Below are 172,511 nucleotides of genomic sequence, written 5' to 3' on the forward strand. Positions count from 1 at the left end.
AAGGCACGGATGGAATCGAACTGCGCGCACGCCAAACGCCCCGACAGAATCCGGGGCGCGAGAGGCAGCGCGAGGGAGCAGCATAACGCAAATTACAAACGGGTGTCTACACGTACTATAAGCGTCAACCCTCGGTGCCGTGTTCATCGTCCCACAGCCAGGAGAACTCGTCAACTCCTATGATCGCGGTGCCTGACGGCTTCACTGCCCCAGGACGCAGAACTACTCGTTGCGCAGGAGGTTGTCCGTCCACAGCAGGAGGATGACGGGAAAGGGGAGTACCCGCTCCTTTCCACTCTCAACGTATAGCGCACCGGGGGGCTTGCGGCAAGACCCGGGTCGTGCCGCAGAATCGTCGGCCGAGGCCAGAAAGCTGCGTAATGGGGGATGCGAAAGTGCGGGTGTTGTTGTCGACGTATGGGTCGCGCGGGGACGTCGAACCGGTCGTGGGACTCGCGATGCGGTTGCGGGAGCTCGGCGCGGAGGTGCGTGTGTGCGCGCCGCCTGACGAGGAGTTCGCGGAGTTGCTGGCCGGTGTCGGCGTGCCGCTGGTGCCGGTCGGCCTGTCGGCGCGCGCGCTGACGACCGCGGCGCCGCCGCCGTCATCCCTGCCCCGGCGCGCGGCCGAGTTGATCACCGGCCTGTTCGACGTGGTTCCCGCGGCGGCCGAAGGATGTGACCTGTTGGTGGCGACCGGCATGGTGCCGGCAGCGGCCGGTGCGCGGTCGGTGGCCGAGAAACTGGGCATCCGCTCGGTGTCCGTGACCTTCCAGCAGCTCACCCTGCCGTCGCCGCACCGTCCGCCGCTGGCGTATTCGGGCCGGCCGTTCCCGCCGGACGTGACCGACAACCGGGTGCTGTGGGAGCTGGACGCCCAGAGCATCGACGCGCTGTTCGGCGAGGCGCTCAACGCCAACCGGGCGTCGATCGGCCTGCCTCCGGTGGACAGCGTTCGCGACCACGTCATCGGCGACCGGCCGTGGCTGGCGACGGACCCGATCCTGGACCCGTGGCAGGAGACGCCGGACCTCGACGTCGTACAGACCGGGGCGTGGATCCTGCCTGACGCTCGCCCGCTCCCGGCCGAGTTGGTGGCGTTCCTGGACGCCGGCACACCACCGGTGTACGTGGGCTTCGGCAGCATGCCCATGCGCGCATCGGCGGACGCCGCCCAGGTGGCCATCGAGGCGATCCGCGCGCAGGGCCGCCGCGTGCTCCTCGCCCGCGGCTGGGCCGGCCTGGCTCTCATCGACGACCGGGACGACTGCTTCGTCGTCGGCGAGGTCAACCAGCAGGCACTGTTCGGCCGGGTGGCCGCCGTCGTGCATCACGGCGGCGCGGGCACGACGACGACCGCCGCCCGGGCCGGCGCGCCTCAGGTGGTGATACCCCAGGCGGCGGACCAGCCATACTGGGCCGGCCGGGTGGCCGACCTGGGCATCGGCACGGCACACGACGGTCCGGCTCCGACGACCGAGTCCCTGTCGGCCGTGCTCAGGACGGCCCTGACCCCCGAGACCCGTGCACGAGCGACCGCCGTGGCCGGCACGATCCGCGCCGACGGGGCGACGGTGGCCGCGAAGCTGCTGCTCGACGCGATCAGCCGAGAAAGGCCGCCGGTGTCCGCATGAACCACGTGGACCCGCCGAGCCAGGAACCCAGAATCGGAGCTGAAGACGTGAATTCCTTGACCACCAGCGCGTTCGACCTTCCCGACAACCTCACCCTCAAGGCCGACCCCGGGCTGATCGCCGGCGACGAGCAGCACTTCGCGGCCATCGCGGAGAGCCTCGAGCAGTCGATCGCCGACCTGTCCGACCGCCTCGACGCCGAGCGCATGGCGCCCGGCGGCAGAGGCCGGCAGGCGCTGGACCGGGATCTGGAGGTCCACCGGCTGACCGCTCGCCTGCGCGCACTGCGTCGCTTCGGTCTGGACCTGTGCCTCGGACACATGGTCAGCGCGGACAACCCCGAGCCCGTGTACATCGGACGACTCGGCCTCACGGACAGCGCGGGTCGTCGGCTGCTGCTCGACTGGCGTTCCCCCGCGGCCGAGCCGTTCTTCGGAGCCACCCACGCCAACCCGATGGGCCTGGCAAGCCGCCGCCGGTATCGCTGGACCCGCGGCCGGATCAGCGACTACTGGGACGAGGTGTTCACCTCGGACGGGTTCGAGGGGCACGCCGCGCTCGACGACCAGTCCGCATTCATCGCCAGCCTGGGCGGCAATCGGTCGCCCCGGATGCGAGACGTGCTCGGCACCATCCAGGCCGACCAGGACGCCATCATCCGCGCGGGATCCCGCGGCGCTCTCGTCGTCGACGGCGGTCCCGGTACGGGGAAGACCGTCGTCGCTCTGCACCGCTCCGCCTACCTCCTCTACTCCGACCCTCGCCTCGGTCACCGCCGGGGCGGCGTGCTGTTCGTCGGTCCGCACCAGCCCTACCTGGCCTACGTCGCCGACGTCCTGCCCAGCCTCGGAGAGGAGGGCGTGCAGACCTGCACCCTGCGGGACCTCGTCACCGAGGGAGCCGCAGCGGCGGTCGAGGCCGACCCGGACGTGGCGCTCCTGAAGTCGTCCGCGAACCTGGTGAAGGCGATCGAGCCGGCCGTCAGGTTCTACGAGAACCCGCCCACCAAGGGGATGACGGTCACGACCCACTGGTCCGACATCTGGCTGAGCACCGACGACTGGGCCGAGGCGTTCGGCGCGGCAGAACCCGGTACTCCGCACAACGACGCGCGCGACCAGATCTGGGAGGAGTTGCTCACGATCCTGATGGACAAGCACGACGAGGGCGCCCCGGCTCACCTGCTCCGCAAGTCGCTGCTGCAGAACAGGGAGCTGCTCACGACCTTCAACCGCGCCTGGCCGCTGCTCGAAGCGGCCGACCTCGTAGGAGACCTGTGGACGGTGCCCGCCTACCTGCGGATGTGCGCTCCGTGGCTCAGCCCGGAAGACGTCGGAAAGCTGCAGCGCGCTGACGCCCAGGCCTGGACGGTGTCCGACCTGCCGCTCCTGGACGCGGCACGGCAGCGGCTCGGGGACCCGGAGGCGTCACGACGTAAGCGCCGGCAGGAAGCGGCTCTCGCCGCCCAGCGCGAGCGCATGGCCCAGGTCGTCGACTCCCTGATCGAGGCCGATGACGACGGCGAAGGCCTTGTGACACAGCTGCGCCGGGAGGACCTCCAGCGAAATCTGGTCGACGAGTCCGAGCTGCCCACCCTCGACCCGGACCTGCTCGCCGGCCCGTTCGCGCACATCGTCGTGGACGAGGCCCAGGAGCTGACCGACGCGGAGTGGCAGATGTTGCTGCTGCGGTGCCCGTCCCGGAGCTTCACCATCGTCGGGGACCGTGCCCAGGCCAGGCACGGGTTCACCGAGTCGTGGCAGGAACGGCTCGAGCGGATCGGGCTCGACCGGATCAACCTGGCGGCCCTGAGCATCAACTACCGGACGCCGGAAGAGATCATGGCGGAAGCCGAGCCGGTCATCCGGGCCGTGCTCCCGGACGCCAACGTGCCGACCTCCATCCGCAGCAGCGACGTCCCCGTCGTTCACGGATCTGCTTCGGATCTGAGCTCGATCCTCGACACCTGGCTCTCCGCACACGCCGACGGGATCGCGTGCGTCATCGGCGATCCCACATTCCGGACGACGTCCCGCGTCCGGTCGCTGACGCCGGAGCTGTCGAAGGGCCTCGAGTTCGACCTGGTCGTCCTCGTCGACCCAGAGGCGTTCGGCAAGGGCATCGAAGGAGCGGTCGACCGCTATGTGGCGATGACCCGGGCGACCCAGCAACTGGTCATCCTCACGAGCTCCTGACCGTCACCCAGCTGTGCCGCCGCCTCCGGTCAGGCGCAGATCTCGACCGGTGAGACGTCGGGAAGGTCGGCCGCCCACTCCGAGACCCGCCGGGCCGCGGCGGGTCCTCCGCAACCAGAGTCAGGCATCACCGCCAATCACCCCGGATGACTTGCTCGCCATCCACCGAACGGTGGATCCTCCGGTCAGCCGCATCCGCGGCCGATCATGGCCGCCAGGTCGATTCGCCGCGAGCGCCGGCGAAAGATGCTTGAGCCATGGCAGTCATCGAGGTAACCGACCTCAGCAAGAGGTACGCGGATCTGACGGTTCTGGACCGGGTGTCGTTCTCCGTGGAGGAGGGTGAGATCTTCGGCATCCTCGGCCCCAACGGCGCCGGCAAGACCACCAGCGTGGAATGCGTGGAAGGGCTGCGGCGGCCGGACGGCGGGTCGATCAGGGTGCTCGGGCTGGACCCGACCAAGGACAGGCGCGCGCTGCGCGAGCGGATCGGCGTGCAGCTCCAGCACACGCAGTTGCCGGAGAACATCAAGGTCTGGGAGGCGCTCGACCTCTATGCCGCCTTCTACGCCAAGCCGCGCGACTGGCGTGAGCTGGTGGACCAGTGGGGGCTGGCCGACAAGCGCAATGCCCGCTTCGGGAAGCTGTCGGGAGGCCAGAAGCAGCGGTTGTTCATCGCGCTGGCGCTGGTGGGCAACCCGAGGGTGGCGTTTCTCGACGAGTTGACCACGGGTCTCGACCCGCAGGCCCGCCGGGCCACCTGGGAGCTGATCAAGCAGGTGCGCGCGAGCGGCGTGACGGTGGTTCTGGTCAGCCACTTCATGGACGAGGTGGAGGAGCTCTGCGACCGGGTCGCCGTCTTCGACCGCGGTGGCATCGTCGCGATCGACACCCCGGCGGGGCTGATCGACGGGGTCGACGCCGAGCGGCAGATGAAGTTCACGCTGATGGCGGGGGACCCCGGCGACCCGGTCGGTCTGCTCAAGGAACTGCCTGGCGTGTCCAGCGTGATCAGGACCGGGAACCGGGTGGTCGTCACGGGCCGAGGCGACTTCGCCTCAGCCGCCACCGCCCAGCTGGCTCGCCATCACGTCCTGGTCAGCGATCTGCGCATCGACACGCGCACCCTCGACGACGCGTTCGTCGCCCTGACCGGCCGCTCGTTCTCCTCCGACCACTGACGGGACACGCTGATGACCATCCTTGCCAAACTCACCACCGTCGAACTGAAGCTGCTGGTCAGGGAGCCGGGATCGATGTTCACGATCCTCATTCCCCTGTTCATCCTGGTGATCTTCGGCAGCTCGATCGAGCCGGGAGACACCCTGCTCCTGCCGATGTCGCTGGCCATCGCCGTGGGGCTGGTGGCGCTGTACATGTTGCCCACCACCATGGCCACCTATCGCGAACGGGGCATTCTGCGCAGGCTCTCCACCACTCCGGTACGGCCCGCCACCATGCTGGTGGTGCAGCTGATCCTCCAGCTCGTCCTCGCGCTGACCGCCTGCACGTTACTGCTGGTCGTCGCCGGCACCGTACTCGGCGCTCATCTGCCGACCAGGGCGCTGCCGGTCGTGGTGACCTTCCTGCTCGGCACGGCCGCGATGTTCGCCATCGGCCTGCTCATCGCGGCCGTCGCGTCGAACGGGCGCTCCGCCAACGGCATCGGCGTCCTGCTGTACTTCCCGATGGCCTTCCTCGCAGGTCTGATGCAGCCCCCGCATCTGATGCCGGTTATCCTGGCCCGTATTGGCGAGTACACCCCTTTGGGGGCTTTTAGGCAGGCTCTTCAGGATGTCTGGGCGGGCGGCTCTCCGAGCCTCCTCCTGTTGGGCGTGATGGCCGCGTACGCGGTGATCATCAGCGCCGCGGCGGCCAGGTTCTTTCGTTGGGAGTGAGCTTGACGACGGCGGACACGCGTCTGGACCAGTGGGAGAGGCGCCTGGAGCACCAGATGGCCGCCGCGCCGTACGTCCTCCTCGTGATCTCCACGGCGCTCCACTGGCTCATCGACGAGCGGCCGTGGAGCCACCGCCTCGCCACGCTCGGCCTCGCCGCGCTCGCCGCCGCCTGGATCTGGCTGATGGGGCGCGGCCCGATGAAAGCCCTCTACGTCACCGGGCTGGTCATCCTGATCGCGGCGCTCGGCACGCGCGGGCTGTGGTTCGTGGCCTTCTTCGGTTTCACGGGATACCTCCACTCGTGGCGGGACCTCAACGGGAAGTGGAAGTTCGCCGGGGTCGCCGCCACGGCGGCGGTCAGCGTCGCCGCCTACAGCGGCGGGCCGCCCGACCCCACCCCGTCCGGCATCCTCACCTACCTGTTCTTCACCGGCGCCATCGTGGCCCTGGTCGGCCTGTTCAGCTTCGTCGGCGACATCACGATCGAGCGCAGCGCCCAGCGCAAGAGGATGGTGGCGCAGCTCGAGGAGGCGATGCGGGAGAACGCGGGCCTGCACGCGCAACTGCTGGTCCAGGCGCGGGAGGCGGGGGTGCTCGACGAACGGCAGCGCATGGCGGGGGAGATCCACGACACCCTCGCGCAGGGACTGACGGGCATCATCACCCAGCTTCAGGCGGCGACCCAGGCCAAGGCGGACGAGGACGAATGGCTGCGTCACATCGACAACGCCACCCGCCTGGCGCGGGACAGCCTCGCCGAGGCGCGCAGGTCCATCCACGCCGTCGGTCCCGGCCCTCTGGAGTCGACCCCGCTGCCCGCCGCGCTCACCGCTGTGGCCGCGGAATGGTCCGGCCTCAACGCGGTACGCGCGGAGGTCATGACGACTGGTCCGGTCCGCCCCATACATCCGGAGGTCGAGGAAACGTTGCTCCGCACGGCCCAGGAGGCCCTCGCCAACGTGGCCAAACACGCAGGCGCGACCCGCGTCGGGCTGACCCTGTCGTACATGGAGGACGTGGTCGCCCTGGACGTGCGCGACGACGGCGGCGGCTTCGACCCCGAGCGGGTCCGTGACGGCGGCGGCTTCGGCCTGACGTCGATGCGCAAGCGGGTGAGCCGCCTGGCGGGCACCCTGGAGATCGAGTCCGAACCCGGCGCGGGCACCGCGATATCCGCGAGCGTCCCCGCCATCCCACGGGAGACACTGCGTGCCTGAAGCCCCCATCCGGCTGCTGATAGCCGACGATCACCCCATCGTCCGCGACGGCATCCGCGGCATGTTCGCCGGTGACCCGCACTTCGAGGTGCTCGGCGAGGCCGGAGACGGCGCGGAGGCCGTCGAACTCGCCCGGACACTGAACCCCGACGTGATCCTCATGGACCTGCGCATGCCCACGATGGACGGCGTGACGGCCATCAAGGAGCTCGCCAGGCTGGGCAGCACGGCACGCGTCCTCGTCCTCACCACGTACGACACCGACAAGGACGTCCTGCCCGCCATCGAGGCCGGAGCCACCGGCTACCTCCTCAAGGACACCCGCCGCGAGGACCTCGTCCGAGCCGTCCACACGGCGGCGCGGGGCGAGGCCGTACTCTCCCCCTCGGTCGCCACCCGGCTTCTCGGCCAGGTGCGGGCTCCCGCCGACCCGCTGAGCGCGCGGGAGCTGGAGATCCTGCGCCTGATCGCCGAGGGCAACACCAACCGCGAGGCCGCGGCACGCCTCTTCATCAGCGAGGCCACGGTCAAGACCCACGTGCTGCACATCTACGCCAAGCTCGGCGTCAACGACCGCGCGGCGGCGGTCGCCGTCGCCTTCCGGCGCGGCCTGCTCAACCCGGAGAAGGACTGACCGCCAGCCCGAACCGCTGGGCGAACGCCGACATCTCCTCGCGTTGCCGGTCCGGCTCGGTGGTGGTGGTGTTCACGACGACGCGGGTCACGCCTTGCGCGGCCAGTGCCTCGACCTGTTCGACGGTCATGTCCGTCGACCCCCACCGCGTGTACTCCAGCGTTCGCGGGTCACGGCCCGCCTCGGCGGCGGTCGACCGGGCGAGGTCCATCTGGAGAGCGCGCTCGTCCAGATCGAGCGCGCCGCCGGGGAAGTAGCCGTCGCCGCGGCGACCGACCCGGCGGGCCGCCGGCCGGCTCGATCCGCCGATGTGGATCGGCAGGTGCGTGACCCCGTGGGGCTTGGGGAAGATGCACACGTCGTCGAAGGCGAAGAACTCCCCGGCGTAGCTGACGCCGTCCTCGCCGCCGCCCCAGAGCAGGCGCATCACGTCGATCGCCTCGTCGGCCCGGCGGCCGCGGGTGCCGAAGTCGACCCCCACGGCCCGAGCCTCACCCGGCAGGATGCCGAGCCCCACGGTCAGCAGCCGCATCCGCCCCTTGGACAGCACGTCGATGGTCGCCAGGCGTTTGGCCAGGGCCACCGGATGGTGGTAGGGCAGCAGCAGCACACCTGTCCCGAGCAGGATCCGCCGGGTGGCCGCCGCGACGAAGGTCAGGCAGTCGAGCGGATCGGCGTACGGCAGCGACGGCGGGATCTCGTAAGGCCCGAACATCGCCCCGGGATAGAGCACGAGGTGCTCCGGCAGGTACAGCGACTCGAAGCCGCAGTCCTCGGCATGCCGGGCGTATGCCGTGATCTTCTCAGGGTCGACGCCGTTGTAGGCCGTGTTGTAGCTGATCCCGAACTTCATCGTCGTTCCTCCGGTGCACCGCGATGGCCGCACTGCCGTCGCATCGTGGCCACGCTAGAACGTTGTCACCGGCGTCAAGGCAAACCCGCGCCCGGATCACTCCTTGCCTGCGAGGTCGCCGCAGGTGAAGCCGACGGTCACCTTGTCGATCAGCCAGCAGATTCCGACGATCAGGCAGACGGCCGGGATGAGCACCAGCAACAGGAGGACCAGAGTGCCCATGAGCCGGCCGAGCAGGACCGACTGATCGATCCCCGCCTGCTGCGGGTTGATGCCGAAGATGCCGTAGATCTGCTCCATGCCGATGTAGAGCACGGCGTAGAGGGCGACGGCGATCGGCGCCACGATCGAGCCGATCCGCTCGATCAGCCCCATGACCCCTCCGCCGGAATCCGTGTCAGACGGAGGGGCGTCGTGGCTGGCAGGGCGACTATCCGCACGTTCTGGCGACAAATGCTGGTCGATCACGACCGAGGAGTGTAAAGGACGCCTGTGTACGGCCTGCAGCCAGGAGATGCACCACCGCACTCACCCGGTGACGTCGGGTTATCGGGAGAACCCGGCCAGCTTGGCGGGATTCATCACCCACATGAGCTGATCGATGCCCTGGTCCGAAGCGCCGATGGTCAGCAGGGCGGTGATGGTCCCATCGTGCGACACCAGCACCCCGGGCCGCCCGTTCGCGTCCACCCATTCGATCTCGGAGCCGGGCCAGAACCGGGGCGCGAACGCCACCACGACCTTCGAGACGCGGACACGCCCGAGCACCGGAATGTGCGAGGCCCCGCGCACCGCGCCGCCGCCGTCGGAGTAGCTGACGACGTCGGAGGCGAAGAGCTCCTCCAGCGCGGCGAGGTCGCCCGTACGGGCCGCGACCACGAACACCTCCAGGAGCCGGCGGTGCTGCGCCGAGCTCACGGGCTCACGCCGCTCGGTGGCAATGCGCTTGCGCGCACGGCTGACGAGCTGCCGGGTGTTGGCCTCACCGAGCTGGAGGATCGCCGCGATCTGCTGGTACGGGTAGTCGAACGCCTCCCGCAGCACGTACGCCGCCCGCTCGGTGGGCGTCAGCTTCTCCAGGAGGAACAGGACCGCCAGCTCCAGCGCTTCGCCGCGTTCGGCGCCCATCGCCGGGTCGGCGCTGGTGTCCACCGGCTCGGGCAGCCACGGACCGGCGTACGTCTCCCGCCGCGAGCGGGCGGACTGCGCGACGTTGATCGCCAGGCGGGTCGTCGCCGTCGCCAGGAACGCGGCCGGGTCCAGGACGACGGTGCGGTCCGTGTTCTGCCACCGCATCCAGACCTCCTGCACGACATCCTCGGCCTCCGCCGCGCTGCCGAGGATGCGGTAGGCGATGCCGAAGAGCCGGGGACGCAGGTCGACGAAGACCGCAGCGGCCTCGTCGAGCCGCGAATCCCCCGAGTGCATGATCGTGCCTGCCTCCGCTTTCGCTCCCCAGCAGCCTACGTGGCCACGGTGTCCGGGCATGGGCGGGGGCCCGCCCTCGCGGCCGCAGGCGCCGCCAGCCAGAATGGGCGGCGTGCGGTTCGGCATCCTCGGCCCGGTGGAGGCCTGGTCCAGCGACGGCGTCCGGACGCCCACCGGCGGGCCGCGGCTGCGTGCGGTGCTCGCCCTGCTGCTGGTGGACGCGGACCGGGTGGTCAGCGTGGAGCGCCTGGTCGCCGCGCTGTACGGCGACATGCCGCCGCCCGCCGCGGCGAACGCCCTGCAGTCGCAGGTGTCCAGGCTCCGCCGCAGGCTGAGCGCGGAGATCGAGTTCAATCCCGCGGGGTACCGGCTCGCGATCGACCCCGGCCACGTGGACGCCCACCGGTTCGAGCGGCTCGCCCGCGAGGGCGGGCAGGCGCTGGCCGCCGGCGACTTCCACAAGGCGGCCGATGTACTGGGCGAAGGCCTCCGGATGTGGCGCGGCCCGGCACTGGCGGACGTCCGGGAGGTGCCGTTCGCGGCGATGGAGGCGGACCGGCTGGAAGAGCTGCGCGTCACGGCCGTCGAGGACCGGGCCGAGGCCGCGCTCGCGCTCGGCCGGCAGGGGGATCTGGTGCCCGAGCTCCGGGCGATGGTGGCCGCGCACCCGCTGCGGGAGCGGTTGCGCGCTCAGCTCATGCGCGCGCTGGACGGCGCGGGCAGGCAGGCGGAGGCACTGGCCGTGTTCGACGACGCGCGGCGGACCCTGGCCGAGGAGCTGGGCGCGGATCCGTCCGCCGAGCTGGCGCGGGCGCACCTGGCCGTGCTGCGCGCGGAGCCCGCCGCCCGCCCCGGCCTGCCGGCCCAGCTCACCGGCTTCGTGGGCCGCGCCGAGGACCTGGCGCGGGTCGGCGCGCTGCTTGGCACGGCCCGCCTGGTCACGCTCACCGGCCCGGGCGGGGTGGGCAAGACCCGGCTGGCGATCGAGGCGGCGCGGCGGCAAGCCGGCGAGGTGTGCTTCGTGGACCTGGCCCCGCTCGACCACGGCGCCGAGGTGCCGCAGGCCGTGATCGCCGCGCTCGGACTGCGCGCATCCCGGTTGCTCCCGCCGGGGTCGCCCGAGCCCGCCGCCCGGCTGGTCGCGGGGCTCGCGGACCGTGCGCTGCTGCTCGTCCTCGACAACTGCGAGCACGTCATCGGCGAGGTGTCCCGGCTGATCAGGCGGCTGCTCAGCGCGTGTCCCCGGCTGCGGGTGCTGGCCACCAGCCGGGAGGTGCTGGGCATCACGGGCGAGTCGCTGTGCGCGGTGTCCCCGCTCGCCGTCCCGGGCCGCGCGGTCACCGCGGAGGAGGCGCTCGGCCATCCGGCCGTACGGCTGTTCGCCGACCGGGCCGCGCCCGCGTTCGTGGTGGACGATGCCGGCGTGGGGGCGGTGGTGCGGATCTGCGCGGCGCTCGACGGTCTGCCCTTGGCCATCGAGCTGGCCGCAGCCCGGCTGAGGGCGCTGACGGTGCACGAGGTCGCGGCGCGGCTCGACGACCGGTTCGGGTTGCTGTCGCGTGGCGACCGTACGGCGGCGCCCCGCCACCAGACCCTGCGCGCCGTGATCAGGTGGAGCTGGGACCTGCTGGAGCCGGACGAGCAGGTGCTGGCCAGGCGGCTGACGGTCTTCGCCGGAGGCGCCACCCTGGAGACGGCAGAGCGCGTCTGCGGCCTGCCGGGCACCGCCGACCTCATGGCCGCTCTGGTGGACAAGTCCCTGGTGGAAGCGGCCGGCGGGCGCTACACCATGCTGGAGACCGTTCGCGCGTTCGGCGCCGAGCGGCTGGCCGAAGCCGGCGAACAGGACACGTTACGGCGTGCGCACGCCACCTGCTTCCACGACCTCGCCGAGACCGCCGACCTCTACCTGCGCGGCGCGCGGCAACTGGAGTGGATGGCCGCGCTCGCCGCCGAGCAGGGCAACCTGCACGCCGCACTGCGCTGGGCCGGTCGCACCGACCCGAGCCTGGGACTCCGGCTGGCCGCCGCGCTGTCGTGGTTCTGGTGGCTCGGCGGCCTGCGCCACGAGAGCGTGCCGCTGACAGCCGGACTCGTCGCGGCGCTCCCCGCCGGGCCGCCCGCCGAGCTGGCTGAGGAGTATCTCCTGTGCGTCGCGGACTCCGCCTCGCCCGAGCTGGAGCAGGCCAAGTCGGCGGTGATCGCCCGTGGCCGCCCGCTGCGGCGACCGCACGCCCTCTTCCTGTACGGCATGGCCATCGCGCCCATGGCCACCGACCCGGCCGAGTGGGCCGGGGTGCTCGGCCCCGACGCGTGGGCGCAGGCCACGATCGGGCTGAGCGAGGGCTACCGCCTGCTGGTCGGCGGCGACGCCGGCGAGGCGGAGGCGACGTTCCTCCGCTCGCTCGACGGATTCCGCTCGACCGGTGACCGGTGGGGGATCGCCATCGCGCTGGACCGGCTGGCCCAGGTCGCCGAGCGGCGGGACGACCATGCGCGCTCGCGGGCGCTGACCGGCGAGGCGCTCGCCCTGCTCGCCCGCCTCGGCGCCGCCGAGGACACCGCCGATCTGCTGACCAGGCGGGCGTACGGCCTGCTGCGCGACGGCGAGCACGCCGCCGCCCGCCTCGACTACGAGCGCGCCGCCGAGCTGGCCCGTACGGCCGGCGCCTCGGACGCGCTGGCCGGTGCGCACTGGGGGCTCGGCGAGCTCGCGCGACTCGGCGGCGACCTGGCCGGGGCCCGCCGCCTGTTCGGACTCGCCCTGGAAGGGTGCGCCGGCGGGGCGCTGAGCACCGAGCGGACGCGCTACCGGACGCTGATCGGGCTGGCCCGGATCGCCCAGGCCGAGGAAGACACGGCCGGGGCCCGGCGACGGCTGCACCAGGCGCTTCAGATCGCGCTCGACCACCCGGACGATCCAGAGGTGGCCGAAGTCGTCGCGGCCCTCACCACAGGCGCGGCCACGACCCGGCAGGAGGTGCGCGCCCTGCTCCGGCTCGCGTCGCGCGGTGCGTGACGGTCGGCGTCCGGTGCGTGGCCGGTCAGCGCCTCCCGCGAGGCTGCTCGCGTACGGACCAATCGACGAGAGGCTCGACATGGCAGATCTGAGCGGCAGGACGGCACTGGTTACGGGCGCGTCGCGGGGCATCGGCCGGGCCGTCGCGGAGCGGCTGGCCGCCGACGGCGCGCTGGTGGCAGTGCACTACGGCGGCGACGACGCCGCGGCGGCGGACACCGTGTCCGCGATCGAGCGGGCCGGCGGCAAGGCGTTCGCGATCAGGGCGGAGCTCGGCGTGGACGGCGACGTGGACACCCTGTTCGCGGCGTTCGGCGACAGGTGCGCCGGGCTCGACATCCTGGTGAACAACGCGAGCAGCGGACCGGCCGGTCCGATCGAGGAGACCACTCCCGAGGCGTTCGACCGCATCTTCGCCGTCAACGTCAAGGCGCCGTTCTTCATCCTCCAGCGCGCCCTCCCGCTGCTGCGGGACGGCGGCCGCGTCATCACCGTCTCCTCGGTCAGCACCCGGATCGCCACGCCCGTCCAGACCTCGTACGTGATGACCAAGGCGGCCGTCGAAGTCATGGGCCGCACGCTCGCCAACGCGCTGGGCGCCAGGCAGATCACCGTCAACACCGTGACACCCGGCGCCACCGACACCGACATGAACAAGGAACTGTTCGAAGTCCCCGGCGTCACGGCGTACCTGGCGGGCCAGACGGCCCTCGACCGTATCGGCCGGCCCGCCGACATCGCCGCCGCCGTCGCCTTCCTCGCCTCCGACGACGCCCGGTGGATCACCGGCCACGTCCTCGACGCCAGCGGCGGCATGTATCTCGGCCCACGGCTCTAGGCGCGATCCCATCAGAGGACGATGTCGGTCACGTCCTCACGTGACATGAGCGGCGATGGTTCGCGCGCACTCCATCGACTCGTCACGCGTGGTGTCCACCTCCAGGTCGTAGCGCACGCCCCGGTGGACCACCTCGGCCTGCGACACGGCCATCCCGGTGACCCGGTCGCCGCGTGCGACCTCACGTCCCGCGGCGACCGAGCTCTCACACCTGACGCCGGCCCACAGCAAGTCCAGTCCGCCCAGAGCCTCCTGCCACCGCTGCTGGGACGCCGCCCCGCCGAGGAGGACCCGTCGATGACGACCCGGGCGCCCGCACGCGCCATCGCGGCGATCCCCTCCATCCACGCGGCTTCCAAGCTCCTGAACTCCGGCCCGACGATCACCTCGCCGTCGGGGGTGACCTCGATCACCGCCCCGGACGAGGGCATCGCCCCGATCAGCGTGTCCACCCCGAAGGCCAGCCAGGGATCCGGCAGGACCGCCTGTAGACACCGGACGATCCCGGACTTGCCCGAACTGGACCCGCCGTTGAGAACGATCACCTGCGAGCGCGTAGAGATACCAAGCGCGTAGAGATACCAGAGGTTCGGCCTCCGCGAGGTCACGCGGCCTGGCGGTGTCGAACCCGGGCGCGCGGCCGAGCAGCACGCTGTGGATGGACACCCACAGCAGATACAGGTAAGGGAACTTCACCAGCCGTGTACGAGCCGCCACCCGCCACGCTGGAACACCTCCGGGAAGCCGGCGCGCCACACCGGCGCACCCGGGCAACCCTGGGCGAGGCACATCTCCGCACTGCCGTGGCAGCACCTCCGTGACGGCTCAGCTGTGTATCAGCCCTGAATCCACGCCACCCGGCGGAAGGCGGCTAGGCTCACGCTTCGTGAATCGCCGAATCGTCGCCGCGCTGCTCATCGCCGGACTCATCGGCATGAGCGGTCTCGCCGTGGTCGCCTCCACGGCGGGCTCGTTCCTCGACTCCGAGAGCGGCTGCGCCGGCGCCGAAGAACGGCTCCTGCCCGCGCTGACGTCGCTCGCCATCCTGGACCAGGCGCCGGGCCAGGCCGTACCCCAAGGAGACCGGTCCACGGGATGCGAGCCCGACGACCAGTTCGTGTACGTGGGGCAGAGCTACCGGTTCTCGGGCGCCAGAGCGGACGTGCTCTCCTTCTACGAACAGCACGCCGCCCAGTACGGATGGCGGCGCGCCCCCGTCACCCCGTCCGAGCCGCAGGACAAGAGCCTGTGCTACACCGGGTCCATCGGCGGGGCGCGGACGTTCGCGTACGTGTGGTTCCCCGCGGACTCCGGCCTGGCGAGCCCCGACGAGTACAACGTCACGGTCTCGGCCCGCGAGGGCGAGACCCCTGACAACGGCGTGATGTGCTGACGGCGCCAACAGCCCGGCCATAGTCCACGGCCGGCCGCTCAGCGGCGTAGGGGGCAGGCGGCTCCTGCTGCGGCATCGAAGGCCGTCGCCTGACGCGGCGGGGTCCGCTGGTGCCTGGACTGGCTGGACCGGCTGGAGTCGGTGGTGCGCGCGTACGGCCACTTCGACGCCAAGGAGCAGTACGACGACCACCTGGAGCTGTACGAGCGCGCCAGAAGCGTGTACCGGAGCCGGTTGCCGCGATCTTGAGCAGCGGGTCTGTGCACTTCTACCTGGAACGCGGACTCATGTCATGACGATGATCACGTGTCACCCGGATACGCGAAGGCAGGGGCCTCCATGGCGCACAGGGTTCTGCTGGACAACGCGCCGCTGTTCGCCAGCTCGGATCTGGACGAAGTCCGGGAGCAGGTGGGGCGGGTGTTCTGCGCGCACCGGCTGGACCTGACCGGCGACCCCGCTCTGCTGGCGGCGCGCTTCAACTCCGCGCAACTCGGCTCGGTCCGGGTGAGCTACCTCGACTACGGCGCCGACGACCGCATCGAGCCGGGCGAGCTGGAGTCGTTCTATCTGGTGCAGGTGCCTCTGGCGGGCAGCAGCCTGATCCGGTGCGGCGGCCAGGAGTTCGTGTCCACCCCGTCGCTCGCCTCGCTGTCCTCGCCCACGGAGTATCTCGACATGCGCTGGGCCGCGCCGGTCACCACCGTGGCCGCACGCTGGGGCTTCCCGCACCAGGGCCGCTTCGCCGCCGCCTACAGGAACAGGTACGGCCGGCCGCTACGCCACCGGGGTGGCGGTCGTCACCGCCTGCGCGCCGGGCGGCGAGCGGCTCGGGGTCACGGTGAACTCCTTCGCCTCCGTCTCGCTCGACCCGGCCCTGGTGCTGTGGTGCCTGTCCAAGCGGGCGCCGAGCACGCAGGCGTTCCTGCGGGCCGGGAGGTTCGCCGTCAACGTCCTGGCCTGCGGGCAGGAGCACCTGTCGCAGCGGTTCGCCAGGCCGGCGCCGGACAAGTTCGCCGGAGTGGAGACACGCCTCACGCCCAGCGGGCTGCCGGCTCTCGCCGGTGCCCTGGCCTTCTTCGCCTGCTACGCCGCCATGGACCGGATCGGAGCCTGAGCGACCGCCTGTGATTAGCTGTTGGGGGAGTGAGCCGCGATGGAAAAGCCCCTGGCCAGTGCGCTGCACCAGACGACAGGCCCCTTCTACGTGCTCGACAAGGAGGTCGCGGAGGGCCTGCGTCCCGGCACGGTCTCCTCCTGGGGGCAGGAGGTCAGCCCGCCCGGCGACGACTGGCTCGCGGTGGGCGCCAACAGCGTGCTCTTCCAGGCCGGGCTCAGGAAGCGGAGCTATGTGCGGCTCGACGTGTGGAACGGGCCGCCGCCCACCGGTGAGGCCTGGCAGCGGACCTGGGACGGACGACTCCTGCTGCCTTCGGGGGTGGTGACCCTCGTGGAGTTCGAGGAGGGGGAGCTGGATGACTACGCCCCCTTGGACCTGGGTGTGCGCGAGGCTCTCTGGCAGGTGCGGGTGCGGGCCAGGTTTCTGACGAGCGACCGCGAGGTGGGCCTGCCCGCCGAGGCCTACGACGTGGACCTTTACGGGATGCAGTTGTGGAGGCTCGCCGGCGAGTAGGCCGTCAGGCGAGGCAGAGCTCCGCGCCGGATGGGGCCTGCTCGTCGTCGAGACCGTCGAGCAGGATGGCGGCCAGGTGTCGGCGCTGGGCGCCGGTCAGCGTCATCGGGAGCACGATCGGCATCAGCTCGATCGCACCGCCGGGCAGCTGCCGGACATGGCAGGGGAGGGGAGAGAAGGTGTGAACCACTCCCTCACTATCGCAGGCGCCACCGACAAGATCAGGCGGTTTTACGCCTCCGCGTTGGGGCTCCAACGCCCGTCTACCGTTCGTCGTCCCCCTCGTCGCCGTCGGCGAATTCGTCGACCAGGTTGTCCAGGACGCGGCTCACGGCGTCGCCCAACGGCCGGAACGCCTGGGTGAGGGCGCTGGCGAGGGGCCCGAAGATCTCGGTCACCTCGCGCAGGAGGTCGTCGCTCTTGTTCTCCGGAGGCGCCCAGCGCATGGCGTCGGCGCTCATCGTCTCCCACTCGTCGACGACACCGTCGATGGCGTCGAGCACGTGGTCTGGATCCCTCGGCATGACCGTTCTCCAAAAGAGGAATCGGATAATGCCACGGTAACCCGATTGGACCCCATGATGTCTTCCTAAACGGGGATGGAAACTCCCACGCCGCCGCGCGTCTGCCCGCCGTACCTCTCCTTGTCGGCGGCGAGGTCGAGCGGCCGGATGGTGGAGCGCGCGGCGATCACCTCGTCGTCGAGCAGCGCGGCGGGCACCAGCCAGGAGACCTCGAACTCCAGCCCGTCGGGGTCGCGCCCGTAGAGGGCCTTGGTGGTGGCGTGGTCAGAGGCGCCCACCAGGGCGCCGAGCTCGGTCAGCTTGCCGGCGACGCGCTCCAGCTCGTCGAGCGTGTCGATCTCCCAGGCCAGATGGTAGAGGCCGACGGTGGAGCGGCCCGCCGGTGAGGGGCCGGCCGCGGCCCCGATCTCGAACAGTCCGAGGTCGTGGTCGTTGGTGGAGCCGGCGGCCTGGAGGAACGCGGCACCCGCCATGCCCATGACCACCTCGAAGCCGAGCGCCTCGCGGTAGAAGGCGACGCTGCGCTTGACGTCCCGGACGTACAGGACCGCGTGGTTGAGCCGCTGCACGGGCATGGTGATCCCCTTTCGACAGGATTCACAGCAAAGTATATGAGAGTTCAAGTAAATTGGGGAGGTGACCAGATGGCTGGACGACGACGAGCAGCGCACGTGGCGGAGTTTCCTGTCCGCGACCCAGCTCGTGAACGAGGCGCTCGACCGCCAGCTCCAGCGGGACGCCGGCATGCCGCACACCTATTACATGATCCTCGTGGCCCTGTCCGAGGCGCCTGAGCGGTCGATGCGGATGAGCGAGCTGGCCGGCCGGGCGCAGAGCTCGCAGAGCCGCCTGTCGCACGCGATCGCCCGGCTGGAGGAGCGCGGCTGGGTCCGCCGCGACCGCTGTCCCGACGACCGGCGCGGCAACGTCGCCGTTCTCACCGGCGAGGGCTTCGCGGCGCTGGAGGCGGCGGCCCCCGGCCACGTGGAGGAGGTGCGGCGCAGCCTGTTCGACGCGCTCACCCCCGAGCAGGTGCGCCGGCTCGGCGAGATCTGCGCGGCCGTGCGGAACACGCTGGAGCGATAGCCGGAAAAGTGTCGGGGGCACGCCGTAGCGTTGCGCGGGTAGTCGAACGAGGAGACGGGGATGCGCGACACCGATGAGGCGCTGTTCAGGACGGTCCACGGCATCGCGGGGAGGCTGGCCGGCCAGCCGGTGCCCGTGGTGATGGACGCGCTGATGAGACAGCTCCCTCCGGCGCCCGGCATCGCGGTGGCCGAGCTCCGCAGGATCGCCGAGGAAATCAGCGTGGGGCGCGACCCGTCAGGCTTGTGATGGACCCCCCTGTCGGGGAGCATCGAAGTCATGTACGAGCCCACCCCTGAAGACAGGTTCACCTTCGGCCTGTGGACTGTCGGCTGGCAGGCCCGCGATCCGTTCGGCGACCCCAGCAGGGCGCCGCTCGACCCGGTGGAGAGCGTGCACCGCCTCGCCGAGCTGGGCGCCTACGGCGTGACCTTCCACGACGACGACCTGCTCGCGGTCGAGCCCGACCGCGACAGGGCGATCGCGGCCTTCAGGAAGGCGCTCGGCGAGACCGGGCTCAAGGTGCCGATGGCGACCACCAACCTGTTCACCCATCCGGTCTTCCGCGACGGCGCCTTCACGAGCAACGATCGCGACGTGCGCCGCCACGCGCTGCGCAAGGTCATGCGCAACATCGACCTGGCCGCCTCGCTCGGCGCCCGCACCTACGTGTGCTGGGGCGGGCGCGAGGGCGCCGAGTCCGACGCCGCCAAGGACGTGCGCTCGGCCCTGGGCCGCTACAAGGAGGCCATGGACCTGCTCTGCGCGTACGTCCGCGAGCACGGCTACGACCTGCGCTTCGCCATCGAGCCCAAGCCCAACGAGCCGCGCGGCGACATCCTGCTGCCGACGATCGGGCACGCCCTGGCCTTCATCGGCGAGCTGGAGCACCCGGAGATGGTCGGGCTCAACCCCGAGGTCGGGCACGAGCAGATGGCCGGCCTCAACTTCGTGCACGGCGTCGCGCAGGCGCTGTGGCAGGGCAAGCTCTTCCACATCGACCTCAACGGCCAGCACGGGCCCAAGTACGACCAGGACCTGGTGTTCGGCCACGGCGACGTCAAGAGCGCCTTCTTCCTGGTGGACCTGCTGGAGCACGGCGGCTACGACGGCCCCCGCCACTTCGACTACAAGCCGCTGCGCACCGAGGACTCCGAGGACGTGTGGATCTCGGCGGCGGCCAACATGCGCACCTACCTGATCCTGCGCGACAAGGCGCGGCGCTTCCGGGCCGATCCCGAGGTGCTGGAGGCCCTGGCCGCCTCCCGCGTGGACGAGCTCGCGCAGCCCACGCTGGCGCCCGGCGAGACGCTGGCCGACCTCGCGGCCGACCGCTTCGACCCGGACGCCGCCGCCCAGCGCGGCTACCACTTCAGCCGGCTCAACCAGCTCGCCCTCGAACATCTCCTGGGCGTGCGCGGCTGATCACTGCTCCCGCATCCCCCACGGGGAGCCGTACGCCGTCAGCAGGTCCAGGAAGGGACGCGGCGCGAACGCCTCGGGCCCGAGCACTCCGGCGCCCTTCCAGACGCCGCCGGCCATCAGCTCCAGGGCGACCACCGGGTTGACGGCCGTCTGCCAGACCACCGCCTGGGAGCCGTACTCGCGCATCGACCACTGGTTGTCGACCACGTGATAGAGGTAGACCTCGCGCGGCTCGCCGTTCCTGGTGCCCTTCACCCAGGTGCCCGCGCAGGTCTTGCCGTGCATCCGCTCGCCCAGGCCGGCGGGGTCGGGCAGCACGGCGGCCACCATGTCGCGGGGCGAGACTCGGGCCGGCCCGTGGTCGGTCGCCACGGTGACCGGCTCGGTGCGGTCCAGGCCGAGCTCGTGCAGGGTCCTGAGCTTGGCGATGAAGTCCTCGCCGAGCCCGTACTTGAAGGTGACGCGGCCGGCGTCGACCCAGCGGGGCACCAGCAGCACCTCCTCGTGCTCGACGTTCACGCACTCGACGGGGCCGATGCCCTCGGGGAAGTCGAAGACCTCGGGCTCGCTGAACGGCTCGGTGGTGAACCAGCCCCGGTCCTGCTCGTAGATCAGCGGCGGGTTGAGGCACTCCTCGATGGTGGTCCAGATGGAGAACGACGGCGCGAAGTCGTAGCCGTCGACGGTGAGGTTGCCGCCGTCTCGGATGCCGATCTCCTCGATCTCGTCGAAGAGCTCGTCGGCGGCGTAGCGGGCGAACACGTCGGCGAGGCCGGGCTCGACCCCCATCCCCACCAGGGCCAGCCGTCCGGCGGCGGCCCAGTCGCCGGCGCGCGCGAACTGCTCGTCGCCGAGCTTGACGCCGGCCTGCTCGTACGGCCGCTCGGGGTGCGGCCTGGACATGGACATCGCCATGTCGAGGTAGTCGGCCCCGGCCGCGAGCGCCGCCTCGAACAGCGGCATCACGAAGCGCGGGTCGGTGGCGTTCAGCAGCACGTCGCACCGGTGCTCGTTCAGCAGGTCGATGACCGCGGCCTGGTCCGAGGCGTCGACCCTGGCCGCGGTGAAGCGGCTCTCACGCGGGTCCAGGGCGGCGACGGCGGCCTCGGCACGGGACAGGTCGTAGTCAGCGACCACCATATGGTCGAAGAACTCTCGCCGGGTGGCGATCCGGGTGACGGCGGTCCCCACGCCACCGGCGCCCACAAGCAGAATGCGCATGATCTCTCCTGGTCTCTTGGGGGGTGCTCATCCAGGAAAGGCCAGTAGCATCGTCAACGTCAATGGCGTTGGCATAAGGACGAGCATGGCGAAGCGAGTAGTGCCCGACGCGGGCCGCCGGCGGCGGCGCCCGACCCGGCAGGGCCAGGTCCTCACCCACGAGCTCATCGTCGAGACGGCCCTGCGCATGCTCCGCGAGCACGGCGCCGCCGGCCTCACCTCGCGCCGGCTGGGCCTCGCCCTGGGCGCCGACGCCAGCGCGATCTACCGCTACTTCCGGGGCATGGACGACCTGACCCTCGCCATCGCCGACGAGCTGTTCGCGCACGCGCTGGCCGGCTGGCACCCCACCGGCCACTGGCGGGCGGACCTGCGTGCCCTCGGCCTGAGCATCTACGCCGCCTACCTGGCCCACCCGCAGGCGGCGGTCCTGACGGCCAGCCGGGTGGCCGGACGTCCGCACGAGGTCGCGGTGGACGAGACGATCCTGGCGATCCTGCGCACGGCCGGCTTCCCCGATCCCGACGCGGTCCGCATCTACCACGCCTTCATCGACCAGAGCCTGGCCTTCGCCGTCCTGGACGCCGCCTCCCTGGCGCTCCCCGCCGCCACCAGGCAGGCCGACGAGCAGGTCTGGCAGGCGACCTACGCCCGCCTGCCCGCGGACACCCATCCCCACATCGCGGCCACGGCGGAGCTGCTGGTCGCCCACATGAACGACAGCGCCTACCCCACCGCCCTGGACATGCTTCTGGCCAGCGCCGCCGCCCAGCTGGCGGCCCTCTAGGGACGGGGTGCCCGCCCCAGGTCCGCGCCCCGGGCGCCGTCCTCGCGGACGAGGGATTCCCTCCGCGAACCCGGTCGACGCCGGACGCCGGCCGAGGCCTTGGTCGCGTTCGGGTCGGGGTCGCATCGCGGGCGGCTCAGGGTCGGGTAAGGGTCGGGTCGGGGGTGGGGCCGGATGTGCTGAGGGGCGGGAGAGGACAGGCTTTCCCCATGACCGCAGTAAAGAGGCTCTATCCGCTCATCGCGCTCGCCGCGATCATGTTCGCGGTGGTGGGGGTGGTGGCCGGACAGCTCGGCCCCGACCCTTACCTGGACCCGATGAACGTGACCGTGAGCGAGTACGCCGTGGCCGACCGCGGGGGCGTCACGGAGGTAGCGATGGCGGTGCTGGCCCTGGGGTCGCTGGCCCTGCTGGCGGGACTGCGGGCGGCGGGGGCGCCGGTCCGGGGGATGCCGGAGAAGTTGCTGATGGTGTGGTCGGGGGCGCTGGCCGTCGCCGCGGTCATCCCGACCACACCGCTGGGCGCGGACCTGACGGTGGCCGCACAGGTGCACCGGTGGGTGTCGGTCGCGGCGTTCGTGAGCCTGCCTGCGGCGGGGGCGCTGCTGGTGCCGCGGCTCGCGGCCGACGAGGCCTGGAAGCCGGTGGCCCGGGTGGTGGAGTGGCTGGCCCTGGCGGGTGGTCTCGGGCTGCTGGCGATCACGTACGTGGCGCTCCCTGGGGAGCGGGTGATGATCGGTCTGGTGGAGCGGATGCTGCTGGGCGCGGAGGTCGCGTTGCTGGCTGTACTGGCAGTATGGCTGGTTCGTCTGGTGTGGATGGGAAGCATCCGTCGTACCGCTAATTTCCTGACATATCACAGATTTATCGCGAGTCGATCTTAAAGCTGCCTGTATCGGTGCTATTCTCTCCGGCGATCTTCTATCCGGGAGCGGGTGTCATGGCATCGGGCAGATCCATCAGATTCAAGATCTCGACGCTGCTCGTCATCCCGTTGATCTCACTGATCGCGCTGTGGGGATTCGCCGCGAGCACCACCTCGAGTGAAGCGCTCAACCTGCTGAAGGTGCAGACTTTCTGGACCGGCGTCATCGACCACACCGACTTCCTGGTCGTCAACCTCCAGCAGGAACGCCTCGCCTCCGCCGAGCTGCTCGGCGGCGGCGCCACCGACGCGGCCGCGGTCTCCGCCGCGCGCGCCAAGGTGGACGAGGTCAGGGCGCGGCTCGTGAAGCAGGCCGGGGCGGAGGACACCCAGGCGGCGCTTTCCCAGGACATGAAGACCCAGCTCGCGGCTGCCTTCAAGGCCATCGACCGGCTGTCGGAGATCAGGCGCCAGGTCGACGCCCGCAAGCTCACCCCGCATGCCCTGGTCACCGAGTACGCCACGATCCCCGACGCCATCGACCGCCTCTACTCGGTGTTCACCGTCAGCACCGACGTCGAGCTGGCCCGGCAGGCGCAGGGACTCATCGCCGCCCAGCAGGTGCGCGAGCTGCTGAGCCGAGAGCACGCGCTGATCGTCGCGGGCAACGCCACCCCCGGCGGTGACCTGTGGACCATGGCCGAGGTCCACATGCTCGCGGGCATCGACGGCGCCAGGACGTACCTGTTCCCCAAGGCCATGGCCAACCTCGACGCCGAGCTGCGCGCCCCGCTGGAGAAGCTGAGCACCTCCTCGCGCTACGTCACGATGGAGCGCGCGCTCCACACCTACATCGAGGGCAAGCCGGTCGACATGCAGCTCTGGCGCGGCACGGTCGAGCCGGTGCTGAAGGAGTTCACCCAGGGGCTCTACACCACCGGCGACATCCTGCTGGCCAGGATGGAGCCCGCCGGCATGGTCATCATCGTGCGGGCCGCGGTCGCGGGCGCGCTGGGCCTGCTCGCGGTCGTCTTCTCCGTCTTCATCTCGATCCGGGTCGCCAGGCGCGTCTCCCGCGAGCTGGCGGTCCTCCAGCACAGCGCAGTCGATCTGGCCCAGGTCAGGCTGCCCCAGGTGGTGACGAAGCTGCGCCACGGCGAGCCCGTGGACATCGAGGCCGAGGCGCCGCCCATCACGGTGACCGCGGGCGCCACCCGCGAGGTCGCGGACCTGGCGACGGCCTTCGACAGCGTGCAGCGCACCGCGGTCGACGCGGCCGTCGAGCAGGCCAGGCTCCGTGAGGGCATCGCCGAGGCGCTGCGCAACCTGGCCAGGCGGACCCAGTCGCTGGTCCAGCGCCAGCTCAAGCAACTGGACGAGATGCAGCGCCAGACCGAGGAGCCGGAGGCGCTGGAGCGGCTGTTCAAGCTCGACCACCTCACCACCCGCATGCGCCGCCACGCGGAGGGCCTGGTGCTGCTGTCGGGCGGCTCGGCCGGGCGCAGGTGGCGCGGCATCATCCCGGTCGAGGACGTGCTGAGCGGCGCCGCCGGTCAGGTCGAGGAGTACACCCGGGTCCGCGTCTACCCGATGCCGGAATGCGGCGTCGCGGGCACGGCCGTGGCCGACCTCATGCACCTGTTCGCCGAGCTGATCGAGAACGCCACCACGTTCTCCTCGCCCGGCAACGAGGTGTCGGTCCGCGGCGAGCTGGTGGGCAAGGGCTTCGCCGTCGAGATCGAGGACCGCGGGCTCGGCATGTCGCAGGAGGTCCGCGACGTCGTCAACTGCAAACTGTCCCGGCCGCCCGAGTTCGACCCGTCGCAGAGCGAGCGCCTCGGCTTCGCCGTCGTCGGCATGCTGGCCGCCAGGCACGGCATCGTGGTGACGCTCAAGCCCTCCCCGTACGGGGGCACCACGGCGATCGTGCTGGTGCCCGCGGGTCTGATCCAGCCGATGCCGGCGCCGCAGCCGATGGAGATGCCCGAACTAGAGTCGATCTCGGTCTCGGTGGTCGCCGACGACACGGGGCCGGGCGAGCTGCCTCGCCGGGTCCGGACGAGCAGGCGCGGCCTGGAGTCGCAGGACTCGGGGCTGCCTCGCCGGGTCCGCCAGGCCAACCTGCCGCCGAAGCTGCAGGAGTCACCGCCCGCCGCACCCGCCGAGCCCGTCGAGGAGCGCTCGCCCGAGGAGGCCCGGGCGCTGCTCTCCTCGCTCCAGTCGGGCTGGCAGCGCGGGCGCGAGGACAGCGACCAGAATGGGGGATCGCGATCGTGAGCCATGAGCAGGAATGGGTGGACGACGAGGCGGGGCCTGTCGTGCGCCCGTACGCGGTGGCCCGCGGCCGTACGAAGTCCACCTCCGCCACGCTCGACCTGTTGGCGACCGTGGCCCTGACCGGCCAGCCGGCGCCGGCCCAGGCCGACCTGGGCACGCAGCACCGGCGGCTGCTCAACAGCGTCTCCGGCCATGCCAGGCCGATCGCCGAGGTGGCCGCCGAGCTGAACCTCCCCGTCCAGGTGGTCAGGGTGCTGCTCGGCGACCTGCTCGGCTACGGCCTGGTCACGGTACGGGCGCCGCGCTCCAAGGCGTCGTCCCCTACGGAGAGCCTGCTCAGAGAGGTGATCAACGGGCTGCGGGCCCTCTAGCCCGCGGCGGTCAGCGTCTTGAGCGAGTGCTCGACGAGTGTGATCATGACTTCCTTGGCGGACGTCCGCCGCCGCACGTCGCACAGCAGCACGGGCACGTCGTCGTCCAGGTCCAGCGCGACCCGCACGTCGTCGACGGTGTGCCGGTCGGCCCCGTCGAAGCAGTTGACGGCCACCACGAACGGCGTGCCGCGCTGCTCGAAGTAGTCGACGGAGGGGAAGCAGTCGGTCAGCCTGCGGGTGTCGGCGATCACGACCGCGCCCAGCGCGCCGTAGGACAGCTCGTCCCACATGAACCAGAACCGCTCCTGCCCGGGGGTGCCGAACAGGTACACCACCAGCCCTTCGCGGATCGTGATGCGGCCGAAGTCCATCGCCACGGTCGTGGTGGTCTTGGCCTCGACGCCGTCGATGTCGTCGACGCCGATCCCGCGGTCGGAGAGCACTTCCTCCGTGCGCAGCGGTCTGATCTCGCTGATCGACCCGACCAGGGTGGTCTTGCCCACGCCGAACCCTCCAGCGATGAGGATCTTCAGCGCGACTGGGTCCTCAGAGAGCACGGAGTCCATTGATCACTTCCTTGAGAATGCCCTCATTCGGGCGCGACCCGGCAGCTGAGGGCGACGTCACCGAGATGAGGCCGTGGTCACGCAGGTCGCCGAGCATGACCCGGACGACGCCGACGGGCAGGTCGAGCTCGACGGCCAGGTCGGCCACCGAGATCGGGATACGTGCGGCCCGGTAGATGAGCAGCTGTTCGGGGTTGAGGTCCGCAGGGGGGTCCCCGATGGCGCTCACGGTCGCGATGAGATCGAAATTGTCCCCCGAGGACCTCGTGCGGCCGCGGATGAGGGCGTAGGGCCGGACGACGGGCCCCGCATCCTCGTCCAGCCACTGCGGGGTGTCACTCATGGCGTGGCTCGCGGGTTGGTGGTGATGTGCTGGCCCACCCGCTTGACCAGCATCGCCATCTCGTAGGCGATGTGGCCCACGTCGACGTTGGCGTCGGCGAGCACCGCCAGGCAGGTGCCCTGCCCCGCCGCCGTCACGAAGAGGAACGCCGACTCCATCTCGACGATGGTCTGGCGCACGTCCCCGCCGCCGAAATGCCGTCCGGTGCCGCGGGCCAGGCTCTGGAAACCGGCCGCCACGGCCGACAGGTGCTCGGCGTCCTCTCGGACCAGTCCCTTGGAGTATCCGACCGCCAGGCCGTCGGTCGAAAGGATCACCGCTTGCCTGACCGCGCCCACCCTGGTCGTCAGGTCGTCAAGGAGCCAGTTCAGTTCACCGGTGTTGGTCGTCGGCACACTCATGCCTCCCCCTCCTCATTTGCTTCTTCTCGGGCACGTTGGGTTCCCCGTTGGAACGCGGAGAACATGTCGCGTACCTCGTCGGGAGAGCGTTCGTTCGTCCGCTCAGGCTCCGGCTCGGGCGGCGGGCCGTCCTTGAGCCGGGATGACAGGTTGGCCTGCCTCACCCTCCTTGGCAAGCCCGCGTGAGTTCCGCTGCTCACGACCGCGAGCGCTTTCTTCCTCGTACGGCTCGGCAGCGCGGCCGTGTCGTCGCCGCCGGCGGTGAGTTCGGCCTGGTCGGTGACCAGCGCGGCGGGCACGAGCACGATGGCCGTGGTGCCGCCGAAGGGGGAGCGGCGCAGCAGCACCTTGATGCCGTGCCGCTCGGCCAGCTTGGCCACCACGAACAGGCCGAGCCTGTCGCTGTCGGCCAGGTCGAACTCGGGCGGGTTGACCAGCAGCGCGTTGTACGCCGCGTACTCCCCGGCCGGCAGCCCGAGCCCGCGGTCCTCCACCTCGATCGTGTAACCGTTGCTCACCCGGTCGCCGCGGACCTCGACGTTGGAGTTCGGCGGGGAGTAGATGGTGGCGTTCTCGACCAGTTCGGCGATCAGGTGCGTGAGGTCCGCCGCGGCGCCGCCGTCGATGGCGCTGCCCGGCATGCCCGCGACGGTGACCCTGGTGTAGTCCTCGACCTCGGCGACCGCGGCCCGGACGATGTCGACCACGGGCACCGGCTTGCGCCACGCCCGGCCGGGCGCGGCGCCGGACAGGATGATCAGACTCTCCGCGTGCCGCCGCATGCGGGTGGTGAGGTGGTCCAGGCGGAAGAGCTCTTCCAGCTGGTCGGGGTCGTGGGTGCGGCGCTGCATGGCGTCGAGCAGCGAGAGCTGGCGGTGCAGCAGGCCCTGCTTGCGCCTGGCGAGGTTGAGGAAGACCTGGCCGACGCCGCGGCGGAGCGCGGCCTGGCCCACTGCCGCGTGCACGGCGGTGCGCTGCACGGAGCCGAACGCCTTGGCCACGTCGGTGATCTCGGCCGAGCCGCTGACCTTGATCGGCTTGGCCTCCTTGCCGACGTTGACCTCTTCGCCGTTGCTCAGCCGGTCGACGAGCGCGGGCAGGCGCTGCTCCGACAGCTCGACCGCGGCCGCGCGCAGCCCGGCCAGCTCGGCGGCGAGGCGGCGGCCGAAGCGCACGGAGATGACGATCGAGGCGAGCACGGCGACCAGCCCGACGCCGCCCGCGACGGCGATCTCCACCTTGATGGCGTTGGCGCCGCTGGCCGCCCGCTCGGCGAGCGTCGCGGCCGACTCGGCGCCGAGCTTGTCGAGCCGGGTCGTGAGCTGGTCGACCGCGGTGTTCCAGGCCTGGGCGTCGGGCGGCGGCGCACCGGTCCTGATGATGCGCGCCTCCATCGTGGCGAAGCCGAGGAACGGCTCGCTCTGGAAGAGCTGCTGGTACGGCTGGCGGAGCTGGACGTCGAGGCCTGCCTGGCCGCGTGCGTGCAGGAACTCGCGCGAGGAGACGTACTCGGTGAAGGCGGACGCCTCAGGCTCGGTCAGCCGCTTGTCGATGAGCGCGGCCCTGATCAGCGCGTGCTCTCTGGCGATGAACTCGCGGGCGTTGCCCATCGTCTGCAGGGAGGAGGCCTGCTGGTAGACCGACAGGTCGGGTACGGGGGTCAGGTGGTCGTAGAACCTGAACATCGCGTCCAGCACCCGGTTGTACTCGATCAACCCGGTCAGCCGGGAGCTGAAGCCGTCGTCGATGCCGGAGCGGATGGACCCGAGCCGGCCGAGCTCGGCGCGGAGCGTGGCGAGCGGCGTCCGCATGTCGTCGCTGATGGAGTCGTCCGCCTCGACGGCGGCCTGCTGGAAGGCGGTGACGGCCTTGTCGGTGCGGGCCCGCTGCTCGCCGAGATCCTCGGTGAGCTGACGCGTAGTCACCGCGACGACAGAGCGTTCGCGCTCGGCCTGGAGCTGAATTCCCAGGTCGGTCGAGGTGACGCCGATTGTCCGGTAGAGCGTGTCGCCTCGCAGGAGGGACTGCCCGTCGCTCACGGTGAGGTTGAGGACGAAACCCCAGAGCGCGCTCAAGGACAGAAGGGGTAGCAGCAGTAATAAGAAGATCTTGAACCGAATTGACCGGTTTTGCGAGCCCATGTCCCAACCTCGGAGTCGAGGGCATTTCCACACCTGGTGTAAATACACCTCCGGAAGATCGCACAGGAGACTAGCACCGATAAGCAGGCGGCGCATGGGGAGGAACAGGATGATTAACGTGATTACTGGGGCAAGTCTCAGGAACGTGGCGGCGAGGACAGCGGGGCATTCCCCTCAGCCCTTCCTCCACGTGCCGAACGGCTGACGGCCACGAGCCAGGCCAGCCCGATCGCCGAGATCACCACCAGGCCCGCCCAGTGGAGCACCGTGAAGACATGGACCTGCCACGGGGTGACGTCCGGCACCCTGCCGATGCGCAGCAGCTGGAACTGCCATGGCCGGCCGGTCAGCACCAGCGTGATGGCGATGGCGATGGCCGCCATCGAGTCCCAGAGCGCGTGCAGGAGCGAGACGCCCAGATAGGCGAGCAGGACCTGGACCGTGAACCGGCCGCCGGCGGCGAAGAGCACGCCGCCCGCGATGGCGGTCCACAGCCCGTGCCCCACCGGCGTCAGGATGCTTCTCAGCACCTCGGTCTCCACCAGTTGCGCCAGCGACAGCCCTTCGGACGTGAAAAGCGCGTTGAAGGCGTAACCGGCGCTTTCGAAGGCGGCGAAGCCGAAGCCCACGGTCGCGCCGAGCACCAGGCCGTCCCTGGCCGTGCGCCGCTTCATGCGCCTGGTCACGAACGCCAGCGCCGCCAGCTTCACGGCCTCCTCGATCAGCCCGACCAGCGCGAACATCAGGATCGACGGCCTGATGAGCCAGCTCTCCAGCAGCGAGGCGCCGAGCACTCCCAGGATGCCGCCGACCACGAACGCGTGGAACATCAGCTCGACCGTGACGTCGGGGGAGCGCTCGCGCTCATGGGCCCAGAGCACGAACGTGACCGGGACCAGGAAGCTGCCGAGCAGCACGACGGTCGGCACCAGGTTGGAGTTGGCCGTCCAGGTGGTGACGGCGACGGTCGCCACCCAGAGGACGAGCCCGGTCAGGAAGACCTTCAGCCAGAGTCTCACGCGGACAGCTCTCCGGCGGCCCGGTGCGCCGCGGCGACGGCGGCGCCGCCCCGGCCGGCGGCCACGGAGTCAGATCCGGCGATGGCGATCCTGCCGAACCGCCTGCGCGCGATCTCCGCCGGGAACGGGCCGTCGGGGTAGAACGCATGCCACGGCCGGCAGTATTCGGGCGCGTGCCCGTGACCCCACCGGTGAATCTCGATCGCCTCGATGTCCCGGACCGGATCGAACCCGCCGGGCCCGAGCAGCCGGGTGAGCTGGTCACGGGCGCTGTACTCCAGGACGCTGTAGGGCGTCCTGATCAGCGCCCGCCGCCCGGCGACCGCTCCCTCGGCCGGCCCGAGCTCCGACCGGCAGGGCGCGGCCACCAGCCGCGCGCTGACCGGGCCGCCGGCCGGCTCGTCCAGCTCGGTCAGGCACCAGTACGCGCCGGTCCAGCGGGTGCGGGTGACGCCGACCCGATCCCAGGCGCTCCGGTCGCGCAGCCGCACCACCGCCTCCACCAGCGGCATCCGCACCGCGCCTGCCAGCGCCTCCCGCTGGGCGGCGGGCAGATCGGGCACGAGATACGGGATGACCGTGCTCCAGCAGGCCAGGATCACCGCCCCGGCGTCGACGGTGCTGACCCCGTGGCCGTCGAAGTAGCCGACGGTCGCGCCGGGGCCGCCGTCGCGCACCGACACCACCGGGCTGGACAGTCGCAGCCGTACCCGGCTGCCGGGCCGGTCCAGGGCGGCCGGACTCAGCCGGTCCAGCGCGGCGAACCCGGGAATCAGCTGGTCCGCCAGCTCGCGGACCTGGGCCCGGGCCTCCCGGTGAGGGCGGCGCCACTCCTGCTGGATGGTGGGCGAGTTGAACCGCGAGGGCTTGCCCGTGTCCAGCCCCAGGCCGTCGAAGCCGGGGTAGGCCCAGCCGCGGGCGCTGCCCCAGGCGTCGATCGCGCCGAAGGCCCGGGTGCCGTAGGCCCACTCGGCGCTGGACATGGTCCGGCAGAACCGCTCGACGTCCGGGTGCGCCCGGCAGACCTTCAGCAGGAAGTCGGAGTACGTCAGCCCGGCCAGCCGTTCCTGCTTCTCCTCTGGCGACAGCCGGGGATACCAGTCGGGGGCGTCCCGATACAGGCGCAGCAGGTCCTTCCTGGCCCGGTCGGCTACCGGCAGGCGGCCGATCCACTCCTCGGCGGTGGTCCGGTGCTCGTGGCGGATCAGCGTCTCGACCGGGAAGGTCTCCCGGTCGCACATCACGCTGTCGTACGGCGCGTGGCCGGACCTGCGCCGGTGGCCGCCGAGTTGATCATGGTTGTCCAGGATGAGGACGCGCGCGTCCGGGTTCCCGCGCAGCCACTCGGCGGCCGCGCTCATCCCGCTGACGCCCGCGCCGACGACCACCAGGTCGTAGCTCTCGCCGGTGGGCACGGCGGGCCCCGCGTGTTCCCAGAACCGGCCGTCGCGCAGCGCGTGGGGCACGCTGAGCGCCTGAGCGGTGTCACCCTGCAACTGTGTGAGGTCTGGGGCAGAAGTGGCTGTATGCGGCATCTCAGGCGCTGCCGCGCGACCCTCCCACGAGCCGAGCGTGGCCAGGCCCGCGCTCATGGCGACCCCGTCGAGGAAGTCGCGGCGGGAAAGCGGCCGTCCCATCCCGAGGTCGCGATCCGGGGCCCCCGACTCCGAGCAGGTGATGTCACTCATCCCGCGATCATCATCACTCCGGCCAAATGCCGCGTCAGGGCGCGCAGTAGTTCGAGCAACATTTTGCGTGACCCGGTACCGCGAATTCCCCGCAGACTAGCACCCGGAAATATCTCGAAAAATCACCCAAAATGGCGGTGAACGGCCCGCGTCCGGAGTGCAGCCGCTGCTCGGTGAGGCCATCGTCCGGCTTGGCTCGCGCCGTCCGGCGCCCGTCATCGCAAATTCACCGAATCCCGTGAATAGCGTCGTTGCCCATTCTCGCGTCCGCCGCTTCCTCTAGCGTCTAAACGATGTCACTGAAGTGAAATGGAGAATTCATGCTTAAGGCCTTTTCCGGCGTATGTCTGAGCATGATGGTTATAACGGCGTGCTCCTCGGACGGGGCCGCCGATCAGCCCGCCAAGCAGGCCCAGCCATCCGCATCGGCCACGTCGGCGGCCCTGGCCACCCGGCTGCGCGCCGCCCTGCTGCCCGCGCCGAAGGGGATGCGCGTGGCCTACGGCCCCGAGGTCGGCGCCTTCGGCACCCTGGACTCCATCAAGCAGGGCCTGGAGGCCATCCGGCAGACGAAACTGGAGCGGCCCGAGTGCGCGGGCGCGACCGAGCTCGACCCGGCCAAGCCGGAGGTCGCGAGCGCCCCCGCCGCCGTCATAGCCTTCGCCTCGGCCAGGGGCTCCATCAGCCAGGCCGTGGTGGCCCTCCCGCCGGCCGAGTTCCCGGGCCCACTGCCCGGCCAGTGCGCCGCCTACAAGGCCGTGATCAAGGGCACCGAGGTCACCTACCGCACCCGCGACCTGGCCATGCCGAGGCAGGGCGACGAGTCGCGCGCCTACCTGACCACGGCGTCGGGCGCCGACCAGAACGCCCAGATCGGGTCGGTGGTGATCCGCCGCGGCAACGTCGTGATGAGCCTCATGGTGGTCGGCCAGGAGGTCAAGCGCGCCGGGCTGCTGGAGCTGGGCCGGCTGGCGGACCAGAACCTCTCCCGCGTCGCGACCTGACTCAGATCAGCACGTGGTCGTCGGGGCGGCCGGCGAACGAGAACTGGGCGTTCCTGGTCAGCTTGATGTGGTCGGCCTGCCAGGTGTGCATCGAGGAGTCGGCGCTGCGCCAGTAGACGAAGTTGAACCGGTCGGCCGAATAGATCTTCACCCCGTCCTCCTTGAGCCTGCGCACGAGGTGGGTGTCCTCGCCACGGGTCAGGTCGGGGAAGCCGTAGGAGCGGAACATCTCCGCCGTACCGAGGAACGTGCCGCCCTGCACCAGGAAGGAGTAGCGGTGCTCCAGACCGGGCAGGCGCAGCATCGTGGTGTTGCGGCCCTCGAAGTAGGCGTAGTGGGCGCCCTTGCCGACCAGCTCGGCGTCCGAATAGTCGAAGGCGCGGACCAGGTCTGACAGGTAGTGCTCGCCGTACAGGTTGTCGTCGTCCATCTTGGCGATCAGCTCGCCCTCGGCGGCGGCGATGCCCAGGTTCATGCAGGCGCCGAGCGACAGCTCCGGGGCGGCGGGCAGCACCGTGACGTCGGTGATGCCCGCCATGCGGGCCTTGTCGGCCACCACGACGGGGTCGATGTCGAGGCCGTGCAGCACCATGATGAGCTGCAACGGCCGGTGGATCTGCTTGGCCACCGAGGAGATCGCGTGCTCGATCTGCGAGGCGCGGTTGGTGGGCAGCACCACGGAGATCGACCGCGAGCGCGGCTGCGTGGGCCGGCCGAGCAGCTGGAGGATCTGGTCCACGCGGTGCGAGAAAAGGTGCTTGTCGAAGACCTCGCGCATGGCCAGGTGGCCCATCCTGGCGCGCAGCTCCGGACTGTTGATCAGGTGCAGGACCTGGTTGTACGACTCGATCGGCTCGCGGGCGATGGGCACCAGCTCGCCGAACGTCTCCTCGATGGCCCTGGACCAGCCGGACACGACCGGGGTGGCGCAGGCCGACAGCTCGAAGACGCGGCGCGCGCACATGGTGGGCGAGTCCAGCACCGAGTTGACGTTGAGGAAGACCTTGTACATGCGGTAGGCGGCGAGCATCTGGTCGTAGGGCAGCTCGCCGGCGATGTGCGGCCGGTACTTCTCCGGCCAGGCGTACTTGTCGTCCACCTCGCCGTTGCGGGCGAAGATGTGCAGGCCGAGCTCGCGCACCGGGTCGAGCACGGTCTCCATCTGCTCGCGGCGCTCGGGGTGCTTGTCGCGGAAGTACATGCCGGCGAAGACCACGTCGTGCAGGCGGCCCTGCTTCTGCTGGATCGGGTTGTGCACGCGGGGCTGCGCCGCGAACTGCAGCACATCGACCCGATCATGTCCGAGAACTTCGCGATATCTCGGCACCATGTCGCCGTCGCACGTGAACACGTAGTCGAACAGCTTGGCCGTGTCGATGAAGAAGTCGAAGTTCGGCGGGTCCTCCTTGTTCCAGAAGACCGTCGGGATCCCCTCGGCCCGGCACCAGGCGACCAGATCGCGCAGCGGCTCCTTGGGCGCGTTGGTGCCGGTCATCTGATAGCGCCAGCGGCCCTGGTTGCCGTGCCAGGCCGACTCGCAGAACAGCAGGTCCGGCCGCTTGTCGGCGAAGATCTCCGGCCAGTCCTTGAGCCCGAACTCGATCTGGTCCCACTCGTACCTGAAGGCCATCCTGGAGAAGTCGTCCAGGATCACCGCGACCCGCAGCTCGGGCCGCACCACCGGTCCGAGCGGCCACTTGGCCGGGGGCACCTCCACCTGCGGCGGCCGGTGGCCGGCCAGCTCGACGGCCTCGGTGACCGGGATGGGCGCCTTGGGGGCGCGGTCCTTGGACCTGACCGCCTCCAGCACCTTGCCGGGGCTCTTCGAGCCGATCGCCTCGCCCAGCTTGAAGGTCCGCTTGGCCTGGGTGGCCTCCAGCTTCCAGCCCGCGTAGGCGGCCTTGGCCTCGGCTATCTCCAGCCTCCTGCGCAGCTCCCTGATCTCCGCCTCGTACCGCTCGACGACCTTGCGCTCTTCAGGCAGCCAGTTGACGGGGCCGAGTCGCTGGAACGTGGGCTCTTCTGGAGTTTCGGCCATGAGGTGCTCGCCTATCAGTGTGCGGAGATTTGTCATGCTACGGCGGAAGCCGTACGAAATGGGGCGTTATTCGGAACGTGCACCCTGCGCGGCAGGCGAGAGGTTGTCCCCCTTGAGCCAGGCCGAGATCACCCGGGCGATGCGCGGTCCGGCGGCGCCGTCCCAGAGCGGCGGCAGCGCCCCGGAGGGCGTCACCGCCCCGTCGGCCAGCGCCTTCTCCGCCGCGGCGGGCAGCAGCGCGGGCGTGACCAGCCGGTTCGTGCCGTGCGTGATCGTGATCGGGCGCTCGGTGTTGGGCCGCACGGTCAGGCACGGCACGCCCAGCATGGTCGTCTCCTCCTGCACCCCACCCGAGTCGGTGACGACCAGGGCGGCCCCGCGCACGAGTGAGAGGAAGTCCACATAGCCCAGCGGGTCCACGACCCGGACCGACGGGCCGTCCACGAGTCCCGCCTCGGCGAGCCGGGTGCGGCCGCGCGGGTGGATCGGCACCACGAGCTGGACCTGCCGCGACACTTCCAGCACCGCCGAGACCAGCTCGTGCGCGGCCTCGGGGGTGTCGACGTTCGCGGGGCGGTGCAGCGTCGCGACGGCGTAGCGGTCCGGCAGGCCCAGCCGTGCCACCACCGGCGCGGGGTCGAGCGAAGGCAGCGCCGAGAACAGGCTGTCGATCATGGGATTGCCGACCAGGTGCACCTTCGAGGCGGGCACGCCCTCGGCCGCCAGGTGCGACAGCGCGTCAGGGGAGGTGGCGAAGAGCAGGTCGGACAGGGAGTCGGTGACGATCCTGTTGACCTCCTCCGGCATGTCGCGGTCGAAGGAGCGCAGCCCCGCCTCCACGTGCGCGGTCTTGATGCCCAGCTTGGCGCAGACGAGGATGGCGGCCAGTGTGGAGTTCACGTCGCCGTAGACCACCACGAGGTCGGGGTCCTGCTCCAGGACGACCTCCTCCAGGCCGACGAGCAGGGCCGCCGTCTGCTTGGCGTGGGTGCCCGAGCCGACCGCCAGGTTCGCCACCGGCTCCGGGAGGCCCAGGTCGGCGAAGAAGACGTCCGACATCAGCGCGTCGTAGTGCTGACCGGTGTGGATGATGCCCTGCCGCACGCCGAGCTCGCCGAGTGCTCGCACCACCGGGGCCGCTTTCACGAAATTGGGACGGGCGCCCAGAACGTGCAGGACCAGGGGGTTCTCCCTCATTGACCTCGCCTTTCATAGCGGAAGGGAAAAAACGCTGCCTATGGTACGGTCACCGCGTGGCATCCGACGCCAGTCGTCAAGACTCCTCAAAAGTTTCCGCTGGGGTTTCCGCGAAGTCTGCCCGTGCCGGCGTCGGTGGACTTCTCAGGGGTTTCATCCAGCATCCGATCATCGTCTCCCGCGTCGTCGCGACGAAGGTGAGAGCCGATCCAGTCCGGGTCGCCCAGGCGGCGGCCGACGCCATGCCGCCCCGTCTGCGCCCGATCGTCGGCAAGGTGGCCTGGCCCGCCGCGCGCCAGGCCCGGCTCGTCGTGCGCAAGCTCGGCATGCGCATGATCAGGGCGCCGTGGAACGAGGCCAAGGAGCACTGGGACACCGGCCGGGTCAGCCTGGCCGCCGAGGTGCTCGAACCGTTCGTCAAATACCCGTTCGTCAAGCGCAGGGCCGCCTACTACCGCGGTGAGCTGGCCGCGATCAGCCCCGACCCGATCCCGCCGGCGCCCAAGGTGGCCATCCTGGAGCGGGTGGCGGGCCGGGTGGTGCACCTGGTCACCAACGCGCTGCCCTACACCCAGGCCGGCTACACGGTCAGGACCCACCGCATCGTCACGGCCCAGCAGGCCGCCGGTCTCGATCCGCACGTGGTGACCAGCTGGGGCTGGCCCATGCTCCAGGGCCATGCCGACGCGCCCCCGTACGAGGAGCTGGAGGGGATCCCCTACTACCGGCTGCTTCCCGACGGGCACGGCGAGGTGCCGTTCGAGATGCACGGCCGCATGGTCAAGGGCGCGGACGCCGTCACCAAGCTCGTCACGCAGTTGCGGCCGCAGGTGCTGCACGCGGCCACCGACCACCGCAACGGCTCGGTGGCGCACGCCGTGCGCGACCGGACGGGCACCCCGTTCGTCTACGAGGTGCGCGGCTTCCTGGAGGAGACCTGGGCCTCGCGTGACCCGGTCCGCATCGGCAGCCAGCGGCACGTGCTCCAGCGCGAGCGCGAGGCGTTCCTGATGAACGAGGCGGACGCGGTCGTCACGCTGGCCGAGACGATGGCCACGGAGATCGTCGAGCGGGGCGTGCCCCGGGAGAAGATCCACCTCGCTCCCAACGCGGTCGACGACTCGCTGCTGACCGCCCACTACGACGGCGCGTCGTTCAGGCGGGAGATGGGCATCGGCGACAAGGAGATCGTCGTCGGTTCGGTGTCCAGCCTGGTCGCCTACGAAGGGTTCGCGACGCTGCTGCGGGCCGCGGCGCTGCTGCGCGACGAGGGCAGGCCGGTGCGGGTGCTGCTCGTGGGCGACGGCACCGAGCGCGACAAGCTGCTGGAGCTGGTGGAGGAGCTGGCACTGTCCTCGGCGATCCTGCCGGGCAGGGTCGGGCCTGAGGAGGCTCTGCAGGCCCAGGACGCCATCGACATCTTCGTCTGCCCCCGCGACGACCTGCGGGTGACCCGGCTGGTCACGCCGCTGAAGCCGGTCGAGGCGATGGCGCTGGGCAAGCCCGTCGTGCTCAGCGACCTGCCGGCGCTGTCCGAGCTGGTCGGCTCCGACGGCGCGGGCCTGCTCGTGCCACCGGGCGATCCGGCCGAGCTGGCCAAGGCCCTCGCCGGGCTCAGCGAGGATCCCGCCAGGCGGGCCGAGATGGGCGAGGCAGGGCGCGCGGAGGTCGCGGCCAAGCGAACCTGGAGCCGCGTTGCTGAAACTTACCGAACCGTCTACCGAACGCTTGCCGAGTCATGACCTTCAGATTGCCTGTCTGTTCTGACGGGTTCGGTCGCATTAGGCGTGAGCTAGGTGGACTTGAGATAACCTTTGCGACCATGAAGTGTTGTTTCCGGCTCTCCAGGGCACTGCTGTGACAGAAATCGACTTGGCTGTCATCGGTCTGGGCTACGTCGGCATGCCGCTCGCCAAGGAGGCGGTGGCCGCCGGTCTGCGGGTCGTCGGCGTGGACGTCGACCCCCGCAAGGTCGACGCGCTCAGCGCCGGGCAGTCCTACATCGATGACCTGACCGACGCCGACCTCGAGCACATGCTGGCCAACGGCTTCAGCGCCACGCTCGACGAGTCGGTGCTGGCAAGAAGCAACACGATCGTCATCTGCGTGCCCACCCCGTTGGACGAGGACCACCGCCCGGACCTGTCCTCCGTCGAGGGCGCGACCGGGACCGTCGCACGCAACCTGACCAAGGGCACGCTGGTCGTGCTGGAGTCCACCACGTGGCCCGGCACCACCGACGAGGTGGCCCGCCCGCTGCTCGAGGCCTCGGGCCTGGTCGCGGGGGTGGACTTCCACCTGGCCTTCTCGCCCGAGCGGATCGACCCGGGCAACCCCAAGTACGGCCTGCGCAACACACCCAAGGTCGTCGGCGGCTTCACACCCGGCTGCCGTGACCGGGCGACCGCCTTCTACGGGCAGTTCATCGAGCAGGTCGTGCCCGTCAGCGGCACCCGCGAGGCCGAGATGGCCAAGCTGCTGGAGAACACCTACAGGCACGTCAACATCGCCCTCGTCAACGAGATGGCGATCTTCTGTGACGAGCTCGGCATCGACCTGTGGGAGTCGATCGAGGCCGCGGCGACCAAGCCGTTCGGCTTCCACAAGTTCCTGCCGGGACCGGGCGTCGGCGGGCACTGCATCCCCGTCGATCCGTCCTACCTGTCCTACACGGTCCGCAAGCTCGGATACCCGTTCAGGTTCGTGGAGCTGGCGCAGGAGATCAACGAGCGGATGCCGTCCTACGTGGTGGCCCGCGTCCAGCGTCTGCTCAACAGGTATAAGAAGCCCGTGAACGGCGCCAAGGTGGTTATGCTCGGCGTCACCTACAAGCCGGACATCGCCGACGAGCGCGAGACCCCCGCCCTGCCGGTGGCGCGTGCGCTGCTGGAGCTGGGCGCCGAGCTCTCGTTCGCGGACCCGTATGTCAAGGAGTGGTCGGTTGACGGCACCCCTGTGCCGCGTGAGGAAGACCTGGCCGAGGCCGTGACCGGTGCCGACGTGACGCTGCTGTTGCAACAGCACGCCGCGTTCGACCTCGGCATGGTCGAGGCGAAAGCCAAGCTCGTGCTCGACACCCGCGGTGTTCTCACCGAGGGTGAACGCGTCGAGCGGCTGTAGCGACGGAGGGCTGCGCGCAGTGCACGTGCTCGTCATGACGGTGGTGCATAACCCCGAGGACGCGAGAATTCTGCATAGGCAGATCCGCGCCCTCGTGGATGCCGGTCATGAGGTCACGTACGCCGCTTCCTTCACCGCCCACGGCGTGGTGCCGAGGCCGTGGGTGACCGGCGTCGACCTCCCCCGGGCCGCCCAGCGTAAGCGGGTCGCCGCCGTATGGGCGGCGCGCAAGCTGTTCAAGCGGATGCGCGGCAAGGTCGACCTGGTGCTCATCCACGACCCCGAGCTGCTGTTCGCCGTCTGGGGAGTGCGCAACCGGCCGCCCGTCGTGTGGGACGTGCACGAGGACACCCCGGCGACGCTCTCGCTCAAGCCGTGGCTGCCGTCGCTGCTGCGCCCGCCCGTGCGCTTCCTGGCCCGGATGCTGGAGAGCACCGCCGAGAACCACCTGAACCTGCTGCTGGCCGAGACGGCCTACGCGGGCCGGTTCAAGCACGCCCACCTCATCGTGCCGAACGAGACGTGGGTGCCCGACGCCGTGACGCCGCCGGGCGACGACCGCGTGGTCTACCTCGGCTGGCTGTCGCGGGCCCGAGGAGTGCTGGAGGCCGTCGAGGTGGCCAAGCTGCTGCAGCCGTACCGGGTCGCGGTGGAGCTGATCGGCTATGCCGACCCGCAGAGCCGCCCGGTGCTCAACCAGGCGGTCGCCGACGGACTGCTGGAATGGCGCGACTTCATGCCGAACGACGAGGCGCTCAAGCGGCTCGACGGCGCGCTGGCGGGCCTGTCGCTGCTGCACGACGAGCCCAACTACCGGCACTCGATGCCCACGAAGATCGTCGAGTACATGGCGCACGGCATCCCGGTCATCACCACCCCGTCCCCCCGGGCGGTGGAGCTGGTGGAGCGGTACGAGAGCGGCGTCGTGGTGCCCTGGGAGGACCCCAAGGCCGTGGCGCAGGCCGTACTGACCCTGAGGGACGACGTGCGCGAACGGCGGGCGCAGGGCGCGCGTGGCTACACGGCGGCCCGCACGAACCACCACTGGCCCAACTCGGCCAAGCGGTTCGTGTCCCAGCTCGAATCGTGGGCCGGTGTCAAGCGGTAGCGGTTCGTCTCCGGCAGATCACTAGGGCGGTAGGTTCCTGAACGTGCGCTGGCTCTTCTTACTTCTGGGCGCAGTGATCCTGGCCGCGGTGGCCGCAGTGATCATCGTGATGCCCGAGAACGAACCCGTCAGGACGGCCACTCGCGACCCGAAGCCCACCCCTGTCCACACCGACCCCACCCCGATGGTGAGCGAGTTCAGCGACGACTGTGGAACGTTCGAGACCAAGGAGAAGGCCCCCTACGCCGTCACCGGCTACTGGATCACTCCCAAGTCGAACCCCTGCACCTGGCGCCGGCAGCTCGAGGAGATCCACAACGTCGGCGGCGACACCGTCATCAGGATCGGCTACGGCCTGCAGTTCCGCTTCGTCGACGGCGACGGCCGGGTCAAGTCCAAGGACGGCGACCTCGACCCGCTCTACAAGGACTGCGTGGAGGACGGACTGTCCTGCCATGCCGCCGCCGAGCGCGACCTGAAGGCGGCCAACCCGGACAACCGCATCGGGCGGACGTACGTCTACCGAACCGACGAGTCGTTCGGCGAGAACCTCTTCCGATGCGCCCCGATGGAACGGTCGATTCCCGTCGGCAAGCGCCTCTACTTCCGCGTCCTCGCGCCCCCGGACGGCTCCGACGACGCGACGTGCGACTTCACCAAGGGCAGGACGTACGACCTGATCCTGATCGCGGGTGCGCCCGAGGACAGCCTCACCCAGCTGCTCGACCTGGGCGACCAGTTCGGCGTGCAGGTCTTCCCCGCGCTGCCGCTGGCGCCGCGCGACCCGAAGACGCCGACCAGGGCCAATCCGAAGCACATCGGCACCCTCACCACGCTGACGCGGCGCATCCTGCAGGACTACGGCGTGCGCTTCGCGGAAAGGCAGTCGCTCGGCGGCGTCTACCAGCCGTTCGAGGTGCAGATGAGCGCCACCCTGGCCGACAACCCCACCCTGGAGGTCTACGCCGGCCAGCACGAGATCGTCGATCAGGAGCTGCCGGACAAGCCCATCCTCATCAGCCCCTACCTGGACGCCCGCAAGCGGGTCGCCTTCGGCCAGACCCCCGCCCAGGTGGCCGAGGCGTTCAAGGCGCTGGCCAGGACCGGGGTCGGCATCATCGCGCCGCAGGACAGCCGGGGCACCGGGAAGGTGGGGCTCTACTGGCCCGACCAGCGCGACGACGAGGTGGACGAGCGGCTGCGCCCGGTCGTCGGCGAGACCACCTACGGCACCGCCTACCACGGCTCCACCCGCGACTACTACCGCGAGATGGCCGCCGCCCGCGAGGAGATGCTCCAGGACAACTACCAGGTGCAGCTCTGGGCCAACGTGGAGGCCTTCGAGCCGTCCGGCGACAAGCCGTGCGCCCCGCAGGGCACCCGCGGAAAGACCGACAAGCAGCGCCTGGACCAGGCCGTCACCATGGCGGGCCGGTACGTGCAGAAGATCGTCTCCTACATGTGGAGCGACTTCATGACCTGTGGCTCGCCGTCGCTGGAAACCGAGATCACCCAGGACTGGCAGCGCCCGATCGCGGTGGACGCGATCAGGCGCTCCCGCGAGCCGCAGGACGGGCTGGAGGTGCGCGGTTACAACCTCAAGGACGGCACCGTCACCGTCGAGTGGTCGGGCGGCAGCGTGGACCTCTCGGTGTCCGCGGTGGGCTGGCTGGACGAGGATCCGCTGGAGGAGCTGCCCGAGCACATGCAGACCGCCTGGGTGCCGTTCGACTGGAGCCAGGTGACGCAGGGCGAATGGGTCAGGGTGCGGGTGAAGATCCCCTCGGGCCAGTCGACGACCGAGCCGCTGCACGTCCGCATCATGACGTGATTGGGGCCGGATGCTCCAGTGACAACGTGTAACGTGCCTGCCATGGTCCCGAGCATCCCGGTCAGCGTCGACCTGGTCGTGCTCACCGTGCGCAGTCACGCCCTGAGCGCGCTCGTGTGGCGCCGCGACAACCCGCCGTTCCTGCGGCGCTGGTCGCTGCCGGGTGGCTTCATCCAGCTCGACGAGGACCTTCCGGCCGCGGCGCACCGCATCCTCGCCGAGCGGGCGGGCCTGCCCGGCGCACCCGTCCATCTGGAGCAGCTCCAGACCTACGGCTACCCCGACCGCGACCCCCGCCAGCGCGTGCTCAGCGTCGCCTACCTCGGCCTCGCCCCCGACCTGCCCGCCTCGGAGAAGGCCCACATGAGCTGGCAGCCGGTCGACGCGCTCACGGCCATGGCCTTCGACCACCGCCGCATCATGCTCGACGGCGTCGAGCGCGCCAGGGCCAAGCTCGAATACACCTCGCTCGGGGCCGCGTTCTGCCCTCCGGGGTTCACGGTGGCGGACCTGCGCCGGGTGTACGAGATCGTCTGGGGGCGCGTCCTGGACCCGCGCAACTTCCATCGCAAGGTCACCAAGGCCGAGGGCTTCCTGGTGGAGACGGGCGCTTCCACGACGAGAGACGGCGGCCGCCCGGCCAAGCTCTACCGCCGCGGCCCCGCCGAGCTCCTCCACCCGCCGATGCTCCGCTCCCTCAAGGAGTGACGTGCCGCCCCTCGGGCCGGCCCGCAGTTCGGGCTGGCCTAAGGTATGGCCATGCCTCGTTTCCGCTCGATCCTGGACACGATGCCCGCCTACAAGCCGGGCAAGGCCGTGGTGACCCCCGACGGCCGGTCGTACAAGCTCTCCTCCAACGAGTCGCCCTACGATCCGCTGCCGTCGGTTGTGGAGGCGATCGCGGAGGGGGCGCGGCAGGTCAACCGCTATCCCGACCCGGGCGCGATCAAGCTGACCGAGGCCGTCGCCGAGCGGTTCGGGGTGCCGGCCGAGCACATCGCGCTCGGTGCCGGCTCCGTCACCGTGGCTCAGCAGCTCTTCGAGACCGTCGGTGAGCCGGGCGCCGAGGTGATCTACGCGTGGCGGTCGTTCGAGGCCTACCCGCTGCTGGCCGACCTGTCCGGGGTCGAGTCCGTGCGGGTGCCGCTGGCGGGCGAGGACCATGACCTGGACGCCATGGCGGCCGCGATCACGCCCCGGACGCGCATGATCTTCGTGTGCAACCCCAACAACCCGACCGGCACCGCCATCCGTGAGCGGGAGCTGGTGGGATTCCTCGACCGGGTGCCCGAGGACGTGCTGGTCGTGCTGGACGAGGCCTACCGCGAGTATGTGCGCGACGAGGACGTGCCCGACGGCCTCACCCTCTATCGCGACCGGCCCAACGTGTGCGTGCTGCGTACCTTCTCCAAGGCGTACGGCCTGGCGGGGCTGCGCGTGGGGTATGTGATCGGGCACGAGCCGGTCGCCGCGGCCGTGCGTAAGACGATCATCCCGTTCGCGGTCAACCATCTCGCCCAGATCGCCGCGATCGCCTCGCTCAAGGCGGAGGACGAGCTGCTCGAACGGGTCGACACCGTGGTCAAGGAGCGCACCCGCGTGCGCGAGACGCTCATCGCGCAGGGCTGGACGGTGCCGCCCACCGAGGCGAACTTCGTCTGGCTCAGGCTCGGTGAGCGCACCATGGACTTCGCCGCGGCGTGCGCGGTCGAGGGCGTGGCAGTGCGGCCGTTCGAGGGCGAAGGGGCCCGGGTGTCCATCGGCGACCCGGAGGCCAACGACGCCTTCCTGGCCGCCGCGGCCTCCTTCGCCGAATAGCGCCGGCTACCTGACCCGGCGGGCCCCCCAGTTGAGGTAGGCCACGCCGGCGATGTGCGAGCCCTGGCTGGGCACCAGCGCGCGGGCTTCGTAGATGGACAGGGCGTGGTCCAGCACCGCCGGATCCCACGGCGCCACGGCCATCCAGCGCGGCGCCTGGAGATACTGGCCCGCCGCCGCGAGGCCACCGGTCCCGTCGACGCGCAGGAACGTGGTCGGCACGCCGCCGGGCTCGGTGGTGGCCATGTTCTTGCTGTAGGTCCTGGCGAACCTGGCCATGTCGGCGCCCTTGAAGCCGAGCTTGTGGCGGAAGGCGAGCGCCGCGAACTCCACGTCGATCGCGCCGTGGCTGAGGTCCTCGATCTGCTTGGCCCCATTGCCCGACGGGGTGAACTCGGAGATTCCGTCGGCGGCGGTGAAACCGTTGTAGGTCGCGCCGAACGACGGCCAGTACGCCCAGGTGTAGGCGTCGTTCGCGTTCGTCTTGAGCTCGCGGGCGAAGGTGCGGGCCATCCGCCGCGTCCGGTCGGCGTAGACCGGGTCGCCGGTGGCGGCGGCGATCTCGGCATAGGTCAGCCCGAGCGCGAGGAACTGGTTGGTGGGCATCTCGGTGCCGTCGTAACCGAGCGGGGTGCCCTTGACCCAGGAGAGGTACCCGCCGCCGTCGTCGGTCTGCCGCCATTCACGGTCGTGCACGGCGGCGGCGGCCTTGACGGCGGCGAGATACTCCACGGCCTTGGCGCGGTAGCGCGGGTTGGCGCGGAGCTTGGGCGTGCTCAGCACGATCCGGGCGAACGACGCGATCGGGTAGGTGATCATGCCGGTGTGCACGGCGAAGAGCACGGGCTGTGAGACGAGCGGGTTCGCGCCCTGGGCGGGCACGGTGGTGCCCGACGGGTCGAGGTCGCGCGCGGTGACCTGGGTGGGGGTGGGGTAGGCGGCGAGGATCTTGGTCACGGCGTAGTCGGGCGAGGCCGGGTCCATGGACAGGTCGGTGAAGGTGGCGGCGGCGCCGGTCCTGCTGGTCTTCACCTCTAACGTGAAGCGGTCCTCGGCGCTGCCGGCCAGCACGGTGGCGGTGGTCAGGTCGGCGTAGGACAGTGCGCTGCGCACTTCCAGCACCGGCTTGCCGGTCGAATCCTTCAGCGCGACGAGGCCCACGGTGTAGGGGTGCATGGCCCGCCACGCGGGCAGCGACTCCCCGCGGTAGTCGGCCACGCCGCGCTCGGAGTCGCGGTTGCCCAGCACGAGGTCGATATTGGTGATGAGCCGGTCCAGATAGTAGGTGTCCCGATACGCCTCGTACATCCGGATGAAGCCGGCCAGCACGTACGACTGGCCCCAGGCCAGCCCGCCGTGCTCGTTGTTGTCGGTCGGCTGCCCCACGGCGCCGCTGGCGTGGAAGTCACGGTCGAACTGGTCGAACGTCTCCCGTGCCGTGTAGTCGTAGCCCGCGGCGGCGTGCGCCGACGGAATGTGAACGGTACTCAGGACGCCCGCTGCGAGCGCGCCGAGGCCGAACTGCCTGCGTGTCAACATCGATCCATCACCTCCGGCGGCGTCAGCCCTTGACCGCGCCGCGCATGCCTTCGAGTACGTGCCGTTGCATGATCATGAAAACGACGACGACCGGGATGATCGAGATGATCGTCCCGGCTGCCAGGCTGCGAACATCTGTGCCGGTGATTCCGGCGAGGTAGGCGATCCCCAGCGCGATCGGGTACTTCGCGGAGTCCTTCAGCACGACCAGCGGCCAGATGAAGCTGTTCCAGACCGAGATGAAGCCGAAGATGCCGAGGATCGCCAGGGTGGGACGGGCGGCGGGGAGCATCACGTGCCAGAAGATCCGCAGCTCGTGGCAGCCGTCCGTGCGGGCGGCGTCCACGACCTCGCGTGGCACGCCCGCGAAGGTCTGCCGGAGCAGGAAGACCCCGAAGGCCGAGAGCACCCCCGGCAGGATCACCCCCGCGAAGGTGTCGGCCATCCCGAGCTGGGAGACCACGAGGAACCTGGGAATGAGCATGACCTCGCCCGGCAGGAACATCGTGGACAGGATGGCGAAGAAGATGAGGTTCTTGCCGCGGAAGTTCATCAGGGCGAGCGGGTAGGCGCACAGTGCCGACACGATCATGTACAGCGGCACTGTCACGCCGACGTAGATCACCGAATTGAGCAGGTAGGTAGGGAACGGGATGGCGGTCCAGGCCTCGATCACCCAGGTGAGGACCGGCGGCCTGGGGATGATGTCGGGCGGGAAGGAAAAGACCGCCTGGCCGGCGGGCTTCAGCCCCGCGGAGAGCAGGATCAGGAAGGGGCCGACGAAGGCCAGGGCGATCGCCGTCAGCAGGATGTACATCCCCGCACGCCGCAGCCTCATGGCATGACCGTCCGTCCCCGGGTGAGCCGGTAGTTGAGAATGGCCATGGCGATCATGAGCACCCAGAGCACCAGCCCCATGGCGCTGGCGTAGCCCATCTCGTAGTGCTCGAACGCCGCCGACCAGATGTAGTAGCCGAGCGTGAGGGTGGCGTCCTGGGGGCCGCCCTTGGTCATCACGTAGATGGACGTGAAGGCCTGCATGGCGTCGAGCATCTCCATCGTCACCGCGACCGCGATGTACGGGACCATCAGCGGCACCGTGATGTGCCGGAGCCGGTGCCAGGCGGTGGCGCCGTCGACCTTGGCGGCCTCGTACAGGTTGGTGGGGATGGTCTGGAGGCCGGCGAGGTAGATCATCATGTAGAAGCCCATGCTCTTCCAGCCCTCGACCAGGACGAGCGCGGGCAGCGCCCAGAACGGGTCGAGGAGATACTGGATGGGCTGGTCGAGCAGCCCGGCCCCGGTGAGCAGCCAGTTGAGCACGCCCTGCTGGTGGAAGACGTACTCCCAGGCGACGCCGACGGCGACCATGGAGGTCACGACCGGTAGGTAGTAGAGCATCCTGAAGGTCCTGATGCCGGGCAGCTTCTGGTTGACCAGTACGGCCAGCAGCAACGGCACGACCACCAGCAGCGGGAACATGCCCACCAGGAACAGCAGCGAGTTGACCATGGCGGTCCAGAATCTGCCGTCTCCGAGGATCCTGGTGAAGTTCTCCACGCCGACGAAGACCGGTGGCGACACCACGTCGTATTCGAGGAACGACAGCTGGACCGCGGTGAACGCCGGCCAGGCGAAGAACACGCCGAACAGGGCGAGAGCTGGTACCGCGAACAAGTAGGGCGTGTACCACCGCTGTCCGGGGAGCCGGCCGGCGGCCATCGCATCACATCCTTACTGCCGTCCTAAGCATTAATAAAGGCTGGCCAGAATTTGACGCAGCGTATAGTCGGCCGATCGAGACGGTCAAGACCTCGACTCTTGACGCACCGCCATCAGCCTGACATTGTGCCGAAAGCGGGGATAACGGACGGCCATATCTTGCAGGAGGCTCGCGAAGATGAACAGAAGTGCCTTAGCGGTAGGCGCACTCGCGCTGTCCCTCTTCACCACCGGCTGCGTCGCCGGCACCTCGACCCAGACGGCCGCCGCACCCGCGGACGACCAGCCCTTCGAGGGTGAGGTCGAGTTCTGGACGATCAACCTCAAGAAGAACTACAGCGACTACATCACCGGCCTGATCGGCCAGTACCAGAAGGAACACCCCAAGGTCACCGTCAAGTGGGTGGACGTCCCCGGCGCGGAGAGCGCGACCAAGCTGCTCGCCGCCGTGGCCAGCGGTGACGTGCCCGACGCGGTCAACGTCAGCTCGGTCGAACTCGGCAGGTTCGTCCCGTCGCTGGAGCCGCTCGACGCCTACTTCGGCCAGGCCGAGCTGGCCGACTTCCAGCCCAATCTGGTCGAGCCGCTGCGGATGGACGGCAAGCTCTACGCCGTGCCCTGGTACAACGGCGGGGCTCCGGTGGCCATGTACCGCAAGTCGGTGGTCAGCAAGGCCGGCTTCGACGAGAAGGCCCCGCCCACCTCCTTCGCCGAGGCGCTCGCGCTGGCCGACAAGGTCTACGACAAAACCAAGGTCAACGGCACCAACGCCATCTCCGACCACACCACGCTGCGCTACCACGGCATCTCCCTGCTGTCGGAGGACAAGAAGAAGGCGGCGTTCAACACGCCGGAGGCCATCGCGGTCCTGGAGACGTTCAAGAAGAGCTACGACAGCCACGGCATCGCACCCGGCGCCATCTCCAAGGACATCCGCAACCTGCCGCAGTCCCTCGAGAACGGCCAGGTGGCCTTCAAGCCCATGGGCAACGCCGCCGAGCTGCTCAACATCCAGAAGAACGCCCCGGACGTCTACAAGGACCTCGCCGTCACCGAGCCGGTGAAGATGAGCTCCGGCAACTATCTGCTCCTGGCCCAGCAGGCCTTCTCCATCCCCAAGGCCTCCCAGCACAAGAAGGCCGCCGCCGAGTTCATCAAGTTCTTCACCAACGGCGTCAACCAGCTCGCCTTCTGCAAGATCGTGCCGATCTACCCCTCCACGGTCTCCTCCACCAAGGACCCCTTCTTCGCCGAGGCCGCCGGCGACGACCCGATGGCCGTCGCCCGCCAGGTGATCGTGAAGGGGCTGCCCAAGCTGGAGTACAGCCCGCTCGGCACGAACAAGGACGCCGAGCTCGCCGAATACCTGAACGAAGAGGTCCGGGCCTTCCTCCAGGGCTCCAAGAGCGCCAAGGAGGCGCTCGACACCGCCGAGAAGCGATGGAATGACGCACTTGCCTAGACTCCGCATCGGGATCGTCGGCGCCGGCCTGATGGGCCGCGGTCACGCCGAGGTCTTCGCCGCCCATCCCCAGACCGAGATCACCGCCGTCGCCCGCCGGCCGCTCGACCAGGCGCCGGAGGCGACCGTCTACCCCGGCTACCAGGAGCTGCTCGACTCCGGGACCGTCGACGCGATCTCCATCACCACGCCCGACCACCTGCACGCCGACGTCATGGTGGCCGCGGCGCGGGCGGGCGTGCACATCCTGGTCGAGAAGCCGTTCACCACCACGGTGGCCGACGCCGACCGGTCCGTCGCCGCGATCCGCGAGGCGGGCGTGGTGGCGATGTGCCTGTTCAACCACCGCTGGGTGCCCGCCTACGCGCAGGCCAAGGACCAGATGCGCCTGGTCGGCGAGCCGGTCGTGGGCTACGCGCGCAAGGACGACACGATCTACGTGCCCACCGAGATGATCAACTGGGCCGACCAGACGACCTGCGCCTGGTTCCTGTCCAGCCACGACATCGACCTGATGACCTGGCTGTACGACGACGAGGTGGTCGAGGTGTTCGCCACGGCCCGCTACGGGAAACTGCGCGGCCGGGGCATCGACACCCCGGACGCCATGCAGATCCAGGCGAGGTTCGGCCGCGGCGCGGTCGCCACCTTCGAGTCGGCCTGGATCTACCCCAACACCTTCCCGACCATGGTCGACAGCTACGTCACGGTCGCAGGCGAGACGGGCGTCATCCAGCTCGACCGGCAGAAGGAGAACATCCAGCTCGCCACCGAGGACGGCTACACCTACCCGAGGAACATGCTGCAGCGGGTCGTGCACGGCGTGCCGGCCGGGGCCTACCGCGACGCCATCCACCACTTCGTGGACTGCGCGCTCACCGGCGCCGAGCCGCTGATCACCGTGGAGAGCTCCCGGCACGTGACAGCCGTGCTCGCGGCGGCGCACGAGTCGGCCCGGACGGGACAGCCGGTGAAGCTCTCATGACGTTCGTGGAGAAGCCGCCGCATGCCGACCCGGTGCGGATGCGGCACATCACCGACGAGGCGCTGCTCGAAGAGCTCGGCGCGGACGGCGTCGCGCAGGCCAGGCCGTGGCGGCGGCGGGCGCCGGTGTGGCCGGAGCCGCAGCCGCAGGACGTGGCGGAGGCCGACCGGCTCATCGGCATCGAGGTGGACTTCCTCGACAAGGGCCACGGTCGTTCCAGGCTGTACGGCTTCCACTACCTGAGATGGATGATGCCGCTGGTCTCCGCCTACGCGCAGACCGGCGATCCGCGCTACGCCCGCGAGTGGGACCGGCTCTTCCGCCAGTGGTACGCCGGCCGCGACCAGGTCGAAGGCGACTGGCCGGGGCTCGACGTGGTCTGGTACTCCCTCGGGGTGGCCTCCCGCTCGATGCACGTCAGCCGCGCGCTGGCCGTCTTCGCCACCGAGCCCGCGATCAGCGACGAGTGCTGGCTGCAGATGATGAAGACCATCCTCGGCGGAGCCCGCTGGGCGGCCGAGGAGCACGACGAGTTCAGGCACGGCAACTGGCAGTTCGCCACCGCCTGCGAGCTGCTGCACCTGGCGCGCGTGTTCGCCGACTTCCCGGAGTCCGGGCAGTGGGCGGAGGTGGCCAGGGCCCGCATCCTGGAGCACCTGGAGCGGGACGTGCGCGACGACGGCGGCCACCACGAGCGCTCGCCCGGCTATCACGGCATGTGCCTGGGCGGCGTCCAGCGGGCCGCGTCCGTCGATCCCGACCTGATCGGGCACCCGCGCTTCCGGGCCATGCACGACTGGCTCGCCTCGCTGACCACCTCGGGCGGCTGGGTCCCGCACCTGCAGGACAGCGGCGTGGTCTGGCCCGCCGAGATGCTGCGGACCGGGGAGCGGCTGCTGGGCGAGCCGGTGCGGCCCGTCGAGGGCTCGCACCTCCTGGAGTCCAGCGCGTACGCGATCTTCCGTGCCGGCGACCTGCACACCGTGATCAACTACGGTCCGTACATCGGCCACGAGCTGGAGCCGCACAGCCACCACGCGGCGCTCGACTTCGTGCTGTCCGGCTGGGGCGTGCCGCTGGCCTGGGAGGCGGGCGGCCCGCCGTCCTACGACGACCCCGGCTACTACGACTGGTATCAGGCGACGAGGGGCCACAACACCCTGCTGGTGCCCGGCGAGGACTACATCGAGGACCGCAAGGCCGCCCTCGACCTGTTCCACGCCGGCGAGCACGTGGACGCCTTCGCCGGCCACCACCACGGCTACCGGGCCAGGCACGACCGCAGGATCGTCTTCGTCCGGAGCGAGCCGTCCTACTGGCTGGTCACCGACGAGATCGACGCGGAGGCGATCTGGCTGCTGCACGGGACGTCGCCGTGGATCCAGCACGGTGACGGCTACGCGAGCAGCCGGGGCCCGGGACTCCTCGTGGTGCCCACCGAGCCGCCGGACGACGTCGTCCTCGGCACCGGCCCGGCCAGGATCCCCGACCAGGCCACCGCCACCGCCGCGTACGGCGAGATCCACTCGCTGGGGCTGCGCCGGCGGGACGGCCGGTTCGCCGTCGCCCTCTTCCCGTTCGAAGAGCGGCCGCCCGAGGTCCGGGTGAGCGGCTCGGAGATCCGGGTGGACGGGGTGACCGACACGTTCTCGGCCCACGGCTGGGCGCGTGACGGGCTCGCCGAGCGCTGGGGCGGCGATGAGTGAGGGCCGCCCGGTCCTGATCGACGCGGATGTCATGCTCGGCCGCCACCCACGCCGCGACGTGGGTGGCGGCACCGTGACGGAGCTGCTCGCCGCCATGGACCACGTGGGCGTCGCCGAGGCCGTGGTCGGCAACATGACGTCCTGGCTGCACGACCCCGAGCGGGGCAACCGCGAGCTGCTCGGCCTGCTCGCCGGACAACCCAGGCTCAGCCCCTGCTGGGTGATGCTGCCCGACACGTGCGGGGAGAGCGGCACCGCGGCCGGCTTCGCCGACGCCGCGGTCCAGGCCGGCGTGGTCGCCGTGCGCGCCTTCCCGCGCGAGCACGGCTACGACCTCGATGGCCCCGACGCGGCCGCGGTGCTCGACGCCGTCGAGTCCGTACGGCTGCCGCTCCTCGTCGACGCCGGCCAGACCACCTGGCAGGCGGTGGAGGCGCTCGCCACGGCCCACCCGAGCCTGCGGATCGTCGTGGGCGGCGTGGGCTACCGGATGCTGCGGCAGATCGCCGGCGTCCTGGACAGGACCGACAACGTGAGCGTCGGGCTGGCCGACCTGTCCTCGCACCGCGGCCTGGAGTGGCTGGCCGGCCGGTTCGGCGCGGGCAGGCTCGTCTTCGGCACCGGCGCGCCCTACCGCGACCCCGCCGAGGCGGTCACCCGGCTGCTGTGGTCGGAGCTGGCGGAGGGCGAGGTCGCGGCCATCGGCGCGGGCAATCTGCGCCGGCTGCTCAGAAGAGAGGCCAGGGCGGCATGAACGAGCTGACGACGGCCCTGTGGGCGCGCCGCCCGCAGCAGGCGACGAGGATCGTCGACGCGCACGCCCATGCCGGGCCGTACAGCGTGTTCTTCATCCCGGACCCGGGGCCGGCGGGGATGATCGAGGTGATGGACCGGTGCGGCGTCGCGCACGCCGTGCTCTCCAGCCACCTGGCGATCCAGCTCGACGCCGCCAAGGGCAACGCCGCCACCGCGGAGATCGTCGATCGGGCGCCGGACAGGTTCACCGGCTACCTGACGGTCAACCCGTGGCAGGACCCGGTCGCCGAGCTCGACCGATGGGGCGAAGACCCGCGCTTCGGCGGCATCAAGCTCCACCCCGACCTGCACGACTACCCGCTGACCGGTGCCCGCTACGCCCCGGTCTGGGAGTACGCGGAGCTCACCGGGCGTCCCGTGCTCACCCACACCTTCAGCGGCTCGCCGTACAACGACCTGTCGACGGTCGACGAGGTCGCCGGCAGGCACCCTCGGGCGACGATCCTGGCGGGGCACTCGGGGGTGACGCCGCTGGGCATCGACGAGTCGATCGAGGTGGCCGAGCGGCACGAGCGGGTGATCCTGGAGGTGTGCGGCTCGTACAACACGGGCGCGGACATCGCCAGGATGGTCCGCCGGCTCGGCTCGCACCGGGTGGTGTACGGATCGGACTTTCCGTTCATCGATCTACGTATGTCGCTGGGGCGGATACTGTTCTCAGACCTCAGCGACGACGACCGGGCGGCGGTGCTCGGGGGCACGATCACCGCACTGCTAGGGAGAACAGGGGCATAGACGTGGACCGGCTGCGATCCAAGATCGCGATTGGTGTGGTGGGACCGCACGATCTGGTCGAGCAGATCGTGCACATCGGCGCGAGCATGCCGTCGGCCGCGTCGTTCAGGCTGGTCGGCGCCCCGCACGCCGGTGAGCACGAGACGCGCGAGAAACTCGCCAAGATAGCGGGCAGCATCGACGCGGTCCTGTTCACCGGGCCGCTCCAGCACGACCTGGCCACGCAGTCGGGCGAGCTGCCCGTGCCCGCCACGTTCGTGCCGGTGAGCGGGGCCGGGCTCTACTCCAGCCTGCTGCGCGGCGTGCTGTCCCAGGGGATCGACCCGGCGAGGGTGAGCATCGACTCGATCGCCAGGGCCGACGTGGCCGAGGCCTACGAGGAGATCGGCGTGCCCATGGACGGGGTGCACGTCTCCGAATACCGCCAGCCCGACTCCGTGCGCGACTTCGTCGGCTTCCACGAGCGGCTCTTCCGCGAGGGCGCCACCACGGGAGCGCTGACCACCGTCAGGACCGTGGCCGGCAAGCTGGAGGCGGCCAAGGTGCCGGTGCTGCGGATGATGCCCACCACGCACACGCTGCGGCTGGCCATCAACACCGCGACGCTGCTGGGCACGGGCAGCCGCCTGGAGGAGTCGCAGATCGCCATCGTGCTCGTCGAGCTCGCGGCGGCGGCCCGGCCCACCCACTCGGGACCGGGCAACTACTGGCAGCAGGAGCTGAAGCTGTCGCTGCACCGGTCGCTGCTCGCCGAGGCCCGGGTGATGGGCGCGACGGTCGTTCCGCGCGAGGAGAACAGCTACGTGATCACCGCGACCGTCGGGGCGCTCTCGCAGGCCACCGACGGGTTCCGGGTCGCGCCGTTCGCCGACAGGGTACGGGCGGACCTCGGAGTGGTCGTCGAGGTGGGCATCGGGCTCGGCAACACCGCCCGCGACGCCGACGCCCACGCCCTGATCGCCGTCGAGCGGGCGCGTGGCACCGACGCCGCGGCCGCCTTCCTGGTCGCCGGCGACGGCAGCGCGACCTCCCTGCCGCTCCGGCAGCGGCGCAGGGGGGAGCAGGCGGACGAGCCGGCGGCCGACTCCAAGGCGGTCAAGGTGCTCGACCGGCTCGTCCAGCGGCTCGGCGACAATCCGGAAGCGATGGTCGTCGACGCCGAGATCGTGGCTGAGGTGCTCGGCGTCGCGCCGCGCAGCGCCCGCCGCGTGCTGCAGAACCTCGTCGAGGAGGGGCTCGCCTGGGCCCTGCCACCGGTCAAGTCAGCCCAGGCGGGCCGGCCCCGCCAGCCGTACCGGCTGGTGTCGCGCTAGCGAGACCGGACGCGCGCACCCTGCCGGCCGGTCAGGCGTCGCCCAGGCGGACGCGGGTGCCGTACCTGTCGAGCAGAGTGGCGTTGTGCGCGTCGCCACCGGGGGTGTTGGCCGATCGGAAGACCGGGGGAGGCTCGCCGGCGGCGAGGAATCGCCCGGCCACCTCGGCGACCAGCAGCTGGGCGATCAGGATGCCGGTGAGGTTGGAGACGGGGCAGATGGCCGCACCGCCGGGCAGTTCCACGGCCGCGTCGCCGTACGGCGCGCCGTTGTCGATGACCACCCCGGCCAGGTCGGCCAGCTTCGGGCCGGACACCCGTGAGGTGTGCGCGACCGAGGTGATCGCGACCAGCGGGTGACCGTTGTCCACGGCGAGCCTGGCGAGCTCCACCACGGCGGCGTTGCCCCCCGAGTTGGAGATGACCACGAAGGCGTCCTCGGGGCGGATGTCGGCCAGCTCCCAGATGCGCGCGGCCAGCCCGGGCTCCCGCTCGATCTTGGGGTCGAGGATGTCGCGCGCGGCCGCCTCGCCGTAGTAGACCAGGTCGCGGATGCCGAGCTGGTTGGCGGGCACCAGCCCGCCGGCGCGGCCCACCAGCTCCAGCGCCACCGATCTGGAATGGCCGGTGCCGAACGCCTGGATCACGCCCCCGGCGCGCAGCGCCTCGTAGAGCACCGCTCCGGCGCGGGTGACCGCGTCACGCTCCTCGCTGAGAACCCTGTCAACGGCCGCCCGTGCGACCTCCGTGTACGCGTTCATGCTTCCTTCCGATCGAGCTCGTGGAGCAGGTCCCCGGCCGTCCGCGCGACCAGCTCGGCGGCGCCGCGCGCCACCTGAGCGGCGAGCACCTCGTACTCGGCCCTGGCGTAGGCGTCGGCGGTCGGCAGGTAGCCCGGATAGCCGTTGACGTATCCGAGAACCAGCGTGGGCTCGGGGCGGGTCTGGCGGATCAGGTCGCGCACCCCGAGGAACGGCTCCCCGGGCAGCCCGGCGAGGGCGAAGCCGCCGAGCCGGACCGCGCCCACCTCCACGCTGAGGGCGTCGTCCGCCGGGGGGCGGCCGGTGGGTGCGGCGGTGCCCGGTGGCGCCTGTCCGGTCGGTTCGGTGGCGTCCTCCGGCGGTCGCGGCCAACCTGCCGCGGGGCGCACCTCTCGCTGACCGGCGAGCACGCGGGCGCCGTCGAGCCGGCTTCGGGCCATGCGGGCGGCGACCGGGTCGTTTCCGGCGACCGCCTCGGCGTGCGCCGCGCGCAGCTCGGCGACGAGCTCGGCGGGGTCGCGGGTGGCGGCCTCACGGGCGAGCCGGAGCCGTCTGGCCGCCCAGGCGATCTCGGCGCGGTCAGGCCGGCCGTCGAGTGTCTTCTCGCCGTCGTCGGCCACCGGCGGTTCCGTGCGGTGGCAGGCCTCGTCCGTGCCCAGGATCTCCATGCAGCGGTCCGCCGCGAGGGAGCCCAGCCGGGCAAGCTCGGGCGCGTCCGCGCCTCGCCTGGTGTGGCGGGTGCTGATGTCGCCCGCCGCGCCGGTGGCGACCACCACCCAGACGTCCGGGCCCAGCCGGGCCCGCAGCGCCGTGCGCACCGCCCCGGCCAGGTCCGCGCTGACCAGGAGGTTGGCGGCGGGCAGGACCGTGGGATGCACGGGGAGCACCACCAGGACCCCGGCCAGGGCGCCCGTGGCGTCCCGGACGGCCAGCACGTCCAGCGGGACCGCGGGCTCGGCCGACGGCCGGCTGCGGTCGGCGCCGACGTCGCGCAGCTCCCCGTGCCGAGCCCGGCCGGAGGCGGGCCGCTCGGCGGCGACCGCCTGGAGCACGGCGTCGCGCGTCGCCTCGGTGACCAGGTCACGCCACGGTTGCGGCGTCGGCGCGCCGCCGGGCACGCAGCCCGTCTCCGGCCCCGCGTGCGTGTGCGTGGCCGCCAGCCAGAGCTGGCCCGCCTCGGGGATAGAGGATCTCGCCTGCGCGGCGAGATCCTCGTTCACGCAGATGACGTCGGCCACCGCCAGCGTGAAGCGCCGGCGGCCGTCGTTCCAGGTGATCGCGGCCACTTCCAGGGCGTCGAGCACGCCGGTGGACGGGCCGGGGCGGTCGATGTAGCCGCCCAGCGGGGTATCGGCGGGGACGCTCATGGTCGCGGCGCCGTGGCCGATCCTCATCGGACCACCACAGGTGCTGAGAGAGGCAGGACGGAGGCCAAGGCCCGTTGGGGCGCGGTCGGGGTCAACGCTCGAACTCCTTGATCAACGTCCGGTAGTGGCCGGGGTCGCCGGCCGCCAGGAGCGCGGCGCCCGAGAGGCCGTCGCCCGCCGGTGCCGAGAGTCGTGCCCGCGGCAGCCGGGTGCCCAGCTCGGCCCGGAACCCGGCACTCAGGATCGGGCTGCCGAGCAGGCGTCCCGTCCAGGAGACGGGAACCTCGGCGGTCTCGGCGAAACACCGGGCCGCGGCCGTGACGCTGGTCGCCAGCTCGCGCGCCGCCTCCGCGGTGATCGACCGTGCGGTCTCGTCCGTACCGGCCAGTTCGAGCACGTGGACGGCGAAGCCGGCCACCCGTGCCACCGCGTCGGGCGCGAGGTAGAGACGTTCGGGCAGCGTGGCGAGGTCGCCGAAGAGCTCGCCGGCGCGGGCCGTGAGCGGTCCCGGCGGACGGCGGCCGTCGAGCCCGCGGAACGCGGCGTCGAGGCCGCGGCTGCCGATCCACAGACCGCCGCCCGCGTCCCCGCAGAGATAGCCCCAGCCGTCCACCTGCCGGATGGCGCCGTACCCGGCGACGCCCAGCGCGATCGAGCCGGTGCCCGCGGCCAGGACCACGCCGGGCCGCCCGCCGAAGGCTCCCGCGTGTGCGGTCACGACGTCGGTGGTGATCAGCACGCGGCGTGCCGGGAACGCCGCGAACAGGCGGTCGGCCAGCTCCTGGTCAGCCTCCGGAGAGCCGAGCAGCGTGGTCAGCCCGAGGCAGATCGTGCGGATCCCGGCCTCGGGCCGGCCCAGCTCGCGCCACGCGGCGACGACGCGCTCCATGACCACGTCCACCGGCCGGCCGGCCGCGTAGGAGAGACCCGGGCCTTCGGCGGCCAGCAGCACGCGCCCATCGGCGGCCAGGCCGGTGCGCAGGCCGGTCTGCCCGCCGTCGACGGCTAGTTCCATGGGTCGGACCTCACGTCGGTACGGACCGGTGGGTCCGGCGGTATTCGCTGGGGGAGCAGCCGACGTGGCGCTTGAACACGCCGCGGAACGCCTTCGCGCTCAGATAACCGCAGCGGGCGGCGACCGAGTCGATCGGGACGGCCGAGGCGGTGAGCAGCATGCGCGCGTGGCGCAGCCGCAGCCCCGTCAGGTGACGCAGGAACGTCGTCTTCCGCTCGTCGGCGAACAGGTGCGAGATGTAGAACGGGCTGGCCGAGACCGCCTCCGCGACCGTCGACAGCCGCAGGCGGGGGTCGGTGTAGTGCGCGGCCATGTAGCTCTCGGCCAGCGACAGGATGTCCCGTGCGGCCGGCGGCATCAGCCTCCACAACGTCTCCTCGATCCAGATGTGCAGGTAGGAGCGTTCGTGGATCTCGGTGACCATGATCAGCTCCTCGATCGGCAGGCGGGCGCACGCGTCGACCCAGTCGGTGGAGCCGCCCGCCAGCCGGCACCGGTTGACCACGTCCACCACGAACAGCAGCTCGCCCATGAGCCAGTTGTGCAGCGTCCTCGGCGTCAGGTCGCGCTCCTGGACGCACCTGTCCACCCAGCTCGCGAGCAGCCCTGCCGCGCCGCCCCGGTCGCCGGCCTGGATCCGGCGGGCCAGCTCGGCCTCGATGCGCACCGGCGGCGGCGCGTCCGGGCGCTCTTCGGGCGGCGCCGTGATGACCCTGTCGCCTCCCAGCAGCAGCTTGTAGGCGTTGGCGCGGCGGGCGTCCCGTTCGGCCACGGCCCCGCCGCCGGGACCGCGCCGCGGCGTGCCCAGACTGACGGTCGCGGTGAGCTCGGTGGCCCTGACGATGCGGATGCGGAGCTCTTCGGCCAGCGCGGCGGCCTCGCCCATCAGCTTGTCCGGGTCGTCGCCGGTCAGCGTGACCAGCCACTCGTCCGGAGGCAGCGGCTCGCAGGAGATCGGCCGGCCCGCCGTCACCGCCCGCACCGCGCGGTCGGCCTGGTCGAGCTGCCTGCCGGCCCACGACTGGCCGTGGGCCCGCTTCGAGGCGACATAGTCGTCGATGTCGATGAGAGCGCCGACCGTGAAGTCCATGCCTCCCAGAGTACGAGCCGAGGTCGCCGATATCTATGGTTTAGGCTGACCGAAATCGACGCGGTTGACCAGGGTGCCCACGCCCTGCACGGTGGCCCGCATGACGTCGCCGTCCTGGAGCGGGGCGATCCCGGCGATGGTGCCGGTGGCGATGAGGTCGCCGGGCATCAGCGTCATCCCGTCGGACAGGTCCGCGATCAGCTGCGGGATGCCGAACACCATCTGCTTGGTGTTCGCCCGCTGCCGCACCTGCCCCCCGACCTCCAGCGTGAGCTCCAGCGCCTGCGGATCGGGCACCTCGTCCACTGTGGCCAGGTACGGTCCGGCGGGGGCGAAGGTGTCGAACCCCTTGGACTGGTCCCACGGCACGTTGCGGGCGATGTTGACCAGCTGGAGGTCGCGGGCCGTCATGTCGTTGATCACCGTGTAGCCGGCCACGGCCTCACGCCAGCGCTCGGCGGGCAGGTCGCGGGTCACCGAGCCGATCACGACGGCCAGCTCGACCTCGTGCTCCAGGTGCTTGGTGCGGGCCGGCGCGATCACCGGGCGGTTGTGGCCCGTCAGCGAGGACGGCGGCTTGAAGAACAGCACCGGCTCGGGCGGAACCTCCAGCCCGCTCTCCTCGGCGTGCGCCAGATAGTTCAGCGCCAGGCAGCAGATCTTGGTGCAGGTGGCCACCGGCGCCTCGAACACCACCGACGACTCCTGCAGCGGCGTCCCGGCCCTGGTCCACAGCAGGTCCACCTCTTCGGTGAGCCGGTCGAGCCCGTAGTGGGCCAGCATCGCCACCGGATCGTCGCCACCCTGCAGCCCGGCCAGGCTGAGCAGCTCGCCACCCTCGCGCCAGGCCACCACTTCCACTCGCTCGGCGGGGGATCGCCGGATACGCCCGAGAAACACGGCCACTCCTTCCTGGAGGTCGGCCCTCAGCTCACCAGGTCCGCGACAGGCGTCACAAGGCCCCGTCCTTGCGATGACGCCCCCGTACTTGCGCTCCTTCTTGTCCGCGGGCCGCCATCCGGCCTTTGATGGTCCCCATGACCCGGACCTTGCATGTCAGCCGCGACCTCTTCGCCAGCGGGCAGCGCTATCTGGCCGGGGGCGTCTCCAGCGACGCCCGCCGGGTGGCCGGCGTCCCGCTCTACGTGGACCGCGCCCAGGGCGCGCGGCTGTGGGACGTGGACGGCAACTCCTATATCGACTACGTACTCGGCCAGGGGCCCGCGCTGCTCGGCCACTGCCCGCCTCCGGTGGTGGAGGCGATCGCCGCCCAGGCGGCCCGCGGCATGGTCTACTCGGCTCAGCACGCCGCCGAGGTGCGGGTGGCCGAGCGGATCTGCGCGATGGTGCCCTCCGCCGAGCGGGTGAGGTTCAACACCGTGGGATCTGAGGCGGTCCACGGCGCGCTCCGGCTGGCCCGCGGCTACACCGGCCGCTCCAAGATCCTCAAGTTCGAGGGGCACTACCACGGCTGGCTGGACCCCGTCCTCTACAGCGTGCACCCGGCCGTGGACGCGGCCGGTCCCGCCGGCGCCCCCGTCGCCGTGCCGGGTACGGCGGGCCAGCAGCCCGGCCACTCCGAAGACCTGATCATCTGCCCGTGGAACGACGTGGAGGCGCTGACCGCCCTCATGGAGCGGCACGCGGGACAGATCGCCGCCGTCATCACCGAGCCGGTCCTGTGCAACACCGGGGCGATCATCCCGGACCCCGGCTACCTTGAGGCGGTGCGCAGGCTCTGCGACGAGCACGGCACCCTGCTGATCTTCGACGAGATCATCACCGGCTTCCGGCTCGCCCCCGGAGGCGCCCAGGAGTATCTCGGGGTCACCCCCGACCTGTCGGTGTTCGGCAAGGCCATGGCCGGTGGCATGCAGGTGTCCGCGCTGACCGGGCGGGCGGCCGTCATGGACCACATCTCGACCGGCAAGGTCGCGCACGCGGGGACGTTCAACTCCCAGCCGGTCGGCATCGCGGCGGCCGAGGCGACGCTGCGCATCCTCGACGAGCAGCGTGCCGAGGTCTACGGCGGGTTGTTCGAGCGCGGCGCGGCGCTGATGGAGGGCCTGCGGTCGGCCGCGGCCAAGGCGGGCGTGCCGATCCTCGTGGACGGCCCCGGCCCGGTGTTCCAGACGTACCTGACCGACGCCCCCTCCGTGCGCGACTACCGGGACTTCGCCGCCACCGACCGGGCCGGGATGGCCCGGCTGCAGGCGGCGCTACTCGACAGGGGAGTCAACATGGTTCCGCGTGGCCTGTGGTTCATGTCCACGGAGCACACCGAGGCGGACATCGACGCCACGGTCGACGCCTTCGCCGGGGCTCTGGGAGACCTGTGACCTGTTGCGTTCGGTCGAGATGACCAGCGCGACGCCGATCAGGATGATCACGCCGCCGGCGATGATCCGCAGCGTGACGGGCTCGCTGAGCACCAGCGCGCCCAGGAGGACGGCGACCGCCGGGTTGACGTAGGCGTAGGTCGAGACGAGCGAGATGGGCGCGTTGCCGAGCAGCCACGAGAACGCCGTGAACCCGACCAGCGACCCCATCAGGATGAGGTACACCAGCGCGAGCCAGGACCTGCCGGTGATCGCCGACAGGTCCAGGCGCTCGCCCAGGCCGGCGCCCAGCACCGCCAGGCCGACGCCGCCCGCGAGCATCTCGACCGCGCTCGTCGCGAACGTGTTGGGGGGCATCGCGATGCGGCTCGACAGGAAGGAGCCCACCGCCCACAACAGGGAGGCGACCAGCACCACGACGATCCCCACCGTGCTCGCCCCCTCGCCGCCGGTCAGGGAGAGCGCCGCCACCCCGCCGAGTCCGACCAGCACGCCCGCCAGCGTGAGCGTTCTGGGCCGGTCGCGCACCACGAACCTGAAGATGACCAGCCACAGCGGCACCGAGGCCACCAGCAGCGCCGCCAGTCCGGTGGAGATGTACTGCTCCGCCACGGCCAGCATGCCGTTGCCCAGGGTGAGCAGCAGCACTCCCACCAGGCAGGCGCCGAGGAACTGCTGCCGGGTCATCCTGAACGCCTGCCTGCCGGACCTGGCCAGCACGAACCCACCGAGGAGCACGGCCGCGGTGAGGAAGCGCATGGAGCCGCCGAGCATGGGCGGGATCGTCTCGACCATGATGCCGATGCCGAGGTAGGTCGATCCCCACACCACGTAGACGATGGCAAGTGCGCCCCAGACGACGAGCGGGGAGCGGTCAGTGGCGTTCGGGTTCATAGCTCATGACAATAGCGGGCGAGTACGACAGAAACCCTGCGGAAAACGGACAACAAGTGGCGAGATGTTAGCGATAGTCGGCTTTCGCGCCACTGTCGCGGGTTTGCGGTTCCTTGCCAGGATCCTTCCTGTCCCGCCATCTCCTCACGAGACAGGAAGCGTCACATGAGCGCAGTGACCGCAGTCCCGCCCGCCGCCAACGCCGCCGCCGTGGCCCACTTCTCCGCCCGCCTGTCCTTCGAGACCGACGTCTCCGATGTCGCCGCCGACCTGGAGGCCACGGCGCCGGAAGTCATCGTCGTCGACTCACGCAGCGAGGAGAGCTGGAACCAGGGCCACATCCCCGGCGCCACCCACCTGCCCACCTCGCGGATCGCGGACGAGGCCCTCGCCGCGATCCCGAAGCACCTCACGGTGGTGACCTACTGCTGGGGCCCCGGCTGTAACGGCGCCACCCGGGCCGCCCTGGAGTTCGCCAGGCTCGGCTATCGGGTCAAGGAGATGCTGGGCGGCTTCGAATACTGGGCCAGGGAGGGCTTTCCGGTCGAGAGCCCGTCAGGCGTCGGCAACCGCCCCAAGGACCCGCTGACGGCCCCCGTGGCGGCTGCCACCTGCGCCTGCTGACGAGGGACCAGAAGAAGATTGGTGCCCCCGTCCGAATCCCGTCGATCGGGGGCGTCGAAATTCATACCCCCCAACCACCGGGGCCAACCGCCAATTTCTCAAGAGTCAACCCCCGATCCGCAAAGGTCGGCCGTAATGACACGGAAATGAGGCCCGCCGCCGCCAGAGGGGAAGGAAGGACGGCGGGCCGGTAGCGGCGGAGAGGTCAGCGCGGGCCGAGCTTCTCCACGATGAGCCGGTAGAGCTGGCGCGGCCGGCCCGGCTGCGGCGTGCGGTTGGGCGGCAGCGGCCACGCGAGTCCCTCGTCGACCAACGTGCGCAGCAACCGCCGAGCCGTACGCGGCGTGACTCCCAGCATCTTGCCCGCGCCCTCGGCGTCGACCACCGTGTCGCCGCCTTCGAGTTTGGCCGCCAGCCGGGCCAGCACCTCCACCCCCTTCGGCTTGAGCGCGGTCGACCCCGTCGGCGGCATCCGGGGAGCCGGGATCAGCGCTCGCCCTTCCCGGTCGACGGCGAACCCCTGCGCCTGCTTGCCGGCCTGGGTGCGCGCCAGCGCGGCCCGGGCGTGCGACTCGGCGTCGTGCGTCGTCCGGCCCATGCCCACGCCCACCTCGACCGCCAGCCCCAGCTCGTCGCGGATCCTGGCGGCGAACGGCAGCACCCTGAACCCGTCGGTGGCCGCGGCGATCGAGCCCCTGGTCGCGGTGACCAGATAGCTGTGGTCGTCGATCGGCCAGACGGTGGCGTTGATCCGGTTCGCCTCCTGGACGAGCAGCCGGTGCAGCGACAGCCGCAACTCGTCACGCCAATAGCGGGGCGCCGCGCGCCGCACGGGCTCACGCAGCGTCGGCACCTCCACCAGCACGACGGTGAGCTGTGACTCCTCCAGCCGGTGGTGCGCGCCCAGCAGCGCGGCGGTGTGCAGCGCGGTGCGCACGGCCGCCGAGGTCGGCCTGATCTTGATGACGGGCACGCCTGCCGCCTGCAGGCGCTCCGCCACCGCGGGCAGGCACGTCAGCGCTCCCGTCGTGGCCCCCTGGCGCGACAGCCGCTCATGGTAGGCGGCGATGGTGCCCGTGGCCCCCGGCTCGTCGCGGCTGTGCACGTCCGTCGCCGGTATGCCCAGGTCGGTGTACGCCTCCTCGACGTCGGCACGGCTCACCACGTCGACGCTGACCCGTTGCGGATCGACCCGCGGATCCAGCGCGGCCTTGGCCAGTGCCGCCACCAGCGCCGCCCCGCCGAGCTGGACGTAGGTGGCGGGCATCGTCAGCACGCCGGAACGCCTGGCCAGGTCGTAGGGGACCGGGCTGGCGAACAGGCACGCGTCCACCCCGGGACCGAGCCGCGTCACCTTGTCAGGCGCCTCCTGCTCATCACGGTACGCGGCGGCCACCAGCCGGCAAGGCAGCGGCGCTGCGGCGTGACCCATCAGCATGACGCGCTCGACCAGATCATGGGGTCCGACCACGCCAATAGTGAGGTCCGGTGTCATGGCGCCCGGGCGTGACACTCGGGGTGTTTCTTCGGCCCTCTCGACCAATGTTCGTCCCATCCTGCGGTCCGTTGCAGTGCTCTCTTTTGGAACGATCGCTCGCGGGGGCCGTAATGTCACGCCCGACTTTTCCGGAAAGCCGTTCTGGTTGACCACCCGAGAAGACGTCTCAGCAGCTCAACGCGGTATTCCCAACGCTTTTCAGTGTTCGGAAATCTCTCGTGTAATGTCCGCTCCGAGAGCCCGCATTCGCGCGGCGAGATGCGCGTGCCCGCGATCGATGAGGTAACCCGACTCGATGACGGTCTCGCCTTTGGCGGCCAGTCCGGCGAGCACCAGGGCGATACCGGAACGCAGATCATGAGCGGTTACGCGGGTGCCGGTCAGAGGAGTGGCGCCGCGCACGACCGCCCGGCTGTCCTCCACCTCCACGTTGGCGCCCATCTTGTTCAGCTCGCCCGCCAGCGCGAACCGGCCGTCGAAGATGCGCTCGTGGATGTAGCTGGTGCCGTCGGCCAGCGCCGCCACGGTCATCATCGGCGACTGCAGGTCCGTGGCGAAGCCCGGATAGGTGTCGGTGATGATGTTGATCGGCCGCAGCGGGCCGTCGCAGCGCACGTGCAGCACCGCGCCCTGCCGGGCGAAGTCGACCCCCATCTGCTCCAGCTTGTAGCGCACCACGCCCAGGTCGAGGCCGGTGCCGACGAGGCTCAGCTCGCCCTGCGTGATGGCCGCGGCCATGGCGAACACGCCCGCGTCGAGCCGGTCAGGCATCACGGTGTGCTCGACGGCGTGCAGCTCGTCGACGCCCTCGACGGTGATGAACCCGGTGCCGCCGCCGCTGATGCGCGCGCCCATCTTGGCGAGCATGTCGATGACGTCGAGCACCTCCGGCTCCAGCGCGGCGTTCTCGATCACGGTGGTGCCCTTGGCCAGGGCGGCGGCCATGATCAGGTTTTCGGTGCCGGTGTGGGAGGGGGTGTCGAGGTAGAGGGTGGCGCCGGTCAGGCCGGACGCCTTGACGTGGATGACGGTCTCGCCCTCGTCCACGATCGCGCCGAGCCGCTTGTAGCCCAGGTAGTGGAAGTCGAGGTTGCGGCTGCCGAGATTGCAGCCGCCGACCCCTTCCACGATCGCCTCGCCCAGCCGATGGAGCAGGGCGGGGGTGAACAGGACCGAGCCGCGAAAGCGCCTGGCGATCTCGGCGGGGAGCACCGGGCTGGACAGCCGCGAGGCGTCGATCACCAGCGTGCGCTCGGACTCGTGCAGCTCGACGTAGGCGCCGATGGCCTCGGCCAGCTCGACCGCGCGGCGTACGTCCTCGATGATCGGGACGTTGCGCAGGACGGTGCGGCCCTTGGCGGCCAGCAGAGCCGCACCGATCATCGGCAGCACGGCGTTCTTCGCGCCCTGGATGAAGGCGGTTCCACGCAGTGCGTTGCCACCGCGCACGCGGTAACGGACCATTCCTGCGGCTCCTCGGGAATTATCGATCGGGATTATCGGTGAGGTTCGATCCGGCCAACAGTAGCCGCTCGCAACACCTGACCCGGCCGAATCATCCGGTAAAGGGAACCCCGGTGATGCGCTCGTATGCCTCCAGGTATCGCTGCCTGGTGCGCATGACTACGGCGTCGGGCAGGTGTGGTGGGGGCGTTGCGGAGCTTTTGTCCCATCCGGATTCGGGCGAGGTTAGCCAATCACGGACATACTGCTTATCGAATGACGGCTGAGGCTGTCCCGGCTGCCACTCGTCCGCCGGCCAGAATCGCGACGAATCCGGCGTGAGAACTTCGTCTCCCAGCGTCAGCACCCCGTCGGCGTCCCAGCCGAGCTCGATCTTGGTGTCGGCCAGGATGATGCCCCGCTCGCGGGCGATCTCCGCGCCGCGGGTGTAGACGGCGAGCGTGATGCGCCGCAGCTCCTCCGCCGTCTCGGCGCCGACGTCCGCCACCACCTGCTCGAACGAGATCGGCTCGTCGTGCTCGCCCAGGGGCGCCTTCGTCGACGGGGTGAAGATCGGCTCGGGCAGCCGCGACCCGTCCTCGAGCCCCGGCGGCAGCCGTACACCGGACACCACCCCGTCACGGCGGTAGTCGCTCAGCCCGCTCCCGGTCAGATAGCCGCGGGCCACGCACTCCACCTGCACCATCTTCAGCGGTTTGACCAGGATGCTGCGCGCGTCCTCGCCGGGCGCCACGACATGGTTCGGCACCAGGTCGCGGAGCTGGTCGAACCACCACAGCGACATCTGCGTGAGAATCGCGCCCTTGTCCGGGATGTCGGGCTCAAGAACGTAGTCGAAGGCCGAGATCCGGTCGGAGGCCACCATGAGCAGCGGGCCCTCATCGGTCTGGTAGAGATCGCGAACCTTGCCGGAATGCAGGTGTTTCATGGGGCGATGTCCGTCCGGTAGAAGGAACCCCGCAGCTGGATCCTCGACACCAGCTCGTAGGCGTTGCGGCGGGCGCTCTCCTGGTCGGGGCCGTTGCCCACCACGCTCAGCACCCGCCCGCCCGCGGAGACGATCTCGCCGTCCGACCGTGCGGTGCCGGCATGGATCACGTAGGCGTTCGCCGTCGAATCCAGCCCGCTGATCACGTCTCCCTTGACCGGACTGTCCGGATAGTTCTCTGCCGCGATCACCACCGTCACAGCGGACCCGCCGCCGAAGACCGGATCCGGCCCCAGCTCACCCGTGGCGCACGCCATCAGCAGCCCGCCGAGCGGCGTCTCCAGCCGGTCGAGCAGCACCTGAGTCTCGGGGTCGCCGAACCGCGCGTTGAACTCGATCACCTTCGGCCCCTTGGACGTCAGGGCCAGCCCCACGAAGAGCACCCCCTGGAAGGGCAGGCCGCGCCGGCTCAGCTCGCCGATCGTGGGATGCACGATCTCCCGCATGACCTGCTCGGTCAGCCCTTCGGGCGCCCACGGCAGCGGCGTGTAGGCGCCCATGCCGCCGGTGTTGGGCCCCCGGTCGCCGTCGTAGGCCCGCTTGAAGTCCTGCGCCGGCTGCAACGGAACCGCGGTGCTGCCGTCGCAGAGCGCGAACAGCGACACCTCCGGCCCGTCGAGGAACTCCTCGACGACGACCTGCTCGCACGCCGCCGCGTGGGCCAGAGCCGTCTCCCGGTCGTCGGTGACCACCACGCCCTTCCCGGCGGCCAGCCCGTCGTCCTTGACCACGTACGGAGCGCCGAACTCGGCCAGCGCCGCCGCGGCCTGCTCCGGCGTCCGGCACACCCGCGCCTCCGCCGTGGGGACCCCGGCGGCCCGCATGACCTCCTTGGCGAACGCCTTTGACCCCTCGATCATGGCCGCCTGGCCGGACGGCCCGAAGCAGGCGATCCCCGCCTCCCGCACCGCGTCGGCCACCCCGGCCACCAGAGGCGCCTCCGGCCCCACGACGACGAGATCGACCTCCAGCCGCCTGGCCAGGGCCGCGACCTCCTCCGGATCGAGGGGATCCACGGCATGCAGCCTGGCGACCTCCTCGATCCCCGGATTCCCAGGAGCGCAGTGAAGCTCGCCGACCTGGGGGTCGAGCTTGAGTGAACGGCACAGGGCGTGCTCACGCCCACCGGAACCAATGACTAGAACGCGCACCCGCCCATTCTCGCAGCCCACCGGCCCCGCCGGTCCGCGGCCCGCATGTCCGGCGCCTCCGCGGGCAGTCACTTCTCGTAGGCCAGGAGATGGTGGAACAGTTCGCAATCTTTGTAAGGTTCTACCTGATCCACCGACCGGCCTGCGGGTATCGTCGATGGGGTTCCCCCGCCTGTGTGGTAACTTAAGGCGGCTTATGGCGTCTTGCGTGATTGGAGGTGGTCCGGGATGAAACCTGGTGATCCCAGCAGTACGTGCTCGCACACGTACGCCCCAGTTGCCCCCGACCACTCCAATCCGGCAGCCTGATCGTGCCTCCGCGCATTCTTGTGAGGTGACTTTTCTTCGCGCGTGGAGCGTGCCATGTCGGGCGGAAAGGGACTGCCATGCGCTCGTCCACGCTTTTCCGTCGCATCAACCGCCACCCCATCCAGGCTCACCAGTCGCGCCCGCATCTGCAGTCGGTGCGTGAGGTCTGCGTGCCCCCCGTCGACTCCATCGTCGAGTACGCCGCCTACATCGAGGGCAGGCGGACCACCGCCTCCGGCATCGTGGAGTGCCTGGACTCGGTCCGCCGGCACAACAAGGACTCCGCCGGCCCCAAGGCGTTCGTCTGGGTCGGGCTGCACGAGCCCGCGGCCCCCGAGGTGGAGTGGCTCGCGGAGGTCTTCGACCTGCACCCCCTGGCCGTCGAGGACGCCGTCAAGGCCCACCAGCGCCCCAAGGTCGAGCGCTACGGCGACTCCCTCTTCATGGTCCTCAAGACCATCGCCTACCTGGATCACGACGAGCTGACCGCGACCAGCGAGATCATCGCCACCGGCGAGATCATGGTGTTCCTCGGCGTGGACTTCGTGGTGACCGTGCGGCACGGCGAGCACTGCCCGCTCGCCGAGGTGCGCGAGCGCATCGAGGACAGCCCCGAGCTGCTGGACCGCGGCCCGGCCGGTGTGCTGCACGCGATCTCCGACCATGTCGTGGACCGCTACCTCCAGGTGGCCGACCTGATGCAGATGGAGCTCGAAGAGGTCGAGGCCACCGTGTTCGCGGACGTCAGCTCCCGCGACATCAACCGGATCTACCAGCTCAAGCGCGAGATGCTCGACCTGAAGCGGGCGGTCACCCCGCTGCAGGCGCCGCTGGCCGCGCTGCCCCAGCGCCGGGTGATCCCGTCGGAGATGCGCGAGTACTTCCGCGACGTCGGCGACCACCTGTCCCGGGTGTGCGAGCAGGTGGAGTCCTCCAACGAGCTCTGCAGCTCGATCCTGCAGGCGGCGCTGGCCCGCTCGAACGCGCTGGCCAACGAGGACATGCGCAAGATCTCCTCCTGGGTGGCCATCCTGGCGGTGCCCACGATGATCGCCGGCATCTACGGCATGAACTTCGACTTCATGCCCGAGACCAAGCAGGTCTGGGGCTATCCGGCGGTCCTGGCCATGATGGTCACCGCCTGCGTCCTGCTGCACCGCGGCTTCCGCCGCAACGGCTGGCTGTAGTCAGACGCCGACCGGCTTGAGCGGCCCGACGGCGTCGGGCAGCTCGAGCCCGCGCTCCTGCCACAACTCGCGCATCCGGTCCGGGTAGTCCGTGACGATCCCGGCCGCCCCGAGGTCCAGCATGCGGGCGGCCAGCGCCTGGTCGTTGACCGTCCAGACGGCCACGTCCAGCCCCGCCCCGGCGGCCTGGGACATCAGCCGCTCGTCCACCATCACGTGCTCGGGCGAGAGCGTGGTGGCCCCGGCCTCGCGGGCGGCGGCGGGGATGTCGTCGCCCAGGGGGCCGTTCCAGTCCAGCGTGTCGAGCTCGATCAGCGCGAAGCGCCGCGTGTCGGGCGCGAGCTTGGCCGCGTAGCGGATGATCCGCCAGTCGAAGCAGAGGATCGCGGCGTTGCGGAGCCTGCCGTGCCGTTCGAGCTCGTCGACCACCATCTCGGCGAACAGCTCCGGGTCGGGCGTGAGAGCCGGCCTGGTCGGATCGGACTTCAGCTCCACGTGCAGCCGTACGCCGTCGGCGGCGTAGGCGTTGACCAGCCCGAGTACGGCCCCGAGCGTGGGCATCCGGGTGTCCGGCATCGCCACCTGGGTCAGCGCGAACGCGTCGTCGGGGTGCCGTGGCAGGCGCACGCCGACGTCGAGGGTGCGCAGCTGCGAGAGGGTCAGCGAGTTGATGGGCTTGCCGACGTACGGGAAGTCGGGGTCGTCCGGCGTGACCGGTCGGGTGTCGGCGCTCGTCACGGCCGAGACCGTGAGGTCGTGCGTCAGCACGAGGCGCCGATCCGCCGTGAGCGCGACGTCGAGCTCGAGCGCGTGCACCCCGAGCTCCATCGTGCGGCTCATGCCCGGCAGCGTGTTCTCGGGCCAGAGGCCTCTCGCTCCCCGATGACCATGTATCTCAACGCGCACACCGGGGACACTACCTGCCGCGCGCCACCATCACGCGCCGCCACGCCGTGCCCTTTTTGTGCTGGTACGTGATGTCGCCGCCGCTGGTCGGGCGTGCAAGGCCGGACAACCTGGGGGCTCTCGGGCGTCCCGTCCGGTGGACCTCTACGGCCTTGTGGTGGCCTACGGGCCCGCACCGGAATTCGAGATGATAAATGCAACTGTGTTGCAATAAGCTGCGGAACCATGACGGAGGCTCTCAAAACTACCCAACTCGACATGGTTCGGGCATGGGTGGACGGCTGGGTCGTCTCCCGCAGAACCGTGCCACCGGTGCCCGAACCCTGGGGCTTCCGCGTGGACGTGGGCCTGCCCGGCCACATGACCCGCCACATCCTGCCCGCCCCGACGCCCGCCCTCATCCAGCAACTGACGGCGACGATCACCGCCCCGGGCACCTGGCTGAAACTCTGCGCCCCGGCGGAGCTGATCGCCCCATGGCTGCCCCCGACCTGGTCGATCGAACCGCCGGAGTTCATGATGACCGCCCCCCTGACCCGCGAGCGCGCCGAGCCGCCCGCCGGCTACACGGTCGCGGTCACCACCCGCTCCGACGTCACCGTCGCCCGCCTGTTGACGCAGGCGGGTGAGATCGCCGCCCGCGGACAGCTCGCCGTCGCCGGCCGGGAGGCGGTGGTCGACCAGGTGGAGACCGCCCCCGCTCACCGCCGCCGCGGCCTGGGCGCCGTCATCATCCGGACCCTGGCCGGCGCCGCCGTCTCCAGGGGCGCCACCACCGGCGTGCTGGTGGCCACCCCTGCGGGCAGGGCCCTGTACGAGAGCCTCGGCTGGAGACTCCTGTCGCCGGTGACGGCGGCCGTCCTGACACCCAGGTAAGGGCTCAGATCAGCGAGCGGATCACCAGCGTCTGGTCACGGCCGGGGCCCACGCCGATGGCGGAGATCGGAGCGCCGCTCATCTCCTCGAGCGTGCGCACGTACGACTGCGCGTTGGGCGGCAGGTCCTCGAAGCTCTTGGCGCCCGTGATGTCCTCCTGCCAGCCGGGGAACTCCTCGTAGATCGGCTTGGCATGGTGGAAGTCCGTCTGCGTCATCGGGATCTCGTCGTGCCGCACCCCGTCGACGTCGTACGCCACGCACACCGGGATCCGCTCCAGCCCCGACAGCACGTCGAGCTTCGTGAGGAAGAAGTCGGTGACCCCGTTGATCCGGGTCGCGTAGCGGGCGATGACCGCGTCGAACCAGCCGCAGCGCCGGTTGCGGCCGGTGGTGACACCGTACTCGCCGCCCGTCTGGCGCAGCCACTCGCCCATCTCGTCCTCCAGCTCCGTGGGGAACGGGCCGGAGCCGACACGGGTGGTGTAGGCCTTGAGGATGCCGATCACCCGGGTCAGCCGCGTCGGCGGGATGCCCGAGCCGGCGCAGGCGCCGCCCGAGGTGGGCGAGGAGGAGGTGACGAACGGGTACGTGCCGTGGTCGATGTCCAGCAGCGTGCCCTGCCCGCCTTCCAGCAGCACGAACTTGCCCTCGTCCAGAGCATTGCTCAGGACCAGGGACGTGTCGGCGATGTGCGGCTTGAGCCGTTCGGCGTAGGCGAGATACTCCTCGACCACCGCGTCCGGGTCGATGCCGCGCCGGTTGTAGAGCTTGGTGAGCACCTGGTTCTTCTCGGCCAGCGCGACCTCGATCTTCTTGGCCAGGATGCCCGGATCGAGCAGGTCCTGGACGCGCACGCCGACCCGGTAGATCTTGTCGCCGTAGGCGGGGCCGATGCCGCGCCCGGTCGTGCCGATCCTGGCCTTGCCGAGATAGCGCTCGGTGACCTTGTCCAGCGCCTTGTGGTGCGGCATGATCAAGTGCGCGTTGGCGGAGATCAGCAGCCGCTCGGCCGAGATGCCCCGCGCGGCCAGGCCGTCGATCTCGCCCAGCAGCACGCCGGGGTCGATCACCACGCCGTTGCCGATCACGGGCACCACATGCGGCGACAGGATGCCCGTCGGCAGCAGGTGCAGCGCATATTTCTGGTCACCGATGACCACGGTGTGACCCGCGTTGTTGCCACCCTGGTAACGGACGACGTAGTCGACATCGCCACCGAGAAGGTCGGTGGCCTTGCCCTTGCCCTCATCGCCCCACTGGGCTCCTACGAGAACGGCAGCCGGCATTGTTGAGTCTCCCGAACACAAAACGAAACCCCTGGCGCAAGCGCGACAGGGGCTCTTGCGTGGAGAGACTACCCGAGTATGCCTATTCGTCCCAAGAGCTAGCCCTTGGTCAGCGCGTCGTAAGCTGTTTGGCTGCTGTCCTTGAGGAATTGGTTGCAGCGCTCGGCCTCGTCCTTCTCACCGATCGCCAGGGCGGCTCTGGCCAGCGCGGACAGGCACCGCAGGAACCCGCGGTTCGGCTCGTGCTCCCAGGGAATCGGCCCGTGCCCCTTCCAGCCGGCCCGGCGCAGCTGGTCCAGGCCCCGGTGATAACCGGTGCGGGCGAAGGCGTAGGAGGTGACCGCGTGACCCTGCGCGAAGTACTCCTCCGCGAGCGTGGCCCAGGCCGCCGGGAAGGCGGGGAATCGGGCGGCCACGTCCGAGGCCTTGGCCCCTGATTCGAGAGCCTCTCTGGCCTCGGGCAGGTCCGGCAGGTGAGTCGGGGGCGGCCCGGCGAGAAGGTTATCCATAGGACAAGTCATACCCGCCGGGCCGTCGATGTGGCTAGGAGATCTTCGTCCCACTGCTCTTGAGGTGCTCGCAGGCCTCTCTCACCCGGGCGGCCATCCCGGCCTCCGCGGCCTTGCCGTAGGCGCGCGGGTCGTAGGCCTTCTTGTTGCCGACGTCGCCGTCGACCTTGAGCACGCCGTCGTAGTTGCGGAACATGTGGTCGGCGATCGGCCTGGTGAACGCGTACTGGGTGTCGGTGTCGACGTTCATCTTGACGACGCCGTAGGAGATGGCCTCGTGGATCTCCTCCAGCGCCGAGCCGGAGCCCCCGTGGAAGACCAGGTCGAACGGCTTGTCCTTGCCGTACTTGGAGCCGACCGCCTCCTGGATGTCCTTGAGCACGCTGGGCCGCAGCTTGACGTGGCCGGGCTTGTAGACGCCGTGCACGTTGCCGAACGTGGCGGCCAGCATGTAGCGGCCCCTGTCGCCGAGCCCGACGGCCTCCGCCGTGGCCAGGGCGTCACCGGGGGTGGTGTAGAGCTTCTCGTTGATCTCGCCGACGACGCCGTCCTCCTCGCCGCCGACGACGCCGATCTCCATCTCCATGATGATCCTGGCGCGGGCGCACTTCTCGAGGAGCTCCTCGGCGATCTGCAGGTTCTCCTCCAGGGGCACGGCCGAGCCGTCCCACATGTGCGACTGGAAGAGCGGGTCCAGCCCCTTGGACACCCGCTCCAGCGAGATGTCGATCAGCGGCCGCATGTAGCCGTCGAGCTTGTCCTTGGGGCAGTGGTCGGTGTGCAGCGCCACGGTGACCGGGTATCTGGCGGCCACCACGCGGGCGTACTCGGCCAGCGCGGTCGCGCCGACCACCATGTCCTTGACCGTGGCGCCCGACAGGAACTCGGCGCCCCCGGTGGACACCTGGACGATGCCGTCGCTCTCCGCCTCGGCGAAACCCCGCAGCGCGGCGTTCAGAGTCTGGGAGGAGGTCACGTTGATCGCCGGATAGGCGAACCCGCCGGCCTTGGCACGGTCGAGCATCTCGGCGTAGACCTCTGGAGTCGCTATAGGCATGAGTCATCTCCCTGAGAAGTACGGCTTCGCGCAGCCCAGTATCCCGGTCTGCTACCCGCCGTGGTAGTGACAACGCCCGCTAGGCTCTCCCGGGTGGACGTGCTCCTGAATCTCCTCGACCCGACGTGGTGGCTCACCATTCTCGGCGCTTTCGCCACAGTGGGCGTGCTGGCCATCATCTTCGCCGAAACGGGTCTGCTGCTCGGCTTCTTCCTGCCGGGCGACTCGCTGCTGGTGGCGGCGGGGATCTTCAGCTCCGCGTCCGTGGCCGCCGGGATGGGCATCGCGCCGCTGTCGCTGCCCATGCTGCTGATCGGCACGCCCCTGTGCGCCATCGCGGGCGCCCAGCTCGGCCACTTCCTCGGGGCGAGGTTCGGCCGCAGGCTGTTCGAACGGCCCGACTCGCGGCTGTTCAAGAAAGAGCACGTCATCAGGGCCGAGGAGTTCTTCGAGAAGTTCGGCCCGGCCAAGGCCGTGGTGCTGGCCCGGTTCGTGCCCATCGTCCGCACGTTCATGAACCCCGTGGCCGGCGTGCTGGAGATGAACACCAAGCGGTTCTTCCTGTGGAACGTCATCGGCGGCGTGGTCTGGGTGGAGAGCCTCCTGCTGCTCGGCCACTTCCTCGGCAACCGGGTCGATCCCAAGCAGATCGACCGTTACGTCCTGCCGGGCGTCTTCGTCATCGTGCTCATCTCGCTGATCCCGATCTTCTTCGAGGTCATCAAGAACCGCAGGGCCGCCGGAGCGCTGCCCGAGCCCGGCGGCAAGCATCACCGCGTCCCGTCCGGCACCGACCTCTGAGAGCATCGGGAAAGCCGCCTTACCACCAGGTACGCTCCCACCTGTGGGACGCCACAGGTCAGATCCGATGGGCCTTGCCCGCCTGGCACTCGCCGTGCTGGCGGTCGGGGCCGTGGTGACGCTCCTGGTCATCGGAGGGCGAGCGCTGTTCGCCTCGCTCGACACCGAGCCTGCCCCCGCGCGCCAGCACGCCTCGGCCGCCCCGTCGGACAGCGCTCAGACGCCGACCCTGCGCATCGAGTGCGTGGCCGACACCTGCCCTCCTGTCACCGTCCGGGTGCCCGGCGGCGACGTGCTGCAGCACCGCGACATGAGCAGGGGCGAAGAGGTCAGCTTCTTCGAGCCCGAGCTGGACGTGGTGCTGTCCGACGCCGGCACGGTCCGCGTCACCGAGAACGGGGAGCGGCGCCCCCAGAGAGACCTGGGCGAGCGGGAGGCCTTTACAGTCCGAGGTCCTGGAGGGTGAAGGCGGAGCGGTAGTCGAGGCCCTCCTCGGCCATCCGGCCCTGCGCGCCCCTGTCGACGATCGTGGCCACCGCCACCACGTCGGCGCCCGCCTCGCGCAGCGCCTCGACGGCGGTCAGCGGAGACGCGCCGGTCGTGGAGGTGTCCTCGACCACCAGCACCCGGCGGCCCTTCACCTCGGGCCCCTCGATCCTGCGCTGCATGCCGTGCGCCTTCTGCGCCTTGCGCACCACGAACGCGTCCAGCGTGCGGCCCCGGGCGGCCGCGGCGTGCAGCATGGCCGCCGCCACCGGGTCCGCGCCCAGCGTGAGCCCGCCCACGGCGTCGAACTCCAGGTCCTCCGTCAGGTCGAGCATGGCCCTGCCGACCAGGGGCGCCGCCACCCCGTCGAGGGTGATCCGGCGCAGGTCGAGATAGAAGTCTGCCTCCTGTCCGGAGGAGAGCACCACGCGGCCGTGGACGACGGCCTTCTTCTTGATCTCGGCCAGCAGGCTGTCGCGGTCTGTCATGGAACCAAGCTTAGGGTCCGGATCGGGTCGCCCAGATCCCTCCCATAGGCAAAGGCGCGCGTTCGGTTTAGCCATGGGGGTGGGTGCGGAATGACTGTGCGGGCAACGGTTCGTAACCGCGAGGTCACTATGAGTGTGGAATCACAGCAGAGCGACGCAGAGCTCTTGCATGCGGTCAGAGGGGGCAATGCCGCCGCCTATGGCCGGCTCTATGAGCGCCATGTCGCAGCCGCCCGCGCCCTGGCCCGTCAGCTCGTCCATGGCGAGGCCGAGGTCGAGGACGTGGTCGCCGAGTCCTTCACGAAGATCCTCGACCTGGTGGGCCGCGGCGGGGGCCCGGACACCGCCTTCAGGACCTACCTGCTGACCGTGGTGCGCCGGACCGTCCACGACCGCTCCCGCGTGCAGATCCACCAGGTGACGACGGGCGAGATCGAGCTGTTCGACCCCGGCGTGCCCTTCACCGACCCGGCGATGGCCGGGCTCGAAGGCTCGCTGATCGCCAAGGCCTACCTGTCGCTGCCCGAGCGGTGGCGTGCCGTCCTCTGGCACACCGAGGTGGAGAGCGCGAGTCCGGCCGACGTGGCACCGCTGCTGGGCCTGTCGGCCAACGGGGTGGCCGCGCTCGCCTACCGGGCCCGCGAAGGGCTGCGCCAGGCCTACCTGCAGACCCACCTCACGGCGTCGCCGCCGCACGACTGCAAGCCGGTGCTCGGCAAGCTCGGCGCCTACGTCAGAGGCGGGTTGACCAGGCGCGACGCCAAGAGCGTGGACGAGCACGTGAGCGGCTGCCCCAGCTGCCACGCGGTCCTTCGGGAGCTGACCGAGGTCAACCGGAGCCTGCGCGCCGTCGTCGGCCCCCTCATCCTCGGCACGTCCGCTGCCGGCTACGCCACCGCGATGGCCGCGCCGGGCGGCGTCGGCGGCGGCCTGCTGCGGGCGCTCGGCGAGGGCGGCCTGCTGCGCGCGCTCGGCTGGGCGCGGCGGATGCCCGGCCAGCAGCAGCTGATCGTGGCGGGCGGGGCGGCCACGGTGCTGGCGGTGGCCGCCGCCTTCGCCCTGGTCTCCGCCGAGGAGCCGGACCCGGTCACCCAGTCCTCGGGCGCCGTCGACGCCTCGCCCCTCCCGGCGCCGCACCAGCCCCCATCACGCGCCCTGCCGACAGCGCACCCGGAGCGCGTCCCCGCCCGCGAGCCCGCCGTGCCCCCGGCCCACCAGCGCGCCGGTCAGGGCCGGCCCGGCCTGCGCGCCACGATCGCCGCCATGGGCTCGCTGATACGCGCCCAGCCGGGCATCGTGGCCGTACGGCTGCGCAACGCGGGCGACGGGGCGAGCGAAGCGGTCTACGCGGCCGTCGAGCTGCCGCCGGGCGTCACGCTGGTCCCTCCCGGCAGACGCCCCGGAGGCATCGCCCCGATCACGTCGGACCGCCGCACCGCAGGCGGCTCCGGCACGCAGTTCGCGTCGGGCAGGCGCGCCGGTGGTCGCGGTGTGGATCCGATCCAGCCGGTGGGGATCGTGGACGGCTGGACGTGCCGCCCGGCCGGGACCGGTGCGAGGTGTGCCAGGAGGCCGCTCGCCGCGGGCCGGGGGACGGCGGTGTTCCTGCGGGTCCAGGTGGCCGCCGGGGCGCCGCTGGGCCCGGGTCCCACGCTCCGGGTCGAGGCCGGACCCATCCGGCTCCAGGCCACGGCTGCTTCGGGCGTGCGGCCCACCGGTGCTTCCGCCCGGTTCGCCGCCGACGGCAAGGTCACCGTCCGGGCGGTGGGCAATTCGTTCCTGAGCTGCCCGGCCGAGCGCGAGGACTGCGCGGAGGCCACGCGCCGCAGGGGAGACCAGCGTGACAACGACCTGTGGCCGATGCGCCCGCTCGACCAGGACCGAGCGGACAGCACCGCCATCTCCAGCGGGGCCAGGCTCGCCCTGCCGGAGGGCGGCCGGGTCGTATGGGCGGGCCTCTACTGGTCGGCGAGCGCCGAGGCGGCCGGCCCGATCAAGCTCAGACCTCCGGGACGCAAGCGCTACGTGGCGATCAGGCCCAGCCACGTCGCCTCCCGCGACCTGCCCACCGGGCCCGCCTACCAGGCGTTCGCGGACGTCACCGGCCTGGTGAGCAACGTCCGGCGGCAGGGCACCTGGTGGGCGGCGGACGCGCCTCTGGACACCGCGACCTCTTTCCTGGAGCAGGACACGCCGCCTGGAGCCGGTGTCCCCGGCGATGGGCCGCACATGCCGGCTGGAGCCACGGTCCCCGGCGACCTGGCTGGAGCCGGAGGCCGGCGCGATGGGGCGGGCACGCTGAGCGCCGCGGTCCTCGGTCACGGATCGGTCGTGCCGGCGGTCGCGCGGAGGCCGGATCGCCGGGCGAGGACGCTGACGAGTGCGGGGAGTTCCGGCCACGCGGGGTGGAGTCTCGTGGTGGTCGCCACCGACCCGCGCGGGCCGTACGGACAGGCCGTAGTCCTCGACACCGCCGCCGTGATCGGCGGCGGGACGGGTCTGGTACGGATCCCGCTCGGCGGGCTCGAACCGGCCGCCGCGCCCGCCAGGGCGGAGCTGGTCACCTGGGAGGGCGACGCGGATCTCCGCGGCGACAAGGTCTCCCTCGGCTCGGGCCCGCTGGTGCCGGCGGGCGGTGACCGGGATCCGGCGAACGTCTTCGACGGCTCCTCCAACGGCGTGGCCGGGATGACGTTCGGTGTCGACGTCGACACGGTCAGCGCCCGGCTCGGGGCCCGCCCCTCGCTGGCGATCGCCGCGGAGCAGGACGTCGTGCTGTTCGGAGTCGCGGCCGTGAGCGTGCGAGCACGACCGTGACCGATATCGGGACAAACTGGTACGGTGCGCCTAGTTGGTCAGGCGCAACGTGGGTCCAGGGGCGAATCGTCGGGATTAACCCTCGCGCGATCACTTGCTTTCATTACCCTGAGACAGGGCCGCCGAGTCCGGCTCTGACGGTGCAGAGCCAGCAAGTCGGACCACCAAGAAAGGGGCGGTGTCAGTGGATCGCTGCGCGCTGTTCGTGGACGCTGGCTACCTGCTGGCTGACGGCGCGATGGCCGTGCATGGGACCCGCCATCGCGAAGCCGTCTCCTGGGACTACCCGGGGCTGCTGCAGCTCATGTCCGGCCTGTCACGCGAGCGCACCGGCCTGCCGCTGCTGCGCTGCTACTGGTACGAGGCCACGGTCGAAGGCCGGCGCACGCCGGAGCACGACGTGCTCGCCGACATCCCCGGCCTCAAGCTGCGCCTCTCGCGTATCCGCCCGGGCCGCCGCGAGGGCGTCGACGCACAGGTCCACCGCGACCTGATGACGCTGGCGCGCAACAGCGCCATCTGCGACGCGGTCGTGGTGAGCGGCGACGAGGACCTGGCCCAGGTCGTCTGCGACGCGCAGGACCTCGGCATCCGGGTCACGGTGGTGCACATCGCGGCCGACGCGAGCTGGGCCGTCTCCCGCACGCTCAGGCAGGAGAGCGACGACCTCATCGAGCTCGGCGGCGCCCACCTGCGCCCCTACGTCACCCTGGTGACCGGGTCGAGCGAGGCGTCCAACGGCCACCACCAGCCGGGCAGCAACGGTCACGGCTCCCACTCCCTGCCGCCCGCCTCCGAATCGTCACTGCCCCCTTCGCTGCCGTCCCCGCTGCAGTCGTCGCTGCCCCCCTCCTCCTCGTCGAGCACCGGCAGCCACGCCTCGCAGCACTCCAGCGGCCAGGGACAGAGCCAGCCCAGCTCAAACGGCCCGACCTCCGGCCGCGGGCGGTCCGCAAACCCGCCCGCGCTGCCCACCTACACCTATCCCGAGCCGCCCTCGCAGCCGTCGTCCGCCCCGGCCACCGGCCCGATGCAGCAGCAGTCGCCGACGACCGGCCAGTTCGCCTCCCCGTCCAGCGGCGGCACCTACCAGCCCTCGCAGCTCGGCGCCTACACGGGCCCGCAGTCCGCGCCGGTGTCACCGCCGTCCGCAGCCACGGCCGGAGCCACCACGCTGGCCGACGCGGTCAAGGCCGCCCACCGGGAGGGCCACGACTTCGGCGAATCCGTGGCGCGCGACGCCCCCGCCCTCTGGCTGGAGGCCGTGCTCGCCCGCAAGCCCCGCATGCCGTCGGACCTGGAGGCCCGCCTGCTCCAGGGCTCGTCGCTGCCCATCGACTTCCTGCTGCACGACGAGGTCCGCCACGCCCTGCGCCGCGGCTTCTGGGACGCCCTCGAACGCGCCCGCCACTAGCCTCCGACCCGGTTCGATCTCCCCACCCACCACGTCCTGCCCGGCCACGCAGTCTCACGCGGCGGTAGCTCCTTTACGGCCGGCCCAGAAACACCCCCCGCCGTCGACGGCGCCCTCCTCACCCCTTTCCGGTCCGTTCAGAAGGGCCCACACACTTCCGCCGCGCTCGCCTCACAACCTTCATGGCAGGCCGACCCGGAGCGGCTGACCCGCCGTTCGCGGCGCTCACCTCACGAGCTTCGTGGCAGGCCGACCCGGAGCGGCTGACCCGCCGTTCGCGGCACTCACCCAACCTTGTTCTACGGCCAGCCCGGAAAGGCCCACCCGCCGTTTGCGGCTGGGCCCTGTCCAGGGAAACGGTTCTCCGGTGGAGCGGGCCGGCCGCCGTCACGTGCGCATGGTGGGCCGTCTGGGGGGCGAGTCGGGGCGCGGATCCTGGTCTGAAAGTGCCGGCCGGTGGATCTGGCGACGGACCGGCATGGGCCACGATGGTGGCGATGGGTCCTGTTGGCCGAGTTGCTCGATGATGACCGGATCCACGCCGCTCGCCTTCCATCCTCCACCGGCCGGGCGTCGATCACGGCACGCTTGCATGGGCGAGCGGTCTGCCTGACGTCTCTCTCGCGCGTGCTTGTACTGCCGAGCGTTCTGCCTGATTTCGCCCACAGGCATCTCTGCGCTGGCGATCTTCACCACGAACCTCTCCGGGCCATGGCATCCGCCCGGACAAGGACCGAGTCTCTACGGGGACCGCCTGGTGGTTCACCAATTGGACGGCCACCATGCGCACGTAACGGCGCCCGGCCCGCTCCACCGGAGAACCGTTTCCCTGGACAGGGCCCAGCCGCAAACGGCGGGTGGGCCCTTTCGGGCTGGCCGTAAAGGCGGTGGGGAGAGTGCTGGGACGGATGGTTGTGAACGGTGGGTGAGCACTCCCGGGTGGCTGTCAAGGATTATGGGAGGAGCGAAGGTGGGGCGTTAGGACAGTGCGTCGAAGCCGGCGCGTAGGTGGGTGAGGCGCTCGTTGAGGTCGGCGAGGGGAGAGGCCAGCGTGGGGTCCTGGGACTTGCGGGCCAGTTCGCGGACCCTGGCGAGCTCGTCCTCCACTGCCGTCAGCCGGCGCGACAGCTCGGGCAGCACCGCGCCCCGGTCGTCGGTGCCCGGGGGCAGTTCGCCGGTGAGGCGCTCGCGCAGCAGGGAGGCCTGCTCGGCCAGGCGCTTGTTCATGTTGTAGAGCTCGGTGAACACCGACACCTTGGCTCGCAGCACCCACGGGTCGAACGGCTTGGTGAGGTAGTCGACGGCGCCGGCCGCGTAGCCGCGGAAGGCGTAGTCGGGGGCGCTGTCGACCACCGTCAGGAAGATGATCGGGATGTTGCGGGTCCGCTCCCGCCGCTTGATGTGCGCGGCGGTCTCGAACCCGTCCATGCCCGGCATCCGCACGTCGAGCAGGATGAGCGCGAACTCGGTGTTGAGCAGTGCCTTGAGGGCTTCCTCGCCGGACCTGGCGCGCACCGGCACCAGGTCGAGCGAGCTGAGGATCGCCTCCAGGGCGATCAGGTTCTCCTCGCGGTCATCGACCAGGAGGATCTTGGCTCGATCGGACATCGATCACGACCCTTCAGGTGATGAGTCGGTCGCGGGGGTCCGCCCTCGGCTGAGCCAGCCACGCAGCCGTTCGAGCAGACGGTCCACATCGACCGGCTTGGGCACATAGTCCGATGCGCCCGAGGCGATGCTCTTTTCACGATCGCCTCGCATGACCTTGGCGGTCAGCGCGATGATCGGCAGGTCGGCGAACTGGGGCATGCGCCGGATGGCGGACGTCGTCGCCCAGCCGTCCATCTCCGGCATCATGATGTCCATCAGCACGAGCGCGACATCCTCGTTCCGTTCGAGCTGCTCGATCCCCTCACGTCCGTTTTCAGCGTAGACGATCGTTGAGCCGTGTCGCTCCAGCACGCTGGTCAGCGCGAACACGTTGCGGATGTCGTCGTCGACGATGAGGATCTTGGCGCCGCTGAGCGGGTCGTCACCCTGCCACTGGCTGGTCTCGACCGGCGCCTCGACCAGCTCGGGCAGCGGCATGTCCAGCGGCAGCGGCGGCTCCGGCGACTCGGGCTCCTCGATGGAGGCGGTCATGAGCTGCCTGCGGGCCGCCCCTCCGTCGGTGGCCGCGAGCGGGCCGGTGTAGGAGGCGGGCAGGTAGAGGGTGAACGTGCTGCCCTTGCCCAGCTCGCTGTCCACGTGGATCTCACCGCCGAGCAGCCGGGCGATGTCCCGGCAGATCGCCAGCCCCAGGCCGGTGCCGCCGTACTTGCGGCTGGTGGTGCCGTCGGCCTGCCTGAACGCCTCGAAGATGACCTCGCGCTTGTCGGGCGCGATGCCGATGCCGGTGTCGATCACCTGGAAGGCGAGCAGATCGCGGGCGCCGTGCAGGGTCTCGTCGTCGAAGTCGACGTCGGCGGGGGCCTGGGCCACCCGAAGCTTCACCTCGCCCTTCGGGGTGAACTTCACCGCGTTGGACAGCAGGTTGCGCAGCACCTGCTGCAGGCGCTGCTCGTCGGCGTGCAGCTCCTGCTGAACGTCCGGGTCGACGTCCACGGTGAGCGCCAGCCCCTTGTCGGCCGCCAGCGGGGCGAACGCCGCCTCCAGCAGGTCGACGAGCTTGGGCAGCGACACCTGTATCGGATGGATGTCCATCCGGCCGGCCTCGACCTTGGACAGGTCGAGCATGTCGTTGATGAGCTGGAGCAGTGCCGAGCCGGCGCCGTGGATCGTGCGGGCGAACTCGACCTGCTGGGAGGTCAGGTTGCCTTCGGCGTTCTCGGTCAGCAGCTTGGCCAGCACGAGCAGGCTGTTGAGAGGCGTGCGCAGCTCGTGCGACATGTTGGCGAGGAACTCGGACTTGTAGCGCGAGGAGACCGCGAGCTGCTCGGCGCGCTCCTCCAGGGTCCGGCGGGCCTGCTCGATCTGGAAGTTCTGGATCTCGATGGCGCGGTTCTGCTTGGCCAGCAGGGCCGCCTTGTCCTCCAGCTCGGCGTTGGACCTGCGCAGCTCCTCCTGCTGGCGCTGCAGCTCGTCGGAGCGCTCCTGCAGCTCGCGGGTGAGGCGCTGCGACTCGGTCAGCAGGTCCTCGGTCCGAGAGTTGGCGATGATCGTGTTCATGGTGACGCCGATGGTCTCCACGAGCTGCGTCAGGAAGTCGAGGTGGACCTCGCCGAACGGTGTGAAGGAGGCCAGCTCCAGCACGCCGAGCACGCGGCTCTCGAACAGGATCGGCAGCACCACGATCTGCGCGGGCGTCGACTGGCTGAGCCCGCTGTCGATGGTGATGAACTTCGGCGGCACGTCGTCGAGGATGATGTGGCGGCCTTCGGCGGCGGCCTGGCCGACGATCCCCTCGCCGAAGGCGAAGCGCTGGCGCGGGCCCCGGTCGGGCCGCACGCCGTAGCCGCCGATCAGCAACAGCTCGTGCTCGCCCTCGGGGTCGACCCCGTAGAAGGCGCCGTAGCGGGCCGACACCAGCGGGGTCAGCTCGCTCATCGTCAGCTTGGCGACCTCGAACAGGTCGCGGTGGCCTTGCATGAGCCGGGAGATGCGGGCCAGGTTGGACTTGAGCCAGTCCTGCTCCTGGTTGGCCTGGGTGGTCTCGCGGAGGTTGGCCACCATCGAGTTGATGTTGTCCTTGAGCTCCGCCAGCTCGCCCTGCGCCTCGACGGCGATCGAGCGGGTCAGGTCGCCGCGTGCCACGGCGCTGGTCACGGTGGCGATGGCGCGGACCTGGGTGGTGAGGTTGCCGGCCAGCTCGTTGACGCTCTCGGTGAGCCGCTTCCAGGTGCCCTCGACGCCCTCGACGCGGGCCTGGCCGCCGAGCTGGCCTTCGGAGCCCACCTCGCGGGCGACTCGGGTCACCTCGGAGGCGAAGGAGGACAGCTGGTCGACCATCCGGTTGATGGTGGTCTTCAGCGCCAGGATCTCGCCCTGCGCGTCGACGTCGATCTTTCGGGTGAGGTCGCCGTTGGCGACCGCGGTGGTCACCTCGGCGATGTTGCGCACCTGGTAGGTCAGGTTGTTGGCCATGAAGTTGACGTTGTCGGTGAGGTCCTTCCAGACGCCCGACACGCCCTGCACCCGGGCCTGACCGCCCAGCTGCCCCTGCGTGCCGACCTCGCGGGCGACTCGGGTCACCTCGTCGGCGAAGGAGGACAGCTGGTCCACCATCGTGTTGAGGGTGTCCTTGAGCTGGAGGATCTCGCCCTGCGCGTCGACGGTGATCTTCTTGGACAGGTTGCCCTGCGCCACCGCGGACGACACCGCCGCGATCTGCCGCACCTGGGAGGTCAGGTTGTTGGCCATCGAGTTGACGTTGTCGGTGAGGTCCTTCCAGACCCCGGAGACGCCGCGGACCTGGGCCTGGCCGCCGAGCTGGCCCTCGGTGCCCACCTCGCGGGCGACCCGGGTCACCTCGGAGGCGAAGGAGGACAGCTGGTCCACCATCGTGTTCATGGTCGACTTGAGCTCGAGGATCTCGCCCTGCGCGTCGACGTCGATCTTTCGGGTGAGGTCGCCGTTGGCGACCGCGGTGGTCACCTGGGCGATGTTGCGCACCTGGTAGGTCAGGTTGTTGGCCATCGAGTTGACGTTGTCGGTGAGGTCCTTCCAGACGCCCGACACGCCCTTGACCTCCGCGCGCCCGCCGAGCTTGCCCTCGGTGCCGACCTCGCGGGCGACTCGGGTCACCTCGTCGGCGAAGGAGGACAGCTGGTCCACCATCGTGTTGAGGGTGTCCTTGAGCTGGAGGATCTCGCCCTGCGCGTCGACGGTGATCTTCTTGGACAGGTTGCCCTGCGCCACCGCGGTCGCCACGGTCGCGATGCTGCGCACCTGGGAGGTCAGGTTGTTGGCCATGAAGTTGACGTTGTCGGTGAGGTCCTTCCAGACCCCCGACACGCCGGTCACCTGGGCCTGGCCGCCGAGCTGGCCCTCGGTGCCGACCTCGCGGGCGACTCGGGTCACCTCCTCGGCGAAGCCGGACAGCTGGTCGACCATGGTGTTGACGGTGTTCTTCAGCTCGAACATCTCGCCCACCGCGTCGACCGTCACCTTGCGGCTCAGGTCGCCCTTGGCCACCGCGGTGGTCACGACCGCGATGTCACGCACCTGCGCGGCGACGCGGGACGACATGGTGTTGACCGCTTCGGTGAGGTCGCGCCAGCTCCCGGACATGCCGCGCAGGTTGGCGCTGCCGCCGAGCCGCCCCTCGGTGCCGGCCTCCCTCGCCACCCTGGTCACCTCGGAGTTGAACAGGGCGAGCTGATCCACCATGCCGTTGATGGCCTTGCCCAGCCGGCGCACCTCGCCCCGGGCCGACCGGTCGAGGTCGATCCGCCGGGAAAGGTCACCCTTCGCAACCGCGTCGATGACGTCGGCGGCGCCGCTCACCGGGCTCACCAGAGCGTCGATCAACACGTTGACCGACTCCACGCTCTCGGCCCATGCCCCCACGCCCGGCCCCGGTGTCAGCCGCTCGCCGAACCGGCCTTCCTTGACAACTTCCTTGCGTACCCTGGCCAGCTCGTTGGCGAGGTGCTCACGGCGATCGGCCACCTCGTTGAGCAGCAACCGCACCTCGCTGAGGATGCCCGCGGGCGCGTGCGGGACCCGGCGCCGGAAGTCCCCGTCTCGCCAGGAGAACAGCGTCTCCAGGATCGGGACGAGATCCGACTCGGTATAGGTCCTCTCCTCAGGACTTGGCGCGGCCTTGGCCGTTGTCATGGGGCCTCCTTCACTCGCTGGTGACTCCGGCGAGTGAGTCAAGTCTGTCACGATGAGTAGCTTGTAGTCCTGCCCTTGGATTTACCCCAAGCCAGAGCGAAGTGTGGTAGGCACGGTGGGATGACTGCTTCTCCCCGTGCGGTGCTCGCCGCTACGTTCGCGCCCGGCGAGACCGCTGTGACGGACGCGATGAGGTTCACGCGCGAGGTGATGACCGCGTGGGCCACCGGCGGCATGCTCCACATAGCCGAGCAGATCGCAGGTGATCTTGCCGAGCAGGTCGTTGACGAGCCATACGAGATGATTTGGAAGCATTTTGGGGACGCTGTACAGGTCGAGTTGAGGCAGCGAAGCACATCACAGGGTGATCCGAAGGCTCCCTCGGTCAATGTGGAGGAGTGGGGGATCACCTTTGCGGGCGACTCCCGTGTCCATTGGGCTAGGCTCACGCTACCTGGCTCTCCGGACAAGGTGGGCTCCGAATGGCTGGAACAGACCTCTAGAGGACCTCACTGGCTGGGCTTTCTCGCCGACGCCAGCGACCTGCTGGCCGGCACGCTCGACCCCGACATGGTGCCCGCCATCATCGCCCAGATCGTGGTCCCCAGGCTGAGCAGCTGGTGCGCCGTCTACACCTCCGACAGCGGGACCGGGCCGCTGCGCCCGGTCTACCTGTGGCACGCCGACGAGGCCAAGATCGACGGGCTGCGCGCGCAGCTGTCGGAGATGGACGTGAGCGCCGTGGGCACCCGCGCCGCCTCCACCTTCCACCTGGCCGACTCCCAGGTGCTGGCCGTCCCGCTGACCGCCCGCGGCCGCAGCCTGGGCGTGATGTGCCTGGGCCGGCCCGACCGCTTCCCCGACGAGGTCATCCAGTTCGCCGAGGACATCGGCAGGCGGGCCGCGCTGGCCACCGACAACGCCAGGCTGTACGCCCAGCAGGCGGCCGCCAACCGCGCCCTGCAGCGCAGCCTGCTGCCGCCCAACGAGCCGGAGGTGCCGGGCCTCGACTACGGCGTCGTCTACGAGCCCGCGGGCGAGGTCAACGAGGTCGGCGGCGACTTCTACGACCTGTTCAAGGCCGGCGACGACTCGTGGCGGTTCGCGATCGGCGACGTCTGCGGCACCGGCCCCGAGGCGGCCGCCGTGACCGGCCTGGCCCGCCACACGCTCCGGCTGCTCGCCCGCGAGGGCTACGGCGTCGCCGCCGTGCTCGGCCGCCTCAACCAGGCGATCCTCGAAGAGGGGGAGCGGGCCAGGTTCCTGACGCTGCTGCACGGCGACATCACCCCGGTGGAGTCGGGTCTGGAAGTGCGGCTGGTGTCAGCCGGCCACCCCGAGGCGCTGCGGCTGAAGCCGAGCGGCGTGGTCGAGGCCGTGACCACCCCGCAGTCCCTGCTCGGGGTCTTCCACGAGGTGGTGTTCGAGGCCGACACGATCCACCTCGACCACGGCGACGTCCTGCTCGCGGTCACCGACGGGGTGACGGAGCGGAGATCGGGCGGCCGGCTCCTCGACGACGACGGCGGCCTGGCCAAACTGCTCGCCGAGTGCCCGGGGCTGTCGGCGAGGGCCGTGGCCGAGCGGATCCGCAGGGGTGCCGCGGACTTCGCCGCCGAGCCGAGCGCCGACGACCTGGCCATCCTGGTCCTGCGCGCCCGCTGATCCGCCGGGCCCCGCGGCCTGCCTCAGTGGCCGCGGGTGCTCACGTGCTTGCGGGCGAACTCGAGCTGGAGCGCCGTCTGCGCGAGGCGTTCGGCGACCACCAGGTTCCCGCGGACGGCGTCGTAGGTGTAGACCTCGTGCTCGCGGCCGTGCTCGGCCAGCTGGGCCACGTACTTCTCGATCTGGCGCAGCGGGCAGCGCAGGTCGTTCTCGCCGGCGAGGATCAGCACGGGGCTCTTGACCTGGTCCACGTACGTGATCGGCGAGCTGGCGGCGTAGCGCTCCGACTGCTCGTCGGGCGAGCCGCCGAGCAGCGCCCGGTGATAGGCGCGCAGGCTCTCGGCCTCGTCCTCGTAGGAGGTCTGGTGGCAGGCGATCGGGACGGCCGCGATCCCGGCGGCCCACATGCCCGGCTGCGTGCCGAGCCCGAGCAGCGTGAGGTAGCCGCCCCAGGCGGTACCGGCCAGGACGAGCCGCTCGGGGTCCACGATGCCGCGCTCGACCACGTACTGGCGAACCGCCGCCACGTCGGACAGCTCGATGTGCCCGACCTCGCCGTGCAGCGCGTCGCGCCAGGCGGAGCCGTAGCCGGTCGAACCGCGGTAGTTGACCCGGACGACCGCGAATCCCGCGTCGACCCAGGCCGCCACCTCGGGGGAGAAGGCGTCGCGGTCGTGCGTGGTCGGGCCACCGTGGAGCAGGAAGACGGCGGGGAAGGGCGCGACGGAGTTCTCCGGCCGGGAGACCAGCACGTGGACGCGCCCGCCGGGTCCTTCGACGTCGAGGTCCTCGACCGGGACGCTCGGCGGGGCGGCGGGGCCGCCGGCGTTCATCACGACCTGGCCGTTGGTGGAGCGGATGACGGGCGGGCGGGAGGCGCTCGACCAGGAGTACTCGACATGGCCGCCGGGGCGCGGCGTCGCCTCGTCGATCACGCCGTGCGGCGTCTCGATCAGGGTCAGCCCGCCGCCTGCCAGGTCGTAGCGGTGCAGGTAGGTGCGGGCCCGGTCGTCGCGGCGCAGGAGCAGGCCGCGGCCGTCGTGATACCACTCGGCGGTCAGGTCGCCGGAGTCCCTCAGCCAGATCTCGCGCTGCTCTCCGGTCACCGGATCCCAGACGAGGGGCTCGTGGCGCTGGCGGCGCTCGTGCAGGGCGAGCATGCGGCGGTCGCCCGGCACCGGGGCGAACGTGAGGCCGATCACGCCCTTGCCGGCGCCGTCGTGGAGCTCGCCGACGACCTCGCCGGACTGCCGTACGACGCGGAGCGCGGGGTGGCGGAAGTCGCCGTACTCGCCGTGGTTGATCGCGACGAGCTCGCCGTCCATGGACATGTCGGAGACCCAGGCGGCCTCGGCGTGCTCGTACAGCAGGCGGGAGGGCTCGCCTCCGGCGATCACATGGATCTTGAACGTGCCCTCGCTGGCGAGGGTGATCGCGGTGACTCCGGTGGGCGACATGGCGATCCCGCCCGGCTGGCCCGGTGCCAGGTCGGGGGCGGCCGGCTCGTTGGGGCCGCCGGTGAACGGCTGGCGCCACCACATGCCGAAATCGTCGCCGTCGGTGTCGGCGAACCAGTAGATCCACTGGCCGGTGGGGTCGATGGCGGCGTAGGCGGTGCCTTTGGGCCGGTCGGTGACCTGGCGGGTGGCGCCGGTCGCGCGGTCCCAGGCGTAGACCTCCCACGTGCCGGTGACGTTGGAGCGGTAGATGGAGCGGTTGGGGGCCAGGCGGGCCCAGGATGGCAGCGACATGCGCGACGCTCGGAACCTGGCTTGCCAGCGTTCCTCGGCCTTCATCCGGCGCGCCCCCTCCCTCTGCGTGGCCCCTGCCTTCCGGCGTGGGTTGCCGTCCAGTATTGCGCCTGTGTCGCGGAAATACTCCGGGAATGTGGGGGAATTTCGGACTAAATGCCCCATCAGTAACACGTGTCTCAGATGTCCGTCAAGCACCATCGCTTGATCGGGATGTCACCTCGAAGGTAGATAGGTGAAACTCAGCTCTTGTTACGACTTTTTCCCGGTTCTTTGCGACACTACGGGAGAAAAAGCTCGAAATACGCTCCTGTAGCCGGGATGTGTCAGTGTGCCACGCGCTGGGGCCCATCCCCACCACCGCGAGCACATCGGCCGGCCCGAGCTCCATGTCGAACCCCACCTCCTGCCGATCCGTCTCGGTGAACCCCTCCAGGCTGCGAGCCACCCGGCGCTCCTTGTCCGCGTCCACGGAGAGCAGTCCCAGCTCCTCGACCAGCGGGCTCAGATGCTCCGGCGCGGGCGTCACGACCAGCACCGCGCCGCCCGGCCGCAGGATCCTGCGGAACTCCGGCCCGTTGCGGGGCGCGAACACATTGATCACCACGTCGGCCGTCCGGTCCAGGATCGGCAGTGGCCGCCAGACGTCCGCCACGAACGCCCCCATCCGGGGATGCGCCCGCGCGGCGCGGCGTACAGCATGTTTGGACACATCGAACGCCATCCCCACGCCCCGTGCCGTCGCTTCGAGGACGGCCGCCAGGTAATAACCCGTCCCGGCGCCCGCGTCGACGACTATCGGCCCCACCAGTCGCGTTTCATGACCGAAGCTCACTTCGGCACCACCGTACGCCTTCACGCTCCCGTCGTCAGGCGAGTGTGCGAACGATTCGGTACGAAAATCAGGCGGAACCCGCTCGCCCTCGATCCTGGCGCGCACGGACCGCGCCAGGGCCCGCGCGAGTGGCGCGTAGTGGCCCGCGTCCAGGAAGCCGGCGCGGGCCTCCACCATGGCAGCGCTGTCGGCGGTGCCCGGTGGCCGCGAGCCGACCAGCAGGCTGACGTACCCCTGCTTGGCGACGTCGTAGCCGTGCCCGTTCGCGCACCTCAGTGATCGGTGTTCGAGCCGCACCGGCTGTCGGCAGACGGGGCAGGCGAGGTGTTCGACGATGTCGGCCAGCATCCGCCCATTGTCGCCGCCGGATCCGCGTACATGACACGCGCCCGGCGGGGCAGTGAGATCCGCGCGGGGGCGCCCATCCGGACCTTGGGAGGCAAGTCGTGAAGCGGACGGCCCTCGTCCTGACCGCGGTCCTGCTACTGAGCGCGTGCGGCTCCGGCGAGCCGGCCGATGATCGGGTGAAGCTGGAGTTCTTCCAGTTCAAACCGGAGGCGATCGAGACCTTCGACCGGATCATCGAACGCTTCGAGGCCGCGCACCCGGGCATCGACGTGACGCAGAACCACTCACCGGTCGCCGAGAGCGCCATCAGGGCACGACTCGTCAAGAACGACATTCCCGACGTCATCGCGCTGAACGGCAACGGCGTCTTCGGCGAGCTGGCCTCCGCCGGCGTCTTCTACGACTTCGCCGCGATGCCCGGCGCCGCCGGCGTCAGCCCGCCGATCCAGCGCATCCTCGACGACCTCGGCGTCTACAGGCGGGGCGAGCGCAACGGGCTGCCCTTCTCCTCGAACGCGAGCGGCGTCATCTACAACAAGGACCTCTTCCGCCGGCACGGCGTGGAGGTGCCCACGACCTGGTCGCAACTGGTCGCCGCGGCCGAGACGTTCCGCGGGGCCGGGGTCGATCCCTTCTACGTGACCCTGGCGGACGCCTGGACGACCCTGCCCACCTTCAACGCCCTGGCGGCGAACCTGTCGCCGCCAGACTTCTTCACGCGGCGCGAGGCGGGCCGCACGACCTTCGCCGAGGCGTACCCGCCGGTGGCGGCCAGACTCGGCGAGCTGTTCGGGTACGGCCAGCGCGACAGGTTCTCGCGCACCTACGACGACGGCAACCAGGCCTTCGCCAAGGGCGAGGCCGCGATGTACCTGCAGGGCAGCTTCGCGCTCCCGGCGATCAGCGGGTTCGAGCCCGACTTCGACATCGGCACGTTCGCGCTGCCGGCGGGCGAGGACCCGTCGGCGACCCGGCTGGTGTCGGGTGTGGACGTGGCGCTGACGATGGCCAGGGAGCCGGAGCATCCGGAGGAGTCACTGGCCTTCGTCGAGCACCTCATGAGTCCGGAGGTGATGGCGGCCTACGCCGAGGAGCAGCAGGCCGTGCCGCCGACCGTGGACGCGGTGTCGGACGATCCCGCACTCGCCGGGTTGATGCCGTACTTCGAGAGGGGGCGGCTGACGGGCTACGCGGACCACCACATCCCGCTGACCGTCCCGCTGGAGCAGTTTCTGCAGCAGTACGTGATCGACGGCGACCAGGCGGGTCTGCTGCGCCGCCTGGACAGCGAGTGGGACAAGGTCGCAGCCCGCCGATCCTGACGCAGGAGGACGCCCCCATGACAACCGCCAGGACCTTCTACTGGATGGTCATCCCGGCACTCGTGCTGTTCCTGATCTTCCACACGCTGCCGGTGCTGCAGGGCTTCTACTACAGCCTCACGGACTATCCGGGCTACGGCGCCTACGAATTCGTGGGGTTCAGGAACTACGCGAGCCTGTTCCAGGACGACAGGATCCTGGACGCCTACCTCTTCACCTTTCAGTTCGCGGTCGTCGCCACGGTCCTGACCAACGCCATCGCGCTGGCCATCGCCCTCGGGCTGAACGCGCGCATCCGCTTCAGGACGACGCTGCGCGGGATCTTCTTCATCCCGAACGTGCTGGCCATCCTCATCGTCGGCTACATCTTCAACTACCTGTTCGCCAACTCGCTGCCGGCCATCGCCGAGGCGCTGGGCATCACCGCGCTGAGCACGAACATCCTGGTCAACCCCGACCTGGCCTGGCTCGGCATCGTGTTGGTGGCCACCTGGCAGGCCGTCGCCTTCAACATCATCATCTACCTGGCCGGGTTGCAGACGATCCCCGGCGACGTGCGCGAGGCCGCCACGGTGGACGGCGCGGGGTCGTGGCGGCAGTTCAGGTCGATCGTCTTCCCGCTGATCGCGCCGTTCTTCACGATCAACATGGTGCTCTCGCTGAAGACCTTTCTCCAGGTCTTCGACCACATCGTGGCCCTGACCAACGGCGGTCCCGGCACCGCGACCACGTCGGTGTCGCTGCTCATCTACACCGGCGGCCTGGAGGGCGGCGAGTACGCCTATCAGACGGCCAACGCCGTCGTCTACTTCCTCGTCATCGTCGCGGTCTCCGTCTTCCAGCTACGTGTCCTGCAACGTCGTGAAATGAGTGCCTGATGGTTCACAAGGGTGTGAACTGGTGGCTTACCGCGTTACTCGCCGCCTGCTCGCTGACCGTCCTGGTCCCGCTGTACTTCACCGTGGTCACCGCGCTGAAGAAGCCGGCCGAGCTCGCCGGCGCGGGCTTCGACCTGCCCGACGACCCCCAGTGGGGCAACTTCGCCGAGGCGTGGCGGCTGACGGACTACCCGCAGGCGGCGCTCAACAGCGCCCTCGTCACGGTCGGCGCGGTGCTCCTGACCCTGCTGACCAACTCGCTGGTGGCCTACGCGATCGCCCGCAACCTGGAGCGCAGGCTGTTCAGGGGGCTGTACTTCTACTTCGTCTCGGCGCTGTTCGTGCCGTTCCCGATCATCATGCTGCCGGTCATCAAGCAGACCTCTGCGCTCGGCCTGGACAACCAGCTCGGGCTGATCTTCCTCTATGCGGTGTACGGCCTGGCCTTCAACATCTTCCTGTACGTCGGGTACATCAAGTCGATCCCCCGGTCCCTGGAAGAGGCGGCACGCACGGACGGCGCGAGCACCTGGACGGTGTTCTGGAAGGTGATCTTCCCCTTGCTGGCGCCGATGAACGCCACCGTCGGCATCCTCACGTTCCTGTGGGCGTGGAACGACTTCCTGCTGCCCCTGGTGGTCCTGTCCAGCCCGAGCGCCAGGACGCTCCCGCTGGTCCAGTACGTCTTCCAGAACCAGTTCAACACCGACTACACCACCGCCTTCGCCTCCTACCTGATGGCCCTGGCTCCGGCGCTGCTCGTGTACGTCTTCGCGCAGCGATGGGTGATCTCCGGCGTGCTGCGAGGCGCTATCAAGTAGTGGCGGCCTGAAGGAGGAAGTCGGCGTTGGACCTGGTCTCGCGGAGCTTGCCGACCAGCAGCTCCATGCCCTGCTGCTTGTCCAGGGCGCCCAGCATGCGGCGCAGTCGCCACACCAGCTGGCGCTCCTGGGTAGGCAGCAGGATCTCCTCGCGCCGGGTGCCGGAGGCGTCGAGGTCGACGGCCGGGTAGAGGCGGCGCTCCGCCAGCTCGCGCACCAGGTGCAGCTCCATGTTGCCGGTGCCCTTGAACTCCTCGTACAGGCTGTTGTCCATCCGCGAGCCGGTGTCGACCAGCGCGGTGGCGAGGATGGTCAGGGAGCCGCCGCCCTGCACGTTGCGGGCGGCGCCGAAGAAGCGCTTGGGCGGGTAGAGGGCGGTGGCGTCGAGGCCGCCGGTGAGCACCCGCCCGCCGCCGGGCGCCAGGTTGTTGTAGGCGCGGCCGAGCCGCGTCAGCGAGTCGAGCAGCAGGACCACGTCCTTGCCGTCCTCGACCAGGCGCTTGGCCCGCTCGATGGCCAGCTCCGCGATGGCGGCGTGGTCGCGGTCGGGATGGTCGAAGGTCGAGGAGTAGACCTCGCCGTGAATGGAGGCGCGCATCTCGGTGACCTCCTCGGGCCGCTCGCCGACCAGGAGGACCATGAGGTGCACTTCGGGATGGTTGCGGGCGATTGCCGCCGCCATGGCCTGAAGGACCATGGTCTTGCCGGCCTTGGGCGGGGCGACGATGAGGCCGCGCTGACCCTTGCCGATGGGCGCGAACAGGTCGATGACGCGGGTGCTCAGCGACTCGGTCTCCAGGCGGAGGCGTTCCTGCGGGTAGATGGGGGTCAGCTCGGCGAAGTGCGGCCGGTGCCGCCACTCGGTCTCGCCGTTGACCGCCTCGACGCGGATCAGCTTGCCACCGGCCACGTCGGCGGCGACGTGGTCGCCGGGGCGCAGGCCGAGCTGCTTGACCTTGTCCGGATGCAGCCGGACGTCGTCGGGGGAGGGGAGGTGGTTCGTACGGATGAACGCGGCCTTCTCCCGCACGTCCAGCAGGCCGGAGACCTGCCTCGTGGGAGTGTGGGCACGCGGCTGGGGGATGGTGGTGACAGACATGGTGAACCCCTTGAGGGTGCGCCGAAACGGGTCGGCGGAGTGATGAAGAGAACCCGAGCCAGCCTCTGAAGGGGGGCGCGGGGGATACGGCGGAGCCGAGAGCTCAACGCCGCAGGCAACGTATCACACGTCGCTGTCCATGGAACGCCTAGCCCTGTTGGGCTATTCCCGGGGGGTTCTCGTGTCTTTCCACGCGTCGAGGGCAGCAGACCGTAACAATGTTCTTCTCACCTCGTGCGCCAGGTATTACCGCGCCAGGTGTGAAGAAGGACATGGAGCCGGCAAGCAATCTGCAGGATCTTTGCAATGCGAAGAGGTTTCCATGGAGAAAGAGAATCCTAGGGGGATGACATGAACAGCACCCGCTGCCCGCGTTGCCACAACGAGCTCGACGAAGGTCCGATCATGTACCGGTGCGCCCGCTGCTGCCGCGCCGTCTACGCCGCCGACCTGGAGAACGAGTACGTTCCGCGCCAGCCCGTAGCCGCCTAAACTGGGCGAATGCCGCACCAACCGAAGATCGTCGCCGGTGTCGAGGTGACACCGCTGTGTGACGCCGTGGGCCCCATGGGCGAGACGATCCGCAGGCCGCTGGCCGAGATGTTCCCGGGAGCGGGGCTGGCCGAAGCGCCGTGGATCCTCCACTTCCACTGCTATCTGCTCCGCGATCCCGCCGGCCGCCTGACGCTGGTCGACACGGGCATCGGCGGCGTCGACTCACCGGCGTCGAGCTGGGCACCGGTTCCCGGCACACTGGCCGGCGAGCTGGCCGCCGCGGGCGTCACGCCCGCCGAGATCGGCACCGTGATCCTCACCCACCTGCACAGCGACCACGCGAGCGGGGCCGTCGCCGACGACCGTCCGCTGTTCGAGAATGCCCGATACGTTCTCCAGCAGGCCGAGTTCGACGCCGCCGACGGACCGATGCTCGACCAGATCGTCACCCCGCTCAAGGGGCAGCTGCAGGTCGTCGACGGCGATGCGGAGATCGCGCCCGGCGTGCGCGTCCACCTGGCGCCGGGGCACACGCCCGGGCACCAGATCGCCAGGGTCGGCGACCTCGCGATGACCGGCGACCTCGTGCTCCACCCCGTGCAGCTCGACGACCCGGCCGTGCACTACCTCTACGACGACGACCCGGGCCAGGCCGCCGCCACCCGCGCCGAGGTGCTCGCCGAGCTGCGGGCCGAGCACGCCATCCTCGCCACCGCTCACTTCAGCGAGCCGTTTCTGCGGCTGTAGGCCCCGCCGCTACCGGCCGACCGGCACCGCCTGCTCGGTCAGCAGGGCGGCGGGCAGGGACACGCTCGCGGTCAGGCCGCCGTACGGCGACGGGCTGAGTGCGACCTTGATCCCGTGCCTGGCCGCCAGCCTGCCGACGACGAACAGGCCCAGCCGGTCGCTCTGCGCCAGGTCGAACTCGGGCTTCTCGGCGAGGCGGGCGTTGAGCTCGTCGAGCTCCTCCCGCGGCAGGCCGAGTCCGCGGTCCTCCACCTCGACGGTGAGGCCGTGCGGGGTCGTCGTGGTCCGCAGGTCCACTCTGGTCCGCGGTGGCGAGAAGAGCGTGGCGTTCTCGACCAGCTCGGCCATCAGGTGCGCGACGTCCGTGACGGCGGCGCCGGTCAGCGCGACGGCCGGCGGCTGCAGCACCTCCACCCGCTGATACTCCTCGACCTCGGCCACGGCGGCACGCAGCACGTCCATGATGGGCACCGGGTTGCGCCAGCCGCGGCCCGGCGTCTGGTCCGACAGGATGATCAGGCTCTCGGCGTGCCTGCGCATGCGGGTGGTGAGGTGGTCGAGCTTGAACAGGTCCTCGAGCGCCGTCGGGTCCTCCGTGCCCCGCTCCATGCCGTCGAGCTGCAACAACTGGCGGTGCAGCAGCGACTGGTTGCGCCTGGCCAGGTTGACGAAGACCTGGTTGACGCCGTGGCGCAGCCTGGCCTGGCTCACCGCGGCCTCCACGGCCGTGGACTGCACGTTGTTGAACGCCTGCACGATGTCGCGGACCTCGGCCGTCTCCGCCTTGACCACCAGGGGCGCCACCTCGGCCGCCGTGGGCGGCTGCGCGGTCGTACGCAGTCGTTCGACCAGCTTGACCAGCCGCACCTCCGCCAGCTCTGTCGCGGCGTCGCGCAGCCCGGCGAGCTCGCGCACCAGGCGCTTGCGGAAGCGCAGCGACAGCAGGATGGAGGCGATCACCGCGAGCAGGCCCACGCCGCCCGCCACGCCGATCTTGGTGAGGATGCCGGCCGCCGCGGGCGTGATGCGCTTGGCGAGGGCCAGGTTGGACTGGCGCTGGTTGCGCTCGGAGGCCTTCCACAGGTTGTTGGCGTCGACCGGCCAGGTGGCCGCCGCGGCGGGCAGGCCGTTCAGGATGGCCTGGCCCCTCATGGCGTCCTCGGCCTCCACGAACTCGGCGTACATGGGCGAGGCGATGAGTTGCTGGTACGGCGCGCGCAGCTCGTCGTCGAGGTGGGACAGCGCCTGGGCGTAGAGCAGGCGCCGGGTGGCGACCATGTCGGCGAAGGCCTCGCGCTCGCCGGGAGCCATCCTGCCCCTGCTGACGATCAGCGTGATCATCGCGCGCTCGCGGGACAGCAACTCCTTGGCCTCACCGAGCATGGCCAGTGCCCTGGCGTTGCGGTAGAGCGACATCTCGGGCACCAGGACCATCGCGTCGTACAGGCGGAAGGAGGCGTCGACGATCTGGCTGTAGCCGTTGATCAGGTCGAGCGGGCCGGGATTGAGGCTGTCCACCTCGCGCCTGAGCTGGGGGAGCTGGTCGAGCCTGCGGTTCAGGGCGGTGAGCTGGACGGCCATCTCGGGAGTGATGTTGGACTGCTCGCCGGCCAGCTTGCGGAAGGACTGCACCGCTTTGTCGGTGATGTTGCGCTGCACCTGCAGAGTGTTGGGGTTGCGCCGTGCCGTCAGGAACTGGATCGAGGACAGGCGTTCGTTCTGCAGGTGGGTGGTCAGTTCCTCGGAGGGGGCGGCCAGGTGCGTCGCCAGCTCGTTGGTCTCCAGCATGCGCAGCCCGTCGCCCGCGGTCAGGCCGGCGGCGAACGCCCAGAGGCCGACCAGGGAGGTCAGGGGGACGAGCAGGAGGATGAGGAGCTTGATCGCGATGGGACGGCCACGTGTGGGGGGCATGCGACCTCCGGGTGCATGATGAGAGCGCCTCGCAGATTACACCCCCGATGCGAGGAAAGCCGCGAATCACCCGGCAGGTCCTCTGGCGCGAGGACAGGTCGCCCTCGCGCCGGTGAGGCTATCGCGCGGTTTCCTCCGGGCGGCCCGCCACCAGTTGATCGTCGGTGGTGTGCTCGCGTTCGAGCTTCCGCTCCAGCTCCCGCTTCTCGTCCTCGAGCTTGGCCACGCGGTCGGAGGCGTCGGCCCGCACGCTGCGCAGCCGGCGACGGCGCTGCGCGGACCTGCGCGAACCCAGCATCATCAGCCAGATGCCCAGCAGCAGCACGCCCGCCGTGGCCGCGCCCGCGACGAACATCTCGATGTGGTTCGGTTCGAAGGTGTAGCCGAACAGGATGTACCTGGCGCTCTCCTCGGTGGCGACCAGGACGACCGCAGCACCGGCGAGCAGAACCAGTAACAGACCCAGAAAGATCATTTGAACTCACCCCTTGTCTCAGGCGAGTCCCAACTGCCCAGACTCCGGCGCGGTATGCGCGTCGAGCACGGGGTTGCGGACATGATGGCGTCCATGAGACCGGAGCCGGGCCAGGTGCTGCACTTCTCTGAGGACCCGACCATCGAGCGGTTCGTGCCGCACGTCGCGCCGACCTCGCAGCTGCGCGAGCCGTACGTCTGGGCGGTCGCCGCCGACCGCTGCCCCGATTACTGGTTCCCGCGCGCCTGCCCGCGGGCGCTGGCCTGGAAGGGGCCCAGGACCACCGCCGCGGACGTCGACCGGATCATCGGTGCGGGCTGCGGGGATCGGGTGCATGTCGTCGAGTACGGGTGGCTCAGGGCGATCATGGAGGTCCGGCTCTACGCCTACAGGCTGCCCGCCGAGCACTTCACACCCATCGGCGAGCCTCCGCACGCCGTCGTCGCGCGGGTGCCGGTGCGGCCGCTGGGGCCGCCCGAGCCGGTCAGCGACCTGTTCGAGCTGCACGAGCAGGCGGGGATCCAGCTCCGCGTGCTCGACAACCTCTGGCCGTTCTGGAGCCAGGTGACGTCGAGCACGCTGGAATTCAGCGGGATCCGGCTGCGGAACGCTCGTCGATGAGGGCGCTCAGCGTCTCCAGCGACATCGAGCCCGGCCGCAGCCGCTCGCGCGCGAACCTGTTGGCCTCGCGCTGCAGCACCTCGTTGGCCGGGGTGGGGATGCCGAACTCGCGGCCCAGCAGGACGATCTCGCCGTTGAGGAAGTCGGCCTCGATCGAGCCGGTGCTCCTGGCCAGGCTCTGCCAGGACGATCCGCCGGCGCGCGCCTGACCGGCGATCGGGAGCATCTGCACCTGGTCGCCGCGCAACTCGCGCTCCTCGGGGGGCGTGGAGTAGGCGAGGCCGGCCTCTTCCAGCACCGCCATGCCCTCCACCCTGGCGTGCTCCAGGATCTCGTCCACGCCGGACGCGTCGCCGGCGAGCGCCTCGACGGCGTTGCTCAGGTTGCTCAGCAGCTTGCCGTACTTCCAGCGCATCACCTCCGGCGAGGGCAGCGCGACGAAGGAGCTGCCGTCGAGGTCGGTGGCGATCTGCTTGGCCAGCTCGTCCGCGCCGTGCGGGTAGCAGCCGACATGCAGCAGCCCAGAGCGCGGGGAGCCGTAGCTCACCACGGTGCCGGGCTCGGTGTGGAGGGCCGGCAGCCACACGCACATGCCGTAGACCCTCTCGAACCGGCGCAGCGCGGTGCGCTCGTTCTCGACGCCGTTCTGGGCGCACACCACGGGCAGGTGCCTCGGCCACGGGTCGAGCGCGGTCACCGTGTCCTGCGACTTGGTCGCCAGGATCAGCACGTCGTCTTCGCGGACCGGCACCGGGCCGTCCGCCACCGGGATGTCCAGTCGCAGGTCGTCGTGGGGGGTGATCAGGCGCAGGCCGCCGCTCCGCAGTGCCTCGTAGTGGGCGCCTCGGGCGATCAGCAGCACCTCGTGCCCGCTCTGGTGCAACCGGGCTCCGATGGTGCCGCCGACCGCTCCCGCTCCAATCACGATGTAACGCATGGTCAGAGGATGTCACTGCTCACTTCGCGAGCGCCACTTGGGTCCGGGGTGCGGCCGCGCCGCGAAATCGCTCACGCAGGATCGTCTTGAGGACCCTCCAGCCGTCGCGTACGGCGTGCAGGTTGCTCTCGCCGTGGATGCGGCAGCGCTCGTGGCTGGGCACCTCGTGGATGGCGAGCCCGGCCTGGACGGCGCGGACGTTCATCAGGGTCTCGATCTCGAAGCCGTCGCAGTCGAGGTCGAGAGCGTCGAGGTGGCGCGACCAGAAGGCGTTGTAGCCGTAGCAGAGATCCGTGTACGAGGTGCCGTACAGCAGGTTGGTCAGGCCCGTCAGGGCCTTGTTGCCGAGCGACCGCAGCAGGCTGAGGTCGTCGGAGCCCCCGCCCGGCGTGTAGCGGGAGCCCTTGGCGAAGTCGGCGCCTTCGACCAGCGCGGTGACGAAGGAGAAGATCTCTCTGCCGTCGGTGGACCCGTCAGCGTCGATCATGACGATGATGTCGCCCTTGGCCGCCGCGAAGCCCTCGATGAGCGCGTTGCCCTTGCCGCGCCTGGTCTGGGTGACCACGTGCAGGTCGGGGCGGAGGGTGCGCGCCACGGCGACGGTGTCGTCGCTGGAGTTGCCGTCGACGAGGATGACCTCGTCGATCCAGGAGGGGAGGGTCGCGAAGACGTGGGGCAGGTTGTCGGCCTCGTTCATCGCGGGAACGATGACGCTGACGCTGGCGGAGAAGGGCTGCCTGTTCATGTGACCAAGGTCCACCAGCGCACATGCAACTCACTTGACTCCGCCTTGCATTGATCGTGAACCTATGTGTTTTCCGGCATTCGACCAGGTCCTGTACACCTTCCTGTGACCTGGGGTCACACGTTCTCGCGGCCGTTCGCGGCCGACCTTGATCGGCTGCGGTCATTCGACCTTGACTAATCGGGTCAAATGTGCGCATCTAGCGCAAGAGTGGCAATCCGCCGGTGTGTCGCTCCACCGCCGCGCGCGGGCCGAGCAGGCTCACGGCCAAGTACGACAGATCCTCCACCGTGCGGCCGGTCCACGGCAGGCCGGCGTGGGCGTGGCCGGACGCGTCGACGCCGCCGGGGCCGAGGATCGCCGGCACCGCCTGGCTCACCCGAAGATCCGCGAGGCGGTGGAGGGGTTCCGCGACCACGTCGCCACGCTCCCCGAGACGCTCGCGGTCTTCGTGGTCTCCGGCGGCGACGACTTCATCATCCAGGTGGCCGTGCGCGACGCGACGCACCTGCGCGACTTCGTCCTCGACCACGTGGCCCGCCACCGCAACATCGCCGACGTGCGCACCTCGCTGGTCTACGACCACATCCGCAAGACCTCCGTCGAGGTCCTGCCTCCCGGCCGGGAGGCCAGGCCGCGCACCCGCAAGTCCCGCTAGGCGACCCTGGCCTCGGCCGCCCTGGCGAGGATCTCGTCGACGGTCTCGGCCGGCGTCTGCGCGGAGGTGTCGAGCCAGAGGCCGACGCGCGGGGTGTCGCGGCGCAGCGCCTCGTCGAGTTCGGCCACCGTCCACGTGCCGTAGCCCGTCTTGGCGCGCTCCTTCTCCCGACGCTCGACGGTGGCGGCGTCGGGGGCGAGCACGACCACCATCAAGGGCCGGCTGTGGATCATCTCCGCGAACAGCGTCAGATCCGTGCCGAGCACCACATCCTGCACGATCGGCGCGAACCCCTCCTCGAAGTACAGATCCGCCGCGGCCGCCGCGATCCGGTAGCGCAGATGGAGCTGGCGCACCGCGTCCCGCGACGGCTCAGGAGTCATGGCCGCGCCACCGCTGACCACCATGCGCCTGAACACGTCCCCACGGACATGCGCCGCGCGGGGCAACCGCTCGGCCAGCGCCTGCGCGACCGTGGACTTGCCCGACGCCGAGATGCCGGTGATCAGGAAAGCCGCCCTCACGCCCCGACCAGCTTCCGCACCCGCTCGGCCCCCACCGCCAGCAGCAGCGTGGGCAGCCGGGGACCGGTGTCGCGCCCGACCAGCAGCCTGTAGAGCAGCGCGAAGAAGGCTCGCTGTGCCGCCTTCACCTCGGGCGTCGGCTTGGCGTCCGCCGCCAGCCCGGCCCGCAGCTTCGGCACGCCGTACACCAGCGTGGTGAGCCCGTCGAGCGACCAGTGCTCGTCGAGCCCCTCGACCAGCAGCCGCAGCGAGTCGCGCTCCTCCTCGCCGAGCGAGTCGAGCAGCTCCGCGTCCGGCGTCCCGCGTACCCGAGTGCGCTGGTCCGCGGCCACCTGCGTGTCGATCCACCGCTGCGCCCGGTCCAGCCTCGGCCGGGCCTCCTCCAGCGAGGTGATGTCCAGGTCGCGCAGGATCCGCAGCGTCTGGTCGGCGTCGCCGGTCGTGACGTCGACGATCGAGGCCAGCGTGCGGTACGGCACCGGCCGGGGAGTCTCCGGCAGCGGCCCCTGCGACGTGCGCACGGCCCGGTTGTAGGCGGCCAGCTCGGCCGGCTGCGACGTGCCGTCCGCGACCTTGCGCCCCAGGGCGTCCCACTCGTCGTAGAGCCGCTGGATCTCCTGGTCGAAGGCGATCTTGAAGGATTGGGACGGCTTGCGGCGCGCGTACAGCCAGCGCAGCACCGGCGCCTCCATGATCTCCAGCGCGTCGGCCGGAGTCGGCACGTCCCCCTTGGAACTGCTCATCTTGGCCATGCCGGTGATGCCGACGAAGGCGTACATCGGCCCGATCGGCTGCTCACCGCCGAACACCTCGCCTACCAGCTGCCCGCCGACGATCCACGCCGACCCGGGCGAGTGGTGATCGACCCCAGAAGGCTCGAAGACCACCCCCTCGTACGCCCAGCGCATCGGCCAGTCGACCTTCCACACCAGCTTGCCGCGGTCGTGCTCGGCCAGCCGCACGGTCTCCCCGAACCCGCAGACGCACGTATAGGCCAGCTCTGTGCTGTCGTCGTCGTAGGCGGTGACCGTGGTCAGATCACGCTCGCACAGCTCGCAGTAGGGCTTGTACGGGTAGTAGTCCGGCTTCTCGTCACCCGTCTGCTTCGTCCGATAGCGGGCCAGGACCGCGTCGATCCGCTCGCGCTCCCGCATCGCGAGCAGGATCTGCTCCCGGTAGGCGCCGGAGGTGTAGTGCTCGGTCTGGCTGATGCCGCGGTATTCGACGCCCAGCTCGGCCAGCGCGGCCTCCATCGGCGCCTTGAAGTGCGCGGCCCAGGACTCGTGCTCGCTGCCCGGAGGCGCCGGCACCGAGGTCAGCGGCTTGCCGATGTGCTCCGCCCACGACTCGTCGACGCCCGCGGGCACCCGGCGGAATCGGTCGTAGTCGTCCCAGGACAGCAGATGCACGCACTCGTGCCCACGCCGCCTGATCTCGTCGGCGACCAGGTGCGGGGTCATCACCTCGCGCAGGTTGCCCAGATGGATCGGCCCTGACGGGCTCAGCCCGGAAGCGCACACGATGGGTTCGCCCGGCGCGCGACGCTCCGCCTCGGAGATCACCTCGTCAGCGAACCTGGATACCCAGTCGGTCTCCGTGCTGTCAGCCACGCTCATCGCGCCATTCTTGCGGTTCGCCCGCTTTCAGGCCAACGTGATGGCCAGATCACCCGGTGTCAGCTCAGCGTCAACGGGCCGAGCGGGGTGTCCAGCACCGCGCGCAACGCGATCACCGGCCCCTCCTCCACGTCGAGTTCCACGCCGAGGGCGGCCAGCCGGGAGCGCAGCGCCGCAGGCTCGGGATGGACCGCCGCGAAGGAGGCCAGCCGCACGCCCGGCAGGCCGGAGGCCGCCGGATGGGGCGTGCTGCCCCAGTCGATGAGGAACGGCATCGGATCCACCCGCGCCGGCTCGTCCCACCGGGTCAGCCGCCACTCCAGCAGCGTGCCGTCCGGCGTGCGCCGCGACATCGGCGCCACGTCACCGGGGTCGTAGCCGCGCTCGCGGGCGGCGCGCACGGCCGCGCAGATGTCGGCTGGATGCACCGCCCAGCCGGCCAGCCGCGGCACGTCGAGCAGCTCCAGCTCGGCGGCCCGCCGCCGGGTGGCGGGATCGGCCGCCGGATCCGGCCCGATGATCTCCAGGTAGGCGGAGGGGCCGAGGCCGACGAGGTAGTTCGCGGTGCCGCCGGGATGGCTGCCCCCGGCCGCCGGGGTGACCCCGGCGCGCCCGGCGAACTCCGCGACGCCCGCCAGCAGGTCGGGCACCGCGTACAACAGGTGGTCGAGGCGTGGATCGCTCACTGGTCGCCTTCCGCTCATCGTGGTCACTGGATGGTCCGCCAGGTCTGCTCCTCCACCAGCTCCCGGCTTCGCCATCCGGACGGGGTGCGTGCCATCCGGTGGTGATACCAGCCACCACCCTGCAGCAGGCCCTCGGTCCCGGCCGGGATCATGTCCCTCGACGGGGCGAGCGTGTCGGCGAACGAGGCACGCACCACCGCCTCGCCGTCCTCGAAGCTGATCGCGGTGGCGCCCAGCAGGTGCAGCCGGCCCGGCCAGTGCGGCAGGACGGACGCCAGCCAGGACTTGATCTCCGTCCGCGTCCCCCGGATCCCGCCGGCCGACCGGTAGTCGATCACCGCGTCGGGCGTGAAGACCTCGTCCAGCTCCTCCCACCGCCCCGAGTCGATGGCGTAGGCATAGCGGGCCAGCACGTCGGCGATCTCGAGGCGGTCGGCGACCTCTGCAGCGTCCATACGGTGATCGAACCAAATGCCCGAGCTGTCGCAAAGGCGCTGTCCTGAAGCGGACTACTCGCCTGTCACGCCGTCGATGCGCTCGCGCAGCAGGTCCGCATGCCCGTTGTGGCGCGCGTACTCCTGGATGAGGTGGACGAGGATCCGCCGGTGCGACACGTCGTTGCCGGCCCGCTGCCGCTTGGCGACGGCGTCGAGCGACAGCCCCGCCGACACCTTGCGGGCCAGCTCGATCTCCGTGCGCCAGGTGGCGAAGGTCTCCTCGGCGGACGCCTGGTCGACGTCCTCGAAGTCGGCGTCCGGCCGCTGCTCCTTGCCGTACAGCAGAGGCACGTCCTCGTCGTCGATCATCCGCCGGAACCAGGCCCGCTCCACGTGCGCCAGGTGCCGCACCAGCCCGAGCAGGGACATGTTCGACGGCGGCACGGACCGCTCGCGAAGCTGCTCTTCCGACAGGCCGGCGCACTTGGCCGCGAGGGTCTCGCGGTGCCAGTCGAGCCAGCTGTAGAGAATCTCGCGCTCGTCACCGGTGAAGACGGGCGGAGTGCGGTCGTCGGTCATGCGGGAAATCTAGTGCAGGCCTCCCCGGCGGGAGCCGAGAGGTCCGATAGTCGCCAGTGTGCGCAACCGCGTGCGGTTCCGCTCGAGGCCGGCGCCGGTAGCTGAAACCCTTAGGCGTTCTCCTCAAGCCAGGCGACGATGCTGCGCACATACCCCTCGACGTTCGTCAGCGGACGGCCGTCAAGGACCCCGACGAGATGGCCGACGCCGAACGGGGCGTCGTAGACGCGGGCGCGCCGGTAGGTCTCGGGGTCCACGGCCGCCCTGATGGTGTCCCAGCCGTGCCAGGCCATCAGCGCCGCGTCGATGGCGGGGTCGAACAGATGGGCCTGGTCCCAGTCCAGGACGCCGACCAACTCGCCGTCCCGGCTCCAGTGCACGTTGGACCCACCCAGATCGCCGTGGACCAGCGCATCCGGCACCGCTTCCAGGGTCCTCGCCGCTTCCAGACGCCTACGACACTCGTCCCGCCATCTGTCGGGCAGGCGCGGAACGACCTCCTCGGCCAGAATCTCGGCCCAGCCCTTCTCCCTCGGGGCGTAGAGCAGTTGCCTCAGGCGCGGAGTGACGGTGACCTCGCGCACGGCGCGCAGCAGTTTCCCGATCCGGTCCGGGTCGCCCTGCCCCTCGGGCTGTGCCTCGCCGCCGACCCAGGAGACGGCCACCGCCGCGCGCTCGCCGAACCGGGTCACGGGCGTGAGCGGCTCCGGCACCGCGAAGGGCAACCCGGCCTTGCCGATCTCCCGCAGCGCCTCCATACGACGCGGCATCGCCTCGGCCGACGACGGCCGCTTGCTCACCCGCACGGCCGCTGTTCCCGGGAGGAGTACGACGTGGTGGAGATTGCCCTGTGTGACCTGGGCGGTGTCAAGGGAGTGGCCGGGGAGAAGAGCGTCGGCGATCTCCAGCAGTTCGCTAGCGGGCATGGGGCTTTCGGTCATGTCTTCACTGCTTTCTGCGGTCACTCAGCACACAGTAAGGCCAGGGCTCCCTCGCACCATGTCTCCCCGGGAAGAGGAGCGAGGCAGGCGCCCCGGGGGCGGGCGCCCGCCTCGCTCCGGTCCTAGCCGGCCACCGTCAGCCTTCCGTCGGACGGAGCGGGCGGTCGGCGCCGCGCGCGGGAGCCCGCCTACCCTGCGCGGGCGCGAGGTCCTCCGAGAGGGCGGTGGTCAGGACGGCGTGCGCGGCCCCGTGTGTGAGCTCCAGGATCACCTTGTTGTTGACATTGGTGATCGTGTCGCACGCCTTGTGGTAGCACGGATCGTACGGCTGTCCCGCGACGCCGCCGAAGAGCTTCGCCTCGGCCGCGGTCTTGATGCCCTCCGCGCCGCTGAACAGGCCGCCCGTCGGGATGCCGGCGTCGAAGAAGGGCACGTAGTCGGAGCGGAAGTCGAAGACGGTCGGCGCCACCGGAAGGTTCCGCGCGCCGAAGTAGGAGGTGAAGACGCGCTCCAGTTCGCCCGACCCCTCCGGACCCGGCACGCCGAAGTCGGAGCCGTCGCCGTCGTAGACGAACCGGACGAAGTTCGGCGAGCCGATCATGTCGAAGTTCAGGTTGGCGGCGATCGCGCCGAGTTGGGCGTCGGTCAGGTTGTCCACGTAGTGCTGCGAGCCCAGGCTGCCGAACTCCTCGGCGCCCCAGAACGCGAACCGCACCTTTTGCCGCGGCGTGATCTTCAGGGTCGCCATTTGCCGCGCGATTTCGACGAGCGCCGCGACTCCGGACCCGTTGTCGTTGACGCCGGGACCGCCGGTGACCGAGTCCAGGTGCGCGCCGACGACGAGCACGTTGCCGGGGTCGCCGCCCGGCGAGTCGGCGATGATGTTCGACGTCACCGCCTCGGGCCGCATCTCGGTCCGGGTGACCACGCGCAGCTCGGTGGGCCCGGCCTGCGCCGCGGCGTTCAGCGCGGCCCCGTCGGCGTAGCTGAGCAGCACGACCGGGACGCCCGCCGGCGCGAACAGGCTGCCCGGCACGAGCGCCTGGCGGCCCGGCTGGCCCTCGTTGAAGATGACCACCGCGTCATAACCGGCCGCCTCGGCATTGGCGACCTTCTCGGCGTAGGAGCATCCGCCCCGCTGGATCAGCGCGATCTGTGGCGCGGCGCCGGCCGGCGCGAAGTCCTCCGGCTGGCAGCCTGACGTCGAGGAGTTCGGCTCGGCGCCGGGCGGGACCAGGATGTCGTTGGTGGGGGCGACCCGGCCGGTGACGTCCCCGCTCTCGGAGAACTCCATCGTCAGCGTCTGGTAGGTGATCGGGCTCGGCGACGTCTGGGCCAGCGTGGCGGGTGCGAGTTCGCGGTAGTACGGGAAGGTGAAGGTCTGCTCGCTCACCTGGTATCCGGCGTCCGTCAGGGCCTTCTTGACGTAGGCGGCCGACGCGTCGTAGCCAGGCGTGCCGGAGGCCCGGGTGTTGCCGTTGGCGCTCGCGATCCGCTGCAGGGCGCGCGCGTGCCGCGTGACCCCGTCGAGGCTGATGGCGGCGCGGAGCGCGCCCGTGTCGACGTCTGCGGCGACTCCGGCTGCGGCGACGTCGGTGATGGCGCCGGTGGCCGCCGAGGCCGGCGCCGGAGCGCCCACCGCCGCAGCGACCAGTACTGGCGTCAGCAGAGCCGCCACAAGGCTGGGGAATCGGGGCAACTTGTCCCTCCTGGGGGGATCGGTGTTTCTCGGATGGGAGGAAGCGGTGGTCGCGGCCTTACGCGGTCACCGAGACGAGGGTGGTGCCGCGTGGCGCGGAGCCGTCGCCGTACTCGACGACGCCCAGGTACCTGGTGCCCGTGCTCAGCCCGGACCAGGCGGCCGAGAGCTCCACCCGCCGGCCGGGCGTCACCGGGACGGCGGCCGGGGTCACGGTCAGGTTGCCCGCGGCCGCGGGCCCGACCACGAAGGCGTGCAGGCGCACGTCCTGCTCGTGCACCCCGGTGGCCGTGGCGTACTGCACGACGTACACGTCGTAGCGACCGGCCGCGGTGGTCGTGAACGCCTCCTCGGCGGTGAGGCCCACGCTGCGCCCGACGAGGGCGCCGTCGCGGTACACGTACAGGTCGAGGTCCGTCCCGGCCGGGACGTCGGCGTCGTAGGTGGCGAACCGGGCCACCTTGCCGCCCGCGGGAACGACCACCGTGACCTTCCCGGCGGCCGGTCCCTCCGCGGGGTTGGCGCTGTCGAAGCCGGTCTGGGTGCCCACCAGGTGCTTGGTGGCCACCTGCGCGGGCGTCAGCCCCGCGACGGCGGACGTCAGCGTGCCGGCGTGGCCGGCGACCACCGTCAGATCGGTGTCCCCGGCGGCCCCTTCGACCCGCACCTCGTCCGGCGCGACGATCGGGACCGCGCGCAGCGCGATCGGGCTGCGCACGCTGTGGCCGCGCGAGCCGGACCAGGTGAGCGAGCCGAATGACCAGGTGCGGTAGGTGGTTCCGGTGTGCGTGATCTCGACGGTGTAGCTCGCCGACTCCTCCGGGCGCACGGTGAGCTTCTGCGGCGTGACCGTCACCTCGTAGCCGGTCGGGACGTCGAGTTTCGGCACGTACACGCCGGTCTGCCCGGTCGAGTTGCGCACTGTCCTGGTCACGGTCTGCCGGCCGGCCAGGTCTCCGACGGCGATCGAGGGGTAGTTGAGGTCGCTCGAGTCGATCGGGCCCAGCGCCGCGCAGTCCTCGTCGCCGACGGTGATCTGCTCGCCGCTGCCGCAGACGAACCGCGCCCATTCCCGCGGCCCGGAGTCGTACACCAGGCCGGGGTCGAATGCCCCGCCGGGGCGGAGATGTCCGGCCCCGTGGTCCAGCGGGGTGGCGGCGGCGCCGTTCTCGCGCCGGATCGCCGCTCCGGTGTTGTCGGTCTGGCCTGCCGTGGTCATGAGCGCGGACTTGATCATCATCGGCGTCCAGGCCGGGTTCCGCTGCTTGAGCAGGGCGGCCACGCCTGCGACGTGCGAGCTGGCCATCGACGTGCCGGAGAACGAGGCGAAGTCGTTGCCGCCGTTGAACTCCGGCGCCACCGCGGCGATGACGGCGGCGCCCGGCGCCAGGACGTCGGGCTTGAGCAGGTCCCCGCCGCCGGCGAGGGCCGGGCCCGCCGAGGAACTGGTCCACACCTGCGGGGCGCGCCGGGTCTCCTTCACGGCCGCCGCCATCGACGCCGTGGGCGCGGCGGCGCCGGCGATGTACGCCTTGACGGCGGCCCCCTCGGCCGGGCCGACGTGCACGGTCGGTACGAAGTGGACGTCGGCGTCGATCGTGGCGGGCGACGGGTTGTAGAGGATCATGCCCACGCCGCCGGCCTGCTTGACGGCGCGGCTCTTGTCGGTGCGGGCGTTGTCCCCGCGGGCGCAGAGCACGATCGTGCCGGTCACCGTGGCCGGGTCGAGCGAGCCCGGCTTGCAGAGCGTGGCGTCGGCGGCCGGCGATCCGGGCGCCGGCGCGGCCGCCGCGTCGACCAGGGGAGCCTGCGGCAGCGAGCCGCCGGAGCCGGCCGAGGTGTAGGTGGTGCCGTCGCCCAGCGTCACCGCTTTGACGACGGCGCGGTCGTGGGTACCCGCCGCCGCCGTGGTCACCCACGGCGAGTTGTGCGCGACCGTGCTCGCGCCCGGGCCGCTGTTGCCGCCCGAGGCCGCGACGAACACGCCTGCCGCCGCCGCGTTGAAGAGGGCGAGCTCGATCGGGTCGGTCACCGTGTCGGGGGAGCCGCTGATCGACAGGTTGAGTACGTCGACCCCGTCGGCCACCGCGTCGTCGATCCCCTTGATCTGCTCCAGGATGCCGCAGCCCCCGGTGGTCAGATTCGTGTCCATCCAGCAGGCCTTGTACATCGCCAGCCGCGCCGCCGGGGCCATGCCGCTGCTCGTGCCGACGTTCACGCCGTTGATGACGGCCTCGACGCCGTGGTTGCCGGCCGCCGTGCTCGCGACGTGCGAGCCGTGCCCGTGGTAGTCGCGCGGCGACCGGTACTCCGCGTCGGGGGTCGGCTTGCCGAAGTTGTACCAGCGGGCGCCGATGAGTTTGTTGGTGCAGGTGACCGGCGCCTCCTCGGCCGGGGCGCATCCGCCGGTCCATTTCTTGGCGATGACACCGGCGTCCGGGCGCGGCTCGGGCAGCGGCGCGAAGCTCGGGTTGCCTGGCGAGACGCCGCTGTCCACGACGCCGACGATGACCCCCTCGCCGGCGTGGGAGGGATCGCCGAACTGCCGCGCCCAGGTCCCGTCCGGGCCGGCCATGCCGAGAAAGGCCGGGGTATCGGTGGTATCGAGCGGGCGGTACTCCTGCTTCCAGATCCCGCGTACGCCGGGGGTGCGGGCGAGCGCGGTGACCTCAGCGCCCGTCAGCCGCACCCCGGCGCCGTTGAGCACGACGTCGTACTCGGCGACGGTCTTCGCGTTGCCGAGCCCGGCCGCGCCGAGCGTCCTGGTCCGCTCGGCCCGCAGGTGGTCACGGTAGGCCGCATACTGCCGGGACGCGCGGTCGAGCCTGCCGCCCGGCGCGGGCCGGGTCGCGCCGATGCCGCCGACCCCGCCGGCGTACGTCGCGAGCGGGGGAGCGTCGAACTGCACCAGGTAGAGGGGGGCCGGGGCCGCCGAAGATCGCTCAGGCGCGGCGTGCGCGGGAGTGCCACTCGCCATCGCGCACGCGGCGAGGGCCACTACGGAGACCCTCACCCACCGCGGGAGGCCGCGCCGCCCGCGGTGGGTGAGCGGCCTGTCGTGCCCGCGTAATGCCCCGCCTGGTAACGACAACATGGACGACCTCCATGACACAGGAGTGACGGGATTTCTTACGGACGTCGGAAACCTAGCCAGTGCTGGTTTCACTCCCGCTTCACCCTCGTCCGCGGGCAACGGTGCCGCCCAGTTCCGTCGGTGGGCCATGAAATGGAGGTGGAGTGACGTTGGAGGACTTCGTCCGGCTGCACCGGGCCCGCGACCTGATGGCCCGCGACTGCGCCCAGCCGCCCGACGCGGCGGCTCTGTCGCGCGTCGCCCTCCTGCCGCTGGGCCACGTCTCTCACAGCTCCGCGCCTCTTGGGCGAGACGTCCTACACCCACCTGATGACGCGCCGCATCGAGCGGGCTTGTCGGTGAGAGCCCCGAGCTCCTACCGGGCGCGCGACCACGACAAGGGCACCCGCCATCCCGGCCTGCATCGGCCGTTCGAATCGGTAGCGAATGTCCGCAAACGCCCGGTCGCCGTCCTGATACGCGCCCGCAACCGACCTTTGAGCCCGGCGCTCCGGAGTCCCCCATCGCCGTGTCCCCTCATACCGGAGACCTCGTGCCGATGTGCATCACCCACTGATCGCCCCCCAGCTCTCCCCGTCCAGCCGGAGCCTCGCCCCCAGGCTCGACGCCTGCGACGCTGAGGTCCTGTGTCCACACGAGATGACACATACCTCAGCCGCTTCCGGCTGGACCCGGTTCGACGGCGCCGCTAAGTGCCGGAAGTCCCACGGGGGGTGGCCTGAAAGCTGGATCATGTGCTGGCTCAGCGGTCAGGCGTTCGTGACGTAGATGTCGCAGACGAGGTCGAGGGCCTCTTCCGGGCTGCCGGTGAACCTGACCTGGTCATGACCACACAGGCGGCGTCGGAAACCCTGATCGGTCTCCCGAGCGCCGCCTGCGGTCATTCGATCAAGAACGCCTCGGCGACCGCGAGGCTGTCCTCATACATGTGGTGCCGTGTGAACAGGCCGCCTTCGACGGTGAGGCGCAGTGCGAAGGTCATGGTGAAGCGGTTACCGGTGTCCTTCACCCGTTGCGAGCTCGTCCCGACCAGTACGGCGTCGGGTCCGTCGATCAGTATGTCGTCGATCGACACGTGGCCCTCGGCTGGCACGCAGTGCTCGCCGAACGTGCGGAAGTGATCGGCGACGTCGGCGCGGGTGGACCGGGGACGGATCCAGGGCACCGCCGCGTGCTCCTCGACCGGCCAGTCCACCCGCCAGTCGACCTCCGGCGCGTACAGTTCGGCGATCCGATCGGGGTCCCCCTGCCGGCTTCGGCGCAGGAACTCCTCGACCACGGCCCGGGTCCCCGGACTGGTTCCCCTGGCCACCCCGGGAGATGGCGGGTCGCCGAACTGGTAGTCGTGCCGGATCCGTCCGTCGTCGTCGAGTCTGACGAAGACGAACCCGGTCCAGGCGATCTCACCGCCGCCGGCGGGAACCATGTAGGTGGTGAAGCGGATGGCGTCGTGGTGGCCGACGGCGTCCGCGGCTGCCCGGAAGACGAACCCGCCCTGTCTCACCAGCCGCTCGTGGGTCTCGGTGATCCGGGCCTCCAGGGCCTGGTGCCCGCGGTGTTCGGCTGAGTCGGTGAACTCCACGCCGTCCTCGGCCCACAGCCCGGCGATCGCCCTGCGGCGAAGGGCGGGGTCGGGCTCGTTCCATACGGCGGTATAGCGGTCGACGAACTTCTCGACATCGAAGTCGTTATCCATGGCCCAGACGGTAACGGCGGTTCACTGACATCAACTGTCAGTAAGTCCGACAGGCAGAAGCGATGCGTCCGTACCGAGGAAGCCCGCGCACTGCCCTGGGACCACGTCGTCGCCTGAAGGTATGGCACCCGGTGACCGAGGCCGGGTTCGAGCACAAGAGGTTCGCCATCTACGTGTGGCGAGCCGGCGAGTGGGAGGTGACACCAAGACCCGCAAGTCACGACGCACGCTGGAACTACCCAAGCTCGCTGCCGAGGCTCTCCGGCGACACCACACCCGCCACGCTCAAAGCGGGCGAGGCATGACAAGAGCACGATCTGGTGTTCTGCACGAACGTCGGCACCCCGCTGGACGCGGCGAACGTACGGCGAGCGTTCCGGCACATCACCAAGAACGCGGGCATGGGAAACACCCCGCGAGCTGCGTCACTCGTTCGTCTCCATCATGAGTGACCAGGGCGTACCCATCGAGACCATCGCCGATCTCGACGGGCACCAGCGTCACGGAAGCGGTCTACCGGCACCAGCTCAAGCCGGTGATCACCAAGGGCGCCCACCATGAACACAATCCTCGGCGACAGGCCGACGGGATTGAGTCCGAGTGAGTCGGCTCCCCGATTGGCTCCCATCGACTTCCAGAAACGGAAAAGGGCCTGACCCGCTAAGCGGATCAAGCCCTTTACCTGGTCAAACAGCGTCGGGGTGGCGGGATTTGAACCCACGACCTCTTCGTCCCGAACGAAGCGCGCTGCCAAGCTGCGCTACACCCCGGTGCACGCCGTCTTGCGCGTGCCTGGGAAAGTCTAGCCGACTTCGGGGGTGCTTGTGACCGTCAGCGCTTCGGTACCAGAGTGAGCAGCGTCGCCTCCGGGAAGCAGGCGAAGCGGGCCGGGGCGTACGGCGAGGTGCCGAGGCCGGCCGAGACGTGCAACCAGGCCCTCTCGTGGCGGCTCAGACCCTTGACGCGGGCCCTGTCGATGCCGCAGTTGGTGACGAGGGCGCCGTAGAAGGGGATGCAGAGCTGGCCGCCGTGGGTGTGGCCGGCCAGCAGGAGCTGGTAGCCGTCGTCGGCGAAGCGGGTCATGTTGCGCGGCTCCGGCGAGTGCATGACGCCCAGGCGGAGGTCCGCGTCCGTGGGGGCGGGGCCGGCCACGAGGTCGTAGCGGTCGCGGGAGATGTGGGAGTCGTGGATGCCGGCCACGGCGACGTCGAGGTCGCCGACCTTGATGCGGGCCGTGGTGTTGTTCATGTCCAGCCAGCCCTCGGCCGCCATGCCGGCGCCGAGCTCCTCCCACGGCAGGGAGGGGACGTGCTGGCGGCGCTCGTTCTTGGAGGTGCGCCACAGGTAGCGGACCGGGTTCTTGGGCTTGGGGGCGTAGAGGTCGTTGGAGCCGTACACGAACAGGCCGGGGCGCGACAGCAGCGGCTCCAGGGCGTGCAGCAGCGACGGGACGGCCTCGGGGTGGGCGATCGAGTCGCCGGTGTTGACCACCAGGTCGGGCTCCAGAGAGCCGAGCGAGCGCACCCAGTTGATCAGCATGGTGCGGCGCGGCGTCAGGTGCAGGTCGGACAGGTGCAGGATGCGTACGGGGCGCTGTCCCCGGGCCAGGACCGGCACGTCGAAGCGGCGCAACCGGAACCAGTTGCGCTCCACGACCGAGGCGTATCCGAGCCCGGCCAGGCCGAAACCCAGCACTGAAAGGGGCACTGCGACTGCTTTCCTCACCTCTTCATGATGCCCGACATACGGCACGGGCCGTCCACGCACGCGGCAAGATGGACCGCATGAGCGCATTGAAGGACAAGCTGAAGGCCGATCTGACGGCCTCGCTTAAGGGCCGGGACGAGGTTCGTCTCCGGACGATTCGGATGGCACTGGCCGCCGTGAACGTCGAGGAGGTCGCCGGCAAGCAGGCCAGGGAGCTCTCCGACGAGGAGATCATCAAGGTGCTGACCAAGGAGGCGAAGAAGCGCAGGGAGGCGGCGGAGGCGTTCGGCAACGCCGGGCGCGCCGAGCAGGCCCAGGCGGAGCTCGACGAGCAGGCGGTGCTGGAGGCGTACCTGCCCGCGCAGCTGTCGGACGAGGAGCTGGGCAGGCTCGTCGACGAGGCCGTGGCCGAGACGGGAGCCTCCGGCCCGCAGGCCATGGGGCAGGTCATGAAGGCCGTCAACCCGAAGGTGGCCGGGCGGGCCGAGGGCGGCCGGGTGGCCGCCGCCGTGCGCTCGCGACTGTCGTCCTGAGCGACGCGCGGCAGGGGCCTCCGGCAGGTGGATGCCGGAGGCCGTCGCCTCGTCAGTCGTTGGGCGGGAACAGCTGGTTGACGCCGCCGCGGCCGCGCCTGTCGCCCCGGTCGTCGAAGAGGTCGAGCGGGTCGCCGATGTCGGGGCGGCCGCCGTCGTCGTCGTCGCCCCTGTCGTCCCGGTCCTTCTTCTTGGGCTTGGGCGCGCAGTTGTCGCTGCAGCCGCCGAACCTGGACTGGTCGACCGGGTGGAACCTGGTCGGCTCGATGCCCTTGAGCGCGGCGATCATGGATTCTTTCCAGACGGGGCCGGCGATGGACGCGCCGTACACGTACGGGTAGTAGCGGCCGCCGATGGTGACGCCGGTGAGGTCGTGGTTGAAGGCGCCGCGCGGGTCGCCGACGCTGACCGCGGACGACAGGTTCGGGGTGTAGCCGGCGAACCACGCCGCCGTGTAGCCGTCGGTGGTGCCGGTCTTGCCGGCGGCGTCGCGGCCGATGCCGCCGACGCCGCTCATCGTGCCCTTGGTGAAGACGCCCTCCAGGACACCGCTGACGGCGTCGGCGACCTCCTCGTCCATGACCTGGGAGCACTTGGGCTTGAACCGGGTGACCTTGCCGTAGCGGTCCTTGACCTCGGTGACCGCGAGCGGCTTGCAGTATTTGCCGCGGGCGGCGAAGACGGCGTAGGAGTTGGCGACGGTGACGGGGTCGACCTCGTTGATGCCGAGCGTGAACGTCTCGAACTCGCCCAGCTTGCCGCCGTCGGCGCGCTTGAGCCCGATGCGCTTGGCCAGCTTGACGACCTTGCACAGGCCGACCTTCTCCTCCAGCCTCATGAAGAAGGTGTTGACCGAGCCCCAGGTGCCCGTCTGCAGGGTCTTGAAGCCGCCGCCGCCCTCGCTGGAGTTGCGGACCGTGTGGCTGGGGTCGCCGACCGGCTTGCCCTTGCAGTCCTTGAACGCGCCGAAGCTGGAGGCCTCGTAGCCGGCCGGGGACGGGAAGCCGTCGCCGTACTTCAGCCCCTCTTCGAGCGCGGTGGCCAGCGTGTAGGCCTTGGCCGTGGAGCCCTGCTGGAAGCCGCGCCCGCCGCCGTGCGCGACGTCGGCGACCAGGTTGTAGCTGATCTCGTTCTTCTTCTTGTTGCCGCCGAACTTGCGGGAGGCGGCCATCGCCTTGATCTCGCCGGTGCCCGGCACGATCATGGCCTGCGCCGCGATCGGCTTGTCCTTGGAGCTGACCCACTTCTTGATGGCCTTGTCGGCGGCCTTCTGCATCTTCGGGTCGATCGTGGTCTTGATCGTCAGGCCGCCGCGCTGCAGGAGCTTCAGGCGGTCCTTGGCGGTCTTGCCGAAGTCCTCGTTGAGCAGGATCTCGTTCTGCACGTAGAGGCAGAAGTACGGGAAGTCGCTCACCTCGCAGCCGCCGGGGAACTTGACGTCCTTGTAGCCGAGCTTCTTCGCCTTGGCCTCGGCGGCCTCCTGCGGAGTGATGTTCTCGAGTACGGCCATCCGGTCGAGGACGATGTTGCGCCGTTCCAGCAGCAGCGCCCTGGACTTGGGGCCGACGTTCGGGTCGGTCCTGGCGGGGTTCTGGACGGCGCCGGCGAGAGTGGCGGCCTGGACCAGGGTGAGCTTGGAGGCCGGCTTGTCGAAGAAGCGCTTGGCGGCCGCCTGGATGCCGTGGGCTCCGGCGCCGAAGTAGGCGATGTTGAGGTAGCGCTCCAGGATCTGGTCCTTGGTGTACTTCCGCTCGATCGCCATCGCGTAGCGCAGTTCGCTGAGCTTGCGCGAGACCGTCGGGGCGATGGCCGCGGCCTGCTCCTCGGGGGTCTCCGCCGCGTTGAACAGCACCTGCTTGACGTACTGCTGGGTGATCGAGGAGCCGCCCTGCGTCACGCCGCCGGTGGTAAGGTTCTTGATCAACGCCCGGGTGGTGCCTTCGAGGTCGATCGGGCCGTGCTGGTAGAAGCGGAAGTCCTCGATCGCGATGAGCGCCGTCCGCATGATGGGCGCGACCTGGTCCAGGGTCACGGACTGGCGGTTCTCGAAGTAGAACTGGGCGATCCGCTTGCCGTCCGCGTCGACCAGCTCGGTGCGCTCCGACAGCGGCGGCTCCTCGAGCTCCTCCGGCTTGAGATCGAGCATCTCCATGCCGCTCTTGGCGGAGACTCCCGCACCCCCGATGGCGGGCAGCGCCACGGCTGCCGCCAGCACACCGGCTATCGCGCCGGCCGCGATCAGCTTGACGACGTTCAGTACCGGAGAGGAACGATCTTTGCCTCGAGCTTGCACACAACCAAGAGTACGTCGAAAGGGTGACCTTATCGGTAACACGACACCATTTCGCCTTGACTGGGAGGGGTGACTAGTCATTCCCGGTCAAGACTACGGCGAGAAATTGGTCCTCTGGGGTCTGTCGGCCCGAACGTCTAGTTGCGTACGTTCTCCCTGCGGCAACTGAATACGGAGGCTCGGCGCCCGCGCCCGTCGGCCCCAAATGACGACTGACCACCTAAGGGGAGTGGGGTCGAAATGTGGATCACGGATTGGACCTCCCGTGCCGCCTGTCGAGGTGCGGATCCGGACGCGCTGTTCGTCCAGGGAGCTGCGCAGAACAGGGCGAAGCTGATCTGTCGAGGATGCCCTGTCCGTACCGAATGCCTCGCCGATGCGCTCGACAATCGCATCGAGTTCGGGGTGTGGGGCGGTATGACCGAACGCGAACGGCGCGCGCTGCTGCGGCGGCGGCCCGATGTGGACTCGTGGCGTGAGCTGCTCGAGTCCGCCAAGGAAGAGTACGAACGGACCAACGAGCTGATCGCAGGCTGATGGTCCGCGCATGAGTACGGCCGGTGGTGTCGCCGGCCGTACTCTCATGCGCTCGCCAGGAGCTCCCCGATGCGGCGCAGGCCCTCCAGGTCGTGGACGTCCTCGGTCATGGCGGGCACCTTGGCGACCGGCACCGTGGGGTGCGCGCTGACGAAGTGCTCCTGCTCCCGGTGTTCGCGAGCGGCGAGCTGCATCCTGCCGGTGTGCAGCCGCAGCACGGCGGCGGTCAGGTCGTGCTCGCCCCTGGTCTCCAGATCCTCCGCGGCGGCGGCGCTGCGCACTCCTGAGAGCGTCGCGGCGGGGGACTCGTGCACCCGGTTGACCACCAGGCCCGCCAGCGGCATGCGCTCCTCGGCGAGCCGCTCCACGAAGTAGGAGGCCTCGCGCATGGCGTCACGCTCCGGGGCGGCGACGACGAGGAAGGCGGTGCCGGGGGCCTGGAGCAGCTTGTAGGTCATCTCGGCCCGCTGTCTGAAGCCGCCGAAGACGGCGTCGAGTGCCGACACGAACGTCTGCAGGTCCTTGAGCACCTGCGCGCCGAGCAGCTTGGTCATGGCCCCCGCGACGATTCCGAATCCGGCGTTGAGCAGCCGGAACGCGCTGCGCCCCCCGGCCTTGGCGGGGGCGGTCAGCAGCCGGATGAACCGGCCGTCGAGGAAGCGGCCGAGCCGTTCGGGCGCGTCGAGGAAGTCGAGCGCGGACCTGGAAGGCGGCGTGTCGACGATGATCAGATCCCACTCGTCGGAGCGGCGGAGCTGGCCCAGCTTCTCCATCGCCATGTACTCCTGGGTGCCGGAGAAGCTCGACGACAGCGACTGGTAGAAGGGGTTCGACAGGATCTGGCGGGCCCGCTCGGGGTCGGCGTGCGCCTCGATGATCTCGTCGAACGTACGCTTCATGTCGAGCATCATCGCGAACAGCTGCCCGTCGCCGTCGCCCTGCGTGATCAGGCGCGGGGTGTTGTCCAGCTCGGTCAGCCCCATCGACTGCGCCAGGCGCCTGGCGGGGTCCACGGTCAGCACGACCGCGCACCTGCCGCGCTCGGCCGCGCGCAACCCGAGCGCGGCGGCCGTGGTCGTCTTGCCGACGCCGCCCGAGCCGCAGCAGACGATGATCCTGGTGCCCCGGTCGTCGAGGATGGCGTCGATGTCGAGGGTGGCGGGCTTCTTCACGCTGCTCCCTGGTTGCGGATGCTGTCGGCCAGCTCGTACAGCCCTGCCAGGTCCACCCCGTCGGTGAGCAGCGGCAGGTCATAGCGTGGCAGCGTGACGCCGGCCAGCGACTCGCGTTCGGAGCGCTCCAGCTCGGTGCGGCGGGCGTGCTCGACGACCTCGTCGGCGAGCGCTTCGGCGAGCGAGGCGGCGTCGGCGCTGTCGGCGAGCCCGGCCGACTTGAGTCCGAGCGCCAGATCGCCGATGTCGAAGCGGCCCTTTACAGCCATGTCAAGCGTGGCCTGGGGCAGGAGGCTCTCGCGGACCATGTTGATGAAGATGCCGCCGGTCGGCAGCCCTGCCGCGCGCGCTTCGGCGATGCCGTCGAGCGTCTCCTGCACCGGCATCTCTTCGAGCAATGTCACGAAATGCACCGCTGTTTCCGGACTTTTTACGACGCCGTGCACCAGATCTGAATGGTTCTTGATCGGCCCGACCCTTGCCAGGCCCGCGACTTCCTGGGTGACGTTCAGGAAGCGCGTGATGCGGCCGGTGGGCGGCGCGTCGAGGACGACCGCGTCGTACACCCGCTTGCCGTTCTTGCCGCGCCGGCGCACGGCCTCGGTGGTCTTGCCGGTGACCAGCACGTCGCGAAAGCCCGGGGCGACGGTGGTGGCGAAGTCGACGACGCCCATCTTGGTCAGCGCCCGCCCAGCCCTGCGCATCCCGTAGAACATCTCCATGTACTCGAGCATGGCCTCCTCGGGATCGATGGCCAGCGCGTACACGTCACCTCCGGAGGGCGCCACGGCGATCCTGCGCTCCTCGTAGGGCAGCGGCGGCAGATCGAAGATCTGCGCGATGCCCTGCCGGCCCTCCACCTCCACCAGCAGCACCTTGCGGCCGCCGGAGGCGAGCGCGAGGGCGAGGGCGGCGGCGACCGTGGTCTTGCCGGTGCCGCCCTTGCCGGTGACGACGTGAAGTCGCACGCCGTCCCAATCCGTGTCCGCAGAGTCCACGACTTCGAGGCTACCGAACGGTCACTTGCCGAAAGCCCGCGAACACCCTTTGAGATTGCTCACACTACGCTGAGCCCCATGAAGAAATGGGAGTACCTCACGGCCCCGGTGCTGATACACAACACCAAGATGATCCTCGACAACTTCGGCGCCGACGGCTGGGAGCTGGTCCAGATCGTGCAGGGTGCCACGTCCGAGCAGCTGGTCGCCTACTTCAAGCGGGAGAAGCAGTGAGTCCTGAGCAGAGGATCGCCGACCTCGGGCTGACGCTGCCCGACGTGGTCGCGCCGCTGGCCGCCTACGTCCCCACCGCCCGCACCGGCGATCTGGTCTACACCTCGGGCCAGGTGCCCATGGTGGAGGGCAAGCTGCACCAGACCGGCAAGCTCGGCGTCGACCTGGGCGTGGACGAGGGCCGCGCGCAGGCCCGCATCTGCGCGCTCAACGCGATCGCAGCGCTGAAGGCCGAGATCGGCGACCTGGCCAAGGTCAAGCGGATCGTCAAGGTCGTGGTCTTCGTCGCCAGCGCCCCCGACTTCACCGAGCAGCCGCAGGTGGCCAACGGGGCGAGCGAGCTGCTGGCCGAGGTGTTCGGCGAGGCGGGCAAGCACGCGCGCAGCGCCGTGGGCGTGGCCGCCCTCCCGCTCGACGCTCCGGTGGAAGTGGAGCTGATCGCGGAGGTCTCCTGAAAGTCGGATATGTCACCATGACCGAGTGATGTTCTAGAAGGAGGTCATGTGGCTGGTTTCCGGCTCCCGGACGAGCTCGCCGAGCGAGCGAGGGGCATCCTCGCTGGACGCGTCGATCCGGCCCCTGCGCGGGACGCCGCCACGGTGGCGATCCTGCGCGCGGGCCGCCCCGACGGCGTCCAGGTCTATCTGCTCCGCCGCAAGGCCACCATGGCCTTCGCCGCCGGTGCGTACGTCTTCCCCGGCGGCTCGGTGGATCCGCGCGACACCGACCACGCCGTGGCCTGGGCGGGCCCGACACCGGCCTACTGGGGCCGGGCCTTCGGCGCGAGCGAGGCGGTGGCCAGGGGCCTGGTCTGCGCCGCCGTGCGGGAGACGTTCGAGGAGTCGGGCGTGTTGCTCGCCGGCCCCGGCCCGGACTCGGTCGTCGCCGACACCACCGGCGACGACTGGGAGGCCGACCGGCTGGCGCTCATCGACAGGAGCCTGGCCTTCGCCGACTTCCTGGCCAAGCGTGGCCTGGTGCTCCGCTCCGACCTGCTCAAGCCCTGGGCGCACTGGGTCACGCCGACGATCGAGCCCAAACGCTTCGACACCCGTTTCTTCGCCGCCGTGCTCCCCGAGGGGCAGCGCACCCGCGACGTCGGCGGCGAGGCCGACCAGGTGGTGTGGCAGCGCCCCGCCGAGGCGGTCGAGCTGGCCCGCAAGGGGGAGATCTTCCTGATGCCGCCCACCTATCACACGCTCACCGAGCTGGCCGGCCACTCCGGGGTGGAGTCCGTGCTCGCAGCCGAGCGAGAGATCGTCACGATCGTGCCGCAGGTCGTGGAGGTCGACGGCGAGTTCAGGCTGGTGGCCCCATGAGCGGCCTGCACATCCCGCTGGGCACCCCAGACGGCTCGCGTACCGAGCACGCCGAGAACCTGCTCGCGCCCAACCCGTCGGCCATGACGCTCGACGGCACCAACACCTGGGTCATCGGCACGCACGAGGTGGTGGTCGTCGACCCCGGCCCCGAGGACGAGGCGCACCTGCGCAGGGTCCGCGACCACCTGGGCGAGCGCCGGGTGACCGAGATCCTGCTGACCCACGGCCACTTCGACCACAGCGGCGGCGCCAGGCGCTTCGCCGAGCTGGTCAACGCGCCGGTGCGGGCCCTCGACCCGCGCCACAGGCTGGGCGAGGAGGGCCTGGCCGACGGTGACGTGGTGACCGTGGACGGGCTGGAGATCCACGTGTACGGCACGCCGGGGCACTCCTTCGACTCGCTGTGCTTCTGGCTGCCGGCGGACCGGGCGATGCTGACCGGAGACACCGTGCTGGGCAGGGGCACCACGATCGTCGCCAAGGACGGCGGCCTGGCCGACTATCTGCGCAGCCTCGACAGGCTCAGGCTGGCGGCGGAGAGCCTGGAGGCGCAGGCGCTGCTGCCCGGCCACGGCCCGGTGCTGCCCGACCCGATCGGGGCGCTCGACGGCTACATCGCGCACCGGCGCGAGCGGCTGGAGCAGATCAAGGAGGCGCGACGGCAGGGCGCGCGCACTCCGCGGGAGATCGTGAAGGTCGTCTACGCGGATGTGGACAGGTCGCTCTGGCCCGCCGCCGAGATGTCGGTGCGGGCCCAGCTCGACTATCTGGAGCGGTTGTAGAGCCGGTCCATGTCCAGGATGACGACGGCCTTGGCCTCGATGCGCAGCCAGCCGCGCTGAGCGAAGTCGGCCAGGGCCTTGTTGACCGTCTCCCGGGAGGCGCCCACGAGCTGGGCCAGCTCCTCCTGGGTGAGGTCGTGGTGGACGCGGACGCCGTCGTCGGTCTTGGCGCCGAACCGCTCGGCCAGGTCGAGCAGCTGCTTGGCCACCCGGCCGGGCACGTCGGTGAAGACCAGGTCGGCCAGCACGTCGTTGGTGCGGCGCAGCCGCTGGGCGAGTGCGCGCAGCAGGTGCAGGGCCACCTCGGGGCGGCCGGTCAGCCAGGGGCGCAGGTCGTCGTGGCCCAGCCCGGCCAGCCGCACGTCGGTCAGCGCGGTCGCGGTCGCGGTGCGCGGCCGCGGGTCGAACAGCGACAGCTCGCCGAACATCTCGCTCGGGCCCAGCACGCTGAGCAGGTTCTCGCGACCGTCGGGCGAGGTGCGGGACAGCTTGATCTTGCCGTCGAGCACGACGTAGAGGCGATCGCCCGTCTCGTTCTCGTGGAAGAGGGTCTGTCCCTTGGACAGCTGGACCTCGGTGATGCTCGTCCGCAGCGCCGCGGCGCTCTCGCGGTCGAGCGCGGCGAACAGGGGGGCCTTGCCCAGCACATCTTCGGTGTTCACTCTGCCTCCTCTGCTGCCATTGTGACTCACCCCACTGAAGGCGGCACACTTAGGTTAGAGGAATGCCCGATGGGTCAGGACTCGCCTCATGTGTCGCGTAAGTCGGGCTCGACGTGGCACCCCCGGTCAAGCCGCTGATCGCGGTGATCCTCACGGCGAAGTGTACGAACAAAACAGTCAACATGCTTACTCGTACCCTTTCGCGGGCCTGACGTTCGGCTAGATTCACCCATAGATGCGGTCGAGTCCCCTGGAGAGGGGATTTATGATCATCCGGTTGACGGTCCGGGACCCGGCGATCCCCGCTGAGCACGACGTCGAGGTGACGGCGGCACCGGACACGCTGATCTCCTCGCTGCTGCGAGCCCTGCCCCTGCCCGTCGACGGGCGGCCGTGCTTCGTCGGCACCGGCAAGCTCGATCCGGACGCCACCGTGGCCGACAGCCCGCTCGTGTGCGGGTCGGTCATCAGCGTGGGGGAGCCGGCGCGGACCAGGCCGCTGCGACCGGTGGCTGCGGCCGGGGCGGTCCGCGTGTTCGCCGGGCCGGACGCGGGCCGCGTGATCTGGCTCAGCCCCGGCAACCACGTCATCGGCGGGCTGGGGCCGGACATCGTCCTGCAGAGGGACCAGCGGATCTCCGGGCGGCACGCGTTCCTGGAGGTGTCCTGGACGGGTGAGGTCACGGTGGTGGCTCTGGACTCCGCCGGGGCCACGCTCGTGGACGAGGTCGCGATCGAGGGGCCCACGCCGCTGCGGCCAGAGTCGGTGCTCCAGGTGGGGGACGACCGGCTGCGGTGGGTGCCGCTGCCTCCGGGCCGGCTGCGGGCGACGCGGGGCAAGGACGGGCGCATCGACTTCGACCGCGCCTTCGCGCCGGCTCCCGCGGTTCCCGCCGAGCGGATCGAGCTGCCGAGGAGCGAGGCCACGCCGCGCAACTTCGCGGTCCAGCTGCTCTCCTCGCTGATCCCGCTGCCCATCGCCGTGCTGATGGCCGTTTTCCTGAAAAGTCCGTACTTCTTACTGTTTGGACTGCTCACCCCCATCACCTTCCTCGGCACGCAGTGGGCCGAAGGCCGCCAGCGCAAGATGCGGGAGCGCGAGTTCGACGCGCGCAAGAGCGAGACGAACGAGCGCATCCGGCAGCACGTGGTGCGCGAGCACTGGCTGCGCCGGCTGGTCGCGCCCGACGAGGTGGACCTCACCATCGCGGCCACCCACGAGGGCCCGGGACTGTGGCCGCGCAACGCCGACTCCTCCGACGGCCTGACACTGCGCGTCGGCGTCGCGGAGGAGCCCGCCACCATCGAGCTGAACGGCGAGCCCTGGCCGGAGTTCGAACAGCCGGTGCTGCGCGGCGTCCCTGTCACCGTCGACCTGCGCGAGATCGGCGTGCTCGGCGTCATCGGCCCGCCGCCGTCGACCGACGCCCTGCTCCGATGGCTGCTCGTCCAGCTCGGCACCCTGCGCGGCCCCGACGAGCTGCGCCTGGTCGTCATCACCGCCTCCGGCGGCGAGCACCTGGCCTGGACGCGCTGGCTGCCGCACCTCGACGCGGGCGCGGACGCCGCCTTCCCCTGCCTGGTCGGCAACACCCCTCAGACCAGGACGGCACGCGTCGAAGAGCTCAAGGACGTGGTGACCGAGCGCATGAAGGCCGTCAAGGCCTCCAGAGAGACCCGTTTCGCCGAGGAGATCGTCGTGGTCCTCGACGGCGCGCGGGCGCTGCGCGACATCCCCGGCATGAAGGAGGTGCTGCGCGAGGGCCCCTCAGTCGGCGTGTACGTCATCTGCGCCGACCAGCGCAGCCTGAACGAGTGCCGCGGCGTGTGCGAACTCGACGGCACCCATCTGCTGCTCACCAGGGGCAGGCAGGGGCTGCCGGTGCCCGTCCAGCCCGAATACCTCGGCGAGGAGGCGGCCGGGCGGATCGCCCGCGCCCTGGCCCCCATGCGCGACCGGCTCACCCTGGCCCGCGCCGAGAACACCATCCCCGCCGCCGCCCGCCTGCTCGACCTGCTCGAACTCGGCGCCCCCGACGCCGGCGCCGTCCTGGCCCGGTGGAGCGCGGCCCCCGGCCCGACCACGGCCGTCGTGATCGGCGGCGACGGCTCCGGGCCCGTCACCGTCGACCTCGCTGCCGACGGGCCGCACACCATGCTGGGCGGCGCCACCGGCGCGGGCAAGAGCATCCTGCTGCAGACCCTGGTCACCTCGCTGCTGCTGACCAACCGCCCCGACGAGCTGAACCTCGTGCTGGTCGACTTCAAGGGAGGCAGCGCGTTCCTGCCGTTCGAGCACTGCCCGCACGTGGTCAGCCTGATCCGCTCCACCGGCGACACCGCCGCCGACGTCTTCGACGAGGCCGCCGCCCTGCGCGTGCTCGCCTCCGTCCGGGCGGAGGTGCGTCGCCGCGAGGCCATCCTGGCCAGGTACGGCGGCGAGATCGACGCCTACTGGGCCGCGGGAGGCAGCCTGCCCAGGCTCGTCATGGTCTTCGACGAGTTCGCCAGGGTTCTGGAGACCTCGCCGGACTTCCTGCGCGAGCTCGTCAACGTCGCCGCCAAGGGCCGATCCCTCGGCATGCACCTGGTCCTGGCCACCCAGTCGCTGCAGGGCAAGCTCTCACCCGAGCTGAAGAACAACATCTCGCTGCGTGTCACCCTGCGCCAGAATGAGCCCTCCGACAGCACCGAGGTCCTCGGCGTCCCCGACGCCGCCGCGATCCCCTCCCGCCTGCGCGGCCGCGGCATGATCATGCGCGTGGGCGCCGAGCAGCGCACGCCTCAGCTCTTCCAGACCGGATACCTCGGCAACCCCCCTCCCACCGGCGCCGCTCCCGCCACCGCCCGCCTCGTTCCCTGGCCCGCGCTCGGCCTGCCCCGTCCCGAGCCCGCCGGCGTGCCGAGCGGCAGCCGTACGGACCAGGACCTCGCGATCGAGGCCGTGATCGCGGCGTGCGGGCGGGTGCCGATGGACCCGCCGTTCCGGCCGCTGCTGCCCCCGCTGCCCGCCTCGCTCTCGCCGGCGGCCCTGCCGCCCACCGGGGGCATCCCGTTCGGGCTCATGGACGACCCGGTCCACCAGGCGCAGCCGGCCATGGCCCTGGACCTCGCGGGCACCGAGCGCCTCCTGGTGGCGGGCGGGCCGCAGTCGGGCCGTACCACGTTCGCCCGAACCCTGATCGCCGGCCTCGCCGAGCGCTGCGACCCCGGCCAGGTGTGGTTGTACGTCATCGAGAACCAGCCGGGCGGGCTGGCGGCCCACGAGTCCCTGCCGCACTGCGGGGCCGTGGTCTCCGCCGCCGAGCCGGACCGCGTCCGCCGCCTGGTGACCTGGCTGGCGGCCGAGGTCGAACGCCGCAAACTCGCCCGCCTCACCCCGGACCGGCGGCCTGACCCCGTCATCGTGCTCGTCATCGACGGCTGGGAGTGCTTCGAGGACCGCAGCAACCCCGACTTCTTCGAATCCGCGCTGCTGGTGACCGTACGCGGGATGGTCGCGAGCGGTCCGCAGGTCGGCGTGCACACCGTCGCGGTCGGCGGCTACGACATGCTGCGCGGCAAGACGCCGGACCTGTTCTCGCAGCGGCTGTTCCTGCCGTTCCCCCGCGAGGAGACCCGCCGCTCCCACCTGACCTCCGGCATGGTGTCCCCGCCGATCCTGCCCGGCCGTGCCATCGAGGCCGCCACCGGCTTACACGTCCAGGTCTGCCTCCCGCCGCCGGACCCGCCGTCCGTACGAGTCCCGCCCGCGACCCCCTTGGCTCGCCCCTTCCCGCCGCTCCCGGTCACCATCGCCCAGGACCTGATGGACCGCACGCCCGGCCTGCCCATCGGCGTCGGCGGCCCCGACGTGTCCACCGTCGCGCTCGACCTGTGGGACGCGGGCCCGCACCTGATGCTCGTCTCCGGCCCACCGGGCTCCGGCCGCACCAACGCCGCTCTCGTCCTGGCCACCGGGCTGCTCAGGTCCGGCGTCCCCGTCCTGGCCCTGGCCCCGCCCCGGTCCCCGCTCGCCCGCTCGCTGCCGGGCGCCCGTACGCTGACCGGCACCTCGTTCACCGACGCCGACCTGCGCGAGGCGGCGGCCTCCTTCGACGGCGACCGCTTCGCCATAGTGGTGGACGACTTCGACCAGCTCACGGTGACCCCGTCGGAGAAGAACTTCGAGACCCTGCCGACGTTGCTCCAGGAGATCACCGCGATGTCCGAGCTGGGACGGAAGGCCCTCGTCCTGTGCGGGGACGCCCTGCCGGTGCTCGAAGGGCAGCGACGGTCGCTGTCGGGGGTGGTGAGCGAGATCCTGCGCTCCGGCATGCGGTTGCTGCTCACGCCGCCCAGCCGGGTGGTGGCGCGCGAGCACGGGATCGCGCTGGAGCCCGACCAGTACTTCACCGGGCCGCCCGGGCGGGGGTATCTGGCCGGTGCGCGCCGCCTGGACCTCATCCAGCTCGCGCAGGTCTGACGGCGGGTGCCGGGTGGGTCGCCTATTCCAAATCTTCAGGCGCGTAGCATTGGGGATCTCCGTCGAAACCGTCCCAGAAAATCCAGAGCCGGCCGCATGTCGGGCATCGGAACATGGACTTGGCGGCCAGATAGATTTCCTCGACGTCCACGGTCCCCTGGAATCGGTCGAAGTCCGTGTCGGACATCAACTTCCACTCTGTTGGGTTCGGTATCTCGCCGCTGGTCCTGATGATCGTGCCGCACCTGCAATAGAACTTCGCCATTATGGAATCACCACGACTTCGCTGACTCGTCCGCCTGTTCCTGATACCCGTTGCGCCAGGTTCGCCAGGTCTGCGGCGTTGACCGGCGTATCTGCCAGATCGACGACGACCCCGCCTCCGTGGACCTGGCTGCCCTTGGAGGCGACCGCGCTGACGATCCTGTTCACGTTGGCGGTGCGTGGCGTGTACACATCCCAGCGGACGCCGTCCACGAGCAGATCGCTGGTCCCGCCTCCTGCGCGAGTTCCAACGGGATCTCGGAGCAGAACCCTATGACCTCTCGCTGCCATGTGCTCGGCGGCCCGAATCTCCGAAGGTGACGGAGCGAGGGCCGAGACGCGCAGGACACCGAGTTTCGGACCGGCGATCAGATGGTTGTACGGCGCCAGGCCGAGGGGGTCGGACCACCGATTCGAGTTGTGGACGTAATGGTGCGGATCCCACCCGCCCGCCATTCCGATCGGGTCGTCGCTGGCATACCTTGCCGTGTCGGGGTCGTAGTGGCGGAAGTAGTTGTAGTGCAGCCCTGATTCCTCGTCCGCGTACTGGCCGGGGAAGCGCAGCGGGCAGTCGGCCTCTCCCGGGGCGGGGGCGAGGGGGCTGCCCCAGAGGGACTGGCGGGTGCGCCAGGCCAGGGTGCCGTCGGGGGTGACCAGTTCCGTCGGGGTGCCGATGAGGTCCGTGGCGATGGCGTAGAAGCGCTCGTCGACCCATTCCTGGGGTGCGTCCCTGAGCGGGACGCGTTCGGCCTGGCTGAGCGGGCGGAAGGTGCCCGGTTCCCAGTCCCAGACGGTCGCGCGTCCGGCGTGGAACCGCTCGGCCAGGAGCACGCCGTCCCACACGAAGTCCACCCGGTCCGAGCCGTCCACCCGGTCCGAGCCGTCCGCCCGTTCCTTGGCGACGCGGCGGCCCAGGGCGTCGTACAGGTAGCGCCACCTCGTGCCGTCCGGGGTCGACACGCCGGTGAGACGGTCGTCGGCGTCCCAGGTGTAGTGCCAGGTGCGGGGGCCGGACGACAGGGACTTCTGCCGGCGCAGGGTCGTGCGCCCCTGGGCGTCGTGCTCGTAGCTGACGCGGCCCGCGCGGCGGATCAGGGTGCCTTCGTAGGAGCGGGCGCCGTCGGCGCCGGTGGGGGCGGGCCAGGCGGCGTCGGTGATGCGGCCCGCCGGGTCGTAGGCGTAACGCTCGGCCCAGCCGGCGCCCGTCACCGCTGTCACGCGGCCGAGCGGGTCCAGGTCGAAGTGGCGGTGCCCGGACAGCAGGTCGTCGATCCCGGTGAGGTGGCCGTCGGGGCGGTAGGCGTACGTGCGCTGCTGCAGGACGCGGGAGCGGCCGGCCAGGAGGGTCTGCGAGCGCAGGCGGGAGTCGGGGTCCCACTCGTGGGTGAAGGCCACGGCGGTGCCCAGGTGGCGGGCGGTCTCGCGGCCGGCGGGGTCGTAGCTGAAGTGCAGCGTGTGGCCGGCCGTCTGGAGGGACATGACCTGGTCGCGGGCGTTGTAGTCCCAGGTGCTCTCGGCGCCAGAGGGGGTGCGGCGCAGGACGCGGCGGCCCAGCGCGTCGTAGGCGGAGGTGACGGTGCGGCCGTTGCAGGTCTCGGCGGTGACGCGGCCGTGGGCGTCGCGCTCGAAGCGGACGTCGGCGTCGGGGTTGACGGCGCGCGTCAGGCGGCCCAGCGGGTCGCGTTCGAAGGTGGTGAGGCGGTCGCCGGAGCGCTGCTCGGTCACCTGGCCGAGCGGGTCCCTGGTGTAGGTCGTGCTCTCTCCCGCGCCGTTGACGCGCTCGACCAGGTCGCCTGCCGGGTCGCGGCCGTAGGTCAGGACGCGGGAGTTGAAGTCGGTCTCGCGGATGAGGTCGCCCGCGGGGTCGTAGTCGTAGCGCCAGGTGAGGCCCTGCGGGTCGGTGACCGTGGTCAGGCGGAGTTCGGTGTCGTAGGCGAACTCCAGGCGGGCGCCGTCCGGGGTGGTGCGGGCGACGGGCTGGTCGAACGGGCCGATCTCGACGCGGGTGGACTGGCCGAGGGCGTCGAGGTGCTCGGTCAGGTTGCCTTCGGCGTCGTGGCGCCACTGCTCGGTGGCGCCGCCGGGCTGGGTCCGGCCGGCGAGCCGGCCCTCGACGGTCCAGGTGTGGCGGGTGATGGCACCCAGCGGGTCGGTGATGGCGGTGACGCGGCCGAAGGGGTCGCGCTCGTAGCGGGTGGTGGCGCCGAGGGGGTCCGTCACGGCGGTGGGCAGGCCGGCGGGGTCGGTCTCCACGGAGTGGGCGTGCCCCAGGGCGTCGGTGACGGCGGTGAGGTGGCCCAGCTCGTCGTAGGCGTAGGTCTGCTGGGTGTCGCCGGTGAGGTTGCCCCGCTCGTCGTACTCGCGGGGCCAGGCGGTGCCGTCGAAGTCGGTCACGAGGACCGGCAGGTGCAGCTCGTTGTTGACGAAGCGGCGCTCGGCGCCGTCGGGGCGGATGATCGCGGTCAGGACGTCGTCGTAGTCGTAGCGGACGGTGCGGCCCAGGGGGTCGGTCCGCGCGAGCAGGCGGCCGTGCCGGTCCCAGGCGTAGCGGGTCTCGTGTCCCAGGGGATCGATCTCCCGTACGACCTGGAACAGCTCGTTGTAGTGATAAGTCGTGACATGTCGTAGCGAGTCGCTGGCCCGCGTGACGCCGTCGCCGTACTCGATGTCGATGTCGAAGACGCCCGCCGACCCCGAGCCGCGCACGCACCTGCCCTGCCCGTCGTAGGAGTAGGCGTACCAGGAGCCGATCCGGTCCTCCCAGCGCGTCATCCTGCCCTGCCCGTCGTAGCCGAACAGGAGCGGCAGCCCGGAGGAGTTGACCACCTCGACCAGGTCCCCCGCCTCGTCGTAGGCGTAGGAGAGCAGCGTCTGGCCGGCCCCCCGCAGACGGATGGAGACGATCAGCCCGTCATGGGTCTCCACGTCGAGGTGGTAGCCACCGGAGTGCACCACTTCGGAGGGGACCCCGTCCGGGGTGTAGCGGAAGTCGATCCGGTTGCCGTTGCGGTCGGCGACGGCCGCGAGCGGGACCACGCCCAGCCTCCCGAAGAACCCGGAGAAGTGCGTGATCTGCCCGCTCTCGGGGTCGGTGACGGTGTACGCCCCGTCCTGCTCACGCAGCTCCAGGCGCGGCCCCTGCTCGGGGTGGGCGGGCAGCCCGTCCTCGGGATGCGGGAAGGCCAGCAGGGCGCCGGAGGCGGTCGCCAGGCAGACGCCGTCGTCGTCGATCTCCAGCCGCTGGTCGAAGGTGGAGCTCCACGACCGTCCGAACCAGCGGCCCGTCCCGTAGTCGGACAGATGGGTCCGCTCCAGCACGAGCGGCAGCACGCCCGGCAGCTCGACGTCACGCTGCGGAAGGATCACCACCCCGGTGGGGAAGTGCACGGGATCGTTGCTGAAGGCCTGCTTCGCCCTGGTCCAGGCGGAGCTCGCGGCCGTCGTGGCGCGGCCCTTGAGCGAGGTCATGGCCGAGCGGATGGAGGCTGCGCCCCGGGCGCCGAGACCGGCGAGCCTGCCCCCGCCGCCTCGCACGGCCGCCGCGGCGCCTCGCAACCCGGCGACGGCGGCGCCGCCGCGTGCCAGGAGGCCGACGCTCCTGCCGCCGGGGATCACGCCCAGGGCGTCCAGCGCCACCTGGCCCAGGCCGACCTTGCCCTGGCGGTACTTGTTCAGCGAGTCGGCCAGCACCACCGCGCCCGCGGCGACGGCGACTCCGGCGAGTATCGCCCCGGCCAGCCCGCCGGTGCCGATGACCAGCACGATCACGCCCGCGACCAGGGCGACCTTGCCGGCGAAGTCGACGAAGGCGTCCCAGGAGCGGAACGGCGCGGTCACCGTGTCCAGCGCCTTGCGCAGCAGCGTCTTGTTCTTGATGCCGCTGCCCGCCTGCTCGATCTGCCTGACGGCGCGGTCCTCGGCGTCGCCGCGCAGCCGGGCCGCCTCGTCGGCGAGCCTGCGGGCGCGTGACCGGTCCGCCTCGGCGCTCTGGGCTCGCTGTACGGCGGGGCGCACGGACGCCTGGACGGCCGGGTCGGCGGCGCTGACGGCGGACTCCAGCTCGCGCAGCCCCCCGGAGACCCCGCCGGGTAACCGGGCCTGGATCTCCCTGACCGCGCCCTGATACTGCTCGGCGGCCGACCTGCCCTGGCGCAGGGCCGTGCCCGCCTGGGTCTTGGCCTGCTCCAGGCTGCCCGCGTAGGCCATCAGCGCGTCGCCGGCGCCGCGGTAGGCCTTGCCGAGCTTGGCCAGCTCGCCCGGCAGCTCGCCGAGAGCCTCGGTGTACTTGGGCGCGTAGTCGCCCCGCATCTTCAGCGCCCCGCTGTTGCCGGACACCGCGCTCAGCTTGGCGGTGTTGTCGTCGGCCCGCCGCGCCTCGTCGAGCAGCCGACCGGCGAGCGCGCGGACCTGGCCGGGATCTCCCGGCGCGGGATCGCCGGGCAGGCCGAGCACGTCCCATCCGGCCGGCATGCTCATGGCGTCACCCTCCTGAGCTGAGCGAGGCGTCGAGCTCGCGGTGCTTGGCGATCGCGGTCTTGAGGAACTGGCTCATGCCTTCGAGTCCCTGCATGACCTGCTTGGCGCCGGTGTTCCACTGTTCGTAGTCCTGCTGGAACTTGCCGGACGCCCGCTCGGTGACGAAGTCGCTGCCGACGAGCTGGTCGATCATCGACTTCAGCTGCATCAGCCGGCTCTCGATGTCCTCCTTCTCCTTGTTCAGGCGGTTCGCGCTGTTCTCCACCTGAGGGAAGCTCAAGTGGTGGGTGCCACCTGCCATGAAAACTCACTCTCCTTGGTTTCTTCTCCCGTCGGACCAGGCCAGGGTGGCGCTGATCGCGTCGAACAGGTCGAGCATGGGCTCGGTGAGGTCGAGCTGCGGGCTGGTCAGCACGAGGTCCAGCACGCCGTCGCCGCCGGGCGCGGGGACCAGGGTGTGCATGACCACCGCGCCGGTCTCCACCCCGCTCACCCGCACCGCCCGGCCCGCGGGGCCGTCCACGATCCGCACGTCCCGCCAGACGTGCGTGCCGTCCCGCGGCGGGATCGCGACGACGTCGGCGGCGATCGCCTCGACGGTGTTGCCGGCCGGGTCGGGGTGTCCCGGGGTGTGGAAGGCCATCAGCGTGGCCAGCACGGTGCCCGCGTCCTCTTCGTGGTCGGTCATGGTGGCGGCGAACACCGCGCCGTGCCGCCCGGCGAGCTCGGCGACCTCCCGCAGCAGCTTGAGCAGCACCGGCCGGTGCGGCGCGAGCGAGGGGGCGGCCGCGATCCGGGCGTCCACGGCCCGGGCCAGGTCCGCGGTGCGTCCGGCCCGCCACACGTCGAACTCGTACCAGGAGTCGGGCACCCGCACGGTGAACCCGAAGGGCAGCTCAGCCATCGACGACCCCGTCGAAGAAGGCGTCCACGCCCTCGGGCCGCAGCGTGACGCCGTAGGTCCTGACGTCCTCGCCGGGGGTGAGCAGGGGAGCGGGCTCCGGCAGGCCGTCGAAGCTGATGGCGCCGACCTGCCGGCCGCTGGGCAGCACGATCCAGCCACCGACGATCTTCGAGCCGCGGACGGCCTGGGTCGCCCGGTACAGCCCCGACGGCTTCTTCACGGTCGCCGCGGTGAACCGCCAGGTGTCCCCGTCCAGGCCCAGCCTGCCGGTCGCCCGGCCCTCGCGCAGCCGGGCCTCCAGCGTGACGTCCTCGTCCTGGGCCCCCGCCAGGGTGACGACGTTGTTCGTGGCCGTGCCCTTCAGCCAGGTCTCGCGCTGCCCGTCGCAGAAGTAGCCGACCGCCTTGCCGCCGCGGATCGACAGCGCGACGAGCCCACGGCCCCCGCTCAGCCGCCCCGCGTAGTCCGCCTTCTTCGGGGTGGGATCCACGGCCGCCGCCGCTGCCGTGGCCGGCGTGGGCGTGAGGCGCCGCGGGATCTCGGCGACGGGCTCGCTCGTGCCCGTCAGCCCGGACATCAGCCAGGCGACGCCGGCCGCGACCAGGACGCCGGTGATCAGGCCGAGGAGCAGGGGCGACCGGTTCACGAGGCGCTCCCCGTCGACAGCGAGCCGGCCAGAGAGCCGTCCAGGCCGCCGGTGCCCTCGACCAGCGCGTCCAGTAGGCCGGCGGCTCGCTCCAGGAGCTGGTCCATCTTCTCGCGGTTGTCGGACGACTCCTCGAAGAACGCGCGCAGCGCGGCGTCGACCTTCGCGGACCCGGTCCCGCCGCCGCTGGTGCCGGGCCCGGACAGCGCGGTGCGGATGGCCTTGAGGTCCCGCGAGACACTCGCGGCCTCCTGCCGGTCGGCGGTGAATTCCTCAGCCATTGGACGCCTCCCCGTTGACTCGCCAGTTCCGGTACACGGTCTCGCTCAGCAGGGGGCCGGCCTTGCCACTGGACATCTCCAGCCGGAGCCGTACCGGAAGGCCGTCTCCGTCCACCTGGAGCTCGAACCCGACCGGCCCCGAGGCGATCACCCCCGCGTAGGCGCCGATGGTCTCCTCGCCGCGCAAGCTCTCCAGCGGCACGCTGCCCGCGACCGTCCGGCCGCCCCCGGGGCCGATCGTGACCTTCGCCCCGGTGCCCGCCGCTTCGAGCAGCGCCTGGATCGTGTACGGCGAGCTGTTGCGCCGGGCGTGCAGCGCGTACTGCTGGACGCAGGAGTCGCCGGCCGGGCGGGCGAGGTCGAACGGGACCCCGTCCGCGCTGCCCTTGCCCGCGGCGAGCCGCACGTCCGCGCTGCGGGTGGCGCTCGCTGGGCCGCAGGTGACCCGCATCGAGTAGGCGGTGGGGGCGGCGGGGGCGAAGCTCAGCGTCCCCTCGGCGGTGAGCGAGTCGCCCGCCTGAGGCTGCTCGGCCCGCTGCTGGAAGGCGGCCGTACGGTTGCCGATGTCCGCCAGCGCGGGGGCGCGCTCGTCGCCGGAGGTGAGCGAGACGGCGGCCATGGCCGCGAGGAAGGCTCCTGCCGCCACGCCCGCGTAGAACACCGGCCGGCGCCAGATCGGCGCGGGAGCCCTCGGCGCGGGCGCCGCGTCCTGCACGGGTTCCATGGCCCGCTGCTCCGCCTCGTTCAGCAGGTCCTCCACCGAGGCGACCGGCGCCGCGGTGGAGTGGCCGAGCAGGATGCGCACCAGGTGGACCGCGGCCGGGCGCGCCTCGGCGTCCGGCCTGCGGCACTCTTCCACCACCGAGCGCAGTGCCGGAGGCAGCAGGTCCGGGTCGGCGTCCGCGGACCGGCCGCTCGCCGCGAACACGACCACGTCCGACCAGTCGCGCACGTCCTCGGGCCGCAGGTCCTCGTCGCCCGGCCGGGGCAGCTGCCAGTCGATGAGGGCCTGCCCGCGGTCACCGATGATCACCGTCTCCGGGCTCAGCCGCAGTCCCGAGACCCCGCCCAGGTGCAGCCTGGCCATGGCCGTGGCGCTGCCGAGCGCGAGCCGGTGCAGCGCGTCCCTCTTGAAGGGGCCCCGCGCCCGTACGGCGCCGGCGAGCGGCTCGGACCTCCCCCGATCCGGTAACCGCAGGGCCTGACCGGCGTTCCTGCCAGGAACATCCATCGCCGTCTCTCCCAAGAACAGTCGGCGGCGAGTGCCGTTGTCGCCCGGTTGTACGCAGAGACGGGCCCCTGAGTTCAACGGGGCGGGGAAAAGTTCCGGTCCTGTCGGGTGGCACGGGGTTTTACCCTTGCGGCATGGCGACGAACGTGGCGGGTGCGCGCAGGCGCAAGCCGGAGACGCGGCTGGGGCTGGTGCGGCGGGCCAGGCGGATGAACCGGATCCTCGCGGAGACCTACCCCGACGCCCACTGCGAGCTGGACTTCGCGAATCCCTTCCAGCTCCTGGTCGCGACAGTGCTGTCGGCGCAGACGACCGACGTGCGGGTGAACCTGACCACCCCGGCCCTGTTCGCCCGCTACCCGACGCCCGACGACCTGGCAGTCGCCGACCCCGAAGAGCTGGAGGCCATCATCCGGCCGACCGGATTCTTCAGGTCGAAGGCCAGGTCGCTGCTGGGGCTGTCGGCCGGGCTGCGCGACCGTTTCGGCGGCAAGGTGCCGAAGACTCTGGCCGAGCTGGTCACCCTGCCGGGCGTGGGCCGCAAGACGGCCAACGTCGTGCTCGGCAACGCCTACGACCCGGTGACCGGCGAGCCCTTCGGCGTGCCGGGCCTCACCGTGGACACGCACTTCCAGCGGCTGGTCAGGCGCTTCGGCTGGACCGACGAGACCGACCCGGTCAAGATCGAGCAGGTCGTCGGCGAGCTCATCCCCAAGGGCGAGTGGACGGTCTTCTCGCACCGGGTGATCTGGCACGGCCGCCGCATCTGCCACGCGCGCCGGCCCGCGTGCGGCGTCTGCCCGCTGGCCGCGCTCTGCCCCTCGTACGGCACCGGCCCCACGAGCGTCGAGGAGGCGGCCAAGCTGGTGCGATCCGGTCCCTTCTCCTGACCGGGAAGTCCTCATGGCCCTGGCGTGTTGGAGGTTGCGTGACTGACGTGCCCGACTGGCTCGACCGACTGGCGGCGAAGGCCGTACTCACCCGTTTCCCCGCCGAGCTGGCCCCTCCCGAAGGCGGCGGGCGGGCCGCCGCGGTGCTGCTGCTGTTCGGCGAGGGGCCGCTCGGCCCCGACGTGCTGCTCATCCAGCGCAGCTCGCTCGGCCGCAGACACGCGGGACAGCCGGCCTTCCCGGGCGGCGGCGTCGACCCGGAGGACGGCGGGCCGGTCGAGGCGGCGCTGCGCGAGGCCGAGGAGGAGACCGGCCTGGAGCCCGCCGGGGTGCGCGTGCTGTGCACGATGCCCGAGCTCTACGTCTGGCGCAGCGACAACCGGGTCACCCCGGTGGTCGGCTGGTGGCACACGCCGTCTGCCGTGCACGCGGCCTCACCCACCGAGGTGGAGTCCGTGGAGCGGGTGCCCGTGGCCGAGCTCGTCGACCCCGGCAACCGGATCGTGCTGCGGCATCCCAGCGGCTTCGCGGGCCCGGCCTTCCGGGTGCGGGGGATGCTGGTGTGGGGGTTCACCGCGATGGTGCTCGACGTGGTGCTGCGCGCGGGCGAGCTGGAGCTGCCCTGGGACCGCGGCCGGGTGGAGGAGATCCCGCCCGACGTCCTAGACCTGGCGACCCGTGGCTAGCGCGACGCCGAGCGCGGCCCAGCCGGCCACGTCGGCGTCGCTGTCGGTGGTCAGCCTGCGCAGCGTGTCGAGCCCGGTCCGGTCGGGCGGGTCGCCGAGGACGTGCTGCAGCGCGTAGGCCGCCCCGTACCTGACGCGGGAGTCGTGGTGATCGGCCAGATCGATCACCGAGGGCAGCGAGCGAGGGTCCGCCAGGTGACCGAAGGCGATCAGCACCGAGTAGAGCACCATGGCGTCGTCCTCGCCGGCCGCCACCTGGCGCAGGACGGGCAGCGTGCGGTCCACGTACATGTGGAGCAAGCCCAGGATGTCGACGCCCAGCAGCCGCTCCGGGGTGGTGCGGGCGGCGCACAGCCGGCGTGCCTCGATGAAGGACTCGAGATCGCCCCGCTCCCGGATCGTGCAGATGACCTGCCAGCGCACCGGCCCGTCGGGGTCGGTGTCGTCGAGAGCTGCCTCGATGAGATCGCGAACTGTTCTCCCGACCGATGGCATACCGGCCAAGGTAGCCAGCGCGGTAGCGCGGTCCTGGACGAAGACGTGCACACTTGACCGGATCACTGGTTAGCTTTGAAGCGTGCGCGGCGATCTGCTTGACCTCATATTGATCGGCCTCGTGATCGCCTTCGGCGTCTCGGGTTACCGTCAGGGTTTCATCATCGGCGTCATGAGTTTCGTGGGGTTCGTGGGCGGCGCGGTGCTCGGGGTGTTCATCGCTCCGCCGATCTCCCGGGCGATCGTCGACGGGGACACCCCGCAGGCGCTGCTCGCGATCGTGATCGTCTTCCTCGCCGCGACGATCGGCCAGTTCGCCTCCTCCACCATCGGGGCCGTGGTGCGCAGCCACGTCACCTGGGAGCCCGCCAAGGTGGCCGACGCGGTCGGCGGCACGTTCGCCAGCGCGCTGTCGGTGCTGGTGATCGCCTGGCTGATCGGGTCGCTGATCGTCTCGACGTCGTTCAAGCCGCTGGTGGACCAGGTCAAGGGATCGCTGCTGCTCACCACGGTCGACGACGCGATCCCGCAGGCGGCGCGCAACTGGCAGCAGCCGTTCAAGAAGTTCATCGACCGCTCGGAGTTCCCTCCGGTCTTCGACGCGATCGGCGCGGGCGGCATCGTCGACGTGCCGCCGCCCGCGCAGAGCGTCCTGCAGGGCGCCAAGCTGGGCCGCGCCCAGCGGGCCATCGTCAAGGTGCAGGGCAACGCCATCTGCAACAAGCACGTCGAGGGCACCGGCTTCGTCTACGCCAGGGACCGCATCATGACCAACGCGCACGTCGTCGCGGGAGTGACGCGCGACCTGCAGGTCATCGACTCGGAGTTCAAGCGCCACACGGCCACGGTCGTCCGCTACAACCCGCGGCGTGACATCGCCATCCTCTACGTGCCGGGGCTGGGCCTGCCGACGCTCACCTTCGACGGCAGCGCCGAGAAGGGCGACAACGCGATCATCGCCGGCTTCCCCAAGGGCAAGGGCTTCACCGCCGAGCCGGCCCGCATCCGTGGCCGCCTCGACGCCCAGGGCCCCGACATCTACCGCAGCTCCAACGTCACCCGCTCCATCTACTCGGTCCGCGGCAGGGTGATGCCGGGCAACTCGGGCGGGCCGCTGCTCACCGTCGACGGGCGCGTCTTCGGCGTGATCTTCGCTGCGGCCGTCAGCGAGCAGGAGGAGACCGGCTACGCGCTGACCGCCGCGGAGGTCAAGCCCGACGCCGACCAGGGCCGCAACGACACCTCTCCGGCCAGCACGCAGGACTGCGACTGACCCCTCACCCCTCGGGGGCTCTGCTTTCGCGTACGGCCCTGACTAGCCCGGCAGTGCCTTCAGAATCAGCCTGACGGCCTGCGCCGGGTCGCTGTCCTGGCTCAGCCCGGAGGCGGCCCTGCCCACCGCGTCGTACGGCTCGCCGTAGCCCTGCACCCGGGCGGCGCCCCGGCCGAACAGGGTCAGCGCGCCGCGCCCGTTGCCCCGCTGCAGATGAGTCAGGCCCACGCAGATCTGCGCGAGCCCCTGCCACAGCTCGCGCTCCTCCTCCGGAGCGCACTTCCAGCGCCCCTCGAACACTTCGTGCGCGTTGAACGGCAGGCCCTCGCCCAGGAAACCGCGGCCGTCGGCCAGCGCCTGCTCGGTGCTCGGCGCGTAGTCGTCGGGCACCCTCGGCATGCCGGGAGAGCCGTGCGGCAGGGGCCTGCCGTAGGCGTCACGCGGCCTGGCGCTGCGCGGCCGTCCCGCCGGATCGCGATCCCTCATCGGTCCGGCTCCGGGTCAGCCAGCCAGCCGAGCAGCTCGGTGTCGAACACGTCAGGTGTCTCCTCGTGGGGATAGTGACCCGCCCCTTCCACCAGCCGCCACCGGTAAGGAGCCGCCACGTAGCGGCCCGACCCCTGCGCGGTGCGCGGCAGGATGCACCGATCCTGGGCTCCGTGCAGCTGCAGGGTGGGCGCCTCGATCTCGGTCCGCATGGCCCTGGCGTAACGCAGCCCGTCCGGGCGGAGCTGCGAGCGGCCGAACCACCGGTGATACTCCAGCGCGCAGTGCGCCACAGCCGGGATCCGGAACGCCTCACGATAGGTGCTCGCGGTCTCCGCATCCGGCCAGCCCGGCCGTGACCAGCCGTCGAGCAGCTTGCCGACCAGCGAGGCGTCGTCGCGCGTCAGCCTGCGCTCCGGCAGCAGCGGAAGCTGGAAGCCGAGCCTGGGCCCGCTCGCCCTGAGCTGGCCCAGGGGGTCGCTGAACAGCGAGTTCCGCAGCCGCAGCGGGTGCGGAGCCGACACGGTGACCAGCCGGTACACGCTCTTGGGTTCGAGCACCGCCATCGTCCAGCCGAGCAGGCCGCCCCAGTCGTGGCCGACCACGATCGCGCCGGTCTCGCCGAGCGCCCTGATCAGCCCGGTCGCGTCGGCGGCCAGCGTCGGCAGGTCGTAGCCGCGTGGCGGCTTGTCGCTGCCGCCGTAGCCCCGAAGGTCCACCGCGACCGCGCGGAACCCGGCCGCCGGAAGCGACCGCAGCTGGTGCCGCCAGGTCCACCAGAACTGCGGGAACCCGTGCAGCAGCAGCACGAGCGGGCCCTCACCTGCCTCCACCACGTGGAAGCGGGTGCCGCCCGCGTGCACCGCACGGTGCGTCCAAGGTCCCTCGATCTGGACGACCCCCTCGTCAGGCGCCATCACGGCTCACCGGCCCGGCCGCCGGGAGTGACTCCTCCGGCGTGGCGATCTCCTTGAGCCCCTTGATGGAGCGGGTCGTCCGCTTCATCCCGGCCAGGCCTTTCAGTCTCCGGATCCCGATGAAGACCAGCAGTGCCGCGACCAGCAGGTAGAAGACCGTCACGATGAGGAAGGCCGCCCACTGCGGCAGCCACTGGGCCAGTACGTACGCGATCGTGAACGAGGCGAGGATCAGGCACAGGTGCGCCATGAAGGCAGCCGCGGCGAACAGACCACCGGCCATGCCGACCCGTTTGGCGTCGAACCTGAACTCGGCCTTGGCCAGCTCGATCTCGGAGCGGACCAGGGTCGAGATGTGATTGCTCGCCTGGGCGACCAGCGAGCCCAGGGATTCTTCCTCGGGAGTCTGCGGCATGAACGTCTCCTATCGAGGCCTGGTGGCCGTGTCAATCATCATCCTGCGCAATGCGACGCTTTCGTACCCGTACGTGAAGCAGCACCGCCGCCAGTACAGAGGCGATGAGGCTCGCCGCGAGGATCCCGGTGGTGACGGCCGCGACGCGCTCCTGATCGGCACCATAGGCCAGATCGGCGATCAGCAGCGACACCGTGAAGCCGATCCCGGCCAGCAACGACACCGCCGCCATGTCCCGCCAGCGCAACTCCCGCGCCAGCCGCGCCAGCCCCAGCCGCACAGAAAGCCAGGCACCGCCGAACACGCCCAGGAACTTCCCCACCACGAGCCCCGCAATCACTCCCAGAACTACCCGATCGGAGAACATAGCGCCGAGGCTCGACGCGTCCAGCTTCACCCCCGCGGAAAGGAAGGCGAAGACCGGCACCGCCAGGCCGGCCGAGATCGGCCGGATGTAGTGGTCGGCGGCCTCGGCGGGGGAGCGCGCCTCGTTCGCGGTGGTCCGCACCCGGGTCAGCAGGCCCAGCGCGACCCCGGCCACCGTCGCGTGCACGCCGCTCAGCTCGACCGCGTACCAGGCGGCCACCGCGAGCGGCAGGTGGATCCACGGGCTGCGGACACCGCGCCACTGCAGGAGGCCGTAGACCGCGATCAGCGCGGCGCCGGCCAGGAGCATGAGGAGGTCGAGGTCGTCGGTGTAGAAGACGGCGATGATCGTGATGGCGCCGAGGTCGTCCACGACAGCGCTGGTCAGCAGGAACGCGCGGAGCGCGGCCGGCATCGCGCCGGCGGTCACGGCCAGCACCGCCAGTGCGAAGGCGATGTCGGTGGCCGTCGGGATGGCCCAGCCTCTGGCCGCGTCAGGGGCGCCCCAGCTGACCAGGAGGAAGACGACCGCCGGAACGATCATCCCGCCCACGGAGGCGATGATGGGCAGCGCCGCCTTTCGCGGGTTCGCCAGCTCGCCGTGGACGAACTCCTCCTTGACCTCCACACCCGCCACGAAGAAGAAGACGGTCAGCAGGCCGTGCTGGGCCCACTGGTAGAGCTCCATGCCGCCGATCGGCGTCTCGCGCAGGGCGGTGTAGCTGCCGGGGGAGACGTTGGCCCAGATGAGGGCGCAGATCGTGGCGCCCAGCATGACGATGCCGCCGAGCGTCTCGGTGCGGAGGGCCTCGGTCAGGGTGCGGGCGTAGCGGACGGTCGGCCACGTGTTGGTGGCTGGGCGCACAGGAAGATCCCCTCGGAGTCGGTCAGAGGGCATGAGTCCCCCTGACGCCGACCCGACTTCCCGGCACACCGGTATTCAGCCTACCCAAACAGGCCCTTGACGCACCTCGACCGCATGTCCCGAAATTTCGGGACATGCGGTCGAGTGTCTGCCTTACGGGACGGCTAGTCCTCGGCCTTCGCCGAGGGGAGCTTCTCCGAGATCAGGTTCATCACCGTGCTGTCGGCCAGCGTGGTGACGTCGCCGACGCTGCGGTTCTCCGCCACGTCACGCAGGAGACGGCGCATGATCTTGCCGGAGCGGGTCTTGGGCAGCTCGGGCACCACCAGGATCTGTCGCGGCTTGGCGATCGGACCGAGCGTCTTGGCCACATGGGCGCGCAGCTCGGCGGCGATGTTCTCGCCCTCCTCCGCGGAGCCGCGCAGGATCACGAACGACACGATGGCCTGGCCGGTCACCGGGTCGGTCGCGCCCACCACGGCCGCCTCGGCCACCTTCGGGTGGCTGACCAGCGCGCTCTCCACCTCCGTGGTGGAGATGTTGTGGCCGGAGACGAGCATGACGTCGTCGACGCGGCCGAGCAGCCACAGGTCGCCGTCCTCGTCCTTCTTGGCGCCGTCGCCGGGGAAGTACATCCCCTCGAACCTGCTCCAGTAGGTGTCGATGTAGCGCTGGTCGTCGCCCCAGATGGTGCGCAGCATCGCCGGCCACGGGTCGCGGATCACCAGGAAACCGCCGCCGCCGTTCGGCACGCTGTTGCCCTGGTCGTCGACGACGTCGGCGTTGATCCCCGGCAGCGGCCGCATGGCGGCGCCGGGCTTGGCCGCGGTGACGCCGGGCAGCGGGCTGATCATGATCGCGCCCGTCTCGGTCTGCCACCAGGTGTCGACGACCGGGCAACGCTCGCCGCCGATGTGCTCGCGATACCAGACGTAGGCCTCGGGGTTGATCGGCTCGCCGACCGAGCCCAGGATCCGCAGGCTCGACATGTCGAACTTGGCGGGGATGTCGTCTCCCCACTTCATGAACGTCCGGATCGCCGTCGGCGCCGTGTAGAGCAGCGTGACCTTGTACTTCTGCACGATCTCCCAGAACCGGCCCCGGTGCGGGGTGTCCGGCGTGCCCTCGTAGATCACGCTCGTCGCGCCGTTGGCCAGCGGGCCGTACACGATGTACGAGTGCCCGGTCACCCAGCCGATGTCCGCGGTGCACCAGTAGATGTCGTTGTCCGGCTTGAGGTCGAAGACGGCGTCGTGCGTCCAGGCGGTCTGCGTCAGGTAGCCGCCGGTGGTGTGCAGGATGCCCTTCGGCCTGCCGGTCGTGCCGCTGGTGTAGAGGATGTAGAGCGGGTCCTCGGCGTCGTGCGGCGCGGGGGTGTGCTGGTCGCTCTGCCGGTCGACCACGTCGTGCCACCACACGTCGCGCTCGCTGGCGGCGACCTCCTGGCCGGTGCGGCGCACGACCAGGACGTTCTCCACCTGCGGGCACTCGGCGACGGCCTCGTCCACCGTCGGCTTGAGCGCGGACGGGGCGCCGCGGCGGTAGCCGCCGTCGGCGGTCACGACCAGCTTGGCGTCGGCGTCGTCGATGCGGCTCTTCAACGCGGCGGCGGAGAAGCCGCCGAACACCACCGAGTGGATCGCCCCGATGCGGGCGCAGGCCAGCATCGTGATCGGCAGCTCGGGGATCATCGGCAGGTAGACGGCCACCCGGTCGCCCTTGCCCACACCCAGCTCCTGCAGGGCGTTGGCCGTCTTGGAGACCTCCCGCTGCAGGTCGCTGTAGGTCAAGGTGCGGGTGTCGCCCTCGGGCTCGCCCTCCCAGTAGTAGGCCACCTTGTCGCCACGACCCGCCTCGACGTGACGGTCGACGCAGTTGTAGGCGACGTTCAGCTCGCCACCGACGAACCATTTGGCGAACGGGGCGTTCCACTCCAGCGTGGTGTCCCACCGCTTGGACCAGGTCAGCCGCTCGGCAGCACGCTCCCAAAAACCGAGACGGTCGGCGGACGCCTCGGCATAGGCGGCGGCCGTCACGTTCGCGGCCGCTGCCAGGTCGGCCGGTGGTGCGAACCGGCGGTTCTCCTGTAGCAGGTTGGACAGCGCCTGGGGTTCGTTGCCAGGGGTCTCCGGGGCCACTGCGTGCTCCTTCTATGGCCAGATTGCTTAGGTCATGTCCCACTTCACCAGGTCACGGGCACCCACCACAAGAGGTCTAGACAGGTCTGTACCGTGGGATGGCTCGTGACCGTGGTTTATCGGACGCCTGACAAATGCTATTGAAACGTTGTGGTCTCGGAATCCGTTAATTATGGAACGGGCCAATGAGAGAGCTTTATGGGCCCCCTCTTGAGGCGTTTCCTCTTGTAGCCGTAGCGGTCGGATGCCCGCACGGTCTGGCGCCTGTGCGCGGCGCGAGATGGGCCCGCAGGTAGGGTCGGGTTCCGTGACTGACCCATTGGCCGCCATCGCGCAGCTTCCCGGCGTCGCCGAGGCGATCGAAACGGCCCGCGAGGCCGTCGACCGGCTCTACCGCCACCGTGTCCTGCGCCGTGCCAGCCCAGCGGTTTCCACCGAGTCCTCCCTGCGTGGCGCGCGCGCCTCCGCGGCCATCGAGGGCGTGGACGTGCCGCTCGACGCCCTGCGCAGGGACGAGGTGCACGATCCGGTCGTCCAGGGCGCCCTGCGCGCGTCGGCCGAGCTAGGTCGTCTGGGGCCGACCTGGCGAAAGGCCCCGCGCCAGGTGCTCGCCCGCCTGCACACGGTCGCCGCCGCCGGCCTGGCGGACGAGCCGGACCTCGGCCGTCCCCGCGCCGTCCAGCACGCCCTCGACCCGCTCGGGCTGGGCTCGGCGCCGAGTCCGGAAGAGACGACGGCGCGCCTGGAAAGCCTTTTCGAGCTGCTGGACTCCCCGACGAAGGCGCCGGCGCTGGTGCTGGCCGCCGTGGTCCACGCCGAGCTGGCGGTGCTGCGGCCGTTCGGCACAGCCGACGGCGTCGTCGCACGCGCCGCCGAGCGGCTCACGCTGGTGGAGTACGGCCTGGACCCAAAATCCCTGGTCGCGGTCGAGGTCGGGCATCTCGACCTGCCGTACGCGGAAGGGCTGCGCGCCTACCTGTCCGGCACGCCCGACGGGGTGGCGCTATGGATACAGCAGTGTGCCTCCGCGGTCACTCTGGGCGTACGCGAGACGGCGGCGATCTGCGAGGCGATGCAGAGAGGCTGACATAGCGGACGGCGTCTCAGTCATGAGACGCCGTCTGCCGGTGCATCACACCGGGTTACCAAGCGTGCAGCTTCATTCGTCGGATGGGTCAAGCCCATCTCGACGCGCCTCCCGCGGCTGGTCGCACGTGGGTGCCCGACTGATGCACCCGGACAACTGGTCCGTGTCCCCTTTGTACGACGGATCGGCCCTGATGGGAACCCCTGGGACCAAGACCTTTACTCGGACGTGGCCGCCGCTTCGGTGTGGTGATCGCAGGGGCGTTCGCGAGGCGGGGTTACCAAGCCGTGACGATCACTCAGTGTGATCACCTTTATGTGATCGTTATGTGGTTGCCAAAAAACTTGGCGAAAACGCGAGTTTGCTCCTCGACGAAACTCGAGTCGATCGGGCAGCATACGGGGGTATCACCCCAAACTGGAGCGGTGACGCACGGGGATTGGTTTCCAACTCTCTTGCCATGCTCTGGTGAAGTGATGAAAGCTTTCTTCTGAAACGGGACCGGCTCTACCCCCCCGGAGCCGGACCGATCAGGCGACCCCCGCTCTCCCCCCCGGCGGGGGTCGCCCCTTTTCCCGGCCCTCCGCAAGCCTCTCCGTCGCGCGGAGGGCTCCGTGCCCGGCAAGTCTGGATCCTGAACTTCGTGGGACTGCCGGGCAGGTATCCCCCTGGGTCCGAGGTTTCGCGGAGGCCGTGGGGCGGTATCGGTCGGGCGCGCGGCCCCGAAGCAGCCGGCCTCGCCTGGGCAACGCACATGCCGATCGCAGGACCGAGGACATACCGCCCTGCGGGGTCCCCCGCGAACCTCGGCCCAGGGGCGGTAGTCCCCGTGAAGTTCACCTGGCCGCGGGATACCGCCCGTGCGTCCCCACGAACCTCACCCATCCAGAGACCCCGACGTTTTCCACAGCCTGTGTGGCCATGGGGCCCGCTATCCCCAGAACCCCGTTCGCCTCCTCCCGGCCCACCCCGCTCCGCGCATGGTTGACCTCCCGAACAACAGGGAGGACCGATGCACCGCCCACTGGTCATCACCGAGGATCGAGACCTGCTCGACGACCTCGTCCGCATAGCCGCCGCGGCCGGAGCGCAGCTCGACGTCGCCCACGTCCCGGCCCACGCCCGCCCCTTCTGGAGCCTCGCGCCCCTTGTGGTGGTCGGCGCCGACCTGGCCGACGCGGTGGCCGCGGTCTCACCGCCCGCCCGAGATCGGGTGCTCCTGGTGACCCGCGATCCTGACCACCCCGACACATGGCGAAGATGCGTCACCGCGGGCGCCCAAGCAGTGGTGTCGCTGCCGGAGGAGGAGCGCCGCCTCGTGGAGGAGTTCGCCGACGCGATGGAGCCCCACCCGCGCTCAGGCACGGTCCTGTGCGTGATCGGCGGCCGTGGCGGAGCCGGCGCCAGCGTGCTGTCGGCCTGCCTCGCCCTGCACGCCTCCCGCGATCATCTGCGCACCCTGCTCGTGGACGCCGATCCGCTGGGAGGCGGCGTCGATGCCCTCCTCGGTCAGGAGGAGGCCCCAGGCGCCAGGTGGGCGGACCTCGTAGCCAGGCAGGGGCGCATCAGCTCCGCCGCACTCCAGGCCGCACTGCCGTCCTCCGGCGAGCTGGCGGTGCTCTCCTTCCACCGGGGCGAGACGCAGCCCATCCCCGCGCAGGCCATGCGCTCGGTCCTGGAGGCAGGCGGCCGCGGCTTCGACCTGGTGGTCGTGGACCTGCCCCGCCATCTGGACCCGGCCGCGATCGAGGCCCTGGGCAGAGCGAGCAGCACCCTCCTCGTGGCCACCGCCGACGTGCGCGGAGTCCTGGCCGCCGCCCAGGTCCTCGGCCAGGCGAGCCGGCACACGGCAGACATCCGTGCCGTCATCCGCCCCGGCGTCCTCGACGACGACGTGGCGGCCGCATCCCTGGGCATCCCCGCAGCCGGCCACCTGGCAGATCAGCCCCGCCTGACGGCCACCCTCAATCGCGGCGACCTCCCCAGGCTCGGCCCCCGCACCATCCTCGGCAGCTTCTGCACGACGCTTCTGCACGACCTGCTGCCGTCCTGACAGCCCACCACTCCGAGGCGCCCCCATGAACCAACAAGTGTCCCCCGAGCTGGTCGAAGCCGTGCGTGTCCGGTTGGCACGCGCAGGCGTGGAGCCCACCGCCGCCCAGGTGGCGGTCGCCCTGCGGGCGGAGAGATCGGTCTACGGCGACGCCGAGATCCTCGCCGTCGCGCGCGCCCTGTGCGCCGACCTCATCGGCGCAGGTCCCCTGGAGCCTCTCCTGGCCGCGCCCGACGTAACGGACGTGCTGGTCAACGGCCCCCGAGAGGTATGGGTCGACGACGGCCAGGGCCTGCGCCTCACGTCGATCACCTTCACCGACGACGGCGCGGTCCGCAGGCTCGCCCAGCGCCTGGCAGCCGCCGCAGGCAGACGCCTGGACGACGCGTCCCCCTACGTGGACGCCCGCTTGACCGGAGGCGTGCGCCTGCACGCCGTCCTGCCGCCGGTCGCCTCCGGCGGCACCAGTATCTCCCTGCGCCTGCCGCCCCGCCGCACGTTCACGCTCGACGACCTGGTGGCGGCGGGCACGATCACGTCCCAGGCGGTCCCGATGCTCACCACTCTGGTGTCGGCCAGACGGGCGTTCCTGGTGACAGGTGGCACAGGCACCGGAAAGACGACACTCCTGTCGGCCCTCCTGTCACTGGCTGACCCTGGCGAGCGACTCCTCCTGGTCGAGGACTCAGCCGAGCTGCGCCCCCTCCATCCCCACGTGGTCCGCCTGGAGTCCCGACCGGCCAACCTCGAGGGCGCGGGCGGCGTCGGACTGCGCGACCTGGTGCGGCAGGCCCTGAGGATGCGCCCGGACCGCCTCGTCGTCGGCGAGGTGCGTGGATCCGAGGTGGTGGATCTCCTGGCGGCTCTCAACACCGGCCACGAGGGCGGTTGCGGCACCCTCCACGCCAACACCGCGGCCGACGTGCCGGCCCGGCTTGAGGCACTCGGCTGCGCGGCGGGCTTGAGCAGGCAGGCCGTGCACAGCCAGCTCGCCGCAGCGCTGGACGTGGTCATCCATCTGACCCGCTCCCGCCCCGACGGCCGGCGCCGCGTCTCGGAGATCTGCCTGCTGTCCAGATCATCGACGGGTCTTGTCGAGGCGGTCCCGGCGGTGACCTTCGACTCCGCAGGCCATCCCCATCGGGGCCCCGGCTACGCGGCCATGACACAAGACCCAAACCATGATCACCCTTTCCAGCACAGAGTGGACGAGGCATGATCACCCGCTTCACGACGAGAGCCGACGTCATGACAACCGACCCCAACCCGTCGGCCTGGTCGCGAGCTGGATGTTGGCACGGCCCGGGACGGTTTCGATGACCGGAATCCTGGTGGCCGCGTTGTCCACAGCCCTTGCCGTGTGGCTGTGGACAGGCCCGGATGTCGCAGCACTTCGACTCAACAGGCTGACCTCCCGCGAGGGAGCATTTCAGCGGCAGTCGCTACGACGACTCCTCACCCGGCCCAGCCGAGCCCGCCGTGCCGAGGCATGGCGGCGAGCGTCGATAGAGCTGTGTCAGGCCCTGTCCGCCGAACTGTCGGCCGGCCGCACCCCAGGAGAGGCGTTGACCAGAGCAGTCACCGCGGTGGATTTCCCCGACCCGGAGGCCCTGCGCCCTGTCCTGGCCGCGGCAAGAGACGGCGGTGACGTGCGCTCCGCCCTGGTGTCCGTGGCGGCCGCCGCCCAGGGTGGGGAGGGCTTGGTCCGCCTGGCCGCGTGCTGGGACGTCGGTGTGAGCGTGGGCGCCGGTCTCGCCGCCGTTGTGGAGCGAGTGGCCGGCGCGTTGCGCACCGCCAAAGCACACCGTCAGGACGTCGCCGCACAGCTCGCAGGCCCGCGCACGACAGCCAGAATGCTGGCCGGGCTGCCGGTGCTGGGCCTCCTCATGGGAGCGGCCCTCGGCATGCACCCCCTCGACTTCCTGCTCGGCGGCGTTCCCGGCCTCCTGTGCCTGGCGACCGGGATCGCCCTGGACGCCTGCGGTCTGTGGTGGACACACCGGATGGCCACCCGCGCCGCAGAGTCCTGACCCGCCGTACGAATCCGCGCAGCACAGGCCGTGAACCACCGGCTCCCGCCTCATCCGAACGGACCCGCATCATGCTGGAGCTCATCTCCACGATCTGCGCCGGCTGGGCGGCCTGGTTGTGGACATCTCCCACCACCCCGTCGCAACGCCTGGCGCGCCTGCTCTCCAAGGCCACCCCCGACGCGACGGATCCACGCCGACGACAAGCCGCCCGCTGGCCCTCGACTCCGATTCGGAGAGCCCCGACCGCCCGCTCACCGCAACCGTCCCGATCCGAGTTCTCATCGTCAGGGCGACCGATCGCCGAGCACTCGTCACCGAAGCGGTCCTCTTACGAGCGCCCGTCACCGCGGCGGAGGATTTCCGAGCACCCGCCCCCAACGTGGCCCAGCTCCGATGAGCCACCACCACCCGCCTGGCTCCACCCAGACGAACCACCGAAGTACCGGCCCACCGCCCGCACCATCGCCCCCGCCACCTGCGCGGGACTTGTCGCGGGCCTGCTCATAGGCGGCATTCCCGGACTTGTGGCCGCCTTCCTGATCACCCCGGTCGTGGCCGCGATCCTCCACAAGAGAGAGCCCCCAGAGCTTCAACGCGATCGCCGCCAGATCTCCACAGATCTTCCCTTCGCCGCTGACCTCATGGCCGCCTGCCTCCTCGCAGGCCAACCAGTCAGCGCCGCCACGGAAACCGCCGCCGCGGCGATCGGAGGCCCCTTGGGGCAGCGTTTGAGCTGGGTGAGCGCTCAACTGCGCCTCGGCGCCGACCCGGAACCCACATGGGCCCTCCCGGCCCGCGAGCCCGCCATGGCTCAACTCTCCCGAGCGATGAGCCGAGCGGCCCAGAGCGGCGCCCCGGTCGCGGACGTACTCACCCGCCTGGCGGACGACGCTCGGGAGGCCACCCGAGCCGCTTCCGTGGCCGCAGCGCGCAGCGTGGGCGTCAAAGCCGTAGCGCCACTGGGCCTCTGCTTCCTGCCGGCCTTCGTCCTTCTGGGCATCATCCCTGTGGTGGCAGGCCTCGCATCCACCATCATCCTGCCGTAGCCGCTCACACACCCCCCAAGGCCCCAAGGCCCCAAGTTCCAAGGCCGCAAGACCGAAGACTGCAGGGCAGCCAAGGCAGCAGGGCAGCAGGGCAGGGCGCTGGGCCCCAGGTTCACGCTGGCACTCGGCCATGTCAGCCGAGTTCCGTGAGTGGTGTCGGCCGGGTGGTCTGGGGCGTGTCGGCCCGTACGCGGTGTGGGTTGGGCGGTTTGGGACGTGTCGGCTGGGTTTCCCGGGCTGGGGTTGGCCTGCTGCTCTGGGGCGTGTCAGCTTGGCTCTCCGAGAGGCGTGGGCTGGCCCCTCGAAGCCTGCGTCAGCGAGACCACCAACATCGCGCCGGTAAGGCCGTCGCAGTCATGGGCGCCAACCATCCCGTCACAGCTTTCCGCAGTTGTCCACAACCGCCGCCCCCCGCCACCCCGTCATCCCCAGAACGACGCTCGGCCCGGCCGTCTGATGCACGCCTCGGCGACGCTGGGATTCCCACGCCGGGCATGGCCCCATAGCCCGGCACCTTGAGCACCGGGAGGCACGATGCGTCATTCCGTCACAACCCCAGATCAAGCCAACGTCACCGCGGATGCCCCGCCGTCCTCTGAGGCGAGCGGTCTGGGCGCCCGCTGCCGGCGGTGGCTGTCCGACAGGCGAGCCCGTTGCACGGCCCATGACCGGGACCGCGGCATGTCCACAGCGGAATACGCGGTGGGCACGATCGCGGCCTGCGCGTTCGCCGCACTGCTCTTCAAGGTCGTCAGCAGTCCCGAAGTCCACGAAATGCTGTCGTCACTCATAGACCGCGCGCTCAAGACCAGCGGATGACCTCTCCACCGACAGCCTCCAAGACAGAGCCGCAGTCAGCGTCCCGAGGCTCCGTAACTGCGGAAACCGCTGCGATGCTGCCCGCGCTCATGGTCGTCTTGGCAGCGGCACTGTGGGCCATTCAAGCCGTAGCGGTCCAGCTTGAGTGCGTCGACGCGGCACGGGCCGCAGCACGAGCAGCAGCCAGAGGCGAACCCCTTGACCAAGTGCGTGCCCTCGTCCGTTCAGCCACCCGCCCGGAAGCCCAGATTGAGATGAGCCGAGATCCTGAAGAGACACGAATAGAAGTCTCGGTGGAAGTACGACCACCGTGGGGCCCAGCGCTTCCGGCCGTCCGAGTCACCGCCTCCGCTACCGCTGCGACCGAGCCCTGACTCGACCTCCATTCAAGTGCGGGACCTGCTCCTGTCCCGGTGACCCAACGCCCCACCCAAGAGCAGGCCTCGCACATCATCCGAGAATCCGCCACCTCGACCGGGAGCCGACCGGCGCGTCGCCCGAGAGCAGGCCGTCACCTCATGTGGCGGACGCCAACCACGCGGTCGCGAATCGCAAGTCGCCAATGACGATGACGCCAATGACGATGACGCGAGTCGATGGGTCGTCGCGAATCAGAAAGGTTGCAAATCACAAGGTCACCCCTGCGGAGAGTGAGAGATGACTGCCGGACGTAACGACAGAGGCTCGGCCACGCTGTGGTCGGTGGCGCTCATGGGCGCGTTGATGGCCGTGGCCACTGCCCTCGCCATGGTGGGCTCCGTACGCGTCGCGCGTCACCGCTTGAACGATGCCGCCGATCTGAGCGCGCTGGCGGCGGCCAGGCTGGCCGTGGTCGACCCTGGATCCGCCTGCGCCCACGCGGCGACACTGGCCGTGAAGAACGACGTCGAGCTGTTGAATTGCGTGATCACCGGCGAAGTCGCAGACGTCTGGACTTCGCTTGAGATCACACTCCCTGGCCTGGGGACACACACTCTGACAGGTAGAGCGAGAGCGGGTCCGGCCCGGTGAAAGTGGCGAAGAACGATCAGAGCCGTCCGGCGGCGATCAGCAGGAAGAGAGGCACCCGGCGGGGACGTTCGTATTCACCGACGTCGCCGGCGAATCGTTCCTCATTCGGCTCGCATTCGCGCAAGGAGCTCAGTGCGAAGCCCGCGGTCTTCAACGCGTCGACATAGTCCTCGATGGTCCGATGAAACCAGGTGGCTGTTCCGCCCATCCATTCTCGCTGCCGAGCTCCTCTGACGAAGTAATCGTCGACGACCCAACTCGTACGTGTCCCCTGCGTCCCCGAGTCGTACGAACTGAGCATGGGATGAACGACTGTGAAGACCAGCCGCCCACCGGGCGAAAGACATCTGTGACAGGCCGCCAGCACCGGGGCGACATCTTCGACGTAATGCAGGGCGAGCCGGGAAACGATCAGATCGAACGAGCTGGGCGAAGCAGAGAAGTCCTCCATGTCGACTTGCACGGCACGACCGGTCGTGCCGTGCAAGGTCGCCGTAGCTGCCTGGACCATCGACGCCGACCCGTCCATGCCCAGATAGCTCCGGCATCCTGCGTCAAGCAGCTTCCGCCCGGTGGCCGCGTCCCCACAACCCAGATCCAAGATGCGAAGCCCGTCGACGATCCCCAATTCTGCGAATAACGCAGGTTCTTCCATCACCTGATTCGGACTGCCGACGCCTCTGCTGCGCTCGCCGAGTCGTTCAGCAGGCGGTCACGCGCTCTTCGTGCCGTACCAGCGCCACTCGGCGATTCGTGGGCGATCGGGGAGAGTGGTGCGTCCAGTTGCCCACAGCAGAATCTCCCAGGCGTCACGATCAATGGCGACATGGGGAAAGAGCCTCTTCAGCACCCGTTCGCACAACTCTCTCGGCGGCGACCACTCCAGATTTAAACCCTGAGCGATGTCATGGGTGTGCACGAGGGTCTCAACAACGGCCATTGCGGCAAAGCCCTCCGGATCCGAGGGCCCGAAGACGTGGTAAGCAACGGTGGTCGAGGGAGCAGTGCTCAGGACGGACGCGAGCAGGCCACCACACGCCTCCATGATCGTCAGGAGGCCCTCTGGGCCCGATGCCCGCTCAACAAAGATGACATTCGCCGGTCCGTCGCTTCGGTCACTGCTCGTCCGGAACGGCAACCCTGCCGACATCGGCGGCTTCGTGAGCCCGAACCTCGCGGCGTAGCTGAACAGGTCATCGGCCAGGTGCTCGAGCGTCTCCCAACACGTCCACTCGAGCGTGCCGGCCTTGGCCTCCCATGCCTGGGAATCCGCATGTCTCAGAGCGTCGATGGCCAAAGTGACGACCCGACGCACGTCCTCTCCGTCGACTGTGGTGTCTGAGCTGCGCATGCGGAGGATCGTAACAAAATTGCCAACGTGGGCCTGGTGCGCCCGGCTCGTGGCCGAGAGAGCCGAGAGCCGAGAGCCGAGAGCCCGAGAGCCCGGGAGCCGGGGAGCCGGGGGCTGAGAGCTGCGGGCTGAGAACTGAGAGCCGAGGGACGGGGCCGGGCGCTGAGGGCTGAGGGCTGAGAACCAAGAGCCAAGAGGCGGGGTCGGGGGGCTGGAACTGAGGGCCGAGGAACGGGACCGGGGGCAGAGCTGAGGGCCGGGGGCTGGGAGCCGAGGGCCGAGGGCCCGGAGCCGGCAGTCGAAGGCTGGGGAGCTGGGGAGTCGGGGAGTCGGGCTATGCCGATCCCTCCGTGCCGGTGATGCGGGTCAGTGGTCGAGGAGGGTGGCGAGAAGGCGGAGGGCGCCACGCTTGTCCAGGGGCTCGTTGCCGTTGCCGCACTTCGGCGACTGGATGCAGGACGGGCAGCCGCGCTCGCATTCGCAGGAGGCGATGGCCTGGCGGGTGGCCGTGAGCCAGTCGGTGGCGCGGGCGAAGCCGCGTTCGGCGAAGCCGGCGCCGCCTTCGTGGCCGTCGTAGACGAACACGGTGAGCAGGCCGGTGTCAGCGTGGAGTTCGGTGGAGACTCCGCCGATGTCCCAGCGGTCGCAGGTGGCGAACAGGGGGAGGAGCCCGATGGCGGCGTGTTCGGCGGCGTGCGCGGCGCCGCCGAGGTCGAAGCCCTCCTCGGCCAGGGTGGCCACCTCGGAGGCGGGCAGGGTCCACCAGACGGCGCGGGTGCGCAGGGTGCGTGGCGGCAGGTCCAGGGGTTCGTCGCCGAGCGATTCGCCGGACTGGAGGCGCCGTTTCAGGTAGGAGACCACCTGCCTGGTCACCTCGACCTCGCCGAAGTGAAGGGTGCCGGGGCCCAGGGCGTGGGATCGGAGGGTGGCCAGGACGGAGATGTCGGTGATGTCGCGGGCGAAGGTGGAGTAGTCCGGCTCGGCGCTGGACACCAGGGCGACGCCGGCTTCCAGGTCGAGCAGCTCCACCAGGAACGTCTCGCCCTGGTGCAGATAGACGGCGCCCGTATGGACCATGGTGTGCGCGGACGGCTCGTCGACGCTGCCCAGGAGGCGGCCGGTCGAGGACTCCACGACCTGGATCGGCGCGCCGCCGCCGCCCCGGATGTCGGCCAGGTCGGTGGCGCGCTCGCGCTTGGTCCAGAACCATCCGGCGGGGCGACGGCGCAGCAGGCCGTCGGCGACGAGGGTGTCGAGGACGGCGGCCGCGGTGCTGCCGAAGATGGGCAGGTCGTCCTCGGTCAGGGGGATCTCCGCGGCAGCGGCGCACAGGTGGGGGCCGAGCACGTACGGGTTGTCGGGGTCGAGCACGATCGCCTCGACGGGCTGGCCGAACAGCGCCTGCGGGTGATGGACGAGGTAGGTGTCCAGGGGGTCGTCCCGGGCGATGAGCACGGCCAGCGCGTCCTGCCCGTCGCGTCCGGCCCGGCCCGCCTGCTGCCAGAGGGAGGCGCGGGTGCCGGGCCAGCCCGCGATCAGTACGGCGTCCAGGCCGGACACGTCCACGCCCAGCTCCAGGGCGTTGGTGGTGGCCAGGCCCATGAGCGTGCCCGACCGCAGGGCCTTCTCCAGCAGCCGGCGGTCCTCGGCCAGGTAGCCCGCCCGGTAGGCGGCGACCTTTTCCGGCAGGTCGGCGGCTTCCGGAAGCGCCGACGACATGCCGTCGGCGGGCGTCCCTCCCTCGGCGGAGGCGTGCCTCTCGGCGAAGGTCCCCCTCTCGGCGGAGGTGTCCGCTTCGGGGAAGGTGCTCGCCGTTGCGGCGCCCGTACCGGATGTACGTGCCGCGTACCCCGTACCGGGCTGGTTGGACAGGGAGAAGGCGACGTCGGCGAGTTTGGCGCGGGCGGTGAGCGCGACCGTTTCCGCGCCCCGGCGGGAGCGGACGAAGGCGAGCGTGCGGACGTCGGCCAGCACCAGGTCCGCCAGGAGGTCCGCCGCCTCCGCGGTGGCCGTGCGGCGCACGGGCGCTCCGCCTTCGCCCCGCAACTCCGTCAGGGGCGGCTCCCACAGCGCGACGGTGGTCGAGCCCTTCGGTGAGGCGTCCGTCGTCACCTCGGCCATCTCGAGCCCCGTCAGCCGTTTGGCGAACGTCCCCGGCTCGCTGGCGGTGGCCGAGGCGAGCAGGAACGTGGGCTGCGCGCCGTAGCGGGCGCAGACGCGGCGCAGGCGGCGCAGGATGTGGGCGACGTGGGAGCCGAACACGCCGCGGTAGCCGTGGCACTCGTCCACGACCACCAGGCGTAGCCGCCGGAAGAACGCCGACCACTGCGCGTGCCGGGGGAGGATGCCGCGGTGCAGCATGTCGGGGTTGGTCAGGACGTAGTTGGCGTGCTTGCGGACCCAGGTGCGCTCCTCGAACGGAGTGTCACCGTCGAAGCTGGCGGCCCGCACCTGGGTGATGCGCAGGTCGCGGATGCCGCGCAGCTGGTCGGCGGCCAGGGCCTTGGTGGGCGTCAGGTAGAGAACGGTGCCGCCGTCGAGACAGGAGGCGACCGCCGGAGTGAGGTACGCGAGCGACTTCCCGGACGCCGTGCCAGTGGAAATGATCACGTTTCGGCCACGATAGGCCAGGTCGGCGGCTTCGAACTGGTGCGGCCACAGCCCTGTGACGCCGCGGTTCGCCGAGCGCGTAACCAGGAGTTCTGGCGTCCATTTCGGCCATCTGGCTTGACCCGCCTGACGTGCTGGAACATGCTCCACATGGGTGACACGCTCATGACGTGCGGGAACTCCGAGCAGGTGTTGGAGGAGTGGACCCGTTCGGTGTGGGGAGGAAGCGGAGGAAGTCACTGTTTCCAGTCTTGCATCCGTGGGCAAAGTCGCCGGGAATCGTGATTTCGTATAGACACAAGCCAGACGCGTGGTTGAATGCCGCGCGTCAGGGTCCGACAGTCGGGAGCCCCGCTCCAGACTGCCAGGCCCGCAAGGGTACTTTCGCAGGCGAGGCGCTGGAGGATCTGTGGATCTGAAGTTGGATCACCGCACCGAAGACGGACTCACCATCGTGGAGGTCGAAGGTGAGATCGATGTCTACACGGCGCCGAGATTGCGTGAGCTCCTCATCGACCTGGTGAACAAGGGTAACTTCCACCTGCTCGTCAACATGGAGAAGGTGGACTTCCTGGACTCGACGGGCCTTGGGGTCCTGGTCGGTGGGCTCAAGCGGGTTCGTGCGCACGACGGCTCCCTGGAGCTGGTGTGCACCCAGGAGCGCATCCTCAAGATCTTCCGGATCACCGGGCTGACCAAGGTCTTCGGGATCTACGCTTCGGTCGACGAGGCCAAGGAAGCTCACGGCAAAGACAAGTAGTATGGCTACCGTCGAGCTGACGTTCAGCGCTCTTCCCGCCCATGTGCGGACCGCCCGGTTGGTGGCCACGGCGATAGCCCGTCGCACCGGCGTGGAGGAGTCCCTGCTGGACGAGGTCAGGCTCGCCGTGGGTGAGGCGTGCTCCCGGGCGGTAGAGGCGCATCGCGTCCACTGTCCGGGCGAGCCCATCCGCATCGAGCTCAAGGACGACTCTGGGCGGTTCGAAGTCACGGTCAGTGACCAGGCGCCCAGTGATGAGATCAAGCAGGAGCAACCCCTTGATCTGGGCATGCTCTCCGACTCGTTCATGTCCGGTTTCGGCATTGCCGTCATCGCGGGCCTGGCCGACGACGTGGAGGTCTTTCCCAGCCCCAAGGGCATGCGCATTCGCATGAGCTGGCCTGCTGCGACCAACGGCCACCCGGGCTGATTCTCGTAGGTTCTCTGACAGCCGCAGAGAGCGCGCCGCCGTACGGGAGCGTTCCAGAGGCCGTTAAGGACACCTCCGGCGTCTCGGCGCCGCACAGGGGCGTTCGCGGTGGTCGTACGGTCGGTCCGGTGGCGGTCGCCGCCCTCGGACGTGCCCGTGTGTCGTGAGACCGGGACTTCGAAGATCTTTCGAAGCCCCGGTCTTCTCATGTCCGGAGGCGACGCGCCGACGATTTCGGACAGGACTTTTCTTCACACAGTCATGACCGTAAACGCCGGGAAATATCGCCTGTCAGATCCCAAATCGCCCCACTGTCAGGGGCTTACTAGACAGGCGCACAATTACCCGCCCTTAGAGCCTTCATATCTGCGTACCCCCTGCGTAGACTCCCGGCACCGGCCAAGGTGATCTGGCGAAACCGCGGATTCAACCGGAAGCGGCACCCATAACCCGGATGGTGCCGCACCGCCCGCCGACAATCGCAGCGCCACCCGGGCAGGACGACCGGTCTTGCCGAGGAGAACGATGTCTAGGCACTTGCTGGCACTGGAGCCAGCGTCCAATCTGGCCCTGAGTGCAAACAATCTCACCATCGTGATCGTGGTCGCCGCGGTCGCACTGATCGCGCTAGCCGTCGCCGGCGGCCTGGTGCGCGAGGTGCTGTCCGCCGATCCGGGCACGGAGCGCATGCAGAACATCGCCCGTGCCGTACAGGAGGGGGCGGCCGCGTATCTGACGCGGCAGTTCCGCACGTTGGCGATCTTCGTCGTCGTCATCCCCTTCCTGCTGCTTCTACTACCGGGCGAAACCGACGTACGCGTCGGGCGCTCGATCTTCTTCGTGGTCGGTGCGGTGTTCTCCGCCCTGACCGGGTTCATAGGCATGTGGCTGGCCGTGCGCGGCAACGTCCGCGTCGCCGCCGCCGCCCGTGAGGCCGGCGAGAAGCGCGCCATGCGCATCGCCTTCCGCACCGGTGGCGTGGCCGGCATGTTCACCGTCGGCCTGGGCCTGCTGGGCGCGGCGGTGGTCGTCTTCATCTACCAGGGAGACGCGCCGGGTGTGCTCGAAGGCTTCGGCTTCGGAGCGGCCCTGCTGGCGATGTTCATGCGAGTCGGCGGCGGCATCTTCACCAAGGCCGCCGACGTCGGCGCCGACCTGGTCGGCAAGGTCGAGCAGGGCATCCCCGAGGACGACCCGCGCAACGCGGCGACCATCGCCGACAACGTGGGCGACAACGTCGGGGACTGCGCCGGCATGGCCGCCGACCTGTTCGAGTCGTACGCCGTCATGCTGGTCGCCAGCCTGATCCTGGGCAAGGTGGCCTTCGGCGAGCAGGGGCTGATCTTCCCGCTCATCGTCCCGATGATCGGTGTGCTCACCGCGATCATCGGCATCTTCGTCACCCGCATGCGCGACGGCGACCGCAACGGCATGGCCGCCATCAACCGCAGCTTCTTCATCTCGGCCGCGATCTCCGCGGTCCTGGTGGCAGTGGCGGCGTTCTGGTACCTGCCCGACAGCTTCAGCGGCCTGTCCGGCGCGTCCGTGCAGTCTGACGCCGACCCGCGCATCATCGCGATCGGCGCGGTCCTCATCGGTCTGGTCCTGGCCAGCGCCATCCAGCTGCTGACCGGCTACTTCACCGAGACCACCAGGCGCCCGGTGCGCGAGATCGGTGAGAGCTCCCGGACCGGCGCCGCGACCGTCATCCTGGCCGGCATCAGCGTCGGCCTTGAGTCGGCCGTCTATTCGGCGCTGATCATCGGCGGCGCCGTCTACGGCGCGTTCCTGCTCGGATTCGGCAACGTGACGGTCGCGCTGTTCGCGGTCGCCCTGGCCGGCACCGGTCTGCTGACGACCGTCGGCGTCATCGTCTCGATGGACACCTTCGGACCCGTCTCCGACAACGCGCAGGGCATCGCCGAGATGTCGGGCGACGTCGAGGGCGAGGGCGCTCGCGTCCTCACCAGCCTCGACGCGGTCGGCAACACGACCAAGGCCATCACCAAGGGCATCGCGATCGCCACCGCGGTGCTCGCGGCGACGGCGCTGTTCGGCGCCTTCAGGACCGCGGTGGAGAGCGAGCTCGCGCAGGGGACGGTCTTCAGCCTCAGCGTGGACGCGCCCAACGTGCTGGTCGGCCTGATCATCGGCGCGTCGGTGGTGTTCCTCTTCTCCGGCCTCGCCATCTCGGCGGTCGGACGGGCCGCGATGCGGGTGGTTTTCGAGGTACGCGACCAGTTCCGTAGCAACCCCGGCATCATGGACGGCACCGTCAAGCCGGACTACGGCCGCGTGGTCGACATCTGCACCAAGGACTCGCTCCGAGAGCTGGCCACACCCGGTCTGCTGGCGGTCATGACGCCGATCGCGGTCGGGTTCGCGCTCGGCTACGCGCCGCTGGGCGCGTTCCTGGCGGGCGCCATCGCGTGCGGCACCCTGATGGCCGTCTTCCTGTCCAACTCCGGTGGAGCCTGGGACAACGCCAAGAAGCTGGTCGAGGACGGCCACCACGGCGGCAAGGGCTCGGAGGCCCACGCTGCCACGGTCATCGGCGACACGGTCGGCGACCCCTTCAAGGACACCGCGGGCCCGGCCATCAACCCGCTGATCAAGGTGATGAACCTGGTCGCGCTCCTGGTGGCTCCCTCGGTGGTCCTGTACGCGAGCAACCCGGCGGTGCGCATCGGCATCACGGTGGTCGCGGTCGGAGTGGTCGTCGGCGCGATCATCATCTCCAAGCGCCGCTCGGCCACGCCCGAGCCGATCAACAACGACAACGACCGGGAGACGGAGCCAGTGGCCTCCTGACCCGCTCCGCGACGCCCGCTCCACGCACGACGGGAGCGGGCGTCGTGGCGTCCCGGGGGTGTTCGCCGGGCGGGCGGTGGCGGTGGGAAACTGGGCGGATGGAAGACAAGCCGCCCTCCGGTGGAAAGACGCTGGCCATCATCCTGCTCGCGATGCTGGCCGTCCTGGCGGTGCTCGTCGGGCTCGCGATCTGGGCGTCGAGAGGATGACCGAGGTGCGCACACTGATCGTGCTCCGGCACGCCAAGGCCGCCCAGCAGCCCGGCGTGCCCGACCGCGACCGCAAGCTGACCGACCGCGGCGAGCGGGACGCCAAGCGGGCCGGCGAGGAGATCATCGGCCTGGGGCTGGATCCCGACCTGGTGCTGTGCTCACCGGCGCAGCGCACCAAACGGACCGCCCAGCTCGCCCTGCCCGGCGTCGAGATCGACTACGAGCGTCTCATCTATCAGGGCTTCGGCGAGGAGCTCCTGGAGCTGGTGCGGCAGGCCGAGCCGGAGCGGCGGACCATTGTGCTGTGCGGTCACAATCCGGGCGTGCTGGAGCTGGCCCAGATGCTGGCCGGGGGCGACTACGGCTTCCCGCCGGGTGCGTTCGCGGTGATCCGGACGGAGTCCGACTGGGCGGATCTCTGGCCGGGAGGCGGCAGCCTGGTCACCCTCTGGAATCCCAAGGAGCACTGACCTCAGCGGATCGTCATGGCGTCCTCGGCGTCGGCGGCCTCCACCTCGTCCCGGGAGATGCCCAGCAGGTAGAGGATCGAGTCGAGGTAAGGGGTGTTGACGGCGGTGTCGGCGGCCTGCCTGACGACGGGCTTGGCGTTGAACGCGATGCCGAGACCGGCGGCGGCGATCATGTCGAGGTCGTTGGCGCCGTCGCCGATCGCCACGGTCTGGCTGATCGGCAGCCCGGCCTCGTGCGCGAACCTCTCCAGTGCCCTGGCCTTGCCCGGCCTGTCGACGATCTCGCCCACCACCCGGCCGGTCAGCCTGCCGTCGACGACCTCCAGCACGTTCGCGGCGGAGTAGTCGATGCCCAGGTCGTCGACCAGGGCGTCGGTGATCTGGGTGAAGCCGCCGCTGACGATCGCGAAGCGGAAGTCGAGCCGCTTGAGCGTGCGCACCAGCGTGCGGGCGCCGGGAGTGAGCACCACCTCCTTGCGCACCTCCTCGAAGACCTCGGCGGGCAGCCCTTCGAGGAGGGCGACGCGGCGGCGGAGCGATTCGGCGAAGTCGAGCTCGCCGCGCATGGCCTCCTCGGTGACCCGGGCGACCTCCGCGAGGCAGCCCGCGTGGGCCGCCAGCAGCTCGATGACCTCGCCCTGGATGAGGGTGGAGTCGACGTCCATCACGATGAGCCGCTTGGCCCGCCGCGACAGGCCGGTCCGCTGCACCGCCACGTCGACCTTCTGCTCGGCGGCCTCGGCGGCCAGCTCGATTCGGAGCTGGTCGGGGTTGGCGCCCGAGACCGACAGCTCGATGCAGGTGACCGGCCACTGGGCGAGGCGTTCGATGCGGTCGATGTTGGCGCCGGCGGCGGCGATCCGCCCGGCGATGCCGGCGATGGCCGCCGGCTGGAGGGTGGCGCCGAGGACGCTCACCGACAGGCGGCCCCGCCGGCGGTGCTCCTTGGCCTGGGAACCGGTGGAGAGCTCCACCTCCATGCCGAGGTCTTCGGCGACCCGCTCGACGGCGGTCCACATGGCGCCGAGCGTGGTGCCGGTGCCGGTGGAAGGCCCGCCGGCGTAGGCGACGAGGACGCCGAGGGTGAGCCTGCCGCGGATGACGACCTGCTCGATGTCGGCCACCGTCACGGGGAAGCCGGACAGGACGGAGAACAGACGGGAGGTGACGCCCGGTCGATCAGGGCCGGTAAGAGTGATCAGGAGGGTGCGCTGGTCCACATTCAGCCACGGTACTGCGCCCACTCGGATGCTCGCGTAGCAGGTTCGGGATTCGGACAGGGGATCGAGGGGAGTTATTCGTCCATGATCAGGTGCGTGTCGCCGAATTCGTGCCACAGATAGCCCTCCCGAACGGCCGCCTCGTAGGCCAGGCGGAGCGTCCGGTGCCCGGCGATCGCGCTCAGCATGCGCAGATGGCTGGAGCGCGGCTCGTGCAGCCCGGTGATCAGCCCGGTGACCGCCCGCACGCCGGACTCGGGGGTGATGATCCGGGAGGTCCAGCCCGCCGACGCCGCCACCTGGCCGTCCGCGGTGACGGCCGTCTCCAGCGCCCGCACCACGGTCGTGCCCGCGGCCACCACTCTGGCGCCGCTCCGCCTGGCCAGGTTGACCTGGCGGGCCGTGGCCTCGGGCACCTCGTACCGCTCCGCGTAGGGCGGCTCGTCCTTCTCCGGCGAGGCCACCCCCGTGTGCAGCGTGATCGGCGCGATCCCGATGCCGGCGGCCACCAGAGCCGTCACCAGCTCCGCGGAGAACGGCCGCCCCGCGCTGGGCATCTCGGCGCTCCCCGGCACGGTGGCGAACACGGTCTGGTAGGTGTCGATCGGCCAGTCCCGGTCCACGTAGGAGTAGCGGATCGGCACCCCGTGCTCGCGCAGGTACGCCTCCACGTCCCGGTCCAGCCTGGCCCGCCACAGCCGCGGCGTCTCCCGCCCGAGCAGCCGCAGCGTCGCCCGTCCCGGCATCGGCAGCCACTCGCCCGGCTCGCCGCCGCCGTACGGATCGCTCGCGGCAGGCGTACGGCGGCGCAGTTCGACCAGCCACGTGCCGTCCTCCCGCGCGGTGGAGAAGTGCACCGCGAGCCGGTCCAGCCGGACGGCGGCGGGCAGCGTCGCCGAGTTGTTGACCACGACCAGGTCTCCGGCGGTGAGCAGGCGGGGCAGGTCGGTGAAGTGGTGATGGGCCGGTTCCCGCTCGCCCCTGGACACCAGCATGCGGACCCCGTCCCGGGCCAGACCTCTGGCCTCGGGCGGCTCGTGCGCCGACAGCGCGGGCGGCAGCGCGAAGTCGAGTGCCGCGGTCATTGCAGGCTCACCCGGCCGCTGGCGGGCCTGGAGCGCACCAGGTCGTGCAGCGCGGCGGCGACCTTGGCCGGGTCGGTGGCCTCGGCGGCCTCCTGCTCGCCGATCGCGTCGGCCAGCATGCGGGTGTTCATCTCGCCGGGGTCGACCCACCAGACGGCGAGCTCGGGCTCCTCGGCCGACAGCACGTTCGACAGCTGCTCGAGCGCGGCCTTGGTGGCGCCGTACGCTCCCCAGCCCTCGTAGGCACCGGTCGCGGCGTCGGAGGTGATGTTCACGACGGCGCCGCGGCGGGCGCGCAGCGCGGGCAGCGTGGCCTGCACGAGCGCCAGAGGCGCGGTCACGTTGGTCTCCAGCAGGTCTCTGAAGACCTCCAGCGGGTAGCCGGCCAGCGGCGGCAGCGGGGTCACGCCGAGCCCGCTCGCGTTGTTGACCAGCAGGTCCAGTTCGGGGACGGCGCGCGAGAGCCGCGCCAGGTGTCCGGGGTCGGTCACGTCGCCGGGGATCGCCGTGGCGTCCAGCCCGGCCGTGGCCCGCTCCAGGTCGTCCGCCCCGCGGGCGGTGAGCACGAGGTCCCAGCCTGCCTCCGCGAGCGACCTGGCCAGAGCGAGGCCGAGTCCGCGGGAGGCGCCGGTGATGAGTGCGGTTCTCGTCATACCCGTGACGGTAGAAACGCGCCGCCGCGGGCGCATCGGGCGGAAGGTCCGGCCGGGCCTGGGCACATCGTCCTAGGACCATAGAGTGGGTGCCGTGACGGCCGAACGCGACGAGATCCTGCAGGCGGTGAGCTCCGCCGTCCTCGCGGTCACCCGGCACCTTTCTGTGCGCGAGGTGCTGCAGGTCATCGTCCGCTCGGCTCAGCGGCTGCTGGACGCCCGCTACGCCGCGCTGGGCGTGCCCGACGACGACGGCTCGTTCGCCGAGTTCGTCGCCGAGGGGATCACCGACAAGCAGTGGGACGCGATCGGCCCGCTGCCACGCCAGCATGGCATGCTCGGCGCGATGCTCTGCGAGGCGGCCCCGATCAGGCTGGCCGACCTGCGCGAGGACCCGAGGTTCGAGTGGTGGCCGAAGGCGCACCCGGTGATGAAGGACTTCCTCGGCGTCCCGATCCTCGACGGCGGCCAGGTGCTCGGCATCATCTTCCTGGCCAACAAGCGCACGCCCGGCGGCTTCACCGAGGCGGACCAGGACCTGCTGACGCTCTTCGCCGCGCACGCCGCCATCGCGCTGGCCAACGCCAGGCTGTACGAGCGAGGCCGCGAGCTGGCCATGCTCGAAGAGCGCAACCGGGTGGCCCGGGAGCTGCACGACGCCGTCACCCAGAAGCTCTTCTCGCTCCGGCTGACCGCGCAGGCCGCCGCGACCATGCTCGAAAGCGCCCCGGACAGGGCGGCCGTCGAGCTGGAGCGGGTGCAGCGCCTCGCCGGTGAGGCGCTGACCGAGCTGCGCGCGGTGATCGTCGAGCTGCGGCCCGCCGAGCTGGACCGGCACGGCCTGGCCGAGACCCTGCGCAAGCATGTGCGCATGCTCGACCGCCTGCACTCCTCGGTCTTCACCTTCGAGGCCGGCGAGCTGCCGGCGATGGACTCGGCTGTCGAGGTGGCGGTGCTGAGAGTGGCCCAGGAGTCGCTGCACAACGCGCTGCGGCACTCCGGCGCGGGCCGGGTGTCGGTGCGGCTGGCGTACGAGGGTGGCAAGCTGTCGCTGTCCGTCCAGGACGACGGCACGGGCTTCGAGCAGGGCGGATCGCGTGGACTTGGGCTGGTGTCGATGAAGGACAGGGCGGAGTCCGTGGGCGGGGTCATGACCGTGACCTCGGCGCTGAGCCAGGGGACGACGGTGCGCGTGGAGGTGGGCGTGTGATCCGGGTGCTGATCGCCGACGACCATCCGGTGGTGCGCCACGGTCTGCGCACCTTCCTCGACCTGCAGGACGACATCACGGTCGTGGGCGAGGCGGGCGACGGCGCACAGGCCGTCGAGCTGGTCGAGCGACTCGCGCCCGACGTGCTGCTGCTCGACCTCAAGATGCCGGTGCTCGACGGCCTCGGCGCGCTCGGCCGGCTGGCCGGCTCGGCCACCCGCGTGGTCGTGCTCACCTCGGTGAGCGACCGGTCGGACGTGGGGCCGGCGATGCGGGCCGGCGCGTCCGGCTTCCTGTACAAGGACGTGGATCCGTCCGCGCTGGTGCAGGCCGTACGGGCCGTCCACGGGGGGCAGGTGCTGCTCGCCCCTGAGGCGGCGGAGGCGATGATGGCGGGCGACGGCAACGGCGCGGGCGGGCAGGTACCCATGCCGCTGACCGATCGTGAGCGTGAGGTGCTCGCGCTGATCGCGGCGGGCCGCTCCAACCGGGAGATCGCCAGGGCTCTGGCCGTCGCCGAGAAGACGGTCAAGACGCACGTGTCCAACGTGCTGATGAAGCTGGGAGTGCAGGACCGGACCCAGGCCGCCCTCTACGCCGTCCGGCACGGCCTGGGCTGATCGGCCTACTGGTTTCTGAGCGGCTCGAAGATCGCGTGGTGGGCCGCCACGACGGCCCGCCGCACGGCGCGGTCAAGATCGCGCAGGACGGCGCCGCGGGTGGCGATCTGCCCCGAGGTGAGCCCTCGCTCGTCGGCCAGCCGCAGCACCGCGCCCAGCCGGGTGGCCAGGGCGGAGACCCGGTGGGCCCGGGCGGGATAGCCGGGCGCGAGCTCCCCGCCGTGCGCGAGGTCGTCCGGGCGGTTTCGCGGTGGGCCGTCCACGGACGTCAGCGCGTCCGTCGCCGACCGCATCGCCTCCGACAGGTCCCGCTCCGCCTCGGCCACCGAAGGCAGGTCCTGCCGTACGGGGCCCGTCTCGTGCACGTCCAGCCGTACGCCGACGTACGACGAGCCCCGCAGATCCAGCGAGGGGACCAGCCCGAGGCATCTGTCGGGCAGCACGGCGATGGCGGCCTGCTCGGCGTCGACCGCGGCGGAGTTGAACTCCGGAGGCCCGGAGAGCCCCAGCGGGTCACCGGGCGCCGGGAGCGCGAGCCGGAACTCGCGTAGCCGGTCGACGCGCAGGTTGGCGAGGTATTTACGCAACGGCACCTGGCCCACGATGGTGGGTCCGGCAACGGCTTCGACGTGGTCAGCCGCCTCGTCGAGACCGACGTGACCGGCTAGCCAGGCGTTGCCCCAGGCGACGAGCGCAGGACAGACAGGCGATTCAGGGCGCACCGATCCACGATATGCGCTCGCCCTGCAATAGGTTTGTCCCGAGGGTTACTCCTAAAGGAGGGATCGGGGAATGGGTGGTCAGGTGCTGCGGTTCCAGGATGTCGCCTTCAGGCGCGATGGGGCGACCCTGCTTCGTGGCATCGACTGGACGGTCAACGAGGACGAGCGCTGGGTCGTCCTCGGCCCCAACGGAGCGGGCAAGACGACGTTGCTGCAGTTGGCGGCCACGATGCTGTTCGCGAGTGACGGGATCGTCGAGGTGCTCGGGGAGCAGGTGGGGCAGGCCGACGTGTTCGACCTGCGGCCGCGCATCGGGCTGGCCAGCTCCGCGCTGGCCGAGCGCATCCCGGCGGACGAGAAGGTCATCGACCTGGTGCTGACCGCCTCCTACGCGCTGCTGGGCCGGTGGACGGAGGAGTACGACTCCAACGACGTGACCCGTGCGGTCGAGTTGATCGACATGATGGGCGCCGCGCATCTGATCCGGCGGCGGTTCGGCTCGCTGTCGGAGGGCGAGCGCAAGCGGGTGCAGATCGCCAGGGCGCTCATGCCCGATCCCGAGGTGCTGCTGCTCGACGAGCCCGCGGCAGGGCTCGACGTGGGCGGGCGCGAGGATCTGGTGCGCCGGCTGTCGGTGCTGGCCAACGACTACCGCTCGCCGGCGCTGGTCCTGGTGACGCACCACGTGGAGGAGGTGCCGAGCGGGTTCAGCCACGCCCTGCTGTTGCGGCACGGCTCTGTCGTCGCTCAGGGGCCGATCGAGCACGTGATGACGGCTGACAGCCTTTCGCAGACGTTCGGGGTGCCGCTCACACTGGACCGCAGTGCCGAAGGCCGTTGGTACGCCAGACCGTACTAGATCGCCTGATAACAGCCACTCCACGCCCAAACCAAATATCATTCACCGAAGCCGGATCATTCCACTTCGGAGCGTCGCCATGACCGTGGAACAGCTCATCGTCGCCATCGTCGTGGTCGCGGCGGTCGGCTTCGGCGTGGCGCGGACTGTCCGCATCATCCCGCAGGCCACGGCCGCCATCGTCGAGCGGCTCGGCCGCTATCACCGCACCCTCGCTCCCGGGCTCAACCTGGTGGTCCCGTTCATCGACCGGATCAAGGACATGATCGACCTGCGCGAGCAGGTCGTCTCCTTTCCGCCGCAGCCCGTGATCACCTCGGACAACCTGGTCGTGTCCATCGACACCGTCATCTACTTCCAGGTCACCAACCCCAAGGCCGCCACCTACGAGATCGCCAACTTCCTCATCGGCGTCGAGCAGCTCACCGTCACGACGCTGCGCAACGTCGTCGGCGGCATGGACCTGGAGCGTACGCTCACCTCCCGCGAGGAGATCAACACCGAGCTGCGGGGCTCTCTGGACGAGGCCACCGGCAAATGGGGCATCCGCGTCAACCGGGTGGAGCTCAAGGCCATCGACCCGCCCGCCTCCCTCCAGGACTCGATGGAGAAGCAGATGCGCGCCGACCGGGACAAGCGAGCCGCCGTCCTCACCGCCGAAGGCCAGCGCCAGGCGGCGATCCTGGCGGCCGAGGGTGAGCAGCGGGCGGCGGTCTTACGTGCCCGGGGCGACGCCGAAGCCGCCGTCCTCCGCGCGCAGGCCGGGGCCGAGGCCGAGGCCATGCGGGCCAAGGGGCAGGCGGACGCGATCGGCATGGTCTTCAAGGCCATCCACGAGGGCAACCCCGACCAGCACCTGCTCGCCTACCAGTATCTCCAGATACTGCCGGAGATCGCCAAGGGCGACGCCAACAAGATCTGGATCATCCCCTCGGAGATGGGCAAGGTCCTGGAGGGCCTCGGCGGCCTCTTCACCCCCCAGAAGCCCCAGAGCCCTCAGGACCCACCGGCTTCCTGACCTCCAGCACCGCCTCTGACGCCTTCCCCCTCCCGGGCCAGGCCGGCAGGAGGAAGGCGACACCCCTGCATGGGCACTGGACACGCCACCTCTAGGCTCGGCTAGCACCATCAGGGGACGCGAAGGGGGCAGGGTGACGGTCTGGGAGGCGCTGGCCGTGTGGGCGGCGGGGGTGGCGGCCGGGGCGATCAACGCGGTCGTCGGGTCGGGGTCGCTGATCACCTTCCCGACCTTGGTGGCCGTCGGCGTCGACCCCGTCGTGGCGAACGTCTCCAACAACATCGGCCTGGTGCCCGGCTCGTTCGCGGGCGCCTACGGTTACCGCGCCGAGCTGCGGGGGCAGCGTGACCGGCTGGTGCGGCTGGGGATGGGCTCGGCGCTGGGGGCGCTGATCGGCGGGATCCTCCTGCTCTACCTCGACCCGGACGTCTTCCAGGTGGTCGTGCCGGTGCTCATCGGCCTGGCGTGCGTGCTGGTCCTGGTCCAGCCCAAGCTGAACGCCTGGCTGTCGGCCCGGCGGGAGCACGCCCACCCGCACGGTGGTGCGGCCTTGTGGCTGGGGGTGTTCGGGGCGGGGGTCTACGGCGGGTATTTCGGCGCCGCCCAGGGCGTGCTGCTCATCGGCCTGATCGGCGCCTTCCTGGACGACGGGCTGCAGCGGGTGAACGCGGCCAAGAACGTCCTGTCCCTGATCGTCAACGCGACCGCGGCCGCCCTTTTCCTGGTGATCGCCGAGGTCGACTGGTGGGCGGTGCTCGCGGTGGCGCTGGGGGCGACGCTGGGCGGCTTCCTGGGCGCCAAGATCGGCCGTCGCATTCCTGCCCCGGTGCTGCGGGGCGTCATCGTCTGCGTCGGAATCGTGGCGATTATCAAACTGGTGTACGGATAAATTCCAGGCTTTGTGGGTATAAATCCGTACATGAAGGGTGATCGGGTGGAGATCGTCATCGATGCGGGCGGCACCCCGCGCACCTACGAAGTCGTCGCCACCCGCGCGGGCCGCCGGGTCGAGGTGGCCACGCGACGGGGGCTGGTCGAAGTGAGCGAGGTCACTCGCAGCGGCACGGCCATCCGCACCGCGCGGTTCATGTCGAGCCGCATCCTCGCCCTGGTGGAGCATCCGGCCGACGAGAAATGACGTCTCGCCCCCCGGGGGCCGCTCCCAAGCGGGGGGCGTCAGCGGAAGTCGGTCTCGTGGTCCTCCGCCCACTGGCGGAAGGTCAGCGCCGGCCTGCCGAGCAGCTTCTCCACCGTGTCGGTGACCTCCTCGGGCGTGTCCACGAAGGTCGACCACGCCGCCAGCGCCCCGTCCACGAACGTGGCGTCCCCCCAGGCCGCCAGCAACCGCTCGCGCGCCTCCTGCGGTGGCTGGTCCTCCCAGCGCACCTCGCGTCCGATCACCTCGCCGATGACGGCCACCTGCTCAGCCTGCGTGAGCCGCTCCGGCCCGCTCAGCGCGTACGCCGCCCCGCCGTGCCCGGCCGAGGTCAGCACGTGCACGGCCACGGCCGCGATGTCCCGCTCGTGGATCAACGCCCTGGAGGCCCTGCCGTACGGCCACCGTACGACGCCCTCCCGGATCTGGTCGGCCCAGCCCAGGGTGTTGGCCGCGAAGCCGCCCGGCCGCAGGAACGTCCAGTTCAGCCCGGAGTGGCGGATCGACCGTTCGAGCTCCTGGTGAAAGGTCACCGGCTCGTCGGTGTCGGAGACGTGGGCCGACAGGTAGACGATCCGCCGGGCGTGGGCGGCGATCAGATCGATCACCGGCTGCGCGGTCTTCGCCGCGAAGCCCGGCCAGACCAGGAACACGATCTCCACGTCGTCCAGGGCCGGCGCGAGCGTCTCGGGCGCGGTGAGGTCACCCCGGACCACCTCCACGCCCTCCGGCAGCCTGGCCCGGGCGGGGTCGCGTACCAGGGCGCGGACGCGCAGGCCCGCCTCGGCGAGCCGGGTGACCACATGCCTGCCGACGTTGCCGGTCGCGCCGGTTACGAGAATTCTGCTCATGGGGCGACCGTAGGACCTCAACCAAAGTTCAGGTCAAGCCCGGCCGCACCTGGATCGTGCCGTCGCGCCGGATCCGGGTCTCGAAGGTGGGTGCGGGAGCGGTGGCGGGCCCGTGCTTCACCGAGCCGTCCTCCAGCCTGAACGTGCTGCCGTGCCACGGGCACACCACGCACGCCTCGCCGTTGTCCATGACGAGCCTGCCCTGGTGGAGCGGCCCCGCCAGATGCGGGCACCGGTCGACCAGCACGGTCACGCCCTCGTTGTGACGCAGCACGAACAGCTGGAGATAGCCCAGCCGCCGCGAGACCGGCCTGCCCTCCGGCAGGTCCTTGTACAGGCACAGGTCGTGCCAGCCGAGCGGCACCAGGTGGGAGACCTGCGGGGCGTGGTTGGCCCCGGCGGCCAGCCGGTAGGCCAGGTGACCGCCCAGATAACCGCCCAGGCCGCCGAGGCCGAGCCCGGCGTAGGAGAGCATCCGGCCGGCGCGCTCGCGCCCCTGCACCCGGGCCAGCAGCGAAGCCGAGAACACGCCGAGCGCGGCCACGTTCGCCAGCATGTGGACGAAGCCCACGCGTTGCTGCTCGCGGTGCAGCGACGACCAGTCGGTCAGCCCCGCGGCGGCGGTGGGGAGAGACGTCGCGATCCCGGTGGCCAGCAGCAGCCTGGCGGCCCGGGGATCGGCTTTGACAAGGTCGAGCAGGGCGGTGGACATCCAGCAGCCGAGGGTGACCGCGGCCAGCGGCGGGTGCAGGGGTTTGCCGGTCGGCACGCCGTGCAGCACGTCCCGCAGCAGGCCGGGGCGGATGCGCGCGCGTACGGCCTTGGCCAGCCCCATGATCGGCCTGTCCATGGACTTGGACCTTTCGAGCCGGTCGGTCAGCTCGACCGGCCCCACGAAACGCCGCAACTGCCGACGTCTCGCCCGTACTGTCTCTTTCACGACAAGTCCCCTACCCCAGCGATACGTGGGTCACTCGGACAGGTGTCCCCTCGCCACGGAGAGCTCGACCAGTTCGCGGGCGTAGGCGCCCAGCGACGGCGAGCCGTCCTCGATGATCTGTACCTTCTCCTTGACCTGCGCCGCCGTGACCTTGAACAACGGCCACGTGCCGCCCTCGGTGTGGTGGTTGGCCAGGATCGGCGCGAACCGGTCGATCGCCTTGGCGAACCTCGCCTCCTGTGTCTCGCGGGCCTCGAACTCGTCCCACAGCTCCCGCAGCCGCACGGCCTGGTCCGCGGGGAGTAACGCGAAGATCCGGTCGGCGGCGGCCCGCTCGGCCGCCGCCTGCGCGGCCACCGCGACCGCGTCGTAGATGAAGGTGTCGCCGGCGTCGATCTCGACCAGATCGTGCACGAGCAGCATGGCGGTCACGTGCTGGATGTCGGTCCCGGGCGGCGCGTGCTCGCCCAGGACCATGGCTAGCGTGGCCGCGTACCAGGAGTGCTCTGCGTCGTTCTCCCGGCGCGAGCCGTCCATCAGCAGGTTGCGGCGGATGATCCGCTTCAACTTGTCGATCTCTACGGCGAAGGCGAGCTGGGCGGACAGGCGGTCCTCTTCTGGCGCGATAGTCACGCGCGACACCCTAATGTGCGGTGATCATACCGGTTGGCAAAATACTCACCGGAACTCCGTTGAACACGGCGTTACCAGACGGAACGTCGATGGCCGTCTCGTCGGTGAGCGCGTTGGCGCTGACCCCCGCGTGCTCGGCCGCCACCGTCTGGGAGCTGCCCGCGTGCCCCCAGCCGTGCGGCAGGCTTACCACGCCCGGCATGATCGTGTCGGTCGGCTCCAGCGGCACCGTGACCTGCCCCTTGGCCGAGCGGACGACGGCCTCGCCGCCCAGCCCGAGCCTGGCCACGTCGGCCGGGTTGATCTGCAGCGTGCAGGTGTTGCTGCCGCCGACCAGGGGGCCCACGTTGTGCATCCAGCTGTTGTTGGAGCGCAGGTGGCGCCGCCCGATCAGGACGATCTCCGGCGGCTCCTCCTCCAGCTTGCCGCGCAACCGTTCCACGTCCTCGATGAGCTGCGGGGGCGCCAGCTCGATCATCCCGGAGGCGGTCCTCAGCACCTCCGGCAGCCGCGGCTCCAGCGGCCCGAGGTCGATGCCGTGCGGGTTGTCGAGCAGCTTGCGCAGCGACAGGTCGCCCTTGCCGGCCCACTCGCCGTAGGGGCCGAGCTTGAGCATGAGGTCGAGCCGCAGCTCGGCACCCGTGCGGCCGTCGAGCAGGGCGCGCAGCTCGGCCACCTCGCGCCCCTCGACGCCGGAGCCGGGCGTGTCCACGGCCTTGGCGAGCACCTGGCCGATCACGAACTCGTCCAGATCGCCCTCCAGCCCGGAGGCGATCATGGTCAGCCTGGCGAGGATCTGCGCCTCGGACTGCTGCCCGTCCAGCGGCAGCAGCGGCGGCGAGTAGCGCGTGTAGTTGCGCACCGCGAACCCGAGCAGCGCGAAGTCGTAGTGACCCGACTGCAGCACCCGCGGCGGAGGCAGGATGACGTTGGCGTGCTTGGTGGTCTCGTTCAGGTACGGGTCCACGCTGACCATGAAGTCGAGCTGCCCGAACGCCTCGTCCAGCCGGTCGCCGTGCGGCGCCGACAGCACCGGGTTGCCCGCCACCGTCACCAGGAACCTGATCTGCCCGTCGCCCGGCGTCTCGATCTCGTCCGCGAGCGTGGCCACGGGCAGCTCGCCGTTCGCCTCCGGCAGCCCTCGCACCCGGCTCTTCCACCGCCCCACCGTGTACGGCCTGCGCCGGCCGGCGGACTCGGTGGCGGGCTTGGGGAACATGGCCCCGCCGGGCCTGTCGAGGTTGCCGGTGAGCACGTTCAGCACGTCGACCAGCCACTGCGCCAGCGTGCCGAACTCGGCCGTGCAGGTGCCGATCCTGGCGTACACGGCCGCGGTCCTGGCGGTCGCGAGCTCGCGCGCCAGCCGTACGATCACCTCGGCGGGCACGCCCGTGCGGCGGGCCACCACGTCAGGCGGGAAGTGCTTGGCCGCCTCGCGTACCTCGGCCAGCCCGTTGACCTCCTGGGAGACTCGTGTCAGATCCTCCGCGAACAGCGTGTGCACGATGCCGAACAGCAGATAGGCATCCGCGCCCGGCCTGACGAACACGTGCTCGTCGGCCATGGCCGCGGTCCTGGTGCGGCGCGGGTCCACCACGACCAGCCTGCCGCCTCGCCCGCGCAGCGCCTTGAGCCTGCCGGGGAAGTCGGGGGCGGTGCAGAGCGAGCCGTTGGACTCCAGCGGGTTGGCGCCCAGCATCAGCAGGTAATCCGTGCGGTCCAGGTCGGGCACCGGGATGGTGAGCGGGTGGCCGAACATCAGCCCGCTGGCCACGTGCTTGGGCATCTGGTCGGCGGTGCTGGCGGAGAAGATGTTGCGGGTGCCCAGCGCCTTGATCAGCGGTGCGCCGTACAGCGCTCCCGCCATCGTGTGCGCGCTCGGGTTGCCCAGATAGACGGCGGTCGCCTGCCGGCCGTGCCGCTCCACGACCTGGTCGAGCCCCTGCTTGACGGCGGTGAACGCCTCGTCCCAGCCGACCTCGCGCCACAGCGCACCCTCCCTGACCAGCGGCTTGCGGAGGCGGTCGGGGTCCTCGTCGAGCTTGCCCAGGCTCGCGCCCTTGGGGCAGATGAAGCCCTTGCTGAACGGGTCGTCCTTGTCCCCGCGCACACTCGTCACGTGCCCGCCGCCGTCGAGGGTCAGCGTCAGCCCGCAGACTGCTTCGCACAGGGGGCAGGTCCTGTGGACGGTCGAGGTCATCACCACTCCTGGGTTCGCTAGATGAACTCATCTTGAACCGTACGGCGCGCATGGGGAAGCCCCGGAGCCCCCGC

Annotated in this window: 155 protein-coding genes, 1 tRNA gene and 3 pseudogenes; 77 read left to right on the forward strand and 82 right to left on the reverse strand. The window is 70.5% G+C overall.

All coding sequences use genetic code 11. From position 1 onward, the window contains the following. Positions 1–395: 395 nt before the first annotated feature. From V5E28_RS30250 to V5E28_RS30275, 6 genes are all read left to right on the forward strand, one after another. Positions 396–1,631 (forward strand): glycosyltransferase, encoded by a 1,236-nt coding sequence (locus V5E28_RS30250; RefSeq protein ID WP_336211912.1) that lies wholly within the window; start codon positions 396–398, stop codon positions 1,629–1,631. A gap of 47 nt (positions 1,632–1,678) precedes the next feature. Further along, positions 1,679–3,826 (forward strand): RNA polymerase recycling motor ATPase HelR, encoded by a 2,148-nt coding sequence (gene helR, locus V5E28_RS30255; RefSeq protein WP_336211914.1) that lies wholly within the window; start codon positions 1,679–1,681, stop codon positions 3,824–3,826. 257 nt (positions 3,827–4,083) lie between these two features. Next, complete coding sequence (locus V5E28_RS30260) at positions 4,084–5,007, forward strand: ABC transporter ATP-binding protein (protein ID WP_336211916.1); 924 nt, start codon at positions 4,084–4,086, stop codon at positions 5,005–5,007. 12 nt (positions 5,008–5,019) lie between these two features. Further along, a complete protein-coding gene (locus tag V5E28_RS30265; protein WP_336211918.1) occupies positions 5,020–5,724 on the forward strand; it encodes an ABC transporter permease in 705 nt (234 codons plus the stop codon). Further along, positions 5,721–6,944 carry a sensor histidine kinase gene (locus tag V5E28_RS30270; RefSeq protein WP_442945893.1) on the forward strand — a complete coding sequence of 408 codons (1,224 nt, stop codon included), beginning with the start codon at positions 5,721–5,723 and terminating at the stop codon, positions 6,942–6,944. Before V5E28_RS30265 ends, V5E28_RS30270 begins: the two co-directional genes overlap by 4 nt. Beyond that, positions 6,937–7,578 (forward strand): response regulator transcription factor, encoded by a 642-nt coding sequence (locus V5E28_RS30275; RefSeq protein ID WP_336211920.1) that lies wholly within the window; start codon positions 6,937–6,939, stop codon positions 7,576–7,578. The genes V5E28_RS30270 and V5E28_RS30275 overlap by 8 nt, the downstream gene beginning before the upstream one ends. Here V5E28_RS30275 and V5E28_RS30280 read toward each other — a convergent pair. The 3 genes from V5E28_RS30280 to V5E28_RS30290 form a co-directional block, all read right to left on the reverse strand. After that, positions 7,559–8,431, reverse strand: a complete 873-nt coding sequence (locus V5E28_RS30280) for an LLM class F420-dependent oxidoreductase (protein WP_336211922.1) — start codon at positions 8,429–8,431, stop codon at positions 7,559–7,561. The genes V5E28_RS30275 and V5E28_RS30280 overlap by 20 nt on opposite strands. A gap of 96 nt (positions 8,432–8,527) precedes the next feature. Next, positions 8,528–8,806 carry a hypothetical protein gene (locus V5E28_RS30285; RefSeq protein ID WP_336211924.1) on the reverse strand — a complete coding sequence of 93 codons (279 nt, stop codon included), beginning with the start codon at positions 8,804–8,806 and terminating at the stop codon, positions 8,528–8,530. 171 nt (positions 8,807–8,977) lie between these two features. Then, positions 8,978–9,859 (reverse strand): RNA polymerase sigma-70 factor, encoded by an 882-nt coding sequence (locus tag V5E28_RS30290; RefSeq protein ID WP_336211927.1) that lies wholly within the window; start codon positions 9,857–9,859, stop codon positions 8,978–8,980. A gap of 112 nt (positions 9,860–9,971) precedes the next feature. Here V5E28_RS30290 and V5E28_RS30295 point away from each other — a divergent pair, with 112 nt between their 5' ends. Both V5E28_RS30295 and V5E28_RS30300 read left to right on the forward strand, forming a co-directional pair. After that, positions 9,972–12,878: a BTAD domain-containing putative transcriptional regulator gene (locus tag V5E28_RS30295; RefSeq protein WP_336211928.1), complete on the forward strand. Its 2,907-nt coding sequence runs from the start codon at positions 9,972–9,974 to the stop codon at positions 12,876–12,878. 79 nt (positions 12,879–12,957) lie between these two features. Continuing rightward, positions 12,958–13,716: an SDR family oxidoreductase gene (locus V5E28_RS30300; protein ID WP_336211930.1), complete on the forward strand. Its 759-nt coding sequence runs from the start codon at positions 12,958–12,960 to the stop codon at positions 13,714–13,716. Between the two features lie 36 nt (positions 13,717–13,752). On the opposite strand, the pseudogene cpt reads toward V5E28_RS30300, so the two are convergent. Then, positions 13,753–14,324: pseudogene (cpt, locus tag V5E28_RS49680) on the reverse strand (chloramphenicol phosphotransferase CPT). Positions 14,325–14,602: 278 nt separating this feature from the next. Here cpt and V5E28_RS30315 point away from each other — a divergent pair. The 4 genes and pseudogenes from V5E28_RS30315 (at position 14,603) to V5E28_RS30330 (ending at position 16,742) form a co-directional block, all read left to right on the forward strand. Continuing rightward, on the forward strand, positions 14,603–15,109 hold the full coding sequence (locus V5E28_RS30315; RefSeq protein ID WP_336211936.1) for a hypothetical protein: 507 nt from the start codon (positions 14,603–14,605) through the stop codon (positions 15,107–15,109). A 339-nt stretch (positions 15,110–15,448) separates the two neighbouring features. Then, positions 15,449–15,925: pseudogene (locus V5E28_RS30320) on the forward strand (hypothetical protein); the annotation flags it as partial. Continuing rightward, a pseudogene (locus V5E28_RS30325) lies at positions 15,894–16,226 on the forward strand (flavin reductase family protein); the annotation flags it as partial. The pseudogenes V5E28_RS30320 and V5E28_RS30325, both read left to right, overlap by 32 nt. Before the next feature lie 39 nt (positions 16,227–16,265). Then, entirely contained in the window at positions 16,266–16,742 is a 477-nt protein-coding gene (locus V5E28_RS30330; RefSeq protein WP_336211939.1) for a hypothetical protein, read from the forward strand. A 4-nt stretch (positions 16,743–16,746) separates the two neighbouring features. Here V5E28_RS30330 and V5E28_RS30335 read toward each other — a convergent pair whose 3' ends face one another. The 3 genes from V5E28_RS30335 to V5E28_RS30345 all read right to left on the reverse strand — a co-directional run bounded on the left by V5E28_RS30335 (position 16,747) and on the right by V5E28_RS30345 (position 17,841). Then, positions 16,747–16,932: a hypothetical protein gene (locus V5E28_RS30335; protein WP_336211941.1), complete on the reverse strand. Its 186-nt coding sequence runs from the start codon at positions 16,930–16,932 to the stop codon at positions 16,747–16,749. A 73-nt stretch (positions 16,933–17,005) separates the two neighbouring features. Continuing rightward, a complete protein-coding gene (locus V5E28_RS30340) occupies positions 17,006–17,266 on the reverse strand; it encodes a hypothetical protein (protein WP_336211943.1) in 261 nt (86 codons plus the stop codon). A 65-nt stretch (positions 17,267–17,331) separates the two neighbouring features. Next, the gene (locus V5E28_RS30345; RefSeq protein WP_336211945.1) at positions 17,332–17,841 is read right to left on the reverse strand and encodes a VOC family protein; all 510 of its coding nucleotides are present in this window, start codon (positions 17,839–17,841) and stop codon (positions 17,332–17,334) included. Between the two features lie 61 nt (positions 17,842–17,902). On the opposite strand from V5E28_RS30345, the gene V5E28_RS30350 reads away from it, so the two are divergent. Genes V5E28_RS30350 through xylA form a run of 3 tightly spaced genes read left to right on the forward strand, consistent with a single transcriptional unit; the run spans position 17,903 to position 19,777 of the window. Continuing rightward, positions 17,903–18,352 (forward strand): MarR family winged helix-turn-helix transcriptional regulator, encoded by a 450-nt coding sequence (locus V5E28_RS30350; RefSeq protein WP_442945888.1) that lies wholly within the window; start codon positions 17,903–17,905, stop codon positions 18,350–18,352. Positions 18,353–18,412: 60 nt separating this feature from the next. Beyond that, entirely contained in the window at positions 18,413–18,601 is a 189-nt protein-coding gene (locus V5E28_RS30355) for a hypothetical protein (protein ID WP_336211947.1), read from the forward strand. A 30-nt stretch (positions 18,602–18,631) separates the two neighbouring features. Next, positions 18,632–19,777, forward strand: coding sequence for a xylose isomerase (xylA, locus tag V5E28_RS30360; RefSeq protein WP_336211949.1), 1,146 nt, complete (start codon positions 18,632–18,634; stop codon positions 19,775–19,777). On the opposite strand, the gene V5E28_RS30365 is transcribed toward xylA, so the two are convergent. After that, entirely contained in the window at positions 19,778–20,998 is a 1,221-nt protein-coding gene (locus tag V5E28_RS30365; protein WP_336211951.1) for a saccharopine dehydrogenase family protein, read from the reverse strand. 85 nt (positions 20,999–21,083) lie between these two features. Here V5E28_RS30365 and V5E28_RS30370 point away from each other — a divergent pair, with 85 nt between their 5' ends. The 4 genes from V5E28_RS30370 (at position 21,084) to V5E28_RS30385 (ending at position 25,298) form a co-directional block, all read left to right on the forward strand. Continuing rightward, entirely contained in the window at positions 21,084–21,785 is a 702-nt protein-coding gene (locus V5E28_RS30370) for a TetR/AcrR family transcriptional regulator (protein ID WP_336211953.1), read from the forward strand. Positions 21,786–21,994: 209 nt separating this feature from the next. Continuing rightward, complete coding sequence (locus tag V5E28_RS30375) at positions 21,995–22,669, forward strand: DUF998 domain-containing protein (RefSeq protein ID WP_336211954.1); 675 nt, start codon at positions 21,995–21,997, stop codon at positions 22,667–22,669. Between the two features lie 56 nt (positions 22,670–22,725). Further along, a complete protein-coding gene (locus V5E28_RS30380) occupies positions 22,726–24,927 on the forward strand; it encodes a sensor histidine kinase (protein ID WP_336211956.1) in 2,202 nt (733 codons plus the stop codon). Continuing rightward, positions 24,924–25,298, forward strand: coding sequence for a DUF742 domain-containing protein (locus tag V5E28_RS30385; RefSeq protein WP_336211959.1), 375 nt, complete (start codon positions 24,924–24,926; stop codon positions 25,296–25,298). The genes V5E28_RS30380 and V5E28_RS30385 overlap by 4 nt, the downstream gene beginning before the upstream one ends. Here the strand turns inward: V5E28_RS30385 and V5E28_RS30390 are convergent. From V5E28_RS30390 to V5E28_RS30415, 6 genes are all read right to left on the reverse strand, one after another. Beyond that, on the reverse strand, positions 25,295–25,867 hold the full coding sequence (locus tag V5E28_RS30390) for a GTP-binding protein (RefSeq protein ID WP_336211960.1): 573 nt from the start codon (positions 25,865–25,867) through the stop codon (positions 25,295–25,297). The genes V5E28_RS30385 and V5E28_RS30390 overlap by 4 nt on opposite strands. Then, positions 25,848–26,210, reverse strand: coding sequence for a DUF742 domain-containing protein (locus V5E28_RS30395; protein ID WP_336211962.1), 363 nt, complete (start codon positions 26,208–26,210; stop codon positions 25,848–25,850). The genes V5E28_RS30390 and V5E28_RS30395 overlap by 20 nt, the downstream gene beginning before the upstream one ends. After that, positions 26,207–26,611: a roadblock/LC7 domain-containing protein gene (locus V5E28_RS30400; RefSeq protein ID WP_336211963.1), complete on the reverse strand. Its 405-nt coding sequence runs from the start codon at positions 26,609–26,611 to the stop codon at positions 26,207–26,209. The genes V5E28_RS30395 and V5E28_RS30400 overlap by 4 nt, the downstream gene beginning before the upstream one ends. Further along, the gene (locus V5E28_RS30405) at positions 26,608–28,686 is read right to left on the reverse strand and encodes a sensor histidine kinase (RefSeq protein ID WP_336211965.1); all 2,079 of its coding nucleotides are present in this window, start codon (positions 28,684–28,686) and stop codon (positions 26,608–26,610) included. The genes V5E28_RS30400 and V5E28_RS30405 overlap by 4 nt, the downstream gene beginning before the upstream one ends. 203 nt (positions 28,687–28,889) lie before the next feature. Continuing rightward, on the reverse strand, positions 28,890–29,771 hold the full coding sequence (locus V5E28_RS30410) for a PrsW family intramembrane metalloprotease (protein WP_336211969.1): 882 nt from the start codon (positions 29,769–29,771) through the stop codon (positions 28,890–28,892). Beyond that, positions 29,768–31,459, reverse strand: a complete 1,692-nt coding sequence (locus V5E28_RS30415; protein WP_336211971.1) for an FAD-dependent oxidoreductase — start codon at positions 31,457–31,459, stop codon at positions 29,768–29,770. The genes V5E28_RS30410 and V5E28_RS30415 overlap by 4 nt, the downstream gene beginning before the upstream one ends. A gap of 353 nt (positions 31,460–31,812) precedes the next feature. Here V5E28_RS30415 and V5E28_RS30420 point away from each other — a divergent pair, with 353 nt between their 5' ends. Then, the gene (locus tag V5E28_RS30420) at positions 31,813–32,463 is read left to right on the forward strand and encodes a hypothetical protein (protein ID WP_336211973.1); all 651 of its coding nucleotides are present in this window, start codon (positions 31,813–31,815) and stop codon (positions 32,461–32,463) included. Between the two features lies 1 nt (position 32,464). Here V5E28_RS30420 and V5E28_RS30425 read toward each other — a convergent pair whose 3' ends face one another. Further along, positions 32,465–34,501, reverse strand: a complete 2,037-nt coding sequence (locus V5E28_RS30425; RefSeq protein ID WP_336211975.1) for a glycosyltransferase family protein — start codon at positions 34,499–34,501, stop codon at positions 32,465–32,467. A 66-nt stretch (positions 34,502–34,567) separates the two neighbouring features. Then, entirely contained in the window at positions 34,568–35,698 is a 1,131-nt protein-coding gene (gene wecB / locus V5E28_RS30430) for a non-hydrolyzing UDP-N-acetylglucosamine 2-epimerase (protein ID WP_336211977.1), read from the reverse strand. A 197-nt stretch (positions 35,699–35,895) separates the two neighbouring features. Between wecB and V5E28_RS30435 the strand changes: the two genes are divergently transcribed. The 6 genes from V5E28_RS30435 to hisC all read left to right on the forward strand — a co-directional run bounded on the left by V5E28_RS30435 (position 35,896) and on the right by hisC (position 43,575). Further along, on the forward strand, positions 35,896–37,440 hold the full coding sequence (locus V5E28_RS30435) for a glycosyltransferase family 4 protein (protein WP_336211979.1): 1,545 nt from the start codon (positions 35,896–35,898) through the stop codon (positions 37,438–37,440). A 130-nt stretch (positions 37,441–37,570) separates the two neighbouring features. Then, positions 37,571–38,818 (forward strand): nucleotide sugar dehydrogenase, encoded by a 1,248-nt coding sequence (locus V5E28_RS30440; RefSeq protein WP_336211980.1) that lies wholly within the window; start codon positions 37,571–37,573, stop codon positions 38,816–38,818. Positions 38,819–38,837: 19 nt separating this feature from the next. After that, the gene (locus V5E28_RS30445; RefSeq protein ID WP_336211981.1) at positions 38,838–39,926 is read left to right on the forward strand and encodes a glycosyltransferase; all 1,089 of its coding nucleotides are present in this window, start codon (positions 38,838–38,840) and stop codon (positions 39,924–39,926) included. Positions 39,927–39,969: 43 nt separating this feature from the next. Beyond that, positions 39,970–41,757, forward strand: coding sequence for a DUF4434 domain-containing protein (locus V5E28_RS30450; protein WP_336211982.1), 1,788 nt, complete (start codon positions 39,970–39,972; stop codon positions 41,755–41,757). Between the two features lie 42 nt (positions 41,758–41,799). Then, on the forward strand, positions 41,800–42,465 hold the full coding sequence (locus V5E28_RS30455; RefSeq protein ID WP_336211983.1) for an NUDIX hydrolase: 666 nt from the start codon (positions 41,800–41,802) through the stop codon (positions 42,463–42,465). A gap of 51 nt (positions 42,466–42,516) precedes the next feature. Beyond that, the gene (gene hisC / locus V5E28_RS30460; RefSeq protein WP_336211985.1) at positions 42,517–43,575 is read left to right on the forward strand and encodes a histidinol-phosphate transaminase; all 1,059 of its coding nucleotides are present in this window, start codon (positions 42,517–42,519) and stop codon (positions 43,573–43,575) included. 6 nt (positions 43,576–43,581) lie between these two features. On the opposite strand, the gene V5E28_RS30465 is transcribed toward hisC, so the two are convergent. Genes V5E28_RS30465 through V5E28_RS30475 form a run of 3 tightly spaced genes read right to left on the reverse strand, consistent with a single transcriptional unit; the run spans position 43,582 to position 46,836 of the window. Further along, positions 43,582–45,114 (reverse strand): hypothetical protein, encoded by a 1,533-nt coding sequence (locus tag V5E28_RS30465; RefSeq protein ID WP_336211987.1) that lies wholly within the window; start codon positions 45,112–45,114, stop codon positions 43,582–43,584. A gap of 22 nt (positions 45,115–45,136) precedes the next feature. Continuing rightward, on the reverse strand, positions 45,137–45,952 hold the full coding sequence (locus tag V5E28_RS30470) for a carbohydrate ABC transporter permease (RefSeq protein WP_336211989.1): 816 nt from the start codon (positions 45,950–45,952) through the stop codon (positions 45,137–45,139). After that, positions 45,949–46,836 carry a carbohydrate ABC transporter permease gene (locus tag V5E28_RS30475; RefSeq protein ID WP_336211990.1) on the reverse strand — a complete coding sequence of 296 codons (888 nt, stop codon included), beginning with the start codon at positions 46,834–46,836 and terminating at the stop codon, positions 45,949–45,951. Before V5E28_RS30475 ends, V5E28_RS30470 begins: the two co-directional genes overlap by 4 nt. 178 nt (positions 46,837–47,014) lie before the next feature. Here V5E28_RS30475 and V5E28_RS30480 point away from each other — a divergent pair, with 178 nt between their 5' ends. Genes V5E28_RS30480 through V5E28_RS30505 form a run of 6 tightly spaced genes read left to right on the forward strand, consistent with a single transcriptional unit; the run spans position 47,015 to position 53,853 of the window. Next, positions 47,015–48,298: an ABC transporter substrate-binding protein gene (locus V5E28_RS30480; protein WP_336211992.1), complete on the forward strand. Its 1,284-nt coding sequence runs from the start codon at positions 47,015–47,017 to the stop codon at positions 48,296–48,298. Beyond that, positions 48,282–49,283, forward strand: coding sequence for a Gfo/Idh/MocA family protein (locus tag V5E28_RS30485; RefSeq protein ID WP_336211993.1), 1,002 nt, complete (start codon positions 48,282–48,284; stop codon positions 49,281–49,283). Before V5E28_RS30480 ends, V5E28_RS30485 begins: the two co-directional genes overlap by 17 nt. Next, positions 49,280–50,989: a heparinase II/III family protein gene (locus tag V5E28_RS30490; RefSeq protein WP_336211995.1), complete on the forward strand. Its 1,710-nt coding sequence runs from the start codon at positions 49,280–49,282 to the stop codon at positions 50,987–50,989. Before V5E28_RS30485 ends, V5E28_RS30490 begins: the two co-directional genes overlap by 4 nt. Then, complete coding sequence (locus tag V5E28_RS30495) at positions 50,982–51,743, forward strand: amidohydrolase family protein (protein WP_336211996.1); 762 nt, start codon at positions 50,982–50,984, stop codon at positions 51,741–51,743. The genes V5E28_RS30490 and V5E28_RS30495 overlap by 8 nt, the downstream gene beginning before the upstream one ends. After that, on the forward strand, positions 51,740–52,540 hold the full coding sequence (locus tag V5E28_RS30500) for an amidohydrolase family protein (RefSeq protein WP_336211997.1): 801 nt from the start codon (positions 51,740–51,742) through the stop codon (positions 52,538–52,540). The genes V5E28_RS30495 and V5E28_RS30500 overlap by 4 nt, the downstream gene beginning before the upstream one ends. A gap of 2 nt (positions 52,541–52,542) precedes the next feature. Beyond that, on the forward strand, positions 52,543–53,853 hold the full coding sequence (locus V5E28_RS30505) for a transcriptional regulator (RefSeq protein WP_336211998.1): 1,311 nt from the start codon (positions 52,543–52,545) through the stop codon (positions 53,851–53,853). Positions 53,854–53,884: 31 nt separating this feature from the next. Here V5E28_RS30505 and V5E28_RS30510 read toward each other — a convergent pair whose 3' ends face one another. From V5E28_RS30510 to V5E28_RS30530, 5 genes are all read right to left on the reverse strand, one after another. Continuing rightward, positions 53,885–54,613 (reverse strand): SIS domain-containing protein, encoded by a 729-nt coding sequence (locus V5E28_RS30510; protein ID WP_336212000.1) that lies wholly within the window; start codon positions 54,611–54,613, stop codon positions 53,885–53,887. Beyond that, a complete protein-coding gene (locus V5E28_RS30515; RefSeq protein ID WP_336212001.1) occupies positions 54,610–56,007 on the reverse strand; it encodes a hypothetical protein in 1,398 nt (465 codons plus the stop codon). The genes V5E28_RS30510 and V5E28_RS30515 overlap by 4 nt, the downstream gene beginning before the upstream one ends. A 64-nt stretch (positions 56,008–56,071) precedes the next feature. Beyond that, positions 56,072–56,995, reverse strand: a complete 924-nt coding sequence (locus V5E28_RS30520; protein ID WP_336212002.1) for an N-acetylglucosamine kinase — start codon at positions 56,993–56,995, stop codon at positions 56,072–56,074. 10 nt (positions 56,996–57,005) lie between these two features. Continuing rightward, entirely contained in the window at positions 57,006–58,085 is a 1,080-nt protein-coding gene (locus tag V5E28_RS30525; protein WP_336212004.1) for a helix-turn-helix transcriptional regulator, read from the reverse strand. Positions 58,086–58,118: 33 nt separating this feature from the next. Continuing rightward, positions 58,119–58,985: a fumarylacetoacetate hydrolase family protein gene (locus tag V5E28_RS30530; RefSeq protein ID WP_336212006.1), complete on the reverse strand. Its 867-nt coding sequence runs from the start codon at positions 58,983–58,985 to the stop codon at positions 58,119–58,121. Between the two features lie 137 nt (positions 58,986–59,122). Between V5E28_RS30530 and V5E28_RS30535 the strand changes: the two genes are divergently transcribed. Beyond that, positions 59,123–60,424 carry an aspartate aminotransferase family protein gene (locus V5E28_RS30535; RefSeq protein ID WP_336212008.1) on the forward strand — a complete coding sequence of 434 codons (1,302 nt, stop codon included), beginning with the start codon at positions 59,123–59,125 and terminating at the stop codon, positions 60,422–60,424. Here V5E28_RS30535 and V5E28_RS30540 read toward each other — a convergent pair. Further along, positions 60,305–61,318, reverse strand: a complete 1,014-nt coding sequence (locus tag V5E28_RS30540; protein ID WP_336212010.1) for an EamA family transporter — start codon at positions 61,316–61,318, stop codon at positions 60,305–60,307. The genes V5E28_RS30535 and V5E28_RS30540 overlap by 120 nt on opposite strands. 165 nt (positions 61,319–61,483) lie before the next feature. On the opposite strand from V5E28_RS30540, the gene V5E28_RS30545 reads away from it, so the two are divergent. Continuing rightward, entirely contained in the window at positions 61,484–61,942 is a 459-nt protein-coding gene (locus tag V5E28_RS30545; RefSeq protein ID WP_336212012.1) for a rhodanese-like domain-containing protein, read from the forward strand. Positions 61,943–62,147: 205 nt separating this feature from the next. Here V5E28_RS30545 and V5E28_RS30550 read toward each other — a convergent pair whose 3' ends face one another. The 4 genes from V5E28_RS30550 to purD form a co-directional block, all read right to left on the reverse strand. Next, entirely contained in the window at positions 62,148–63,437 is a 1,290-nt protein-coding gene (locus V5E28_RS30550) for a GTP cyclohydrolase IIa (protein ID WP_336212014.1), read from the reverse strand. 201 nt (positions 63,438–63,638) lie between these two features. Beyond that, a complete protein-coding gene (gene murA / locus V5E28_RS30555) occupies positions 63,639–64,904 on the reverse strand; it encodes a UDP-N-acetylglucosamine 1-carboxyvinyltransferase (RefSeq protein WP_336212015.1) in 1,266 nt (421 codons plus the stop codon). A 91-nt stretch (positions 64,905–64,995) separates the two neighbouring features. Further along, a complete protein-coding gene (locus tag V5E28_RS30560) occupies positions 64,996–65,832 on the reverse strand; it encodes a phosphoribosylaminoimidazolesuccinocarboxamide synthase (RefSeq protein WP_336212016.1) in 837 nt (278 codons plus the stop codon). Then, positions 65,829–67,043 carry a phosphoribosylamine--glycine ligase gene (gene purD, locus V5E28_RS30565; RefSeq protein ID WP_336212017.1) on the reverse strand — a complete coding sequence of 405 codons (1,215 nt, stop codon included), beginning with the start codon at positions 67,041–67,043 and terminating at the stop codon, positions 65,829–65,831. Before purD ends, V5E28_RS30560 begins: the two co-directional genes overlap by 4 nt. Positions 67,044–67,429: 386 nt before the next feature. Here purD and corA point away from each other — a divergent pair, with 386 nt between their 5' ends. Then, positions 67,430–68,539: a magnesium/cobalt transporter CorA gene (gene corA, locus V5E28_RS30570; protein ID WP_336212019.1), complete on the forward strand. Its 1,110-nt coding sequence runs from the start codon at positions 67,430–67,432 to the stop codon at positions 68,537–68,539. Here the strand turns inward: corA and V5E28_RS30575 are convergent, their stop codons facing one another. Then, positions 68,540–69,445, reverse strand: a complete 906-nt coding sequence (locus V5E28_RS30575) for a glycerophosphodiester phosphodiesterase family protein (protein WP_336212021.1) — start codon at positions 69,443–69,445, stop codon at positions 68,540–68,542. It abuts the gene before it with no gap. Between the two features lie 225 nt (positions 69,446–69,670). Between V5E28_RS30575 and V5E28_RS30580 the strand changes: the two genes are divergently transcribed. Next, positions 69,671–70,321 carry a GNAT family N-acetyltransferase gene (locus V5E28_RS30580; RefSeq protein WP_336212023.1) on the forward strand — a complete coding sequence of 217 codons (651 nt, stop codon included), beginning with the start codon at positions 69,671–69,673 and terminating at the stop codon, positions 70,319–70,321. Positions 70,322–70,325: 4 nt separating this feature from the next. Here V5E28_RS30580 and V5E28_RS30585 read toward each other — a convergent pair whose 3' ends face one another. From V5E28_RS30585 to fbaA, 3 genes are all read right to left on the reverse strand, one after another. Then, on the reverse strand, positions 70,326–71,609 hold the full coding sequence (locus V5E28_RS30585; protein WP_336212024.1) for an adenylosuccinate synthase: 1,284 nt from the start codon (positions 71,607–71,609) through the stop codon (positions 70,326–70,328). A gap of 98 nt (positions 71,610–71,707) precedes the next feature. Next, positions 71,708–72,118, reverse strand: coding sequence for a DUF3151 domain-containing protein (locus tag V5E28_RS30590; protein ID WP_336212026.1), 411 nt, complete (start codon positions 72,116–72,118; stop codon positions 71,708–71,710). 34 nt (positions 72,119–72,152) lie between these two features. Beyond that, positions 72,153–73,175, reverse strand: a complete 1,023-nt coding sequence (fbaA, locus tag V5E28_RS30595; RefSeq protein ID WP_336212028.1) for a class II fructose-bisphosphate aldolase — start codon at positions 73,173–73,175, stop codon at positions 72,153–72,155. A 93-nt stretch (positions 73,176–73,268) separates the two neighbouring features. Between fbaA and V5E28_RS30600 the strand changes: the two genes are divergently transcribed. Together V5E28_RS30600 and V5E28_RS30605 are read left to right on the forward strand one after the other, a co-directional pair. Then, positions 73,269–73,976, forward strand: coding sequence for a DedA family protein (locus V5E28_RS30600; RefSeq protein ID WP_336212030.1), 708 nt, complete (start codon positions 73,269–73,271; stop codon positions 73,974–73,976). 67 nt (positions 73,977–74,043) lie between these two features. Continuing rightward, positions 74,044–74,442 (forward strand): hypothetical protein, encoded by a 399-nt coding sequence (locus V5E28_RS30605; protein ID WP_336212032.1) that lies wholly within the window; start codon positions 74,044–74,046, stop codon positions 74,440–74,442. On the opposite strand, the gene pyrE is transcribed toward V5E28_RS30605, so the two are convergent. Next, positions 74,417–74,950, reverse strand: coding sequence for an orotate phosphoribosyltransferase (gene pyrE / locus V5E28_RS30610; protein ID WP_336212034.1), 534 nt, complete (start codon positions 74,948–74,950; stop codon positions 74,417–74,419). The two genes, V5E28_RS30605 and pyrE, sit on opposite strands and share 26 nt — an antisense overlap. Positions 74,951–75,079: 129 nt before the next feature. On the opposite strand from pyrE, the gene V5E28_RS30615 reads away from it, so the two are divergent. Further along, complete coding sequence (locus V5E28_RS30615) at positions 75,080–77,767, forward strand: sigma-70 family RNA polymerase sigma factor (RefSeq protein ID WP_336212036.1); 2,688 nt, start codon at positions 75,080–75,082, stop codon at positions 77,765–77,767. A 184-nt stretch (positions 77,768–77,951) separates the two neighbouring features. Beyond that, positions 77,952–79,181: an NYN domain-containing protein gene (locus tag V5E28_RS30620; protein WP_336212175.1), complete on the forward strand. Its 1,230-nt coding sequence runs from the start codon at positions 77,952–77,954 to the stop codon at positions 79,179–79,181. Positions 79,182–80,159: 978 nt separating this feature from the next. Here the strand turns inward: V5E28_RS30620 and V5E28_RS30625 are convergent. Together V5E28_RS30625 and V5E28_RS30630 are read right to left on the reverse strand one after the other, a co-directional pair. Next, positions 80,160–80,789, reverse strand: coding sequence for a response regulator (locus tag V5E28_RS30625; protein WP_336212038.1), 630 nt, complete (start codon positions 80,787–80,789; stop codon positions 80,160–80,162). Between the two features lie 3 nt (positions 80,790–80,792). Beyond that, entirely contained in the window at positions 80,793–84,959 is a 4,167-nt protein-coding gene (locus tag V5E28_RS30630; protein WP_336212040.1) for a HAMP domain-containing protein, read from the reverse strand. Positions 84,960–85,430: 471 nt separating this feature from the next. On the opposite strand from V5E28_RS30630, the gene V5E28_RS30635 reads away from it, so the two are divergent. After that, the gene (locus V5E28_RS30635) at positions 85,431–86,624 is read left to right on the forward strand and encodes a PP2C family protein-serine/threonine phosphatase (protein ID WP_336212042.1); all 1,194 of its coding nucleotides are present in this window, start codon (positions 85,431–85,433) and stop codon (positions 86,622–86,624) included. 23 nt (positions 86,625–86,647) lie between these two features. Here V5E28_RS30635 and V5E28_RS30640 read toward each other — a convergent pair whose 3' ends face one another. Further along, positions 86,648–88,375: a S9 family peptidase gene (locus tag V5E28_RS30640; protein ID WP_442945889.1), complete on the reverse strand. Its 1,728-nt coding sequence runs from the start codon at positions 88,373–88,375 to the stop codon at positions 86,648–86,650. A 190-nt stretch (positions 88,376–88,565) separates the two neighbouring features. Then, a complete protein-coding gene (locus V5E28_RS30645; protein WP_336212046.1) occupies positions 88,566–89,558 on the reverse strand; it encodes a putative RNA methyltransferase in 993 nt (330 codons plus the stop codon). A gap of 98 nt (positions 89,559–89,656) precedes the next feature. Between V5E28_RS30645 and V5E28_RS30650 the strand changes: the two genes are divergently transcribed. From V5E28_RS30650 to V5E28_RS30660, 3 genes are read left to right on the forward strand one after another with little or no spacing between them, the layout of a single operon-like run. Beyond that, on the forward strand, positions 89,657–90,880 hold the full coding sequence (locus V5E28_RS30650) for an ABC transporter substrate-binding protein (RefSeq protein WP_336212047.1): 1,224 nt from the start codon (positions 89,657–89,659) through the stop codon (positions 90,878–90,880). Positions 90,881–90,897: 17 nt separating this feature from the next. After that, complete coding sequence (locus V5E28_RS30655; protein ID WP_336212050.1) at positions 90,898–91,758, forward strand: carbohydrate ABC transporter permease; 861 nt, start codon at positions 90,898–90,900, stop codon at positions 91,756–91,758. Next, positions 91,758–92,579 carry a carbohydrate ABC transporter permease gene (locus V5E28_RS30660; protein ID WP_336212052.1) on the forward strand — a complete coding sequence of 274 codons (822 nt, stop codon included), beginning with the start codon at positions 91,758–91,760 and terminating at the stop codon, positions 92,577–92,579. The genes V5E28_RS30655 and V5E28_RS30660 overlap by 1 nt, the downstream gene beginning before the upstream one ends. On the opposite strand, the gene rho is transcribed toward V5E28_RS30660, so the two are convergent. Further along, complete coding sequence (gene rho, locus V5E28_RS30665; RefSeq protein ID WP_336212054.1) at positions 92,572–93,678, reverse strand: transcription termination factor Rho; 1,107 nt, start codon at positions 93,676–93,678, stop codon at positions 92,572–92,574. The two genes, V5E28_RS30660 and rho, sit on opposite strands and share 8 nt — an antisense overlap. Positions 93,679–94,029: 351 nt before the next feature. Between rho and V5E28_RS30670 the strand changes: the two genes are divergently transcribed. Together V5E28_RS30670 and V5E28_RS30675 are read left to right on the forward strand one after the other, a co-directional pair. Then, entirely contained in the window at positions 94,030–94,170 is a 141-nt protein-coding gene (locus V5E28_RS30670) for a hypothetical protein (protein ID WP_336212056.1), read from the forward strand. A gap of 9 nt (positions 94,171–94,179) precedes the next feature. Then, entirely contained in the window at positions 94,180–94,920 is a 741-nt protein-coding gene (locus V5E28_RS30675) for an MBL fold metallo-hydrolase (RefSeq protein ID WP_336212057.1), read from the forward strand. A gap of 9 nt (positions 94,921–94,929) precedes the next feature. On the opposite strand, the gene V5E28_RS30680 is transcribed toward V5E28_RS30675, so the two are convergent. Then, a complete protein-coding gene (locus tag V5E28_RS30680; protein WP_336212058.1) occupies positions 94,930–96,831 on the reverse strand; it encodes a sensor histidine kinase in 1,902 nt (633 codons plus the stop codon). Positions 96,832–96,949: 118 nt separating this feature from the next. Next, positions 96,950–97,306, reverse strand: coding sequence for a hypothetical protein (locus V5E28_RS30685; RefSeq protein WP_336212059.1), 357 nt, complete (start codon positions 97,304–97,306; stop codon positions 96,950–96,952). Between the two features lie 93 nt (positions 97,307–97,399). Here V5E28_RS30685 and V5E28_RS30690 point away from each other — a divergent pair, with 93 nt between their 5' ends. Next, entirely contained in the window at positions 97,400–97,927 is a 528-nt protein-coding gene (locus tag V5E28_RS30690; RefSeq protein WP_336212060.1) for a DUF6886 family protein, read from the forward strand. Here V5E28_RS30690 and V5E28_RS30695 read toward each other — a convergent pair. Continuing rightward, positions 97,893–98,864 (reverse strand): ketopantoate reductase family protein, encoded by a 972-nt coding sequence (locus V5E28_RS30695; RefSeq protein WP_336212061.1) that lies wholly within the window; start codon positions 98,862–98,864, stop codon positions 97,893–97,895. The two genes, V5E28_RS30690 and V5E28_RS30695, sit on opposite strands and share 35 nt — an antisense overlap. 19 nt (positions 98,865–98,883) lie before the next feature. After that, positions 98,884–99,609 (reverse strand): glycosyltransferase family 2 protein, encoded by a 726-nt coding sequence (locus tag V5E28_RS30700; protein ID WP_336212063.1) that lies wholly within the window; start codon positions 99,607–99,609, stop codon positions 98,884–98,886. A 316-nt stretch (positions 99,610–99,925) separates the two neighbouring features. Here V5E28_RS30700 and V5E28_RS30705 point away from each other — a divergent pair, with 316 nt between their 5' ends. Then, entirely contained in the window at positions 99,926–100,267 is a 342-nt protein-coding gene (locus tag V5E28_RS30705) for an Lrp/AsnC ligand binding domain-containing protein (protein WP_336212064.1), read from the forward strand. Here V5E28_RS30705 and V5E28_RS30710 read toward each other — a convergent pair. From V5E28_RS30710 to V5E28_RS30750, 9 genes are all read right to left on the reverse strand, one after another. Beyond that, a complete protein-coding gene (locus tag V5E28_RS30710) occupies positions 100,264–100,791 on the reverse strand; it encodes an AAA family ATPase (protein WP_336212066.1) in 528 nt (175 codons plus the stop codon). The genes V5E28_RS30705 and V5E28_RS30710 overlap by 4 nt on opposite strands. After that, positions 100,788–102,407: a lysine--tRNA ligase gene (gene lysS, locus V5E28_RS30715; protein ID WP_336212068.1), complete on the reverse strand. Its 1,620-nt coding sequence runs from the start codon at positions 102,405–102,407 to the stop codon at positions 100,788–100,790. Before lysS ends, V5E28_RS30710 begins: the two co-directional genes overlap by 4 nt. Before the next feature lie 59 nt (positions 102,408–102,466). Further along, entirely contained in the window at positions 102,467–103,093 is a 627-nt protein-coding gene (locus V5E28_RS30720) for a VOC family protein (RefSeq protein WP_336212070.1), read from the reverse strand. A 23-nt stretch (positions 103,094–103,116) separates the two neighbouring features. Beyond that, on the reverse strand, positions 103,117–103,548 hold the full coding sequence (locus tag V5E28_RS30725) for a nuclear transport factor 2 family protein (protein WP_336212071.1): 432 nt from the start codon (positions 103,546–103,548) through the stop codon (positions 103,117–103,119). 54 nt (positions 103,549–103,602) lie between these two features. After that, on the reverse strand, positions 103,603–104,109 hold the full coding sequence (locus V5E28_RS30730; RefSeq protein ID WP_336212072.1) for a DinB family protein: 507 nt from the start codon (positions 104,107–104,109) through the stop codon (positions 103,603–103,605). A 110-nt stretch (positions 104,110–104,219) separates the two neighbouring features. Further along, a complete protein-coding gene (locus V5E28_RS30735; RefSeq protein WP_336212073.1) occupies positions 104,220–105,050 on the reverse strand; it encodes a phosphotransferase in 831 nt (276 codons plus the stop codon). Between the two features lie 136 nt (positions 105,051–105,186). Further along, a complete protein-coding gene (locus V5E28_RS30740) occupies positions 105,187–106,749 on the reverse strand; it encodes a M28 family metallopeptidase (RefSeq protein WP_336212075.1) in 1,563 nt (520 codons plus the stop codon). Positions 106,750–106,807: 58 nt separating this feature from the next. After that, complete coding sequence (locus V5E28_RS30745; protein WP_336212077.1) at positions 106,808–109,843, reverse strand: S8 family serine peptidase; 3,036 nt, start codon at positions 109,841–109,843, stop codon at positions 106,808–106,810. Between the two features lie 880 nt (positions 109,844–110,723). Then, positions 110,724–111,539 carry a nuclear transport factor 2 family protein gene (locus V5E28_RS30750; protein ID WP_336212078.1) on the reverse strand — a complete coding sequence of 272 codons (816 nt, stop codon included), beginning with the start codon at positions 111,537–111,539 and terminating at the stop codon, positions 110,724–110,726. Positions 111,540–111,670: 131 nt separating this feature from the next. On the opposite strand from V5E28_RS30750, the gene V5E28_RS30755 reads away from it, so the two are divergent. Continuing rightward, positions 111,671–111,844: a hypothetical protein gene (locus V5E28_RS30755; protein ID WP_336212080.1), complete on the forward strand. Its 174-nt coding sequence runs from the start codon at positions 111,671–111,673 to the stop codon at positions 111,842–111,844. Positions 111,845–112,235: 391 nt separating this feature from the next. On the opposite strand, the gene V5E28_RS30760 is transcribed toward V5E28_RS30755, so the two are convergent. Further along, positions 112,236–112,309: transfer RNA gene (locus tag V5E28_RS30760), tRNA-Pro, on the reverse strand. 61 nt (positions 112,310–112,370) lie between these two features. Then, positions 112,371–113,246, reverse strand: coding sequence for a metallophosphoesterase (locus tag V5E28_RS30765; RefSeq protein ID WP_336212082.1), 876 nt, complete (start codon positions 113,244–113,246; stop codon positions 112,371–112,373). A 77-nt stretch (positions 113,247–113,323) separates the two neighbouring features. Between V5E28_RS30765 and V5E28_RS30770 the strand changes: the two genes are divergently transcribed. After that, entirely contained in the window at positions 113,324–113,779 is a 456-nt protein-coding gene (locus V5E28_RS30770) for a GatB/YqeY domain-containing protein (RefSeq protein ID WP_336212085.1), read from the forward strand. Between the two features lie 52 nt (positions 113,780–113,831). Here the strand turns inward: V5E28_RS30770 and V5E28_RS30775 are convergent, their stop codons facing one another. Next, on the reverse strand, positions 113,832–116,072 hold the full coding sequence (locus V5E28_RS30775) for a transglycosylase domain-containing protein (protein ID WP_336212087.1): 2,241 nt from the start codon (positions 116,070–116,072) through the stop codon (positions 113,832–113,834). A gap of 240 nt (positions 116,073–116,312) precedes the next feature. Between V5E28_RS30775 and V5E28_RS30780 the strand changes: the two genes are divergently transcribed. Continuing rightward, on the forward strand, positions 116,313–116,609 hold the full coding sequence (locus V5E28_RS30780) for a WhiB family transcriptional regulator (protein ID WP_148036282.1): 297 nt from the start codon (positions 116,313–116,315) through the stop codon (positions 116,607–116,609). 44 nt (positions 116,610–116,653) lie between these two features. On the opposite strand, the gene V5E28_RS30785 is transcribed toward V5E28_RS30780, so the two are convergent. Together V5E28_RS30785 and V5E28_RS30790 are read right to left on the reverse strand one after the other, a co-directional pair. After that, positions 116,654–117,781, reverse strand: coding sequence for an ArsA family ATPase (locus V5E28_RS30785; RefSeq protein ID WP_336212091.1), 1,128 nt, complete (start codon positions 117,779–117,781; stop codon positions 116,654–116,656). Continuing rightward, entirely contained in the window at positions 117,778–118,779 is a 1,002-nt protein-coding gene (locus V5E28_RS30790; protein ID WP_336212093.1) for an ArsA-related P-loop ATPase, read from the reverse strand. The genes V5E28_RS30785 and V5E28_RS30790 overlap by 4 nt, the downstream gene beginning before the upstream one ends. A 78-nt stretch (positions 118,780–118,857) precedes the next feature. Between V5E28_RS30790 and V5E28_RS30795 the strand changes: the two genes are divergently transcribed. From V5E28_RS30795 to V5E28_RS30810, 4 genes are read left to right on the forward strand one after another with little or no spacing between them, the layout of a single operon-like run. Further along, entirely contained in the window at positions 118,858–119,013 is a 156-nt protein-coding gene (locus tag V5E28_RS30795; protein WP_336212095.1) for a hypothetical protein, read from the forward strand. After that, on the forward strand, positions 119,010–119,468 hold the full coding sequence (locus tag V5E28_RS30800; protein ID WP_336212097.1) for a RidA family protein: 459 nt from the start codon (positions 119,010–119,012) through the stop codon (positions 119,466–119,468). Before V5E28_RS30795 ends, V5E28_RS30800 begins: the two co-directional genes overlap by 4 nt. 48 nt (positions 119,469–119,516) lie before the next feature. After that, the gene (locus V5E28_RS30805) at positions 119,517–120,332 is read left to right on the forward strand and encodes an NUDIX hydrolase (RefSeq protein WP_336212099.1); all 816 of its coding nucleotides are present in this window, start codon (positions 119,517–119,519) and stop codon (positions 120,330–120,332) included. Next, positions 120,329–121,117, forward strand: coding sequence for an MBL fold metallo-hydrolase (locus V5E28_RS30810; protein WP_336212101.1), 789 nt, complete (start codon positions 120,329–120,331; stop codon positions 121,115–121,117). The genes V5E28_RS30805 and V5E28_RS30810 overlap by 4 nt, the downstream gene beginning before the upstream one ends. On the opposite strand, the gene V5E28_RS30815 is transcribed toward V5E28_RS30810, so the two are convergent. Then, the gene (locus V5E28_RS30815) at positions 121,099–121,779 is read right to left on the reverse strand and encodes a Crp/Fnr family transcriptional regulator (protein ID WP_336212102.1); all 681 of its coding nucleotides are present in this window, start codon (positions 121,777–121,779) and stop codon (positions 121,099–121,101) included. The genes V5E28_RS30810 and V5E28_RS30815 overlap by 19 nt on opposite strands. A gap of 277 nt (positions 121,780–122,056) precedes the next feature. Between V5E28_RS30815 and V5E28_RS30820 the strand changes: the two genes are divergently transcribed. After that, positions 122,057–126,244, forward strand: coding sequence for an FtsK/SpoIIIE domain-containing protein (locus V5E28_RS30820; RefSeq protein WP_336212103.1), 4,188 nt, complete (start codon positions 122,057–122,059; stop codon positions 126,242–126,244). Between the two features lie 22 nt (positions 126,245–126,266). Here the strand turns inward: V5E28_RS30820 and V5E28_RS30825 are convergent, their stop codons facing one another. Genes V5E28_RS30825 through V5E28_RS30855 form a run of 7 tightly spaced genes read right to left on the reverse strand, consistent with a single transcriptional unit; the run spans position 126,267 to position 134,046 of the window. Further along, positions 126,267–126,509: a hypothetical protein gene (locus tag V5E28_RS30825; protein WP_336212105.1), complete on the reverse strand. Its 243-nt coding sequence runs from the start codon at positions 126,507–126,509 to the stop codon at positions 126,267–126,269. After that, positions 126,509–130,984: a DUF6531 domain-containing protein gene (locus tag V5E28_RS30830; RefSeq protein ID WP_336212107.1), complete on the reverse strand. Its 4,476-nt coding sequence runs from the start codon at positions 130,982–130,984 to the stop codon at positions 126,509–126,511. The genes V5E28_RS30825 and V5E28_RS30830 overlap by 1 nt, the downstream gene beginning before the upstream one ends. 4 nt (positions 130,985–130,988) lie before the next feature. Further along, the gene (locus V5E28_RS30835; protein ID WP_336212109.1) at positions 130,989–131,285 is read right to left on the reverse strand and encodes a WXG100 family type VII secretion target; all 297 of its coding nucleotides are present in this window, start codon (positions 131,283–131,285) and stop codon (positions 130,989–130,991) included. 6 nt (positions 131,286–131,291) lie between these two features. Continuing rightward, entirely contained in the window at positions 131,292–131,888 is a 597-nt protein-coding gene (locus tag V5E28_RS30840; protein ID WP_336212110.1) for a hypothetical protein, read from the reverse strand. Further along, a complete protein-coding gene (locus V5E28_RS30845) occupies positions 131,881–132,534 on the reverse strand; it encodes a hypothetical protein (RefSeq protein ID WP_336212111.1) in 654 nt (217 codons plus the stop codon). Before V5E28_RS30845 ends, V5E28_RS30840 begins: the two co-directional genes overlap by 8 nt. Continuing rightward, positions 132,531–132,815 carry a hypothetical protein gene (locus V5E28_RS30850; protein ID WP_336212112.1) on the reverse strand — a complete coding sequence of 95 codons (285 nt, stop codon included), beginning with the start codon at positions 132,813–132,815 and terminating at the stop codon, positions 132,531–132,533. Before V5E28_RS30850 ends, V5E28_RS30845 begins: the two co-directional genes overlap by 4 nt. Next, entirely contained in the window at positions 132,808–134,046 is a 1,239-nt protein-coding gene (locus V5E28_RS30855; RefSeq protein ID WP_336212114.1) for a hypothetical protein, read from the reverse strand. Before V5E28_RS30855 ends, V5E28_RS30850 begins: the two co-directional genes overlap by 8 nt. A gap of 134 nt (positions 134,047–134,180) precedes the next feature. Between V5E28_RS30855 and nth the strand changes: the two genes are divergently transcribed. After that, complete coding sequence (nth, locus tag V5E28_RS30860; RefSeq protein ID WP_336212116.1) at positions 134,181–134,936, forward strand: endonuclease III; 756 nt, start codon at positions 134,181–134,183, stop codon at positions 134,934–134,936. A gap of 38 nt (positions 134,937–134,974) precedes the next feature. Further along, positions 134,975–135,622 carry an NUDIX hydrolase gene (locus tag V5E28_RS30865; RefSeq protein ID WP_442945890.1) on the forward strand — a complete coding sequence of 216 codons (648 nt, stop codon included), beginning with the start codon at positions 134,975–134,977 and terminating at the stop codon, positions 135,620–135,622. On the opposite strand, the gene V5E28_RS30870 is transcribed toward V5E28_RS30865, so the two are convergent. Beyond that, the gene (locus tag V5E28_RS30870) at positions 135,599–136,117 is read right to left on the reverse strand and encodes a HEAT repeat domain-containing protein (RefSeq protein ID WP_336212118.1); all 519 of its coding nucleotides are present in this window, start codon (positions 136,115–136,117) and stop codon (positions 135,599–135,601) included. The two genes, V5E28_RS30865 and V5E28_RS30870, sit on opposite strands and share 24 nt — an antisense overlap. A gap of 82 nt (positions 136,118–136,199) precedes the next feature. On the opposite strand from V5E28_RS30870, the gene V5E28_RS30875 reads away from it, so the two are divergent. Continuing rightward, positions 136,200–137,390, forward strand: a complete 1,191-nt coding sequence (locus tag V5E28_RS30875; protein WP_336212119.1) for a MarP family serine protease — start codon at positions 136,200–136,202, stop codon at positions 137,388–137,390. Between the two features lie 42 nt (positions 137,391–137,432). Here the strand turns inward: V5E28_RS30875 and V5E28_RS30880 are convergent, their stop codons facing one another. From V5E28_RS30880 to acs, 5 genes are all read right to left on the reverse strand, one after another. Next, on the reverse strand, positions 137,433–137,876 hold the full coding sequence (locus V5E28_RS30880) for a DUF309 domain-containing protein (RefSeq protein ID WP_336212121.1): 444 nt from the start codon (positions 137,874–137,876) through the stop codon (positions 137,433–137,435). Continuing rightward, on the reverse strand, positions 137,873–138,793 hold the full coding sequence (locus tag V5E28_RS30885; RefSeq protein WP_336212123.1) for an alpha/beta fold hydrolase: 921 nt from the start codon (positions 138,791–138,793) through the stop codon (positions 137,873–137,875). Before V5E28_RS30885 ends, V5E28_RS30880 begins: the two co-directional genes overlap by 4 nt. Further along, positions 138,783–139,208 carry a phage holin family protein gene (locus V5E28_RS30890; protein ID WP_336212124.1) on the reverse strand — a complete coding sequence of 142 codons (426 nt, stop codon included), beginning with the start codon at positions 139,206–139,208 and terminating at the stop codon, positions 138,783–138,785. Before V5E28_RS30890 ends, V5E28_RS30885 begins: the two co-directional genes overlap by 11 nt. A gap of 31 nt (positions 139,209–139,239) precedes the next feature. Beyond that, a complete protein-coding gene (nhaA, locus tag V5E28_RS30895; RefSeq protein ID WP_336212126.1) occupies positions 139,240–140,439 on the reverse strand; it encodes a Na+/H+ antiporter NhaA in 1,200 nt (399 codons plus the stop codon). Between the two features lie 164 nt (positions 140,440–140,603). Further along, the gene (gene acs, locus V5E28_RS30900; RefSeq protein WP_336212128.1) at positions 140,604–142,577 is read right to left on the reverse strand and encodes an acetate--CoA ligase; all 1,974 of its coding nucleotides are present in this window, start codon (positions 142,575–142,577) and stop codon (positions 140,604–140,606) included. Between the two features lie 307 nt (positions 142,578–142,884). On the opposite strand from acs, the gene V5E28_RS30905 reads away from it, so the two are divergent. The 8 genes from V5E28_RS30905 (at position 142,885) to V5E28_RS30940 (ending at position 150,626) form a co-directional block, all read left to right on the forward strand. Further along, entirely contained in the window at positions 142,885–143,664 is a 780-nt protein-coding gene (locus tag V5E28_RS30905; protein WP_336212129.1) for a Fic family protein, read from the forward strand. 1,012 nt (positions 143,665–144,676) lie between these two features. Further along, entirely contained in the window at positions 144,677–145,717 is a 1,041-nt protein-coding gene (gene ssd, locus V5E28_RS30910; protein WP_336212131.1) for a septum site-determining protein Ssd, read from the forward strand. A 25-nt stretch (positions 145,718–145,742) separates the two neighbouring features. Further along, positions 145,743–146,936, forward strand: coding sequence for a TadA family conjugal transfer-associated ATPase (locus tag V5E28_RS30915; protein ID WP_336212132.1), 1,194 nt, complete (start codon positions 145,743–145,745; stop codon positions 146,934–146,936). Between the two features lie 97 nt (positions 146,937–147,033). Further along, a complete protein-coding gene (locus V5E28_RS30920) occupies positions 147,034–147,747 on the forward strand; it encodes a type II secretion system F family protein (RefSeq protein WP_336212134.1) in 714 nt (237 codons plus the stop codon). 527 nt (positions 147,748–148,274) lie between these two features. Beyond that, positions 148,275–148,796 carry a type II secretion system F family protein gene (locus V5E28_RS30925; RefSeq protein WP_336212136.1) on the forward strand — a complete coding sequence of 174 codons (522 nt, stop codon included), beginning with the start codon at positions 148,275–148,277 and terminating at the stop codon, positions 148,794–148,796. A gap of 681 nt (positions 148,797–149,477) precedes the next feature. Continuing rightward, the gene (locus tag V5E28_RS49685) at positions 149,478–149,615 is read left to right on the forward strand and encodes a DUF4244 domain-containing protein (RefSeq protein WP_442945891.1); all 138 of its coding nucleotides are present in this window, start codon (positions 149,478–149,480) and stop codon (positions 149,613–149,615) included. Next, complete coding sequence (locus V5E28_RS30935) at positions 149,612–149,989, forward strand: TadE family type IV pilus minor pilin (protein WP_336212139.1); 378 nt, start codon at positions 149,612–149,614, stop codon at positions 149,987–149,989. The genes V5E28_RS49685 and V5E28_RS30935 overlap by 4 nt, the downstream gene beginning before the upstream one ends. Positions 149,990–150,272: 283 nt before the next feature. Beyond that, a complete protein-coding gene (locus V5E28_RS30940) occupies positions 150,273–150,626 on the forward strand; it encodes an Rv3654c family TadE-like protein (RefSeq protein ID WP_336212141.1) in 354 nt (117 codons plus the stop codon). A 16-nt stretch (positions 150,627–150,642) separates the two neighbouring features. Here V5E28_RS30940 and V5E28_RS30945 read toward each other — a convergent pair whose 3' ends face one another. The 3 genes from V5E28_RS30945 to V5E28_RS30955 all read right to left on the reverse strand — a co-directional run bounded on the left by V5E28_RS30945 (position 150,643) and on the right by V5E28_RS30955 (position 154,776). Further along, positions 150,643–151,281 carry a class I SAM-dependent methyltransferase gene (locus V5E28_RS30945; RefSeq protein ID WP_336212143.1) on the reverse strand — a complete coding sequence of 213 codons (639 nt, stop codon included), beginning with the start codon at positions 151,279–151,281 and terminating at the stop codon, positions 150,643–150,645. A gap of 57 nt (positions 151,282–151,338) precedes the next feature. Next, positions 151,339–151,977 (reverse strand): maleylpyruvate isomerase N-terminal domain-containing protein, encoded by a 639-nt coding sequence (locus V5E28_RS30950; protein ID WP_336212144.1) that lies wholly within the window; start codon positions 151,975–151,977, stop codon positions 151,339–151,341. Positions 151,978–152,343: 366 nt separating this feature from the next. Then, positions 152,344–154,776, reverse strand: a complete 2,433-nt coding sequence (locus tag V5E28_RS30955; protein WP_442945894.1) for a DEAD/DEAH box helicase — start codon at positions 154,774–154,776, stop codon at positions 152,344–152,346. A 220-nt stretch (positions 154,777–154,996) separates the two neighbouring features. Here V5E28_RS30955 and V5E28_RS30960 point away from each other — a divergent pair, with 220 nt between their 5' ends. The 4 genes from V5E28_RS30960 to V5E28_RS30975 all read left to right on the forward strand — a co-directional run bounded on the left by V5E28_RS30960 (position 154,997) and on the right by V5E28_RS30975 (position 159,270). Then, on the forward strand, positions 154,997–155,347 hold the full coding sequence (locus tag V5E28_RS30960; protein WP_101786510.1) for an STAS domain-containing protein: 351 nt from the start codon (positions 154,997–154,999) through the stop codon (positions 155,345–155,347). Position 155,348: 1 nt separating this feature from the next. Continuing rightward, on the forward strand, positions 155,349–155,777 hold the full coding sequence (locus V5E28_RS30965; protein ID WP_336212148.1) for an ATP-binding protein: 429 nt from the start codon (positions 155,349–155,351) through the stop codon (positions 155,775–155,777). A gap of 525 nt (positions 155,778–156,302) precedes the next feature. Then, on the forward strand, positions 156,303–158,588 hold the full coding sequence (locus V5E28_RS30970) for a sodium-translocating pyrophosphatase (RefSeq protein WP_336212150.1): 2,286 nt from the start codon (positions 156,303–156,305) through the stop codon (positions 158,586–158,588). Positions 158,589–158,793: 205 nt separating this feature from the next. Then, positions 158,794–159,270, forward strand: coding sequence for a SixA phosphatase family protein (locus V5E28_RS30975; protein WP_442945892.1), 477 nt, complete (start codon positions 158,794–158,796; stop codon positions 159,268–159,270). Between the two features lie 2 nt (positions 159,271–159,272). Here the strand turns inward: V5E28_RS30975 and serB are convergent, their stop codons facing one another. From serB to V5E28_RS30990, 3 genes are all read right to left on the reverse strand, one after another. Continuing rightward, a complete protein-coding gene (gene serB, locus V5E28_RS30980; protein ID WP_336212153.1) occupies positions 159,273–160,490 on the reverse strand; it encodes a phosphoserine phosphatase SerB in 1,218 nt (405 codons plus the stop codon). A 74-nt stretch (positions 160,491–160,564) separates the two neighbouring features. After that, on the reverse strand, positions 160,565–161,575 hold the full coding sequence (locus V5E28_RS30985; RefSeq protein ID WP_336212155.1) for an S-adenosylmethionine:tRNA ribosyltransferase-isomerase: 1,011 nt from the start codon (positions 161,573–161,575) through the stop codon (positions 160,565–160,567). Beyond that, the gene (locus tag V5E28_RS30990) at positions 161,572–162,228 is read right to left on the reverse strand and encodes an SDR family NAD(P)-dependent oxidoreductase (protein WP_336212156.1); all 657 of its coding nucleotides are present in this window, start codon (positions 162,226–162,228) and stop codon (positions 161,572–161,574) included. Before V5E28_RS30990 ends, V5E28_RS30985 begins: the two co-directional genes overlap by 4 nt. A 94-nt stretch (positions 162,229–162,322) precedes the next feature. Between V5E28_RS30990 and V5E28_RS30995 the strand changes: the two genes are divergently transcribed. After that, positions 162,323–163,438 carry a GAF domain-containing sensor histidine kinase gene (locus V5E28_RS30995; RefSeq protein WP_336212157.1) on the forward strand — a complete coding sequence of 372 codons (1,116 nt, stop codon included), beginning with the start codon at positions 162,323–162,325 and terminating at the stop codon, positions 163,436–163,438. Then, a complete protein-coding gene (locus V5E28_RS31000; RefSeq protein ID WP_336212158.1) occupies positions 163,435–164,058 on the forward strand; it encodes a response regulator transcription factor in 624 nt (207 codons plus the stop codon). Before V5E28_RS30995 ends, V5E28_RS31000 begins: the two co-directional genes overlap by 4 nt. A gap of 5 nt (positions 164,059–164,063) precedes the next feature. Here the strand turns inward: V5E28_RS31000 and V5E28_RS31005 are convergent, their stop codons facing one another. Beyond that, positions 164,064–164,780 (reverse strand): hypothetical protein, encoded by a 717-nt coding sequence (locus V5E28_RS31005; RefSeq protein ID WP_336212160.1) that lies wholly within the window; start codon positions 164,778–164,780, stop codon positions 164,064–164,066. 70 nt (positions 164,781–164,850) lie between these two features. Between V5E28_RS31005 and V5E28_RS31010 the strand changes: the two genes are divergently transcribed. The 4 genes from V5E28_RS31010 (at position 164,851) to V5E28_RS31025 (ending at position 167,795) form a co-directional block, all read left to right on the forward strand. Further along, positions 164,851–165,639 carry an ABC transporter ATP-binding protein gene (locus tag V5E28_RS31010; protein WP_336212162.1) on the forward strand — a complete coding sequence of 263 codons (789 nt, stop codon included), beginning with the start codon at positions 164,851–164,853 and terminating at the stop codon, positions 165,637–165,639. Between the two features lie 79 nt (positions 165,640–165,718). Next, a complete protein-coding gene (locus tag V5E28_RS31015) occupies positions 165,719–166,657 on the forward strand; it encodes an SPFH domain-containing protein (RefSeq protein ID WP_336212164.1) in 939 nt (312 codons plus the stop codon). A gap of 133 nt (positions 166,658–166,790) precedes the next feature. Further along, positions 166,791–167,546 carry a sulfite exporter TauE/SafE family protein gene (locus V5E28_RS31020; RefSeq protein ID WP_336212165.1) on the forward strand — a complete coding sequence of 252 codons (756 nt, stop codon included), beginning with the start codon at positions 166,791–166,793 and terminating at the stop codon, positions 167,544–167,546. Positions 167,547–167,591: 45 nt separating this feature from the next. After that, on the forward strand, positions 167,592–167,795 hold the full coding sequence (locus tag V5E28_RS31025) for a hypothetical protein (protein WP_336212166.1): 204 nt from the start codon (positions 167,592–167,594) through the stop codon (positions 167,793–167,795). Between the two features lie 38 nt (positions 167,796–167,833). Here V5E28_RS31025 and V5E28_RS31030 read toward each other — a convergent pair whose 3' ends face one another. Genes V5E28_RS31030 through V5E28_RS31045 form a run of 4 tightly spaced genes read right to left on the reverse strand, consistent with a single transcriptional unit; the run spans position 167,834 to position 172,437 of the window. Next, entirely contained in the window at positions 167,834–168,664 is an 831-nt protein-coding gene (locus tag V5E28_RS31030) for an NAD(P)H-binding protein (RefSeq protein ID WP_336212168.1), read from the reverse strand. 28 nt (positions 168,665–168,692) lie between these two features. Then, complete coding sequence (locus V5E28_RS31035) at positions 168,693–169,604, reverse strand: Rieske (2Fe-2S) protein (RefSeq protein WP_336212169.1); 912 nt, start codon at positions 169,602–169,604, stop codon at positions 168,693–168,695. A gap of 30 nt (positions 169,605–169,634) precedes the next feature. Continuing rightward, a complete protein-coding gene (locus V5E28_RS31040) occupies positions 169,635–170,246 on the reverse strand; it encodes an HD domain-containing protein (RefSeq protein WP_336212171.1) in 612 nt (203 codons plus the stop codon). 1 nt (position 170,247) lies between these two features. Further along, entirely contained in the window at positions 170,248–172,437 is a 2,190-nt protein-coding gene (locus tag V5E28_RS31045) for a molybdopterin-dependent oxidoreductase (RefSeq protein WP_336212173.1), read from the reverse strand. Positions 172,438–172,511 lie beyond the last annotated feature (74 nt).

It is taken from the genome of Nonomuraea sp. LPB2021202275-12-8 (assembly GCF_037044575.1).
In the GTDB taxonomy this organism is placed as follows: Bacteria; Actinomycetota; Actinomycetes; order Streptosporangiales; family Streptosporangiaceae; genus Nonomuraea.

Coding starts and splice junctions, on each gene's coding strand:
- V5E28_RS30890 (WP_336212124.1), bottom strand. CDS start 139,208: ATGCCGCAGACTCCCGAGGAAGAATCCCTGGGCTCGCTGGTCGCCCAG.
- V5E28_RS30395 (WP_336211962.1), bottom strand. CDS start 26,210: ATGAGTGACACCCCGCAGTGGCTGGACGAGGATGCGGGGCCCGTCGTC.
- V5E28_RS30970 (WP_336212150.1), top strand. CDS start 156,303: ATGTCTAGGCACTTGCTGGCACTGGAGCCAGCGTCCAATCTGGCCCTG.
- V5E28_RS30920 (WP_336212134.1), top strand. CDS start 147,034: ATGACCGGAATCCTGGTGGCCGCGTTGTCCACAGCCCTTGCCGTGTGG.
- V5E28_RS30630 (WP_336212040.1), bottom strand. CDS start 84,959: ATGACAACGGCCAAGGCCGCGCCAAGTCCTGAGGAGAGGACCTATACC.
- V5E28_RS30605 (WP_336212032.1), top strand. CDS start 74,044: ATGGGCCTTGCCCGCCTGGCACTCGCCGTGCTGGCGGTCGGGGCCGTG.
- V5E28_RS30795 (WP_336212095.1), top strand. CDS start 118,858: ATGAAGAAATGGGAGTACCTCACGGCCCCGGTGCTGATACACAACACC.
- V5E28_RS30945 (WP_336212143.1), bottom strand. CDS start 151,281: ATGGAAGAACCTGCGTTATTCGCAGAATTGGGGATCGTCGACGGGCTT.
- V5E28_RS30830 (WP_336212107.1), bottom strand. CDS start 130,984: ATGAGCATGCCGGCCGGATGGGACGTGCTCGGCCTGCCCGGCGATCCC.
- V5E28_RS30645 (WP_336212046.1), bottom strand. CDS start 89,558: ATGCTGGCCGACATCGTCGAACACCTCGCCTGCCCCGTCTGCCGACAG.
- V5E28_RS30500 (WP_336211997.1), top strand. CDS start 51,740: ATGAACGAGCTGACGACGGCCCTGTGGGCGCGCCGCCCGCAGCAGGCG.
- V5E28_RS30810 (WP_336212101.1), top strand. CDS start 120,329: ATGAGCGGCCTGCACATCCCGCTGGGCACCCCAGACGGCTCGCGTACC.
- V5E28_RS30690 (WP_336212060.1), top strand. CDS start 97,400: ATGAGACCGGAGCCGGGCCAGGTGCTGCACTTCTCTGAGGACCCGACC.
- V5E28_RS30735 (WP_336212073.1), bottom strand. CDS start 105,050: ATGACCGAAAGCCCCATGCCCGCTAGCGAACTGCTGGAGATCGCCGAC.
- V5E28_RS30880 (WP_336212121.1), bottom strand. CDS start 137,876: ATGAGGGATCGCGATCCGGCGGGACGGCCGCGCAGCGCCAGGCCGCGT.
- V5E28_RS30935 (WP_336212139.1), top strand. CDS start 149,612: ATGACCTCTCCACCGACAGCCTCCAAGACAGAGCCGCAGTCAGCGTCC.
- V5E28_RS30660 (WP_336212052.1), top strand. CDS start 91,758: ATGGTTCACAAGGGTGTGAACTGGTGGCTTACCGCGTTACTCGCCGCC.
- V5E28_RS30535 (WP_336212008.1), top strand. CDS start 59,123: ATGACCCGGACCTTGCATGTCAGCCGCGACCTCTTCGCCAGCGGGCAG.
- lysS (WP_336212068.1), bottom strand. CDS start 102,407: ATGAGCGTGGCTGACAGCACGGAGACCGACTGGGTATCCAGGTTCGCT.
- V5E28_RS30590 (WP_336212026.1), bottom strand. CDS start 72,118: ATGGATAACCTTCTCGCCGGGCCGCCCCCGACTCACCTGCCGGACCTG.
- V5E28_RS30870 (WP_336212118.1), bottom strand. CDS start 136,117: ATGCCATCGGTCGGGAGAACAGTTCGCGATCTCATCGAGGCAGCTCTC.
- V5E28_RS30285 (WP_336211924.1), bottom strand. CDS start 8,806: ATGGGGCTGATCGAGCGGATCGGCTCGATCGTGGCGCCGATCGCCGTC.
- V5E28_RS30420 (WP_336211973.1), top strand. CDS start 31,813: ATGATGGTTATAACGGCGTGCTCCTCGGACGGGGCCGCCGATCAGCCC.
- V5E28_RS31010 (WP_336212162.1), top strand. CDS start 164,851: ATGGGTGGTCAGGTGCTGCGGTTCCAGGATGTCGCCTTCAGGCGCGAT.
- V5E28_RS30355 (WP_336211947.1), top strand. CDS start 18,413: ATGCGCGACACCGATGAGGCGCTGTTCAGGACGGTCCACGGCATCGCG.
- V5E28_RS30560 (WP_336212016.1), bottom strand. CDS start 65,832: ATGAAACACCTGCATTCCGGCAAGGTTCGCGATCTCTACCAGACCGAT.
- V5E28_RS30480 (WP_336211992.1), top strand. CDS start 47,015: ATGAACAGAAGTGCCTTAGCGGTAGGCGCACTCGCGCTGTCCCTCTTC.
- V5E28_RS30485 (WP_336211993.1), top strand. CDS start 48,282: ATGACGCACTTGCCTAGACTCCGCATCGGGATCGTCGGCGCCGGCCTG.
- nth (WP_336212116.1), top strand. CDS start 134,181: ATGGCGACGAACGTGGCGGGTGCGCGCAGGCGCAAGCCGGAGACGCGG.
- V5E28_RS30380 (WP_336211956.1), top strand. CDS start 22,726: ATGGCATCGGGCAGATCCATCAGATTCAAGATCTCGACGCTGCTCGTC.
- ssd (WP_336212131.1), top strand. CDS start 144,677: ATGCACCGCCCACTGGTCATCACCGAGGATCGAGACCTGCTCGACGAC.
- V5E28_RS30545 (WP_336212012.1), top strand. CDS start 61,484: ATGAGCGCAGTGACCGCAGTCCCGCCCGCCGCCAACGCCGCCGCCGTG.
- V5E28_RS30700 (WP_336212063.1), bottom strand. CDS start 99,609: ATGAACAGGCAGCCCTTCTCCGCCAGCGTCAGCGTCATCGTTCCCGCG.
- V5E28_RS30290 (WP_336211927.1), bottom strand. CDS start 9,859: ATGCACTCGGGGGATTCGCGGCTCGACGAGGCCGCTGCGGTCTTCGTC.
- V5E28_RS30510 (WP_336212000.1), bottom strand. CDS start 54,613: ATGAACGCGTACACGGAGGTCGCACGGGCGGCCGTTGACAGGGTTCTC.
- V5E28_RS30835 (WP_336212109.1), bottom strand. CDS start 131,285: ATGGCAGGTGGCACCCACCACTTGAGCTTCCCTCAGGTGGAGAACAGC.
- V5E28_RS30695 (WP_336212061.1), bottom strand. CDS start 98,864: ATGCGTTACATCGTGATTGGAGCGGGAGCGGTCGGCGGCACCATCGGA.
- V5E28_RS30525 (WP_336212004.1), bottom strand. CDS start 58,085: ATGGACTTCACGGTCGGCGCTCTCATCGACATCGACGACTATGTCGCC.
- V5E28_RS30280 (WP_336211922.1), bottom strand. CDS start 8,431: ATGAAGTTCGGGATCAGCTACAACACGGCCTACAACGGCGTCGACCCT.
- V5E28_RS30580 (WP_336212023.1), top strand. CDS start 69,671: ATGACGGAGGCTCTCAAAACTACCCAACTCGACATGGTTCGGGCATGG.
- V5E28_RS31015 (WP_336212164.1), top strand. CDS start 165,719: ATGACCGTGGAACAGCTCATCGTCGCCATCGTCGTGGTCGCGGCGGTC.
- V5E28_RS30730 (WP_336212072.1), bottom strand. CDS start 104,109: ATGACCGACGACCGCACTCCGCCCGTCTTCACCGGTGACGAGCGCGAG.
- V5E28_RS30825 (WP_336212105.1), bottom strand. CDS start 126,509: ATGGCGAAGTTCTATTGCAGGTGCGGCACGATCATCAGGACCAGCGGC.
- V5E28_RS30750 (WP_336212078.1), bottom strand. CDS start 111,539: ATGGATAACGACTTCGATGTCGAGAAGTTCGTCGACCGCTATACCGCC.
- V5E28_RS30345 (WP_336211945.1), bottom strand. CDS start 17,841: ATGCCCGTGCAGCGGCTCAACCACGCGGTCCTGTACGTCCGGGACGTC.
- V5E28_RS30265 (WP_336211918.1), top strand. CDS start 5,020: ATGACCATCCTTGCCAAACTCACCACCGTCGAACTGAAGCTGCTGGTC.
- V5E28_RS31045 (WP_336212173.1), bottom strand. CDS start 172,437: ATGACCTCGACCGTCCACAGGACCTGCCCCCTGTGCGAAGCAGTCTGC.
- V5E28_RS30475 (WP_336211990.1), bottom strand. CDS start 46,836: ATGGCCGCCGGCCGGCTCCCCGGACAGCGGTGGTACACGCCCTACTTG.
- V5E28_RS30990 (WP_336212156.1), bottom strand. CDS start 162,228: ATGACGAGAACCGCACTCATCACCGGCGCCTCCCGCGGACTCGGCCTC.
- V5E28_RS30495 (WP_336211996.1), top strand. CDS start 50,982: ATGAGTGAGGGCCGCCCGGTCCTGATCGACGCGGATGTCATGCTCGGC.
- V5E28_RS30675 (WP_336212057.1), top strand. CDS start 94,180: ATGCCGCACCAACCGAAGATCGTCGCCGGTGTCGAGGTGACACCGCTG.
- V5E28_RS30390 (WP_336211960.1), bottom strand. CDS start 25,867: ATGGACTCCGTGCTCTCTGAGGACCCAGTCGCGCTGAAGATCCTCATC.
- rho (WP_336212054.1), bottom strand. CDS start 93,678: ATGTCTGTCACCACCATCCCCCAGCCGCGTGCCCACACTCCCACGAGG.
- V5E28_RS30455 (WP_336211983.1), top strand. CDS start 41,800: ATGGTCCCGAGCATCCCGGTCAGCGTCGACCTGGTCGTGCTCACCGTG.
- V5E28_RS30680 (WP_336212058.1), bottom strand. CDS start 96,831: ATGCCCCCCACACGTGGCCGTCCCATCGCGATCAAGCTCCTCATCCTC.
- V5E28_RS30540 (WP_336212010.1), bottom strand. CDS start 61,318: ATGAACCCGAACGCCACTGACCGCTCCCCGCTCGTCGTCTGGGGCGCA.
- V5E28_RS30365 (WP_336211951.1), bottom strand. CDS start 20,998: ATGCGCATTCTGCTTGTGGGCGCCGGTGGCGTGGGGACCGCCGTCACC.
- V5E28_RS30615 (WP_336212036.1), top strand. CDS start 75,080: ATGAGTGTGGAATCACAGCAGAGCGACGCAGAGCTCTTGCATGCGGTC.
- V5E28_RS49685 (WP_442945891.1), top strand. CDS start 149,478: ATGTCCACAGCGGAATACGCGGTGGGCACGATCGCGGCCTGCGCGTTC.
- V5E28_RS30370 (WP_336211953.1), top strand. CDS start 21,084: ATGGCGAAGCGAGTAGTGCCCGACGCGGGCCGCCGGCGGCGGCGCCCG.
- V5E28_RS30725 (WP_336212071.1), bottom strand. CDS start 103,548: ATGGACGCTGCAGAGGTCGCCGACCGCCTCGAGATCGCCGACGTGCTG.
- V5E28_RS30975 (WP_442945892.1), top strand. CDS start 158,794: ATGACCGAGGTGCGCACACTGATCGTGCTCCGGCACGCCAAGGCCGCC.
- V5E28_RS31030 (WP_336212168.1), bottom strand. CDS start 168,664: ATGAGCAGAATTCTCGTAACCGGCGCGACCGGCAACGTCGGCAGGCAT.
- pyrE (WP_336212034.1), bottom strand. CDS start 74,950: ATGACAGACCGCGACAGCCTGCTGGCCGAGATCAAGAAGAAGGCCGTC.
- V5E28_RS30950 (WP_336212144.1), bottom strand. CDS start 151,977: ATGCGCAGCTCAGACACCACAGTCGACGGAGAGGACGTGCGTCGGGTC.
- V5E28_RS30780 (WP_148036282.1), top strand. CDS start 116,313: ATGTGGATCACGGATTGGACCTCCCGTGCCGCCTGTCGAGGTGCGGAT.
- fbaA (WP_336212028.1), bottom strand. CDS start 73,175: ATGCCTATAGCGACTCCAGAGGTCTACGCCGAGATGCTCGACCGTGCC.
- V5E28_RS30640 (WP_442945889.1), bottom strand. CDS start 88,375: ATGTCGCTGCCATCCTGGGCCCGCCTGGCCCCCAACCGCTCCATCTAC.
- V5E28_RS30850 (WP_336212112.1), bottom strand. CDS start 132,815: ATGGCTGAGGAATTCACCGCCGACCGGCAGGAGGCCGCGAGTGTCTCG.
- V5E28_RS30470 (WP_336211989.1), bottom strand. CDS start 45,952: ATGAGGCTGCGGCGTGCGGGGATGTACATCCTGCTGACGGCGATCGCC.
- murA (WP_336212015.1), bottom strand. CDS start 64,904: ATGGTCCGTTACCGCGTGCGCGGTGGCAACGCACTGCGTGGAACCGCC.
- V5E28_RS30515 (WP_336212001.1), bottom strand. CDS start 56,007: ATGAGGATCGGCCACGGCGCCGCGACCATGAGCGTCCCCGCCGATACC.
- V5E28_RS30885 (WP_336212123.1), bottom strand. CDS start 138,793: ATGGCGCCTGACGAGGGGGTCGTCCAGATCGAGGGACCTTGGACGCAC.
- V5E28_RS30490 (WP_336211995.1), top strand. CDS start 49,280: ATGACGTTCGTGGAGAAGCCGCCGCATGCCGACCCGGTGCGGATGCGG.
- V5E28_RS30340 (WP_336211943.1), bottom strand. CDS start 17,266: ATGCCGAGGGATCCAGACCACGTGCTCGACGCCATCGACGGTGTCGTC.
- V5E28_RS30300 (WP_336211930.1), top strand. CDS start 12,958: ATGGCAGATCTGAGCGGCAGGACGGCACTGGTTACGGGCGCGTCGCGG.
- corA (WP_336212019.1), top strand. CDS start 67,430: ATGCGCTCGTCCACGCTTTTCCGTCGCATCAACCGCCACCCCATCCAG.
- V5E28_RS30375 (WP_336211954.1), top strand. CDS start 21,995: ATGACCGCAGTAAAGAGGCTCTATCCGCTCATCGCGCTCGCCGCGATC.
- V5E28_RS30985 (WP_336212155.1), bottom strand. CDS start 161,575: ATGACCGCGGCACTCGACTTCGCGCTGCCGCCCGCGCTGTCGGCGCAC.
- V5E28_RS30465 (WP_336211987.1), bottom strand. CDS start 45,114: ATGTTGACACGCAGGCAGTTCGGCCTCGGCGCGCTCGCAGCGGGCGTC.
- V5E28_RS30330 (WP_336211939.1), top strand. CDS start 16,266: ATGGAAAAGCCCCTGGCCAGTGCGCTGCACCAGACGACAGGCCCCTTC.
- wecB (WP_336211977.1), bottom strand. CDS start 35,698: ATGAGGGAGAACCCCCTGGTCCTGCACGTTCTGGGCGCCCGTCCCAAT.
- V5E28_RS30625 (WP_336212038.1), bottom strand. CDS start 80,789: ATGTCCGATCGAGCCAAGATCCTCCTGGTCGATGACCGCGAGGAGAAC.
- V5E28_RS30550 (WP_336212014.1), bottom strand. CDS start 63,437: ATGACACCGGACCTCACTATTGGCGTGGTCGGACCCCATGATCTGGTC.
- V5E28_RS30745 (WP_336212077.1), bottom strand. CDS start 109,843: ATGTTGTCGTTACCAGGCGGGGCATTACGCGGGCACGACAGGCCGCTC.
- hisC (WP_336211985.1), top strand. CDS start 42,517: ATGCCTCGTTTCCGCTCGATCCTGGACACGATGCCCGCCTACAAGCCG.
- V5E28_RS30415 (WP_336211971.1), bottom strand. CDS start 31,459: ATGAGTGACATCACCTGCTCGGAGTCGGGGGCCCCGGATCGCGACCTC.
- V5E28_RS30585 (WP_336212024.1), bottom strand. CDS start 71,609: ATGCCGGCTGCCGTTCTCGTAGGAGCCCAGTGGGGCGATGAGGGCAAG.
- V5E28_RS30840 (WP_336212110.1), bottom strand. CDS start 131,888: ATGGCTGAGCTGCCCTTCGGGTTCACCGTGCGGGTGCCCGACTCCTGG.
- V5E28_RS30520 (WP_336212002.1), bottom strand. CDS start 56,995: ATGGAACTAGCCGTCGACGGCGGGCAGACCGGCCTGCGCACCGGCCTG.
- V5E28_RS30685 (WP_336212059.1), bottom strand. CDS start 97,306: ATGATCTTTCTGGGTCTGTTACTGGTTCTGCTCGCCGGTGCTGCGGTC.
- V5E28_RS30655 (WP_336212050.1), top strand. CDS start 90,898: ATGACAACCGCCAGGACCTTCTACTGGATGGTCATCCCGGCACTCGTG.
- V5E28_RS30940 (WP_336212141.1), top strand. CDS start 150,273: ATGACTGCCGGACGTAACGACAGAGGCTCGGCCACGCTGTGGTCGGTG.
- V5E28_RS30770 (WP_336212085.1), top strand. CDS start 113,324: ATGAGCGCATTGAAGGACAAGCTGAAGGCCGATCTGACGGCCTCGCTT.
- V5E28_RS30915 (WP_336212132.1), top strand. CDS start 145,743: ATGAACCAACAAGTGTCCCCCGAGCTGGTCGAAGCCGTGCGTGTCCGG.
- V5E28_RS30670 (WP_336212056.1), top strand. CDS start 94,030: ATGAACAGCACCCGCTGCCCGCGTTGCCACAACGAGCTCGACGAAGGT.
- V5E28_RS30425 (WP_336211975.1), bottom strand. CDS start 34,501: ATGGCCGAAACTCCAGAAGAGCCCACGTTCCAGCGACTCGGCCCCGTC.
- V5E28_RS30855 (WP_336212114.1), bottom strand. CDS start 134,046: ATGGATGTTCCTGGCAGGAACGCCGGTCAGGCCCTGCGGTTACCGGAT.
- V5E28_RS30260 (WP_336211916.1), top strand. CDS start 4,084: ATGGCAGTCATCGAGGTAACCGACCTCAGCAAGAGGTACGCGGATCTG.
- V5E28_RS30965 (WP_336212148.1), top strand. CDS start 155,349: ATGGCTACCGTCGAGCTGACGTTCAGCGCTCTTCCCGCCCATGTGCGG.
- xylA (WP_336211949.1), top strand. CDS start 18,632: ATGTACGAGCCCACCCCTGAAGACAGGTTCACCTTCGGCCTGTGGACT.
- V5E28_RS30400 (WP_336211963.1), bottom strand. CDS start 26,611: ATGAGTGTGCCGACGACCAACACCGGTGAACTGAACTGGCTCCTTGAC.